The sequence below is a fragment of the Roseomonas sp. SRI_022 genome (genome assembly GCF_057586215.1).
In genome coordinates, this window is record NZ_JBYCZL010000008.1 from 1 (window position 1) to 218,661 (window position 218,661).

Consider the following 218,661-nt stretch of genomic DNA (forward strand, 5'->3'; position numbering starts at 1 on the left):
CGACGTTGGTCAGCAGACGGTCAAGACCGTCGATGGCGAATGCCGTCAGCGCCGCGAGACGCCCTTCCGCAACAACCAGCGCGGGGTCGAAGCCGGAAACATCCAGAGCAGGGATGACGAAACAAGGCGCGCCATCGCGACGGTTCTGCGGATCCAGCGACGCCACCCGGCGATGGATCTCCGCCGTGTCGTCCTCCAGCGTGAGGAAGACACTGGCGCCTGCGGCTTCCAGCGGAATGTGGCCGCCCAGGATCGAGAAGCCGCCGAGCGCGACCTCGCCAAACCTGCCCCGGATGGCGACCAGAAGGCACAGCGCAAGGGCGACCAGCGACTTTCCGATGCCACCTGCGCCGAAGATCAGGCCGACCTTTCCCAGCGGCATCAACGGGGTCAGCAGGAACTCCTGCGGTGGGGGCAGCCCGGCGGTCATGGCGTCGAGCCGGAACTCCCCGATCCGCGCCGCCGCGAACACATCGTCCGATGTGGCCTTGGCCTTATCCGCCTCGATCTCCGCCCGGGCCGTGCTGACGGCACGGGAAATGTCGTTGTAGCGGGACTGCCAACGGAACGGATGCGACACGCCATCCTTGATATCGCGGACGGACTCTGGGACGCCCTGCATGATGCCCTGCAGCGTCAGCACCGCCTGCGCGTCGGCCATGCCTCCCTTGAGGTATCGCATGGCGAGGGCGGCAATTGGCGCGTGGTAGTCGGCACCGGAGGTGATCGCCCTGACGAGTTCGCGCGAATCCCGCGGCTCTCCCTCGTTCGGCGCGTCCTGCGGCTTGTCATCGGTCTTCGGTCGCGTGGCCTCGAACACCGTCCATGCCTCGCGAAGCCGCTGTTCGGCATCATCGAGGTCGAGTTCATGCTCGGTCTCGGCGATGATGCGGCAGAGCCGCGGCGACGCCTTCCGGTGCCACGAGCCGGGCCAGCGCATCGGATGCACCATGGGGTTGCTGGTGCTGTCGCCGCCGACCAGGTCCTTCGCCATGGTGCGGCACAGCTTCAGCTTGGCGTGAGACGCCTCCTCGCGCGTCGGCTCGGTCAGGCGCCAGTGCAGATGCAGTTTCGGCTGCATGACTCCGTCCGCATCGGGCCATTCACCGCCACTGGCGACAACGACGGTCGCCGGCCCGAGGAGTTGCTCCAGGATCTGCCGCGCTTCCTCGGGCTGGCTGTCGCATTCCACACTGAGAGTGAGGCCGTTGTGCAGGTTGGATTCTGTCGCCTGAACGGCGGTCCGGAAGGTGGCGATCGGCGGCGCGAAGACAACCGGACGCTTCTCCCGGGCCGCCCGGGTGGCGAGGTCGCAGGCGGCATCGACGAGGTGCTGGCGTTCCGCGGCGAGGCGATGAGCCTGGATGCGGAAGACCTGGTCGGCATCGTCGTAGAACGATCGGAGGGAGACGTAGCTGCCGTCGTCGGCGTAGCGGAATAGCGCACCAACGAAGCGCTCGAGCTCGTCCCGATCCGCCTGAAGGGGGGGCTCGGCGTTCATCGCGGCGGATCGCCATTGTTGGCGGCGGCCGCCTGATCCTGCTCGGCGACGCGACGGCGGATGAGGGCGTCCTGCAGCGCAATGCCCAGCGTGCCGATGGCAGTGGCAACAGGGCACGGCACGGAGGCCGGGGCATCCGCACCTGGGTCATTCCAACGGCGGCGGAAGTGCGTGTTCACATCCGGATCGGACATCGCGGCGGCGGACGCGGCGTCCATCACGACACGCCCCGCAGCTGCTCGACTTCAAACGCCTCGATGTCCTCGAGCCGATAGGCAACTCGGCCTCCGAGCTTGAGATAGGGCGGCCCCAGCTTCAGCCAGCGCCAGCGCTCCAACGTGCGCGGGCTGATGTTCCAACGGCGGGCGAGTTCGTTCTGACCAAGGCGGATTGGCGGTGAACGGAGAACGGTAGACATGCGCGGCACCTCGCGGACTGCAGTGATGCCGCGCAGGTAGTCTGGTTGATTGGTCGAAAATCCCCTGGTTGCTGGTTAATTGGTCAATTGCTCAATTTCGTCGGAATGATCATCGGTATGCCCTGGAAATTCGCCATTTTCACGGGCCGCCGGTAGGCTCTGGTTTATTGGTCGTTTGGTGCAATTTCGCCTTTTTCGACCAGCAGCCGAGCGTAAATCTCCGGGAGATGCTTACGAACCGTCTCCTCCTTCGGAAATCCGATCCTGCGCTCATGGCCCGACGTCCCGACGCGCTTGATCAATCGAGCCGCGAATGCGGTCCATGGGCCAGGGTCTTGGGGCGCTCCGTTCCGGAAGAGGTCATCCCAGTGCGCGCGGAGGGCCTCCTCGACGACAATCCTCGTGTTCTTCCTGCCTCCCAGATGCTGCTTCACCCCTGCGGCCGCGGTCTCCGTCGCCTGGTCGCCGAGCGCGCCGTTCGGCGCTGCACTCGGATCGTCAGGGATCTCGGCCCTCTGCTCTCCGGCGCCATAGCTTACTGTCACGGCGAGGTACCGGGCGTCATCAAAACTCACCGTGCCGCGCTGAAAGTCGAAGACGAAGTCGGCGGCCCAGACACCAGGCACAAGCGTTGCCTCCAACTCGCGACGGGGCTTTGCCATGACGCCCTGCAGGCGGAACTCGCCGCGGACCAAACGAGCCCGGAAGTCGTCCTCAAGTGCCTCCCAGGCACGCAGCAGTCGAGTGAAGTCCGGCGGTCCAAGCGTCCACCGGCGATCGGACGGCTTTGCCAGATCCTGAACGTCGCACAACAGCGGGTACATGGGGAATCCAGCTATCTCGTATTCGGTGTGATCCCGCTCGTGGCGGCACACCTCACTCACCAGCAACGGATCGGTCCATTCGCGCAGCGCAGTCACAAGCGGCACGGCACCCGCCGTGGTGCGCATCTGGCGCAATCTCTCGTCGCACGGGATTGCGTTGGCCGCCGGTTCGGCCGTCACATCCCAGTACGCATCCTCACGGAAGAGGATGGTGTTCTGCCGGGGGTAGTAAAGCAACTCGGTAGCCGAGGCCGCTGGGAGCGGTTCGGGATCGCGACGACGGAACGGCCTCGTCATCCATCCCCACAACACGATCTCGCCCGAGGCTACCTTTCCGCTGAAGTGGGCGAACAGCGCGTACCAAGCGCGCTCAAGGGCGTGCAGGCGCGGGTCGAGCCCATGCCGGCGCATCTCCTTACCCATTTTCCGGTGATGCACGATCTCGGCGAGCCACTGGCGTTGATGCTGATCGCATTGGTCCGGGGTGAATGGCGCTTCGGCCATCTCGACGGCGCGCAGCAGGTCGGGGTCCGACCATGCCCTCAGGGCCGCGGCCAAGGGGAGGACCCTTGGGATCGACTCGGGTGTCATGGTCTCCATGATATCGCAATCAATGCCGCATTTCGCAGGATTGCGCCCTGATGCGCCGGAATGTGGACAAGGCCGCCGACCCGCTGGGGCACCTCCCGCCCCACCTGCGCGAGGTCTGCGACCTCCTCGCCCGCGGCCTGCTGCGGCTGCGAAGCCGCACCACCGAGGATTTCGACCGCGACCTCGGGGTTGAGGGAGAGGGTTCGCTACACTTCTCCGCCCACCAGAGCGTGCATGCGGACCCCTTGGAGAGGACTTCCGCATGACCCGCCGATCCCGCAGTTCCGATGCCATCGAGCCTGTCGCGCTGCCCATCGCGGCGATGCCCCGCGATCAGGTGCTCGGCCGCCTGTCTTGGATCCAGACCGCGCCGATCGCCGAGCTGAAGGATGAGTGGCGCCGGCTCTACGGCAAGGAACCGCCCCCATTCAGCCGCAGCTACATCACCAGCCGGCTCGCCTATCGCATCCAGGAATTGGCCTATGGCGGGCTGAGGCCGGAGACACGGGCGCGCCTCGAGGCGCTGGGCGAGCAGTTGGACGGCGGGAATGTCGTGTTGCGGCGGGTCCGCGCTGACAGTCGACCGCTGCCTGGCACGCGGCTGATCCGCGAGCATGACGGCGTGCAGCATGTCGTCACCGTCCGCGCCGATGACTTCGAGTATGAGGGGCGGCCGTATCGATCCCTGTCGGCCATCGCGCGGCACATCACGGGCACGCGGTGGAATGGCTGGGCATTCTTCGGGCTGAAGGGGAGGGTGGGCGCATGAGCCGCCGCAAGCTCCCTGCCGATGGCACCATGCCGTCGAGCACAAAGAAGCTCCGCTGCGCTGTCTACACCAGGAAATCCACCGACGAGGGCCTCGACAAGGAGTTCAACACCCTCGATGCGCAGCGAGAAGCGTGCGAGGCGTATGTGGCGAGCCAACGCGCCGAGGGGTGGGTGCTAGTCCGAGACCGCTACGACGATGGTGGATTCTCTGGCGGCACGCTGGAGCGCCCCGCGCTCAAGCGCTTGCTGGCCGATATCGAGCAGGATCTCGTCGACGTCATCGTGGTCTACAAGATTGACCGCCTCTCCCGCTCGCTGATGGACTTCGCCAAGCTAGTCGAGACGATGGAGGCGCATGGCGTGACCTTCGTCTCGGTCACGCAGTCATTCAACACGACCACCAGCATGGGGCGGCTGACGCTGAACATCCTGCTCAGCTTTGCGCAGTTCGAGCGAGAGGTCATCGGGGAGCGGATCCGCGACAAGGTGGCGGCGTCGAAGGCGCGGGGCATGTGGATGGGCGGGCGAGTACCGCTCGGATACGACCTCGCCAATCGGAAGCTGGTGGTGAACGAGATCGAAGCCGCGCGGGTGCGGCGGGTGTTCGAACTATTCGTCGAGACCGGCTCCGGCGTGGAGACGGTGCGTCGGCTGCAGGCCGAGGGTATCGCCAGCAGATCCGGTAAGCTGCTGGACAAGGGCGACGTCTACAAGGCGCTGAACCTGCGGACCTACATCGGGGAGGTCACGCACAAGGGGAATGTCTATCGCGGTGAGCACGAGGGCATCGTGCCGCGGGATCTGTGGGACCGGGCGCATGCCATCCTGCAGGTGAGCCCACGAACTCGGGGCGCGCAGAACCGACAGCATGCGCCCGCGCTGCTGAAGGGGCTGATCTTTGGGGTAGACGGAAGGGCGCTATCGCCGACGCATGCGGTGAAGAATGGCCGGCGCTACTGCTACTACGTTGCGCAGCGGGTGCTGAAGACCGACGCGCTCGTGGATGACGGGCTCGTCCGGCGCGTCTCGGCGGCGCAGATCGAGGGCGCGGTCATCAGTCAGGTCCGAGCGTTGCTCCGTCAGTCGGAGATCGTGGTCGGCACCTGGCTCGCGGCACGACGGGAGGCGCCCGAGCTCACCGAACGCGAGGTCAGGGACGCGCTCCATCGGCTCGATCCGCTGTGGGAGGAACTGTTCCCTGCCGAGCAGGCGCGGATCGTCCGGGCGCTGGTAGAGAAGGTGGTGGTCGGGCCCGGCGGCGCCGACATCCGGCTCCGTGTCGAGGGGCTGGCAGGGTTGGTCAGGGATCTCGGCGCCATCGCGCCCGAGGCGCTGAGGGCCGCGGCGTGACCGCCGCGACCAGCATCACGGTCCGGGTGCCGCTGAAGATCCGGCGGCGGCCGGGGCGGAAGACGGTGGTCATGCCGACGGCGTGGGAGGCCAGCGACGGGACCATCCCGACGCGCACGGACCCGGCGCTGGTGAAGGCGCTTGCTCGAGCGTTCCGGTATCAGCGGCTGCTCGATGACGGACGCTACGCCACGATCACCGAGATGGCGTCGGCGGAGAAGATCGAACGAGGGTATCTCGGCAGCCTGCTGCGGCTCACGCTGCTGGCGCCGAGCATTGTGGAGGACTTGCTGAACGCCAACAATTGTCGTGGCCTGGCGCTGCCGGAGGTATTTGAGCCATTTCCCGAAATCTGGGAACGACAGCACGAGCTTATGAAGCACCGATAGCAATCCCTCGCTATCGGATCTTAATCTTCGAAGTGGCTCACGCACCCAGATAAACCGCTCGGCATGATGATGCGCCAAATGCCTAGCAGCAGCGCCGAATCTTACTTCCCTAGTATTTGCGGCGACGAGAGATCTGTGCTGGCCCTAGATTGGCCAGGCTGAATTCTGAAGGACATGTGCCTCCATGAATTTGAGAGCCTCTATCCTTTCGTGCCGCAAAGCACGCCGATGGCCGCAAAATCTGGGCGCGCGACGGCTCGAAGTACATCGTGGCGCCGAGCGCAATCTTCAAGAAATTCGGCGGGTTCTTCCAAGCACGAAGCCGGCCGCCGCAACGGCCGCCGTTAGCATTGTGCCCCAGGCTAGATCGATGACCGTTACGACGGCCGGCCAGTCCCGCAAGGTTGCCTGGTTGGTGAGGTCGTAGGTGGCATAGGCGCACAGGCCGAACACCGCGCCCCGCCACGCCGCGCCTTTCCAGTTCTCTGCCGGTCGCTGCGCGAGCAGCAGGATGCCGAGTAGGTAGAGCAGGTAGAACGCGATGGCGGGCGCCAGCAGGAAGCCGTCTTCTCGCATCAAGTGGCCGATCCGAGCGCGGTAGAGCGGCTCCGCAGTCAGCGTCAGCCACACGGAATCGATCGCCAGCATCACGAAGCCGCTGGCCAGGTAGATGCGAAGGAGTTCCGGCATCAGGCGATCTCATAGTGGATGGCGGATCCGTCGCTGCCGCGAAAACGCAGGCCGAGCCATGCGGGCGTCGCGTCGTACCAGGTCTCAAGGTCGACATCGCCCCTGAGCACGAAGCGCGTGCCGCGGCGTTGCGGCGCCCATGGCAGCGGCCCCGCGCCTTCGGGCGTAACCGTCGGCCGCATCACCGCGCCGGTCTGGGTGTTGATGAAGGGACCATCGAGCATGCGGCGATTCCAGTGCGTTGCGGGCATGGCGCCGGGCGGGGCGATATAGCGGCCGGCGCGGCTGCTTTCCACCGCCAGGGTTTCGCCCTGACGCCGCATCGCAATGGTGCTGACGCTGCCATCGTCGTTGGTCTCTGCCTCGAAAGCGACGACCTGCCCGTCTTCCCACGTCTCGGTGGCGCGGTGACGGTAGCGATAGAACGTGATGCGGCCGAAGCCCACCGCGAGGTCCACCGCGATGCGCACGACGAGGCGGGCGCCCCCGCCCTCGAAGGTCAGGGCATGCTGGCCGATGGCGCTGCCGTCTCGGACCACCCGGAAGCCGAGCCGCCGTGCCGGCGGAATCGGCAGGGCCGCGAGGGACGGCGCCGCCGGCAGTACTGCAGCGCCGGCGAGGATCGAGCGACGCGAGATCATGCTCCAGCCTCCTCTCGGCGCAGGCGATAGAAGCCGACATCGATCGCACCCGCGCGGAACCCGCCCTCGCAATAGGCGAGGTAATAGCGCCACAGCCGGCGGAAGCGCTCGTCGAGGCCACAATGCGCGACCTCCTGCTGTGCCTGCATGAAGCGACGCTGCCAGTCGGCGAGCGTGCGGGCGTAGCTCGCTCCGAAGCGTTCCTCATGGTCGAGCGTGAGCCCTGCTGCGGCCGCCTGCTCCCCGATGATGCGCGGCGTCGGCAGCATGCCGCCCGGAAAGATGTGCCGCTGGATGAAGTCAGCACCGCGGCGGTAGGCCGCGAAGCGCTCCTCCGCGATGGTGATCACCTGCAGCACCGCGACGCCGCCGGGCGTGAGGCGCTCGCGCAGCGTGCTGAAGAAGGTCGGCCAATAGGCCTCGCCCACCGCCTCCAGCATCTCGATCGAGACGATGCGGTCGAAGCGCCCGGGCACGTCGCGATAGTCCTGCAGCCGCAGCGACGCCCATGTTGCCAGGCCTTTGCACGCAAGGCGATCCTGCGCCCAGGCGAGCTGAGCGGGCGAGAGGGTGACGCCGGTGAAGGCGCCGTCATGTGCGTCGAGGATGCGCTCCGCAAGGCCACCCCAGCCGATCCCGATCTCGAGCACGCTTTCGCCGCCCCGCAGGTCCATCAGCTCGATGGCCCGGTCCTGCTTCGCCGCTTGCGCTTCCTCGAGCGTCGTCCCCTGCGCGGTGTAGAGGCCCGAGGAATAGGACATGCCGGCATCAAGCCACGCGGCGAAGAAGTCGTTGCCGAGGTCGTAGTGCGCGATGATGTTCCGGGCACTTCCTGTGCGCGTGTTGGTCCGGCGCAGGTGCATCAGGCGGTTGGCGAGGCGCGACAGCACCGTGCCGCCGATCCGGCGGTCCAGCGCCGGGCCATTCGCCGCGGCCAGTTCCACCACGGTCGCGAGGTCGGGACTCGACCAGTCGCCGTCGCCATAGGCCTCGGCGAAAGCAATGTCGCCGCCGAGCGCGAGGCGCCGAAGCGCGCGCCAGCGATGCAGGACGATGCTCGCTTCCGGCCCCGGCAGCGGGGCGCGATGGGCGACGCGCGGCCCTTCGGGCGTTGTCACTTCGAGGCTGCCGCGCTTCAGCCCCGCCATGACGCGGCGCAGCGGCAGCGTGCGCAGCCCCGCGAGGCTGGCGATCGGTGCCGCGAGGCGCGGGATGGGCAAGGCCTGGCTCATCGGCTGTGTCCCTGGCTGGTGATGGTCACGGGCGCCGCGGGTGGCGCCGGGCGCGGACGCAGCCGCAGCCCCTTCCGCCACAGCTTCAGGGCCTCCCAATGGATGCCGCCGAGCACGCGGGCGGCGAGAAGCGGATGGGCGAGGAAGGCGCCAAGCAGCCCGGCATCGGTCAGCTCCCGCCGCCGTCCGGTGAAGGCGGCGAAGAGCAGCGGCCCTTCGGCATCATGCGCATCGACGCCGAGGCTCAGCGCCTCGCCCGGCAGTGATATGCGGAAGCGGTAAGACAGGCCCATCTCCATGAAGGGCGAGACGTAGAATCGCTTGTCGCAATGCTGCCGCAGCGCGCCGTCGATCGAGTGCGTCACAGGGATCAAATACGAATGCCGCTGGCCGAAGGTGTTGTTCACCTCGTAAAGCATCGCCCGCAGGGCGCCGTCGGCGGCGTAGCAGAAGTAGACGGTGAGCGGGTTGAACACCATGCCGAGCACGCGTGGCATGCACAGCACACCGATCCGCCCGCGCATGGGCTCGATCCCGGCCGCGCGCAGCAGTGCCTCGACCTGCGCGCGCAGCGGCGTCGCGCTGCCGTCGCCATGGTCCGCGTCGTGGAAGGAGAACAGCGCCCGCCTGTTGTGGCCGAACAGCGTGAGGCGCCGGTCGAGCACCGGCAACTCGTCGAGGTCGAGCAGCATGTTCAGCATGCGATAGCGCAGCCGATGCCGCACCGGCCGCAGCCGGGCATGCACGACGGCGCCGGCATAGAGCGCGGATTCCGTCATGCGACAGCCAGACCCGCCGGCACGGGCGCGTGAATGCGCGAGGACCCCGCCAGCACCGACCAGGGGCGCCGGACGCCGCCGAGCTGCTCCGCAACGGCGAGGCCGGCCTGCAGGCCGTCCTCGTGGAATCCTGCACCGAACCAGGCGCCGCAGTACCAGGTGCGGCGCGTGCCCTGCAGCGACCAGAGCCCGCGCTGTGCGCGGATCGCGGCGGCATCGAACTGCGGATGGGAGAAGCATTCCTCGTGCAGGATCTGCGCGGGCTCCTCCATCGGATTGAGCGTCACGAAGTGCGGGCCGCAGTCGCTCGGCAGGTCCTGCAGCAGGTCCATCCAGTAGGTGACGCTGAGGGCGCCGTCGGCACGGCCGAGGTAGTTCCAGCTCGCCCAGGCGGCGCGTCGGCGCGGCATGAACCGTGGATCGCGGTGCAGCACCACGCGATTGGGCGCCGTGCGCAGGGCGCCGAGCAGCGCGCGCTCGCTGTCCGAGGGATCGTCGAGCATCGCCAGCGCCTGCGGCGCGTGGGTCGCGATCACCACGTCATCGTAGCGCTCGGCCGTGCCGTCCTCTGCCCGCACCAGCACCGCGTCCTCCTCCCGCCGAATGGCAGAGACGCCGCAGCCCAGGCGGATGCGGCCCCCGAGCGGCGCGGTGAGGCGCTGCACATAGGCGCGGCTGCCCCCCGTCACGGTGCGCCAGACCGGCCGATCGCGCAGCTTCAGCAGGCCGTGGTTCTCGCAGAACCGGATGAAGGCGGTCGCGGGGTAGGCGCCGACCTCGGCGGCCGGAGTGGACCAGATCGCCGCCGCAATGGGCAGCAGATGGTCTTGCACGAAGCCCGGGCCGTAACCCTCCCGCGCCAGGTAGGCGTCGAGGCTGGTAAGGTCCCGCTCCAGCGCCGCGGCGTCGCCCGGGGCCGACCGATAGAAGCGCATGAGGTCGCGCAGCATGGACCAGAAGCGCGGCCGAAGCGCATTGGCCGGCTGCGCGAGCAGCCCCCGCAGGTTGGTGCCCGCATATTCCAGCCGGCCGCCGTCGAGGGAGACCGCGAAGGACATGTCCGACGCCTGGGTCTCGACATCGAGATGGCGGAAGAGCGCAACGAGATTAGGATAGGTGGCCTCGTTGTAGACAATGAAGCCCATATCGACCGGGGTTCCGGCCACGTCCACCGTCCGACTATGCCCGCCGGGGCGAACGGCCCGCTCGTACACCGTGACCTCATGTGCGCGGGACAGTAGCCAGGCCGCCGAGAGACCGGCGATTCCCGTGCCGATCACTGCCACACGCTTGCGTTGATCCCCTGCCATGCGTCGATCCCAGCTCCCACCCCGCCTGTGCTCGCGATGGAAACGCTTGGAGGGCGCTGTTGGATCACCCGACACTTCCGGTGATCCAATCCGCGTTCCACTTCGTTTCAAGGGGTGATGATTGACCTGCTGCACAATCAGGGCCGGGATCCGAGCCGCCGGGGGGCCGTTGCCATGACGGAGGGCACGGTGCCGGGCGCGATGCCACCCACGGACGGCGCCGCGCTGCTCGCGGCGATCGCCTCGCGCGGCGATCGCGCTGCCTTCGCTGCGCTGTTCGCGCATTTCGCCCCGCGGGTGAAGGGCTACCTTCTCCGCCTCGGCCTGCCAGATGCGCAGGCGGAGGAACTGGCGCAGGAGACGCTGCTGACGGCCTGGCGCCGGGCCGACCAGTTCGATCCCGCGCTCGGCGGCGCGGCTGCCTGGATCTTCACCATCGCACGCAACCTTCGCATCGACGCGGTCCGGCGCGACCGGCTCGTACCGCAGCTCGAACTGATGGCGGAGGAGCCCGATCCGCCGCCGGCCGCCGACCGAATCCTCGAATTCGGCCAGCATGCCGCGCGCCTGCGGGAGGCTCTTGCGTGCCTTCCGGCCGAGCAGGCCGAGGTGATCCACCTCTCCTTCTTCGACGACCGGCCGCATGCGGAGATCGAGCGCAGCCTCGGCATTCCGCTCGGCACCGTGAAATCCCGCCTGCGCCTGGCCATGGCTCGGCTGCGGTCCCTTCTGGACGACCTGCGATGATCCGCCGCCATCCCTCCGAGGCGATACTGCTGGCCTATGCGGCCGGCACCCTGCCTGCCCCCCACAGCATCGTCATCCGGACGCACCTCGCGATGTGCGGCGACTGCCGCGGCACCGTGCGCCTGGCCACCGCCCTGGGTGGCGCGATGCTCGAGGAGGCGCCGGCGGCGGCGATGGCCGGGGACGCGCTGTCGCGTACCCTCGCGCAGCTCGGCGAGACTGAACGCGCCGCGCCCCCCGCCCGCGTGCAGGTCACCGTCGACGACTTCGCGACCGGACGCTGGTGGTGGCTCGGGCCCGGCATACGCCTCATGCCGCTGATCCGGCGCGATCGGCAGGATGCGCGGCTCGACCTGATCCGCGTGGCGCCCGGCATCGCACTGCCCGGCCATGGGCATACCGGCGATGAGATCACCTGCGTCCTGCAGGGTGCCTTCGGCGACGAGACCGGCGAGTACCACGCAGGCGACGTCGCCGAGGGCGACGAGGGACTGGAGCACCAGCCGACTGCGCTCGACACCGGGCGGGAGTGCGTCTGCTTGATCGCGACGACCGGACGGCTGCGGGCCCATTCCTGGCTGGCGCGCATCGTGCAGCCGGTCTTCGGCATCTGAGCGTGGAGCGCCGGCCGATGCTTGCTGCATTGGGCGCGCTGGCGGTCGGGGCCTGTTCGCCCGTGACGGTGCTCAATGCCCTAGCGCCACGCGCTGATGTGCGGGAGACGACGGGCCTCGCCTATGCCGGCGGCGCCCGGCACGGCATCGACGTCTATGCGCCCAAGGATGCGGTGGGCGCGCCCGTCATCCTGTTCCTCTACGGCGGGTCATGGGACAGCGGTGAGCGCGGCATGTACCGCTTCCTCGGCACCTCGCTCGCCGGGGGCGGCGTCGTGTGCATGGTTCCCGACTACCGCGTCTGGCCGGATGTGCGCTTCCCGGCCTTCATGCATGACGCGGCGCGGGCGCTGGCCTGGGCGCGCGCCAATGCGGCGGCCCATGGCGGCGACGCCGCCCGCATCGTGCTGATGGGCCATTCGGCCGGGGCGCAGATGGCGACGCTGCTCGCGCTCGACGGCGATTACCTGGCCGGCGAGGGGCTGCGGCCGGACAGCGCGTTGCGCGGCGTGGTGGGGCTGGCCGGACCCTACGATTTCCTCCCGCTCCGCGATCCGACCCTGCGTGCGATCTTCGGGCCGGAGCGGGAATGGCCGGCCTCCCAGCCGGTGAACTACGCGCATCCGGGCGCGCCGCCGATGCTGCTGGCGACGGGTGACCAGGATTCGACGGTGCTGCCACGCAACACCGCGCGGCTCACGGCACGGCTGCGTGCCACCGGCAACGACGTGCAGTCGGTGACCTATCCGGGCATCGGCCACAGGGAGATCCTCGGCGCCTTCGCCCCGGAGCTGCGCTTCCTGGCCCCCGTGCGGCACGACGTGCTGCGCTTCGTCGCGGAGGCGACGGCATGATCCTGCTCGTCGCCGCGCTCTTCCTCTGCATCGTCATGGCTGCGGCATGGTGGGTGCAGCGGCGCCTGCGCAACGCCGGCTGGGCCGATGCCTTCTGGACCTTCGGCCTCGGCGCGGCTGGGATCGGCGTCGCCATCCTGGGCGGCACCGGGCCACGGCGATACCTCGTGGCCGGGCTGATCGGCGCCTGGGCGATCCGGCTCGGCGGACACATCGTCGCGCGCACCCGCGGCGCGCCGGAGGATTCGCGCTACGCGCATTTCCGCAAGGAATGGGGCGACGCCTTCGAGCCACGCATGTTCGGCTTCCTGCAGATCCAGGCGGGCGCCGCGGCGTTGCTGCTGGTGCCGGTGCTGCTCGCCGCCGCCTCCCCGCGCGCGATAGGCTGGCTCGACGTCGCGGCGGTGGCTGTTTCGCTGCTCGCCTTCACGGGCGAAGGCGTGGCCGACCGGCAGTTGCAGGCCTTCCGGTCCGACCCGGACAATCGCGGGCGCGTGTGCGACACCGGGCTCTGGGCCTATTCGCGCCACCCGAACTACGTCTTCGAGTGGCTGCACTGGTGGGCCTATCCGCTGCTGGCCATCGGGGCCGGCTGGGCCTGGCTGGCGCTGATCGGGCCGGCCTTCATGTACTGGCTGCTGGTGTACATCTCCGGTATCCCGCCGCTCGAGGCGCAGATGCTGCGCAGCCGCGGCAACGCCTATCGCGCCTATCAGCAGCGCGTCAGCGCATTCCTGCCACTGCCGAAGGGATGGTCGTCATGAGCCTCGTCGCCGCCGCAGTCTCTGCCGCCGAGCGCGTGCCACTGCCGGATGGCGTGATGCGCGCCGGCATCACCGCGCTCGTCGGGCGCACCGCGCGCCGCCTGCGCAACACACCCGCTGGGACCGAGCGCGCCTTCGCCGAGGCGATGCGCACCCATCCGATCGCCTTGTTTCCGGTGGACGTGAACGCGCAGCACTACGAGCTGCCGCCGGCCTTCTTCGAACAGGTTCTCGGTCCGCGCCTCAAATATTCCTGCAGTCTCTATCCCGACGCCGAGACCACGCTCGCGCAGGCCGAGGAACTCGCACTCGCCGAGACCGCCGCCCATGCCGACCTCGCCGACGGGCAGGACATCCTCGAGCTCGGCTGCGGCTGGGGATCCCTGACGCTGTGGATGGCCGAACGCTTTCCGGCGTCGCGCATCACGGCGATTTCCAACTCCGCCCCGCAGCGTGAGCACATCGAGCGCCAAGCGGCGCGGCGCGGATTGCTGAACGTTGAGGTCATCACCGCCGACATGAACCGCTTCGCGACCGAGCATCGCTTCGACCGCGTCGTCTCGGTCGAGATGTTCGAGCACATGTCGAACTGGCCACAGCTCCTTGCCAACATCCATGGCTGGCTGCGGCTCGACGGCCGGCTCTTCCTGCACGTCTTCAGCCATGAGGCGACGCCATATCGCTTCGACCACACCGACCGCGCGGACTGGATCGCGCAGCATTTCTTCACCGGCGGCATCATGCCGAGCCACAACCTGATCCGCCATGTCGCCGAGCCCTTCGCGGTCGAGGCCGAATGGCGCTGGTCCGGCACGCACTACGAGCGCACGGCGCTCGACTGGATTGCGCGCTTCGATGCGAATGCCGGGACGATCGAGGCGGCCCTGCAAGAGACCTATGGTAGGGACTGGATGCTATGGCGCCGACGCTGGCGGCTGTTCTTCCTCGCCACGGCCGGCTTGTTCGGGACAAAGGGCGGCACGGAATGGGGCGTCAGCCACTACCGGCTGCGGCCGATGTGAGCCTCTCCGTGCGCCTGGGCGCCTACGTCGATCATCCTGACCCGGCGACGCGGCTGGCGAACACTGTCGCGTTTCTGGTGGGATCGAATGGGCCCTTCTATCCGCTCTATGTCTGGTGGCTGGTACCGGAAGCGGGGCCGGCGGCGCTCGCGACCATGGCGGCGAGCCCGTTCTTTCTCGCCTTGCCCTGGCTCTCCCGCCGGAGCTCGGCTGCGGCGCGCGCGGCACTTCCGGGCGTCGGCATCGGGAATACCGTATGGACGGCGGCGATGCTCGGCACCGGCACGGGCGTGGGCGCGTTTCTGTTTCCTTGCATGGTGCTGGCCACGCTGTGCTGGCGCGAGAAGCGAGTCACACTGTTTCTCGTGGGCGCCGGGCTGATGGTTCAGCAACTGCTGCTTCAATGGCCCTGGACTCCGATATCGGAACTCGAAGCGGGCAGCCAGATGGCATTGGTGTCCCTGAACAGCTTGAGCGCCGGGGCGCTTATCGCGTTCGTTGCCTTTAGGATGGCGTGCCTACTGGCGGACGACGGTGCGCGCGGACCGCCAACTGGAAGGGCGTAGTGACGCCAGCCTCAGAGTCCATGGGACGCCCAGCTCAGCGGGAGTGATGGCGCCAGACCTGCGCAGCCAAGCGCGGGTGTCGATCAACGATTCGCTGCAACGCAACATTGCTGGGGCAATCAGATTACTGAATTTCGCCGGTGGGTTCGGAAAAATCTTGTGGAAATTCAACTATCTAAGCTTGCGGGTAGAATCGCCTTACCCTCAAGGTTCGGAGACTTTCCGCTCTCTCCGGCCGAAATTGGGCGGTAGTTGCTCCCTCGAACCATTAAGGTCGAGGCGCAAACCGCGGCCAAACCTGCGCCTCAGCGCGGTGCCCTGACCAAGAGAGACAGGTTGTGAGAGAGAAAATTGGAGCAGCGGACGGGATTCGAACCGTCGACCCCGAGGGGGTGGTCAGACGATGGTTCGGTATAAGGGTGTGTAGGCTCCCGAACCCTCCCGCTGGAGGGCAACCGCCCCCCAGACCCAGGGGCTGTTGATGGCCGGATTGGGGGAGGGGCTCAAGGGTACGCCCGTCATCAAGGGCGCGCTGTGCCCCTCCCCCAATCCGGCCATGAAGTTCTCGCGGGTCTGGGGGCACGTATGCTCCCAGCGGGGGGTCCGGGGGGCAGGCCCCCCGATCGCGACCCGCCTCATCCTCGCCGCCCGTCGTGCCTACTCGGCCGCCGCGCGGTGCGGTTCGCTGCCCGGCCGTCGCACGCGCAGGCGGCGGATGCGGCGGGGGTCGGCGTCGAGGACGCGGAATTCCAGCCCTGACGGGTGGGAGATGAGTTCGCCCTTGGCTGGGACGCGTCCGGCCAGGGTGAAGACGAGGCCGCCCACGGTGTCGATGTCGGCGGCGCGTTCCTCGTCGGTCAGAACCTGGCCGAGCTTGGCTTCGAAGGTTTCGACCGGGGTGCGGGCGTCGAGTTCGATCGTCCCGTCCGGGCGTTCCGTCATGTGCGGGGCGGCGTCTTCGTCGTGCTCGTCGGAGATGTCGCCGACGATGGTCTCGACCAGGTCCTCGATGGTGATGAGGCCGTCGATGCCGCCGTATTCGTCCACCACCAGCGCCATGTGGATGCGCGACTGGCGCATCTGCAGCAGCAGGTCGAGCACCGGGATGGACGGCACCACGAAGAGCGGCTTGCGCATCACCGCCTTGAGGTCGAAGGGCGCGTTCAATCCGACCGCGGCGAAGACGTCCTTGATGTGGACCATGCCCGCGATGTCGTCGAGGCTTTCGCGATAGATCGGGTAGCGGCTGTGCCCGTCCTTCTGGATCAGCGCGATCGCCTGTTCGAGCGTGTAGTCCTCGGGCATCGCCATGATGTCGGCGCGCGGCACCATCACGTCGTAGGCGGTGGTGCCCTGCAGGCGCAGCACGTTGGACAGCAGCGCGCGCTCATGGGTGTCGAGGTCGCTGTCGTCCAGTTCGGTGGCGTGGTGCTTGTCCTCGCCGCGCTCGATCAGTTCCTCGACGCGGTCGCGGACGGATTCCGCTTCCCGGCGGCGGAGCAGACCCTGCAGCTTCCAGAACAGGCCCGGTTTGCCCGATAGGTCGCTCACCTTGCTTGACCCTCAGACGCCGGGCGCCGCGCATCCGCCCGGCTTGGCTTCGCGCCCCGCGCTGTCGTGCCGGGGGCCGCGGGCAGTCTGGGCGCGGTCGCGCTGTGCGCTCCGGGCTCGCTGTCCGCGAGCCGATGGGTGCGTGCGGCGGGCATCACGTTGCCCCCCGCCAAGGGTTGGGTAGGCCGAGGCGGCGCATCACGCGCGCTTCCGCGCGTTCCATCCGCCGTGCTTCGCCGGCTTCCAGGTGGTCGTGGCCGGCCAGGTGCAGCGCGCCATGCGCGACGAGATGGGCGAGGTGCGCGGCGGTCTTGCGGCCGGCTTCGCGCGCTTCGCGTCGCACCACGCCGAGTGCCAACGCGACATCGCCGAGCTGCCCGGGCAACCCGGCAGGGAAGGACAGGACGTTGGTCGGCTTCACCTTGGCGCGGTGCTGGCTGTTCAGGCGCTTGACCGCGGCATCGTCGGTCAGCAGCACGGTGACCGCGCCGCTCGCCCCCGCCTCGCGCAGGGCGGCCTCGGCGGCCCGGCGCGCCAGCGCCTCGGGCCGCTTCACGGCGGCGCGCCAGCCTGGCGCCGCCAGGATCACGGAGATGTCCAGCATCTCCGATGATCCGTTCCGAAGCCCAGCCTGATCGCCCGATGTGCGACCGCGGCCGGGACGGCTACTTCCCGGTTCCATACCTCTCCTTCTTCGCCCGGGACTGCTCGTCCACCCGCCCATAGGCGGCGACGATCCGGGCAACCAGCGGATGCCTTACCACATCCCGCTCGGCAAATCTCGTGACACCGATCCCATCGACGCCCTCAAGGATCTTCAGCGCCTCGGCGAGGCCCGAGGGCTGGCCGTTGGGCAGATCGACCTGGGTCGGGTCGCCGGTGATGACCATGCGCGAGCCCTCGCCCATGCGGGTGAGGAACATCTTGATCTGCGCCGGCGTGGTGTTCTGCGCCTCATCGAGGATGCAGTAGGCATGCGCCAGGGTGCGGCCGCGCATGAAGGCGAGCGGGGCGATCTCGATCTCCCCGGCGGCGATGCGCCGCGCCACCTGCTCGCCGGGCAGCATGTCGTGCAGCGCGTCGTACAGCGGGCGGAGATAGGGATCGACCTTCTCCTTCATGTCGCCGGGCAGGAAGCCGAGCCGTTCACCGGCCTCGACCGCCGGGCGGGACAGCACGATGCGGTCCACACGGCCCGATTGCAGGAGGGCCACGCCCTGCGCCACGGCCAGGTAGGTCTTGCCGGTGCCGGCCGGGCCGATGCCGAAGACCATCTCCTGCCGCGCCAGCATCTCGATATAGGCGCCCTGGGCCGGGGAGCGCGGCGCGATGGCGCCCTTGCGGGTGCGGATCGCCGGCAGGTCGCGCAGCGGCAGGCGGGGTTCGCCCTGTTCCGCTCCGCCTTCGGCAAGGCGCAGCGCGGCCTCGACCTCGGCGGTGCCGACGTGCTGGCCCTGTTCCAGCCGTTTCCACAGTGCCAGCAGCGCCGCCTCCGCCATTTCCGTCCTGTCCGCCCCGCCCGAGATGGCGATGCGATTGCCGCGGGAGGCGAGGCGCACGCCGAGCACCTGCTCGATCCGCGCCAGATGCCGGTCATGCTCCCCATGCAGGAGCGGCAGCAGGACGTTGTCGTCGAATTGCAGCGTGACGGAGCGTTGCTCGATCGGGCTGCGGGGGTCCGTGGCGCGGAGGGCGAGGCTGGATGTGGCGGTCAAGCGGCTGGTCTCTCCCTGGGTTCGGCGTGGCGGGGTGCCACCGGCGCCCCGGTAAGGGAATTGGGGTGTCCGGCCAGGATCCGCACCGGCACCACCTGCCCGATGAGGTCCGTTGGCCCATCGAAATGCACCGGGTTCAGCCAGGGGGTGCGGCCGGCCATCTGGCCGGGGTGGCGGCCGGGGCCGGTGACCAGAACTTCGGCCAGCATGCCCGCGCGGGACCGGTTGAAAGCGGTCTGTTGATCGCGCAGCAGGGCCTGGATCTCGGCCAGCCGGGCGTCCTTCAGATCCTCTGCAACCTGCCCGGCCATGGTCGAGGCCGGCGTGCCCGGACGCGCCGAATATTTGAATGAAAAGGCCTGGGCGAAACCGGTGTCGCGGATCAGCGCAAGTGTCGCGGCGTGGTCGGCGTCGGATTCACCGGGGTGGCCGGCGATGATGTCCGTGGACAGCGCGAGATCCGGGCGCGCCGCGCGCAGCCGGTCCACCAGCCGGCGGTAGTCATCCGCCGTGTGCCCGCGGTTCATCATCTTGAGGATGCGGTCGGAACCCGACTGCACCGGCAGGTGCAGGAAGGGCATGATCGCCGGCGTGTCGCCATGTGCGGCGATCAGGTCGTCATCCATGTCGCGCGGGTGGGACGTGGTGTAGCGCAGCCGCGCCAGGCCCTCGATTTCCGCGAGGCGCCGCAGCAGGCGCCCGAGCGTCCACGGCCCTCCGTCCGGCCCGTCGCCATGCCAGGCATTCACGTTCTGGCCAAGCAATGTGATTTCGCGCGCGCCGAGCGCGACGAGCCGTTCGGCCTCCGCGACGATCGCCGCCACCGGGCGGGAATATTCCGACCCGCGCGTATAGGGCACGACGCAGAAGGAACAGAACTTGTCGCAGCCTTCCTGCACGGTCAGGAACGCGGTCGCACCCTGCGGCGCGGTCGTTTCCGGCAGGTGGTCGAACTTGTCCTCGGGCGGGAATTCCGTCTCGATCACCGCGCCGGCGGCACGGGATGCGCGGGCGACCATCTCCGGCAGGCGATGATACGATTGCGGGCCGAGCACGATGTCCACCCAGGGGGCGCGGGTGGTGATCTCGGCCCCTTCGGCCTGGGCGACGCAGCCGGCGACCGCGATCACCATGTCGCCGCCCTTGGCCTGCTTCGCCTCGCGCAGCCGGCCGAGGTCGGAGAACACCTTCTCCGTCGCCTTTTCCCGGATGTGGCAGGTGTTGAGGATGACCATGTCGGCCTCCTCCGCCACCTCGGTCGGCGCATAGCCGAGCGGCGCCAGCACGTCCGCCATGCGTGCGCTGTCATACACATTCATCTGGCAACCCCAGGTGCGGATCAGAAGGCGCTTCCGTGGGGTGGTGCTGTCGGTCATTCGGGTCAGGCTCCGCCGGCCCCGCCGCGGGTGCCGCGGCGAAGGCTGGCGGGGGAGATGCGCACCATGGCGGCGCGGGTCAAGCGACCTGTGGCCCGAAGCGGATCATCATGCACCGAAGCGTGACCGGCGGCTCCGCGTCGGGTCAAGTGTCGTGATGATGACGGGCCCGGGGGGTGCGGCCGGCCCGGAACCGCCGGTCGCGGTTGTCCCGCCGCTCGTCGCGGTGCCATGCTCCAGCCGGACAGGGAAGCAATGGGGCAGACGATCATGCATCGCAGGGATCTCCTCGCGGCCGGTATCGCCACGATCGCGGCACCGGCCCTCGCCCAGCCGGCGCGCGCGCGAGTGCTGCGCTTCGTGCCGCAGGCCAACCTCACCTCGCTCGACCCGATCTGGACGACGGCCGCGGTCACCGAGAACCACGGCTGGTCCGTCTTCGACACGCTCTACGGCATGACGGACGACCTCAAGGTCGCGCCGCAGATGGCTGAGGGGCACAGCACCTCCGACGATGGCCTGACCTGGCTGATCCGCCTGCGCGAGGGGCTGCGGTGGCATGACGGCCAGCCGGTGCTGGCGCGCGACTGCGCGGCAAGCTTGGCGCGCTGGAGCCGGCGCGACACCTTCGGCCAGTCGCTCGGCGCCGTGGTGGAGGCCTGGGAAGCCGCCGACGACCGAACCATCCGCATCCGCCTGAAGTCGCGTTTTCCGCTGCTGCTGGAAGCGCTCGCCAAGCCCGCCGCGGTGGTGCCCTTCATGATGCCGGAACGCATCGCACGCACCGATCCCTTCCAGCAGATCACCGAGATCGTGGGGTCCGGCCCGTACCGCTTCCTGCGCGACGAGTACGTGTCGGGCAGCCGCGCGGCCTATGCCAAGTTCGACGGATATGTGCCGCAGCAGGAGCCGCCGTCGCGCACCGCCGGCGGCAAGGTCGCGATGATGGATCGCGTCGAATGGACCATCATGCCGGACAGCGCGACTGCCGCGGCCGCGCTGCAGGCCGGCGAGATCGACTGGTGGGAACAGATCAACGCCGATCTCGCGCCGCTGCTGCGCCGCGCCCGCGGCGTGCAGGTCGAGGTACTGAACACCCTCGGCTACATCGGCGTGGCGCGTTTCAACTGCCTGCATCCGCCCTTCGACAAGCCGGCGGTGCGGCGCGCGCTGCTGGGTGCCGTCAACCAGGACGACTACCTGCGCGGCGTGACGGGCAACGACCCTTCCTCCATGCGGTTGTGCCCGTCCATGTGGCCCTGCGGCACGCCGTATGAGAGCACGACCGGCAACGACCTGCTGCGCGGACCGCGCGACCTGGACCGCGTGCGCGCGGAGCTCCGCAGCGCCGGATACAATGGCGAGAAGATCGTCATCATCAACCCGACAGACTTCCCGACCATCGGGCCGTTTGGGCAGGTGACGGCGGACCTGCTGCGCCGGCTCGGCATGAATGTCGAACTGGTGGAGACCGACTGGGGTTCCGTCGTGCAGCGCCGCGCCAGCAAGGAACCGGCGGATCGCGGCGGCTGGTCGATCTTCCACACCTGGTGGCCGTCGGTGTCGATCATCAACCCGGCCGTGAACGCGACGCTGCGCGGCCAGGGGGATCGCGGCTGGTTCGGCTGGTATACCAATCCGCGTGTCGAGGAAGCCGCGTCCCAATGGCTGCTCGCTGGGACCGAGGCCGAGCAGAAGCGCCTTGCCGACGTCATCCAGCGGGAATCCTTCGAGAACGCGCCGGTCCTGCCGCTCGGCCAGTTTTTCATCGCGACGGCCTATCGCAGCGGCTTGACCGGCTTCGTGAAGGGCAACGCGCCGTATCCGTGGAACATCCGGCGCGGCTGATCGGGATGCCGCGTCAGCCCAGCCCATAGACCAGGCTGACGCGCCCACCCGGCATCGTCTCGGCCTTGCGCAATGCGAGGCCGCGCCGCGCCGGGGCCGGCGGGAAGACCGATTTCCCTTCGCCGGCGATCAGCGGATAGACGATGAGACGCAGCTCATCGAGCAGCCCCGCCTCCATCACCCCCGCCAACAGCCGGGCACCGCCCACGAGGTAGATGTCCTTGCCGGGCTGGTCCTTCAGCGCGGCAATCTCCTCCAACCGCCGGATGAAGCGCGTCGTGGGCCACGTCGCCGCATCCAGCGTGCCGGACAGCACCAGATGCGGCGTCCGCGCGGCGAAATCCGCCCATGCGCGCTCGGCAGGCGTCGGCACCTGGCCGGTGATCCAGACCGGCGTGTCGGGCGCGTCGCGGATCGCGGTCCAATAATGCTCATAGCCGGGGTACATGCCGCCCCCGAGCACGCAGGTATCGATCTGCGGCATCAGGCCGTAATCGTCGGACCAGGCTTCCACCCAATCCGCCATGCCTTCCGGCCCTTCCATCCGCCCATCGGCGGACACCTTCATGGCGGCGATCAGCTTGCGCATGGTGTCCTCCCGTCAGCCCGGCATGCGCCGGGCGTAGTCGTCGCGCAGGCGCAGCCAGCCATCCCAGAACGGCCCGGGCTGCTCGCCCGTCACCTTCGCGACCAGGATGTCGAGATGCGCATGCCAGCCGGCGCTGACCTTCAGCAGCAGCGACGGGTCGGCGACGCGGTGATGCGTGACCGTCAGCAGCACGCGGTTGCCCGCCGGCGCGAGATCGAAGGTCACCCCGCCGGTGCTGCCCCAGGTGATGCCGAGCCGGCGAGGCGGGTCGCATTCGGTGATCTGTCCGTCCAGGCTGTGCTCCTCGGCGAAGCCTTCCGGCCGCTGGCCGGGCGGATCGGTCAGTTCGTCATTGCGCCAGGTCAGTGTGAAGGGCGATCCGACCTTCATTTCCATGGTGCCGGCGGCGAGCCACTGGCGGCGCAATTCACCATCCGTGAGATAGGCCCAGATACGCTCGATCGGGCCGGGGAGATGGCGTTGGATCGTCAGCGTGGTGGGCTCGGTCAGCACGCCATAGGCACCGGGCGCGGCGATGTCGTTCATGACTTGTCTCCTTCGGGGGGGGGGGTGGGCGTTCGGCGTGCATCCTCCTCGCGGAGGAGGCGTTCGAGCACGTCCAGCCGACCGGTCCAGAAGCGCTCGTAGAAGCTCAGCCACTCATGTGCGCTGGCCAGCGGCCCGGGCTCGAGCCGGCAGAGATGCGTGCGGCCGCGAACCTCGCGGCGGATCAGCCCGGCATGCTCCAGCGCCTTGATGTGCTTCGACGCCGCGGCAAGCGAGATCGCGAAAGGCTCCGCGAGCTGGCCGACGGTCCGTTCACCGGCAGCGAGGTCGCCCAGCATGCGGCGGCGGGTGGCATCGCCGAGGGCGTGGAAGACGGCGTCCAGCCGGGGTGTCGATAATTCAACCATGTGGTTGAATATGCGATCATGCGGCCTGATTGTCAACCGAAAGGTTGAGCATTCGGCCGCAGGCAGACCAGGGAGGGGCGTCGCCCCTCTCGGAACCTCACCCCACCAAAGGCCTAAGGGCCTTTGGAAACCTCAATTTTGGCAATGGGCGCGACGGCTGGGCCAACAGATCGCGGTCCAGGGGCCCGCTTGCCCCTGCCGGGGTGGCTTGGAGGGGCGACGCCCCTCCAATATCCCCTACGCGCCAAACATCCGCTGGATCGCCGCCGGATCCACATCCTCGATCCGCGCCGGCTGCCATCTCGGCGCGCCGTCCTTGTCCACCAGCACGGAGCGAACGCCCTCGGCGAAGTCCGGGTGCACATTCACCACGACACGCGTCAGCGCCAACTCCGTTGCCAGGCAGCCGGCCAGGTCCTGCTCGGCCCCGCGCCGCAGCAGTTCCAGCGACACGCAGAGCGAGGTCGGCGACATGCGCCGCAGGATCTTCGCCTGCGCCGCCGCCCATTCGGACCCTTCCGCGTCCAGCGCGGCGAGGATCGCGGCGATGCTGTCCTTGCCGAAGCAGCGGTCGATCGCTTCGCGATGCGGCGCGAAGGATGCTGCCGGCGGCGTGGCGGCGAAGCGGGACACGGCGTCGGCACCTTCGGCGACCAGCGCGGCGCGCAGCGCGGGCAGGCTCTCCCGCGGCACGAAATGCGTCGCGAGGCCGGCATGGACCGAATCCGCCCCGGTCAGCCGCGCTCCGGTCAGCGCGAGCCAGGTGCCGACTGCGCCAGGCAGCCGCGGCAGGGTGTAGGAGGTGCCGACGTCGGGGAACAGCGCGATCGCCGTCTCGGGCATCGCGACCAGCGCGTGCTCGGTGACGATGCGCGGGCCGCTGTGGACGGCCACGCCGATGCCGCCGCCCATGCAGACGCCGTCGATCAGGCTGACCCAGGGCTTGGGGAAGGTCGCGATGCCGGTGTTGACGGCATATTCCTCGGAGAAGAAGGCCTCGACCGAGGCGCGGTCGCCGGCGATCGCGGCATCGCGCACGGCACGCACGTCGCCGCCCGCGCAGAAGGCGCGCCCACCCGCCCCTTCCAGCACCACCAGCTTCACCGCGGCATCGTCCTTCCACGCGGCGATGGCTTCGGCGAAGGCGCGGATCATCGGCAGCGTCAGGGCGTTCAGCGCCTTGGGCCGGTTCATCAGCAGCGTGCCGGCGATGCCTTCCCGCTTGGCAATCAGGGTGGGTTCGGCGGTCTCGCTCATGCTGGTCGGTTCCCTTTGGACAGGCCCCGGCGTTACCGGGGCGCCGGGACGTTGACAAGCCGGGCCGGGCGCCGGATGCAATGCCATGACCGAGACGCTGGTGCGCTTCGAGGGCGTGCGGAAGACCTACGGTGCCGGCGGCGCCGCAGCGGTGGTCGGGCTCGACCTCGACATCGCGCGCGGCGAGCTGATGACGCTGCTCGGCCCCTCCGGCTCGGGCAAGACCACCACGCTGATGATGCTGGCGGGCTTCGAGATGCCGAGCGCGGGGCGCATCCTGCTGGAAGGCCGCGACATCGCGCATACCGCGCCGCACCGGCGCGGCATCGGCGTGGTGTTCCAATCCTACGCGCTGTTCCCGCATATGAGCGTGGCGGAGAACGTTGCCTTCCCGCTGTCGGTGCGCGGCATCGGCCGGGCGGAACGAGATGCACGCGTCGCGAAGGCGCTGGCGATGGTGCGGTTGGAAGGCTTCGCCGCCCGCCGCCCGGTGCAGCTTTCAGGCGGGCAGCAGCAGCGCGTCGCCCTGGCAAGGGCGCTCGTCTTCGAACCGCCGATCGTGCTGCTGGATGAACCGCTCGGCGCGCTGGACAAGGCGTTGCGGGAGGAGATGCAGCTCGAGATCCGCCACATCCACCAGCGGCTTGGCGTGACCATGATGTACGTCACCCACGACCAGGCCGAGGCACTGACCCTGTCCGACCGCATCGCGGTGTTCGAGGGCGGGCGCATCCGGCAATGCGCCGATCCCAAGATGCTCTACGACCGACCGGCGGATGCCTTCGTCGCGGGCTTCGTGGGGGAGAACAACCTGCTGCCCGGCAGGATCGAGACGCGAGACGGAGATGACTGCACGGTGCGGCTGCTTTGCGGCCCTGTGGTGGCCGCCCGGGCGGTGGATTGCGGCAAGGCCGGGGATGGCTGCGTGGTCGCGATCCGGCCCGAACGCATCGCGGTGGCCGGCGTCACCGCCTCGGATCTCGGGGAGGGCGCGATGCCCGCGATCCTGCAGGAAGCGATCTTCCTCGGCGACCATGTCCGGCTGCGCCTGTCGGTCGGCGATGGCGGGGAGATCCTGGCCAAGCGCCCCGCCGGGATCGGCACCCTGCCCGAACCGGGCGGGCCGGCGGCGATCGCCTGGCCGGAGGGGGCGGCCTTCGCGTTCCGGGATGCCGGTTAACCCCGCGACCATCGCGCCACGAGGAAGATGACGCGGATTTCGGCCTTTCTGCGATTACGCGCCGGGCGATCCGGTTCTAAGATTCGCCGACCCCGCCGGTGAAGGAGACGACCACATGGAACGCCGCACGATCCTCAAAGGGGCGCTGGCCGCCGCTGCGCTGCCCGCCGCCGCGAAGGCGCAGGGCCGCGACCTCACCGTCGTCTCCTGGGGCGGGGCCTATCAGGACGCGCAGCGGGAGGTCTACTTCCGCCCCTTCCAGCAGCAGACGCGCCAGCGCCTGCTGGAGGAAACCTGGGACGGCGGCATCGGCGTGCTGCGGTCGCGCATCGCCTCCGGCGCCAATACCTGGGACGTGGTGCAGGTCGAATCCGAGGAACTGCTGATCGGCGCGGATGAAGGCCTGTTCGAGCCGATGGACTGGGCGGCGATCGGCGGGCGCGACGCCTATATCCCGGAGGCGGTGAACGACCACGGCGTGGGCGCCATCCTGTATTCCTTCATCATGGCCTATGACCGCGCGCGGATGGCGACCGGGCCGACGAGCTGGGCAGATTTCTTCGACACGGCGCGCTTCCCTGGTAAGCGCGGCATGCGCAAGGGGCCGAAGACGACGCTCGAAATGGCGCTGATGGCCGATGGCGTCGCACCGGCGCAGGTCTATCAGGTGCTCGGCACGCCGGCGGGCGTGGATCGCGCCTTCCGCAAGCTCGACGGCATGAAGGCCGACGTCGCCTGGTTCGAGCGCGGCGCCCAGCCGCCGCAATGGCTGGCCGCAGGCGAGGTGGCGCTGACCGTCGCCTACAACGGTCGCATCTCGGCCGCCAACGCGACGGACGGGCGCAACTTCGCGATCGTCTGGACCAACAACATCTTCACCCTGGATTCCTGGGTGATCATGAAGGGCAGCCCGAACAAGGCGCGCGCGCTGGAGTTCCTGAAATTCGTCGGCCAGCCGGATGTCCAGGCCGGGCTGCCGCCGAAGATCCCCTATGGCGTCACCGCCAAGGGGGTGAATGAGAAGCTGTCGGCCGAGTTGCTGGCGAACCTGCCGACGGCGCCGCAGAATCTGTCGAGCGCGCTGCAACTGAGCGACCGGTTCTGGCTCGACAACCTCGACCGCCTGACGCAGCGGTTCAACACCTGGGTGTCGCGGTGAGTCTCTGTTCGTCCCTCCAACGGCGGGCGCGGCCCATCCGGGCCGCTTGCCTTCGCGCCATGCACTGGCGCGCCCGCGCCTGCTGATGGCCGGGTGCGGTCGCGCTTTGCGCTCCTGGATCGCGGCGAGGCCGCGATCCGCCCGCTCAATGGCAACGCACCAGCCATGACTGCCACACCGTCGCGCCCAACACCAAGTATCGGCATTCCAAATGCCACTGGCATTTGGCGGGGTGGCTTGGAGGGGCAGGGCCCCTCCGATCCGCCATGAACCGCCCCGCACTGCTCACGGCGCCATTGCTGCTGTTCCTGCTGGTGACGTTCGTCGCCCCGATCGGCGCCTTCCTCTGGCGCGGCATGACGGATAGCGAGGTCGCCCCCGTCCTGCCGCGCACCATTGCCGCGCTGTCGGCGTGGAACGGAGAGGCGACGCCCGACGAACCCGCCTTCGCCGCCCTGGTCGCCGACCTGCGCGGAGCCCGCGCGCGCGACCGCGACACGGGCACGGGTTCCGTCCCGCGCGCCGCCGCTCGGCTGAACGCCGACCGCCCGGGGTTCCGCGGCCTGCTGCCGATGACCGCGCGGCGCGTCGAAGCACCCTTCGCGGACAGCGCGCGCGATGCCGTCCTCGCCATCAGCGAGGAATGGCGCGAGCCGGAAACCTGGGGCGCCATCCACCGCGCCGGCGGGCCGCTGTCGTCCTTCCATCTGCTGGCCGCGCTCGACCTGCGGCAGGATGCGACGGGCAGTGTGCAGGCGGTGCCGCCGGACCAGGCGGTGTTCGGCGCGGTGTTGCTGCGCAGCCTGTGGATCAGCCTGATGGTGACGGCCTGCTGCTTGCTGCTGGGCTGGCCGATCGCTTGGCTGATCGCGACCGCGAAGGGCTGGACGGCGACGGCGCTGCTGGCGGCGGTGATGCTGCCCTTCTGGATCTCGCTGATCGTGCGCACTGCGGCGTGGATGGTGCTGCTGCAGCGGGAGGGGATCGTGAATGCCGCGCTGGGCGCGATGGGCATGCCCGGCGCGCCGCTGCCGCTGATGATGAACCGCTTCGCCGTGGTGCTGGCGATGGTCCACATCCTGCTGCCCTTCATGGTGCTGCCGCTGGTCGCGGCGTTCCGGGCGCTCGACCCGAGGTTGCCACGAGCGGCGGCGTCGCTGGGGGCCGCACCCTGGCGGGTGTTCCTGCGGGTGACGCTGCCGCTGTGCCTGCCGGGCATCGGGGCGGGATGCATCCTGGTCTTCATCCAGGCGCTCGGCTTCTACGTCACGCCGGCGCTGCTGGGCGGACCGAACGACCAGATGCTCGCCTGGTTCGTCGGTTTCTATGCCACGCGATCGGTGAACTGGGGGCTGGCGGCCGCGCTGTCGGTGATGCTGCTGGCGGCGGTGGGGATCTGCGTCGCGCTGTATGGCAAGCTCGCGGGCTTCCGCCGGCCGGGGGCGGCGTGATGGCGCGCGGAGCGTTGTGGGTGTTCGCGGTGCTGGTGGCGCTGTTCCTGCTTGCGCCGATCATCGCGATCCTGCCGCTGTCCTTCTCGGCGGGGTCCTTCCTGTTCTATCCGCTGCCGGGGTTCTCGCTGCGCTGGTACCGGGATTTCTTCGGTTCGGATTTCTGGCTGCCGGCGCTGTGGAACTCGTTGATCATTGGCAGTGCTGCGGCAGGGCTGGCGACGCTGCTCGGCACGCCGGCGGCCTTCGGGCTGTGGCGCATGAAGGGCGCGGCCCGCGCGGTGGCGATGGGGGTGGTGCTGGCGCCGATGGTGGTGCCGGTGATCGTGGTGGCGGTCGCGCTGCTGCTCGCCTTCGGGCCGATCGGGCTGGTGGCGAGCTACACCGGGCTGATCATCGCCCATGCCGCGCTCGGCGTGCCCTTCGTGGTGGTCACGGTGCTCGCGGCACTGGAAGGCTTCGACCCGGTGCAGTTGCGCGCCGCCTCGGCCTGCGGGGCGGGGCCACTGCGCGCTTTCTTCCGCGTCTGCCTGCCGCAGATCGCACCGGGCGTGGCGGCGGGGGCGGTCTTCGCCTTCGCGACCTCGCTCGATGAGGTGGTGGTCGCGCTGTTCATCTCCGGGCCGGCGCAGCGCACCCTGCCGCGGCAGATGTTCGCCGGGCTGAACGACAGCATCAGCCTGACCACGACGGCGGCGGCGGCGCTGCTGGTCGCGCTATCGGTGCTGCTGCTGCTGGTGGTGGCGTGGCTGCAGGGGCGGCGGGCGCAGGACCATCGCTGATCCCGCCCCCGCGCGGGCGCTTATCGGCGCCGCGGCGGATCCCGCGACAGCCCGCGTGCCCCGAGTTCCGCGAGATACGTCGCCCAGCGCGTCTCCTGCTCCTGCCCCAGCGTGCGCAGATAGTCCCAGGAGTAGATGCCGGTATCGTGCAGATCGTCGAAGACGATGCGCACCGCGTAGTTGCCCACCGCCTCGACCCGCAGGATGCCGACATGGCGGCGCCCGGCGATGATCACCTTCTGGCCCGGGCCATGGCCCTGCACCTCGGCGCTGGGGCTTTCCACGCGCAGGTATTCAGCCGGCAGACGAAAGCGTGCGCCATCGGGCCAGGCGACCTCGATCGCCTGTTCCGCGCGCTTGAGGCGGATCTCGGAGGGAGCGGACACGCGGTTCAGCCGGCGAGCTTGCGCGCCTCATCCGGCAGCATGATCGGGATGCCGTCGCGGATCGGGTAGGCAAGGCCGGCGCGTTCGCTGACCAGCTCACCCTTCTCCCGGTCGTAGCGCAGCGGGCCCTTGGTGACAGGGCAGACGAGGATCTCGAGCAGGCGCGGATCGACCGTGCCGCCGGGCTGGGTGGTGTCGGACATGGTGTTCGTCCCTTGAATCGGATCGAGTGAGTGAAGGCTGGTCAGCTCGGCCGCCCTTCGGACGGCGCATTGGCGGCAGCCCCCATGCGCATCAGCGTGATCAGCATGCGCGCGCGCTCCGCGCAATCGGGGGCTTCCAGAAGGGCCTGCTTCTCCGGCGCCTCGAAGGGGCAGACCATGGACAGGGTGGTGACGAGCATGGTGTCGGCGGATTGCTCCACCGCCTCCCAGTTCGCCTCGATGCCGCGGGCGCGGAAATAGGCGCGCAGCGCGGCGAGCAGTTCCGCCCGGTCGTAGGGCGGGGCGCCATCGCCGACGACGAGATCGGCGGCGAAGGCGGCATAGTCCGCGCGCACCCGGCGATAGCCCCCCGCGGCCAGCGCCAGTTCCTCGGCGATGCGGAAGCGGATCAGGCCGGTCAGCGTGATCAGCAGCCGCCCGTCCTCCGTCTCGCTGAAGGATGACAGGCGGCCGAGGCAACCGACGTGGTACAGCGCCGGCCCCGCTTCCCCGCGCGGCAGGTGGGCGTCGGGCTGCACCATGCCGAACATCCGCCCCCGCGCCAGGCTGTCGAGCGTCATCGCCAGGTAGCGCGGTTCGAAGATGTTGAGCGGCAGCCTTCCCTGCGGCAGCAGCAGCGCGCCGGAGAGCGGGAAGACCGCGATCTCCTCCGGCAACTCTGCCAGGCGCGGGTGGAAGGCGGGCATGGCGCCGGCCCTCCGCCTCAGCGGAACAGGACGGCGGAAAGCTTGCGGCGGCCGGCCTTGCTGGCGGGGTCGTCGAAGCCCCAGGCGTCGAACAGCTTGAGCAGCTGCTTGCGCGCGGCTTCCTCGTTCCAGGCGCGGTCGCGTCGGATCGCCTCGATCAACGTGTCCACCGCGGCGTCGCGCTGGTCGTTGGCAGACAGCGCCACGGCCAGGTCGATGCGTGCTGCGTGGTCGTCCGCGTCGGCATCGACGCGAGCCTGGTGCTGGGCGAGCTGATCGCGGGCGCGGCGGCCTTCCACCGCGATCTCGATGGCGCTGCGCGCGGCGGTGAGTTCGGGGGCTTCCTTGATCTTCGCCGGTGCGCTGTCGAGCACGGCGAGCGCCTGGTCTTCCTCACCCAGCGCGAGCAGGGCGCGGGCAACGCCGGCCAGTGCCTTGGCGTTCTCCGGTTCCTGCTGCGACAGGGCGCCGAACAGTTCCAGCGCGGCGGCGTGATCGCCCTCGGCCACGGCCGCTTCGGCCTCGGCGAGCAGGTCGGCGGTCGGCATCTGCCCGCCGGCGGCCTTCAGTAGGCCCTCGATGAACCGCTTCACTTCCGATTCAGGCAGCGCACCCTGGAACAGGTCGAGGATCTGCCCCTGCCAGAAGGCGACCACGGTGGGGACGGATTGCAGGGGCAGGCCCATTTGGGTCAGCTGCGCAACGAGCGAGCGGTTCTGGTCGATGTCGATCTTGACCAGGCGCACGCGGCCGGCGCCGGCAGTGACCACCTTTTCCAGCGCCGGGGTCAGCGTCTTGCAGGGACCGCACCAGGTCGCCCAGAAATCGACCAGGACGGGGACCTGGCGTGACGCCTCGATGACGTCCTGCATGAAGGTCTTCTGGTCGCCGTCCTTGATGACGCCCTCAGCGGCGGCGGGCGCACCCTGGCGGGCGGGGTCGAAAATCACGTCCATGGCAGGCATTCCTCGGTCTCGGCGGGCAGGTCGCCGGGCTTGTGTTCGGTCCCATAGATGCTCTGTCCGGCGCGGGACGCAAGCCGCATGCTCCGGCCGGCCCGTGGAACGGAGAGGCAATGACTGAGGGGATAGGCATCACTACGGCGTGCGGGGAGGTGGACCCACTGTATGGGAGGGGCTGCGAGGCCTGGCAGCTGCAAATCGGCCTCGCGGGCGAACCGGGGCTGGTCGCGGCGCAGGCGCGTCTGGCCGGACAAGGCGCCGCCCTGCACCTCATGCCGCCGGAGACGCTGCACATCACGGTGTTGCCGCTGATCGACGTGGGGGAACTTCTGTCCGAGCCTGCCGCGGCGCTCTGGCCCCGGCATGGCACGGCCTGGCATCGGGCCATCGAGGAGGCCTGCCGCACGGCCCGGCCCTTCCGCCTGCGGTTCAACCGGCTGCGCGTCTTCCCGCGCGCCATCGTGGCGCTGGATGATGCAAACCCGCTGGCGGCTTTCCGCGCCGGGCTGGCCGCCGCCTGCGGGCTGCCCGAGCGGCCGGCGCGCGTTCCCGGCATCACCCACGTCACCCTGGCCCGCTTCCGCCACGCGGCGCGCGTCAGCGTCGCCGAGGCCCTGGACGCTCCGGTCGAGGTGCGCAGCCTGCGGCTGGTGCGCGAGACCATCTACCCGACGCTGGCCTTCGATACGGTGGCCGACTTCACCTTGTGACGGTCAGCCGGCGTCGAGGTCGAGCAGCGTCGCCGCGTGCCCGAGCCCGGCCAGGAAGCGCAGCAGATCCCCCGGCGCGAGCCCTGTGCTCGCCGCATTCGTCAGCGGATGCACCCAAATGCGGTCGAAGCCATCGACGAGGTGCCGGTCCATGACGAAACGGACCGCGCCCGGCACGGCGTTCACGAGCCCGAGGGGCGTGACGGACCCTGGCGGGACTCCGAGCGTGGCTTCGAGTTCCGCAGCACTCGCCATCGACACCTTGCCGGCACCGGCAAGCCGCGCCAGCGCATTGATCGAGACCTGGCGGGCTTCCTCCAGCGTCGCGAGCAGGTAGGGGCCGTCGCCCTTGGCGGGCTTCAGGAACAGGTTCTTGGTGTGCCCGCCGGGCAGTTCGCCGCGCAGGTCCCGGCTTTCCGCCACCGTGAAGACGGGCGGGTGGCGGCGGGTCTCGGCGGCGATGCCGGCGGCTTCGAGGCGGGCGAGCAGGCCCTCGGGCGTTTCGGGCATTCAGTCCAGTCTGATGTTGTTGGCGCGCACCACCCTGGACCAGACCTCGATCTCGTTGTCGAGCCATGTGCGGAAGCTGTCCGGGCCCTCCACGCGATTGACGGCGCCAAGGGCGGTGATGCGTTCGGCCGTCGCGGGCACCGCCATGGCGGTACGCAGGTCGCCCGCGATGCGGTTCACCATGGGTGCCGGCGTGCCGCCCTGGGCCAGCACGCCCTGCCAGGTGCCCGAATCCGCCGCCGGCCATCCGAGTTCCTTGAAGGTCGGCACGTCGGGGAAGTCGGGGAGGCGCGCCGGGCCGGTGACGGCGATCGCGCGGAGCGTGCCCTGCTTGCAGAAAGGCGCGGTGGCGGTGGCGCCATTGATGATGACCTGGGCCTCGCCGGCGGCCACCGCGGTCAGCGCCGCGGCACCGCCGCGATAGGGCACCTGGGTCAGGTCCGCCCCCCAATGCTGGGCGACCAGCAGCCCGGTCAGGTGGTTGCCCACCCCGATGCCGGCATGGCCGACATTGACCCGCTGCGGATTCGCCTTGGCATAGGCCATGAGTTCGGCCGCGTTCTGCACCGGCAGGGACGGATGCACCGCGAGGATGTAGGGCGCGTAGATCAGCATGGTGACCGGCGCGAGGTCGCGCTTCAGGTCGAAGGGCAGGCGCGTGTACAGCGACGGCGCGGTCGCCAGCGTCGAGACGTCGATGATCAGCAGCGTGTGGCCATCGGGGGTGGATTTCGCGACGAGGTCGGCGCCGATGTTGCCGCCGGCGCCGGTGCGGTTTTCCACCACGACGTTCTGGCCGAAGGCGCGCGTCAGGTCGGGTGCGAGGATCCGGGCGAGGATGTCCGATGTGCCACCGGGGGCAAAGGGGACGATGAAGCGGACCGGCCGGTCGAAGGCCTGGGCGCCGGCCTTGCGCAGGGCGGGCAGGACGAAAGCCCCGGCGGCGAGGCCGAGGACGGAGCGGCGATCCATGATGGTTCTCTCCCGGGGAGGTCGTTGCCGGCATGATCGGGCCGGCGGCGCCCGGCTGTCGAGGGGCATGACGTCGTCCCGTTTCGATGGGCGACTGCTGGGCCGAGGCCGAGGGTTCCCGGCCACATGCCTCGTCTTGCGTTCGGCGCGCGAGAGGTAGCCAGGGGCGGGATGCCGACAGGGCAGCTCCGTCAGGAACCGCGACCGGTCGTACGTGCAGTGAAATGAGTTGCCGGGCTTGCCAGATCAGCGCGTTGCGCATCCCCTGGCGGCATCATGACCGACATCGCCTATCTCGACCCCCGTACGGGGCGCACCTATCCCCTCGCCGCGCCGCGCTGGTGCGGCGACGACCAGGCACCGCTGCTGCTGACGCCGCTGCCCGGCATCACCCGCGACGCGATCCGCGCCGAGGACCGGTCGCTGTGGCGCTACGCCGCTGCGCTGCCCTTCATCCCCGAGGATCCGATCAGCATGGGCGAAGGCTGCACGCCGCTGGTGCCGCGCGTGATCGGCGGGGCATCTGCGCTGCTGAAATGCGAATGGTTCATGCCGACCGGCTCCTTCAAGGATCGTGGTGCGTCGGTGATGCTGTCGCTGCTTCGGGCGCAGGGCGTGATGGATGTGCTGGAGGATTCCTCCGGCAATGGCGGCGCGGCGGTCTCGGCCTATGCCGCCGCGGGCGGCATGGCGGCGACGATCTTCGTGCCGGCCAGCACCTCGCCCGCCAAGACGGTGCAGTCGCGGGCCTCGGGTGCGACGATCCAACTGATCCCCGGCAGCCGGCAGGACTGCGCCGATGCGGCGCTCGCGGAATCCGCGCGCATCTTCTACGCCAGCCACAACTGGCATCCCTTCTTCCTGCACGGCACCAAGACGTTGGCGTATGAGCTGTGGGAGGATCTCGGCTTCGCAGCACCTGACAATGTCATCGTGCCCTGCGGCGCCGGGTCGAACGTGCTTGGCTGCGGCATCGGCTTCGCGGAGTTGCTGCGCGCGGGGGAGATCGACCGCCTGCCGCGCATCTTCGCAGCACAGCCCGCCAATTGCGCGCCGATCGCGCGCGCGTTCCTCGGCGAGGCGCCGGTCGCCGCGCAGCCCACCATTGCCGAAGGCACCGCGATCGCGCAGCCGCTGCGCACCATGGAGGTCAACCAGGTGCTGACGAACTCCGCCGGCGGTGCGGTGATGCTGGGCGAGGATGAGATCGCCGCCGCGACGCTCGACCTCGCGCGGACCGGCATCTATGTCGAACCGACCTCCGCCCAGGCGGCGGCGGCCTTCGCGAAGCTGCTCGCCGCCGGGACCATCACGGCGGATCAGACGACGGTGGTGGTGCTGACCGGTACCGGACTGAAGTCCACGCCGCGCATCGCGGAACTGCTGGGCGTCGCGATCTGATGGCTGGGCCGCGCATCGCCCTGCTGGGCTTCTCCATCGAGTGCAATCGCTTCGCCCCGGTGGCGACGCGCGCGGATTTCACCGGCCGCTGCTACCTGGAAGGCGAGGCCGTCGTCACCGACGCGCGCAGCGCCGCACCACGCGCGCTGGCCGAGATGCCCGGCTTCGTCGCCGACATGGATGCCGCCGGACCATGGCGGCCAGTACCGATCCTGCTCGCCATGGCCGAGCCGAACGGCCCGGTCGAGGCCAACGTCTTCGCCGAGATGATGGCGATCTGGCGCCGCGGCCTGGAAGCGGCGAAGGGCCAGGTCGATGGCGTCTATTGCGTCATGCATGGCGCGGGGCTGACCACCGACGACCACGATCCGGAAGGCACCATCCAGGCGATGATCCGGGAGATCCTCGGCGACATCCCGCTGGTCTGTTCCTACGACCTGCACGCCAATGTCTCGGATCGCATGGTGGCGACGGTGGATGCCTTTGTCGGCTACCGCACCAACCCGCACATGGACATGCGCGAGCGTGGCGCTGAGAGCGCGCAGCTGCTGCGCCGGCTGCTGGCGGGGGAACGCTTCCATCGCGGCCATCGCCGGCTGCCCATCGTCTCGCCGCAGACCGCGCTGCTGACGGCGCAGGGTCCCTATGCGGAGGTGATCGACCTCGGCCAGGCGCTGGCGGCGCAGGATTCGCGTATCGCCAATGTCTCTGCCATGGCGGGGTTCTCCTATGCCGACACGCCGTTCAACGGCTTCTCGGTCATCGTCACCGCGACGGAGAAGGACGCCGCCGAAGGCCTGGCGCAGCGCCTCGCTGAAGCCGCCTGGGAAAGGCGGTCGCGCTTCGTCGCCAACCTCACCTCGCTGGGCGACGCGGTGCGCCTCGCGAAGGACAGCCCCATCCCGCTCGCCTTCGCCGATGTCGCCGACAATCCCGGCGGCGGCGGGCGCGGCAACACCGTCTGGATCCTGGAAGCCCTCCACAAGGCCGGGGTACAGCACGCATTGATCGGTATGCTGCTCGACGCCCCACTGGCGGTGGAAGCCCATGGCCTCGGCGTCGGTGCGCGCTTCACAGCCCGCTTCAATCGGGACATGGCGCCGGACGACCCCTTCAGCAAAGCCTTCGCGGCCGAGGCAACCGTCCGCGCCGTCTCCGACGGCAATGTCACCGGCCGGCGCGGCATCTATGCCGGCACGGCGATGACGCTCGGCCGCACTGTCTGCCTGCAGGTCGGCGAGTTGTCGGTCGTGGTCACGGAAGGCCGCGCGCAATGCGCCGATCCGGTTTTCTTCGAGCATCTCGGTCTCGACATCGGCAGGGCGCGTTGCGTCGTGGTGAAATCCCGCGGCCATTTCCGCGGCGGCTTCGACGAATTCTTCAAGCACGAACAGGTCGTCGAGGTGGATTGTCCCGGCCTCACCTCCCCTATCCTGGCCCGGTTCGACTGGAAGCACCTGCCCCGCCCGGTGCTGCCCATCGATGCGGAGGCGCGCTGGCCGTGAGCCCGCTGGTGATTCCACCGGACCCCGATCTGTTCTAAGCCTGCCGCCGATCGAACCCCGGAGACGTCCCGTGCGCCGCCACCTCCTGGCCCTGACCCTGCTCGCGAGCCTGCCCCTCGAAGCCCAGGCCGACCGGGCCTTCTGCGAGGGGCTGCAAGGCCTCGTCCAGGCGGCGCAGAGCGACTTCGACTGGCTGCCGCGCATGGGACACAACATCCCCGGTTCGCTGGATGAGCGGCGCGGCATGATCCAGTCGCAGGATGGGCCGGTCCACGGCGCCTATTTCGCGACCATGTTCCGCCACGACGCGGCTCCGGCCGAGACCCGCCAACGCTTCGCCGCGCTGGAACGCGAGGTCGCGGGCTGCCTGCCCGATGCCAGCGCGCTCGGCACCCAGCAGGGCCAGGGCGCTGCCATGACGCGCTGGCAGACGCCCTATGCCGTCATCGGCCTGCGCCGCGTCGATGGCGGGCGCGAACTCGAACAATCGCTGATCGAACTCTCGGTGATGCGGCGCTGGTGAACGGATCCATGACCCTCGACGATTTGCCCACTCCCTGCCTGGTGCTCGACCTCGGCATCCTGAAGCGCAACCTCGCCCATATGCAGGCGGCGGTGTCGCGGCATCCGGGGCTGGTGCTGCGCCCGCACATGAAGACCGCGAAGTCGATCGCGGTGGCCGACCTCGCCGCGCCGGGCAAGGGGCCAATCACCGTCAGCACGGTCGCCGAGGCGCGCTACTTCGCCGGCGGCGGCTTCCGTGACCAGATCTATGCGGTCGGCATCACGCCGGCGAAGCTCGATGCCATCGCCGCGCTGAATGCCGAGGGCGGCGACGTGAAGGTCATCACCGACGATGCCGACGTCGCCACCGCGATCGCCGCCCATCCCGGGCCGCTGCGCGCCCTGGTCGAGGTCGATTGCGGCGAGGGCCGCGGCGGCGTCGCCCCCGATTCCACCCTGCTGACCGAGATTGCCGGCCGGCTCGGCGCGCGCTGCGCGGGCGTGATGACCCATGCCGGGCATTCCTACGCCGAACGCAGCGAGGCAGGCCTGCAAGCGGTGGCGGAGGCGGAGCATCGCGGTGCAATGCTTGCCGCCGGGCGCCTGCGGGCCATGGGGGCGAAGGTCGATGTCGTCTCGGTCGGTTCGTCGCCGACTGCGCTGCATGGGCGCGACATGTCGGGCATCACCGACATCCGCGCCGGGGTCTATATGTTCGGTGACCTGTTCCAGGGCCAGATCGGCACGCATGGGATGGACGACATCGCCGTCACCGCCCTGACAGCGGTCACCGGGCGCAAGCCGGATCGCAACGCGGTGCTGGTCGATGCAGGCGCCATCGCCCTGTCCAAGGACCGCAGCACGGAGAAGGCACCGAAGGATTACGGTTTCGGCCTGATGCTCGATGCCGACGGCAAACGCACTTTCGGCGATGCGATCGTCGCGCGCGTGCACCAGGAACATGGGGAGGTGCATGGCGATGGCCCGCTGCCCTTCGACCGGCTGCCGATCGGTGCGTTGGTGCGCATTGCGCCCAACCACACCTGCCTGACGGTGGCGGCGCATGACCGGTACTACGTGGTCGATGGCGGGCGCGACGTGATCGCCGTCTGGGACCGCGTCAACGGCTGGTGACACGGGCAAGGCGCCTGACCCGTCGCTTGCGCCTTCCCGCCGCACCGGCCGCCGGGTAGACAGCGCCGAGGCCCGAACCAACGGGCCGACCGTGTCCGCCGGAGGAAGCCCATGATCACCCGCCGCAGCCTTGCCGCGCTGCCGATCCTCGCCGCGCCGCGCGCCCTGCGCGCCCAGGCCGCCGACTGGACGCCGACCCGCCCCATCCGTGTCGTCGTCGGCTTCGCCGCCGGCGGTGCCACCGACATCAGCACCCGCACCATCCAGCCCAAGCTGCAATCGCTGCTCGGCCAGCCGATCGTGGTGGATAACCGCCCCGGCGCCGGCGGCAACCTCGCCACCGAGACGGTGGTGCGCGCCGCCCCCGATGGCACCACGCTGCTGATGGGCACGATCGGCGCGCTGGCGATCAACCCGACACTCTACCGCAACCTGCCCTTCAACCCACAGACCGACCTGACGCCGATCGCCATGGCCGGGTCGGTGCTGAATGTCCTGGTCGTGCCGGCCGACCGGCCCTGGCGCAACGTCGCGGACCTGATCGCCGCGGCGAAGGCGCGGCCGGACACGCTGTCCTATGGTTCCTCCGGTGTCGGCGGCGCGGGTCACCTGGCGGGCGCGCTGCTCGACCGCATGGCCGGCATCCGCACGATCCACGTGCCCTATCGCGGCGGCGGGCCGCTGATGACGGACCTGCTCTCGGGCAAGACGGATTTCGCCTTCTCCACCGCGCCAACTGCACTGCCGCAGGTCGAGGGCGGGCGGCTGCGGGCGCTCGCCGTGGTCACGCCGCAGCGTTCGGTGCTGCTGCCCGACCTGCCCACCGTGGCGGAGACGCTGCCCGGCTACGAGGTCGCGAACTGGTATGCGCTGCTCGGCCCGAAGGGCCTGCCGGCGAACATCGTCGCGCGCATCAACGCCGCGATGCGCGAGACGATGGAGGATGCCGAGGTACGCGGCCATCTCGCGCGCCATGGCGTGGAGCCGATGCCCGGCAGCGCCGAGGATCTCGCCCGCTTCATCCGTGCCGAGGCCGAGAAATGGGCGCCGATCGTGCGTGAGAGCGGCGCGACGGTGGACTGAGGCACGCCGCCCTACCGCGCCGTCAGCACCAGCAGAACAGCGCCCGCGCCGAGCGCCGCAAGCGAGCCGATGCCGTACAACCGCCCATAGGCGCGGTTGCCGAGTGCCGCAGCGTAGACTGCCTTGGCGATGATGTTGCTTGCCACCGCCACGGCGATGGCGCGCGCGGCGAGCGTGGCGGTGATCACATCCGGCACAAGCTGCGGCATGGACAAGGTGATCGCGTCCACATCCGTCAGCCCGGTGACCGCGGCGATGATGATGACCGCAGCGCCCCCGAGCCATTCGGCACCGAGCTTCGCCAACGCGCCGACGCCCGCCAGCAGCGCGGCCATGCGCAGCACGGCGCCGAGCTCGAAGGGATTGGCCGGCGGCTGCGGGCTGTCCTCCTGCGCCGTGCCGCGCAGGGACAGCACCAGTGCCGTGACCGCCATGGCGATGGCCGCCGCAAGCAGCGCCGGCCACAGCAGCCGGGCGATCTGCGGTGCGACCAGCAGCACCAGGACCACCGTGCGCAGGCAGGACACGGCGCCCGCGACCAGCGCCCCCGCCGCCAGCCCGCGCGCCGGCCCGCCCTGCATCGATGACGACGCATTGGCGAGCGTCACCGCGGTGGACGTCACCAGCCCGCCCGCCGCACCCGCCAGCAGCAGCCCGCGCTGCTCGCCCCCCAGCTTCACCGCGAGGTAGCCGAGGAAGGATATGCCCGCGAGCAGGATCGCCAGCGTCCATACCTTGTGCAGATTGACGCCAGCCAGCCAGCGGATCGGCTCGTCCGGCACCAGCGGCAAGGCCACCAGCGTCATGGACAGCAGCAGGATGGCGGACCGCATCTCCGCCCAGGTGATCCGCGCCAGCAGCCCGTGCAGGGATTCGCGCAGCGCGAGCACGCCGGTCATCGCCACCGCCGCGGCGCCGGCCGCCGCGACCTGTCCGGTGACGGCAAGGGCGCCGAGCGCATAGGTGGCGATGGCGGCGACCAGGCTGGTGGCGCTGAAATTGTTCTCCGCCTCAGCCTCCCGCAAGGCGAAGGGCAGCACCGCGGCGACCATGGCGAGGAGCCCGGCGGCCAGCAGCATTGCGCCGCCGACCTGCCCCGCCGGGCCCGCCAGCGCGCCAACAATGCCGCCGGAGAGCCCGATCAGCGCGAAGGTCCGCACGCCAGCCGTGCGCTGGCCCGGGGAGGCATCCCGTTCACGCCAGTGACGCTCCGCACCCACCAGCAGGCCGATCGCCAGCGCAACGGCCAGCCGGCGGATCAGATTCTCGCCATCCATGCGCGCATTTCGCGCGGGCGACGCGTGCGCCGCAAGCCGTTGGAGGGGCTTTGCCCCTCCAAGCCACCCAACCAAAGGCCTGAGGTCTTTGGAAACCATCACCTGGCGCCTGGCACCAGAGAACGGCATTCCAAAGGGCACTGCCCTTTGGCGGGGCGGGCCGGAGGGGCAGCGCCCCTCCGGTTCCGTCCGCCTTGCGCAGCGCCGCCGCCCGCGCCCATATCCCCACCCATGGATCTCGACTTCACCGAGGCGGAACTGCACCGCTATTCCCGCCACATCCTGTTGCAGGAGGTCGGCGCGACCGGCCAGGCGAAGCTGCGCGCGGCGCGGGTGCTGATCATCGGCGCCGGCGGGCTCGGCTCGCCGCTCGCGCTGTATCTCGCCGCGGCGGGCATCGGCACGATCGGCCTGGTCGATGACGACCGGCTGGAACTGTCGAACCTGCAGCGCCAGGTTGCCCACACCACCGCGCGGATCGGCCGCAACAAGGCCGAGAGCGTGGCGGAGACGCTGCACGACCTGAACCCGGGCACCGTCGTCGAGGTCCATGCGCGGCGGCTGGATGCCGCAGCCGCGCAGGAGCTGATCCCGCGCTATGACATCGTCTGCGACGGCACCGACAATTTCGCCACGCGCTTCCTGCTCGGCGATGCCTGCCACCTGCTGGGCCGGCCGCTGGTCAGCGCGGCGGTGCTGCGCTTCGAGGGGCAGCTTTCCGTCTTCGCCGGGCATGACGGGACCTGCCCCTGCCATCGCTGCCTGCATCCCGAACCGCCGCCGGAAGGCCTGGTGCCGACCTGTTCGGAGGCCGGCGTGCTGGGCGCGGTGACCGGCGTGATGGGCACGCTGCAGGCGACCGAGGTGCTGAAGCTGATCATGGGTATCGGCGACCCGCTGAAGGGCCGACTGCTGCTGTGGGATGCGCTGGATGCGCGCTTCCGCACGGTGCGGCTGAAGCGCGACCCCGCCTGCGCGCTGTGCGGGCCGGAGGCGACGATCCGCGACTTGTCCGCCCATGGCGACATGGCCGGGCCGGTCTGCGCGGTGTGATGCGCCGAGCTCTGGTCACCGGCGGCGCCAGCCCGATCGGGGCGGCGATCTGCCGCGCGCTGGCGCGCGACGGCTGCGCGGTGATCGTGCATGCACATGCCAATGTCGATCGCGCCACGGCGCTGGCGGCGGAGATCGGCGGCAACGCCGTCACCTTCGACATCACCGACCACGATGCCGCGCGCGCGGCCTGCGAGGCGCTGCTGGAAGTCGGCCCGATCCAGGTGCTGGTTCACAATGCCGGCGCGCATGACGACGTGCCGATGGCGGCGATGACGGAAGCGCAGTGGCGGCACGTCATGGCGGTGTCGCTCGATGGTTTCTTCCATGTCGCGCGGCCGCTGCTGCTGCCGATGATGGGCACGCGCAATGGGCGGATCGTCGCGATGTCCTCCGTCTCGGCCATCATGGGCAATCGCGGACAGGCGAATTACGCCGCGGCCAAGGCCGGACTGATCGGGGCGGTGCGGGCGCTGTCGCTGGAATGCGCACCGCGCGGCGTCACGGTGAATGCCGTCGCCCCCGGGCTGATCGACAGCCCCGCCATCGCCGCCGCCGTGCCGCCCGAGGCGGTGAAGCAGATGGTGCCTGCGAAGCGGCTCGGCCGGCCGGAGGAAGTGGCGGAACTCGTCGCCTTCCTGTGCTCCGACCGCGCTGCCTACATCAGCGGGCAGACCGTCTCGATCAATGGCGGGATGGCGTAGGCGATCGTGTTTGCCAGCCCAATGCGCCGCATCGGGCCAGCAGCGCACAGCGCGACCGCGCCCAAACTGTTAGTAGCTCCGCGCCCGCCGCGTGAGGGCAACGAAATATCTTACCCGCGCAGGATCGCCGTCTCCAGCGCGCGGACGCGCTCATTGTAGGCGACGTGGATGCGCGCGCCGTCGTAGTCCAGGTTCACGCTGTCCACGTAGCTGATGGTGAAGGTGCGGATGTCGAAGGCGATGTCCACCGTCATCTGGTGGGTGTTCCAGGCATTGGTCGCGCGCAGCAGGCCGTACCGCACCGGCTGGACCGACCAGCCGTCCGAAGCCGGTGCGGCGCGGCGGATCAGTGCCTCCCGCTGTTCCATCGTGCCGGTGCCGGGGAACTGGCCGCCAGTGCTCTGGTAAACTGTGTCTTCGCGGCAGGCGCCGAGCCCGGCGCTGGCGCCGATGGCGATCATCACCGGCAGCATCTCACGACGATGGAGCATCGGGTCCCTCCTTCCTTCGCGGCGGCGTGAGGCTGCGCAGTAGCCCGACCGGGTCCATACCGCGCGCCAGCAGCTTGCCCGCGACCATGATGACGATCCGCGCGATGTCCGCAACGGGTCGGAAATGACTGGGTCGGCGCAGCGTCGCGCCATAGAGCGCCGGGATCTCCGCCGCCACCGTGGTGATGCCGCGCCGTGCCGCGTCGATCAGGATCTCGCTCTCGAAGGAAAAGCCCCGGGCGCGGCCTTCATACCGCGCGAGGTCCGACAGCGCCGCGGCTGGGTAGATGCGGAACCCCGACTGGCTGTCCGAGACGGGATGCCGCGCCGCCCAGGAGATCCAGAAATCCGCCACGCGGTTGGCTCGCCGCCGCGCCGCCGGCTGGCCGGCCGCGCCTCGGCGGGATCCGATCACGATCACGTCAGGCGCTGCGAGGGCGACCAGGCGCGGCAGGTCTTCCGGCCGGTGCTGGCCGTCGCCGTCCAGCGTCGCGACGAAGCCGGCCCCACGCTCCAATGCGGCGCGCATGCCCCGGCGCAGTGCCGCGCCCTTGCCCTGGTTCGCCGCGCCGCCCAGCACCTCGGCCCCCGCTTCGGCCGCTGCGGCGCCCGTGCCGTCCGACGACCCGTCATCCATCACCAGCACGGCAAGGCCCGGCATGGCGGCGTGCAGCCGCGTGACCACCGCCGCGATCGTCGCCGCTTCCTGGTAGGCAGGAATGACGGCGACCACGGATGCCGGCGCGGGGGCGGTTGCGTCTGTCACGGGAAACCGGGTGGAATGGGGCTTCATCCTATCGCCGGATTGCAGCAGGACACAGGCCCATGCCGCTTGATACTTCCGCCATGCCGCAACAGGACAGCACGGCCTGCGACGTCCTGATCATCGGCGGCGGACCGGCCGGTGCCACGGCGGCGACGCTGCTGGCCGGGAAGGGCCGCCACGTCATCCTGCTTGAGAAGGACCGCCATCCGCGCTTCCACATCGGGGAAAGCCTGCTGCCGCTCAACCTGCGCATCTTCGAGACGCTCGGCGTGGCGGACCGCATGGCGGAGATCGGCGTGCACAAGCCCGGCGCGCGCTTCGTCTCGGACGAGCATGGCAACCACACCGCCTTCTCCTTCGCCGCCGGGCTGAACCAGGACTACACCTACGCCTACCAGGTGCGGCGCAGCCAGTTCGACGAGGTGCTGTTCACCCGCGCCCGGACGGCCGGGGCCGATGTACGCGAAGGCATGCGCGTGCTGGACGTGGCGCTCGACGCACAGGCCGGGCATCGCGTTACCGCGCGCGGCGGGGATGACGTCATCCATGCCTTCCGCCCGCGCTTCGTAATCGATGCCTCGGGGCGCGACACCGTGCTGGCCAACAGCATGGGCAGCAAGGCGCGCAACCCGCACAACAACACCGCGGCGATCTACGGCCATTTCCGCGGCGTCGCCCCCTTCGGGAACGAGACGGAGGAGGATGGCAATATCACCATCCATCTCTTCGACGAGGGATGGTTCTGGATGATCCCGCTCCCTGATGGGGTCATGAGCATCGGCGTCGTTTCCAACCCGGATTTCTTCAAGCGCCGGCGTGGCGAGGTGCGCGACTTCTTCCTCGCCACGCTGCGCGCCGTGCCTTCCGTCGCACGCCGCATCGAAGGTGCGGAGCTGATCAGCGACGCCACCACCACCGGCAACTACTCGTACTCATCCAAGGTGATGCACGGGGATGGCTGGCTGATGGCCGGCGATGCCTATGCCTTCCTCGATCCGGTCTTCTCATCCGGCGTGCTGCTGGCGATGGCGAGTGCCGAGATGGGGGCGGAGGTCGCCGATACCTGGCTCGACGATCCCGCCCGCGCCGCGCCCATGGCGCGGGCCTTCGAGCGCAAGGTGAAGCGGGCGATCGGTTCGCTGTCCTGGCTGATCTACCGGATCAACAATCCGGTGCTGCGCGACATGTTCATGACGCCGTCGAACCGCTTCCGCATGCGCGAGGGGCTGGTCAGCCTGCTGGCCGGGGATGTCCATGCCAATGCCAACCGGCAATTGCCGGTGCTGGCCTTCAAGGCGGCGTACCACCTGCTGACCGTCGCGCATCGCTTCGGATACCGGCTGCGGCCGGACGGGCTGGTGAAGGTGCGCGACGCGGTGGCGGTGGGTTGAACTTCGCGGCGGGATGACGCTGAGTATGCGTCTCCCATCCCAATGGTCCTGCCCATGCCCGTGATTCCGCGCATCGCCGATTTCCACGACGAGATGACGGCGTGGCGCCGCGACTTCCACGCCCACCCCGAGATCGGCTTCGAGGAGGTACGTACCAGCGGCATCGTCGCCGAGAAGCTGCGCTCCTGGGGCATCGAGGTCGAACAGGGCTTCGGCAAGACCGGGCTGGTCGGCGTGATCCGCGGCCGCCCGGGCAATCGCAGCATCGGCCTGCGCGCCGACATGGACGCGCTGCCCATGCCGGAGCTGAACGACTTCCCTCATCGCAGCACCTACGAGAACCGCATGCATGCCTGCGGGCATGACGGGCACACCACCATGCTGCTCGGCGCGGCGCGCTACCTCGCGGAGACGCGCAACTTCTCCGGCACCGTGCACCTGATCTTCCAGCCGGCCGAGGAAGGCTTGACCGGTGCGGCCGCCATGCTGCGCGACGGGTTGTTCGCGAAATATCCCTGCGACGAGGTCTACGGCATCCACAACGCGCACGACCTGCCGTTGGGCACCGCGGCGATCCGCCCGGGCACGGTGCTCGCCGCGGTCGACTATTTCACCCTCGTGCTGAAGGGGCGCAGCAGCCACGCCGCCGCGCCGCATATGGGTCTCGATCCGCTGCCCTGCGCGGTGCAGGTCTATACGGCGCTGCAGAACCTGGTGAGCCGGCGGATGAGCCCGCACGACACCGTCGTGCTCAGCATTGGCCAGTTCAACGCCGGCACGTCCCAGATCGTGCTGCCCGAAACGGTGCAGATGCGCGGCACCATCCGCACCCTGTTGCCTTCGGTCCGCAAGCGGATGGACGAGCTGTTCCACCAGACCGTCCATGGCATCGCCGCCGCGCATGGGGTGGAGGTGACGCTTGACTACGCGCGATCCTACCCGCCGACGATCAACACGGCCGAGGAGGCCTCCGCCTTCGAGGCCGCCGCGCGCGACGTGGTGGGCGAGGACCTCATCAAGACCGACCTGCCCTCCCTCACCGCCGGGGAGGACTTCGCCTACTACCTCGAGAAGGCGCCCGGCGCCTTCATGCTGCTGGGCCAGGTGACGCCCGAGCATGGCAACGTCCCCGTGCATAACGGGCATTACGACTTCAACGACGACCTGCTGCCGATCGGGGCGAGCTGCTTCGTCCGGCTGGTGGAACAGCAGTTGGGCGAGGGGTGAACGGGCGGCGCCCTTCGGGACGCCCTACGAAATCCGCGCCAGCCAGGCCCGGTGTCCGAGCGCGCGGGCCAGGATCCGCCCGGTCACGTACCAATGCACGCGGAATCCCTCCCCCAGCAGCCTGAGGGGTTCCACGTGCAACCGGTCCTCCGCCGCCACGGGCATGGGCGACAGGCCGAGCCCTTCGGCCATCAGCACCGCGCGGTGCAGATGGGCGCGGCTGGTCACCAGCGCCTCGATCCCCTGGGCGCCGTGCAGGGTGCGGTGGTTGTGCAGGTTCTCGAGCGTGTGGCGCGATTCCGTTTCCAGCGCGATGCGGGCGGGGTCGAGGCCGCGTGCCGCCAGCCAGTCGCGGCCGACCTCGGCCTCCGAGGGCTGGCCGGAGGCGGCGCGGCCGCCAAGCAGCACCACCGTCGCGTGCGGATATCGCCGCGCCAGCGCATCCGCCCGCGCCAGCCGTTGCTCGAATACCGCCGAAGGCGCGCCATCCCGCAGCCGGTGCCCGAGCACCAGGATGCGTTGAGGCGCCCTGGGGGTGTCAACTGGCGCCCGCCAGGCCCGCCGCACCACGGCAAAGGTCGCCGCTGCCGGGGCGATCCCCGCGGTCAGCACCATCGCCGCCAGCGCGGCGGCCAGGGTGATGACCCCGTCGCGGCCGATGAACGACCCGTCCGGCCGGATCACGCGGCGAGCCAGGCCCGCGCCGCCGCCTCCGCGCCTGAGGGCAGCGCCCCGCGCCGGTCCTTCGCCCAGGCGGTGATGTCCTGCGCCACCAGCTCCCCCTGCGTGTCGCGCAGCAGCATATGGTAGCCGGCGGGGTAGAAGCCGGCCCGCTGGCGCGCCGGATCGGGCAGCGCGGTCAGCAGCGCCCGTGTCGGCCGTGCCGGCACCAAGCGGTCCCGTCCGCCATAGAGGAGCAGCGCCGGACCGCGGAACCGCGGCGCCGCAGCGACCGCCGCATCCATCAGGTCCACCAGCCCGGCCATGGCGTCGACGCGGGTGTGGCGGATCAGCAGCGGGTCGCGCGACCAGCGCCGCCAGGCTTCGATGTTGTCGGTCGGCTGGTATCCGGGCGCGCTGTTCTGGAAGCCCATCATCGGCACCAGCGTGACCATGACGTCCAGCAGCCCGCTCGCGAACCAGCCGAGGCTTGCGCGCCCGACCACCGCCGGGGCGAGCAGCACATAGCCATCCACGGGCGGCGGCGCGGCTGAAGCGCCGGCGACCAGCAGCACCGCGCCACCCATGCTCTCGCCCATCAGCAGCACCGGCACGCCGGGGTGGCGGGCGCGGATCAGGCTGGCGGCGTCGGTCGCGTCCGCCGCCATGGTCTGGTGACCCGCCCAGATGCCGCGGTGGGGCGACCCGCCGAAGCCGCGCTGGTCATAGGCGTAAAGGGCGACACCCTCCTGCGTGAACCACGGGGCGGCATCCTCGGCGAAGGCGCGGGCGTGCTCGTTCATGCCGTGCAGGCCGATCACAACCGCGCGCGGCCGGCTCGGCGGCAGCCAGGCATAGACGGGCAGGCGCGCGCCATCGGCCATGACCAGCGCATCGGGCGCCAGCATCGGTGTGGTGACCTGTGGGCCCATCGGCGACCGGGCCGGGGCACAGGCGGACAGGGCAAGGGCCGCAAGCAGGGCACGGCGGGACACGGCCTGGGAAAGCTGCCCCCCCTGGCCCTGTCGCGGTCCGCCATGTTCCTCGCGCGCCATCAGACCTGACATGATACCCCCCCCGAGGCTGGTCCACCACGCAAGCCTTCACTATGGTGCCGCCCCTGCGACGAGGTGCCCCATGCGCGACCCCCTGATGACCGGATATGCCCCGAAGCTCGTGGAAGGCATCACGCCCGAGCAGCGGGTCGAGGTGCAGTCCCGCAAGGTCGCCTGCGACGGGGAGGCGGCCGGGACGCTCGGCCATCCGCGCATCTGGATGACCATGGAGGATCACGAGGTCACTTGCCCTTACTGCTCCATCACCTACGTCCTCGCTGAGGGCGCAGGCGAGGACCATGGACACTGATTCAGACCGGGCCCCGGAGGCCGGACGGCCGCGGGGCGCCGCCATGGCGGATGCCGCCGCCGGCCAGGAGGCCCTGCCCACGGTGAAGGCCGGGGAACGCCATCTGATCCTGGTGGATGGTTCCGGCTACATCTTCCGTGCCTATCACGCGCTGCCGCCCATGACGAACCCGGAAGGGGTTCCGGTGAATGCGGTCTACGGCTTCACCACCATGCTGTCGCAGTTCCTCACGCGGCATGCGGGCAGCCATATCGCGGTGGTGTTCGATGCGGCGCGATTGAATTTCCGCAATGAGATCTATGCCGACTACAAGGCGCACCGCCCCGACCCGCCCGAGGATTTGATCCCGCAATTCGCGCTGATCCGCGACGCGACGGATGCGCTCGGCGTCGCCAAGGTGCAGCAGGAAGGCTTCGAGGCGGACGACCTGATCGCCGCCTACGCCAAGGCCTTCCTCGCGGAAGGGTCGGGGCAGGTGACCATCGTCTCCTCCGACAAGGACCTGATGCAGCTGGTGCGGCCCGGCGTACAGTTGCTGGACCCGATCAAGCAGAAGCCGATCCGCGAGCCGGAGGTGCTGGAGAAGTTCGGCGTCACCCCGGACAAGGTGGTCGAGGTGCAGGCGCTGGCCGGTGATTCCACCGACAACGTTCCGGGCGTGCCGGGCATCGGCATCAAGACCGCGGCGCAACTCATCAACGAATATGGCGACCTCGAAGCCCTGCTGGCGCGCGCCGGCGAGATCAAGCAGCCCAAGCGGCGCGAGGCGCTGATCGAGAACGCCGAGAAGGCGCGTATCTCTCGCCGCCTCGTGTTGCTGGACGAGGACGCACCGCTGCCTTGCCCAATCGGCGATTTCGTCGCGAAGCCGCCCACCGACGCGCGGCTGGAATCCTTCCTGCGCGCGATGGGCTTCCGTTCGCTGCTCGCACGCATGGGCAAGCTGGGCGAAGGCAATGAGGCGCCGCGCCGCGGGACGCCGCCCGTCGCACTTCGCCATGCTCCCGCGCCCGGCCCCACCGCGCCTGACCTCGCCGTGCCCTTCGCGGGCTATGAGACGGTGACGACGGAAGCGGCGCTCGCGCGCTGGGTCGCCGATTGCCAGGCGGCCGGCGTGATCGGCATCGATACCGAGACCGACAGCCTCGATGCGCGGCGCGCGCAGATGGTGGGCTTCTCGCTTGCCACCGCGCCGGGCAGGGCCTGCTACGTCCCGATCCGCCATGGCACGGAGGCCGACATGCTGTCTGGCCCCCCGCCCGAGCAGATCGCCCCCGAACGCGCCTTCGCGCTGCTGCGCCCACTGCTGGAAGACCCCACCGTGCTGAAGGTGTTCCAGCACGCGAAATACGATCTCGAGGTCTTCGCGCGCGAGGAAAATGGCGGCTTCGGCGCCATCGCGCCGATCGACGACACGATGATGATCTCCTACGCCATGACGGCGGGGAAGCATGGGCAGGGGATGGACGAGCTTTCTGTCCTTCACCTCAACCACGCGCCGATCAAGTTCGATGCGGTGACCGGCACCGGCAAGGCGCGCATCCCCTTCGGCCAGGTGCCGCTCGACAAGGCCACCGCCTATGCCGCCGAGGACGCCGACGTCACGCTGCGCCTGTGGCTGCTGCTGCAGCCGCGCCTGCGTGAGGAAGGGGCGCTCGCGCTCTATGAGCAGGTCGAACGCCGCATGGTCACCGTGCTGCGCGGCATGGAGGCCGCCGGCATCAAGGTGGATGGCGCGGAACTCGCCCGCATCGGTGAGGATTTCGCCGGCCGCCTCATCGTGCTGGAGAAGCAGATCCACGCGCTGGCCGGCCGGGAGTTCAACGTCGGATCGCCCAAGCAGCTCGGCGAGATCCTGTTCGACGAGATGAAGCTGTCCGGCGGGCGCAAGGGCAAGACCGGCGCCTATTCGACCGATGCCTCGGTGCTGGAGGATCTCGCTGCCCAGGGCGTGGAACTCGCGACCCGCGTGCTGGAATGGCGCCAGCTTGCCAAGCTGAAGTCGACCTACGTCGAGGCGCTGGCGGCGCAGATCGATCCCGTCGATCGGCGCGTGCACACCTCCTATGGCATGGCGGGAACCAGCACGGGGCGGCTGTCCTCCAACGATCCGAACCTGCAGAACATCCCGGTGCGGTCCGAGGAAGGACTGCGCATCCGCCGCGCCTTCGTCGCCGAGCCGGGCAATGTCCTGCTGTCGGCCGACTACAGCCAGATCGAGCTGCGCCTGCTCGCGCATCTCGCCGATGTGCCGACGCTGCGCGAGGCCTTCGCGCATGGGGAGGACATCCACGCCCGCACCGCGGCGGAAATCTTCCACCTGGAACCCGGCAAGGTGGACAAGGAAGCGCGCCGCCGCGCCAAGACGATCAACTTCGGCATCATCTACGGCATGTCGGCCTTCGGCCTCGCCTCCCGCCTCGGCATTCCGCCGGCCGAGGGGCGCTCGATCATCGAGGCCTATTTCGCGCAATACCCCGGCATCCGGCAGGAGATGGAACGCTGCAAGGAGGAGGCGCGGACCCACGGCTTCGTCCGTACCCCCTTCGGCCGCAAATTGTGGATCCCCGACATCGCGACCAAGGACCCGGTGCGCCGTGCCGGGGCCGAACGCGCGGCCATCAACGCCCCCTTCCAGGGCGGCGCCGCCGAGATCATCAAGCGCGCCATGGTCCGCTTGCCGCGCGCGCTGAAGGAAGCCGGCCTCACGGCCCGCATGCTGTTGCAGGTCCATGACGAACTGGTCTTCGAAGTGCCCGAGGCCGAGGTCGCCGCCACCTCAGCAGTGGTGAAGGACATCATGGAATCCGTCGCGACGCTGCGCGTGCCGCTCTCGGTCGAGGTCGGCACCGGCCATTCCTGGGCGGAGGCGCACTGATCGTGGCGGCCGGCTGGACGGCGCAGGAACGCCGCACCCTGGCGCAGATCTGCGCTGCGCATTTCGTCAGCCACGTGCATTACCTGACGATCCCGCCGCTGTTCCCGCTGCTCCGGGAGGCGCTCGGCGTGTCGTATGTCGAGCTCGGCCTGGCGCTGACCGCCTTCAACGTCGTCTCCGCCTTCACCCAGGCGCCGATGGGCTTCGTCGTCGATCGCGCCGGGCCGCGGCGGATGCTGGCGGCGGCGCTGATCCTCGGCGGGGCGTCGTTCATCTTGCTCGGCCTGACCGGGACCTATGCCTGGCTGATCGCGGCCGCCGCCATGGCGGGGCTGGCGAACAGCGTCTACCACCCGGCGGACTACGCCATCCTCGGCGCCTCGATGGCCGAGGAACGGGTCGGGCGCGCCTTCTCGATCCACACCTTCGCCGGCTTCCTGGGTGGGGCGATCGCGCCCGCCTTCGTGCTCGGCATCGCGGCGTGGTTGGGCATGGGGGCGGCGCTGGTCGCGGCGGGGCTGCTCGGGCCCATTGCGGCGGTGCCGCTGATCTTCGGCACCGCGCCGGCGATGGCGCCGCGGCCCGTGGCGGTGAAGTCGGCGGGGGGTTCGGCGCGGATCAGCGCGGTGCTGTCCCCCGCCGTGCTGGCGATGACGCTGTTCTTCGTGACGCTGGCGATGTCCAACGGCGGCATCCAGAACTTCTCGGTCGCCGCCTGGGTCGATGGGCAGGGCCTGTCGCTGACCATGGCGAACGCCGCGCTGACCACCTTCCTGTTCGCCAGCGCCGGTGGCGTGCTCGCGGGTGGTGTGATCGCGGATCGCACCCGCAACCATGGATTGGTCGCGGCCTTCGGCTTCGGTTCGGCCGCGGCGCTGATGCTGTTGGTGGGCAGCGGAACGCTGCCGGGGGTGGTGCTGGTCCCGGTCATGGCGGCGGCGGGCTTCCTGTCGGGCATGATCATGCCGTCCCGCGACATGCTGGTGCGTGCCGCCGCGCCGCCGGGCCAGGCGGGCGCGGTATTCGGCATCGTTTCGACCGGCTTCAACATCGGCGGCATGGCCGGCCCGCCGCTCTATGGCTGGCTGCTCGATGCCGGCCAGCCCATGTTGGTGTTCTTCGCCGCGGCGTCCTTCATGCTGCTGACGGCGGTGATGGCGCTGGCGCAGGAATGGCGGCTGCGCCGCCGCCGGGCCGCCGCCACCGCCCCTGCGGAGTGATTGCTGCCGTCACCTGCACTTGATGCGCGATCGTGTCATACTGCGCGCGCCGCAGGGGGTGCGTGCGCCGGGTTCTGGCGCCGCGGTTTGACGGACCAGGGAACAGGTCGCTTTGGTGAACCGGCCGATTACGACGCGCTTGATGGACCGGCCGATGCGGCCCGGCGTCATCCTCGCCGCCGCGGTCATCCTGCCCGCGTTGCTCTTCGCCATCCTGATCCGCCACGAAAGCAGCCATCGCCGGGATGCCCTGCGGCTGGACGGCACGATCGCGGTCATGGTCGCCCGCGAACAGACACTGCGAATCCTCGATGCCGGCATCCTGGCGCTCGACCGGGTGGAGGATGCGCTGGCCGGAAGCAGCTGGACGCAGATCCAGGCGCGGCGGGCATCGTTGCAGACGGAGTTCCGTCGCATCGAGGCCGCGCAATCCGGCCCCGTGGCGATCCTGGCGGCGATCCGCCCGGATGGCCGCGTCGCGGTGACGGGCGGACCAGACCAGGCGCCGAATGCCGACGCCACTGGGTTCGAGGCCGTTCGCTCTGGGCGCGAGGCGAATCGCGCCGTGATCTTCGAAGCGCCGCCGCGCGAACTTGCCGCGCAGGGTGCGGGCCTCGTGATCGGGCGCGGCCGCGCGCCGGAAGGTCGTCCCTTCGACGGCACGTTCCTGGCCGTGCTGCGCGCCGAGGCGTTCTTCACCGCCTGGGGCTCGGAGAACCGGCGGCCCGGCGCCCGCTTCGCGCTGGTGCGCGACGACGGGGCCATCCTGCTCCGGCAGGGCGCGGCGCCCGACATGCCGACGGCGATCGCTCCGCAGGACCCGCTGCGCCGTGCGATCGCGTTGGACCGCCCGCAGGCCGCGCCGCTGTCTGCCGACCCGTTCGGTGACGGCGAGACGCAGTTCATCACCTGGCGCAGGCTCGGCAGCGTGCCGGTCAGCATCGTCTACACCGTGCCGGCGCTGCCGGAGGAACGGCTGTCCTTCTTCAACATGGCGCTGATCGGCATCGCCTGCTTCCTGGCCGGCCTGCTGCTGGCGCTGCTCGCCTTCACCGGGCGGCGGCGGGTGCGGCGCGACCGCGAGACCTTCCAGCGGCTGGAGGCGAATGCCTCGGACCTGCGCGCCGAGATCGCCCGGCGCGAAGCCGCCGAGGACGGGCTGCGCAATGCGCAGCGGATGGAAGGGCTGGGGCGGCTGACCGGCGGTGTCGCGCACGACTTCAACAACCTGCTGACAGCGATCCTCGGCACGGCGCGCGCGCTGGAACGCCATCTCGGCGCCAAGGCGGATGAGCGGACCAAGCGTCTGCTCGGCGCCACGGTGGCGGCGGTGGATCGCGGGGCGCGGCTGAATGCCAGCCTGCTGGCCTTCGCGCGGCGCCAGCCGCTGGTGCTTGCCACCGTGGATGCCAATGCGCTGGTGCGGGAATTCCATCCGTTGCTGCGCCGCGCGCTCGACGAATCGGTCACGCTGGATCTCGCGCTGGATCAGAAGCTGCCGCCCTGCCGTGCGGATGCCGCGCAGCTCGAAGCGGCGCTTCTCAATCTCGTGATCAACGCGCGGGACGCCATGCCGCGCGGCGGCGCCATCCGCATCGTCTCCCGCCGGGCCTGGCTGCAGGAGCAGGCGCTGGCCGGCAATCCGGAGGCGCAGCCCGGCCCCTACGTCGCGATCGAGGTGCGCGACACCGGCGAGGGCATGAAGGAGGACGTGCGCGAGCGCGCCTTCGAACCCTTCTTCACCACCAAGAAGGACGGCCAGGGCACAGGGCTCGGCCTGTCGCAGGTCTTCGGCTTCATGCGCCAGATCGGTGGACATGTGGCGATCCAGTCGGCCCAACGGCGCGGCACGACGGTCACGCTGTACCTGCCGCTCGGCTCCGAGACCGATCTCACCTCGGCGCGCCCCAACGCTCCAGCCAGCGGGGCGCCGGTTTCCGGCGCCGGCATCTCGGTGCTGGTGGTGGAGGATGAGCCCGCGGTGCGCAGCGTGGCGGTGGAGATGCTGACGGATGCCGGCTTCTCCGTCCTCGCCGCGCCGGATGGGCCCACCGCGCTGCAATTACTGCAGGAGGGCGTGCCCGCCGACATCGTCTTCTCCGACGTGGTGATGCCCGGCGGCATGAGCGGCATGGACCTGGCGCGCGAGGCGCGCGAATTGCGCCCCGGCGTGGGCGTGCTGCTGGCCTCCGGCTATGCCGCGGAGGCGTTGGACAAGCATGGCGGCGCCGGCGAGTTCGAGCTGATCGGCAAGCCCTACGATCTCGACGTCGTGCTCGGCCGCATCTTCGCGCTGGCGCAGCAGCGGCGCGAGGCGGAGGCGGCTGCGCCGCAGGGCGACCGGACGGCCGAACTCGCCTCGCGGCGATAGGCGAAGGCGCTCTACCCCGGCGCCTCCTCCCCCTGCGCATGGGCGAGCAGGTCGTCGCGGCGGCAGACCTGCAGCGCTGCCTCATGCGTTGCTTCCAGCAGCACCGGCGGGGCGCTGCCGGCGCGGCGCGCTTCCTCCCACCGCGCCGCGCACAGGCACCAGCGATCGCCCGGCCGCAGGCCGGCGAAGCCGTATTCGGGCCGGGGCGTGGACAGGTCGTTGCCGGTCGCCTGGCTGAAGGCGAGAAAGGCGGCGTTCACCTCGACGCAGACGACATGCAGGCCGACATCCTCGGGGCCGGTGTTGCAGCAGCCGTCGCGGTAGAATCCGGTCAGCGGTGCGACGGAGCATGGCAACAGAACGCCGCCGAGCACGTTACGCGCCTGTGGCCGGGGCGGCAGTCCGCGGATCGGGCCTTCGTCCAGCGGCATCAGAAGTCGCTGACCCGGCCCTTGCGTTCCCAATCGCCGAAGCGGGTGGGTTCGGGGCCGGTGGGGCCGCCGATTTCCTTCGGCAGCTTCGGGGCCCCCGGCTCCGGCGCAAGGGGCTTCGGCGCGGGTTCCGGGGCCGGGGTGGCGGCAGGCGGGGCGGCGGGGTCGGGGGGCGTCTCGGTCATGGTAGGGATGATGTAGTCTTTCGCCGGCTCCGGCGCAGCAATGGGGACGAAGCGATGGGTGGATATGTGCGGACCGCGGTGCTGCTGGCGGCCCTGACGGCGCTGTTCGGCGGGCTTGGCTTCGTGATCGCGGGGCAGCAGGGGATGATCCTCGCGCTGCTGTTCGCGGGCGCGATGAACCTGTTCGCCTGGTGGAACAGCGACCGGATGGTGCTGCGCATGCAGAATGCGCAGCCGATCGGCCCGCATGACGCGCCAAGGCTGTACGAGATGACGGCGCAACTCGCCCAGCGGGCCGGGCTGCCCATGCCGGCGCTCTACGTGATCCATGAGGACCAGCCCAACGCCTTCGCCACCGGCCGTAGCCCGGCCAATGCGGCGGTGGCGGTGAACACCGGCCTGCTCGACCTGATGAGCGAGGATGAGGTGGCGGGCGTGATCGCGCATGAGCTCGCGCATATCCGCAACCGCGACACGCTGATCATGACGGTGACGGCGACCGTTGCGGGTGCGATTTCGATGCTGGCGAATTTCGGGATGATCTTCGGCGGCGGGAACCGCGACCGGAACGGCGGCAGCCCCTTCGGGCCGATCGCGATGATCCTGATGCTGATCCTCGCCCCGCTGGCCGCCGCGGTGGTGCAGATGGCGATCAGCCGGTCGCGCGAATACGAGGCAGACCGCGTGGGGGCGGAGATCACCGGCAATCCGCTGGGTCTCGCATCGGCACTGCAGCGGCTGGACCACTACGCGCACCAGATCGTCAACCAGCGGGCCGAGGCCAATCCGGCCGCGGCGCACATGTTCATCATCAACCCATTGTCGGGCGCGCGGATGGACAATCTGTTCTCGACACATCCGCGCACCGAGAACCGCGTGGCGGCGCTGGAACAATTGGCGGCGCGGATGGGCCAGGGCGGGGGTGGCTGGTCGGCGCCGGCGCAGCCCGCCCCCGGCCCCTGGGGCACCGGCGGCAAGCGCAACCCTTGGGGGTAAGCGCGGGGGCCTCCGGCCGGATGGGCGCCGCCCGCCCTGGGGGCGGTTAACTCAACGTGCTGAGATCCTGAAACCAGTGCTGCGCCTGGGTGTAGCCGCGCACGTTGCGTCCCAGCGCATGCGGGTTGGTGTCGTGCACGACATAGACCAGCAGCGCCTCGTTCACCGCCTTCTCATGCACCTTGCGCATCAGCGCGTCCTGCTCGGCGACGTCGAAGGACTGCATCGCACTGTCGATCAGGCGGTCCATCTCGGCATCGCGGTAGTGGGACCAGTTCACGCCGGTCGGCGCGATCTGGTTGGAATGGAAGAAGCGGATGAAGGCGTAGAGCGGATCCGACGTCACATAGGCGACGTTGTTCGCGGTGATGGTGCCGCCGCGCGCGATCTCGCCCGCCGCGCCCTGGCGCCAGCTTGTGTAGGAGACTTCGAGTTCGACGACCTGGAATTCGACCTGGATGCCGACCTCGCGCCAGGCGGACTGGATGTACTCGTTCATCGGCATGGACAGCATCTGGCCCGACCCGCCGGACGGCACCAGGAAGCGTGTGCGCAGCGGGTTCTGCGGGCTGAAGCCGGCCTCGCGCACCAGCCGCCGCGCCTCGTCGATGTCGGTGCGGATGCGGAATTCCGGCTGGCCGAACCAGGGCGATGACGGATCGACCACGCCGACAGCCGGCTTCGCCAGGCCGTTCAGTAGGCCCACCACCTCATCGCGGTTGATGGCGAGGTTGGCCGCCTTGCGCAGGCGGATGTCGCGCCAGGGCGAGCCTTCGAGCAGGCTGAGATGATAGTTCCAGACATGCGGCGTGACGTTCTCGACGATGCGCGCGCCAGACTGGCGCAGGCGCGGCACCAGGTCGGGGGCGGGTGTTTCGATCATGTCGATCTGGCCGGAGATCAGCGCGTTGGAACGCGTGGTCGCTTCCGGCGCGACCATCAGGACGATGCGGTCCACCTTGGGGATGCGCCTCGGGTCCCAGTAGCCGGCGTTCTTCACCAGCTCGGCGCTTTGCCGCGGCACCAGCCGCGCGAGGCGGAAGGGGCCGGTGCCGGATGGCTCGGACGCGAAGCGGTCCCAGGAATTGCCAAGCTTCGCGTATTGCGCCGGGGAGGAGATGAGGAACCACAGCATCTGGTACGGGAAGAAGCTGTCCACCGCGCGGGTGGTGACCTCCACGGTCAGCGCGTCGATCTTTCGGTATGACGCGACGGAGGGCAGGCGGGGGCGGACCTGCGCGGCCTGACGCTGATCGAAATGCGGTGCCTGGCTGTTCAGCACCTTCTCGAAATTCCAGATCACCGCGTCGGCATCGAAGGCCGAGCCGTCGTGGAACGTCACGCCCTGCCGGAGGCGGAAGACCCATTTGCGGCGATCGGCGGGATCGGCCTCCCATGAGGTCGCGAGGCCGGGGACCAGCTTCCCGGGCCGGTCGGCCACGTCCATCTCCCAGGCCACCAGCGGGTCGTAGAGCGTGTAGCCCGTGAACTGGTAGGCGCCCGCGCCGCGATCCGGCTGGCCGGTGGTCTGCGGGATGTCGGCCATGGAGATGCCATAGCGGATGACGCGTTCCTGCTGCGCGGCGGCGGGAGCGGGCAGCCCGGCGACGCCGGTGGCGGCCGCACTCATCAGGGAACGACGGGAGAAGGGCGGGATGGTCATATGCGTGCAGCCCCTGAACGGTTTGGATTCAGTGGATGCAATGCATGTGCCGGGCGGGCGCCAAGGATCGGCATTCCAAAGGCCACTGGCCTTTGGTGGGGTGGCTTGGAGGGGCAAAGCCCCTCCAATCTACGCATTCAGAACAGCAACCCCTTCCGTAGCATCCCATGCACCCCCTTCTCCCCGTTCACCGTCTGCGTCACGCGGAAGTCCACCGCCAGCGAGCAGAACTGGTAGGCATCGGCATCGGAGAGATTCGTGCGGGAGCAGATGAACGCGATCATCTCCCGCAGCGCCTGCTTCATGGCGAGGTCAAGGTCCTCGTTCAGCCCCATGGTGATGAAGTGGGTCTTCGTCTCCGCGCGGGGGAATTTCAGCACCGGGTCGCGCGCGCCGCCGCCCTTCACCAGCGACAGCCGGAAATGCCCGGTCAGGCAGATCTCCAGCGCGTTGATGCAGACCTCGCCATCGCCCTGCACGCCGTGGCCGTCGCCGGCGGAGAAGAGCGCGCCTTCGTTGAACACCGGCAGGTACAGCGTGGTGCCTGCGGTCAGTTCCTTGTTGTCGAGATTGCCGCCCATGGCGCGCGGCTCCTTCGTGTTGACGGCGCCCCAGTCGCGCGGCGGGGCCACGCCCATCACGCCGAAGAACGGGGCGAGCGGCAGGTCCATGCCGCCCTCCTTCGGGCCGAAGGGTAGGCGGCAGGTCATCGCCGCCTTGTCCACCGGGATGTGCAGCGTGCGGCGATAGGGGAAATCCTCCGGCAGCGTGCCGAACAGCGGGCGGAAGCCGCAGAAGCCCCAGTCGGCGCCGAGCTCGATCTTCTCGATGTCGATGCGCAGCGCGTCGCCGGGTTCGGCGCCGCGCACCTCGACGGGACCGGTGATGATGTGCGCGCCGAGCCGCGGCAGCTTCGCATGGACCTCCCGCAGCACCGGATGCACCGCCATCATCTTCTCCTGCGGCGGCATCACCTCCGGCCCGCCCGACAGGCATTCGAGGACGACGAGCTCGCCCGGATCGATCGAGGCCACGGGCGGGAAGGAGGCATCGAAGGCGCCCCACCGGCAATTCGCCAGGGATGCGGGGACGCGGACGGGTTCGCTCATGCTCGGCTCCTGCGGATCGCGCAATCCAAGCAGGAATGACGCCCCGCGGGAACCTCGCTGCCGCGCTACAGCCAGCCTTTGCGCCGGAAATACAGGACCGGAAGGATGGCGCTGACCACCATCAGCGCGATCGCGAGCGGATAGCCGTATTCCCATTTCAGCTCGGGCATGTTGTCGTAATTCATGCCGTAGATGCTGGCGATCAGCGTCGGCGGCATCAGCGCGACGGAGGCCACGGTGAAGGTCTTGATGATCGCGTTCTGCTCGACGTTGATGACGCCGAGCACGGCATCGAGCAGGAACTGCGCCTTGCCGTTCAGGAAGGAGGCGTGCTCGACCAGCGATCGCACGTCGCGCACCAGCGTCTTGATGAGCGTCTGGTTCTCCTTGCGCACCGCCGTCGCCTTCTCGGCGCCGACGAAGGCGAGGATGCGGTTGAGGCCGAGCAGCGTCTCCGAGGTCCGCGTGGTGACTTCACCGACCTGGCCGAGGGTGATCAGCGTTTCCTTCAGCTGGTCGTCGCGGCGGTTCGCCTTGATGTTGGCCCGCGCGGCGCGGAAGGTCCGCTGCGACGCGCGATCCATGTCCGAACCCACGCGTTCCAGCACGTCGGCGAGCCGGTCCACGATCTGCTCGAACAGATGCAGCATCACCGCGTCGGGGGAGGTCAGCAGCGCCGCCGGCTGGCGCTGGGCGCGCGTGCCGAAGACGGTGAAGGCCTTGGGTGTCGCGTAGCGCACCGTCACCAGCGTGGTGTTGGTCAGCACGAAGGATATCGCGGTCGAACTGTATTCCCCGGTGTCCACGCCGTAGAGGAAGTTGGCGGTGAGGAACAGCGCGTCATCCTCGCGATACAGCCGGGACGAGCTCTCGATCTCCTGCATCTCCTCCCGCGTCGGGATTTCGAGGCGCAGCGCGTTCTGGACCGCCCGTTCCTCCTCCTGCGTCGGGTTCAGCAGATCGATCCATACGGCGCGGCGCAGCGCCTCGGGCTCGGCCACGGCGGCGGCGGCTTCGCGCACCTCATTGGGCAACACGGCCGTGATGTCGGACATCGCGCCTTCGCGCACGCGACAGCGGCCGTCCTCGACCGTCCAGGTCGTCAGCATGACGGGGGGACCCTCCGCACTTCGCGATACAGGCGCTTCTAGACACGTCCCGCGGGCAGCGCCAAGCCGCGATGACGCAAACGGATGGACGCGCGGTCATGCCCTGGCCAGATGCCCGGCGGGGCCGCCGCGCATGGGGTCAGCCGGACGCGGCCGGGGGCAGGGCGAAACGCCGCGCGACCTCGGGGAAATCGGCAGCTTCGCGGTGGCGGCCGGACGGCTGGGTACCGTCCCCGGCCCGCACCAGCTGGCAGCATTGCAGCCCGGCGGCGGCGGCGGCGTCGAGTTCCTCGGCCACGTCGGACAGGAACAGGATCTCGTCGGGCGGCAGGTGCAGCGCATGGGCGATGGCGGTGTAGGACGCCGCGTCCCGCTTGCCGCCGACCCTGGTGTCGAAATAGGCGGTGAACAGGGGCGTCAGGTCGCCCGCCTCCGAATGCCCGAACAGCAGGCGCTGCGCATCGACCGAGCCAGAGGAATAGACCGCAAGCCGCAGCCCGGCTTTTGCCCAGGCCCGCAGGCAGGGCGCGACATCCGGCCAGAGATGGCCCTTCAGTCGCCCGTCGAGGTAGCCGGCGCGCCAGATCTGCCCCTGCAGGGCCTTGAGCGGCGTGACCTTGGCATCCTCGGCCATCCACAGCCGCAGCACCGAACGCGGATCCTGCTCGCGCGCGATGTTGCGCACCTCGGCGAGGATGGACCCGACCTCGGGGTCGTCCCCATGCCCGTCGAGGAAGGCGTCGAGCTCCGCCTCGGCGAAGGGGAACAGCGTCTCCTTCACGAAGGCGATGGCGCTGGTCGTGCCCTCGATGTCGGTCAGGATGCAGGACAGCGCCATGGCGCGTTCAGCCGACCGAGACGGGGATGCGCGCGGCGATGTCGCTGCCCGTGTAGTGCGGCGTCCAGCCCGTGGTGTCGGTGAAGACGCGCAGCGCGGTGACGTGCGGGACCTCCCCGGCGTCGAACCAGTGCTTCGTGTTGGCGGGCACCGAGATCAGGTCGCCCCGCGTGCAGTGCGCGTCGTAGATCTTCCCTTCCACATGCATGACGAAATTGCCCGCGCCTTCGTGGAAGAAGCGGACCTCGTCCTCGGTGTGGATATGTTCGGACAGGAACTTCGCGCGGATCGCATCCTTCTGCGGATGGTCGGCGGTCAGGCGAATGACGTCCGCCGTGCCGGCCTTGCTTTCCTTCAGGAAGGCGTCGAGCTGCGGGCGATAGGCGGCGAGCACCGCGTCAGGCTCCGCACCCTCGGGCAGGGCGGCGACCGGCCAGCGTTCGAAGCGCACGCCGATCGGCGCGAGGGCCTCGGCGATCTTCGCGGCGTCGTCGGTATGGAAGGTCTCGGCGCCGGTCGCGGCGTCGCGGATCGTCAGCAGGCTCATCGCGGGTGCCTCCCTTCTTCCAGATGGCAGAGGAGCATGAATTCCAGCGCCTCCAGCCGCGTCATGGCGGCGTTCATGTCGGTGCCCCAGACATAGACGCCATGGCCGCGGATCAGATAGCCCGGCGGGGCGCCAGGCGCATCATCCCACAAGGCATCCAGGGCGCGTTGCAGGCGTGGAATGTCCTGGTCGTTGTCGAGCACCGGCAGGTCGATCGCAACCTCATGCGTCGGCCCGCCGGGAAATGCCTTCAACAATTCATATCCGGCGAGGCGGATGGTCGCCCCCGCGCGGCGCGACAGCACGGTGTTGGCGATGGAATGGCCGTGCAGCACCGCCCCGGCATCGGCGAAGCGGCGATAGATGCCGCAATGGAGCAGCGTCTCGTAGGACGGCCGCGCGCCGCCTTCCAACGACGCACCGGCGGCATCCACCGCCATCACGTCCGCCGGCGTCATCAACCCCTTGTGGCGGCCGGATCGGGTGATGGCGATCTCATCCGGTCCCAGCCGGATCGAGATGTTGCCCGCCGTGGCCGGTACCCAGCCCATCGCGTCCATGCGGCGGCCGGCCGCGGTGATGGCGATGGCGGCGTCTTCGAAGGTCATCGCGGGAGCCCCCCGGATGCTGCGCGGCCCTGACACGACACCGGCCCGTCCCCCGGCCCGGCGCCGCCTTGTCGGGCGCCTCGGGCAGGGGGACGGGCCGGTGCCGCCGTCCGGTGCGGGCGGTCAGGCCGCGGGGCGGTTGCCCGGCTGCGGCTGCGCCTGGGTGGCGGAAGCCTGGCCCTGCTGCGGACCCGGAATGTTTCCGGCCGGCGGCGTTGCCGGGGCCTGCGCCTCCATCGAGGCGTCCTTCTCGTCTTCCTTGATGTTCGCCTTGAAGGACTTGATGCCCTTCGCCAGGTCGCCCATCAGGCCACTGATCTTGCCGCTGCCGAACAGCAGCAGGATGACAAGCAGCACGACCAGCCAGTGCCAGATGCTGAACGAACCCATGGTGGCGCCTCGATCCCGTTTATGGCCGCGCCCCGGCGGGGCGGCCCTGATCCGTCTGAACGGGGCGCAACCTAGTGTCCCGGCGGCGCCCGCGCAAATCCACATGGGGCATCCGGGCTTCCGCCGCAACCGCTCTTGACGCCGGGCCGGGCCGAAAGCATCTGTCGGTCTCGATCCGGGCCCCTCTGGCGGCCGCCGGCCCTTCGTGGGCGGCGTCCGTGATGTCGGATCGCGTGGGAAACCGCGCGATTCGAGGCCCTCTTTGGCCGATGCGTCGAATCGCGCCAGAGAGGAGCGTTACGGGGATGGAATTCCTCACGGCTGAATGGTTGGACAAGCCCCTGTGGATGTGGGGCGGCTTCCTGTCGGTGGTGCTGGCACTGCTCGCCTTCGACCTCGGCGTGCTGAACCGCAAGGACAGGGAGATGGGGATCGCCCAGAGCCTGTGGCTCTCGGCCTTCTACATCGGCTTCGCGACGCTGTTCGGCGCGGGCATCTGGTGGGCGCATGAGGCCGGCGCGCTGACGACGGCCGACGGCACCCATGCGGGCGTCGCCTTCTTCACGGGCTTCTTCATCGAGAAGGCGTTGTCGATCGACAACGTCTTCGTCATCAGCCTGATCTTCACCTACTTCGCCATTCCCCGCGCCTATCAATACCGCGCGCTGGTCTGGGGCATCATCGGCGTCATCGTGCTGCGCGGCATCATGATCGCGGTGGGTGCGGCGCTGGTGCAGGAATATTCCTGGGTGCTGTACATCTTCGGCGCCTTCCTGATCGCCACCGGCATCAAGATGCTGGTGGTGCCGGAAGGGGATCCGGACATCGCGCAGAACCCGGTGGTGCGCTTCATGCGCCGGCACATGCGGGTGTCCGACACGCTGCACGGCCAGAAGTTCTTCGTGCGCGAGGCCGACCCGAAGACCGGCGCGATGGTGCGGGTGGCCACGCCGCTGTTCCTCGCGCTGGTGGTGATCAACATCGCCGACCTGATCTTCGCGGTGGATTCGGTGCCGGCCATCTTCGCCATCACCACCGACACCTTCATCGTCTACACCGCGAACATCATGGCGATCCTCGGCCTGCGCGCGCTGTACTTCGCGCTCGCCGCCATGGTGCATCGCTTCCACTACCTGAAGTATGCGCTCGCGCTGGTGCTGGTGTTCATCGGGGCGAAGATCTTCTGGAACCAGATCGTGGGGAAGGTGGACCCGGCCATTTCGCTCGGCGTCACGCTGGCGATGATCCTCAGCGGCGTCCTCTATTCGCTGTGGCGCACGCGGAAGGACACGATGGTTGCCTGACGGGCGGGGCGCGGCAGCCAAGCCGCGCCCTTTCCCTTCAGCCGTCCAGGCGGATGTTGAGGCGGCGGATCATGCCGCCCCAGCGTTCCGTCTCCTCCGCCAGGAAGGCGGTGGCCTCGGCCGGGGTAGTCGCCATCACCTCGAAGCCGGCGTCCTCCAACCGGCGGCGCGCAGCGGGTTCGCGCAGGCCGCGCTGTGTCTCGGCGGCGAGCCGCGCGACGCGCTCGGGCGGGGTCGAGGCCGGCACCACCATGGTCTGCCAGCCATAGGATTCGGCATTGGCCAGGCCCTGTTCGGCCAGCGTCGGCACCTGCGGCGTCGGCGCGAAGCGTCCGGCGGAGGTCACAGCGATGGCGCGGATCTGCCCGGCCTGCACCTGCGGCAGCACGGCGGCGGTCGTGACCATCATCGCCTGGATGCGCCCCGCGACGAGGTCGAGCGTCGCGGGCGGGAAGCCGCGATAGGCGACGTGCAGCATCTCAAGCCCGCCAGACCGGCTCAGCAGGTCCAGCATGCCGAGATGCCCGCCCGATCCCGACCCCACCGAGCCGAAGGCCAACTTGCCCGGATTGGCCCGCAGATGCGCGAGGAAGCCGGCCAGGTCGGTGACCGGCAGGTCGTTGTTCACCACCAGGAACTGCGGCCCGCGCGCCAGCAGCGACACCGCGATCAGATCCTTCACGGGGTCGTAGGGCAGGTTCGGATACAGCGCCGGGGCGGTGGTCAGCGGGCCGTTGATCGACAGGCCGATGGTGTGCCCGTCCGTCGCCTTGGCGATGGCATCGGTGCCGATGTTGCCGCCCGCGCCGGCGCGGTTGTCCACCACCACGGGATGGCCGAGCACCTTGGCCAGGTGCTCCGCCACCACGCGCCCGGTCAGGTCGGGGCTCGATCCGCCGGGAAAGGGCACGATGAAGCGCAGCGGGCGGTCCGGCCAGGCATCCTGCGCGCGCGCCGCGGCGGAAGGCAGCAGCGCAGCGGCGGGCAGGGCGGCGATCAGGCCGCGGCGGGTGAGGGTCATCGGGTTTCCTCCGGCAGGGCGACGCAACGCGGTCCCGGGCAATGGACCGCCGTTGCGGCAGTCCTATGCCCGGCATCGGGCGGAGGGAAGCGGCCGGCGCCACGGAATGTGCATTCACACATGCCTAAGTGCTGGTGATACAATCTGGGCGGGTTCCAGGCCCCTCGGAGCGCAACCCATGACTGCATGCCTTCGCGTGGCATGTCTTGGTGCCGGGCTGCTCGGCCTGCCGGGATGCGCCACGCTCGCCATGAATGCGGCGCTGCGGGCCCATCACCCGCAACCCGCCTGGAACGGGGAGGTGGCGCTCGCCTCCGAACCCGCCGGCGCCCAATGCGCCATTCATCGCGGCGACCGCGTCGTCGCCGAGGTGTCCGCCGCCCCCGGCACGGTGCAGTTGGCGCGATCCCACGCCGTGCTGGAGGTGCGCTGCCGCGCGGAAGGCTACCTCGAAACGGCCGAGGCACTGCGGCCTTTCGACGACCCCGCGGTGTTCCGCATGGCGCCGAACGGCATCATCGGCGCGACGGCGACGGTGATCAGCCTCGCCTCGGCGCGGACCATGCGCTACCCGGGCCAGGTCAGCATTGCGATGGTCCCCGCCGTCTTCCCGGATGAGGATGCTCGCACCCAGTTCTTCGAGGCACGGCGCGGTGCGATCCTCGCCGCCCGCGCGGCGCGCTTGGCGCTGGCCGACGAACGCTGCCGCGCCCAGCCCGACACCACCTGCGACCCGGCGCTGCTGGTGCTGCGGCAGGAACAGGAAGACGACCTCGCGCGGCTGGACCGCATGCGCGCGCAGGCACAGGTCAGGCAGGCCACGGGCGTGCGGGTCGCGGCGGCAGATACTTCGCAGTGAAGACCTCGGCCGGCGCGGGCCGGCGGGGCAGCTTCAGCGCGGTGGCGATCACCTCGGTCCCGGCCGCGATCCGCGCCGGATCGGTATCGCCCAGGCCGAAGGTGAAGCGGTCCGGATGCGCCATCTCCCGCCCGATGGTGCCTTGCAGGCGGCGCAGCTCGACCGCCGGGATCAGCTTCGGCCGCGTGGCGCAGAGGCTCGCGACGGCACGCGCCGGATCGGCGATCGCCGAGGCCATGCCCGCGCAGACGGCGCGCAGCAGGCCCTCCAGCAGCACCGGATCGCCATCGAGCAGCGCGCGCGATGCCACCAGCGTGTTGCCGTGCAGTTCCGGCAGCCATTCGGCGTAGTCCAGGAAGCGCAGCCGAGGCACCAGGGCGTGCAGCCCCGCCGCCTCGAGCGAGGCGATGATCGTGTTGGCGAAACCGAAGACGCCATCCGCGGCATCTTCCTCCAGCATGCGCCGTGCCTGGTCGGCGAGGCTCGCGGGGTCCGGGATGATCGTCACCGAGGCCGCATCGAAACCGGCGCGCAGCGCCAGCGCGGGGAAGGCGCGCAGCGCGGCGTCACGCCCATGGCCGCTGATCCGCCGCCCCGCGAGGTCCGCCGCCTGCCGGACTGGCCCGTCCGCAGCCACCGCGACGGTCAGCGGCGTGCGGTTGAAGCCGACGAAGACTCCGGACGGGCCGCTGCCCGGCGACGCATGCCCCAGCCGCGCCACCAGCGCCGGAAGGTCGCCATAGGCGAGATCGCAGGTCGCATCGTCCATGTCCTCGATCGAGGCCGCCGCGCCACCGCCGGCCAGGAACTCCGGCGCGATGCCTTCGCGCGCGAAGAGACCCTCGGCCTCCGCGAGGAAGAAGCCGGCGAGCGGACCGGACGGGCCGCCATTGAGCAGGATGCGGAGCGGGCGCATCAGCCGGCCTCCGGGCGCAAGGCGCGGGCGTCCGGCGGCGGCAGGAAGCGGTCGGTGAAGACGTCCTCGACGCGCGGAGGGGGCAGGCCCGCGGCACCCGCCTGCAGCGCCAGGCCACGGGCGAAGCGCGCGGGGGCGATGCCGCCGAAGCTGCCGCGCCCGGCCATCTCGACCGCGAGTGTCGTCCGCCACCGCACGCGCTCCGCCGCGCGGTTGGCCGTGGGCGCGAAGGACAGCACGGCATCCATCGCCGCTTCGGGATCGTCCAGCGCGGCATCCAGGCCACGATCCAGCACGGCGAGAAGGCGCTTCAGCGCCTCCGGCTCCTCGGCGATCAGCCGGGCGGAGGCCATGAGCGCGCTGCCATGCAGGTCGGGTGCGAGGCGGTCGTAGCGCAGCCAGGTGACCTCCCCCGTCGCGTCGCGCCCAGCCGCGGCGAGTGCCGCGGTCAGCGTGCTGACATAGGCGAAGAGGCCATCCGCCTCCCCGGCCCGCACGCGATCCCATAGCGCGACCATCGACCCTTCTGCCGGGATCACCTGCGTTGCCGCCGGGTCCAGCCCCTGCGCGGCGCAGAGGGCCGGGAACAACCGCAGCCCGACATCGGAGGCGTGGCCGATCAACCGCCGCCCGGCGAGGTCGCCCGATGCCCCGATCGGCAGGGCGATGGCGGCGGCCGAGGCAGCGAAGGTCGCATGGATGCCGCGCGGCGTGCCGGCGGGATCGCGCATCGCGATTTCCGCCAGCGCATGGATGTCGCCATAGCCGAGGTCGTGGCCGCCGGCCGCCATCGCCCCCGCCGCCGTCCATGCGCCCTGTCCCGGTTCCAGATCGAGCGCGATCCCGGCCTCCGCCAGCCAGCCGCGGCGGATGGCCAGCAACAGCCAGCATTGCGGGCCGGAAAAGCCGGCATTGAGCCGCATGCGCCAGTGCTTCACCTCGATCCCCACTCCCGCATCCGCCGCCATGCTGCGGCGCAACAAGCCGCTTGCCCGGCATCATTCCACCGTGCCAGCCTCGGAACGGCAACACTCCGAAGGATAGCCCGCATGCTGCGCTCCGGTCGCCGGCGCCTGGTCCTCGCTGCCATGGGTGGCGTTCTGGCCCGTCCGGCCCTGGTTGCCGCGCAGGGGGCCTGGCCGAACCGGCCCGTGCGCATCCTGATCTCCTTCCCGCCCGGCGGGTCGAGCGACGTGGTCGCGCGCATCGTCGCGCCGCATCTGTCCGAACGCTTCGGCCGCCCCTTCGTTGTCGACAACCGACCCGGCGCCGGCGGCATGGTGGCGGCCAATGCGCTGAAGCGGGAGCCGGCGGATGGCTACGCCTTCCTGCTGTCGAACAACGCGCCCTTCACCATCGCGCCGACGATGTTCCCGAAGATCACCTACGACGCCATCGCGGATTTCAGCCATGTCGCCTATCTCGGCGCGACCTTCGGCGGGCTGGTGACGCATCCGTCGCTCGGCGCGCGCACGGTGGCGGAACTGATCGCCAAGGCACGCGCCGCGCCGGGCCAGTTGAACTACGGGTCGAGCGGCATCGGTTCGATCGGCCACATCACCGGGGCGACCTTTGCACGCATGGCCGGCGTGGACATGGTTCACATCCCCTATCGCGGCGCCGCCGCGCTGCGCACGGAGCTGACCAACGGCACGGTGCAGATGTCCTTCGAGGGACTGGCCAGCGCCCTGCCTGCCGTGCAGGCCGGGCAGCTAGTCGGCGTGGCCGTGGCGGCGGAGCGGCGGATCTCCATTGCTCCGGAGGTGCCGACCTTCCGCGAGAGCGGCCAGGACATCGTCATCAAGAACTGGCACGGGATGAGCGCACCGGCGGGCCTGCCGGCCGCGATCGCCGAGCCCCTGCACGCGGCGCTGGCCGAGATCTGCGCGCGCCCCGACGTGATCGAGGCCTTCCTGCGCATCGGCAACTTCGTCGAGCCGATGAGCTCTGCCGACTTCCGCACCTTCGTCGCGGAACAGATCGCGCTGTGGCGGCCGATGATCATCGAGGCGGATGCGGTCGACCGCTCCTGAGCGGCGGTCCTACCGCGCCTCGGCCATCAGTCGCCCGCCATGGACGAAGCCGAAGGTCGGGAAATTCGTCTGGCCGAGCGCGCTTGACGGCGGATACCAGACCCGCACGAGTGACCAGTCGTTGTTCGGCGAGACATCCACCACCGGCTGGTCTCGCGCGATACGCCCGCGATTGCCGCCCGACGCCCAGTTGGCGTGGTCCACGCGGATTTCGCGGGAGGAGACGACGCGCGTCACGACCGACAGATGGCCGCTGCGATTGCGCTGGGTGCGCATGAACACCAGCACCGATCCGGTGCGCGGGCTGCGCGAACGGTCATAGCGGCCCGACTGCGCGGCCGCGTCCCACCACTGCCAGGCGTCGCCGGACAGGTCGATGCCGCTGCGCGCTCGCGCATACGGCACGCAGGAGGTATCGCCCCCAGAATATCCCGGCACAGAGCCCCCCGGCCCCGTACCACGCGTGCTGCCGCAGGCCCCCAAGGCCAATGCGGCCAGTATCGCGATCATGCGAAGCATGACCCCGAACCCCCTGATTCCCCTGACTTATCCTTATCACGACTCGATACGCCTGTGCAGCAGGTTCTGGCCGGTTCCCGCGTTCGCCCGCCGAGGCCATGCTGCGCGCCGCATGAGCAGGGGATTCGCGATGGACGGGCAGGCCACACCGGCGGTGGAGAGTGGGATCGAGGACGGCGTGGCGACGCTGTGGCTGTCCCGGCCCGAGCGCGGCAATGCCATGGGCGCGGAGATGGTCGCCGCCATCGACGCATCGCTGGATGCCGCGCTTGCCGCCGGGGCGCGGCTGATCGTGCTGCGCGGGCGCGGGCGGAATTTCTGCACCGGGCTCGATCTCGCGGATCTCGAGACCATCACCGATGGCGAACTCGCGCTGCGCATCATCCGTATCGAGCTGCTGTTGCAGCGGATCCACGCCCTGCCGGTGACGACCCTGGCGGTCGCGGGCGGGCGCGTCTTCGGCGCCGGGGCGGATCTGTTCGCCGCCTGCGACCACCGGCTGGCGCTGCCTGGTGCGAGCTTCGCCTTCCCTGGCCCGGCCTTCGGGCTGGTGCTCGGCACGGGGCGGCTGGCGGGGCTGGTCGGCGATGGGACCGCGCGCGGATTGCTGCTGGCAGGTGCGCCGGTGGATGCGGTGCGGGCGGGGGCGCTCGGCCTGGTGAGCGGAATCGTCGAGGATGCGGCGCTGGAGGATGCAATCGGTGCCGCGCGCACGGCCGCCGTCCGGCTGGATGCCACGACGGTCGCCGCGTTGCATGCGCGGACGCGGCGGGCGGATGACGACGGGGATCTCGCGGCGCTGGCGCGGTCGGTCGCGCGGCCGGGGCTGAAGGCGCGCGTGGAAGCGTATCGGGCGGCGGCGAGGAAGTAGGCGGAGAGGGGCAGTGCCCCTCTCCAACACACCCTTGTCAGGCCGGCGCGAACATCGGCACCGGTGCGCCGCCTTCTTCCGTCGGCTTGAACACGACCTTCACCTTCTGGCCGATCTTCAGCGCGTCGAGGTCGCAGTCCACGATGTTCGTGAACAGCCGCGGCCCTTCGTCGAGTTCGACATAGGCCACCGCGTGCGGTTCCTTCGTGCGCATGACGGAGAAGGTGTAGATCTTCCCCGTGCCCTTGCTCTCCACCATCTCGACATTGTTCGAGAGGGTGAAGGGCGAGCAGCCGCGCGGATACCAGAAGTGCTTGCCGGTATCCTTGCACAGCCCGATCAGGAACTTGCCCTCGCGGGCGGCGTCCCAGAACGGCTTGGTGGTGGGGTCTTCCTTCGGCGCCGGGATGGCGCGGTTGGCGGCTTGGGTCGCCATGATGATCACTCCCGCTCCATGATGAGGGTGGCGCCGCCGTGGCGATGGCCGAGCAGCCCGCCCACGCCGTTCGCCAAGGCGAGCTTGCAGCCCGGCACCTGGACCTTCGGATGCGCCTCGCCGCGGAGCTGGCGCACTGCCTCGATCACCTTGGTCATGCCGCCGCGGTTCGCCGGGTGGTTGTTGCACAGCCCGCCGCCATCGGTGTTGAAGGGCAGCTTGCCGACGCCGGAGATCAGGTTGCCGTCGGCGACGAAGGCGCCGCCCTTGCCCTTCTCGGCGAAGCCCAGGTCTTCGAGCTGCATCAGCACCGTGATGGTGAAGCTGTCGTAGATCGAGGCGTACTGGATGTCCTTCGGCTTGACCTTGGCTTCCGCGAAGGCCGCGTCGCCGGAGGCCTTCACCGCGGAATAGGACAGGTCGATGCCGCCGGCCGCCTGGTTCTTGGTTGCCTCGGCGCAACCGAGCACCTTCACCAGCGGGCGCTTCAGCGACTTCGCGATCTCCGGGCGGGCGACGATCAGCGCGCCGCCGCCATCGGAGATAACGCAGCAGTCGAGCCGGTGCAGCGGGTCGGACACCATCGGCGAGTTCACCACGTCCTCGACCGTCACGACCTTGGGCAGCATGGCGTGCGGGTTGTACTGGGCGTGGGTGGAGGCGGCGACCTTGATCCAGGCGAGCTGCTCGGAGGTCGTGCCGTATTCATACATGTGGCGCTGCGCGACCATGCCGTAGGAATTCACGACCGTGCGACCCATCGGGATCTCGAAGGGGTCGTCGGGAATGTTCGGCGCCCAGGACCGCGGCACGGTGCCGGTCGCCATGCCCTCGGCGCGCGGCCGGCCGGCCAGCGTGATCAGGGCGACGTTGCAGCGGCCTTCCTTGATCGCCATGGCGGCGTGGCCGACATGCATGACGTAGGAACAGCCGCCCATGTCGGTGGAATCGACATGGCGCAGCTTCGTGAGCCCCATGTAGTCCGCCATGTTGATGGGCCCGAGGCCCGGGGCGGCACCGGTGCAGAAGAAGCCGTCCACATCGTCCTTCGATAGGCCGGCATCCTGCAGGGCGCCGTAGGCGACCTCGGCGTGAAGCTGCGCGACCGACTGTTTCTCGGCCTTGCGCGTCGGGTGCTCGAAAGCCCCGACGAGATAGGCCTGGCCGTTGATGCTCATGACGGGAGCGGTTCCTCCTGCTGGTTCAAGCGCGGCGCAGGGAAGCAGCGCAGCGGCCGGCTGTCGAGGGGGCGGGCCGACCGATCGGTCGGCGGCGACGCGGCGGGGTGATCAGCAGGGGAGAAAGGAAGTCCCGCCGGGCACCGTGCGGGATTGCACGGCACCCGGCGGGGTTTCGCTGCCTGGCTGGGGGGCAATATCAGCGCGGCAGGAACTCGGCGAAATATTCGTAGCTGTCGGCATTCATCTGCGCGGCAGCCGGGTCGTCCTTGGCCAGCGCCTCGGCACGGGCGGGCTGGTAGGCATGGTCGCGGGTGCCGAGGGCGAGGTGGCTCATCTCATGCAGGATGATGCCGCCCTGGCTGTCCTGGCCGGTGCGCGCCGCACGGAAGAAGGCCGGGCAGACGCCCATGACTTCGCGTGCATTCCCGCCCCAGCGGACATAGGCGAAGGTCTGGCCGCGGCAGGATTCCGCACGGTTGCATTCGTAGGTCAGGCGGGGTTCGCGCTCGTCCAGGCCGCGCGAGATGGCGCGGAAGTTCTTGGCGATGGCCCCGGCCGGATTGGTGCCGAAGAAGCGGGCGAGGTGCGGACGGATCGCTTCGGGTTCCAGAGCCAGGGACGCGATCGAGGCATTGGTCATCTGGCGGGCGTCGGCGAAGCCGCGGCGGATCGTGGTGCGTTGTTCCTCGGTGCAGGCGCCGTTCTGCGACAGCGCCTGGCGCTCGCCGCCCTTCACGCCCTGCGCCGCGAGCGGCAGCGGGGCCAGCATCAGCGTAGCAAGGGCGGCGGCGGTGGCGAAGGTCTTGCGCATCTCGAACTGCCTTCCGATTGGGTGGCAGACGGAGCATGGCCGCATTGTGGCGGGCCGGCGCTGAAACGATTCAGGGTATGGTTCTTGGCCTCAGGCACCGGTGCCGCCATGCGGCGGTTGGCTTGTGCGCCCTGCGCTCCAGGCCCGATGCCGGGGCATCGGGCCAATCGATCAGGCTTCGACGGCCGCCGGGCCGGCGCGGCGCTTTTCCTGCGCGTTCCGCAGCAGCGCGATGCCGCGATACAGCCCGTGCACCATCTTGGAGTAGGGCATCACCAGGAAGAAGGCGAAGACCAGCCCGAGATGGATGGCAAGCATCAGCCCCATCGCCCCGGTGTGGCGAACGACCAGCAGCAGCAGCCCGGTGGCCGCGATCAGGAACAGCAGGGCGAGGATGGCGAATTCCCCGCCCATCACCTTGCGCGACACCGGACCGGGGTCGGTGACGATCTTCACCTGGGCGAGCCCCGCGGTGCCGATCATCATCAGAACGCCGCCCCAGGTGCCGAACTGCACGGGCAGGGAGAAGAAGGCGTGCGGCGATTTCCAATCGAAGACGTAGTGGTAGATCGTGCCGGTGCAGGTGGCCGCGAAGCACAGCAGGAAGCCGTACATCAGCGCCTGGTGCAGCCAGCGCCGGCGCGTCGAGAAACCCTCGTCGAGGTCGTTGCAGCCATGCCCACCGCCGCCGAGGTTGCGCATGGTGGCGATGTCCACCGCCGCTTCCGTCGTGGGCGCTGGCGCGAAGCCGCCGCCGGCGCCGCCCGTCGCGCGCATGTAGGATCGCGCGCCCATCGTCATGGCGACGATCGCGAAGCCGAAGGTCAGCACGCCGAGGCTGATCATCAGCCAGTGCGGGATGATGCGGAAGAACGCCCCGGCGCCGCGCTGCGCCGACCACAGCACCGCCGGGTCCTGCAGCGCGACGGTCAGGATCAGCCCCAACGCCACGCCGAGCGCCGCGGCCAGCGACACGACGGTGCCGTTGCGTTCGAACAGCGCCCCGAACCCCGCCGGCCAGGCATGCTTCGCATAGGATTCCTGCCGGATCTCCGCGAAGGTCGCAGGCAGGTTGATCCCGAAGGCGTGCGGCGGCGCGTATTGGCAGGCGTGGTAGCAGCCCTTGCAGCCGTGACACAGGTTGGCGAGATGCGTCAGGTCGCCTTCGGTGAAGGACCGGCGCATCGTCATGGCGGGGAAGACGGCGCAGTAGCTCTCGCAATACCGGCAGGCATTGCAGACTTCCATGAACCGGCGGGCGTCCGCGATCGTCTCGGATTCCTGGGCCATCGCGTCAGTTCCTCACCAATTTCGCGGCTTCCGCCCCGGCGATGCGACCGAACACCGTGCCGATCGCCATGCCGAAGCCGGCCAGGTAGCCCTGGCCCAGGATGTTGCCGGACATGATCTCGCCGGAGGCGAACATGTTCGCGGAAGGCTTGCCGTCGGCCATCACCACGCGCGCTTGCTCATTCACTTTCACCGACAGGAAGGTGAAGGTGATGCCGGGCCGCAGCGGGTGGCAGTAATAGGGCGGCTTGTCGATGCGCCGTGCCCAATGCGATTTCGGCGGTGTCAGCCCTTCTGTGCTGCAGTCGTCGAGCGACTGCGCCTGGAAGGTGCCGGGCTGCACGGCGGCGTTGTAGTCGGCGACGACCTTCTCCAGCTTCGCCGCATCGAGGCCGATGATGCCGGCGAGTTCCGCGATCGTATCCGCGCGATACGGTGCGAAGACCGGCGGCAGGTAGTTGAGTTGCGCCTGGGAATCATTGATGGCGAAGGCGACCTGGCCGGGCTGTTGCGCGATCAGCCGACCCCAGATGGCGTAGCGCTTCGGCCAGACATCCTCGCCTTCATCGTAGAAGCGTTCGACGTCGCGGTTCACCACGACAGAGAAAGGCACGCAGTCGAGCCGCATGGCGAGGCCGCCATCTTCCATCGGCGCGCGGGCGTCATTCGCCACCGCGTGGAACTGGGTGGGGTCGCCGACCTCCTGCACGCCCTGTTCCAGCAAATCCTTCAGCAGCCGGCCCTGGGCATAGGGCGTGCCACGGATCTGGAAGTTGTCGGCTGCATCGCCCCAGTACTTCCGCAGCCATTCGCGATTGGCCTGGAAGCCACCAGCTGAGGCGACGAAGGCCTTGAACTTGATGGTGGCCGGGAAGCCGCGGTGGGAGACGATAGCCTCGGTCGCGAAGCCATCCTTCACCACGACGTGCTGCACCTCGGTGTCATACAGGATGGTGATGCCGAGGGCTTCGGCCGTGCGGTAGAGCGCGTTGATCAGCGCCTTGCCGCCCCCGAGGAAGAAGGCATTCGTGCGCGACAGCGACAGCGTGCCCGACAGCGAGGGTTGGAACACGACGCCGCAGGATTCGAGGAACTTCGGCGCTTCCTCGGAGGCGCGGATGCACATGCGCGCGAGCGGTTCGTCGGTCTTGCCCGCGGTGACGCGGCGCAGATCGTCCCAGTATTCCTCCTCGAGGTAGGACTCCGTCAGAACCCCGGTTGGGCCGTGATGGAGCGAGCGCACATTGCGCGTGTGGCGCGAATTGCCGCCGCGCATGGGCCTCGGCGCATGTTCCGCCACGACCACGGTCGCGCCCGCCCGGCGTGCGGTGATGGCGGCACACAGCGCGGCATTGCCGCCGCCGGCGATCAGGACGTCGAAGGTCTGTGTCAGGTCCACCATGCGGCCATGCCCTTCGGCGTCACGCGTTCTGTATCCAACTGAATCCAGTCATATACCAAAGCTCGGTGATGACAAGGCCCGGGTGTGAGGAAGGTCACGCGCATCATCCCGTCGCGATGCCGTCCTGCAACATTGCGAATCTTATACAGGCCGCGCCGGCGGCACCCAGGCCCCGTGCAAGACACCCCTCGAACCACGGGAGAGATCCATGGGTATCCTGAAGCTCACGCTGTTTCACGTCGGCCCGGTCTCGCACTGGGCGAACAAGGTGTTCCAGAAGCAGGTCGAGAAGGGCAACGCGTTCCTGAAGCCCTACGGCCTGAAGTACGATGTCTATCCGGCCGCCGGGAGCATGGATCTGGACTGGAGCGCGCCGGTGATGGAGGACGCCTCCACGGCCGAAGGCCTGGGCCAGCGCCTTGCGCTGCGGGCCGCGGCCCATGCGCGCTACGCCAGCTTCGACAACCGGCTCCCCGTGATCCTGTGCCAGATCAAAGGCGGTGGCGGGGAATCACCGGGCTCGATTGCCTACAAGCTCAACTGGCTGCCCTGGGTCATGATGGATGCCTTCGACCTGAACGAGGATGGCCTCACCCTGACCCATGAGGCCGGCCACTGCGCCGGGCTGAAGCATCCGGGGCATGGGGCCACCGGGGATTCCCGCCTGGTCGACGACCTGGGCCACGCCCAGACGGACAACGTGATGGCCTATGGCACCTTCAATGATGCCACGCAGAAATACGAGGGGCGGTCCCTGGTCATGGATTGGCAGGTCGACGCTTTCCGCCACGCCTACTTCTATTCGGCCTGATGGTGCCCATGGGCTTGCCTATCGCCGGCGCTGCGCCGTCGGCTATAGGTTCGCCATGGACGGCGTTCCGACATCCTCGCGCGATCTCGGGCTGGAAGCCTATCTGCGTATCAGGGCGGCCATCCGTGATGGCTCCCTCGCACCCGGCGACAGGCTGACGGAGACCGACCTTGCCGGACGCTTCGGCGTCTCCCGCACGCCGGTGCGCCAAGCCATCGCGCGGCTCGAGGCCGAGGGGCTGCTGACCCATGAGGCGCGGCGCGGCCTGACGGTGACGCGGCCGGACCACCAGCAGGTGGTTGAACTCTACGTCATGCGGGAAGTGCTGGAAGGTGCCGCCGCGCGCCTTGCCGCCCAGCACGCCAGCGAGACCGAAATCGCAGCCATGGCCGAAATCGTGGAGGGCGAGCCCGCCGCCTTCGGTGATGCCGCGGCGCTGGCGGCGGTGAACCAGCGGCTGCACGGCCTGCTCTACCTGGCCGCGCATAACCGCTACCTGCTGCGCAGCCTGGAACAACTGGCGGCCACCATGTCGCTGCTGCCGACTCTGCTGACGCATGGCGGCCGCGCGGAACAGGCGCATGCGGAACATCGCGCCATCCTCGATGCCATCGTGAAGCGCGACGGCGATGCGGCCGAAGCGGCGGCTCGCAAGCATGCGCGTGCCGCGCAGAAGCATCGCCTGGCATGGATGGTCGGCACCATCGGCGTGCCGCTCGCCGCGCCGGGGGCGGCCGGGGCCGATTGACTCGCGGGCCGGCGCGCCAAAGGCTGACGCCTTCACATGCCGGAGAGATAACCGATGAAACGTCTTCCGCTCGCCCTGGCGGCGGCCTGCCTGCTCGGTTTCGCGCAGCCGGCCCGGTCGCAGACCCTGGCCATGGCGGTGGAGGCACCCTTCGGGCTCGATCCGCATTTCCTCTTCGCCGGGCCGAACATGGCCGCGGCGCGCCACATCTACGACAGCCTGATCAACCGCGACCCAGAAAGCCGCTTCATCCGCGGCATCGTGGAATCCTGGGCGATGGTCGAGCCGCTGGTCTGGGAACTGCGGCTGCGCCGCGGCGTCACCTTCCACGATGGCAGCCCGTTCACTGCCGATGACGTCGCCTTCTCGATCGCCCGCGTGCCGAGCCTGCCCAACAATCCCGGGCCCTATACCTCGAACCTGCGCACCATCGTGCGGGTGGAGGTGGTGGACCCGCACACCGTCCGTCTTCACACGGACCAGCCCAACCCGGTGCTGCCGGGCCAGTTGACCAACATCTTCGTCGTGTCGAAGCGCGCGGCGGAGGGCGCATCGACCTCTGACTTCAACAGCGGGCGCGCGGCGATCGGCACCGGTCCCTTCCGGCTGGAGCAGGCGCGCGGCCAGGAAGGCATGACGGTCACGCGCAACGACGCCTTCTGGGGCGACAAGGCGGCCTATCAGCGCGTCGATATCCGTGTCATCGGCAATGACGCCTCGCGCCTCGCGGCCCTTCTCAGCGGCGATATCGAGATCATCGAGAGCGTACCGCCCGCCGATGTCGAGCGGCTGCAGCGCGATGCGCGACTGTCCGTGTTCCGGCGCAATTCCGACCGCATCATGTACCTGCTGCCCAATGTGCGGCTGGACCAGTTCCCGCTGATCACCGATGCGAATGGCCAGGTGCTGCCGCGCAACCCGCTGCGCGACGTGCGCGTGCGCCAGGCCTTGTCCATCGCGCTGGATCGCCAGGCGCTGGTGGCGCGCGGGCTGGATGGCCAGGGTGTGGCGACAGTGCAGATGGTGCCGGAACAGTTCGGTGGCTTCGACCCGGCCATCACCGTGCCCGCCGCCGATCCGGCCCGCGCCCGCGCCCTGCTGGCCGAGGCCGGATACCCCAACGGCTTCGGCCTGACGCTGGGCTGTTCCAACAATCGCTATGTCAACGATGCGCGGGTGTGCCAGGCGGCGGGGCAGATGCTGACGCGGGCGGGCTTCCATGTGCGGGTGGAAACGCAGCCCTGGAACGTCTTCTCACCGCGGACCCTGGCGAACAGGAACGACCTGCCGCTGATGCTCTATGGGCTGTCGCTGTCCTCGTCGCGCGATGCCTCCTACATCCTGTCAACGGCTGTGCATACGCGGGTGCCGGACCAGGCCTTCGGCCAGGGCAATCGCGGTGGGTTCAGCGATGCGCGGCTGGATGGGCTGGTCCAGCATGTCATTGGCAATGCGGGCGAGGGGCGCGATGCAGAGCTGCGGCATGTCGCACGGGAATCGCTGGAGCAGGTGCCGTTCATCCCGCTCTACAACCAGGTCGTGGTGGTCGCGGCGCGGCGCGGCATTGAATATACGCCGCGCATGGACGAACAGATGGTTGCGTATCACGCGCGCCCGGCGGCGCGCTGACGGTCAGGCCGCCAGCGCATCCTTAACGAAGCGCCCGCCGAGCATGATGGCGGGGAGGTGCTCGCCCTGCCCCGCCAGCAGGGCGAGGTTCTTCAGCGGGTCGCCCTCGACCACGATCAGGTCGGCATGCGCGCCGGGGGCGACGCAGCCGATGCGCCCTTCCGACATCAGCAGCTTCGCCGCATTGACGGTGGTACTGCGGATCACCTCGATGGCCGGCAGCACCTCCCCGCGGATGACGAATTCACGCGACTGGTGCCGGTGCATGTCGCCGAGCAGGTCCGTGCCGAAGGCCATCGTCAGGCCCGCATCGCGCATGATCTCGAGCGAGCGCAGCCCGGCGGTGCGCACATCGTCGATCTTGGCGACGGATTCCGCCGGGAGGCCAAGCGACGCGCCCTCCTCCTTCAGCGCCTGGTAGGTGACGAGGGTCGGGCAGGCGATCGCGCCGCGTTCGGCGGCGAAGCGCGCGGTCGCCGACTGGATCAGGTTGCAGTGTTCCAGGCTGCGCACGCCGCATTCCACCGCGCGACGGATGGCGCTGTCGGTATAGAGATGCGCGGCCACGTAGGTCCCGGCATTCTCCGCTTCCTCGACCGATGCCAGCACTTCCTCCCCCGAGAAGCCGACGAAGGCGATGGGGTCGGTGGGGGAGGCGACGCCGCCATTGGCCATGATCTTGATGTAGTCGGCGCCGGCCTTGATCTCCTCCCGGCAGGCGCGGCGCACATCGTCCACGCCATCGACCAGCCGCCCGAGGCTGCCAAGGCGCGAGGCGAAGAAGGCCGTGTCGCGCGTGTCGTGTCGGCCGCGGAAGTCGCAATGCCCGCCCGTCTGCGACAGCGCCTTACCCGAGATGTTCAACCGCGGCCCGTCGAAATGCCCCTCGTCGCGCGCCATGCGCAGCCCATGGGTGCAGCCGCCGAGGTCGCGCACCGTGGTGAAGCCGCGCATCAGCATGCCGTGCATGATCTTCGCGGCACGGAAGGCGACCACTGCATCGGGCAGCATGGCGTTGAGGCCGAGATTCACCACCCCGGCGACGACATGCACATGCGCGTCAATCAGTCCGGGCATCAGTGTGCGGCCGCGCAGGTCGATGCGGCGTGCCATGGCTGCCATGATGGGCTTGTCGCTGACTTCCTTGATGCTGCCGCCCTCGACCAGGACATGGCCGGGCACGGCGCCATCGGCGGTGCCATCCAGGATGGCAGCGTTCTCGAACAGGACGGCGTCGGTCATGGGGGCAGTCTCCGGAAATCAGGCAGCAGCAAGGTCGGCGGCGCGACGGATCGCGCCGGGCAGAAAGCCGGCAATCACTTCCGCCTCGTCAAGGTGATGCGCGGCGAAGGATCCCGCAGCATCGAGGATGTTCATCGTCCCCACCACCACGCCGCCCTCGCGCACCGGGATGTTGATGCAGGCGCCGCAGCCGAGGCGTTCGATCAGCGCATGGTCGGGGAAGGCCCAGCGGATGGCATCCATGTCGTTGCCGAGCCACGGACGGGCCTGCTTCAGCACATGCTCGCCCCAGGGTGTGGGACCCATCTGCTTGCGGCCCGTCAACGGATAGGCGGCAGGGTCGGAGGAAAAGATACGCTCCACCTCCGTCCCATCCGCCATGACGAACAACACGGTGAACAGCCGATGACCGATCAGTGCATGACTCGCTGCCTCGGCCGCGCGGAACACCGTGGCGGGATCGCGCTGGTCGGCGGCCGCCTTGGCCAGGGCGATCAGGGTCGGGGGCAGCGCCACGGTCATGCGGGGGCCTTCTGGTTCAGCTCGGGGAACAATCCACGCTGGCGGAAGCGCAGCAACAGGATCAGGGCTACGCCGACCGAGGCTTCCCGCAGCGCAGCGGCCTGCACGGCGGTGACACCGGGCACGATCTCGGCGGCGAAGCGCGTGGCCTCCAGGAAGGCGATCAGGATGTAGGCGCCGATCGCCGCACCGGTCGGGCGCCCGTTGCCACCGGCCGTCACCGCCAGGAAGACATAGATGGTGATCAGCGGCTGGAAAATCTCGGGCGCGATGTAGGAGGTGTAGTGGCCGTACAGGGCGCCGGCCAGCGCGCCGATGGCGGCGGCGATGGCGAAGGCCTCGGCCTTCAGCCGCGTCACGCGCTTGCCGGCGACGGCGGCGACGATCTGGTCCTCCCGCACCGCGCGCAACGCACGGCCCCAGGGGGATGCCACCAGCCGTCGCAGCGCCAGCCACACCAGGCCGAGCAATGCGCTGACCACGATCAGTGCCGCGACATGGAAACCCTGCCCCCAGTCGCGCGGCAGCCCGGCGGGAATGCCGGAGATGCCATCCGTGCCGCCGGTTAACCAGATCTCGTTGGAGGCGACGACGCGCACCGCCTCCGCGAAGCCGAGCGTGACGATGGCGAGGTAGTCGTCGCGCAGTCGCAGCGTCGAGACGCAGACCACAAAGCCCGCCACCGCGCCGGCCGCCATCGCCGCGACCAGCCCGAGGGGCACCGGCGCCCCACCCCATTTCACCAGCGTCGCCGATGCATAGGCGCCGATGGCGAAGAACCCCGCGAGGCCGAGATTGACCAGCCCGGTGACGCCCCAGGCGAGGCAGAGGCTCTGCGCCAGCAGCGCGTAGATGCCGCCGATCACCAGCAGGAAGATGATGTAGGAGATCATCAGGAGGCTCGCGCGCCAAAGATGCCGGCCGGCCGCAGCGTCAGCACCACCAGGATGGCGACGAAGCCGACCACGAGCCGGTAGGCCGGGCTGAAGGCAAGCACGGCGAGTTCCTCCGCGAGGCCGATGGCGATGGCGCCGGTCACCGCGCCGGGGATCGACCCCAGCCCGCCCAGCACGGCGGCGGCGAAGATCGACAGCACCAGCCGGTTGCCGACCAGCGGATCGACCGAGGTATCCAGCCCGACCAGCATGCCGCCCATGCCCGCGAGCCCCGCGCCCACCGCCACCGTCACCGCCGCGACGCGCGCCGGATCGACGCCACGCAGCAAAGCGAGATCGCGGTTGTCGGCGACCGCGCGCATCGCGCGGCCGGTGCGGCTGTAGCGCAGGAAGGCCCAGAGCAGCGCCATACAGGTCAGCGCGAGGCCGAAATTCTGCACCTGCTGCGGCCCGACGCGATACTCGCCGAAGCGCCAATCGCGCAGCAGCGGCAGGTCGAAGCCGCGCAAATCGTTGCCGAAGCCGAAGCGCAGCACGTTCTCGATGACCAGCCCGGCGGCCAGCGAGGCGATCGCCATCATCAGCGCGCCCGCGGATTCAAGCGGCTTCACCGCCACCCATTGCAGCGCGAGCCCCGCCAGCGCCGCGACGGCGAAGGCGAGCGGCAATGCCGCGACCATCGGCAGGCCGAAGGCGGTGTTGCCGACCCAGCCCGCATAGGCACCCACCGTCGCCAGTGCGCCGATCGCGAAGTTCGGATAGTTGAGGACCGCGAAGATCGCCGTGAAGCCCAACGCCGGCACCGCAAGGATGGTGCCGGCGATCACGCCGTTGATCAGCGCCTGGATCAGCGCTTCAGTCATCAGGCGATGCGGATCAGCGTCTGGCGACCGGCGCGCACCTGTTCATAGCGGAACTGGCAGTCGGCGATGTCGCCCGCATCGGTGAAGTCGCAGGGGCCGGAGGCGCCGTCGTAGTCCACTTTCTTCCCTGCCGCGATGGCGCGCAGCCCGTCCAGCGCATTGTCCACGCGATCCCCGCCGCCCTGGCTGACCTTGCGGATGTTGTCGTGGATCGCCTGGCCGGTGCCGTCGCCGCCCTGCGCCATCGCCATCAGCACCAGGTTGATGTGGTCGTAGATCTGGCAGGTGTAGGGGTCGGGGTTGTCGTTGCCGACGATGCGCTTCACGCGGTCGAAGCCCGCCGAGCCTTCCGCCGGCGACGGCGCGAGGGTGTAGATCCCTTCCGTCACCTCATGCGGCAGCGAGCCGATCATCTGCTGGTTCACCGAATAGGCATAGGCGAGGACCTTGCCCCGGAAGCCGGCGCGGAAGATGTCGCGCAGCAGGACCGTGGTGTCGGGCGTGTAGCCACCGAGCACCAGAACCTCCGGCCGCGCGCGCAGCGCCTGGTCCACCTCGGTGCGCAGCGACGGCTTGTTGTTGTCGTAGATCAGCATGTCGATGCTGCCGCCGCCGCGTTCCAGCGCCGCCTTCATGTTGGCGAGCTGGGACTGGGTGAAGGGCGTCTGCGGCGCCATGAAGAAGGCGCGCTTGGCGCCGAGCTCCAGGATGTATTCGCCGAACTTGCGGCCCTGCAGCGTGGTGTTGGGCTGGGTGCGGATCAGCCATCCATTGTGCGGCAGGGCGGTGATGGAATCCGCGCCGGAGACGGTGGCGAGGAACGTCTTGCTCTCCCAGCACAGCGGCGCCACCGCCGTCGTCACCGCCGAGGCCCAGGTGCCCATGATGGCGGCGACGCGGTCCACGTCGATCAGCTTGCGCGCGGCACGCAGCCCAGCCTCGGGGTTGGTCTGGTCGTCCTCGCTGACCAGTTGCACCTGGCGGCCGAGCACGCCGCCGGCGCCGTTCACCTCGGCGATCACGGCGCGCACGCAATTGGCCATGACCGGGCCATAGGGGCCGCCGGCGCCGGTCAGCGGCGTCAGCGTGCCGAGCCGGATCGGTGCGCCCTGTGCGGGGACCAGCGAGGGCATGGCGAGGAGCGAGGCGCCGGCGATCAGCGCCGCGCGACGGGTGGTGGTGATCATCGGGTTGTCTCCCTGTCGGTCCCTGTGCCGTCCATCCTGCCCTCCCCGCGTCCGCCGAGGAACAGGCGTCGTATTGCCGGATCGCGCGCCAGGTCCGGTGCCGGGCCCTCATGCGCGCAGCGACCATCGACCAGCACCAGCGCGCGGTCGGAGATCTGCATCGCCTGCAGTGCGTTCTGTTCCACCATCAATACGGCGACACCGGATTCGGCGGTGGCGCGCACCAGGGCGAACAGGTCCGTCGCCGCCATGGGCGACAGGCCGGCGGTCGGCTCGTCGAGCAGCAGGACGCGCGGTTCGCTCATCAACGCCTGGCCCATGGCGAGGATCTGGCGCTGCCCGCCGGACATGGTGCGTGCAGCCTGGCGGCGGCGTTCCGCCAGCAGCGGGAAGCGGTCCATCACCGCCGTCATGCGCGCCTTCGCGCGGCGCGGGTCGAGGAAGCACCCCATGACGAGGTTCTCCTCGACGCTCAGGGTGCCGAAGACGTTACGCTCCTGCGGCACCAGGGCCATGCCGGCCTCGATCACCGCGCGCGGCGCCTGTCCGGTGACGTCCTTGCCATCCAGGGAGACACGGCCCGCGCGCGGGCGCAGCAGGCCGGTCAGCAGCTTCAGCACAGTGGATTTGCCCGCACCGTTCGGGCCGATGACGCAGACGAGTTCCCCCGGCGCGACGCCGAAGGACACGCCCTTCACCACATGGTCGGCCGCGACATAGCCGCCGGTCAGGTCCTGCACCGTCAACGCGGTCATCGCGCGCCCCCGAGATAGGCGTCCTGCACGGCCGCATCCTCCCGGATCTGAGCGAAGGACCCTTCGGCGAGCGTCCGCCCGGCCGCCATGACGACGACATGGTCCGAGATGCGTTCGATCAGCGCCATGTCGTGCTCGACCAGCAGGATGGTGCGGCCCTCGGCGACGATGGCGCGCAGCAGGTCGCCGATCTCCTCGGCAAGTGTCGGGTTCACGCCGGCGGCAGGTTCGTCCAGCAGCATCAGCGCCGGTTCGGCCATCAGCGCGCGACCGATCTCGAGTAGCTTCTTCTGCCCGCCGGACAGCGCCGTGACCTGGTTGTCGATGACATGGGACAGGCGCAGACGCTGCGCGATGGCCAGCGCCTGTTCGGCCAGCGCCTGCTCGCGCCGGCGTGCCGCGGCGGCGCCGAGCAGCGATGCGGTCCAGTTCTCGCCCGGCTGGTCCCGGCCGTAGAGCATCAGGTGCTCGAACACCGACAGCTTCGGAAAGCCGCGGGCGATCTGGAAGGACCGGACCATGCCGCGCGAAGTGATCTGTTCTGGCCTGAGGCCGAGGATCTCCTCCCCGCGCAGCCGCACGCTGCCGGCATGCGGGCGGACCAGGCCGGAGACGGCGTTGAACAGCGTGGTCTTGCCCGCGCCGTTGGGGCCGATCAGCGCAGTGATGCGTCCGGGCATGACGCCGAAGGCGACGCCGTCCAGCGCGGCCAGCCCACCGAAGGACAGGCGTAGCCCGTCCACCGCCATCAGCGTGTCGCCCGTTTCTGAAGCCTCCATGGGCCGCAGCACGAACGATTCCGCGCCGGCTGGCAAGGGGGCTCAGGCGTGGGCGAACAAGGGTTGGCCCGGATGCTCCCAGCGCGCGCGCAGCACGGAACCCGATTCACTTTCGGTGATGAAGATGTCGCGGTTGTCATGCCCGCCGAAGCAGACATTGGTAGTGCCGAGCCCACGCGGGGAGCGGATGCGCAGCAGCGGTTCGCCGAGGCGGGAGAAGATCCAGACCGTTCCCATCCCCGCATGGGCGACCACCAGATTGCCCTGCGTGTCGAGTGCCATCCCATCCGGCCCGGCGAGACCGCCCGACATGGCGATGAAGCGCCCGACGCGGATGACGCCGCCATCCGGCGTGATGGGCACGCGCCAGATGGCATTGTCGCGCGTCGCGGCGACGTAGAGCGTGTGGCCGTCCGGCGTCAGCACCAGCCCGTTCGGGCTCGGCACGTTGGACACCAGTGCATCGGCCTGGTCGGCACCCGCCCGCAGGCGATAGGCGCGACCGGCCGGGTCGTGCAGTCCCGTCTGGCCCTGGTCGGTGAAATACAAATCGCCATTCATCGCGAAGGTGCAGTCATTGACGCCACGGAAGCCTTCCCGCCGCGCGCGCGGCACCAGCGGCGTGACTGCGCCGGTCGTGGGGTCGAGCCGCAGCAAACCGCGCTTCGCATCGGTGATCGCCGCCCAGCCGTCGCGATGAAAGGCAAGGCCGTTGGGCTCCCCGTCGTAGTCCGCGACGACGCTCCATTCACCCGCCGGGTTCACTTTGAAGATGCGGCCGAAGACGATATCGGTCAGCCACAGGTTGCCGGCGCGATCGAAGGACGGGCCTTCCAGGAAGGAGTGCGGCGTCGGCCCCGGGCGGCCGTACAGCCATTCGCTGCCGCGGTCGCGGATGCGCAGCGCCTCCGGCACTTCGGTGTGGATCTCGGCGGTGACGGAGGGTGGTGCGGCGTACATAATTCAACCCAGGGTGATGTTGGCGAGGCGGATCAGCCGCGCGGCGCGGTCGCGCTGCGCGACGACGAAGGCGGCGAAATCCTCGGGGCTGGTGCCGAGCGGGACGATGCCGATCTGCTCCATGCGCTGGCGTACATCCGGTTGGTTCAGGGCGAAGATCGCAGCGGCATGAAGCCGCGCCACCGCGGCGGGCGACGATCCGGCGACGGTCCACAGCCCGTTCCACTCGTCGAAATCGAAGCCGCGATAGCCCTGTTCATCCAGCGTGGACATGTCGGGCAGGGCGACGATGCGGCGCAGCCCCGCCGCACCCAGCGCGCGCAACCGCCCGCCCTGCACATGCGCCGTTGCCGCGGCGGCGGAGGCGAAGGCGCAGCCGACATTGCCCGCGATCAGGTCGGTCATGGCCGGCCCGCCGCCGCGGTAGGGCACATGGGTCATCTCGACGCCGGCGATGCGGTTGAATTCCACCATCGCGAGATGCGCGCCGGTGCCGTTGCCGGAGGATGCATAGGAGATCGCACCGGGCCGCGCCTTCGCCGCCGCCATCAGATCGGCCGCGCTGCGCCAGGGCGCATTGGCCGCCACGACCAGCATCTGCGGCTGCCAGGTCAATTGCGTGATGGGCGCGAAGGCAGTGGCGTAGTCGAAGGGCAGGCCGGTCATCAGCGTCGGGTTCACGACATGGCCCATGCTGTCGAGCAGCAGCGTATGGCCGTCCTTCGGTGAGCGCGCGACTTCCCCCGCACCGATCGCGCCGCCGGCGCCGCCGCGGTTCTCGACGACAATGTTCTGGCCGAGCTGCGCCATCAGATGCGGCAGCAGCAGGCGCGCGACGGTATCGGTCCCGCCGCCCGGCGGATAGGGCGGGATGAGGCGCAGCGGCTGCGTCGGGAAGGCCTGCGCCAGGGCGGGCCGACAGAGCGGCGGCAGCAGCGCGGCGGCGAACAGCGCGCGACGTGGCAGGGACATGGACGGGTTCCTCACGGCTTTGGCGAAGCCTGCGCCGCGGCGCCGGGCAGGTCCAGCCGTGTCAATCGTCGCGTCTTGGCCCTTGCCGCCCGGCGTCCCGGCGCAACATCATCGCCATCATCCGCCCGGGATGCGAAGGGAGTGCTTCATGCGCAGCAGGTTCCGCATCGAACGCCGCAGGACGCTCGTAGGCGGCGCGGCCTTCGCGCTGGTGGCCGTGGCCGGCGCGCGCGTGCCCGCGGCGCAGGCGCTCGATCGTGTTTCCTTCCAGACCAACTGGCTCGCCCAGGCAGAACAGGGCGGCTACTACCAGGCGGTCGCGGCGGGCATCTATCGCCGCCATGGGATCGAGTGCGACCTGCGCATGGGCGGGCCGCAGCAGAACCTCGCGCAGCTGCTGCTGGCCGGGCGCGTGGACATGGTGATGTCGAACGGGTTCCAGGCCCTGTCCTATGTGCGGGAGAACCTGCCCTTCCTGACCATCGCCGCGATCATGCAGAAGGATCCGCAGATCCTGATGAGCCACGAGGAAGCCGGCATCACCGGCTTCGAGCAGATGCGCGGGCGCCCGCTGCTGATCGGCGCTGGCGGGCGCATCACCTACTGGCCCTTCCTGCGTGCGCGTTTCGGCCTCACCGACGACCAGATCCGTCCCTATACCTTCAACCTGCAACCTTTCCTCGCCGACAAGGGCGCGATCCAGCAGGGCTTCCTGACCTCGGAGCCCTTCTCCGCCATGCAGGCCGGGGCGCGGCCGCGGGTGCACCTGATCGCCGATGCGGGGTTTCCCAACTACCAGACGACCATCGACATCTCGCGTCGCATGGTCGAGCAGAAGGCCGATGTCGTGCAGCGATTCGTCAGCGCGACGATCGAAGGCTGGGCGCAGTACATGCGTGGCCAGGATGTCGAGGCGGCGAACCGCATGATCATGCGCGACAACCCGGAGATGACGGCCGACCGCATCGCCTATGCCGTGCGGGTGATGAACGAGCGCGGCATCGTCGTCTCCGGCGATGCCGAGACGCTCGGCATCGGGGCGATGACCGATGCGCGGTGGGAGAATTTCTACACCATCATGCGCGATGCCGGCGCGGCGCCACCGGGGCTCGACATCAAGCGCGCCTACTCGCTGCAATTCGTGAACAAGCGGGTGGGGCTGACTTGACGCTCGTCGCGCTGCGGGGGGTCGGCAAGCGCTACGCCACCGGGACGCTGGCGCTGGACGGTATCGACCTGGCGATCACGGAGGGTGATTTCCTGGCGCTGCTCGGGCCTTCGGGCTGCGGCAAGTCCACGCTCCTGCGCATCCTGGCCGGGCTCACCGCGCCTTCGTCCGGCACGCTGGACTGGGCCGCCGCCGATCCGCGCCGCGACATCGGCTTCGTGTTCCAGGAACCGACGCTGATGCCCTGGGCGAGCGTGATGCGCAACGTCACCCTGCCGCTGGAACTCGCCGGGGTGAATCGCGGCGAAGCCGAGGACCGCGCCGCCGAATGGCTGACCCGCGTCGAGCTGAAGGGCTTCGAGCGTGCCTATCCGCGCGCGTTGTCGGGTGGGATGAAGATGCGCGTGTCGATCGCCCGCGCCCTGGTGACGCGCCCGCGCCTGCTGCTGCTGGACGAACCCTTCGCCGCGCTGGACGAGATCACCCGCTTCCGCCTGAACAACGACCTGCTGCGACTGTGGCAGGCGGAACGCTTCACCGTCGTCTTCGTCACCCATTCGGTGTTCGAGAGCGTCTTCCTTGCCCGGCGTATCGCGGTGATGGCGCCGCGGCCGGGCCGCATCGCACAGTCACTGACGATCGACGCGCCGGCCGGTCATGGCGAGGAATTCCGAACCTCCGCCGAATACGCCGCGCAGTGCCGCATCGTCTCCGAGGCCCTGCACGCTGCCATGGAGCACGCGGCGTGAAGGAGACATGGCTGCGCGTGCTGGCACCGACCGTCATCGCCCTGCTGTTCCTTGGCGGGTGGGAGGCGATGGTGCGGATCAACGCCATCCCGCCCTATATCCTGCCCGGGCCGATGCTGGTGGCGCGGACGCTGGTGCAGGATTGGGCGACGCTGTCGGTCTCGCTGCTGGTAACCCTGAAGATCACCGCCATGGCGCTGGCGGTCGCGGCGTCGCTGGGGCTGCTGCTGGCGGTGCTGTTCGCGCAGTCCCGCATCATCGAGCTGTCGCTGCTGCCCTTCGCCGTCATCCTGCAGGTGACGCCGATCGTCGCCATCGCGCCGCTGATCATCATCTGGGCGGATGATGTCACGCTGTCCCTCCTGATCTGTGCCTGGATCGTCGCCTTCTTCCCGATCCTGTCGAACACGATCGTCGGGCTGCGATCCGCCGACCGCAATCTGGTGGACCTGTTCCGGCTGTATCGCGCGAGCCGCTGGCAGATGCTGTGGCGGTTGCTGCTGCCCTCCGCGCTGCCCTACTTCCTCGCGGGACTGCGCATCTCCGGCGGGCTCGCGCTGATCGGGGCGATCGTCGCGGAATTCGTCGCGGGCACGGGCGGCAACGCGTCAGGGCTCGCCTTCCGCATCCTGGAAGCCGGATACCAGTTGCAGATCCCGCGCATGTTCGCCGCGCTGGCGCTGGTGTCCGGCATGGGGGTGGCGATCTTCCTGCTGCTCACGCTGCTGTCGCACCTGCTGCTGCGCCGCTGGCACGAAAGCGCGATGGGCCGCGGGGATGCGCCGTGAGCCGTCAGCCCCCGACGCAGTCGTAGCGCAGCCCGCGCGCCAGCCAGCAACCCACCGTCGCGCCGGTCGCGCGCCCGGACGCTTCGCGATGAATGGCAATGGTCCAGTCACCCGGGGGGGTGTGATCCAGCGCGCGCGGGCAGGGCAGGGCCCACAGATCGGGCCCGATCGGATCGAGCAATTCCATGCGGCCCGTACCGAGCATCCCGGAGAAGCCGCCGTAGAGCGTGCCGCCGGCATCGGCGATGGTCAGGTCCGCCCCGAGCTCCGCGCAACGATACCGCCCCGCGGCATCGCGGCGCGGCTCTCCATTGGCGGGGCGCAGCAGCGTGGTGGTGTTCTCCTTCGCGCGGTCCATGCGCAGGCCCTGCGAGGTCGGCTGCAGCCGCGTCTGGGGATTGTCGGCCGAACCGTCGGCTCGCAGGTCCAGCAGTTCCGGACTATGGCCGAAGCGCAGCCGGATGCGGCCGGGCGAGGCCGGTTCGACGCGTGCGGACAGGCCGGTCTGCGGGTCCGTGTAGGCGCCGCACCAGGACGGTGGCGGCAGGTCGGCGGACGGCGCCGCGCGCTCCTCCCCCAGCGCTGCGGCCAGCAAGTCGAGCAGCGCCGCATGCGCGTCCGACAGATGGTTCAGCATCACCACGACCGAAAGGCGTTCGGCCGCCAGGTGCAGGCGATTGCTGCGCCAGCCGCGCAGCGCGCCGCCATGGCCCGTGGCGGTATGGCCATGCTCGGTGCCGCGCGCCAGGCCGAAGCCATAGAAGGCTGGCGCGCCATCGGCGAAATGCACCGGCGCCGAGAGCCGCCGATACAGCGACCCCGCATCGTCGCGCGTCGCGTCGATATGCTTCTCCCACGCGATCATGTCGTCGAGCGAGGCGCCAATCCCGGCATCCCCGGTCCAATGGATGCGGTTCACGGCCGGGCGGAAGCCGGTGGCCTGGGTGCCCTCATACCCTTCCGTGCCGTCGGGCATGGCGCGGGTATCGGCGGCGAGGAAGGCCGTCTCCATCCCCGCCCGGTCGAAGATGCCGGTGCGGAGCAACTCGGCGAAGCTGCGGCCGGTGCGCGCTTCCAGCATCTCGGTCAGCAGGCGGAAATTCTGGTTCACATAGGAATACTGGGTGCCCGGTGCGAATTGCAGCGATCGCGTGGCGCCGATGACACGGGCTGATTCCTCCAGCCCGAAGGGGGCTTCGGCCGGCGAGCCATGCAGCATGGCCACCGCCCAGTAATCGCGTAGCCCCGACTGGTTGTGCGCGAGGTGCAGCGTGGACGGCAGCGCCCCTTCCAGCAGCGGCAGATGCGCGCGCAGGTCACCGTCCAGCGCGGTTGGGTCCGGCATCTGGTCGAGCAGTGTGCCGCAGGCGAATTGCTTGGTGATGGAGCACATGCGGAACAGCGTGTGGGGGGTGAAGGGCAGGCGCTGCTCGGCATTGGCGAAGCCCCAGGCATGGCGCAGGATCACCTCGCCATTCCGCAGCACGGCCGCGGCGCCACCGGGTCCCGGATAGAGGCGTGGCAGGGCCCCGGCGATGCGTTCGATCGGCGTGTCGGTCATGGTGTCACTGTCGCGCCTGGGCAGCGACTTCGCAAATCGGGGTCTGGGAGATAAATTTGGCAGCAGACGTGCTCGTGAGAGTAGCACAATATCGTGTCACGACCCATGCGTGCGATGGTATGGCCGATGTTGCGGTGCAGCAGCAGCAATGCCAAGGTTCGCGTCTCACCGGAGTGTGACTGATGATCCCGACTGTCGTTGGGCTTGACCACCTCGTCGTTGCCGTACGCGACCTCGATGCCGCGGCGGAAGCGTGGCGCGGGCTCGGTTTCACGCTGTCGCCGCGCGGCCTGCACAGCGCGCATGTCGGCAGCGCCAATTACACGATGATGTTCGGCGAGGACTACCTCGAACTGCTCGCGGTGCTGGTGCCGCAGCCGCACAACCAGGCGCTGCGCGACTTCCTGGCGCGGCGCGAAGGGCTGGAGCGCGCCGCCTTCACCACCACCGATGCCGCCGCCGGCGCCGACGCACTGCGGGCGCGCGGAATCGATTCCGTCGGGCCGCTGCATTTCGGCCGCCCGGTGCCGATGCCCGATGGCAGCAGCGCGGAGGCACGCTTCAGCGTGTTCCGCTTCCCGGCGTCGCTCTACCCCGCCGGCCTGGGCATCTTCGCCTGCCAGCACCACACGCCGGAGGCCGTCTGGGTGCCGTCCCTGCAGGCGCATCCGAATGGCGTGACGCGCATCCTGCGCGCCCTGGCGACCACCGAGGACCCGGCCGGCGCGGCCGCGAAGCTCGCGGCGACGATCGACAGCACGGTACGGCAGGATGGTGACTATCATCTGGTGGCGACCGGGCCAGGCCGCGCCGATATCGCCTTTGCACCGCGCGCCATCGTCGCCCGGCTCGCGCAATGCCGCGAGGACGCGCTACCCGTGGAAGGCGGCGCCGGCATGGTCCTTGCGACGCCGACGCCGCGTCCGCCGGGCCTTGCCAACGGCGTTGCCGTGATCTTCCAGACTGCCTGATCCACGCGACCGGAGAGATGACCATGACCGGACCGAACCGCCGCGAGATGCTGTTGCTCGGCGCCGCCGCGATGATTCCCACCAGCGTCGCGGCGCAGGAGACACCGCGCCGCGGCGGCGTGCTGACGGTGCATTTCTCCACCGAGCAGCGCATCCTGAACCCGTCCCTCCAGGCTTCCACCGGCGTCTACATCGTCGGCGGCAAGATGCAGGAGGCGCTGGTCGATCTCGACGCCCAGGGCAATCCGGTCGGCGTGCTGGCGGAATCCTGGGAGAGCGCGCCGGACGGCCTGACCCATGTGTTCCGCCTGCGTCGCGGCGTCACCTGGCATGACGGCAAGGACTTCACCTCGGCCGATGTCGCCTTCTCGGCGATGGAGATGTGGAAGAAGATCCTCAACTACGGGACGACGATGCAGCAGTTCCTGGCGGAAGTGCAGACGCCGGACCCGCATACCGCGATCTTCAAGTATGAACGCCCGATGCCGCAGGGCCTGCTGCTGCGCGGCCTGCCGGACCTCGGCTACGTGTCCCCGAAGCATATCTTCGAGACCGGGGACATCCGGCAGAATCCGGCGAACAACGCGCCGATCGGCACCGGCCCCTTCAAATTCGTCCAGTACGAGCGCGGGCAGCACATCATCGCCGAGCGCAATCCCAACTACTGGCGCAACAACATGCCCTATCTCGACCGCGTCATCTGGCGCGTGGTGGGCGATCGCGCTGCGGCGGCGGCGCAGATGGAATCGGGACAGTTGCTGTTCAGCCCGTATTCCGCGCTGTCGATCGCCGACATGCAGCGGCTCGGCCGCGACCCGCGCTTCGAATCCACGACGCGCGGCAATGAGGGCAATGTTCGCACCAACACGCTGGAATTCAACTTCCGCAATCCGATCCTGGCCGACATCCGCGTGCGCAAGGCGATCGCGCATTCGCTGAACGTGCCCTTCTTCATCGAGAACTTCCTCGGTCCCTTCGCCAAGCCAGGCACCGGGCCGATCCCCTCGGTCTCCACCGACTACTATCCGACCGCGCCCATGCCGCAATACGGCTTCGACATCGCGGCGGCGAACCGCCTGCTGGACGAGGCCGGGCATCGCCGCGGCGCCGGCGGCGTGCGCTTCAACCTGCGCCTCAACCCCGCCCCCTGGGGCGAGGACATCGCGCTATGGACCACCTTCATCCAACAATCGCTGCAGCAGGTCGGCATCCGCGTGGAGATCGTGCGCCTGGATGCCGCCGGCTTCCTGCGCAGCGTCTACAACGACTGGAACTTCGATCTCGCGACCGGCTGGCATCAGTATCGCTCGGACCCTGCCGTCAGCACCACGGTGTGGTATCGCTCCGGCAGCCCGCGCGGCGCGCCCTGGACCAACCAGTGGGGTTGGACCGATGCGAACATCGACGCGATCATCGACAATGCGGCGACCGAGCCGGATGCGGTGAAGCGCAAGGCGCTCTACGGCGACTTCGTGCGTTCGGTACAGACCGAATTGCCGCTGTGGATGCCGATCGAGCAGATCTTCGTCTCGGTGTTCAACCGTCGCATCCGCAATGCGGGCAACAATCCGCGCTGGGCCTCGTCCTCCTGGCATGACACCTGGCTGGCATCTTGAGGGTTCTTCGCCTCGCGCTGTGGCGGCTCGCAGCATCGCTGCCGACCCTGCTGCTGATCCTCGCCGGGATGTTCCTGCTGCTGCAACTCGCACCCGGCGACACCGTGGATGCGCTGATGGCGCAGATGGGCGGCGGCGACGCGGCGCTGGCCGAGGAGTTGCGTCGCTTCTACGGCCTGGACCTCGGGATCGCGGCGCAGCTCTGGAACTACCTGGTGCGGCTGGCGACGCTCGACCTCGGCTTCTCCGCGATCTACGGCAAGCCGGTCGCGACGGTCATTCTTGAGAGGCTGCCGCCGACCATCCTGCTGATGGCTGCGTCCCTGTCCTTCGCTTTCTTCTTCGGCCTGGTGCTGGGGGTGGTGGCCGCGCGGCGGGTGAATAGATGGCCGGATACGCTGATCTCGACGCTCGGGCTGATGTTCTACGCCACGCCGTCCTTCTGGTTCGGGTTGATGGCGATCGTGCTGTTCAGCGTCTATCTGCAATGGCTGCCGGCGGGTGGTTTCACCGACATCACGCAATCCTATACCGGCATCGCTGCGGTGCTGGACATCGCGCAGCACCTGGTGCTGCCGACGCTGACGCTGGGACTGATCTTCCTCGCCATCTACCTGCGCATCATGCGCGCCTCGATGCTTGAGGTGCTGAGCCTCGACTTCGTGCGTACCGCCCGCGCCAAGGGGCTGACCGAAACGCGCGTGGTGGCGAAGCACGTGCTGCGCAATGCCATGCTGCCGATGGTGACGCTCATCGGGTTGCAGGCAGGAACGATGCTGGGTGGATCGGTGGTGGTCGAAAGCGTCTTCGCGCTGCCCGGCCTTGGGCGGCTGGCCTATGAGAGCGTCGTGCAGCGCGATCTCAACACGCTGCTCGGCATCGTCTTCGTCTCGGCATTGCTGGTGATCACCATCAACTTCCTGGTCGATATCCTCTATGCGCGGCTTGATCCGCGCATCTCGGCGGGGTCCTGATGCGGGCACTCAAGGCCTATGCGCGCAGCCCCTCGGCGCTGATCGGGTCGGCCGTCCTGATCGCGCTGCTGGTGATGGGGGTGGGGGCGTCCTGGTTCTATCCGAATGATCCGCTTGGCTTGGCGGGGCGGCCGCTGCAATGGCCGGGGGCCAATCCACGCTTTCCGCTCGGCACCGATCCGTCGGGGCGGGACATCGCGGCGCAGCTGTTCCACGGCGCGCGCATCTCGCTGCTGATCGGTTTCGTCGCCACCTCCATCGCGGTGGTGATCGGCATTGCCATCGGCGCGGTCGCGGGCTTCTACGGTGGCGCGACCGACACGGCGCTGATGCGCCTGACCGAGGCCTTCCAGACCTTGCCGAACTTCCTGCTGCTGCTGGTGCTGGTGGCGGTGTTCGGCAGCACGATGGAAACGGTGACGGTCGCCATCGGTCTGGTGTCCTGGCCGCCGGTGGCGCGCCTGACGCGGGCGGAGTTCCTGTCCCTGCGCACGCGGGAATTCGTGCAGGCCTGCCGCGTGCAGGGGCTGGGCGATGCGCATCTGATCCTGCGGGAAGTGCTGCCGAACGCGCTGCCGCCGGTGATCGTCTATGCCTCCGTCGTCATGGCGGTGGCGATCCTGTTGGAGAGTGCGCTCGCCTTCCTGCAACTCTCCGACCCCAACGTGCCATCCTGGGGCAATCTGATCGGCTTGGGGCGCAATGTGCTGCGGGTGGAGTGGTACGTCTCGGCCATTCCGGGTGTCGCGATCCTGCTGACCATTCTCGGTGTTTCACTGGTCGGGCAGGGGTTGAACGATGCGCTGAATCCGCGCCTGGCGGGCGGCCGATGACGCGGCTGCAGATCGACGGGCTGACGGTCCGGTTGCCACGCGGCGCAGATCGGCAGAATGCGATCGAGAACGTCTCCCTCTCGGTCGCCTCGGGCGAGATCCTCTGTGTGGTCGGTGAGAGCGGGTCGGGCAAGTCGGTCACGGCATCGGCCGTGATGGGTCTGCTGGCGCCCGGCTTGTCCATCGCCGCGGGACACATGGCGCTGGCCGGGGAGGATCTCTGCGCCCTGTCGCCCGAAGCCTGGCGTGCCGTGCGCGGGCGCCGCGTTGCCATGGTCTTCCAGGAACCGATGACGGCGTTGAACCCGCTGATGAGCGTCGGCGCGCAGATCGGCGAGATGTGGCGTGTCCATCTCGGCCTCGATGCCGCGGAGGCACAGCGCCGCGCCCTGGCCGCCCTGCGCGAGGTCAATCTGCCGGACCCCGAGGGCGCCTTGCGCGCCTTCCCGCATGAACTCTCCGGCGGCCAGCGCCAGCGCGTGATGATCGCCATGGCGCTTGCGCTGGAACCGGAAGTGCTGATCTGCGACGAGCCCACCACCGCGCTTGACGTGACGACGCAGGCGCAGGTGCTGGCGCTGATCAAGGACCTTCAGAAGCGCCACGGCACCGCGGTGCTGTTCATCACCCATGATTTCGGCGTGGTGGCGGAGATCGCGGATCGCGTCGCGGTGATGCGCCTGGGCGAAGTGGTGGAGGAGGGCACGGCGCGCGAGGTGCTGACCCATCCGCAGCACGACTACACGCGCGCGCTGCTCGCCGCTGTGCCGGGCCTGCATGCGCCGGAACCGCGCGTGCTGTCATCCGATACGGTGCTCGAAGTGCGCGGCCTGACCAAGACCTATGCCAGCCGCGGCCTGTTCCGGCGCCGCAAGCCGGTGCGCGCGCTGGATGGCGTGTCTGTCGCGCTGAAGCGCGGTTCGACGCTGGCCGTGGTGGGGGAGAGCGGATCGGGCAAGTCCACCCTGGCGCGTTGCGTTGTCGGCCTTCTTGGCAGCGATGGTGGCGAGGTCATGATTGGCGGTGCGCCGCTGCCTGCGAAGCGGCGGGAAGCCGCCCAGCGCGTGCAGATGGTGTTCCAGGACCCCTATGCCTCACTGAATCCGCGCCGCCGCGTTGGCGCGCAGGTGGCGCAGGGGCCGATCGCGGCCGGCGTGGCGGCGGCTGAGGCGCAGGCCGAGGCGCGGCGCCTGTTCACCCTGGTCGGGTTGGAGGCGGATGCCACGGATCGCTTTCCGCATGAATTCTCCGGCGGTCAGCGCCAGCGCATCGGCATCGCCCGCGCGCTGGCGATGAAGCCGGAGGTGCTGGTGGCGGACGAACCCGTCAGTGCGCTCGATGTCAGCGTGCAGGCGCAGGTGCTGGCGCTGTTGCGCGACTTGCAGGACCGGCTGGGCCTGTCGATCCTGTTCATCACGCACGATCTGCGCGTGGCGGCGCAACTCTGCGACGAGGTCGCGGTGATGCGCAACGGCGTGGTGGAGGAAGCCGGACCGATCCAATCCGTCTTCGCCGCGCCGCGCAGCGACTACACGCGCAGCCTTATCGAGGCGATCCCGGGTCGGGCGCTGTTCGGCGCCTGAGTTCCAACGGCCGCGTTCAGCATCCTGCGCACCCGGCCCTAGGCAAGGCCCCGGGCCGGATGAAGGTAGTCACGCCTTGAAATACCACTGTTCCGGATGCCCGCCCCAGGGCGTGCGGATGTGCTGGGACACGCCGGTGCGGGCCGGGACATTCTCCAGCTTCTCGTTCACCACGCGCACGCCCATGAAAGCGGGTGAAAGGCCGACCACGCCGATGCCCCATTGCTGCTCGACGGCGATCTTCCAGATCTCCTGCGCGGTACGCGTGCGTTCGGCTTGGCGCTGACCGGCCGCGGCGCGCATCAACTGGAAGGCGCGCAGCATCTCGGGCTCGGTCGGGGCGGTGCCGCGCTCGCCATTGGACGCGAACCACAGCGCATGGGCATTGCCCATCACGCCCGCGGTCGGATCCACCGGCAAGGCATAGCGCGGGTAGAGATACAGGCTCTCCGTCCCGTTGTTGGTCCACATCAGGATCTGGTTCTGGTCGTTCAGCGCGCGGGTGATGGCAAGGCCGCGTTCCATCACTTTCACATCGCCTGCCAGGCCGATCTGGCGCCAATGCTGGACGATCATCTCCGCCTGCTGCGGCCAGGTGGGCGAAAGTGTCTGCGCCACCGCGATCTCGATGCGCAGGCGCTGGCCATTGTCGCGGCGCAGGCGGTAACCCTCGCGGTCCTTGCGCGTCAGCCCGACCGCGTCGAGCAGCGCATTGGCCTGGCGCGGGTCATGGGTGGACCATTTGGTGCGCCATTCCTCGCCCGGGCTTTCGGGGATGATGCGATCGGGAATGACCGAGCCCGGCGTGCCGAGGCCGAGCCAGAAGGCCTCGTTCAACTGCTCCCGATCGATGCCGAGCGACATGGCGCGGCGGAACCGTGCGTCGGCCAGCAGCGCACCGATCTCGCGATCCTCGGTGTAGGTCAGGTTCGGGAACAGCACCGTGTCGCCGCCATTGAAGCCCGGATCGAGATGCACGCGGTAGCGGCTGCGCGCGCGGTTCTCCAGCAGGATCGGCAGCTTGCCGAGATCGATGAAGCGTTCCTGGTAATCGTAGTCTCCGGCGACGGCGCGCAGGTTCACGACCTCGGGATTCTCGGCGAGCGTCAGCTGCACGCGGTCGATGTAAGGTAGCTGATTGCCCTCGGTATCGACGGCATAGAAATACGGATTGCGTTCCAGCACCCATTGCTGGCCGGTGATGGGCTGAGTCATCCGCCAGGCGCAGAGTGTCGGCAGGTCGCGGTTCAGACGCCAGTCCGATCGCGCGCGGAACAGTTGCACCCAGTTGGAGAAGCCCGCGGCGCGCGCCTGCGCGGTCAGTGTTTCAAGCGGCGTGTACTTCGGCAGCAATTGGCTGAGGTAGTGCTTCGGCGCATAGACACTGTAGGCGCGCCCATCGGATTGCTGCCGCGTCTGGCCGCCGCCCACCAGCGTGTCGCCCGCCAGCAGATACGGGAACAGATAGTTCGGTTCCTCGAAAATGAAGACGACCGACGTCTCGTCCACCTTCTCGACACGGCCGGGCTTGCCGCCGGCGAACATCTCTGGTGCCGGCGCGGCGACCAGGTCGCGGTTCTGGTACAGATCCTCGAACCAGAACACCCAGTCATCGGCGGTATGCGGCGTGCCGTCGGACCAGCGCATACCCTTGCGCAGGAAGACCGTGGTGCGGAGACCATCCTCGCTGACCTCGTACCCCTTGCAGAGGCAGGGTGCGATCTCGGTGCCCGTCTTGTCGAAGAAGAAAGGCTTGTCCGCGGACATGATGCGGTTGCCGTTCTCGCTGTCGCTCGGCCCGATGAAGCCGCGGCGCCAAGTGCCGCCATAGCGCCCGATACTGCGCAGCGGCTGGATCACCATCACGTCCTGCGGCAGGCGTTGTTCGACCGGCGGCAGGCGGCCGGCGCGCACCTGCTCGGTGAGCATCGGCGCTTCCTTGAACTGCCGCGGCCGGCGCGCGGGGTCATCGATCAGGGTGGGGCCTTCGAGCTCCCCCACCAAGCCGGATTCCCGGACCTGCCCGGCTGACTGCGCCAGCGCGGCGGAGGCGAGGCCGGTCGTTGCCAGCAGGGTCGCCCCGAATTCGCGTCGCTTCATGACGTCCTCCCTTGTTGTTTCAGGCCACGCCGGCGAGTTCGATCTCCCCGGCGCGGTGGCAACTGGTCCAGCGACCCGGCGTCACCTCGGTCAGTTCGGGGCGCTCGGTGCGGCAGCGGTCCTGCACATAGGGGCAGCGCGGATGGAAGGCGCAGCCCGGCGGCGGCCTGGCGGGGTCCGCGACCTCTCCCGTCGCCTTCATCTGGCGGCCGCGACGCATCGGGTCGGGCGCCGGCACGGCGGCAAGCAGTGTCTCGGTATAGGGATGGCGCGGGCTGCGATACAGCGCATCGGTCGGCGCGATCTCGACGATGCGCCCGACATACATCACCGCGACGCGGTCGCTGACATGGCGCACCACGGACAGGTCGTGCGCGACGAACAACATCGACAGCTTCAGCCGGTCCTGCAGGTCCAGCAGCAGATTGATGATCTGCGCCTGCACGCTGACATCGAGCGCGCTGACCGGTTCGTCCGCCACCACCAGGCGCGGATTCAGCGCCAGCGCGCGGGCGATGCCGATGCGCTGGCGCTGCCCGCCCGAGAAGGCGTGCGGGAATCGTGTGCGGGCCACCGCGGGCATCTGCACCAGGTCGAGCAGTTCCAGCACGCGTGCATTACGCTCGGCGGCCGGCACACCGTTCACCTTCAGCGGCTCGGCGATGATGTCGCCCACCATCATGCGCGGATTCAGCGACGAATACGGGTCCTGGAAGATCATCTGGATGTGCCGCCGCAGCGGCCGCATCGCGCGCTTGGACAGGCGCGCGAGATCGACGTTGTCGCTGCCTTCCGGGCTGAATCGGATCGCGCCCGAGGTCGGTGTCAGGGCGCGCAGGATGCAGCGGGAGACGGTGGTCTTGCCACAGCCGCTCTCGCCCACCAGCGCGAGCGTCTCTCCCGCCGCGATATGGAAGGACACGCCATCCACCGCGCGGACACGTCCGACCTCCCGCCGCAGCATGCCGGCATGGATCGGGTAGTGCTTCTTGAGGTCATCCACCTCGAGCACGTTCATGACGTCACCTCGAGGAAGCAGGACGCGCCGGCACGGCCGGGTGCCAGTGGCGGTGGTGATGACGCGTCGCAACGCCCGGGCATGAAGTCCGCGCAGCGCGGATGGAAGGCGCAGCCCGTGGGTCGCGCGCCGGGATGCGGCACCGCGCCGCCGATCGTCGCGAGGCGTTGGCGCGGCGTGGCCAGGATGGTCGGCACGGCGCGCAGTAGCGCCCGAGTGTAGGGATGGCGCGGCGTCGCGAACAATTCGGCGACCGGGGCATATTCGACGACGCGGCCGAGATACATCACCGCGACCTCGTCACACATCTCCGCGATCACGCCCATGTCGTGGGTGATCAGCATCAGCGCGATCCCCTTGTCACGCTGCAGCCGCCGCAGCAGGTCCAGCACCTGCGCCTGCGTCGTGACGTCCAACGCCGTGGTCGGCTCGTCCGCGATCAGGATATCGGGGTCGCCTGCCAGCGCCATCGCGATGCCGACACGCTGGCGCAGCCCGCCACTGAGCTGGAAGGGATAGGCATCGACGCGCAATTCGGGGCGCGGGATACCGACCTCCCCGAGCAGCTCGATGGCGCGGTCGCGCGCCGCCGCCTTGGAGATGTCGGCGTGCTGGCGCACCGCCTCGATGATCTGGTTGCCGACCGTGTAGTGGACGGACAGCGCCGTCATCGGTTCCTGGAAGATCAACCCGATCCGCCCGCCACGGATGCCGCGCATGCGGCGGGATTCCGGGTCCATGGCGATCAGGTCGGTCTCGTCCCCCGAGCCGGGGTCGAGCAGGATGCGCCCGCCGACGATCCTGCCCGGCCGGTCGAGGATGCGCAGGATCGAGCGCGCCGTGACCGACTTGCCGCAGCCGCTTTCGCCAACGATGCCAAGCGTCCGCCCAGCATGCAGGTCGAAGGATACGCCTTCGAGCGCGCGCACCGTGCCCTGTTCCATCTCGAAATGGACGGCGAGGTCGCGGACGGCGAGGGATGTGCGTTCAGCCATAGGGATCCGCTGCGTCGCGCAGCCCGTCACCGAGGAAGTTGAAGGCGAGGATCACCAGGATCACCGGCACCGCCGCCGAGAGCAGCCAGGGCGCATTGGCCAGCACCTGGATGTTCTGCGCATCCTGCAACAGGATCCCCCAGGAGATCGCCGGCGGTCGCAGCCCGAGGCCGAGGAAGGACAGCGCCGTCTCGGACACGATCATCGCCGGCAGCGCCAGGCTGACCGCCGCGATGATGTGGGACGCGAAGGAAGGCAGCATGTGGCGGAAAATGATCCGCCCCTGCGAGGCGCCGGCGAGTTCCGCGGCGATGACGAAATCCTCCTCCCGCAGGGATAGGAAGCGCCCGCGCACCACGCGCGCGAGATCGGTCCACCCGATCAGCGAGATGATGACGGTGATGGCGAAATAGACTTGCGTGGTGCTCCAGGTGTTCGGCAGCGCGGCGGCGAGGCCCATCCACAGCGGGATGGTGGGGATGGATCGCAGAACCTCGATGATGCGCTGGATGAAGGTATCCACCCAGCCGCCATAGAGCCCCGATATGCCACCAAGGATGATGCCGAGCAGCAGGCTGAGCGTCACGCCCGCGAGGCCGATCGACAGCGACACCCGCGTCGCTACGATCATGCGCGAGAACAGGTCTCGGCCAAGCTGGTCCGTACCGAGCAGGAAGATGCCATCGGTGCGCTGCCCGCCCTCGATGCCGATCAGGTGGATGTCGGTCTCGAACAGGCCGAGCAGGTTGTAGGTATATCCGCGCGTGAACAGCCGCACCGGCAGCCTGCGGTTCGGGTCCGGCGTATAGACGAGCTGGAAGGTCTGCCGGTCCCGCACGCCGCGCAGGCCATAGACATGCGGGTTGAAGCCGTCCTCGTCGAACAGGTGGATCGCCTGCGGCGGGATGAAGGATCGCCGCGCATCCGTCGCATGCGGGTCGTTGATCGCGAGGAAATCCGCGAAGGCCGCGACCATGTAGAACAGGACGATGATCACCATGCTGACCACCGCGAGCCGATGCTTGCGGAAGCGCCACCAGGTGAGCTGAAGCTGTGTCGCCTCCGCCCAGCGGTCCTGCGATGCGGCGGTGGTGGCGCTCATGACCGTCCCTCCAGCCGGATGCGAGGATCGATCCACATCAGCAGCAGATCGGAGATCAGTGTGCCGACCACCGTCATCACGCCAAGCAGCAGCACGATCGCGCCGGCGAGGAACATGTCCTGCGCCACCAGCGCCTGCAGCAGCAGCGGCCCCACGGTCGGCAGGCCGAGCACCAGCGACACCACGATGCTGCCCGACACCAGGTAGGGAAACAGATAAGCGATCGAGGACGCGAAGGGGTTCAAGGCCGCGCGCACTGGATATTTCAAAACGACGCGTCGTTCCGACAATCCCTTGGCGCGCGCCGTCACGACATAGGGCCGCCGCAACTCATCCAGCAGGTTGGCGCGCATGATGCGGATCAGTTGCGCGGTGCCCGCCAGCGCCAGCACCGCCGCCGGCAGCGGCAGGTGCTTCATCAGGTCCCACACCCGCGCCCAGGACCAGTCCGCCTGCACGAATTCCGGCGAGAACAGCCCGCCGACCGACAGGCCGAGATAGCGGAAGCCGAGATACATCAGGATCAGCGCCAGCAGGAAGTTCGGCACCGCCAGCCCGATGAAGCCGAGCGTCGTGAAGACGTAGTCGCCGATCGAATACTGCCGCACCGCCGAATAGATGCCGATTGGCAGCGCGATCGCCCAGGTCAGGAACAAGGCGGCGAGCGAGACCACCATGGTCAGCCACAGCCGGTCGCCGATCACCTCGTTCACCGGCCGGCGCCACACCATCGAGACGCCGAAATCCCCCTGCAGCACACGCCCCATCCAGCGCGCGTATTGCACGATGACAGGCTGGTCCAAGCCGTATTCGATGCGCATCGCCGCGGCCTGGTCCTGCGACACCGAACTGCCGCTGGCGACGAGGTTGGCGATATAGGCATCGACGAAGTCACCCGGCGGCAGCCGGATGATCACGAAGGTCAGCGCCGAGATGAAGACGCAGGTAACGAGCGCAAGGCCGAGGCGCTGCAGCAGGTAGCTCAGCATGCAGGCACGCGGCCTGCCGGGGCCCCGGGCATCCTGTCGTTTCCTCTCCACGCGCCCGATCCGTGCCGGGCTGCTTGGCGCGAAGTAAACACGCGCAAATGGCGGGCGGCAAGCAGCGCCCGGCGCGTCACTCCGCCCGGATGCCCAGTTGCCGGATCACCGGATCGAAGGTTGCCCAACCGCTGCGCAGATTGGCCATGAACTGGTCGGGTCCATTCGCGCCATCCACGGCCATGCCGATGCCGGCGAAGCGCTCCCGCAGCTCCGGCGTCGCGGCGCCCTGGCGGATTTCCTCGGCGATGCGGTCGATGATGGGGCGTGGCGTGCCGGTCGGCGCCATCACGCCGAACCAGGAGATGACATCGTAATCCGCCGGCCCGCCGGCCGAAGCGATGGCGGGCACGCCGGGCACCAGCGCGGAAGGCTGGGCGCTGGTGACGCCGAGAGCCCGCAGCTGGCCGGAGGAGACGAGCCGCCCGGCGGCGGCCGGCGTGTCGAAGCCGAAATCCACCTGGCCGCCGAGCAGTGCGGCAAGGGCGGGGCCGCTACCCTGGAAAGGGACGTGCAACGCCTCCAGCCCCGCCTTGGCGAGGAACAGCGCGGTGACGAGGTGCTGCGCGCCGCCGACGCCCGAGGAGTTGTGCGAATACTTCCCCGGACTGGCCTTCAGCAGATCGATGAAGGCGCGTAGGTCGCGCGCGGGGAAATCCGGCTTCACCAGCGCGATGAAGGGCGCGGCGCCAAGGCTCGCGACCGGCGCCAGCTCCTTCTCCACATCATAGGGCGTGCGCGTCACCAGCGGCCCGAAGGTGATCGGCCCGATGGAGGCGGCCAGCAGCGTATAGCCATCGGGCGTGCCCTTCGCGACGGCGTTGGTGCCGATCTGCCCACCCGCGCCCGGACGGTTGTCGGGCACCACGGGCTGGCCCAGCCTTTCGGTCAGCAACTGTGCGATCAGCCGCGCGGCCACATCGGTCTGCTGGCCAGGCGGCCAGGGGATGATCATGCGGAGCGGCCGATTGGGCCAGGGTGCGGCGGACTGCTGCTGTGCGGCGACGCTGCCGGGGCGCAGCGCCGCGAGGCCGAGCAGCGGCGCTGCGGCAAGGGTACGGCGACGGATCATGGAAGTCCTCCGGGCATTCTTATGCTTGGCGGCCATGGTGGCGCAGGTGGCACCGCCTGGCAAAGCCATTCCGGAGAGTTCACGAAGCGATCGAGGGCCAGGCGTCTAAAGGGCTTTGCGGGACTGCGCCGCGGCGACGCAGCCCCGAAGCCAGGATCAGGCGACGCGGTCCTTCTCGGGAACCGCCTCGCCCTTCGACACGCGCAGGATGTTCCCCAGCCAATGGGCGACGCCCTTGCGTGAATTCTCGAAGGCGGTGGACGCCGTGTGCGGCGTGACAATCACATTCGGCATGCGCAGCAGCGGATGATCCTTCGGCGGCGGCTCGGCCTCGAACACATCCACCGCCGCGCCGGCGAGCGTGCCGTCCTCCAGCGCGCGGATCAGGTCGGCTTCCACCACCACGCCGCCGCGCGCGACATTCACCAGCAGCGCGCCGCGCTTCATCAGCCCGAAGGCGCGCGCGTCGATCATCCCCTTCGTCTCGGGCGAGAGCGGGCAGTTCAGCGAGACGATGTCGCTCTGCCGCAGCAGGTCGTCGAGCGTGGCGTATTCGACGCCGAGCGCGGCTTCCTCGGCCGCCGGGATGCGGTTGCGGTTGTGGTAGAGGATGCGACAGTCGAAGCCGGCCAGGCGCTTCGCCACGCCCTTGCCGATCGAGCCCAGCCCGATGATGCCCACGGTCTTGCCCGTGACCATGATGCTGCGCTTCCAGACCTCGTTCTTCTCCCACCCGCCGGCGGCGGTGGAGATATGCGCCGGCACGATGCGGCGCGCGAGGGCGATCATCGCGCCGATGGTGAATTCGGCGACCGGCGCGGCGTTGCTGCCGGTGGTACGGGCGACCTGGATGCCGCGCGCACGGCAGGCGTCTATGTCGATGTTGTCCACGCCCACGCCCCATTTGTGGAACAGCTTCACCTTGGGTGACGCGGCGACGATCTCGGCGGTGACCGGCACATCCCACCAGACGCCGTAATGGGCATCGGCCATCGCCGCCTTCAGGTCATCTGGCGTGCGGCCCGTCACGGCGCTGACGGTGAATCCCTCGGGCAGCAATTCCCGGATGATGCCCATCATCTCCTCGGCGACGGGCTGCAGCATCGCGATCTTCTGCGTCATGGTCAGCCGCCCGCCAGGACCTTGGCGGTCGCACCGCTGATGTCGCCGAGCTTCTCACCCGCCGCGACACGACCCTGCGTCGCAAGGCCGCGTTCCTGCCGCGCGATCGCCGCGCGGGCCTCGGCCTCGGCTTCCTCGGGCGGCAATACGAGTACGCCGGATTCGTCGCACAGCACCGCATCGCCGGGGGAGACCACGACGCCGCCGATCGCCACCGGCACGTTCAGCCGCCCGCCCAGGTCGTAGATGCGCGTCGTGATCGGTGCGAGGCCGCGGCCCCACAGTGGGAAGTCGGAGGCCTCGACTTCCTCGAGATCGGTGCAGGGGCCATCGACCACACCGGCTTTCGCACCCGCCGCCTTCGCCGCCACGGTGACGCCGCCACCCCAGCAGGCGTGGCGCGTGTCGCCGAGGCGATCCACCACCAGCACGTCGCCCGGCCGCAGCAGGCCGAGCGCGTGATGCAGCAGCGTGGAATCCGGCCCCGGGATCTGCACCGTGATCGCCGTTCCCGCGACGCGGCGGCCGCGCAGCAGCGCCTGCACGCCACGATCGACGAAGCCCCAGTGGCGCCAGTGGCCGACCGTTGCGGTTTCCGTCTGCTCCAGCAGAGCGACGACCTCGGCGCTGATCTGCGCCGGCATGGGGCCGAGTTGATATTTCGGCATGGACTTACTCCTTCGAAAGGGTGCGGGTCAGGCCCGCGGCGCGTTCGACCAGCAGCACGATGGCGAGCGCGATGACGATCAGCATCATGGACAGCGCGGCGAGCATCGGGTCGGTGCGGTTCTCGGCATAGCGAAACAGCTCGACCGGCAGCGTCGTCAGCCGTGGCCCCACCAGGAACAGGGAGATCACCGTCTCATCGAAGCTGACGAGGAAGGTGAGCGCGGCCGCCGCGAGCACGCCCGGCGCTGCCAGCGGCACGGTGACGCGCAGCGCCGCGCGGATCGGCGAAGCGCCGAGCGTGCGCGCCGCCGCTTCCAGTTCCGCCGGCACGCCGCCGATCGCCGTGGTCATGATGCGCACGGCGAAGGGCACCGCGACGGTGCAATGCGCGAGTACCAGCCCCGGCCAGGTCGCCACCAGCTTCAACGGCTGCAAGGCCAGCAGCAGCGCGAGGCCCAGCACCAGCGTTGGCAGCAGCAGCGGTGCGGCGAGCAGCGTCGCGATCGCGCCGCGCCCCGGAAAGTCGAGCCGCGCAATGGCATAGGAAGCCGGCAGCCCCAGCAGCAGCGACAGCATCGCGACCGACGTTGCGAGAATGGCCGAGGTCGCGAGCGCGGAGAGGATCTCCGCATTGCCGAGCAGCGCGACATACCAGCGCAGCGACAGGCCAGGCGGCGGGAAGGAGAGGAACTCGCCGGAGGAGAAGGAGACGGTGGCCACCACCACCGCCGGCGCCAACAGCAGAAGGAAGCCGGCCACGGCGCCGGCGATCACCACCGGTCCCGGCCGGCGTGGGCCCGCGCGATTCACGCGCGGCTCCGCGGCAGGAGGCCGCGCAGGGCGAAGGCGGTACCCAGCGCCATCAGCAGCATCACCGCGAGCGCGGCCGCCGCCGGCCAATCCACCGTTTGCAGGGCGAGGTCGTAGATCTCTGTCGCCACCACGAAGACGCGCCCGCCACCCATCAGCCGTGGCGTGACGAAGGCCGAGGCACCCAGCACGACGGTCAGCGCGAAGGCCGCCGCCAGCGCCGGCGCGGAGAGCGGCAGGGTGACGCGCAGGAAGGTGCGCAGACGACCAGCGCCAAGCGTCGCCGCCGCTTCCTCCAGCCGCGCATCGAGCCGTCCGAGGCCGGCGATCAGCACCAGCACCGCATAGGGCATCAGGCTCTCGACCAGGCCGATGCGCACGCCGGTCCAGTTGTTGATGAGCCGCTGCGGCGGCAGGCCGACCAGCGCCAGCACGCCATTCACCATCCCGGAATCGCCGAGGATCGCGATCCAGCCGATGACCCGCGCCGTGCCCGACACCAGCAGAGGCGCGACGGCGGCGAGCGCGAGCGGTCCCCGCCAGCGCCCGGGTGCTGCGCGGATCGCCAACGCCACCGGAAAGGCCAGCGCCACCGCCATCGCCGCGCAGCCGGCGGCGAGCAGGATCGTGTCGCCTGCCAGGTCCGGCATCATGTCGTCATCGAGCAGCCTAACGTAGGTCGCGACCGTCAGATCCGGCTGCATCGCGCCGATGTCGTCGGTGCGGTTCAGGCTCATCCGCAGCAGGATCGCTGCCGGCCACAGGAAGCCGAGCCCGATGACGAGAAGCGACGGCAGGCAGAGCAGCCAGCCGATCATGCCGCGAAGACGCGCAGCGCGTCCGGTTCCAGGGTGGCGGCGGTGGTGTCGCCCGGACGCCAGGCGGCGGTGGCGGGGACCTCCGCAAGCAACGGGCCGAGCGGCGTCTCCAGCGCCAGCAGCGCCGTCGCCCCTTCATAGGTGCGTGTGGCGATGCGCGCGGGGATCGCGCCATCCGGGCCGATCGCGACATGGTGCGGGCGGATGAAGGCCTCGACGTTGCCGCCTGTCGGCGTTGCTGCGGCCGTCAGGGCGAGGCCGCCAGCCCGCAGGAGGCCCGGTGCTTCGACCGTTGCCGCGAAGCGAGAGGAGCGGCCGACGAAGCCGGCGACGAAGCGCGTCGCGGGGCGTTCGAACAGATCCTCCGGCGTGCCGCATTGTTCAAGGCGACCGCTGTTCATCACCGCAACCAGGTCGGCCATGGCGAGCGCCTCGGCCTGGTCGTGCGTGACGAAGACCGCGGTGGTGCCGAGGCGGCGTTGCAGGGCGCGGATTTCCTCCCGTACCCCATCGCGCATCTGCGCATCGAGCGCGGAGAGCGGTTCGTCGAGCAGCAGCAACTCCGGCCGGATCGCCAGTGCGCGGGCCAGCGCGACGCGCTGCTGCTGGCCGCCGGACAGCGCGCGCGGCTTGCGCGCGGCGTAGTCGGTCAAGCCAACCAGCGCGAGCGCCTCGGCGATGCGCGCGTTGCGATCGGCACGTGACAGGCGGCGCGTCTCCAGCCCGAAGCCGACATTGCCCGCCGCCGTCATATGCGGGAACAGCGCATAGGACTGGAAGACGACACCCATGTTGCGCGCTTCCGGCGGCAGCGGGGTGACGTCGCGCCCATCCACCACGACGCGGCCGGCGTCGGCGCGTTCCAGACCGGCGATCATGCGCAGCGTCGTCGTCTTGCCGCAGCCCGATGGGCCGAGCAGCGCGAGCAGCGCCCCGCGCGGTAACGACAGGCTGAGCGTATCCACCGCCGGCGGGTTGGTGCCGAAGCGGCGCGTCAGCCTCTCGAGTTCGAGGTGCATGCTCAGCGCGACGCGGCGGCGATCACGTCCCGGCGCCAGCGCTGGTTCCAGGGCTCGCGCAGGCGCAGCATCTCGTTCCAGTCGAGCGGGATGACGCGGCTGCGGTATTCCGGCGCGAGCGCGGTGCGCGCCATCGCGGCGGGGGCCACCTGCGCGCGCGTATTGGTCGGGCCGTAGAACATGCGCTCAGTGAAGGCGGCCTGCGGCCCGGCCGAGAGCGCATGGTTGAAGAAGGCCACGGCGCGGGCGCGGTTCTTCGATCCGGTGACGATGTTGATGGTGTTGATCTGGAACACCGTGCCTTCGGCCGGCAGCACCACGCCGATGCGCCCCTGCGATTGGTCGGCATAGAGCTGCGCGCGGGCGTTCCAGCCGGTCGCGAAGCGCACCTGGTCGTTCAGGATCAGCGTGTAGCCGTCCGGGTTTGGATCGAAGGTCTGCACCGCGGGGGCGAGTTCGCGCAGCCGCGGCAGGGCGGCGCCGATGTTGCGCCAGTCGCCGCCGTTCGCATGGGCGAGGATCGCGGTGAAGGCGAGACCCTGGATGTTCGGCGGTGCCGACAACGCGATGCGCCCGCGCTGCGCCGGATCCCACATCGCGGCGAGGCCGGTGGGCGCGGGGCGTACGCTGCGCGTGTCATAGACCATCACCAGGTGGTCGTAGGTGACGGCCGGCCCGCAATTGCCGCCGGCCTCACGCGCCATCGGATCGAGTTCGGCGAGGATGGGGAAATCTGCGGGATTGATGCGTTCCACCAGCCCTTCCGCGCAGGCGAGGGCGGCGGTGGTGACGTCCATGATGACGACATCGGTCTGCGGATCGGCCTTCTGTGCGCGCAGCGTGCCGAGCATCTGCGCGCTGGTGCCGCCTTCCGCATACTGCACGGGGCCGAAGGGGTTCACGACGACGGAGGTGTAGTTGTCGCGGAAGATTCCGGCATAGGCCATCAGGGTCATCGGCGCCTGCGCGCGCGCGACGGCAGGCGCGAGCAAGGCAGCGAGGCAGAGCGTGAAGCGCAGCATGATTGTTCCCACCGTTCCGGCTGGTTCGGCGCGGAGACTTGCGCCCTTCCGGATGCGAGTAAACCCCAAAATGCTGCGCCGCAGCGGCATCACCATTCACCCTCATGCAACTGCACGACATGCCCCGGCGAGACCTCGCGGTACTGCCGTTTCGGAGGGCTGAAATCCGGCGCGCGAACGGGGCTGCGAATTTCGTCATTGGAGAGACCGCGACGAATGGCGCGACGCGCGGGATCCGGCACCGGCACCGCGGCCATGAGCCGCTTGGTGTAGGGATGCTGCGGAGATTCGAAGATGGCGGCACGCGGGCCGATTTCTACGATCTCCCCCATGAACATCACGGCGATGCGGTGGCTGACGCGTTCGACCACTGCGATGTCATGGGAAATGAAGAGATAGGCGAGGCCGAGCTCGGCCTGCAGGTCGAGCATCAGGTTCAGCACCTGCGCCTTGATCGAGACGTCGAGGGCGGAGACCGCCTCATCCGCCACGATCAGCCGCGGTGCGAGGGTGAGTGCGCGGGCGATGCACAGGCGCTGGCGCTGCCCGCCGGAAAATTCATGCGGGTAGCGCGACGCCATGTCGGGCGACAGGCCGACCTTGCGCAGCAGGGTCGCGACGCGGTCCTGTGCCTCCGCCTTGCCGGCGAGGCCATGGACGATGATCGGTTCCGTCAGCGCATCCCCGACGCGGCGCCGGGGGTTGAGGCTCGCGAAGGGATCCTGGAAGACCATTTGCATGCGCCGGCGCATTTGCCGCAGTGCCGTCTTGTCGAGCGAGGCGACGTCGGTGCCCTCGAACAGGATCCGACCGCGGGTCGGCGGCACCAGGCGCAGGATCGACCGGCCGGTGGTTGATTTGCCGCAGCCGGATTCACCGACAAGAGCCAGCGTCTCGCCGGCATGGAGCGTGAAGGAGACATCCTCCACCGCATGTACCCGCCCCGTGACGCGCGACAGCACGCCGCCACGGATGTCGAAGCGCGTGACGAGATTCGCGACTTCCAGCAGCGGGCGCTCGGCGGCCTGGACGGTATCGGGCACTTCGACCGGGGTGTCGCTGCCGCCCGCCGCAATGTCCACGACCGGAAAGCGCATCGGTCGACCATGCCCGATCATGGAACCGAGCTGCGGCACGGCGGCGAGCAAGGCGCGAGTATAGGGGGCACGCGGAGCGCGGAAGATCGCGGCTGTCGCACCGGCTTCCACGGCGCGGCCCTTGAACATCACCACGGTGCGGTCCGCGATCTCAGCCACCACGCCCATGTCGTGCGTGATGAAGAGGACGGACATGCCTTCCTCCTCCTGCAGCATCTTCACCAGCTCGATGATCTGCGCCTGGATGGTGACGTCGAGCGCGGTAGTCGGCTCATCCGCGATCAGCAGCTTCGGCTTGCAGGCCAGCGCCATGGCGATCATCACGCGCTGGCGCATGCCGCCGGAGAAGCGGTGCGGGTATTCGTGGAAGCGCGATGCGGCGGCGGGGATGCGGACACGTTCGAACAGGCGCAGCGCCTCGGCTTCGGCCGCCGCGCGGTTCATGCCGCGGTGATAGACCAGCGCCTCGGCCACCTGGAACCCAACGGTCAGCACCGGGTTGAGGCTGGTCATCGGTTCCTGGAAGATCATCGCGACATCGTTGCCGCGCACGCCGCGCATCTCCGATTCCGGCAGGGCGAGCAGGTCGCGCCCATCCAGCGTGATGCGCCCTTCCACCTTGGAATTGGCCGGCGGCAGCAGGCCCATGATGGACAGCGCGGTGACGGACTTGCCGGAACCGGATTCACCGACGATCGCGACCGTCTCGCGCGGGCCGATGTCGAAGGCGAGATCCTCCACCACTCGCCGCCAGGCGCCATCCACCCGGAAGGAAACGTTGAGCCCCGTGATGCTGAGGACGGGGGGGATCACTGCTCGCCCTTCAGCTTGGGGTCCACCGCATCGCGCAGCCCGTCGCCCAGCAGGTTCAGCGCGAAGACCACGACCAGGATCGCGACACCCGGGGCGAGCGCGAGCCAGTAGCTGTCGAGGATGTTCTCGAACCCTTCCCGGATCATGCCGCCCCAGGTCGGCGTCGGCGGCTTCAGGCCGAGCCCGATGAACGCAAGCGAGGCCTCCGTCCGGATCGCGCTGGCGAGCCAGAGCGAGGACATCACCAGGATCTCGGCGAAGATGTTCGGCAGGATGTGGACGAACATGATGCGCGTGTCGGAATAGCCGAGCGAGCGGCAGGCCTCGATGAACTCCCGCTCCTTGACGGATATGGTCGGCGCGCGGGCGATGCGCGCAAAGGCGGGGATGGAGGTGAAGGCGATGGCGACGATGATGTTGATCAGCGTCGGGCCGAGCACCGCAACGATGATCAGGCCGAGGATCAATGCCGGAAAGGCCAGCATGACATCCATCGCCTGCATGACGATCACGTCGAACCGTCCGCCATGCCAGCCGGCGAGGATGCCGATGGTGGATCCGATCACCATCGCCGCCAGTGTTGAAGCGAGGCCGATCAGCAGCGAATACCGCGCACCGTAGAGCAGGCGTGAGAGTATGTCCCGCCCGAAATAGTCGGTGCCGAGCGGGTATTCTGCCGAGGGCGGTTGCAGCTTGGCGAAGAAATCCTGATCCAGCGGATCATGCGGCGCGATCCAGGGGGCGAGGATGGCGAACACCACCACCAGCAGGAAGACGCCAAGCCCAAGCCACGATGTCTTGTTCGCATTGAAGGCGCGGATGGTGGCGGCCAGCGCCGAATCATTTGCGGTCGCGGCGCTCATTTCAGTTTCACCCGCGGGTCGGCGGCGCCATAGGCGAGGTCGGTCAGCAGGTTCACCACGATGACGACCAGCGTGTAGATCACCATCATCCCCTGCAGCATGGTGTAGTCACGCTGGTTCAGCGCACCGACGATGAGCTTCCCAAGGCCCGGGCGGTTGAACACGATCTCCGTCAGCACGGAATTGCCGATCAGCACGCCGAGATAGAGGCCGACGATAGTGATGACCGGGATCAGCGCATTGCGCAGCGCATGTCGCCAAACCACGACGCGCCAGGGCACGCCCTTGGCGCGTGCGGTGCGGACATAGTCCTCCGATAGCACTTCCAGCATCGCGGAGCGCGTCACGCGGGTGATGTAGGCCGCCATGATGAGGCCGAGATTGAAGGCCGGCAGCGCCAGCGACCGCAGCCAGGAACCGAGGCTGTCCGACTGCGCCGAGATCACCGGGAACCAGCGCAGCTGGATGGCGAAGACGATCAGCAGCAGGATGCCCGAGACAAAGGCGGGGAAGGACAGCCCGAGCAGCGAGACCAGCCGCGTCACGTAGTCCGGGATCAGGTTGCGGTTCACTGCCGCCCAGACGCCGAGGGGAATGCCCATCGCCGCGCCGATCACCAGCGCCGCGACGGTGAGTTCGAGCGTCCAGGGCAGGACGTCCATCACCTCGAACAGCACGGGCCGTCCGGTGACGAGGGACACGCCCCAATCCCCCCGCAATGCGCCGAACAGGAATTCGACATACTGCGTGGTCAGTGGCCGATCGAGGCCGAGGCGGACGCGCATCGCCGCGATCGCATCGGCCGTTGCCTGGTCCCCCAGCACCACCTGCGCGGGGTCGCCGGGGACCACGCGCACGATGAAGAACACCAGCGTCAGCACCGCCCACAGCGTGATGACAGCGAAGCCGAGCCGCCTGGCGACGAAGGCGGTCACGCCGTCAGCGCGTGAAGCGCGTGGTCTCGAGCAGCGGCGGCGCCAGGTTCAGCGACGCCTTCAGCTCGTAGCCGAGGTCGAGATTGGTGCGATAGGCCCAGAGCTGCATCTGCTCATAGACCGGCACGGCGCAGACCTCGCGCACGATCTTCACCTGCGCCTCGCGCCATTGGGCGATGGCGCGGTCGCGGTTGGTCTCGCCGCGCGCGGCATCGATCTCGGCATCCGCGACGCGGCAATGGGAGAAGTTCGTCACCGCCGTCGGCGTGCCGACGATCGAGCGCGAATGGAAGAACTGCGTCAGGTAGACATCGGCGACCGGGAAGCGCGCCGCCTGGAAATGCACCACCTGGCTCAAGTTCTGGCGGATCTGCGCGTGGAAGGTGGCGTGCTCCACCGGCGTGATCTCCAGCGTAATGCCCGCGCGGCGGAGCTGCGCCTGCACGCCTTCCATCACGCTCATCATCCCGGGCAGCGTCGTATGGATGGCGCGGATGGTGATGCCGTTCGGGTGCCCGGCCTCGGTCAGCAGGGCGCGGGCGCGGGCGACGTCCGGCGGCAGCAGCGGCGCATCCGGATTGTGGCCGAGATAGCCGCGCGGCACGACCGACAGCGCGGTGACCGAGGTATTCTGCCCACGCAGCTGCACGATCTGTTCGCGATTGATCGCATGCGCGATGGCCTGCCGCACGCGGATGTCGTTCAGCGGCGGCATGGTCATGTTGAGATGGATGACCGACATCTCCGCAGGCTGCATCGCCACCACGCGGACATTCGGCAGTTGCTGGGTGCGGGTGAACCACGTCTGGTCCTGGCGGCCATAGATCATGTCGAGCTCACCCGCCTGGAAGGCGAGGTCGCGCGCGGCGTCCGAGGGGATGAAGCGATACATAACCTCGCGGATCTGCGGCCGGCCGCGAAAATACTGGTCGTTGGCGACGAGGCGGCCGTATTGCTGCGGCACGTATTCGGCGAAGGCGAAGGGGCCGGTGCCGATCGGGCGGCGACGGAAACCTTCGTTGCCCAACTGCTCGACCGCGGCCTTGCAGACCTGGAAGCCGCCCGCGTAGTTCATCACCGCGCCGAGCAGGCTCGGGATGTTCTCCTTCAGCGTGATGCGCACGGTGTAGCGATCCACCGCCTCCACACGGTCGAAGGCCACATAGTCCGAGGAAAAGGCCGAGGTATCGCGCGTCGCCGCGCGGTTCAGCGAGAAGACTGCATCCTCGGCGGTGAATTCGCCGAAGCCGCCATGGCACTGCACGCCACGACGCAGATGGAAGGTCCAGGTTCTCCCGTCAGTGGAACTTTCCCAGCGTTCCGCGAGATCCGGTTCCATGAATTCCGGCGACAATTCGCCGGGCTTGATGCGCACCAGCCCGTTGAAGATCCACTGCAGGAAGCCGCGGCCCGGCGTCGAGGAATTGAGATGCGGATCAAGCACCCCCGCATCGGCGGAGGCGATGCCGACCCGGAGCGTTGTCGATTGCGCCCAGACCGGAGCCGCCATGCCCAGGGACACGGCAACGCCGAGCGCCGCCACGGTCGCGATCCGCCTGATCATCCTGCCTCTCCTGTATTCTTGCGAGGAGTGTTTCATGCGGCGCGGGGGTGGTGCAAGCATGCCGGCTGCCGCGGAACGGAGCCGACGATGCCCAAGCTGATCCTCGCCCATGCCCTGCTGCCGGAAGGCTGGCGCCGCGAGGTGCTGGTCGAGATCGACGCCGTCGGGCGCATCACGGCCGTGCGCTCCGATGCGCAGGACGCCGCCGCTGAGCAGAACGACGCCATCGCCCTGCCCGGTCTGCCCAACCTGCATTCGCACGCGTTCCAGCGCGGCATGGCGGGGCTGTCGGAGCATGCCGGCGCGGCGGATGATTCCTTCTGGACCTGGCGCGAGGTGATGTATCGCTTCCTCGCGCGGCTGACGCCGGATGATGTCGAGGCCATCGCCACCCTTGCCTATGCCGAGATGCTGGAATCCGGCTTCACCCGCGTCGGCGAATTCCACTACCTGCACCATGACCCGGATGGCCGGCCCTATGCCGACGTCGCGGAGATGGCGACGCGCATCGCCGCAGCGGCGGCGGCGACCGGCATCAACCTGACCCTGCTGCCCTGTTTCTACGCGCATGGGGAGGTCGGCGGCGGCCCGCCAGTGCCGGGACAGCGACGCTTCCTGTCGGACCGGGACGGCTTCGCCGCGCTGGTCGCTGGCAGCCGCCGGGCCATCGCCGGGATGCCGGGCGCGAGTTTCGGCCTCGCGCCACATTCGCTGCGCGCGGCCACCTTCGAGGAGATCCGCGATATCGCCGGCCTCGCCGCGCCGGAGGAACCCCTTCACATCCATGCCGCGGAGCAGGTGAAGGAAGTCGAGGCCTGCCGCGCCATCCTCGGTCGGCCGCCGATCACCGCGCTGCTCGACGAGGCACCGCTGTCCGCGCGCTGGTGCCTGATCCACGCGACCCATGGCACGGAGGTGGAACTGCGCGGCGTCGCGGCTGCCGGCGCCGTGGTCGGGCTTTGCCCGGTGACGGAGAGCAATCTCGGCGACGGCATCTTCCCGGCCCTGGCGTATCGCGAGGCCGGCGGCCGCTTCGGCATCGGCACCGATTCCAACATCCTGATTGCGGCGGCGGAGGAACTCCGCACGCTCGAATACTCGCAGCGTCTCGCACATCGCAGCCGCAATGCGCTTGCCCCGCGCGCGGCCTCCACGGCGCGCACCTTGTGGGACGCGACGCTGGCGGGCGGCGCGCAGGCGCTCGGCGCTGGCCCCGCGGGCATCCAGGCCGGCGCCTGGGCGGACCTGGTGCTGCTCGATCCCGCGCATTCGTCACTCGCCGCGCGCAGTGGCGATCGTTGGCTGGATGCGCTGGTCTTCGCCACGCGCGGCGGGCCGATCCGGGATGTGCTGGTGCGCGGGCGGCGCGTCGTGGCGGATGGGCGCCACCCGGCGCGCGCGGCGGCCGAGGCGCGCGTGGCCACGATCCTCACGCGCATCCTCGCCGATTGACGCTGTGGCGCGCACGCCTATCGTCATTGCATGGCAGAACCCGATCCGACCTCGATCGCCGGCAAGGCCTTCCCGCTCCGCGGCGATTTCGACCACGTCGTGGTCGGTGCCGGGGAAGCCGGCATCGCCGCCGCGCGCGCCGCGGCCGCGACCGGCGCCAGGACCCTGCTGGTGGATGAACACCCGCTCGATCCCGGCCTGTTCGGCCTCGACATCCCCTACCTGTTCGGCGCGCGTTTCGATGCCGCGATCCTGAATGCGGCGCGGATGGAAGAACGCGTCGTCGCCGCACGCCCCGGGCTGATGGTGGCGATGGAGGAGGGGGTCGAGGTCGCGCTCGGCACTGCCGCCTGGGGTGGCTTCGTGAAGGGGCAGGCCAGCCGTGCCATGCCGAAGCCGCTGCTCGGCCTGGCGGATCGGGACGCCGCCTGGCTGGTGGCCTTCGATCGGCTGACCATCGCGACTGGTGCGCGCGACGTTGTTCTGCCCTTCCCGGGCTGGACGCTGCCCGGCGTGATGGGCGCGCGCGGCTTCGATGCGGTGTTGCGGCTCTATGGCGCCTTCACCGGGCGGCGCATTGCGGTGGTGGGTGGCGGCGCGCTTGCGGTGGGCGTTGTCATGGCGGCCCGCGCCGTGGGCCTGGATGTCGTGGCGCATCTCGTGACGCCGGGGCCGCTGCGGATCGAGGGGCGGGAGGAGGTGACGGGCCTCGCCTGGCAGGACGGCGCGACCTGGAAGGATGTCGCCTGCGACACCGTCGTCATGGCAGTGGACACGGTCCCGATGGTGGATCTGCCAGACCTGCTTGGCTGCGCCATGCGCTGGGATCCATCGCGGGGCGGCTTCGTGCCGAATGCGTCGGATGTCGTTGCCATCATGGGCGATGCCGCCGGCACCGCGCCCGCCGCGCGTGCGGCCTGGCTGGACGCCGCCCTCGCCGAGGACCACGCGCTGGTCTGCGCCTGCGAGGATGTCACCGCCGGCGATCTGCGCGCGCTGCGTCCGCCGCGCTACCTCGCCGCGGCGGGGCCCGAGGCGGGGCTCGGTGCGCTCGGTGCGCTGAACCAGGACCAGGTGAAGCGGCTGACGCGCGCCGGCATGGGTCCCTGCCAGGGACGCCGCTGCCGGGAAGCGGTGCATGCGTTGCTGTCGCGCGACGGGCCGGCGCCGCTTGCGTCCCATCGCGCGCCGCTGCGGCCCTTGCCGCTGTCGGTGCTCGCGGCGCTGGAGGAAGACCCCGCGCTGCGCGCCAACTGGACCGGCTGGTTCGGCATCGCCGCGCAATGGCTGCCGCATTGGGAGCCGGTGCCGGAGAACGCCGAATATATCGGCGGCCGGCTCAGCGGAGAGGATGTGGTGAAGTGATCGTCATCGTCGGCGGCGGCGTCACCGGCCTGTCCACCGCCTTCTGGCTGGCGCGGGATGGCCATCCCGTCACGGTGGTCGAGAAAGGTATCGTCGGCTGGGAGGCGAGCGGGCGGAACGGCGGCGGCTGCACCCATCCCTATTCGCCACTGTTCCAGGAAGAACAGCGGTTGTGGCCGATGATGGACGAGCTGCTCGGCCATCCCACGGAATGGCGGCCGCATCGGCTGAAGGTGGCCCTGGATGACGGGCAACTCGACCGGATGTGGAAGTCCACGAAGCTCGCCAGCGACCAGGGCTTCGAGGCAGTGGCGCTGGATCGCACCGAGCTGCGCGCGCTGGTGCCCTGGGTGGGCGACAACGCCGTGGGCGGCATCCATTGGAAGTATGGCGGCCACGCCAATCCGCAGCGCACCAGCCAGGCCTATGCCTGGGCGGTGGAACGCCTTGGCGGGCGCATCCTGCAGCACACCGCGGTGCGCGGCATCCGCACGCAGGGCGGGCGCGCGGTGGCGGTCGAGACCAGCGCGGGCGAGATCGGCTGCGACGCCGTGGTGATCGCGGCAGGGCCACACACGGCGGCGCTGGCGGCGCCGCTCGGCCATCGCGTGCCGATGGCGCCCGCGCGCGTCGAGATGATCGTCACCGAACCGCTGCCGCCGATCGCCACGGGCGGCGTGGATGGCAACGGGCTGTACGGACGGCAGACGTTGCGCGGCAACCTGGCCTATGGCGGCGGGCCGCATGAGTGGATCGATCTGGACGGCGAGGGCACGCCGCGGCCGGTGAATTCGCCGGTGGTGGCGAGCCTGGCGCGGCGGTTGAACGAGTTGTTCCCGCGCCTCGGCCATGTTCGCGTGATCCGCTCCTGGGGTGGGATCGTCGAGAACACGCCGGATGGAAGGCCGATCCTCGATCGGCTCGAGGATCCGGGGAATGTCGTCGTTGCCAGCATGTCCTCGGTCGGGTTCGGGCTGTCGCCGGCGACAGGCCGCGCGCTGGCGCAACTTGTGCTGCAGGGGCATTGCGACTTCGCGGACCTGTCGCAGTTGAAGCTGTCGCGCTTCGGCAACCTGCCGCTGGATTGGCGCAGCCGGCAGGGCTGGGACGCCCTGCCGGCTTGACGCGTTACGCCCAGGCCCAGTCGTAGACGTTCCAGGTGATGTCCGTGACGTATTGGTTCGGCGTCGGACCCTGCAACTGCTTGCGCTTCAGATGCCCCTGCACGGAACCGCCCTGCGCAGCGAAGGGCACTTCCTCATGCAGGATGGCCTGGATCTGCTTGTAGGTCGTGGCGCGGTCGGCCTGCTCGGTCTGTGTCACACCGAGTTCGAGCAGGCGGTCCACCTCCGCATTCTCGTACTGCACATAGTTGCTGCCCTGGCGATGCTTCACGGGAATCATCTTCGAATGGCAGCGCGCGGTGTAGTCCGGGTCGAGGCCAACGGTCGGGTCCCATGACACAAGCAGCGTATCGAAGCGCGACTGCGTCGTGTATTCGCCCCACACGACCGAGGCCGGCATGTTGCGGATTTCCATCTCCACGCCGATCGCCTTCCAGTTCTGCTGGAACAGTGCCTGGCAACCCTGGCGGCCAGGATTGCCGGCGGTGGTCGACATGGTGAACTTCAGCTGCACGCCGTCCTTGGCGCGGATGCCATCGGGACCTTTGCGCCACCCGGCCTCATCCAGCAGGCGTTCCGCACCGGCCGCATCGTTGGTGTAGTCCCGCAGGTCACGATTATAGGCCCAATGGGTCGGCTGCAGGTACGACAGGGTCCGCGGCCAGGTGCCGAAATAGATGTCGTCGATCGACTTCTGCATCTGGGTCGCCATGGTCAGCGCCCTGCGCACGCGCGGGTCGCTGAACTGCGGCTTGCCGCAATTGTAGTAGATGAACTGCACGTTCGGAGTGGCATAGACGAGAAATTCGCGGTCGGGGAAGGCGCGCGCCTCGGTCCAGCGATCGTTCGGCACGCCGGACAGGGCGAAGTAGTCGATCTCGCCGGTGCGCGCCTGGCCATAGGCCGCCATCTGGTCCGGCACGAATTTGTGGATGAACTGACGCACCTTGGCCGGGCCGCGGTGATAGTTCGGGTTGCGTTCGTAGATCATGTGGCTGCCGGCGGTGCGGCTGCGCAGCAGATACGGTCCGGTGCCGACCGGCTGGCTGTTGAAGGCCGCCGTCTGGATGTTCTGTTCGCGCCCCAGAATGTGCTGCGGCACGATGTGCATGTTCTGCCATGCCCACAGGAACGGCACGAAGGGGCGGGACAACTCCATCTCGATCGTGTGGTCGTCCTTCACGCGGAAGGCCTTGATCAGGTCGAAGCCCGACCGGCTGCGCACCGCCACCGCCGGGTTCATGATGGTCTGGTAGGTGAACTCGACATCCTTGGCGGTGAAGGGCTGGCCGTCGGACCATTTCACGTCGCGCTTCAGATTGACCGTCCAGGTCAGACCATCGGTCGAGATGCCGCCATTCTGCCGTGACGGCACCTGTGCCGCGAGGTTCGGGATGAAGTCGCCTTTTTCGTTCACGTCCCACAGCGCGTCGAAGACGCAGGCCTCGGGCACGTTCTCGGTGCCGGCATTGACGTAGAGCAGCGGGTTGAACTGCACCGGTTCCTGCGTCATGGCGAGGATGATGCGGTCCCGGTTGATCGACTGCCCCCACACGGTGGGCGCTGCCAGCAGCGTCGCGGATCCGGCGAGAATGCCGCGGCGGGAGATCCTGATGGTCATGTCACGAGCCTCCTTCTTCTTGTGGTTTACGGATCCATGCGAAGGCGCGGGTCGAGCGCGTCGCGCAGCCCGTCGCCGAGAAAGTTGAAGCCCATCACGGTCAGCGTGATCGCCACCCCGGGCAGGATGGCGAGCCAGGGCACGGTGTCGAAGTAGCCCTGCGCATTGGTCAGCATGTTGCCCCAGGACGCCAGCGGTGGCTGCACGCCATAGCCGAGATAGGAGATGTAGCTTTCCATCAGCACGGCGGACGCGACCTTCAGCGTCGCCGCCACCAGGATCGGCGCGGCAGCATTCGGCAACAGTTCGCGGAACATGATGCGCGCGCGCGAAGCACCCAACGCGCGCGCCGCGGCGACGAAGTCCTGTTCCTTCAGGTGCAGGATCTCGGCGCGCACGATGCGGCTGACCTCCATCCAGGACGTCAGGCCGATGACGAACGAGATGGACAGCAGCGTCGGCGGCACGAAGGCGGCGACCACCAGCAGCAGGAAGACCTGCGGGAAGCAGAGCATGGTGTCCACGAAGCGCATCAGCACCGTGTCCATCAGCCCACCCAGGAATCCTGCGGTGATGCCAATCAGCGCGCCGGTCATGACGGTCGTGACCATCGCCACCAGCCCGACGGTCAGCGACACCCGCCCGCCATACAGCAGGCGCGACAGCGTGTCGCGGCCCAGCTCATCGGTCCCCAGCGGAAACCGCCAATCGGCGAAGGGCGGACGGAAGCGCAGCGTGGTGTCGAGCAGCGTCGGGTCCTGCGGCGCCAGCACCGGCGCGAACAAGGCCGAGGCCAGCAGCAGCGCCACCACGATGCCGCCGGCCAGTGCCAGGCGATGACGCCGGAAGCGCGACCAGATACGCCCGGCCTGGCCCTGCGGCGTGATGGCGGCGGCACTCATTGCAGCCGCACCCGCGGATCGACCAGGGCGATGGCGATGTCGGCTACCAGGTTGCCGACGATGACGAAGATCGCGGTGAACATCATCATCCCCATCAGCACCGGGTATTCCTTCATGTTCAGCGCATCGACGAACAGCCGTCCCATGCCCGGCCAGCCGAAGATCGTCTCGGTCACCAGCGCGCCGGAGAACAGGAACGGCAATTCGACGCCGAGCAGTGCGATCAGCGGCTTCGCGGCATTGGGGAAGGCGTGGCGCAGCAGCCGCTTGGCCGGCGGCACGCCCTTGGCACGCGCGGTGCGCATGAAGTCCTGGTGCATCACCTCGAGGAAGGCGGAGCGCGAGTAGCGGCTCCAGGTCGCGGTGATGACCAGCGCCAGCACCATGGTCGGCAGCACCAGATGCCGCAGCAGGGAGACGATGTTGCCCTCCTCCCCCAATTCCCACATGCCGCCGGACGGCAGCCAGCGCAGTTCGATGGCGAAGATGAAGATCGCCATCAGGCCGAACCAGAAGGTCGGGAAGGACAGCGCGAACAGCGCGCCGGTCGTCGCCAGCACGTCGAACACCGAATACCGCTTCACCGCCCCGAGCACGCCCACCGACAGGCCGAGCACGATGGCGACCGACAGCGCGCTGCCCATCAGCAGCAGCGTCGCGGGCACGCGTTCCAGGATGACGTCCAGCACCGGCCGCCCGCCGAAGAAGGTGTAGCCCCAATTGCCCGAGAAGATGCCGCTCGCCCATTTGACGTATTGGATGTGGACGGGCTGGTCGAGGCCGAAGATGATCTTGATCCGCTCGATGTCCTGCGCCTGGATCGTCGGGTTCAGCGTATAGACGGCGAGCGGCCCACCCGGTGCGAGGTGCATCAGCCCGAAGCCGATCAGCGACACGCCGATCAGCAGCGGGATCGCTTGCAGCAGCCGCCGCGCCACGAAGCCGATCATGGCGACACCAGATGGCAGGCGACGGCGTGGCCGGGGGCTATGATGCGCGAGGCCGGCGCTTCCTCCGCGCAACGCGGAATCGCCATCGGGCAGCGCGGGTGGAAATGACAGCCGCTCGGCGGCCGCGCCGGGCTTGGCACGTCGCCCTGGGGCACCTGGCGGGCGCGGCGGCGGCCCGGGACCGGTTCGGGCACCGCGGAGAGCAGCGCCTGGGTGTAGGGATGCCGCGCGTCGAAGAACAACGCCTCACGCGGCGCGGTTTCCACCACGCGACCGAGATACATCACCGCCACCCGGTCCGCGACATGGCTGACCACGGCGAGGTTGTGCGAGATCATGATGTAGGCGAGGCCGAGTTCCGCCTGCAGCCGCTTCATCAGGTTGATGATCTGCGCCTGGATCGAGACGTCCAGCGCGCTGACCGGTTCGTCCCCGATCACCAGTTCCGGCCGCAGGGCAAGGGCGCGCGCGATGCCGATGCGCTGGCGCTGCCCGCCGCTGAATTCATGGGGGTAGCGGCGCGCGGCGTCTGGCGGCAAGCCGACCAGGCGCAGCAGCTCCGCGACGCGGTCGGCGCGGTCCCCGGCATCGCCGATGCGGTGGATCTCGAAGGGCGCGGCCAGGATGCCGCCCACCGTCATGCGTGGATTGAGGCTCGCATAAGGGTCCTGGAAGACGATCTGCATGCGCTGGCGGAACGGCGCGAGCTGCCGCGGCGCGTGATGCGCGATCTCCTCCCCGCCGAAGCGGATGGACCCGCCGGAGGGTTCAATGAGCCGCAGAATGGCCTTGCCGGTGGTCGTCTTGCCGCAGCCGCTTTCCCCGACCAGGGCCAGCGTCTCGCCGCGCGCGACCTGCAGCGTCACGCCGTCGACCGCGCGCACGGTGCCGGTGCGCCTTCGCAGAAAGGCGGAGCGGATGGGGAAATGGACCTCAAGGCCCGTGACCCGGAGCAGCGGTTCAGCCATCGACCGGGTTCCAGCAGGCGACGCGATGGCCTGGCGCGAGCGACCCAAGCGGCGGTGGCTCCGCCGCGCAGCCCGAGATGGCGCGGCCGCAGCGCGGCATGAAGGCGCAGCCGCGCGGACGTTCGGCGGCGCTCGGTACCATGCCGGGAATCTCCGGTAGCGTCGGTGCCGGACGCCGTTCGATGCGTGGGATGGAAGCGAGCAGGCCGCGCGCATAGGGGTGGCGCGGTGCCGCGAACAGCGCGGCGACCGGCGCTTCCTCGACGATGCGCCCGGCATACATCACGGCGACGCGGTGCGCCGTCTCCGCGATCACCGCGAGGTCGTGGGTGATCAGCAGGATGGCGCTACCCATCTCGCGCTGCAACTCGGCCAGCAATTCCAGGATCTGCGCCTGCACCGTGACATCGAGCGCGGTGGTCGGTTCGTCGGCGATCAGCACGGAAGGCCGGCAGGCCAGGGCGATCGCGATCATCGCGCGCTGCCGCATGCCGCCGGACAGCAGATGCGGATAGGCGCGCCGCACGCGGGCCGGGTCGGGAATGCCGACCAGCCGCAGCATCTCCTCGGCGCGCGCCGCCGCCGCGCCGGCGGATAGGCCCAAATGCCGCATCAGCGGCTCTGCGATCTGCCGCCCCACGGTCATCACGGGGTTCAGCGAGGTCATCGGTTCCTGGAACACCATGGAGATCGCACGGCCGCGCAGCGCGGACATACGCGTCTCGCTCAGTTCCATGATGTCGGCACCGTCGAGCAGCACCTCCCCGCGCGGCAGGTGGTCGAGCGGCGGTTCCAGCAGACGCATGAGGGTCAGCGCGGTCAGCGTCTTGCCGCTGCCGCTTTCCCCGACAAGGCCGAGCGTCTCGCCGCGATGCAGGTCGAAGGACACGCCATCGACCGCGCGCAGCACATGCGGCGGCACCGGAATGTGCAGCGAGAGGTCGCGGACGCTGAGCAGCGGCGTTTCGGCGGCGAGCGCGCCGGCATCCTCCGGCAGCGTCGCCTGGGCGGTCACGCGATCACCACGCCTTCGCCCGCGCCGGCCTCGATCAGCCAGTGGAAGAAGGGCTCGGCCAGGGTCGAAAAGACCGTCAGCTCGAAGGTCGGCGTATCATCCGCCTGGTGGATGAGGCAGCCGATCTGGGCGATCTGCGTCGTCGCGGCGCTGCCCGGTCCGAAGACGCGGGGATGCAGGTCGATGCGGCAGCCGCGCGCCAGCACGGCGCGTGCGGCGGGGCCAGCAGCGGCGATGGTGACGCGGCCGTGGCTCTGGTCCTCGACTGCGGCGATGCCGGCGAAGGCCTCCGCGGCACGGGTGGCGAGCGCGCCTTCCTCCCTGCGCGGCGCGGTCAGCATCCAGGCGCCCGGTTGGATCCAGATGGCGGTTGCGCCGGCGCCGGCCGCGGAACGGCCCGGCCCTGGCGGCGCTGTGCCGAAGGCCTGCGTCATGGCGGCGGCCAGCGCGGCATCCTGTCCGCGCCGGACCATCACCTGCACGATGTCACGGCGCGGCAGGCTGACGCGCAGCGGCGCTGGCCCCGCCGCGCCGTGATGGCCCGGCGCGGCGAAGGCCGCCAGCGGATGGGTGGGCTCAGGCGCGGACAAGCTGGTTCTCCGGGTCATAGCCATGCGGGGTGACGATCTTCACCGGCACGTCCTCGCCCAACAGTGGATTGGCCGCGCGGATCTCGGTGCCGATCAGCGCCTCCCCATCGCGCAGCATACCGAGGCCGATCCAACCGGGATCGACCACCGACTGCGTTGCACTGGAGATCCAGCCCTGGCTCGCGCCATTGACCAGCAGATGCGACCCGGCGCGGATCTGGCGTTGCGGATCGACGCTGCGCAGGCCCACCAGGCGGGGGCGCGACGGATCCAGCATCCCTGGCCGTTGCGCCAATACGCGCCCGATGAAGTCGCCCTTCTTCTTCAGCATGCGCCCAAGGCCGAGGTCATGGGCCGTGGTCTGGCCGTTCAGTTCCGATCCGGCGACATGCCCCTTCTCGATGCGCAACAGGCCGAGCGCCTCCATGCCATAGGGTTCGATGCCATGCGCCGCGCCGGCCGCCATCGCCGCCTGCCAGACATGCGCCGCGTAACCGGCGGGCATGGCGATCTCATAGGCGAGCTCACCGGAGAAGGAGATGCGGAACAGCCGGGCCGGCACGCCGGCCGCGACACAATCCGATACCGCCATGAAAGGGAAGGCGTCGTTGGACAGGTCGATGCCCTGCACCACGCCGGCCACCACGTCGCGCGCCTTCGGACCGGCGATCGCGATCGCCGCCCATTGGTCGGTGACGCTCGCCAGGCTGACGTCGAGATCCGGCCAGGCGCTGGCGAGATGGAATTCGAGATGCTGCATCACCGGCCCGGCCTGCGCCGTGGTGGTGGTGACGAAGAAGCGCTCCGGCCCGATGCGGCTGGTGGTGCCGTCGTCGAAGACGATGCCGTCTTCCCGCAGCATCAGCCCGTAGCGCGCGCGCCCGACCGGCAGTGTCGAGAAGGTGTTGGCATAGACGCGGTCGAGGAAGGTCGCCGCGTCCGGTCCTTCCACCGCGATCTTGCCCAGCGTCGAGACGTCGCAGATGCCCACGCGCTGGCGCACCGCGCGTGCCTCGCGCTTCACGCTGGCCCAGGCATCGACATCCTCGGACTTCGGGTAGTAGGCGGGACGCTTCCACAGGCCGGCATCCATCCAAACCGCACCGAGCGCGTCGTGCATCGCGTGCAACGAGGTGCGCCGCACGGGCTGGAAATGCTCGCCGACCTCGCCGCCGGCCATCGCGCCCCAGGTGATGGGGGCGGTGTAGGGCCGGAACCGCGGCAGGCCGACCGTCGCCACCGGCTCGCCGCGCGCTTCCGCCAGCACCGCCGCGCCGACGATGCCGCCGGTCTTGCCCTGGTCGGTGCCCATGGCGTGGGTGGTGTAGCGCTTGGCGTGCTCGATATGGCTGAAGCCCTCGCGATGGGCGAGGCGGATGTCGTCGGCCGTCACATCGTCCTGGAGATCGACGAAGGCCTTGCCGTTGCCTTGCACTTCCCAGACCGGATGCGGGCGGTGATCGGGCAGCGGCGCATGCGGCAAGGGGATGTCCGATGCGGCCGCGAAGCCCGCGGCGATCGCCGCGTCGCGCCCGGCCACCGCGCCATCCGCCGCTGCGGCACCAATGCCGTTCACGCCGCGGCAGGCACCGGCGCTGCGTTCGCGCTGCACCGGCGCGCCGGGGATGAAGGCGTGCAGCGCATCGTCCCAGGCGAGCGCAGCGCCCGACATGGATGCAAGATGCACTGCCGGGTTCCAGCCGCCTGAGATCATCAACAGGTCGGCAGGCATCGCATCGCCACGCCCTGCCGCGCCATTCGCGCGCAGTTCGATGCCACGCAGCGCGGTGCCGCCGACAGTGCCGCAGACGACGCTGCCGGCCTTGACGGTGAAGCCGGCCTCCCGCGCATGTTGCATCGCCGGGCTGTCGGCGCGTGGGTCGATGATGGCGGCGATGCGCGTCCCGGCCTCCGCCATCGCGAAGGCGGCGTCATAGGCGCCGTCATGCGTGGCGAAGAGCGCCGCCGCTTCGCCCGCGCGCACGCTGAAGCGCCGCGCGTAGGTCCGCGCCGCGCCGGCGAGCATCACCCCAGGACGGTCATTGCCAGGGAAGGCGACCAGCCGTTCATGCGCGCCGGTCGCGAGCACGACCTCCTTTGCGCGGATCGTCCAGGCGCGCTGGCGCGGAGTGTGCGCGGGCGGTTCTGGCAGGTGATCCGCCAGGCGCTCCACCGCGCCCAGCACGCCCTGATCGTAGAAGCCGAAGACCATGGTCCGCGGCATGACCGTCACTTCGGGGATGCCGTCCAGCGCGGCGATGGTCTCACGGCGCCAGGCCTCGAGGCCGGGTTCGTTCAGCAGGTCGCCGCCGAGCAGGAAATCCTGCTCCGCCAGGATCACGCGCGCGCCGGCCGCGCCAGCCGCGCGTGCCGCCGCGAGGCCCGCCGCACCCGCGCCCACCACCAGCACGTCGCAATGCGCATGGGCGGCGTCGTACCGGTCGGGGTCCGGCAGGCCCGATGCGCGGCCGAGGCCCGCGGCCTTGCGGATCATCGGCTCATAGACCCGTTCCCAGAAGGCGGCGGGCCACATGAAGGTCTTGTAGTAGAAGCCCGCGCCGAGCCAGGGCGAGAGCAACCCGTTCACCGCCATCCAGTCGAAGGCGAGCGAGCCGCGACGATTCTGGCTCGCAGCCGCCAGGCCGTGGAAGAGTTCCGCCACCGTCGCGCGGGTGTTCGGTTCGCGCCGCGCGCCGTCGCGCAACTCGACCAGCGCATTGGGTTCCTCGACGCCGGCCGAGACGATGCCGCGCGGACGGTGATACTTGAAGGAGCGCCCGACCAGCCGCACGCCATTCGCCAGCAGTGCAGAGGCGAGAGTGTCGCCGGCATGGCCTTCAAGGCGACGCCCATCGAAGGTGAAGGCCAGCCGCGTCGCGCGATCGACGTGGCCGCCCTGGGGCAGGCGGTGCGGCTGCGTCATGGCTGCGGCACCTCAAGCGCTTCGGTCGCGGTCGTCACCGCGCGGATCTCATGCGTCACGGTATGGCGCAGCACCTTGAGGAAGGCGCGGCAGCCGGCATTGTGCTGCCACCATTCCACCTGCCAGCCACGCGGATTGGCGCGCAGGTACAGGTAGTCGTGGAAGGCCTCGATCCCCGCTTCGGGGCCGGGGCGCGTCACCGTCGCATCGCCGCGATAGGCGAATTCCGTCTCGTCGCGGGCGCCGCAATGGGGGCAGGGGATGCGCATCCTCTACTGCGCCCAGAAATGGGGGCCATTGCCCCGCTCATCGAGCATGCGGCCCTCGCGGAAGCGGTCCAGCGTGTGTGCGGCGTTGAGCCGGTGCGGCTCATCCTTCGCGATGGTCCAGGCATGGCACCAACCCGAGCCCGGCGTCGCTTTGAAGCCGCCATAGCACCAGCCCGCCGTCATATAGAGGCCCCGCACCGGCGTCTTGCAGATGTAGAAGGACCCGTCCGGCGTCATGTCCATCACCCCCGCCCAGGACCGCAGCCCGCGCAGCCGGCCGAGCGCGGGGATCATGCTGACGCCCGCGGCATAGACATGTTCGGCTTCGCGCAGCGTGCCGCGCTGGCCGTAGGATGGATACCCATCCAGCCCGCCGCCGAAGACCAACCCACCCTTGTCCGACTGGCTGACGTAGAAATGCCCGGCGCCGAAGGTGACGACGCAGTCGATCAGCGGCTTCAGCCCCTCACTGACGAAGGCCTGGAGGAGGTGCGTCTCGATCGGTACGCGGAAGCCGGCCATTTCGGTCAGCGTGCTGGTGCTGCCAGCGACGGCCAGGCCGACCTTCGGTGCGCGGATCTCCCCGCGCGTGGTGCGCACGCCGTGGATGGCGCCGCCTTCCACGATCATGCCGGTGACTTCGCAATGTTCGATGATGTCGACGCCGCGCGCATCGGCGGCATGGGCGAAGCCCCAGGCCACCGCATCGTGGCGTGCCGTGCCGCCACGTCGCTGCAGCAGCCCGCCCATCACCGGGTATCGGCCGTTGTCGAGATCGACGATCGGGCACATCGCCTTCACGCCTTCACGGTCCAGCAGTTCCGCGTCGATGCCGTTCAGTCGCATCGAATTGCCGCGCCGCATCGCCGCGTTGCGTTGCGCATCATTGTGGAACAGGTTGATGACGCCGCGCTGGCTCATCATGACGTTGTAGTTGAGCGACTGCTCCAGCCCTTCCCAGAGCTTCAGCGAATGCTCGTAGAAATTGTTGTTCTCGGGCAGCAGGTAGTTGGAGCGGACGATCGTCGTATTGCGCCCGGTATTGCCCTGGCCGATCAATCCTCGTTCCAGCACGGCGACATTGCGGATGCCGTGCACCTCGGCGAGGTAGAAGGCGGTGGCGAGGCCATGCCCGCCGCCACCGACGACGATGACGTCATAGGCCGGCTTCGGCGCCGCCTTGCGCCAGGCGGGCTTCCAGCCGGCATTGCCGCGGAGCCCCTCGGTGAGAATGCGAAAGCCCGAATAGCCTGCCATCGGGTTCCTTCATGCGAAACCGGATGAAGGTTAGGGGCGTGTCTTCGGCGCTGGCAAGACGTGCAGGGGTGACGCGGCGCGCATTTCCAGCGAGGATGCTCGCAATGCAAGCAGCAGCGCGATGCCCGATGAGGCGGACGCGCCGGGAGGACAAGGTGATGAAGCCACTCCGCAGGATGCTTCTGTGCGCGGCGACGGTCATGCTCGCGCCGTTCGCGGCCCACGCGCAGGACTATCCCAACCGCCCCATCGTCATCGTCGCGGGCGCGGCCGCGGGCGGGCCGACCGACGTGATCTCCCGCATTGTCGGCGAGGCCATGGCACGCCACCTGCCGCAGCCGGTGGTGGTGGAGAACACGCCACCCGCCAATGTCGGCGCGCAGCGCGTCGCGCAGGCGCGGCCCGATGGCTACACGCTGCTGATGTCGAATGTCGGCCTCGCCGCCGGCGCGACGCTGTTCCGTCGCCTGTCCTTCGACACCGCAACGGGCTTCGCGCCGCTGGGGCTGGTGTCCGATGCGGCGATGACCGTCATCGCGCGGCCGGGCTTTCCGGCTGAGGACATGCGCGGCCTGGTCGGCGAGATCACCCGGCGCGGGGAGGCGCTGAACATCGGCACGGCCGGCCTCGCCTCGGCGGCCAATCTCTGCGCGCTGCTGATGCAGCAGCAGGCGCAGAACCGCATGACCATCGTCGCCTTCCGCGGCACGGCGCCGGCGATCACCGAATTGCTGGCAGGACGCATCGACCTGCTCTGCGACCAGGCGACCAATACCGCGCCCTTCATCCGGGAAGGCCGCATCCGCGCCTATTCAGTGACGAGTCCGGCGCGGCTCGCCGGTATGCCGAACGTCCCGACCACCGCCGAGATCGGCGCGAGCGGGATCACGATGAGCACCTGGCACGGGCTGTTCGCGCCGGCCGGCACGCCGGAGGCCATCCAGCAGCGCATCAATGCCGCCTTGCTCGCCGCCTTGCAGGATGAGCGGCTGCGCGCGCGCTTCGCCGAGCTGCAAACCGATGCGGCGACACCCGAGCGCGCGAGCCTCGCCTTCCACCGGCGCTACCACGTCGAGGAGATCGAGCGCTGGCGGCCGATCATCCAGGCGGCGGGGGCCTACGCCGATTAGCCATCGTCGCCGCGGATTCCCGCCGCGGCGATCACCTGCGCAAAGCGGGTCTCGGAGGTGGCGAGGTTCGCCTCGAACTCCACCGACGTCGTGGCGCGGATGACGAAGCCGAGGGCCTGCAGGCGGTCGCGCACCGCCTGGTCGGCCAGGGCATCGCGCCAGGCTTGTTCGAGTGCCGCCACCGCGGCGTCCGGCGTGCCGGCGGGCACCAGCACGCCCTGCGTGCTCGGTACGTCGAAGCCGGGTGCGACGGTTTCGTGGAAGGACGGCACGCTGGGCATCGCGGGGTCCCGGTCCCGCGTGGAGACCGCGAGCGGGACCAGCCTGCCTTCCCGCACATGCGTCGTCACCGCCGGCAGGGTGATGATCATGGCATCCACCTGCCCGGCCAGCAGGTCGAGCGTTGCAGGCCCGCCGCCGCGATAGGGCACATGCGTGACGCTGACGCCAAGCTCGCGGTTCACCATCTCGCTGATGATGTGGGCGATGCCGCCAATGCCCGGGACGGCAAGCGTCACGCGATCCCCCCGCGTCCGCAGCGCGGCGAAATAGCCCTGGACGTCGGTGATGCCCGAGCGCGGATGAGTGAGAAGCAACTGCGCCGCGCTGACCGTCATGGTCACGGCGCGCAGGTTCGGCCGCGCCTTGCCATGGCGCGCACCGGCCAGGATGTCCTGCAGCACCAGCCCGTCGCCCGAAGCGACGAGCATCGCGTGGCCGTCCGGCGCCGCGCGCCCCATCTGCAACGCGGCGACACGCCCGGCGCCACCGCCCTGGTTCTCGACGATGACGGATTGGCCGAGCAGCGTCGTCAAAGGGCCCTGCGCAGCACGGGCGTGGATGTCGAGCGTGCCGCCCGGCGCGGCGGCTACCAGCACGCGCAGTGGCTGGGACGGCCGCCATGCGGATGCCAGGGCAGGGCACGCCAATACCGTGGCCGCCCCGGCCGCGAAGATCGCCCGACGCTTCAACGCCCGCCCTCCACGGAAGATCACGGCCGGGATGCGACGCGGCATCCCGGCCGGTTCGGCCTCAGGCCTGGTCGAGCCGCTCCGTCACGCGCGGCGGCGACATCGGCAGTGCGGTGAAGCGCACGCCCAGCGCGTCATGGACGGCGTTGGCGATGGCCGCGAGCGGCGGGACGATCGGTGCCTCGCCCACGCCGCGCACGCCCTGCGGGTGCTTGGAGTTCGGGATCTCGAGCATGATCGGCTCGATCATTGGCACGTCGGAGCAGACCGGCATGCGGTAATCGAGGAAGGTCGCGTTATCGACCTTGCCGTTCTTGTCGTAGAGGTATTCCTCGGACAGCGCCCAGCCGATGCCCTGCACCACGCCGCCCTGGATCTGCCCCTCGACATAGGACGGATGCAGCGCGCGGCCGACATCCTGCGCGGCGGTGTAGCGCAGCACGCGGATGATGCCGAGATCGACGTCCACCTCGACATCCACGCAATGCGTGGCGAAGCCGGGGTCGGCGCCGGTGGTGTTGAGCTGGACCTGAGTGCCGATCGGCCCGCCCATCTCATTCGCCTTGGCGGCGAGTTCCTTGAGGGACAAGGGCGGGAACTTGCCGGCATTGTCGCCGGCCGGCAGCGCCATGCCGTCCTCCCACTTCACCGCCTCGGCGTCGATCTTCCAGATCTTCGCCGCGCGGTCCTTGAGCTGGCCGATCACCTTCTCGCAAGAGGCGGTCGCGACCATCGCGGACGCAAAGGTCACGCGGCTGCCGCCTGTCAGATTCGAGAAGCCGATGGTCTGCGTGTCGCCGATGATGACGTTGACGCGGGAATGCTCGATGCCGATCAGCTCGGCGACCACGTTCGCGATCGATGCGCGGCTGCCGCCGACATCCGGATGCCCGGTGGTGACAACGACGTTGCCGTCCTCGGTGATATTCACCTGCACCGAGGATTCGCCGCCCGCATTATACCAGAAGCCGGAAGCGACACCGCGGCCGCGCTTCACGCCGGGCCGCGGGTTCTTGTCGAGCGGCGCCTTGTAGTGCGGATGCTTGCGGATCGCGTCGATCGTCTCGACGAAGGTGACGTCGCCGAAATTCGGCCCGTAGATCGCCTTGTCACCAGGCTTGGCGCTGTTGCGCACCCGCATGTCGAGCGGATCGAGGCCAAGCTTCCCGGCGATCTCATCCAGCACGGATTCGGTCGCGAAGGCGCCGTGCGGCGCGCCGGGCGCACGATAGGCCGCGACCTTCGACCGGTTCGACACCACGTCATAGCCGGTCGAGAGCACGTTCGGGATGGCATAGGCCGCGAAGGAGCAACCCACCGGCCCGCGCAGCGGCGAACCGGGCAGCCCGCCCGCCTGCAGGTAGAAGGTGCCCTGGGCCGCGACCAGCGTGCCGTCCTTCTTGGCGCCGATCTTGACGGTCATGAGCGAGCCGGGCGCCGGGCCCGTCGCGCGCTGCACCTCGTCGCGCGACATGACGATCTTGACCGGGCGGCCCGACTTCTTCGACAGCAGCACCGCGATCGGTTCGAGATAGACGATCGTCTTGGCGCCGAAGCCGCCGCCGATCTCGGCCGGGATCGCGCGGATATTGCTCTGCGGGATGCCCGTGAGCAGCGAGGTCATGGCGCGGACCATGAACTGGCCCTGGCTGGACGACCAGATCGTCACCCGTCCATCCGCCGCGTGGGAGACGGTGCAGGCGTGAGGCTCGATATAGCCCTGGTGCACGGGGCGCGTGGTGAAGGTGCGCTCGACGACGAGATCAGCCTCGGCGAAGCCCTTCTCGACGTCGCCGGCCTTCAGCACCATGGTCCCGGTGATGTTCGACGGCTTGCCCTCGAACTGGTTCCATTCATGCAGGATCGGGGCGTCCGGCTTGATCGCGTCCTCGACCTCGATGGCGTGGGGCAGGACCTCGTAGTCCACCTCGATCAGCGCGCAGGCAGCTTCGGCCACCTTCTCGTTGATCGCCGCGACCGCGGCGACGGGGTGGCCGTGGAACAGTGCCTTTTCCCGCGCCATCACGTTGCGGCACATCCAGCGCATGTCCTGGATGCCGAGCATCACGGATTTGTCGAGCGGGAAGTCCACGACGTCCTTCGCCGTGACCACCGCCTTCACGCCGGGCAGCGCCTCGGCCTTGGAGGTGTCGATGGAACGGATCCGCGCATGGGCATGCGGGCTGCGCAGCATCTTGCCCCAGATCATGCCGGGCATGGTGTTGTCGGCCGAATAGGTCGCGCGGCCCGTCACCTTGTCGGCACCGTCGGGGCGGATCGTGCGGGCGCCGATCCACTTGTTGGACATGTCGTTCATCGCGCGGACTCCCTCATGTCGGCGGCCGTTTCCAGCACCGCCCGGACGATCTTGTCATAGCCCGTGCAGCGGCAGAGATTGCCGGCCAGGCCGAAGCGCACCTCCTCCTCCGTCGGGTCGGGGTTCTTCTCCAGCAGCGCGCGCGCCGAGATCAGCACGCCCGGCGTGCAGATGCCGCATTGCAGTGCTGCCATCTCCAGGAACTTCTGCTGCAGCGGATGCAGCGTGTCGCCCTGGGCCATGCCCTCGATGGTGCCGATCGACTTGCCCTCGGCCTCCACCGCCAGCATCAGGCAGGAACACATCAGACGGCCATCGACCGTGACGGAACAGGCACCGCAATCGCCGGTGCCGCAGCCTTCCTTGGTGCCGGTCAGGCCGAGCGAGCCACGCAGCACGTCGAGCAGGCTGGACGATGCGTCGGTGAGGAACTCCGTCGGCTCCCCGTTGATCGTGGTCGTCACATGCGTCTTGGACATCGTCTCAGTTCCCCCCGGCGCGCGCGGCGGCGATCGCCACGGTGCGCTTCAGCAGCACGCCGGCCACCTTGGTGCGGTAGGCGATGGTGCCACGCTTGTCGTTGATGGGTTTGCAGGCGGCGCGGCAGGCGGCGGCCGCCTTTTCCAGCGCCACATCGTCCAGCCGGGTGCCGACCAGCGCCGCCGCGGCATCCGCGACCAGCAGCACGGTCGGCGCGACGGCGCCGAGGCCGATGCGTGCCGCCTTCACCACCCCGCCTTCCATCGTCAGGTTGGCGCCGAGGCCAACCACGGCAATGTCCATCTCGGTGCGCGGGATCATGCGCAGATAGGCGTCCGACGTCCCCCTCGGCCGCGCCGGGAAGGTGAAGGACACGACGATCTCGCCTGTCGTGAGGTTGGTGCGGCCCGGACCGGCAGGCACCGCTTCCACCGGCAATTCGCGCTTGCCATTCGGCCCCTGGATCGTCACCACCGCGCCCGCGGCGACCATCGCCGGAACGCTGTCCCCGGCCGGCGAGGCGTTGCACAGGTTGCCACCCGGCGAGGCCCGGCCCTGCACCTGCTTCGATCCGATCAGGTTGATCGCTTCCAGCACGCCCGGCCAGGCCTTGGCGAAGCCCTTGTGCTCGGCCAGCACGGCGCCAGCCACCGCGGCGCCGATGCGGAATGCGCCGCCGCCGAGGTCCTCGATCGCCGTCATCGCCGGGATCTTCTTGATGTCGATGATCGTGCCCGGCTTGCGGACGCCGGCGCGCATCTGCACCAGCAGGTCGGTGCCGCCCGCCAGGATGCTCGCCGCACCGGCGGCGGCGGCGAAGGCGCCCACCGCCTCATCCAGCGTTTGCGGCGCCAGGTATCGGATATCTGTCATTCCTGCTTCCCATCCCGTTGCATCCCGCTCGCCCGGGAATGCCAGACATGGCTGCGCCTCGGTCGCAGCCGGCCCTTCAGGCTATGCTGCCCGCGCCGCGCAGCATAGCCCCCCGGCACCATCCGGTTGACAGCGCATGGCCAGGGGCTAGGGCTTGCGGGTCAGGAGAAGGGATCGACCATGGCACGTCACCTCAAGCGCGGCCGCGACGCCGAGGCCCGGGCCGAGGACGATGCGAAGGTCCGCGCGACGGTCGAAGGCATCCTCGCCGACATCGCCGCGCGTGGCGATGCTGCGGTGCGGGAGATGTCGATCCGCTTCGACAAGTGGGACCGTGCGGATTTCCGCCTGACGGATACCGAAATCCGCGACTGCCTGTCGCAGCTTTCGTCCCGGGACCTGGACGACATCCGCTTCGCGCAGGAGCAGGTGCGCAACTTCGCGCAACACCAGAAGGACGCGCTGAAGGATATTGAGGTCGAGACGCTGCCCGGTGTGGTCCTGGGGCACAGGAACATTCCGGTGAACTCGGTGGGCTGCTACGTGCCCGGCGGCAAGTATCCGCTGCTCGCTTCGGCGCATATGTCGGTGGTGACGGCAAAGGTGGCGGGCTGCCAGCGCATCATTACCTGCGCCCCGCCCTTCGAGGGCCGGCCGGCGCCAGCCATCGTCGCGGCGCAGCACCTTGCCGGCGCGGATGTGATCTATTGCCTCGGCGGCATCCAGGCGGTGGGCGCGATGGCGCTCGGCACCGCGACCATCGATCCGGTGGACATGCTGGTCGGCCCGGGCAATGCCTTCGTCGCCGAGGCCAAGCGCCAGCTCTACGGCCGCGTCGGCATTGACCTCTTCGCCGGTCCGACCGAGACGCTGGTGATTGCCGATGAGACGGTGGACGGAGAGCTCTGCGCCACCGACCTGCTCGGTCAGGCGGAGCACGGGCCGAATTCGCCTGCCATCCTGCTGACCAATTCGGAACGGCTCGCGCGCGACACCGTGGCCGAGGTCGAGCGCCTGCTGGCCATCCTGCCCACCGCTGCGGTCGCCCGGAAGGCGTGGGAGGATTACGGCGAAGTGATCATCTGCGACAGCGAGGAGGAGATGGTGCGCGAGGCCGACCGCATCGCCTCCGAGCATGTGCAGGTGATGACGCGCGACCCCGACTACTTCCTGAAGCACATGACGAATTACGGGGCGCTGTTCCTCGGGCCGCGCACCAATGTCTCCTTCGGCGACAAGGTGATCGGCACCAACCATACGCTCCCCACGAAGAAGGCGGCGCGCTACACGGGCGGGCTGTGGGTCGGCAAGTTCATGAAGACCTGCACCTATCAGCGTGTGCTGACGGACGAAGCTTCGGCGATGATCGGGGAATACTGTTCCCGCCTGTGCATGCTGGAAGGCTTCGTCGGCCATGCCGAGCAGGCGAATATCCGCGTGCGCCGCTATGGCGGCCGCAACATCCCCTACGGCACAGCGGCGGACTGAACCATGCGATTGCCGAAGACGCCGAGCTTCCGCCTGGATGGCAGGCGCGCGCTGGTGACCGGGGCGGGGCGCGGCATCGGGTTGGCCGCCGCGGCCGCGCTGGCGGATGCGGGCGCCCATGTCACGCTGGTGGCGCGCAGCGGGGCCGAGATCGAGGACGCCGCCGCCGCCATCCACGCCGCCGGCGGTGCGGCGGAACCGCTGGTGCTCGACGTGCTGGATGTCGCCGCGGCGGAGCGCGCCATCGCCGCCGCCGAGCCCTTCGATGTGCTGGTGAACAACGCCGGCACCAACCGTCCCAAGCCCTTCGTCGACGTCACCCGTGACGATTACGACACGGTGATGGATCTCAATCTGCGCTCGGCCTTCTTCGTCGCGCAGGCGGTGGTGAAGCGGCTGGTCGCGGCCGGGAAACCCGGGTCGATCATCAACATCTCGTCCCAGATGGGCCATGTCGGCGGGGCGAACCGGACCATCTACTGCGCGTCCAAATGGGGCATGGAGGGGATGACCAAGGCGATGGCTGTGGACCTCGCCGCGCATCGCATCCGCGTGAACACGGTCTGCCCCACCTTCATCGAGACGCCGCTGACGCGGCCCTTTTTCGAGGATACGGCCTTCAAGGCGAGCGTGCTGTCGAAGATCAAGCTCGGCCGCATCGGCCAGGTCGAGGATCTGATGGGTGCGATCTTGTTCCTGGCGTCTGACGCCTCGGCGTTGATGACGGGCTCGGCGCTGGTGGTCGATGGCGGCTGGACCGCCGATTAGGGGAGAACAACGCCATGAAGCATTGCATCGTCCAGGATGAAGGCCGGCTGCGCATCGTCACGCTGAACCGGCCCGAGGTGATGAACGCCCTGCATAGCGAGGCGCATCACGAGCTCGAACAGGTCTGGGACGAGTTCGCCGCCAACCCCGATCTGTGGGTGGCGATCGTGACCGGTGCGGGGGATCGTGCCTTCTCGGCCGGCAACGACCTGAAGATCCAGGCAGCGGGCAAGCGCGGTCCATCGGCACGTACCGGCTTCGCCGGGCTCACGCTGCGCTTCGACCTCGACAAGCCGGTGATCGCCGCGGTGAATGGCGTGGCGATGGGCGGCGGCTTCGAGATCGCGCTCGCCTGTGATCTGATCGTCGCTGCCGAGAACGCGGTCTTCGCACTGCCCGAACCGCGCGTCGGGCTGATCGCAGGTGCCGGCGGCGTGCATCGCCTGCCGCGCATGATCGGGCAGAAGCAGGCACTCGGCATGATCCTGACCGGCCGTCGTGTTTCCGCCGCGGAAGGCCACACGCTCGGCTTCGTCAACGAGGTTGTGCCCCAGGGCCAGGCACTGGAAGCCGCGAAGCGCTGGGCATCGCTGATCCTCGAATGCTCGCCGCTCGCCGTGCGGGCGTCGAAGCAGGCGGTCTATGCCGGCATGGACAAGCCGACGCTGCGCGAAGCGATCACGACGATCTACCCCGCTCAGCAGCGCAACCTCGAAAGCGAGGACTACATCGAAGGCCCGAAGGCCTTTGCCGAGAAGCGCAAGCCGAACTGGCAGAACCGCTAGAACGGATCCGCCGGCCCGCCATAGGGGTAGTAGTCGGCGGCCCGCAGATGCTCATAGGGCAGTGCGTCGAGCCGGACCGTACCGAGGAACGGCTCGTCCGGCTCGACCAGCAAGATGGTCGGCGCAAAGCCGCTGTCGTCGAAGCCGCGGCGGAAATGCACGCGCGACTTGATGGCGATGACGTCGTAATCGGCCGGGGACAGGCCGAGGCCCCAGAGTTCGTGCGGTTCCATGATCTGCACGAGGAAGGGGCTGAGGACGACGGCGTTGCCGTTCCCGAAGCGGATCGCGATCCAGTTCTGGCCCCTGCCCTTCGCCCGCGCGGTCGTCGCGTCCGAGACCAGCAGGACCTCGCCGACGATCCGCACCGGCTCTCCGGCTGACGGATCGACCCGGCCGCCGATCTCAAGATCGACAGCGTCGCCCGGCTTCGCACCGGCCAGTGACGCGAACGCCTCCGGCGCGGCGATCGTCGCGACCAGCGTGCGTGACAGCCCCTGTGTCATCACGTCGCGCAGCAGCCAGGTCGCGTAGCCGGACCGGTCGCTGTGGTCGGCGAGCACCACGGGCGCGCGCCCGTCCGCCACGGCCTGCTTCGCGAGCGCCACGCCATCACGGATGCGATGCACCGTCGCGGCTCCCACCAGCTCCGCCCGACGCCGCCACGCCCAGCGCGCCATGTCCTCCGCGACACGACCCGCCAGCGCAGGATTGTCGTTCGCGATCACCTGGAACGTCATCCCCGCATCAGGCACGTCCGACCACGGGAAGCCGAAATAGACGTTGACGAAGAGATCCGGCTCCCGCGCCTCCCACACCATCGCGCGCTGGATCAGGTCGGACCAGGGCGGTGCGCCCGTCCACATCATCACGGTCGGGGCGAGGATCGGCAGCTGCCGGGTCACGCTCGCCGCGCGGTAGTCGCCGCGGATCGCGCGCACCAACATCCGCGCCGCGCGCTGTCCCTGCAGATGCATGTCGTAATGCGGGAAGAACTTCACCGCGAAGGCGAGGTCGGCGTGGCGGAGGAACTCCGCATCCTCATTGCCATGCGGATCGAAGGTCGCGGCAATGCGCGCCTGCGGGCCAAGCACCGCGCGCACGCGCTTTGCGATCTCCGCCTCGGGCCGCGGCACGCCACGCACGCCCATCGCGCCATGCAGGGCAAGATAGGCGCCGTCGAAGGGCCCCTGCGCCTTCAGGTCCTCGATCTGGCGGCCAACGAAGGTCTCGAAGGCCTCATTGGTAATCCAGCCTGACCCGGTGCCCGTCTTCGGCCATAGCGGCGATTCGATGCCGACCAGCTCCACGCCGTCGAACTCGCGCGCCACCTGCACGAAGCCGCCCATGTAGCCCTTGGGATCGGTGGCGAGCAGCGCCTCCCCCGCCGCGGGGGAACCCGGATAGCGGAAATCGTCCTCCGTCGTGTCGAAAGGTAGGAAGGTGACGGTCTCGTGCGCGAACTGCAGGACGGCGATACGCATGGTCAGAAGCGATCGGCGCGGTAGGGCGTGGGATCGATGAAAGGTGTCTCGCCGCCCATCATCTCCGCCAGCAGGCGCCCGGTCGTCGGCCCCAGGGTGAAGCCCTGATGGGCATGACCGAAGGCGCACCAGGCGCCAGGCTGCCCGGGCAGCGGGCCGATGATCGGCAACATGTCCGGCGTGCAGGGTCGCACGCCCATCCAGGGTTCGCGTTCCACCGCATCGCCCAGCGGCAGCAGGGTGCGCGCGACAGGTTCCGCACGCGCCAACTGCACCGGCGTCGGTGCCTCGTCGATACCCGCGAATTCGGCGCCCGTCGTCAGTCGCACGCCGGCGCGCATGGGCGCCAACAGGAAGGAACTCTCGGTATCCAGTATGGGCCGGTTCAGCACCGCATTGCCCTGCAGGGCGAAATGCTTGTGGTAGCCGCGCTTGCCGAAGGTCGGCGGGTCGTAGCCAAGCGGCTTCGTCACCTTGTTGGCGAAGGCGCCGAGCGCGACGACGACCTGCTCGGCCTCCGCCGGCCCATCGGCCGTCTGCACGCGCCAACCGGCGTCCACGCGGGTCAGCGACGCCGCATCGCCGACCACAAAACGCCCGCCGGCCTCCGCGAAGCGCCGCGCATAGGACATTACCAACCCATGCGGATCGCTGACCGACACCGGATCGGTCCAGTGGATCGCGCCATGGCGGGTCTTCAGCAGGGACGGCTCGGCGGCCGCCAGGCCCTTGCTGTCCATCGTGGCGAAGTTCACGCCGTGCAGCCGCTTGCCTTCCTCGGCCCTGGCCAGCGCGGCGGCGAAGCTCGCCTCATCGGAGAACATGCGGATCCAGCCGATTGGCCGCAGCAGCGGCATGGCGTCGGTGCCGTGCGCGATGGCGTAGTGCTCGTCGAGGCAGGTCTCGATCAGCTTCGCATAGGCCTCGGCGATGCGGGCGTAGCGATGCGGCTCGGAATTCCACCAGTAGCGGAGCAGCGGCGTGGCGAGCCCCGGCAGCGCGCCCCAGTGGTAATAGGCATCGATCGACTTGTTGCGCGCGATGCGCATGATCTCGGACATGTCGCGCGGGAAGGGATGCGGGTGCACCGCCTCCCGCTGGATCAGTCCGCCATTGCCGAAGGATGCGCCGAGACCGGGCTCCTGCCGGTCCACCAGCAGCACGTCATGGCCGCGCCGGCGCAGATGCAGCGCCACCGAGACCCCCACCATGCCCGCGCCAAGAACGATCACCGATGCCGGCATGCCCACAAGGCCCCCTTGAAACCGCGCGCCATTTGCGCGCCATGCGGCCAATCGATCAAGCCGGGATCAGCGCGGGGCATTCACCCGGCGGCCGATCTCCTGCGCGACGCGCGCCTGGTCCGCAACGAAGGCGGCGAAGCGGTCGGGCGGCATCGCAACACCTTCGAGGCCCAGCGCGTCGAATTGCTGGCGCACATCGGCATCCGCCACGGCGGCGGCGACGGCGGCGTGGATACGCGCGACCATCGGCGCCGGCGCGCCAGCCGGCAGCCACAGGCCGAACCAGTTCACCACCTCGAAGCCAGCCAGGCCCTGCTCCTGCATGGTCGGCACCTCGGGCATGCCCTTCCAGCGCCGCGCGCCGGTGATGGCGATGGCCCGAAGCGCACCCGATTGCACATGCTGAAGCGCGATCTGCGTGCCGACGAAGAACATATCCACCCGGCCGGCGAGCAGGTCCGTCATGCCCTCCGCCACGCCGCGATAGGGCACCGAGAGGATGTCCGTCCCGGTCATCGTCTTCATCAATTCGGCCGGGATGTGGCTGGCCGTGCCGTTACCGGCGTTGACGTAGGTCAGCTTGCCCGGATCGCGCCGCGCCAGCGCCAGCAACTCCTGCAGGTTGGTCGCCGGAACGCCGGGGTGCACCACCAGCGCCTGGCCGAAATTCTGCGCCGCCAGCGTCACATGGGTGAAGTCGCGCACCGGGTCATAGGTGACGTTGTCGTTGAAGGGCGGGATATTGGTGTGCGAGGCGGTGGTGAACAGCCACGTGTATCCATCGGCCGGCTGCCGCGCGACGAAGGCGGTGCCGACCAGGCCGCCGCCGCCGGCGCGGTTCTCGGTGATGACGGGCTGGCCAAGTGCGGCCTGCATCTTCGGCCCGATCGCGCGCAGGATCAGGTCGGGCGGCCCGCCGGGCGGGGAGGGCACGACGACGCGGATCGGCCGCGAGGGCCAATCCGTCGGCATCTGCGCCAGCGCCGGGCCGGTGGTGGCCAGGCCCGCCAGGACAGCCGCCGCCTGTCGTCGTGTCAGTCCGCCCATCCCCATCCGCTCCCGTTCAGGCCAGCCGGACCGGCGCATCGCTGCGCGCGGATTCCAGGATCGCTTCCAGCACCGTGACATTGTGCACGGCATCCCCGCCGGGCAGCGCCAGCGGGCGCCGCGCCGCGGCGGCCTGGGCGAAATGTTCCAGCTCAGCGCATTCGGTGCTGGTCTTGGAGAAGGTGATCACCTCCGGCTGCTGCTTGACGCCGACATTGGCGCGGTCGATGCGGCAGACCTTGAGATCCCAGGTGTGCAGGTGCTCGACGTCGCCGACCTCGGCCCAGCCTTCCGATCCGAAGACCTGTAGCCGCCAGGTCTCGGCCGTGGCGATGACGGTGCCGAGATAGCCAGTCGCGCCACCCTTGAAGCGGAACAGCATCGACGTCGTGTCGTCCATGCCGAAATCCTGCACCAGGCGGAAGCTCTGCGCCGTCACCTGCGCGATCGGCCCTGCGAGGTGGAGCATCGCATCCACCACATGCACGCCGCGCCCGGTCATGCCGCCGGCAGGGCCTTCTTCCCGGTCATGACGCCAATGGCCTTTCGGGAAGCGATAGGCGCTGGGGCCGCAGAAATTGCCTTCCATGTGCAGCAGCCGGCCGAGCGTGCCGTCATCCAGCAGCTTGCGGATATGCTGCAATGCCGGCTGGAAGCGCCAGTTGTAGCCGACCGAGAGGGTGACGCCGGCCGCCGCGCAGGCTTCGGCCGCGCGTGCCGCCGCCGCCGCATTCACGCCGAGCGGCTTCTCCGTGAAGACATGCTTGCCGGCCGCCGCCGCCGCGACGATCTGATCGGTGTGCTGGGTATGCGGCGTGGCGAGCACCACCGCATCGATCCCGGGATCCGCCAGCGCGGCTTCGTAGCTGTCGAGCATCCGCAACCCGCGCGCGGCGGCGAAATCGGCCGCCTTGGCCGGCGTGCGCGTGGCTCCGGCGACGAAGCGGATATGCGGATTGTCAGCTGGCACGCTGCGGACCAGGTTCTGGCCCCACGTCCCAAGCCCGATGATGGCGGCGCGAATCATGCCGTGCTGGCCCCCTGCGATCGGCCGGTCGGCCGCGGCGCCTATCTTAGGCCGGCGCCGCGGCGTGGCGAGGGGGGGTGGGTCAGCCCTTGCCGGCCATCTTCGCGACGGTCATCGCCAGCGCCTTGTCCAGCACCTCGATCAGCGTGTCGCATTCGGTCCTGGTGATCACCAGCGGCGGCGACAGCACGATGGTGTTGGAATGCCGCGAGCCGCCGCCGGACCGGCCGACGATCACGCCATTCGCCTTGCAGAAATCGACGACGCCGCCGACCAGCGCGCCGTCGAGCTGCACCTTGCTCTCGCGGTCGGTCACAAGCTCGATGCCGATCAACAGGCCCTTGCCACGGACATCGCCCGTGATGCCGTGCCTGAACAGCCGGTCCTTCAGGCCCTCCATCAGATAGGCGCCCATCGTCGCGGCGCGCTCGGGCAGCTTCTCCTCCAGCATGATCTCGATGTTGCGCACGGCGACCGCCGCGGCTGCCGGGTGACCGCCATAGGTGTTCACCTGCATCACCTGGCGTGCTTCCGCGACTTCGCCGAGGAAGCTCTCGAACACCCTGTTCTTCACCACCGTCGCCGCGATCGGCAGGTAGGCGGAGACGATGCCCTTCGCAATCGCCATGATGTCCGGGCTGATGCCGTAATGCTGGTGGGCGAACATCTTGCCGGTGCGGCCGAAGCCGTTGATCACCTCATCGACATGCAGCAGCACGTCGTACTTCCGGCAGATCGCCTCGACCTTCGGCAGGTAGTCGTCGGGCGGAACGGCGATGCCGACGGCGGACATGATCGGCTCGACGATCACCTCGGCGACCGTCTGCGGCCCTTCGGCCAGGATCGTCGCCTCGAAGGCGGTCGCGCAGGCGGTCTTGCAGGACGGGTATTCGAGGCCGAGCGGGCAGCGGTAGCAGGTCGGCGCCGGCACATGGATGAACTCGCCGGCATAGGGCTCGAACTTCATCTTGCGCTCGCCCATGCCGCCGGCCGCCAGCGTGGCGAGCGTCGTGCCGTGGTAGGCATAGTGCCGCGCGATGGTCTTGAAACGGAACTGGCCGGGGAATTCGTGCTTGGCGTATTGCCGGGCGACCTTGAAGCCTGCCTCATTCGCCTCGGAGCCCGAATTGACGAAATAGGTGTGGTAGTCGCCACCCATCAGCGCGTTGATCTGTTCGCCCAGCCGCGCCGCGGGCAGGTTCATCGCCGTGTGCGGGTAATAGGCGATCTGCTCCATCTGCTCGGCGGCGATCTGCGCGAGTTCCGTGCGGCCATAGCCGATGTTCACGCACCACAGCCCGGCCATGGCGTCGAGGTAGGTCGTGCCATCCGCGTCGACGATGGTCGAACCCTGCGCCCCCGTGACGACGATCTGCGACTTCTCCAGCGCGCGATGCTGCACGATCGGGTGCATCACGTTCTGCAGATCCTGCGCGACCGCGCGGCGGCGTTCCTCGGGATCCGGCTGGTTGGTGAGCGACATGAAGCACCTCGCGATGGCTATTGCGTCGGCCGCTATCGTTACGCCGCTTCGCGTCGGTGGGAAGGGCGAACACGCATCGAAGGCGTTGATGCGAGATGTTCGCAATTTCGACGCCCGCCCCCATTCCACGCGTCCCGATGCTGATCTAGGCTTCGGCCAACGCGCCTCCCGGCATCGAACGACCGGGGCGGCATGTCGGGACTTGCCTTCGTCACGGCCCATCGCAAAGGAGTTCCGCCTCGATGAGCCTTTCCGCCACCCGCCGCACCCTTCTCGGCACCGGCCTTGCGCTCGGCCTCGTGTCCGCCGCGCGGGCGCAGTCCTTCCCCAGCCGTCCGATCCGGCTGGTCGTGCCGTTCCCGCCGGGCGGTGGCGTCGATGCGGTGGGGCGCATCCTCGCCGAACCGCTGTCGGCCCTGCTCGGCCAGCCGGTGGTGGTTGAGAACCGTGCCGGCGCCGGCGGTGCGATCGGTGTGGATGCGGTGGCGAAGTCGCCGCCCGATGGCTACGCGCTGACGCTGGTCAGCCCCGGCAACATGACCGCCGGGCCGGTGGTGCGGCCCACACCCTATGACCCGCTGGCGCTCGGCTTCGTCACCATGGTCACGCGCAGCCCGCTGCTGCTGGTTTGCCGTAACAGCCTTGCCGCCCAGAACCTTGTGGAATTCGTCGCGCAGGTGAAGCGTGAACCGGATGCGATCCGCTTCGCCTCCGGCGGCGTGGGGACCGGGACCCATCTTGCGGGCGAGTTGATGAACCTGCGGCTTGGCACGCGCATGGTGCATGTGCCCTATCGCGGCACCGGGCCGGCGCTGACCGACCTCATTGCCGGCAATGTCGATATCTTCTTCAGCGACACCTCCGCCTGGCCGATGGTCCAGCAGGGGCAGCTGCGGCTCCTCGCCGTCAGTTCCGCGGCATCATGGGCGGCGTCGCCGCAGACGCCATCGGTCGGCACCGCGGTGCCGGGCTTCGACATCTCCAACTGGTACGGCATCGTCGCCCCACCCGGCACGCCCGATCTGATCCGCGCACGCCTGGCCGCCGAGATCGCGCGCATCATCGCCCGGCCCGAGATCGTGGAGATGCTGACCCGCATCGGCTTCGACGCTGCGCCGATGCCGCCCGTCGAATTCGCCGCCTTCGTGCGCACGGAACTGGAGACCTGGAGGGCCGTCGTGCAGGCCGCCAACATTCGTGCCGTTGACTGACGCGGGGGCCTTCTTCCGTCCGCCCGCAATACTGCAAGGGATATGATGAGCAAGACCGCGCGCCTGGCCGTCGATATCGGCGGCACCTTCACCGACCTCGTCCTCGCCCTGCCGGACAGGTCCCTGTCAACCAAGGTCCTGACCACCCATGACGCGCCGGAGCGCGCTGTACTGGAAGGCACCGCGGCGATCCTGGCGCAGGCCGGCATCGCGGCCGCCGATCTCGCCCTGGTCATCCATGGCACCACGCTCGCGACCAATGCGCTGATCGAACGCAAGGGTGCGAAGACCGCGCTGGTGACGACCGAGGGTTTCCGCGATTCCCTCGAAATCGCCTACGAACACCGCTTCGAGCAATACGACCTCTACATGGAGCGGCCCGAGCCGCTGGTGCCGCGCCCCTTGCGCTTCGAGGTGCCGGAACGCGTCGCCGCCGACGGCACGGTGCTGCTGGCGATGGACGAAGCCGCGCTCGACCGCATTGGCGCCGCGGCGAGGGCGGAAGGCGTGGAGGCGCTGGCCGTCTGCTTCCTGCACGCCTACCAGAACGACGCGCATGAACGACGCGCGCAGGAGATCCTGGCGCGCTACCTGCCAGCCGAAGTCATCGCCATCTCCTCCGAGGTCTGCCCCGAGATCCGCGAATACGAACGGACCTCCACCACTGTCGCCAACGCCTATGTGCTGCCGCTGATGGAGAGCTACCTGCGACGGCTGGAGGATGGGCTGAAGGCGTTGGGCAGCACCTGCCCGCTGCTGCTGATCATGTCCTCGGGCGGCATCACGACGGTCGAGACCGCGCGCCGCTTCCCGATCCGCCTGGTGGAATCCGGCCCGGCCGGGGGCGCGATCCTCGCGCAGATCCTCGCTGCCGAGAACGGCATCCCGCGCGCGCTCGCCTTCGACATGGGTGGCACCACGGCGAAGATCACGCTGATCGACGACATGAAGCCGCAGCAGGCGCGGCACTTCGAGATTGCCCGCGCCGCGCGCTTCGTGAAGGGCAGCGGCATTCCCGTGCGCATCCCGGTGATTGACATGGTTGAGATCGGCGCCGGCGGCGGCTCGATCGCGCGCGTCGATGGCCTCGGCCGCATCACGGTGGGGCCGGACAGCGCGGGGTCGATGCCCGGGCCGGCCTGCTACGGGCGTGGCGGCACAATGCCGACCGTGACCGACGCCGACCTGGTGCTGTCCTGGATCGACCCCGCCCTGTTCGCGGGCGGGCATATCACGCTCGATCCGGCGGCCTCGGGCATCGCCTGCACGAATGCGGTGGCGACGCCGCTGTCCATGACCGTGGAGACGGCCGCCCTCGGCATCACCGAGATCGTCACGGAGACCATGGCGAGCGCCGCCCGTGTCCATGCCGTCGAGAACGGCAAGGAGACCGCCGGCCGCACCATGATCGCCTTCGGTGGCGCCGCACCGCTGCATGCCGCGCGCATGGCGGCGAAACTCGGCATGGATCGCGTGCTGGTGCCGGTCGGCGCCGGCGTTGGGTCCGCGCATGGCTTCCTCGGCGCACCCATCGGGTATGAGGTGGTGCGCACGCGCCTCGTCAGCCTCAACGCCTTCGATGCGGCGCTGGTGAACGGGCTGTACGAATCGATGCGCGCGGAGGCTGAGGCCGTGGTGCGGCTCGGCGCGCCGGGCGCGGTGCTGCAGGAAGTGCGTACCGGCTTCATGCGCTATCGCGGCCAGGGGCATGAGGTGGCGGTGACGCTGCCCGACGGTCCCTATGGCGCCGCCAGCCTGGACGCCTTCAAGGCGGCGTTCGAAGCCACCTACAATGCGCTCTACGGCCGCATCATCCCGAAGCTGGAGATCGAGGTGCTGACCTGGACGCTGTCGCTGGCGGAAGCGAAGCCGCTGCCCGCGCGCATCCCGGATGCGCCTCCAGCCGCCGCGCCACCGCCAGCCGGCCGGCGCCGTATCATCGATCCGGGCACGGGCGGCCCGGTCGAAGCCGCCATTTACGACCGCGCCGCACTGAAGCCCGGCGCGCGCATCACCGGCCCCGCCGTGATCGTGGAGGCCGAGACCTCCACCTTGGTCCCCGAGGGCTTCCGCGCCGGCCCCAACGCGGCCGGCCACATCCTGATCGAGAGGATTGCCCGATGAGCAACGCGATCGGCGAGATCGAGATCCAGATCCTGTGGAACCGCTTGCTCTCGGTGGTAGAGGAACAGGCGCAGACGCTGGTGCGCACCGCCTTCTCCACCGCGGCGCGCGAGGCCGGCGACATCTCCGCCGGCGTCTTCGACATGAAGGGGCGGATGCTGGCGCAGGCCGTCACCGGCACGCCGGGGCACATCAATTCGATGGCCCGGTCGGTGGTGCACTTCCTCGATGCGTTCCCGGCGCCGACGCTGAAGGATGGCGACATCCTGATCACCAATGACCCGTGGAAGGGCACGGGCCATCTGTTCGACCTGACGGTGGTCACGCCGATCTTCCTCGACGGCGTCGCGGTCGCGCTGTTCGCCTGCACGACGCATGTGGTCGATATCGGCGGCCTTGGCGTCAGCGCGGAAGGCCGGCAGATCTACCATGAAGGGCTCTACATCCCGCTGATGTACCTCGCGCGGGAAGGGCAGATGAATGAGGACCTGCTCGGCATGGTGCGCGCCAATGTGCGCGAGCCGGTTCAGGTGGTGGGCGACATCTACGCGCTGATCGCCTGCAATGACATCGGCGGCAAGCGGCTGGTCGAGATGATGCGGGAGTTCGACCTCGCCGATCTCGACCATCTTGGCGAGGAGATCATCTCACGCTCCCGCCGCGCCATGGCCGATGTCATCGCGAAGCTGCCGCAGGGGTCCTGGACGGCGTCAATGACGATCGACGGCTTCGAGGCACCGGTGACGCTGGCCGCGACGCTGACCATCGCCGGCGACCACGTGAAGGTGGACTACACCGGCACCACCGGCCTGTCGCGCTACGCCATCAACTGCCCGATCTGCTACACGGAGGCCTACACCTCCTTCGGCGTGAAGGCGGCGCTCGCGCCCTGGATCCCGAACAACACCGGCACGCTGGATGCGGTGATCGTCACCGCGCCGGAGAACACCATCGTCAACGCGCCGCACCCGGCGGCCGTCTATGCGCGGTCGGTCATCGGGCACATGCTGCCCGACGTGGTCTATGGCTGCCTGGACCAGGCGATGCCGGACACGGTGCCGGCCGAAGGCACGTCGAGCCTGTGGAACCTGTCCCTGCTCGCCGGGCATGGGCTGACCGGGACGGAAGGTTCCGCCGTGCGCGCCTTCAACGTCACCACCTTCCATTCGGGCGGCGCCGGGGCGCGGCCGAAGCAGGACGGGTTGTCCGCCACACCGTTCCCTTCCGGCGTGCGCAACGTGCCGGTCGAGATCACCGAGGCGATCACGCCGCTGGTGGTGTGGAGGAAGGAACTTCGGAAGGGTTCCGGCGGGCCGGGGCGGCAGCGTGGTGGCCTCGGCCAGCGGATGGAGATCGCCAGCCGTGACCCCGCGGCCTTCGGCATCCAGGCACGCTTCGAACGTGGTGAATACCCCGCGCGTGGACGCAGCGGCGGGGCGCCGGGTGGCCTCGGGCGGCTGTCGCTCGGTTCAGGCGCGGCGATGAAGGTGAAGGGCTTCCAGGTCATCCCCGCAGGCGACCGGCTGATCGTCGAGATGCCCGGTGGCGGCGGCTATGGCGACCCCTTCGCGCGCGATCCGGCACTGGTGGCGCGCGACCTGCGCTACGGGCTGATCGAAGTGGCGCAGGCCGAAGCCGAATACGGCGTGGTGCTGGACGCTTCCGGCGAGCCGAACCTGGCGGCGACGGCGAAGCGCCGCGCGGCGCGCTGATGGCCAGCGGGCGGCGCGTTCAGCCGCCCGCCGCCTCCGCCAGCAGCCAGTCGCGGAACAGCCGCAGCGCCGGCAGGTCCGCTGAGGCCTCGGGATAGGCGAGCACATAGCCTTCCCCGGCATCGAGCGCGCGGTCGAAGGGAATGACCAAGCGGCCGCCCGCCAGTTCCTCCGCCACCATGAAGCGCGGCATCAGTGCCACGCCGAGACCCTGGGCCGCTGCCTCGGCGACCATCGCATGGTGGTGGAAGCGTGGGCCGCGGAAGCCGTCCACGCCATCCGCGCCCATCATGGCGAGCCATTCCGACCAGGCGCGCGGGCGCGTCGAATGTTGCAGCAGCGTGTGTTGCGCCAGCGCCGCCACTTCGGCCATGCGCCCGCCCTCCATCAGCGCCGGCGCGCAGACCGGCACGCGGCTATCCGCCACCAGCAGATGCGTCGCGACGCCGGGGCGAGCGGCTTCCTCCAGCATCAGCGCCGCATCCACATCCTCGGCGGCGAAGTCGAGCGGCGTCGGCCGCGTCGTGTAGTTGCGGAAATTCACCACGATGCGGCGATGCGCGGCGAGGAAGCGCGGCAGGCGCGGCATCAGCCAGCGCGTGCCGAAGGTCGGCTGCACCGCCAGCGTCAGCGTCCCGCCCGCGCCCTGATGCGCCATCACCTCCAGCGTCGCGCTTTCGATCCGCGCGAGCGCAGCGCGCAGTTGCGGCGCGTAGGACGCGGCGGCGGCGGTTAGCACCAGGCGCTGCCGGACGCGCAGGAACAGCCGCACGCCGAGCAGCGCCTCCAGCCCCGCGAGTTGCCGGCTGACCGCGCTCTGCGTCAGGTGCAGTTCCTCGGCGGCGCGGGAGACTGACAGGTGCCGGGCACAGGCCTCGAAGGCCTGCAGGGCGGCGGTGGGTGGGGTGTGGCGGCGCATGCTGAAGCCCCGACTTCATTCCGATCCCTCATGAAGGCATGAGGGAGTATCGGTTGCCAGCCCCGGTCATCCGCCGAACACTCAACGTTGCGGAGGGCGGGACTGAACCTGCCCATGCGGCAGGCGCATGAATGGCGCTGCCTTGATCATCGCCGGGGCCAACCCGGCGGCACGGGAACGCTGGGCCGGACGGCGAAGCATGGAGGCATCATGACCGACACAATCCGTCCCCTGCCGCGCCGCAGCCTGCTTGGCGCTGCCGTCGCCGCGCTGCCCTTTGCCCCGGCCCGCGCCGCCTGGACGCCGTCCCAGCCGATCCGCCTGTTCATCGGCTATCCGCCCGGTGGCGCGGTGGACATCCTGTTCCGCGTGGTGGCCGAGGGCATGCAGCGCGTGCGCAGCGTCGCCTCGGTGCCCGAGGTGCGCTCCGGCGCCTATGGCTTTATCGCCGCGCAGGCCGCGTCGCGCGCCGCGCCGGATGGATACACGCTCGCCAGCGGCATCATGGGCATGCTCAGCGTCGCGCCCGCCATTCCGGGCATTCCAGTGCCCTTCGACCTCGACCGCGAATTGACGCCGGTGGTCAACCTGGCCGGCACGCCGATGGCGCTGGTGGTGCGACCGGACGCGCCGTTCAGCGACATCGACGGGCTGATCGCCTATGCGCGGCAGAAGGACGGCACGGCGACCTTCGCTTCCTCCGGCAACGGTTCGATCAACCAGCTCGGCGCGTTGCTTTTCGCCAATGCGGCCGGCGTCAGGCTGAACCACATCTCCTATCGCGGCGGCGCGCCGGCGCTGCTCGACGTCTCGGCTGGCCGGGTGGACATGATGGTGGCCAATGTCGCGGAGGTGTCGGGCAGCATCCGCGGCGGGCAGTTGAAGGCGCTCGGCGTCACGGCCGCCGAGCCGACGCCGCTGATGCCGGAACTTGCCCCGCTCGCGGGCCGCTTTCCGACGCTCGAGATCAACAACTGGTTCGGCATCGTCGGTCCCGCCGGCCTGCCCACGGAGATCCGCGACGGGCTGGTGGACATCTTCCAGGCCACGCTGCGCGACCCGCAGACCGCGCGCACACTGATGGAACGCGGGCTCATCCCACTCGGAGAGGGCGGCGACGCCTTCGCGCAGCGCATCCAGCTCGACCGCGCCCGCTGGCGCCAGGTGGTCGAGACCAACAACATCCGCGGCGACTGATCCCGCCGCTCCTTCCCGTATCATCATCGCGCCCAAGGAACACCATGGCTGCGTCGCTTTCGCTCGGCATCGACATCGGCGGCACCTTCACCGACCTCGTCATCCTCGACCCGCGGGATGGCAGGGCGGTGATCTGGAAGGAGAGCACGACACCCGACGATCCCTCCCGCGGGGCGATCACCGGGTTGCAGCGGCTGCTGGACAAGGGCGGCATCGCGCCGTCCTCGATCGGCCGCGTCGTGCACGCCACGACGCTGTTCACCAATGCGCTGATCGAGCGCAAGGGCGCGGCCACAGGGTTGCTGACCACGGACGGCTTCACCGATGTGCTGGAGATCGCGCGGGAACGGAAATACGAACTCTACGACCTGTTCCTGGACATGCCGGCGCCGCTGGTGCCGCGCCCCTGGCGGCGCGCCGCGCTGGAACGGCTCGGCCCGGATGGCAGCGTGGAGCGGCCGCTGGATGTGGACGCCGCGCTGCGGGAGGTGGAATCGCTGGTCGCCGCCGGCGTGACCAGCCTCGCCATCTGCTTCCTGCATGCCTATGCCAATCCGGCGCATGAACGCATGGCGGCGGAAGCGATCGCCAAGCGCTTCCCGGCGCTGTCGCTGTCGCTCTCCTCGGAACTCTCGCCAGAGATCCGCGAATATCCGCGCATGGTGACCACGGCGGCGAATGCCTATGTGCGGCCGATCGCGGAGACCTATCTCGACACGCTGGAAGCCGCGCTGAAGGGCGCGGGCATTCCGGGCGGGCTGTTCCTGATGCTGTCCAATGGCGGGCTTACACATGTGGCGGAAGCCAAGCGTGCGCCGGTGCAACTGCTCGAAAGCGGCCCGGCGGCGGGTGCGCTGGCGGGTGCGTGGTTCGGGCGGCATGCGGGACTCGACCGCGTGCTCGCCTTCGACATGGGCGGCACCACGGCGAAGCTCGCGCTGGTCGATGATGGCGATCCGCTCGTCGCCTGGGGGTTCGAGGCAGCGCGGACGAAGCGCTTCCTGCGCGGGTCGGGCTTGCCGATCCAGATAGCGACCGTGGAACTGATCGAGATCGGTGCGGGGGGTGGTTCCATCGCCCGGCGCAGCGAACTCGGCACGCTGCATGTCGGACCCGAGAGCGCCGGCGCGCAGCCCGGCCCGGTCTGCTATGGTCGTGGCGGGTCAGAGCCGACCGTCACCGACAGCGACCTCGCGCTCGGCTACCTCAACGCCGATTTCTTCCTCGGTGGCACGATGACGATCGATGTCGGCAAGGCCGGCGATGCGCTGGATGGGCTCGCGGGCACGCTTGGCCTCGATGCCACGCGCGGCGCCTTCGGCATCCATGATGTGGTGAACGAGAACATGGCGGGTGCGGCCCGCGTCGCCATCGCCGAGCGCGGCCGCGTGCCGCAGGACTACGCGCTGCTGGCGACCGGCGGTGCCGCGCCGGTCCATGCCTGGCATGTCGGGCGCAAGCTCGGCGTCAATCGCGTGGTCTGCCCGCCAGGCGCGGGCGCGGGCAGCACCATCGGCATGCTGATGGCCCCCGCGCGCATCGATCGCGTTGCCTCCTTCAACAGGCGCCTCGCCGAGGTCGATTGGGCGGAAGCCGCCCGCATCTTCACGGGGCTGGAAGCCGATGCGCTGGCGGTGGTCGGCGCCACGGGGGCGGACCTGACGCGCCGCGAGACTAAGCGGCTCGCTGACATGCGCTATGTCGGCCAGGGATCGGAGATCACCGTTGTATTGCCGGAGACGCTGACAGCGGATGGTGTGCTCGCGGCGTTCGAGGCCGCCTACCGCACCCTGTTCGGCCGCACGCCACCGGGTGCGAATGTGCAGTTCGTCGCACTTCGCCTCGCGCTGTCGGCGCCGATGCCCGGCTCGGGCGGGACGCTGCGGCTGGATGGCCTCGGCGGCGGCGATGCGGCGCTGAAGGGGCATCGGGACGTGCATTTCCCAGATGCCGGCGGCGCGGTCTCCACGCCCGTCTATGACCGCTATGCCCTGCCGACCGGCACGGCGCTCGAAGGCCCCGCGGTCTTCGAGGAGAACGAGAGCACCTTCATCGTCGGCCCCGGGGCACGCATCGCCGTGCTGCCAGACGGTTCCATCCTCGCAGAGCGCACGCCATGAACGACAGCACCACCACCCGCACCTTCGACGCGGTCGAGCTCGAACTGCTCTGGCGCCGCCTGATCTCCCTGGTGGATGAGGCGGCGGCGGCGCTGGTGCGTACCTCCTTCTCCACGCTGGTGCGCGAATCCTACGACTTCTCCTGCGTCGTCACCGACGCGGCGGGACAGTCGCTGGTGCAGGCGACGGAGAGCATCCCCTCCTTCATCGGCACGCTGCCGGAGACGGTGAAGCACTTCCTGCGCTTCTTCCCGCCCGAGACGCTCGCCCCGGGCGACGTGCTGATCACCAACGACCTGTGGCTCGGCACCGGGCATCTGCCCGACATCACCGTGGCAAAACCGATCTTCCGCGACGGCCGCCTGGTCGCCTTCAGCGCATCCACTGCGCATGCGCCCGATATCGGCGGCAAGATCCGCAGCCCCGAACCGCGCGAGGTCTTCGAGGAAGGCCTGCAGATCCCGCCGCTGAAGCTGATGCGCGCGGGCGTAACCGATGACACGCTGGTCGCCATCCTGCGGCAGAATGTCCGCACGCCCGACCAGACGCTGGGCGACCTCTGGGCGCAGGTGGTGGCACTCGACCTGATGGAAGAACGCCTGCATGTCCTGATGGAGCAGGCGCAGCTCGCCGACCTGACGGACCTCGCCGCCGAGATCCACCGTCGCTGCGAAGCCGCGATGCGCGGTGCCATCGCGGCACTGCCCGATGGGACCTATCGCAGCGAACTGAAGACCGACGGGCTGCTCGACACGCCGATCACGATCAAGCTGGCGCTGACGGTGAAGGGCGACACCGTCACCGCGGATTTCACCGGCACCGATGCGCAGGTGGATCGCGCGATCAACTGCGCGCTCTGCTACACCTACGCCATGGTGATGTACGGGGTGAAGGTCTGCACCAGCCCGACATTGCCGAATAACGAAGGCGCCTGGCGGCCCATCAGCATCGTCGCGCCGCCGGGCTGCATCGTGAACCCGCAATTCCCCGCGCCCGGCGGGTCGCGCATGCTGATCGGGCACTACCTGCCGATGCTGGTGTTCGGCTGCCTCGGCCAGGTGGTGCCGGAACGCGTCATGGCGGCCTGCGGGTCGCCCATGTGGGGCATGAATCAGTCCGGCGTGAACGAGAACGGCAAGCCTTACGCCAACATGTTCTTCTTCAACGGCGGCATGGGCGGGAACATGCAGGGCGATGGCATCTCCTGCTTGTCCTGGCCGTCCAACGTCTCCTCGACGGCCGTCGAGATCAGCGAGCACATCGCGCCGATCCGCATCCACCACAAGCGCCTGCGGCCCGACAGCGGCGGGCAGGGGCGCCATCGCGGCGGGCTGGGGCAGGAGATCCTGCTCGAAAGCCGGTCCCCGACGCCGATCGCCGTGTCCTTCCTCGCCGAGCGCACCATCTTCCCCGCCTTCGGCATCGAGGGTGGGCAGGACGGCGCACCGGGCGTGCTGAAGATCAACGGCGAGAAGGTCGACCCCAAGCGGCAATACGTGCTGAAGGCGGGCGACACCGTGTCGCTGGCGACGCCGGGCGGTGGCGGCCACGGCGATCCGGCGCAACGTGCGCCGGCGGCCCTGGCCGCCGATCTCGCCCACGGGCTGATGACGCGGGCGGGGGGCTAGAGCAGATCCCGCTCAGGTGAAATCACCTGAGCGGGTGAAGATGCTCGCCAAGCAAGGACCGGGAGACGCTGCCGTGAGCCCGGGCGAACGGAGGCGGCTCCAGGCCCGCCGGCTGGTCACTGGCGCGCCGTCTCGCGCGTGATGCCGTTCGCCCAGGCGATGCCGATCACGGCCCCCTTCATGAAGGGCAGCATCCCCACCGTCAGCACCACGATCAGCGGCAGCCACAGCGCGAACATGACCCACAGCTCCGGCGACCAAGTCTTGTCCATCCAGAACATGAACGGGAAGATCAGGTGGCCGACCAGGAGCAGCGTCAGATAGGGCGGTGCGTCGTCGGACGGGTAGATGCGATTGTCCTCGCCGCATGCCTCGCACCGCTCGCGAACCTTCAGGAAGCCAGCGAAGAGGCGGCCTTCGCCGCAATGCGGGCAGCGCAGGCTGAGCCCCCGACGGATGCCCAGCATAATCCTCGAGCCTTCGCTCATTGGTCCTCTCCATCCCGATCCGGCGATCGGATTGCCATACAATCTGTTGATTTAGGCATACAATATGATAGGCTGGGAGAATAATATGGATTGTATGGTGAATACGCAAGATGGAAACGCAGCATCCGCGCCCGGGCGCGTCCTGGCCCCCGCGCATCACCGGGGCTGACGGCCCGATCTATCTGGCGATCGCCGACGCGATCGGCGCGGCGATCCGCGCCGGACAACTCCGCCCCGGGGATCGGCTACCGACGCATCGCGCCCTGGCCGGGGAACTCGGCGTCGACCTGACCACCGTCACCCGCGCCTATGCCGAAGCGCGCCGGCGCGGCCTGCTGCACGCCACGGTGGGCCGCGGCACCTTCGTCGGGCGCGAGGACCCGGCGCCGGCCGTGCCGTCGCCGGACATCGTGGCAGGGCCGGTGGACCTGGGCATGAACCTGCCGCCGCAGCCGCTGGACCCGCCGCTGCGCGACCTGGTGCGGCAGGGCCTCGCGGCCGTGCTGGCGCGGCCCGATGCGGCGGAGCTGCTGACCTACCGCACCGGTGCGGGCTCGGCCGAGGAACGCGAGGCCGGTACCACCTGGCTGCGCGCCACCCTGGGTTCCGTCGCGCCCGACCGGCTGCTGGCCTGCCCCGGTGCGCAGCCGGCCTTGCTGGCGACGCTCGCTGCCGTGGCAGGGGCGGGGGATCTCGTCCTGACCGATGCGCTGACCTATCCGGGCCTGCGCGGTGCCGCCGGGCAACTCGGCATCCGGCTGCTCGGCTTGCCTGGCGATGCGGATGGCCTGCTGCCCGACGCCATCGCCGAAGCCTGCCGGACGCGCGGCGCCAAGGCGGTGTACTGCGTGCCGACCATGCACAACCCGACGACGGTGACGATGCCGCCGGAACGCCGCCACGCCATCGCAGCGGAGGCACAGCGTCACGGACTGCACATCATCGAGGACGACGCCTACGGCTTGCTGCCGTCCTCGCCGTTGCCGGCACTGGCGACACTCGCGCCCGAGATCACCTTCCACATCGCCACGCTGTCCAAGGTGCTGAACCCGGCGCTGCGCGCGGCCTATGTGGTGGCGCCGGATGCCCAGCGCGCAGGCCGGCTTGCCGCGGCATTGCGCGCCAATGTGCTGATGGCCTCGCCGCTGCTGACCGCGCTGCTGACGGGATGGGTGCGGGACGGCACCGCGGGCGCCATCCTTGCCGGGATTCGACGGGAATGCGTGGCGCGGCAGGCGATGGCGCACGGCATCCTGCCGGCTGGCTCCTTCGACGCGCATCCCGAGGGCCTGCATCTGTGGCTCCGGTTGCCGCCTCATTGGGACCGGCTGGACTTCGTCTCGCATCTCCGGCGACGCGAGGGGCTCGCGGTGGTGCCGAGCGATGCCTTCCTGGCGGGCGACGCTGTCGAGGCGCCCGCGGCAGTGCGCGTGTCGCTTGGCGCGGCACGGGACCAGGCGGTGCTGCGAGAGGCGCTGCTGCGCCTCGCCGATGCGCTCGGCGAGGACCGCCGGACGGCCTTCGCCGACGTGGTCTGACCCGCCCTACAGCACCCCCATCATGGGCCACAGCGTTGCCGAGAGCAGCACGATCGGCGCCAGTCGCCGGGCGCTCAGCCGCAGCGCACCGACATGCCGCCATCGACGATGAGCTCGGTGCCGGTGATGAAGCGCGCTTCCTCGGATGCCAGAAACAGCACCGCATTCGCGGTGTCGCGCCCATCCCCGGCGAAGCCCATGGGGATGCGCGCCAGGCGTTGCTTGATTAGTGCGTCCACATCGCCGCCGGCGCGCTGGCCGGCCAGCCGCACCTCGACCATCGGCGTATGCATCTGCCCCGGCACCACCGTGTTCACGCGGATGCCCTTCGCCGCGTACTGCACGGCGACGACGCGGCCGAACTGGATCACCCCCGCCTTGCAGGCGGCATAGGCGACCTGCGCGGACCCGGTCCAGCGGATGCCCGAGGTCGAGGCGAGGTTGACGATCGCCCCGCGCCCCTGCGCTTCCATGATGGGCAGCACATGCTTGCAGGTCAGGAAGACGCTCTTCAGGTTGAAGTCCACCTGGGTGTCCCAGACCTCCTCGCTCATCTCCACCGGGCCGCCGGCGGCCGAGCCGCCCACATTGTTCACCAGAATATCGATGCGGCCGAAGCGGGCGTGGCAATCCGCGACCATCCCGCGCACCGCGTCGTTGCTTGTCACGTCGCATTCGACAGGGGTGAAGCGCCCGCCGAATTCGGCGATGCGCGCGGCGGTCTCCTCCATGGCGGCGAGGTCGCGATCGCAGCCGAAGACCGTCGCTCCCTCCTGCGCGAACAGCACCGCGGCGGCGCGGCCATTGCCCCAGCCGCTGCCGACCGACCCCGCGCCGCTGACGATGACGACCTTGTCCTCGAAACGCCTGGACATGCGGGCTTCCTCCCTGGTGGCTGCGGATGGATCGATTGAGCGATCCGCTGTAGGGATGACTTCCGCACTGCGCAACGTGCTTCCGAAACCATGGCCCGCGCGATAGCCTGGGCCCGTGACGCGCCCAGCCCCCCGCCCCAAGGCGACCCCGACCGCCGCCGCGCCAGTGGAACCACCGGCCGATGGCGGCGTGCGGGCGGTGGACCGCGCGCTCGCGCTGCTCTGCGCCTTCCAGGACGATGACGGGCCGCTCGGCCTGACCGAGATCTCGCGCCGCGTCGGGCTCAACATGACGACCGCGCTGCGCCTGCTGCAGACGCTGGAAGGCCAGGGCTTCATCCAGCGCCTGCCCGGCGGCGGATACCTGCTCGGCCCCGCGCTGCTGCTGCTGGGCGAACGCTTCCGCCGGTCGCTGCGGCTCGAGAACCACGTCATGCCGGCGTTGGAGCGACTGCGCGCGGAAAGCGACGAGAGCGCGGTGTTCTTCGTGCGCGACGGCAATCGCCGCCGCTGCGTCTATCGGCTCGATTCACCGCAGCTGGTGCGTGCCTATGCGCCGATCGGGGAGGTCTTCCCGCTCGGCCATGGGGCGCATGGGCGGGCGCTGATCGCTCTGGAGGGTGGGACGAGCCAGCCCTTGCCGGTGGTGACGCGGGCCGAGCGCCATCCCGACCTCGCCGCCATTGCCGCGCCGGTGCTGGACGCCGCGGGCCAGGTGGCGGGGTCGATCGGCATCTCCGTGCCGCTCTACCGCTTCACGCCGCAGATGGAGGCGCTGTGCCGCCGCCTGACGATGCGCGAGGCGCTGCAGGTCACGCGGGAGTTGGGTGGCCCGGCCGAGCGCCTGCTGGCCGCGCAGGCCGCCAGCTGACGGCATCACCAGGTGACGGTTTCCAAAGGCCTCGGGCCTTTGGTGGGGAGTGGTTCGGAGAGGGGCAAAGCCCCTCTCCGTGCTGTCCCGGTCAATCGGCGGTGATGTTGTTCCGCCGGATCACCTCGCCCCACTTCCGGCCTTCGCTGGCGATGAACGCACCGAACGCCTCCGGGCTGTTGCCGCCCGGAATGGCGCCCTGCTGGTTCAGCCGCTGACGTACCTCCGGGTCCTGCAGGGCGGCGATGGCCGCGCGGCGCAGCGCATCGAGCGGCCCGGCCTGGGTGCGGGCCGGTGCCACCAGGCCGTGCCAGTTGCTGGCGTCGACGCTCGGCAGCCCGAGTTCCGCGAAGGTCGGCACATCGGGCAGCCAGGACATGCGCTCGGGCGTGCCGACGGCGAGCGCGCGCATCGTCCCCGCCTGGATGTTCGGCAGCAGCACCGGCAGGTCGGCGAAGCCGAGCTGGACTTCGTTCCGCAGGATCGACGTCGCGAGCTGCCCGCCGCTGTTGTAGGCGATCTGCACGATGTCGAGGCCCGCCGCGGCGCGCAGCTGTTCGGCCGCGAGGTGCGGCATGGACCCGTTGCCGGTCGAACCGAAATTCAGCGCCCCGGGGCGTGCGCGGGCGTCGGCGATCAGGTCCTGCAGGCTGCGGAAGGGGGAAGCGCCCGGCACCACCAGCGGTTCCGGCACCAGCACGCCGAGCGTGATCGGCGCCAGGTCCGTGACCGGGTTGTACGGCGTGCCGCGGCCGAGATTGGGCGAGATCGCCAAGCCGCCCGCGCTGCCGATGCCGAAGGTGTAGCCATCCCCGGCGGCCTTCGCGATCACGTCCACCCCGGTCACGCCGCCGGCGCCGACGCGATTGTCGATCACCACGGGCTGGCCGAGCGTCTGGGCCATGTGCGGGGCCATGATGCGGGCGACGATGTCGCTCGGCCCGCCGGCGGCGAAGGGCACGACGTAGCGGATCGGGCGGGTCGGGAAGCGATCCTGCGCGGCGGCCGGGAAGGCGGACAGCGCGCCGAGCAAGGCGGCGAGGGTGGCGATGCGTTTCATGGTTGTTTCCTCGGATGCCTGGCGACGTTGCGCGGTCAGGCGGCGGCGAAGTCGGGGTCTTCCAACTCGGGCGCGATGCTGCCGGGAAGGCCGAGCTCGAAGGTGTTCAGCGTCAACGCGACCAGGCAGTAGTAGCCGAGGATGCCGACCAGCTCGACCATGCCGCGCTGGCCGAGCGCCGCGACGCCGCGCTCATAGACCGGCTGCGCCACGCGCCCGGTCGCGAGCAGCGTCGTGGACACGTCATAGACGGCCTGCTCGCGGTCATCGCGCAGCGCTGGCGTGCGGCGCGCGGCGATGGCGGCGATCACCTCGGGGTCCATGCCGGCCTTCAGCCCGTCCCGCTTATGCGCCGCCCATTCGTGGTGGGAGGTCCAGTGCCGCGCGCAGACCAGGATGGCGAGCTCGGACAGGCGCGGTTCCAGCGACGTCTGGTAGCGCAGCAGCTCTCCCAGCTTCTGGCCGCGGCTGGCGAGCTCCGGGCTCTGCAGCCAGGCCACCATCGGCGCGGGCACGCGACCGCGAATACCGGCCACCGCCTCGGCGCAGGCGGCCTTCTGGGCATCGGTCATCTCGGCCTCGGGCGGCAGGTCCAGACGGGGCATGGGTGTCACTCCTCGGTCGATCGGCAGGCGCGGTCGCGAGGAGGGCACGGCCCGTGCTGTTCCGGTTTCCTCCCCCGGTTTCTATAGGCGCGTCTTCCGACTGATGGAAGGTTGTTCCATTATGTGAAGAGGCAGCACTGGAGGGGCTTTGCCCCTCCAGACCACCCCACCAAAGGGCAGTGCCCTTTGGAATGCCGTCAGTCGCCCTTGGTGGGACGCGGCGCTGGATTTTCGGGGAAGTTCCTGATATGTTCCTAATGCCAAGGGGCGCCGTGCGCCTGCGCGGCGGGGCCGGCTAAAGTGCTAAAATCGTAAAATCCTAAAGTGCTCGCAACCGCAGGTTGCTGTTGCCGAACGTCGGTTTCCAAAGGCCCTTGCCTTTGGCGGAGAGAGGCAAGGCCTCCCTCCGCGCGTCGGCCTACCCCTGCGTCGCCGGTTCCCCTAGCGACAGCATCAGCCGGTTCGCCCAGTTGAAGAACGACGCGCCCTGGATGATGTCGGCAACGGCAAGGTCATCCATTCCCGTCGCGCGCAGCCGCGCCACATGCTCGGGCCCGAAGGTCATCGGAATGGCGGTCAGTGCGACGGCGGCAGCGACGATCGCATTCCAGCGCTCGCCAAGATCCGTGCCGACGCCTTCGGCCAGCAGCCGGTCCACATCCGCTTCCCGCTTCGCATAGGTGGCGGCGAAGCGCGCGTGGACGGATGCGCAGTAGATGCAGCCGTTGAACCGCGACACCGCCGCGGCGGCGAGTTCCCGGTCGGCGCGCGGGGCGCCGGCATCGGTGTTGTAGAAGATGTCCTTGTCGGTGCGCGTGCGGTGTTCCAACGCATCCGGGTCGCGCGCAAGCAGTCGGAAATAGGCCGACTTCGCGCGGGCTGCATCGACCAGCGCCTCGATATGGCGCGGCGTCAGTGCCTGCTCGGCGAGCGGTTCGACCCAGGGCAGCCAGTCGAGCATGGCACGGGTGAAGGCGACGGGGGCGGTCGGCATGGCAGGGCCTCCGGGGTCAGGGCGTCGCGGCGAGCACGGCGAAGCCGGCCACCACGCGGATCTGGAAGGCGAGGAAGGAGACGAGCTGCGACAGGGTGACGATGCCGTCCTCCGTCCAGCCGGCTGCCGTCAGCGGCGGGAAGCGGTCCGGCGCCGCATCACGCGGATGGAACACCAGGTAGTGCGCATGGGCAAAGGCCGCCGCCAGCTTGGGTCCGAGGGCCGCCGCGACCGGTGCGGACAGCGCGAAGACGGGGCCGGGCGTGTCCTCGATGCTGAGCGGGCCGGGCGGGTAATGTCCGGTCGGTCCGCTGCTCAGCGTCTCCGCCACCGCCTGTGCGACCGTCGCGGCGAGTGCCGCACCACCATGCTGCGTGAGGCCGGCGGCGTAATGCTCGACCGTCGCCGCCGCGCGATGCAGCCCGGCGACATAGGCGGCGACCGCGAAGCGTTCGGCGATGCTGAACGTGCCTGGATCGGCTGGCAGCAGCAGCGTGCGGTAGCTCGCCTGCGCATGCGCGCGCGCGGCCGGGCGGCGCGCGCGGGCGGCATCCAGCGCGGAGCCAGGCACGATGCCCGCCAGCGCGTCGATCACATCCGTATCTGGTGATGTCATGGGGAACCTTGTTCTGTAGCTGTCGTCAGGCGACGCGGCGTGTCTCGGTTGGCGCCTCGCGCCGCCAGCCAAAGGCCGGGGCCACGCCCTCGGCCACCAGTTCGATCGACCGCAGTACGAAGGGATGTGGCGGATCGACCGAATGCACCTGCACCGCAAGCTCGGTCGCGCGGTCCATCACCCGGTCGGTGCGGAGCGATGCGACCACCTCCTCCACCGTGCCGAGATGCACGTCCTGGCGGTGGATCATGTCCTCGACCGTCGGGTGGACGTCCGGCGCGCGGCCGGAGGCGACCAGGCGCGCATAGTGGCGGCGCAGGCCGATATCGGCGAAGCGGATGGCATCCTCGCGCCGGTCGGCGGCGAAGACGGAACGGGATGCCAGGATGCGCGGCGCCACGCCCCGCGGCAGCGCCGCGAGATAGGCATCCACCATCGGGTCCTGGATGTCGGACAGGCTGGCATCGGGCGCGCCCGCGGGCCGCGGCTGGGTACGCGACAGCAGCAACCCCGCCCCCATCCGCCCGGCGCTGCGCGCGCCATCGACCGAGAAGGTCGCGTACCACAGCCGTGACAGCAGCGAGGGCTGCGCCGGATAGATCCGGTCCCCGCCGGTCAGCGCATCCCCTGCCAGCGCGGTGGTCAGCACCTTGAGGTGCCCTTCGAAGATCGCGCGACGCTGCGCGTCCTCGAGGCCGAAGGCCGCGAAGGCCGACGGGTTGCCGCCGGACCCGACGCCGAGTTCCAGCCGTCCACCCGAGATCAGGTCGAATACTGCAGCATCCTCGGCGACGCGGATCGGCAGTTCCATCGGCAGGGTAACGATGCCGGTGCCGAGCCGGATGCGCGAGGTCATCGCCGCGACCTGCGCGAGGAACACGAAGGGGGAGGGCAGGCCGCCCTCGCCCTCATGGAAATGGTGCTGGGCGACCCAGGCGCTGTCGAAGCCCTGCGCCTCGGCATGGCGGATCTGCGCCGTCGCCAGGCGATACCGCTCGGCCGCGCTGCCCTCATCCAGCAGTCGCGAGAAGAAGCCGAGCCGCAGCCCGCCTGCCTTGGTCATTCCTACGCCCTTCCTGTCGCAGCGCTCGCCGCGGTCACCCTGCCTGGCCCGGCACGCCGCCGCGCTTCCAGGTCAGCACCAGCACGTCGCGACAGGATGGCAACGCCGGGTCGGCCGGCGCCACCGGGGTCACGCCATGGCGCACCCGCGGATCGTCCAGCACCGCGGTGTCGAGCGGATCGCGCAGCACGAACTGTGCAAGGCGGTTGCCGCCGTCATCCTCGATCACCGTCTCCCCGCCATCGAGGTTGGTGCGCGCGATCATGGTGATCAGCACGCAATCCACGCCGTCATGGTGCACGCCTTCGGGCGTCGGGAAGCCGGGCGCACCGGCGACAGCCTCGATGCGGAACTGGTGGACCTCGACGAACCAGGGTTGCGGGCCGTGCAGCGCCTCGGCCATCGAACGGCCGAGGTCGAGCAGCGCGACCAGCGGCGCGGAGGCGGCGACATCATCCTCCATCGCCGCGAACCAACGATCGACGCCGCCATTCAGCGTGTTGTGCACCACCGCCTGGAAATGCGGCCGGTGCTCGCCGCGGACATGCCCCGCCACACCCGGCTCGGCGGAGAAATTGGCGATGCGGCGGCGGCGGTAGCGCCCGCCATCGCGCATGAAGGCATCCGTCTCCAGCCGGTCCCAGGACGCGAAGAAGGCGGCCAGCGCCTCCGCGCCTCCGGCCTCGCCCATCAGCGACGCCATCGTAGCACCCGGCACGCGCGCGAAGCCCCGCGCGGCGAGCTCGGCCAGCGGCCCCGCCGGCGCGGTCACGACGCGCTTCCTTCGCCGATCGGCGGCACATCCCTGGTCATGTCTGCCAGCACCTCCGCCACATGACGCACCTTCACCGGACTTCCCTCCCGCTTCAGCCGCCCTGCCATGTTCAGCAGGCAGCCCAGATCGCCCGCCAGCAGCGTGCCGGCGCCTGTCGCCGCGATGTCGCGGCACTTGTCCGACACCATGCGCGTCGAGATGTCGGGATACTTCACGCAGAAGGTGCCGCCGAAGCCGCAGCAGATCTCGGGTTCCGCCATCTCGGCCAGGCGCAGCCCGGCGACGGTGGACAGCAGCGCGCGCGGCTGCGCCTTCACGCCCAGCTCGCGCAGGCCCGAACAGCTGTCGTGATAGGTCACGCTGTCCTCGTACCGCGCCGCAACGGCGGATACGCCCATCACGTCGCGGAGGAAGGACACCAGCTCATGCGTGCGGGTGGCCAGCGCCTCGGCCTTGGCGCGGTATTGTGGGTCGTCCTCGAACAGCGAGGGGTAGTGGTGGGAGACCATCCCTGCGCAGGACCCCGAGGGGGCAACGACGTAGTCATAGCCGCCAAAGGCATCGATCACCTGTCGCGCCAGGTCGCGCGCCGTCATGCGGTCGCCGGCATTGTAGGCCGGCTGGCCGCAGCAGGTTTGCACCGGCGGCACCTCGACCAGGCAGCCGGAAGCCTCCAGCAGGCGGATCGCCGCGAAGCCAACCGTCGGTCGATAGAGATCGACGAGGCAGGTGACGAAGAGCGCAACGCGCGGCTTGGTCTCGGGCATGGACAAGAGGATAGGATTCTCCCGCCCCTACGCACAGTCCCCGTTGCCTGTCCGCGACGCAGGCCCGCCATTCGGCGCGGCGCCCGCTGGGGGTAGGGGGGGTCAGTTCAGCCGCTGGCGCAACTCGATGGTCAGGGCGCGGATGCGCGCCGCCGCCTCGCCATCCGGCACCAGCGCCAGGAACTGATCGAAGCAGGCCAGCGCGGCGCCGATGCGGTCCAGCCGCTGGTTCATCAGCCCTGCCTCTCGCCACAGCGGCGCGGCATCGGGGGCGAGGCGCAGCATGTCCTCGGTGCAGGTCAGCGCCGGTTCGAGCGCCCCGGCGCGCAGCCGCCGCAGCTTGATGTTGTTCTGCAGGCGCAGCAGCACGTCCCGCTTCGCCATCGGCCGCAGCAGGCCTGGGCGCAGCTCGGCCCCCTCTCCCTCCACCCGCTTCAGCAGGGCGCGCAGGGCCGGGGCTTCCAGTGCTTCGCCGCCGGCGAAGACATCGATCAGCAGCTGCCCGCGCGGCCCTTCGAGAGCGACCAGGAAATGGCCCGGGAAATCGACGCCATGGGCGCCCCAGCCTGCCGCCTCCGCTGCATGCAGCCACAGGATGCCAAGCGCCACCGGCAGGCCGCGGCCGCGATCCAGCACCCGGATCAGATTGGCATTGGCGAGGTCGTCATAGGTCTCGCTGTCCCCGGCGAGGCCGAATTCGCCATGCAGCACGCCGGCGAGGGCGGCGCGGCGGCGCTCGAGGTCCCCGGCATCGGCCTCGGGGTCCGCGGTCGCCGCGCGCACCGCGGCGCGGGCAATCGCAGTCAGCCGTTCCGCTGCCTGCCGCCAATCGGCTTCCGGCGCGTCCAGCCGGGCGAGTTGCAGCGCGACGGCGGCGATGTCGAGTTCGGTATCGGGCAGGCGACCGGCGGCGGCGAGTGCGGCGCGGGCCTCATCCTGGGTGAGCGGCGGCATGGCCCCACTGTCGCGGCGAGTGGCGGCGCCATCAAGGCAGACCTCGCTACCGCTTTCTTCTCGCAACGAAACATCCATGCGTTACCATGCAATGGCGATCTCCGGGGCGGGGCCGGCGGCGCGGACAGGACACCGAACGTCGCAAGGAAAGCCATGACCAGGTACTCGCATCCGACACTGCTCGCCACCGCCCTGATCGCGCCGCTGGCGCTGGCCGCATGCGGGAGCGCCGTGAGCGATTCCTCCGCACTCGGCGGCGATGCCAGGCCGGCGCCCTATTCGGGCAGCATCGCCCTGACCACCGATCCGGCCAATGCACGCTGCGTGCTGACCAACATGGCGACCAGCGCCAGGGTCGCCGAGGTGGCCACGCCCGCCACCGTGCCGCTGCCGCGCGGTACCGCCCCGATCGAGGCCAACTGCACCGCGCCGGGCAGCATGGACACCACGATGGTGATCCGCCCGGTGCGGGATTTCGCGTCGAACATCCATCATCCGCAGCCAGTTGGCACCGGCATGGCGCAGAATGCCGTCGCCGTGCAGACGGGCAGCACGCGCCGCTATAACGACACCTTCATCCCGCTCCCGCCGCAGCCCTTCGCCTCGGCGGCGGCGCGGGATGCCTGGTTCGCCGACCGGGCCGAGCAGATCCGCCAGGCCGCCGCGCCCGGCATCGCCCGGGCCCAGCGCAACGCCAATGCGACCATCGACACGGCTGATACGCTGCGCGGCTATCTGGCCGAGGATCTGGCGCGGCTCGAACGGCAGAAGGCGGCGGCGACCATCGCCTCCGCCGCCACGGAAGCCGCGCCGGCACGCGCACGGCGACGCTGAAGCAGCCAGGGCGGCGGGGCCGGGAAACCCCCCCCGGTTCCGTCGGCCCGGCGGCTGCTACGCCGCCTTCTTCGCCGCGCGGACCGCTTCCGACAGCGCGCGCACTTCATCGAGCACCTTGCGCACCGTGTCGGGCTTCGCGCGCCCCTGCTCGTCCAGATTGGCCGCCAGCGTGTCGATCAGGGCAGAGGCCACCACCGCCCCGTCCGCGGTCTTCGCCGCTTCCGCCGCCTGTTCCGGCGTGCGGATGCCGAAGCCGATCGCGATCGGCAGGTCGGTGTGCCTGCGGATGCGCGGAATGGCGGCGCGCAGCGCATCGCTGGTCGCGCTGCGCGTGCCGGTGATCCCGGTGATGGCGACGTAGTAGACGAAGCCCGAAGTCGCCGCGAGCACGCGCGGCAGCCTTTCCTCATCCGTCGTCGGCGCCACCAGGCGGATCAGGTCGAGGCCGCTCGCCTTGGCCGAAGGCTCCACCTCATCCGCTTCCTCGGGCGGCACGTCCACGATGATCAGCCCGTCGACGCCGGAAGCGGCCGCCGCCGTGCAGAAGGATTCCACGCCATAGGACAGGATGGGGTTGTAGTAGCCCATCAGGATCACCGGCGTGGCGTCGTCCTCCTTGCGGAAATCACGCACCATGGCGAGCGTGCCGGCGAGCGTGGCACCCGCCTTCAGCCCGCGCTGGCCGGCGCGCTGGATGGTGGGGCCGTCGGCCATGGGGTCCGTGAAGGGAACGCCGATCTCGATCAGATCCGCCCCCGCGCCGGGGAAGCCGCGGAGCAGCGCCATGGAGGTGGCCGGGTCGGGGTCATAGGCTTCGAGGAAGGGGATCAGGGCGCCGCGCCCTTCCTTCTTCAGCGCGGCGAAACGCGCGGCAATGCGGCTCACAGCTTCACCCCCAGGTGATGCGCCACGGTGAAGATGTCCTTGTCGCCGCGGCCGGAGAGATTCAGCACGACGATCGCATCCTTCGGCAGCGTCGGCGCGAGCTTCATGACATGCGCGAGGCCATGGGCCGATTCCAGCGCGGGGATGATGCCCTCGAGCTTCGAGCAGAGCTGGAAGGCCTCCAGCGCATCGTCATCTGTCGCGGTGACGAAGTTCACGCGGCCCTGTTCATGCAACCAGGAATGCTCCGGCCCGATGCCGGGATAGTCGAGGCCGGCGCTGATCGAATGCGCTTCCTGGATCTGCCCGTCACGATCCTGCAGCAGATAGGTGCGGTTGCCGTGCAGCACGCCAGGGCGGCCGCGCGTGATGGACGCCGCGTGTTCCTCGGTATCGACGCCGCGCCCCGCGGCCTCGACGCCGTACATTGCGACCCCCTCGTCATCGAGGAAGGGATGGAACAGGCCCATGGCGGAGGACCCGCCGCCGACGGCGCAGACCAGCGCATCGGGCAGCCGGCCCTCAGCGGCGAGGATCTGCTCGCGCGTCTCGTCGCCGATCACGCATTGGAAGTCGCGCACCATGGTCGGATAGGGGTGCGGGCCGGCGACGGTGCCGATGCAGTAGTAGGTGTCCTGGACGTTCGCGACCCAGTGGCGCAGCGCCTCGTTCATCGCGTCCTTCAGCGTGGCGGCGCCGGAGGTGACGGATTCCACCTCCGCCCCCAGCAGCTTCATGCGGAACACGTTGGGCTGCTGGCGCGCGACGTCGACCGCGCCCATGAAGACGGTGCAGGGCAGGTTGAACAGCGCGCAGGCGGTGGCGGTCGCGACGCCGTGCTGGCCGGCGCCGGTCTCGGCGATGACGCGCGTCTTGCCCATCTTCTTCGCGAGCAGGATCTGACCCAGCACCGCGTTGATCTTGTGCGCGCCGGTGTGGTTCAGCTCCTCGCGCTTGAAATAGACCTTTGCACCGTCGAGGTGCTCCGTCATCCGCTCCGCAAGCCAGAGCGGGGAAGGGCGGCCGACGTAGTGCGTCAGCAGCCGGCGCCATTCGGCCTGGAAGGCGGCATCCGTCTTCGACGCCTCGTAGGCGTGCTCGACCTCAAGGATCAGCGGCATCAGCGTCTCGGCGACGAAGCGTCCGCCGAAGGGGCCGAAGCGGCCACGGGCGTCAGGGCCCTGACGCAGGGAATTGGACAGAGGCTTGCTCAAGACGGTCACTCGGCGTTCCCAGGAAGCGGTGGGTTTAGCGGATGAACCTGCGCTGGGCCATAGATGGAAGACGGAGGGGCTTTGCCCCTCCGGACCACCTCACCAGGGGGCTACGGCCCCCTGGACCGCGAGAAACGGGCGCTGTGCGGGCCGGTCAGCCTCGCTATTCGGCGCGCCTGCTGCACCCAGCGCCGAGTGTCGGCATTCCAAAGGCCATTGGCCTTTGGTGGGGAGAGCCCGAGAGGGGCAAGGCCCCTCTCGGTGCTAGCGCGGCCGCACGCCGATCACGTGCTGCTGCATATGTCCCGTCACCTCGCCCACCGCACGCGTGCGCAGCGCCGCGTCGCCCTGGGTTTCGGTCCCGGCGGTCCGGCATCCCTCCCAGCTGCGCTGGAAGGCCGCGAGCGAGGCCTCATTCGCCCCGATGCGGAACAGCGAGGCCCCCGACACGCCCGAGGTGCGTTCCCGCCACAGCCCATCCGGCCCCTGCTGCCAGACGCAGCGCGTGATGTTGTCGCCCTGCGGGTTGGCCACCACCGCGCCCGGAGCGCCATCGAAGCCGTGCCGGGCGTTCTGGTAGGTGCTGACGGTCACGTCACCCCCGGCTGCGCGCAGATAGGAGCCGAGATCGTCGCAGGCCGGCTTGCCGGTCACGTTGTCACGGTCGCCGACGATGATGCGGATCGGCCGCCGCCCGGTGTCGCGGTTGCCAACGCGATAGGAGCATTCCGGCTGCACCGCCGCGACCGCCAGGAAGCGGGCGCCGTTCGCCGGGCGGGTCTGCAGCAGCCATTGATGCGCGGCGAGCACCGACCCGCCGCCGCCGCCCACCCCGAAGCCGACCAGCCCGGCGCGGCGCGTGTCGATGCGTGGGTTCTCGCCGGCCTTGTCGAGCGCGCCGAAGGCATCGAGCGCGAAGTCGAGCGCGGTGAACCAGGCGCGCTGCCCCGGCGGCTGCGACGGGTCGATGCTGCGCGGCCCGTAGTGGTCGAGCACGATCACCGCCGCCCCCGCGCCCTTCAGCGCATCGACATAGGCCTGTAACTGCGCGTCGCGCTTGCCGCGGTTGTCGTGCGACAGGATGACCACCGGCACGCGCTCGGTCCCAGGCGGCAGGTGCAGGTCAGCGACCATCGGCTGGCCGCCGGCGCCGGTGAAGGTGAAGGGGTCGGGCCGCGGCCCGCCGCCGCCGCAGGCCGCGAGCAACAGGGCGAACAGCACAGGCAAGGCGCGCATCGGGCGTTTCTCCTTCGGGCAGGCCAACGCTGGGGCGAGGGCCCCCGTCGCGTCAACGCCCCTTCGCGGCGGCGATGAAGGCGCGGATCAGGGCAGGGTCCTTCGCGCCGCGTGCCCGCTCGACGCCGGAGGAGACATCGACGCCCGGCGCGCCGGCGGTGCGGACCGCCTCCGCGACATTGGCCGGCGTCAGCCCGCCCGCGAGCAGCCAGGGCTTCGGGATGGCGCGCCCGGCCATCAGTCGCCATTCGAATGGCTGGGCATTGCCGCCAGGCAGCGGCCCGCCCGGTGGCGGCTTGGCGTCGAACAGGAAGCGGTCCACGATCGGGCCGAAGGCGTCGACCGCGTCCAGATCCTCCGCCGCGCCGATGCCCAGCGCCTTCATCACCGGCACTCCGAAGCGGGCGCGGATCGCCGCGGCACGTTCCGGCGTCTCCTCGCCGTGGAGCTGCAGCAGGCCGAGCGGCACCTCGGCCAGCACGGCGGCAAGCTCGGCATCGGTCGGGTCGACGAACAGCCCGACGCGAACCGGGCCATCGGCATGGCGCGCCGACAGCGCGCCCGCCTGCGCCGGCGTGACCGCGCGCGGCGAGGGTGGAAAGAAGACGAAGCCGACCAGGTCGGCGCCCGCCGCGACGGCGGCATCCAGTCCTGCGGCGTCGCCTATGCCGCAAATCTTGACTTCGACTGCCATGGTCTCAGCCGGGCAGCGTGGCGGCGATGGCGGCGGCCGCGGCTGCGGGATCGGCCGCACCGGTGATCGGCCGCCCGACCACGATCCAGTCGGCGCCGGCGGCGACCGCCTCGGCCGGGGTGGCGGTGCGCGCCTGGTCGCCGGCATCGCTGCCGGCCGGGCGCACGCCCGGGACCACGAGCACGGGGCCGGGGCCGAGATCGGCGCGGAGCATCGCCGCCTCATGCGGGCTGCACACCAGGCCATCGGCACCGGCAGCGACCGCCATGCGGGCGAGGCGGCGTACCTGGTCGGCCGGGCTGTCAGCCACGCCGGTCGCGGCGAGTGCGGCTTCATCCATGCTGGTCAACACGGTGACGGCGAGCAGGATCGGCCGGTCGGCGCCGGCCTTCTCGGCCTCGGCCCGCGCGGCGGCGAGCATGGCCGGGCCACCGCCCGCATGCAGCGTGACCATGGCGGGCTTGAGCGGCAGCAGCGAGCGCAGCGCGCCGGCCACCGTGTTCGGGATGTCGTGCAGCTTCACATCCAGGAAGACCGGACGATGCCGCGACATGCCGGTGACCGCCGGCGCGCCCGCCGCGCAGAACAATTCCAGCCCCACCTTCAGCAGCCCGCAATGCGGTGCGAGCGCGCTGGCCAGGGCGCTGGCCCGCGCAAGGTCGCCGGTGTCGAGCGCGGGAATGATCCGTGCCGCGGCGGTGGCCGGCCGCGCGATCACGATGCGGTCCCGGCGAGGCGATCCGCCGCCGCCGCCCGTTCGCGTGCGCGGATAGCGTCCATGTCGCGCTGCAGCCCCTCCGCCCGGCGGATCGCGGCACGGGAGCGGCTGCGTTGCGGCATGCCGGACACCCAGACGATCCCGGCGCCGATCAGGAAGGCGACGGCCGCGGCCGCGAGCACCGCGATGGACAGCGGCGCCTGCCACACCAGGTCGAAGGGCCACAGGCGCAGTTCCACGGGCTGCCGGTTCGACAGCGCGAACAACACCACCAACCCGGCGAAAGGGAGGAACACGATCCAGCGCATGCGGGAACCTTATCAGGCGGCGGAGGAGGCGCGCAAAGGCGCGCGCGGCACCACCTGCTTGTTGATCCGTTCCCGCAATTCCTTGCCCGGCTTGAAATAGGGCACGGATTTCGCCGTCACCGCGACCGATTCCCCGGTGCGCGGGTTGCGCCCGGTCCGCGGGTCGCGCGTCTTGGTCGAGAAAGCGCCGAAGCCGCGCAGTTCCACCCGGTCCCCACGCGCCAGGGCAGCTGTGATCTCGGCGAAGATGGTCGCGACGATCAGTTCCACGTCGGGCAGCCGCAGATGCGGATTGGCGCCGGACAGATGCGCGATCAACTCGGATTTCGTCATCCCTGGCCTTCCCATGGCGCGCCGGATCAGTGGCGCATGCCTTTGCCGTCAGCGCGAAGGCTGCCAAAGGGCGCGAGGGGCGTCAACGCCAAGCCATTCCGAAAAAAGGCTTTTCATCACCGATTCGGTCACCGTGGACAGCAGCCGCTCTGCTGTGCCGCGGGGCTGCACGTCGCGTAGCGGCAGCGATTCCGGCACTGCGCGATCGGCGGAGAGCCAGGCGCGGGCTTCGCGTTCCCCGCCGATCGCATCCACCAGCCCGGCGTCGAGCGCCTGTCGCCCGGTGAAGACGCGGCCATCGGCCAGCGCGCGGGCGCGGTCGGGGGGCATGCGGCGGCCTGCCGCGACCATCGCGACAAATTGTGCGTGCAGATCGCCGATGACGCGGTCGAGCGCGGCGCGGCCTTCCTCCGACAGCGGGCGGAACAGGCTCGGCTGATCCTTGAGCGGGCCGGAGGCGATGACCTGCGGACGCACGCCCCAGCGCTCCAGCAATTCCGACACGTCGAAGGATTGCAGCAGCACGCCGATCGACCCGGTGACGGTGGAATCCCGGGCGAAGACGCGATGCGCCGGCAGCGCCGCCATATAACCGGCCGAGGCCGCGGTCGCGCCCATGACGGCGACGACGGGCTTGCGCTCGGCGATGCGGGCAAGGGCGGCGTGCAGCGCTTCCCCGCCCGCCATGGTGCCGCCGGGGCTGTCGATCGCGACCAGCACCGCGCGGACCGAGGCATCGGTCGCCGCGCGGTCGAGAGCCTGCAGGACGCGCTGATCCTCGGTGATCATGCCGGAGACCGGCAGGCGCAGCACATGCGGGGTACCTGGCAGCGCATCCTGGCCTTGCGAGCCGGCGACGAGGGCGATGGCGCCGAACACCGACAGGAAGGCGAGCGCCCGCCAGAAGGTCAGCCGGCGGCGCAGACGACGGCGATCGGCGAGGAGGTCGGGCTCGAGCGACATGCCACCTCAATGGCGATGCGGTGGAGCGGCGGCAAGCCCCACAACGAGAAACCCCCGGGACCTTGCGGCCCCGGGGGTTCCCGAATGCACCCGCGATGGCGGGGGCAGTCTTATTCCTCGCCGGCCATCTCGCGGCGGCGGCGGATCGCCGCGCCCAGGATGTCGCCGAGCGACGCACCGCTGTCCGAGGAACCGTACTCGCGCACGGCCTCGCGCTCCTCCTCGATCTCCTTGCCCTTGATGGTCAGGGCCAGGCGGCGGGCGGCGCGGTCCACGGCGGTGACGCGCGCATCGACCTTCTCGCCCACGGCGAACTTCTCGGGCTTCTGGTCGTTGCGGTCGCGGGCGAGCTCGGCGCGGCGGATGAAGCCGGTCAGCACCTCCTCGACCTTCACCTCGATGCCGTTGGCCTCGATCTTCGTCACCACGCAGGTGACGATGTCGCCCTTGCGGACGCGGTCGAGCACTTCGGCAGCCGGGTCGGCCTCAAGCTGCTTGATGCCGAGGGAGATACGCTCCTTCTCCACATCGACGTCGAGCACCTTCGCCTTGACGATCTGGCCCTTGTTGTAGGCCTGCATCGCCGTCTCGCCGGCTTCTTCCCAGGACAGGTCGGACATGTGGACCATGCCGTCCACGTCCGGGCCCACGCCGATGAACAGGCCGAACTCGGTGATGTTGCGGATCTCGCCCTCGATGATCGAGCCCGGCGGATGGGCTTCGAGGAACAGCTCCCAGGGGTTGCCCTGGGCCTGCTTGAGGCCGAGCGAGATGCGGCGCTTCGGCTCGTCCACGTCGAGGATCATCACGTCCACCTGCTCGGAGGTCGCGACGATCTTGCCCGGATGGACGTTCTTCTTCGTCCAGGACATCTCGCTGACGTGCACGAGGCCCTCGACGCCCGGCTCCAGCTCCACGAAGGCGCCGTAGTCGGTGATGTTGGTGACGCGGCCGGCGAACTTCGCGTTGACCGGGTACTTCAGCGCCACGCCGTCCCACGGGTCGGACATCAGCTGCTTCATGCCGAGCGAGATACGCTGCGTCTCGGAGTTGAAGCGGATGACCTGCACCTTCACCGGCTGGCCGATGGTCAGGGCTTCCGACGGGTGGTTGATGCGGCGCCAGGCGATGTCGGTGACGTGCAGCAGCCCGTCCACGCCGCCCAGGTCCACGAAGGCGCCGTAGTCGGTGATGTTCTTCACCACGCCGTCGAGGATCATGCCTTCCTTGAGGCCCTGGATCAGCTCGCTGCGCTGCTCCGCACGGGTCTCCTCGAGCACCGCGCGACGCGACACCACGATGTTCCCGCGGGCGCGGTCCATCTTCAGGATCTGGAAGGGCTGGGGCGAACCCATCAGCGGGCCGACATCGCGCACCGGGCGGATATCGACCTGGGAGCCGGGGAGGAAGGCCACCGCACCGCCGAGGTCGACGGTGAAGCCGCCCTTCACGCGGCCGAAGATCACGCCGTTCACGCGCTGGTTGGCGGTGAAGGACTTCTCGAGGTTGGTCCAGGCTTCCTCGCGACGCGCCTTTTCACGCGACAGGACGATGGAGCCGTCCCGGTCCTCGTAGCGCTCGACGAAGAGTTCGATCAGGTCGCCCGGCTTCACTTCGGCCTTCTGGCCAGGAGCGGCGAATTCCTTGAGGGGCACGCGCCCCTCGCTCTTCAGGCCGACATCGACGACCGCGACATCGTCATCCACGCGGATGACCTTGCCGGTGACGACGGAGCCGGCGAAGCCGGTGTCAGCACCAAGGGTCTCGTCGAGAAGGGCGGCGAAATCCTCGCTGCCCGCGCGGTCGGCGGTAATGGTGGCCATGCAGTTATGTGCTTTCCGGTATCGGCCCGCCGTCTGGCGGCGGGGGATGCGGCCTGCGCGCCCGCTTCGGCGGGAACGACTTGATCCGGCGCGCCATGCGCGGCTGCGAACGCGGATCCGATGGATGGGCGCGTGACGGTCCGCCCGGGTTCCGGCCCCGCAAGCAGGGCGATGCCCTTCCAGAACGGAAAGACAGGGGCGCATAGGCTCGGGCAGGAAAAGAGTCAAGCAGAAGCCGGGCCGCGGGCCGCTCCGGCGCTGTCCGACGGTGGCTACGCCGCCGGCAGCCGGACCACGAAGCGCGCCCCCAGGATCTTCCCCTCCGCATCCCGCCGGTTCTCGGCCGAGATCTGCCCGCGCAGCCCCTCGACGATCTGCTTGCTGATCGACAGGCCGAGGCCGGAATGTTGCCCGAAGCGTTCGCCGCTCGGGCGCTCGGAGTAGAAGCGTTCGAAGATGCTTTCCAGCTTCTGTTCCGGGATGCCCGGCCCTTCATCCTCGATGGCGACTTCCACCAGCGCGCCGACCGGGCGGGCCTTCACCCAGACCTTGCCGCCACGCGGGCTGAAGGACAGGGCATTGCCCAGCAGGTTGCGGAAGACCTGCACGATGCGCCCCTCCACCCCGCGCACCACCAATGGGCCGGGCTCGGCCTCCAGCGCCACGGCGGGGTCGTCCTCGGCGCTGCGGGTCGCCTCGTGCAGTTCCGCCAGCGCCGAGAGGATCGGCGCGATGTCCACCGGGGCGGAGATGGTCCGCGACAGCTCCGCGTCGACACGCGAGGAATCCGAGATGTCGGCGATCAGCCGGTCCATCCGCACCGCGTCGTCGGCGATGATCGCCAGCAGGCGGTTGCGGTTCTCCGGGTTCTCGATGCGACGCAGGGTCTCCAGCGCGCTGCGCACCGAGGTCAGCGGATTGCGCAGTTCATGCGCCACATCGGCGGCGAAGCGTTCATTGGCATCGATCCGCGCCCACAACGCGCGGGCGGAATTCTGCAGGTCGCGTGCCAGGGTCCCGATCTCATCATTGCGGGACAGCAAGGGTTCGGGGACGGATTCCTCGCGCCCCTCGCCTTCGCGGATGCGCTGCGTGGCCCGCGCCAGGTCGAGCATCGGCGTGGCAATGGTGCGCGCCAGGTAGAAGGACAGCATCACCGTCAGCACCAGCGCCGTGCCGAACAGCAGCAGGACGGAGGCGCGGATCTGGAACAGCCGCTCATCCACCTCCCGCGCCTCGCGGGTCAGCAGGACGATGCCGACTCCCTGGCCGCCGCGCCGTGCCGGTTCGGCGACGGACACCAGCAACCGTCCATCGCCGGTGCGGCGGATATAGGGCCGAACCCCGCCTTCCAGGGCGAGGCGCAACTCCTCCCGCCGGTCGGGGCCGAGGTCGGGCTGCCAGTCAAAATCCGGCGCTTCCGGCCCGACATCGACGGCGACGCCGCCGGTGCCACCGGTGCCGCGCAGGGTGCCCGGCAGGACGGCGACCAGCCGGTCATAGACGCCCGCCACGGTGGTGGTCAGGGCGCCGCGCGGCTGGGGCGGCGGCAGCGGTTCGCTGGTCACGGCCCCGCCGGGGCCTTCGCGCACGCGGCTGTCGGCGACCATCAGGCCGGTATTGTCGAACAGCCGCGCCTGGGTGGCCGGTGAGGGTTCCACCAGCCGGCGCAGCAGCGGCCGGGCGGCTTCCGGCACCAGGATGGCGCGGTCGCCGTCGATCCGCACCGCGGCCTCGGCGATCGCGCCGGCATAGATGCGCGCCTGGGTGCGCAGCGCCTCGACCTCGGCGGCCAGCAGCCCGTTCTGGTACTGGTCGAGATACAGCAGGGACGCCGCGAGCAGCGCCGGGGGCACTGCGTTGACCAGCAGGATCCGGCGCAGCATCGGGGAGAAGCGGCGGCGCGGGGCGCGCGCCGCCGTGGGCGAGGAAGACCCGGCAGCCCTGCCCTGGGGGCGCGCGGCGGCGCCGTCGTCAGGCATTGATCCGGCCCCGCTGCGCGGTCATCGGTGGTCGCCCCTCTCGCTGCGGCGCAGGCGGCCGCTCAGGCTTCCTTATAGCGGTAGCCGATGCCGTAGAGCGTCTCGATCTGGTCGAACTCGCCATCCGTCTGGCGGAACTTCTTGCGGATGCGCTTCACATGGCTGTCGATGGTGCGGTCATCGACATAGATATTCTCGCCATAGGCGGCATCGATCAGCTGGTCGCGGTTCTTCACCATGCCCGGCCGCACGGCGAGCGCCTTGACCAGCAGGAATTCCGTGACTGTGAGCTGCACCTGCTTGCCGCGCCAGACGCAGGTATGCTTCGTCTCGTCCAGCACCAGGTCGCCGCGGGCGATCACCCCGCCCGGCGGCGCGCCGGACCCTTCGGCACGCGATGCCTCGTTGCGGCGGAGCAGGGCGCGGATGCGTTCCAGCAGCAGGCGCTGGCTGAAGGGCTTGGTGATGTAATCGTCCGCGCCGAGGCGCAGGCCCATCAGCTCGTCCACCTCCTCATCCTTCGAGGTGAGGAACACGACCGGCATGTTCGACCGCTGGCGCAGGCGCTGGAGCAGTTCCATGCCGTCCATGCGCGGCATCTTGATGTCGAGCACGGCGAGGTCGGCCGGCTTCGACAGCAGCCCCTGCAGCGCGCTTTCGCCATCGGTGAAGGTGCGGACGGAATAGCCTTCCGCCTCCAGCGTCATCTGCACGCTGGTGAGGATGTTGCGGTCGTCGTCCACGAGGGCGATGGTCTGCGGCATATCTCTTTCCGGTGCTCGGGCATCGCCGTGGCGCGGTTGCGCCGCAGCGATGGTCACGCCAGTTTCGCGCCCGATTGTGGCATGAGCCGGGCCGGAGGAAGACATGGCATCGCAACAGGGCATTCGCGAGGCCGTGAGCCTGATCCGTGGTGCGGCGGTCGCGACGCTCGCGACATCGGCCGAAGGCCAGCCCTTCGCCAGCCTGGTCACCCCGGCCCCGGCGCCTGACCTGTCGCCACTGCTCTGGCTGTCCACTCTGTCGGCGCATACGCGGCAATTGGCGGCCGAGCCGCGATGCGCCCTGCTGTTCAGCGGCGCGGCCGAAGGGCCGAATCCGCAGACCGCGCCGCGCGTGACCGTCACTGGCCTAGCGGAATCCGTGCCGGCGGAGGAAGTTGCCGCGCTCAAGGCGCGCTGGCTGGCGAGGCACCCCTATGCCGCCCTCTACGCCGATTTCGGCGATTTCGCCCTCTGGCGGGTGCGGATGGGCGGTGCGCTGCAGGTCGGCGGCTTCGCCCGCGCCGAACGGATCAAGGCGAGCGAGCTGACCCCGGACCCGGCCGCCGTCGCCGCCATCCTCGCCGCGGAGGCCGAGATCATTGCCCATGTGAACGCCGAGCATGCGGATGCGGTGGCGGCGATCGCGCAGGGATTGCTGGGCGCGGGGCCGGGCGATTGGCGCCTTGTCGCGGTTGATGTGGATGGCTGCGACATCTCCGAAGGTAACCGGACGGTTCGTCTTGCTTTCTTAACTCAGGTAAGCGATTCCGGCGGCGTTCGCGCGGCGCTCATCCGCGCGGCGCGGGAGGGGCGGGCGCCTCCTCAGGGCTGAGAATCGGCGGCATTCCGCCGCAATTCCGCCGCTCTGGGCGCTGAAACGGCACCGTCATCGACCGCGACGTGACCCCCCAGGAGAGTGGCCCCGCATGTCTTCCCAGAACCCCGCGCTCGCCGGCACCGGCGTCTCCCCGAGCGGGGAAGTGCACCCGAACCTGACCGCGCCGGCCCTGGTGGCGCAGGCGCTGCGCCGGGGCGAGGGCCGGCTTTCGGCCGATGGCGCCTTCATTGCGGTGACCGGCCAGCACACCGGGCGCTCGGTCCAGGACAAGTTCGTGGTGGATGAGCCCGAGACGCGCGACGCAGTCTGGTGGGGCAAGGTCAACCAGCCCCTGCCGGCCGACAAGTTCGCCAGCCTGGTCGCGAAGGTCCGGGCGTATCTCGGCCAGAAGGCGGAACTCTTCACCCAGGACCTGCATGCCGGCGCCGACACGGCGCATCAGATCCGCGTGCGGCTTGTCACCACCAATGCCTGGCATGCGCTGTTCGCGCGTAACATGTTCATCCGCCCGGGCAAGGATGCGCTCGACGGCTTCGCGCCCGACTGGACCATTCTGCACGCGCCGGAATTCGAGGCCGATGCCACGGTCGACGGCTGCCGCACCAGCACTGTCATCGCACTGTCACTGGCCACGCGCACTATCCTGATCGCCGGCACCTCCTACGCTGGCGAGATCAAGAAAAGCATCTTCACCGTGATGAACTGGCTCCTGCCGGACCGCGGGGTGCTGCCGATGCATTGCTCCGCCAATGTCGGCGCCAAGGGCGATGTCGCGTTGTTCTTCGGCCTGTCGGGCACCGGCAAGACGACGCTGTCCTCGGACCCCGAGCGCCAGCTGATCGGCGATGACGAGCATGGCTGGTCGGACACCGGCGTCTTCAACTTCGAAGGCGGCTGCTACGCCAAGGTCATCAAGCTGTCGCAGGATGCCGAGCCGCAGATCTGGTCCGCGACGCACCGCTTCGGCACGGTGCTCGAGAACGTCGTCGCCGATGCCGATGGCGTCGTCGATCTCGATGACGGGTCGCTGACCGAGAACACGCGCTCCTGCTACCCGATCCACTACATCCCGAACACGGTCGAGCGCGGCACCGCGGGCCTGCCGAGGAACGTGGTGATGCTGACGGCGGATGCCTTCGGCGTACTGCCGCCGATCTCCAAGCTGTCGGCCGCGCAGGCGATGTACCACTTCCTGTCGGGCTACACCGCGCGTGTCGCGGGCACGGAGAAGGGCCTCGGCAAGGAACCGCAGGCGACCTTCTCCACCTGCTTCGGCGCGCCCTTCCTGCCGCGGCATCCGGAAGTCTATGGCCGGATGCTGCAGGAGCTGATCGCCAAGCACGGCGCCGATTGCTGGCTGGTCAACACCGGCTGGTCGGGCGGTGCCTATGGCACCGGGTCGCGCATGTCGATCAAGGTGACGCGCGCGTTGCTGCGCGCGGCACTTGATGGCTCGCTGGCGAAGGTCGAGTTCGTCCGCGACCCGTTCTTCGGGCTGATGATGCCCAAGGCCGTGCCCGGCATCCCGGCCGAGGTGCTGAACCCGCGTGAGGCCTGGGCGGACAAGGCTGCCTACGACCGCACGGCGGCGAACCTGGTCGGACTGTTCGAGAAGAACTTCGCAACCTTCGCCGGGGCGGTCAGCGACGACGTGAAGGCCGCGGCGATCCGCGCGGCGGCGTGACGGTGGCGCGGGGAGGGCTCTGCTCTCCCCGGACCCCACCCGCCAAGGGCTTAAGGCCCTTGGATCTCCCGACTTCTATCGGGAATTTGGGCAGGGCTATCCTTGGATGGCGTGGTGCCGAGGGCGCGGCGTGTCCTCCCCAAAGCCCCCGATTCCTGGTGCCCAGAGGCCTTTCGGCCGTTGGTGGGGTGATACCAACGGCACGAGTTCCTGACTCGTGCCGAGGCCGCGAATGCGGCCCGCCCGGCAGTCCGGCGAAAGCGCAGCAAACCGGAAGTTTGCGCCCGGCGTTTGAGGGCCTGCAAATGCGGATACCAACGGTCGAAGCATTCGACCGTTGGTATGAGGTTCGGAGAGGGCAAAGCCCCTCTCTGGTTGCCCGCTGCGACTCGGGCGCCTCACGCGGACGGAGCGCGAACGCCCTTGTGGCGATTCGCACTCACTACCCACAAATCCTTGATTTCCGGCGGCTTCGCGACTCGGGGCTCATCCGTCAGCGATTCGTTCCCACGACTCGGGCCAAGTATTTGATTCGGAATGAGCGGCCCCACGCGATTCGGCTGTACTGAATCACCTTCTGTTCCAAACTGTCAGGCCGGCCGGCGCGCGAGCGACCACGACAGCGCCGCCAGCAGCACCGCCGCGACCCCGAGCGACGCCCCCAACCCGATCGTCGTCGCCCCCAGCCCAAAAGCGACCGGGCCCAGCGATTGCCCCGTGAAGAAGGAGAAGGCGTGTAGCGACACGGCACTGCCACGAAACTGCTGAGACAGTTCTGTCGCGCGGGTCTGGATAGCGTTGTGGATCATGTAGAAAGCGGTCCCCAGCAGGAAGCCGGACAGCACGGCCACCCACAGCGCGGGTGCCAGTCCCATGCCCGCCAGGGCCAGGAAGCCGATACCGCCGCCGATGCGCACAACGGCCGCCTGGCCGAACCGCATCAGCAGCCAATGCGCGAGTGCGGCATAGGCCAACCCACCCAGCCCGAAGGCACCGATCGCGAGGCCGGCTTCCGTCGTGCCGCCGATGCCGCGGCCGATCATCAGTGTCGCGATGAAGGGGAAGGATCCGAAGACCAGCCCCCCCTCCGCCGCGACGGTCGCGTAGAGCGGAATGGCCTGTGGATTGGACAGGATGGTCCGGTATCGCCGGGCGGCGACCACGGGGTCGTAGCGCGTGATGGGTTCCTTCGCCGCGCTGCGCGAGGCCACCAGCAGTGCGATCATGCCGAGCACCGCTGCGATGGCGCAGAGCACCAGCATGCCGCGCCAGCCCGCCAACGCTGCGATCGGCCCCGCGATCGCGCCACCGGCGATCTGGCCGGAAATGCCGAAGACCAGCATGCGCGACAGCGCCACCTGGCGGTCCCGCAGCGGCACCGCGTCGCCCATGATGGCGAGCGTCAGCGGCATCATCCCGCCTGCCGCCGCGCCCGACAGCGCCCGGAACGCCATAAGCCAGCCGAGCGACGCCGCGACGGCCGAGAGAAGCAGCAGCGCCGAAAGCAGGCTGACGCAGATCGTCACGACCCGCCGCTTGCCGACAGAATCGGCGACCGGGCCCAGGATCGGCTGCACCAGCGCGAAGGGCAGGGTGTAGGCAGTGCCGAGCAGCGCGACTTGCGCCGCCGTGCTGCCGAGGTCATGGGCGATGTCCACCACCAGAGGGTCGGTCGCCCGCGTCGCCAGCGCGCCGGCAAAGACCGCCGGGCCGTACATGGCCAGCACGCGGTTCATCCGGGCGCGGCTGGTGGCCGCATCCTCCTCGGTCTTCGGCGGTGTCATCGCGTCATGTTGCGCCGCAGCAGAGCCGGCCACAAGCCGCGCCGCCCGCAATGCTGGGCCGCGATCGGTCGGGCTGGGCCGGCACCAGGCGCATTTCCAAACCACCGCGCGGCCCGATAGGCTCACTGCCCAAGCGGAGGATGGTGCATGGCCGAGACGATGACCGCCCCGGCGCATGGTTCGGCGCCGACAGAACATGTGGACGTCCTGATCGTGGGCGCCGGGATCTCCGGCATCGGCGCCGCCTACCACCTCCAGGAACAATGCCCCGGACGCAGCTTCCTGGCGCTGGAGGCGCAGGACGGCTTCGGGGGCACCTGGCGGACGCATCGCTATCCTGGCATCCGATCAGACAGTGACCTCTACACCTTCGGCTATCGCTTCAAGCCCTGGGTCGGCCCGCCCATCGCCAGCGCACCGGAGATCCTGAAATACATGGGCGAGGTGATCACGGAGAACGGCCTCGACCGCTTCATCCGGTATGGGCATCGCATCCGCTCAGCGCGCTGGGATTCGGCGACGAACCTCTGGACCATCGAGGCCGGGCGGAAGGACGGCACGACGGCACAATTCACCACGAACTTCCTGTGGATGTGCCAGGGCTACTACCGCCACGATGAAGGCTACACGCCGGAGTGGCCCGGGATGTCGCGCTTCCGCGGCCGCATCGTGCATCCGCAGACCTGGCCGGAGGACCTCGACTACGCCGGCCGCCGCGTGGTGGTGATCGGGTCCGGGGCCACGGCGGCGACGATCGTGCCCGCCATGGCCGACGACGCTGCGCATGTGACGATGCTGCAGCGTTCCCCCACCTTCTTCCGCACCGGGCGCAATGCCATCGAGCTTGCCGACGAACTGCGCATGCTCGGTATCAACGAGGAGTGGATCCACGAGATCGTGCGCCGAAAGATCCTGTTCGAACAGGCGCGCTTCATCGACCGCACCCATAGCGAGCCCGAGACGGTGAAGGCGGAACTACTCGGCCAGGTGCGTGCGCTGCTCGGGGACGATTACGATGTGGCAAGGCACTTTACACCGCGCTACCGGCCCTGGCAGCAGCGGCTCGCCTTCGTTCCCGATGCCGACCTGTTCCGCGGCATTGCGGCCGGCCGCGCATCGGTCGTCACCGACGAGATCGAGACCTTCACCGAGACAGGCCTGCTGTTGAAGTCGGGCCAGGTGCTGGAGGCGGACGTCATCGTCACGGCGACGGGCTTCCACCTGAACGTGCTGGGCGACATCGAGGTCACGATCGACGGTGAGCCATTGGTGTTCGGCGACACCGTCACTTATCGCGGCATGATGTTCACCGGCGTGCCGAACATGGCCTGGGTGTTCGGCTACATCCGCGCGGCCTGGACGCTGCGCGCGGACATGGTGGCGGATTTCGTCTGCCGGATGCTGAACCACATGCAGGAGATCGGCGCGAAGCGGGTCGAGGTGGCGCTGCGGCCGGAAGATCGCGACATGGCGCTTGGCCCCTGGATCGACCCGGAGGAATTCAGCTCCGGCTACGTCGCGCGCGGCAACCATCTGCTGCCGCGATCGGGCGACAAGCCGGAATGGCGGCACGCGCACGACTACTGGGCGGAGAAGGACGCGATCCCGGCGATCGACCTGACGGACGGGGCATTCCTGTATCGATGACACCCGGCTGAGCCAACGCGGCCGAACCGATCAGAAGGCCAGCGCCACCAATGCGAAGGTGCAGTCCGCGGGCAACTCCGCGACGAAGCGCCGCAGCGCCGATAGCGGCGGCGGATCCTCAGCCGCCGTGCCGTAGATATCATCCAGCAGCGCTGTGATCTCCTGCGGGCCGACCAGCGCGCACCAGCAACTGCTGGCGGTCTGCCGGCCTGTCAGCAGGCCGGCGCGGATGCGCTCCACCACCTCGGTGAAGATGTCGCCGATGGCGGTGGGCGGGAAGAAGGGGCTGATGCGATACGGCGCGCCCTCGATCGCCGGCACATGGCCGCGCAGCACCGGGGCGACCAGGTCGGGCCCGCCGATATAGACATCCCGGTATCGCGCAGCCTGCATCCCGTCGTCGTCATCCCACCTTGTTGTCGATCAGCTCCTGCACCACGCCCGGATCGGCGAGGGTGGAGGTGTCGCCAAGGCCTTCCGTCTCATTGGCCGCGATCTTGCGCAGGATGCGGCGCATGATCTTGCCCGAGCGTGTCTTCGGCAGGCCGGGCGCCCATTGAATGGCATCCGGCGTGGCGATCGGGCCGATCTCCTTGCGCACCCAAGCGACCAGCTCCTTGCGCAGCGGCTCGGTCGGCTCGACGCCGGCCTTGAGCGTGACGTAGGCGTAGATGCCCTGGCCCTTGATGTCGTGCGGCATGCCGACGACGGCGGCCTCGGCCACGGCGGGGTGCGCGACCAGGGCGGATTCGACCTCGGCGGTGCCCATGCGGTGGCCGGCGACGTTGATCACGTCGTCCACGCGGCCGGTGATCCAGTAGTAGCCATCGGCATCGCGGCGCGCGCCGTCGCCGGTGAAGTACATGCCCTTGAAGGTCGAGAAGTAGGTCTGCCCGAAGCGCGCATGGTCGCCATAGATGGTGCGCATCTGGCCGGGCCAGGAATCGAGGATCACGAGGTTGCCCTCGGCCGCGCCCTCGAGGATGTTGCCCTCGCCATCCACGATGGCGGGCTTCACGCCGGGCAGCGGCAGCGTCGCCGAACCCGGCTTCTGCGCGACGGCACCGGGCAGCGGTGAGATCAGGATGCCGCCCGTCTCGGTCTGCCACCAAGTATCGACGATCGGGCAGCGCTCGTCGCCGACGACGCGGTAATACCAGAGCCAGGCTTCCGGATTGATCGGCTCGCCCACCGAACCGAGGATGCGGATGGACGACCGGTCGTGCTTCTTCACCGGGCCTTCGCCGTCGCGCATCAGGGCGCGGATCGCGGTCGGCGCGGTGTAGAAGATGTTCACCTTGTGCTTGGCGCAGACCTGCCAGAAGCGGCCATTGTCCGGCCAGGACGGCACGCCCTCGAACATCAGCGTGGTCGCGCCATTCGCGAGTGGCCCATAGACGATGTAGGTGTGCCCCGTCACCCAGCCGACATCGGCCGTGCACCAGTAGATCTCGCCGTCGCGGTAGTCGAACACGCTCTCATGCGTGAAGGACGCCCAAACCATGTAGCCGCCGGTGGTGTGCAGCACGCCCTTCGGCTTGCCGGTCGAACCGCTGGTGTAGAGGATGAACAGCGGATCCTCGGCGTTCATCTTCTCCGGCTCGCAGGTCTCGGCTTCCCCGGCGGTGACCGCATCCCACCAATGGTCGCGGCCATCCTTCATCGCGACATCGCCGCCGGTGTTCTTCGCGACGATGACGTGGCGGATCGACGGGCAGGTCAGCAGCGCCTCATCCGCATTGGCCTTGAGCGGCACACGGCGCCCGCCGCGCCGGCCCTCATCGGCGGTGATCAGCAGCGAGCATTCCGAATCCTGGATGCGGGAGGAAAGGCTGTCAGGGGAGAAGCCACCGAAGACGATGGAATGGATCGCACCGACCCGCGCGCAGGCGAGTATCGCGACCGCGGCCTCGACGATCATCGGCAGGTAGATGCAGACGCGGTCGCCCTTCTTCACGCCGAGCTTGCGCATCGCATTGGCCAGCTTGCAGACGCGGGCGTGCAGCTCGCGATAGGTGACCTTGGCGTCGCTGTTGGGGTCGTCGCCTTCCCAGATGATCGCCACCTGGTCGCCGCGCGTCGCGAGGTGCCGGTCGAGGCAGGAGACCGAGGCGTTGAGCACGCCATCCTCGAACCACTTGATCGAGATGTCGCCCGTGAAGTCGACCGCCTTGATCTTCGTCGGTTCCTTCATCCAAGCGATGCGGCCCATCTCGGAGCGCCAGAAGGCATCCGCGTCGCGCGCTTCCGCCGCGACCATCGCATCACGCTTCGCGGCGTCGATGCGCGCCCTTGCGGCGATCTCGGGCTTCACTGCGATGATGTCGTCCGCCATGGGCTGGCCTCCCTGACCTTGGGTTCTTCTCTGCGGCGGGATTTGGTGGCCCGATTTGATTCAGGTCAACATTCGCGTTCGCGTGGCCCGCGGCGGCCCCAAAGAGGTCGCCCGCCCGGCGAGGCCGGGCGGGCGGGGAAGGCTGGATCAGGAAGGGATTGGCTGGTGCGGCGTCAGTTCGTCCGCGCCGGGGCGGGCGTCGCCGGTGCGGCCTGGCTGCGCTGGTCGCTGCGCGGCGCCGTGGTGGTCGTGCCGGCATGCGGTGCGGCCGGGGTGGCGGGGCGCTGCGTCGTGGCACCGGCCGAGGTGCCGGCGGTCGCGCTGCCGCCCGGATTGGCCGGTGTGGCCGGACGGGCTGCCTGGGTCGGCGAGGTCGCCGGGCGAGCCTGCGTCTGGTGCTGCTGGGCCGGCGCCGTCACCGCCGGGGCGGGCGTGGTGCCGCTTGCGGCGGGGCTGCCGCCCTGGGCGAAGGCGGGAAGGGTGGCGAGAACGAGGCCCGTGGCGAGCAGGCTGGTGGTGATCGTCTTGCGCATGGTGACCGTCCTTTTCTTCGAGTGGCGCACCGTCATCGGGTGGCGCAGGACAGACTTCACCCCCGCCCCGCGGCGGGCCTGCGACGCAGGCGAGGTATTCTCGTGGCCATTGCGGCAGAAGCGCGACGATCGTGGCGGAATCGAGATGCGCCGATCTTTCGGGTGCATGGCCCTGGCCGCTCGCGCATCATGGCGGGCAAGGATGCTTTGACCCGGGACATGCTCGACCAACCGCCGGCCCAAACCCCCGCCCTGCCGGCGGGACATGCCATGCCCGGCCAGCCCTTGGCCTGGGGCGGGCGGGAAGGGCGCCTGTTCGGGATCTTCTTTGGCAACCTGCTGCTCGGCTTGCTGACGCTCGGCATCTACCGCTTCTGGGGGATCGTGCGGATCCGCCGCTATGTCTGGTCGCATGTCGCGGCACTCGGCGATCGGCTGGAATATGACGGGACGGGTGGGGAGTTGCTGCGTGGCTTCCTCGTCGTGTTGCTGCTGCTGGTGCCGTTGTGGCTGCTCGGCATCGCGGGCGAGTTCCTTCGCATGCTGCATCCTTGGCTCGCCGTGGCCGTTCCCGTCGCGCAATTCGCCATCCTGGTCTTCCTGCTCGCCGCGGGGCGGCACGCGGCGCGGCGATACCTCGCCAGCCGCACCATCTGGCGCGGCCTGCGCCTGGTCGTCACCGGCTCGCCGTGGCGCTGCGCGCGGGTGCAGTTCCTGTGGTTCCTCGCCACCCTGCTCACCCTTGGCCTGGCGCGGCCGTGGGCCCTGGCGGCGGATGCACGCTGGGCGCTGGGCCGGCTGCATCTCGGCACCCAGCCTTTCACCTTCACGGGCCGGCCGCGGCAGATCGTCCGGCCGTTCCTTGCCAGCTACATCCTCGCGCTGCTCAGCGTCGGGCTGGTGGCGCTCGGCAATGCACTGCTGTGGTGGTCGGGCGCCTTCGATTTCCTGCGCGACATGGCGACCGCGGGCGGTTCGGTCGCGACCCCTGAACAGATGGCCATCGCTTTCGCCAGGCTGGCCATGGTCGGTCTCGGGATGATCACGCTGGTCATGCCGCTGCTGCTGCTCGCCTGGTTCTCCTTCGTCGCGGCGGCAATGCGCTGGCGGTGGGAGAACCTCGCCTTCGGCGGAGCGCGGCTGGCGCTGACCGATGTCACCGGCTGGTCCGTCGCGCGGCTGCAGCTCGGCAACCTGTTCCTCACGAGCATCAGCTTCGGGCTGCTCTATCCGGTGGTGGTACGACGTCGCGTGGAATTCCTTGCGCGGCGCCTTTGGGCAGAACGCTATCCGGACGTCTCGCCGGCGCGGCAGGCCGTGCTCGGGCAACACAATGCCGAAGGGCTATCCAACATCCTCGATGCCGGCGGCGCGGGGATCGGCCTGTGACCGAAGCGCCGGCGATGCTGCATGACGGCGTGACGGCGCTGCCGCTGGCCGTCCGGGCGCGGCTGCTGCCCGATATGTTGCGCCTCATCCGTCCCGACGGCACGGCGCTGGATTGGCCGGTCGAGACGCTGCGCGAGATCGACCGCATGCCCTGGGAGCTGCGCATCGCGCGCGCTGGTGCGCCCCAGCGGCTGGTGGTGGCCGACCCGGCGATGATGGATGCGCTCGACACGGCGCTGGGCCCGTGGCGGATCGACGAGGAAGCTGCCCGGTGGCGGCGGGTCATGAAGACCGTTCTCCTGGTGCCGCTGTTGGGCGCGGCGCTTTGGTTCGGCTGGCCGCCGCTGGCCGATGTGCTGGCGCGTTCCGTCCCGGCATCCTGGGAACAGCGGATCGGTGACACCGTTGCCGCCTCCCTCACCCAGGGCACGGCGCGCTGCACGGCACCCGAGGGCGTGGCCGTGCTCGAACGCCTGAGCGCCCGCCTGGCCGATGCCGCCGGACTGGATCGCGCGCCTGTCGTGCAGGTGGTGAACACGGGCCTCGTCAACGCCTTCGCGGCACCGGGCCGACAAGTGATCATCCATCGCGGGCTGATCGATGCCGCCACCACGCCCGACGAGGTGGCCGGCGTGCTCGCCCATGAATTCGGCCACCTGCATCACCGGCACGGCCTGCGCAGCGTCGCGCGCGCGATCGGGGTCGGGGCCTTCGTCTCGATCCTGACTGGCGGGTCGGATTTCGGCGCGGTCGCGGCGACGCTGCTCGTCAGCGTCGCCTACACCCGCGGCTTCGAGGCGGAGGCGGATGACTTCGCCGCCGAGGCCTTGGGACGCGGCGGTATCGGCGTGGAAGGGCTGGCCCGCTTCTTCGACCGCGCTGCCGGGGCGGTGCCGGCCGGACGCTTCGCGCGGGGTTACCTCGACACCCATCCGGACCCCGCCGAACGGGCAGCGCGGCTGCGCGCGCGGGGCGGTAGCGCGGCCGCCGCGCCGGTGATGACGGCGGAGGAATGGCAGGCGCTACGCAAGATCTGCAGCAGCACGGCGCGATAGTGGGCCGGCACGCCTGCAGCCCCGCATCCGCCCGTTGCGTCGTTGATCTGAAGGTGCCGGTAGGCGCCGCCCTTCCGAAAGCCGCCTCGGGCGTTCTGTCGGAATAGTTTACGCCCATCCCCCCGCCAGGCCCGATCCTTGTCAATAAAGAATTGTATTATAACAGTAAAATCGGTGGCACGCCATTTGCTGTTTTTGAATATGTCGGCCGGGAAGGCCGCGCGCACAGACAGAGGCAGATAAGAATGGCACGGTTTCTCGGTACAGTTGTAGGAGCGGTGGTTCTCGTGGCGGCCGGCATCACCGTCAGCGATCTGAAGTACAGCGTGTCGGGTAACAATACCAACATCAGCAACGGCGTCTGGTACAATGCTGAGGGCAAGACCGCGGACCTGTACATCACCGCCGACTTCACGGCGGTGCCGGAGCCGGCTTCGCTGGCGCTGTTCGGCGCGGGACTGCTCGGGCTCGGCCTGATGCGCCGTCGGCGCAAGATGGTCTGACGCCCGGCGTCTTCGCGTTGCAATGGGACAGGGCCGCGCCCCAGGGTGCGGCCCTTTCTTGTGCCTCCCTACAGTCCGGCATCCTCCGGCACCATCACTTGGTCCTGGTCATTCACATGGGCGCGGATCGCTTCGAGATATTCGCCGTAGCAGGGGCCGGAGGTGCAGAACCCGTCCTCGACCCGGAAGCGCGCGCCATGGGTGGAACAGAGGATGTTCTGCTTCTTCGAATCGAGAAACCGGTCCGGCACCGGATCCAGTGGTACGCCGATATGCGGGCAGGAATTCACATAGACCCAGACATGCCGCCCGCGGCGCACGGCGAACAGCCCCATGAACGCTCCCGGCGCGGCCGGGAAGCCCTTCGAATTGCCGTCGGGAATGTCCTCGAGCGCGCAGAGCACGCGTTCCGGCTTGCCAGTCACTTGCCTTTCCACCCGCCCATCTTCGTGAGGATCTTCCAGTGCTCGGGCGAGATCGGCATGACCGACAGCCGCGACATGCGCACCAACGCGATCCCCTCCAGCGACGGCTCGGCCTTGATGGTCGCAAGCGTCACCGGCTTGGGCACCGGTCCGACCGCCTTCAGGTCCACGCAGACCCAGGGGCTGCCGGGTTCGGCCGTGGAGTCGGGATAGGCCTCGCGCACCACCTCGACGACGCCGACGATCTCCTTGCCGATGTTGGAGTGGTAGAAGAAGGCGCGATCGCCCTTCTTCATGGCCATCAGGTTCGCCTTGGCCATGTGATTGCGCACGCCGGTCCAGGGCTCGACGCCGTTGGCGACCTGCTGATCCCAGGAAAAGGCGTCCGGTTCGGACTTCACCAGCCAATGGTTCATGAGTTTTTTTGTCCCTCAAACGGCGGGCGCGGCCCATCCGGGCCGCTTGCCTTCGCGCCCTGTGCTGTTGCGCCGGGGGCGATGGGCAGGTTGGGCGCGGTCGCGCTGTGCGCTCCGGGCCCGCTTGCCGCGGGCCGAGGGGAGCGGCGGCCATGCCGACGCCGGTTCGTCATTCGGCCAGCGCCCCATCCTTGAAGACGATGCGGTACGGGTTGATCGAAACGCGCGCGAAGCAACCGGCCTTGGCGAAGGGGTCGCCTTCGGTCAGCGCGTCCACCGCCGCGCGGTCCGGGGCCTCGATCACGCGCACCGACCCGATCGAGTTGCCCTGCCCATCCATGATCGGCCCGGCGATGACCAGCATGTCCCTGTGCTGCTCCAGCCAGGCAAGATGGGTGGCCCGCACGGCCCGGCGCGCCGCGCCCATGCCGGGCTTGTCCTCGATGGTCACCGCAAAGAGCATCCCCACCCCCTCGGCGCTCCGCCCGGGGCACCGTCCATCGCTGGTAACGCCGGCCGGGCCGCGCATCAATACGGTGCCGGCCGCCGGCAAGACCGCCGCTTCAAAGTCGGGCGCCCATCGCCTAGTTTGCGCCCCGTGGACCAACCCCTGGCTGCCGCCACCGGAGCCACGCCCGCCCGGCCTGCCGGTGGGCGGACCCTCCATCGCTTCGCCAATCCCGGCCGCTTCCTGCGGGCGACCGGCAGGCTCATGCCCGCGCTCTGGGGCACGGCGCTGGTCGTGCTCGGCATCGGGCTGACCTGGGGGCTGCTGCTGTCGCCGCCCGATTGGCAGCAGGGCGAAACGGTGCGGATCATGTACGTCCACGTCCCGATGGCCTGGCTTGCCATGGGCGGATACACCGGCCTCGCGGTCCTTTCGGTGATGTCGCTGATCTGGCGGCACCCGCTCGCCGACCTCACCGCGCGGGAACTCTCGCCCGTCGGGGCCGCCGCGACCGCTCTGTGCCTCGCCACCGGCAGCCTGTGGGGCAAGCCCATGTGGGGCACCTGGTGGGTGTGGGATGCGCGGCTCACCTCCGTGCTGGTGCTGTTCTTCCTCTGGCTCGGCCACGCCGCGCTGGTGCGCGCCTTTGACGACCCCGAACGCGGCGCGCGGGCCGGTGCCATCCTCGCCCTGGTCGGCATCGTCAATGTGCCGATCGTGAAGTTCAGCGTCGATTGGTGGAACACGCTGCACCAGCCGGCCTCCGTCACGCGGCTGAACGCGCCGGGGATGCATGTGGACATCCTTTACCCGCTGTTGGTCTGCGCGCTTGGCTTCTCGCTGCTGTTCGGCGCCGTGGTGCTGGCGCGCACCCGCGCGGCCGTGATGGAACGCCGTGTCCGCGCCCTGCAACTGGCCCGCGCCCGGCGGGAAGATGCGGTGCCGGCATGACCTTGCATTGGTGGCACGTCCTCGTCTCCTACCTGCTGACCTTCGGGGTCTTCGGCGCGCTTGCGATCGGCGCGGCGCTGCGGCACCGCGCGGCGAAGCGGCTTCTCGCCACGCTGGACCCCCGCGGGGACCGGCCATGACTTGCGCTGCGTCAACGCCGGCGCCACCTCCCGCCAGTATCGGCCGCGCACCCGCCCCCGAGGCATAGGATCCATGACCCGCAAGAAGCGCCGCCTGATGGTCCTGCTGCTCGCAGGCCTCGGCCTCGGCACCGCCACCGCCCTGACGCTGACCGCCTTCCAGGACAATCTGGTGTTCTTCCTCTCCCCCTCCGACGTGATGGCCCAACGCCCCACGGGCGACCGCGCCTTCCGCCTGGGCGGCCTGGTCGAGACAGGCTCAGTCGAACGCCACACCGGCAGCGACGGCCGCCCCACCGCGACCTTCCGCGTTTCGGACGGGCCCAACGCCGTCACCGTTACCTATTCCGGCGTGCTGCCCGACCTGTTCCGCGAGGGGCAGGGCGTCGTCACTCTCGGGCGCCTGCTGCCGGACGGCACCTTCCGCGCCACCGAAGTCCTCGCCCGCCACGACGAGACCTACATGCCGCCCGAAGTCGCCGATGCCCTGCGCCGCGCCGGCCACTGGAACCCGGCCGAAGGCGCCGCCCCACCGGCCGCATCGTGGAACACAGCCCCACGCCAGCGCGAAGGGCGGAGCGGGGGATGATGCAGGTGGTTCCTGGTGGCTTCGGACGGCTGCCAGGGGGCTCTGCCCCCTGGACCCCCGCCGGGGAGGCAGCGGCCTCCCCGGACCCCGCGGTCAATGGGGCAGGGAGAGGGAGGGGCATGGCGCGCCCGCGTCACTGGCACGCCGGCGACGCCCCTCCCTCTCCCTGCCCCAACGAAATCGCGGGTCTGGGGGCACGTATGCCCCCAGCGGGGGGACCGGGGGGCTGGCCCCCCGGCAATGCCCTCACCCACCGGAACCAACCTGCATGATCCCCGAACTCGGTCATTTCGCGCTGGCCCTGGCCTGTGTCATCGCGGTCGTGCAGTCGGTGTTGCCGGTCGTCGGCGCGGCGCGGCGCGATGCGCGCTGGATGGCAACTGCGGCACCGTTGGCGGTCGGGCTGCTGGTGGCGGTCGGGGCGGCGTTCGGCAGCCTGCTCTGGGCTTTTGCGGTCAATGACACGACGGTCGCGAACGTCGTCGCCAACAGCCATTCGGCGAAGCCGCTGATCTACAAATTGTCGGGCTCCTGGGGGAACCATGAGGGGTCCATGGTGCTCTGGGTGCTGATCCTCGCGCTGTGCGGCGCGGCGGTCGCGGCCTTCGGACGAGACCTGCCGACGGCACTGAAGGCGCGGGTGATCGGCGTGCTGGGTTGGGTGGCGACGGGCTTCCTGCTGTTCATCATCTTCACCTCGAACCCCTTCGACCGGGTCTGGCCGCCGCCGATGGATGGGCGAGGGCTCAACCCGGTGCTGCAGGATCCCGGCCTCGCGATGCATCCGCCGACGCTCTATGTCGGCTATGTCGGCTATGCGGTGACGTTTGCGTTCGCGCTTGCTGCGTTGCTGGAAGGGCGCGTCGATGCCGCCTGGGGGCGTTGGGTGCGGCCCTGGGCGCTTGGGGCGTGGTGCTTCCTGACGGTGGGCATCACCATGGGATCCTGGTGGGCTTATTACGAGCTCGGCTGGGGTGGGTACTGGTTCTGGGATCCGGTCGAGAATGCCTCGCTGCTGCCGTGGCTTGCGGGCACCGCACTGCTGCATTCGTCGATCGTGGTGGAGAAGCGCGACACGCTGAAGGTGTGGTCGGTGCTGCTCGCGATCCTTGCCTTCGCGATGAGCCTGCTGGGGACGTTCCTTGTGCGCTCGGGCGTGCTGAACAGCGTGCATGCCTTCGCCAATGACCCGACGCGCGGCGTGTTCATCCTCGCGCTGCTGATGATCTATGTCGCCGGCGCCTTCGCGCTGTTCGCCTGGCGTGCGCCGAGGCTGACGCCGACGGGCATCTTCGCGCCGATCTCGCGCGAAGGCGCGCTGGTGGTGAACAACCTGCTGCTGTGCTCAATCGCGGCGGTGGTGCTGGCCGGGACGCTGTGGCCGATGTTCGCGGATATCCTGACCGGGGCGAAGATCTCGGTCGGGCCGCCCTTCTTCAACACGGCGGCGGCGCCGCTCGCCATTCCTCTCGTGGTCGCCATGCCGATCGGGGCGATGATGCCATGGAAGCGCGCGGATCTCTGGGCCGCCTTGCAGCGCCTGTGGTGGGCGGCAGCGGCGGCACTGCTGATTGGCTTTGTCTGCCTCGCGGCCGCCGGGTATCCGGTGTGGCCGGCGCTCGGCATGGCGCTGGCTGCCTGGCTGGTGGCGGGTGCTGCGGCGGATATCGCCGATCGCATCGGCCTGTTCCGCCGGCCGGCGCAGGCCTGGCGGCGCGCGATCGGCCTGCCGCGCGCGGCCTGGGGCGCGGCGATCGCGCATGGTGCGCTCGGCATCTCCCTCGCAGGCATTGCCGGCATGGGTGTCGCGACCGACACGCTGGTGCAGCTCAACCCGGGGCAGAGCACGCGCCTCGCCGGCTATGAATGGCGCATGGACGGGCTGTCGGACGAGATGGGCGCGAATTACCGCGCCCGCCGCGCCACCGTGACGGTGCTGCGCGACGGCGCGGTGGTCACGGTGCTGCACCCCGAACGCCGCACCTTCATCGTGGACAACCAGACGACCTCGGAGGCCGCCATCCACACCAACGCGATGCGCGATCTTTACGCTGTGCTCGGCGAGGAACGCGCCGGCGCGGCCGTGCTGCGCCTGCATCACAACCCCTTCGCCCCCTGGATCTGGTTCGGGGGCCTCGCCATGGCATTCGGCGGGATGCTGTCCCTGTCGGACCGGCGCCAGCGCGTGGCCGCGCCTGCACCCAAGCCCGCAACGGTGCCGGCATGAGCGACACTCCGACCCTCGCCCCACGCAGCCGGCGCTGGATGCTCTACGCGCCGCTCGGCGTCGCTGCCGCCGCCGGCGCCGGCTTCTGGGTGATGCTGCGCGGCCTGCAGACCGGTGAATACAATCCGCGCGGCGTGCCATCCGCCCTGCTCGGCCGCACCGCGCCCGACTTCGCCCTGCCTCCGCTCGATGCCGCAGGATTGCCGGCGCTGTCCGCTGCCGATCTCCGCGCCCCCCTGCGCAGCCCGGTGATCGTGAACTTCTGGGCATCCTGGTGCGTGCCCTGCATCGTCGAGCACCCGCAGCTGATGCGGCTGTCGCGAGAGGGCATCCCCGTCCTCGGCATCAACTACAAGGACCGTCCGGCCGACGCCGCCGCCTTCCTGACCCGCCATGGCAACCCCTTCGCGCGGCTCGGTCGCGACGAACCGGGTCGCGTCGCCATCGACTGGGGTGTCTACGGCGTGCCGGAAACGTACCTGCTCGACCGGCAGGGCATCATTCGCTGGCGCTACGCCGGGCCCCTGACGCCCGAGGTGCTGGACCAGGAACTGCGGCCGCTGCTGCGGCGGTATGCGTGATGAGGTGCGACGGCCGGCGCGGGGAGGGCTCTGCCCTCCCCGGAACCCCACCTGCCAAAGGCCTAAAGGCCTCTGGACACCTTGAGATGGGCTGTTGGGAGGAGGGGCCATGCAGTCCCTCCGCGCCCGAGGCGCGCGCCATGCCTCTGCTCCCAACAGCCCATGTATCGGGATCCAAGGGCCTCGCGGCCCTTGGTGGGGGGAGGTCCGGAGGGGGGCAAAGCCCCTCTCCGTTCCGCATCGCCCTCATCATCGCTTTCCTCCTCGCCGCGGTCCCAGCCCTGGCTCTGGTCGGGCGTCCCGAGGACCGTCTCGCGGATCCCGCGCTTGAGTCGCGCGCCCAGGCGATCGGTCGCGACCTGCGCTGCATGGTCTGTCAGAACCAGTCGATCGAGGACAGCGATGCCGACCTCGCGCGCGACTTGCGGCGCATCGTGCGGGAGAGGGTGTCGGCCGGGGATGGCGATGCGGCGGTGGTGAATTTCGTCCATGACCGCTACGGCGACTTCGTCCTGCTGCGCCCGCCCTTCAATCCGGTTACGGCATTGCTCTGGGGCATGCCGCTGATCGCCTTCGGCGGGGGCGTACTGCTGATCCTGGCGCGGCGACGGCGCGCGGCGGCGGGCATCGAGCCGGCGCCACTGACGGATGCGGAACGCGACCGCCTGGCGGAGCTGGAGCACGGTAACGGCGCATGATGATCTGGGTCGTGCTGATGCTGGTGGCACTCGCCGCCCTGCTGCCGCTGGCGCTCGCCGTGCTGCGCCCCAAGGCCGCGCGTGGGCGACGGGAGGCCGACATGGCGCTCTATCGCGCCCAACTCGCGGAACTCGACCGGGAGCGTGAGGCCGGTCGGCTGGATGAGGGCGCGCACCGCGCCGCGCGGGTGGAGGTGCAGCGCCGCCTGATCGCCGCCGCCGACCAGGCGGAGGCCACGGCGACGACGCCACAGAGTCCGGCGATGCTGATGGCGCTGCTGCCCCTGATGGCGGCGGCGGGGCTCGGGCTGTACCTGCTGGGCGGTACGCCGGGCATGCCCTCCGCGCCCTATTCCCTGCGCGCCGAGGCGATGGCGCGGGACGAGGAGATCCTGGCGACGCTGCGCACGCGGCTTGCGGCGCTCGACCCGCACAGCGAACAGGCGCGGCAGGGCTGGATCCTGCTGGGCAATGCGGAGCGCATGCGCGGGCGGGCCGAGGCCGCCAGCGAGGCTTTGCGAAAGGCGATCGAGGCACGCTTCGACGCATCGGTCGCAGCCGACATCGCGGAGCTTGAACTCGAACGCGGTGCGGCGGCGGAAGCCACGCCCTGGATTACCCGCGCGCTCGCCGAGACGCCGAACGATCCGCGCCTGCGCTTCCTGTCCGGGCTGGTGGAAGCCGAGTCAGGGCGCCCCGCCAATGCGCGGGCGCTCTGGCAGGCATTGCTCACGGACACACCGGCGGACGCGCCCTGGCGGGCGATGCTGGAGAGGCGGCTCAGCGCCCTGCCCTGAGCGGTGGCGCGGGCGGCGTCGGCCGCTAGGGTGGCGGCGATGGCGGCACGGAGCGTACGGCGCGAGCGTCGCGTTCGGCGGCGAGGGACTGCAGGAGTGCGATCACCTCGACGTGCAGGCGCGCCTGCTTCTCGATGGTCAGGTGGGATTCGCCGTTCACCAGGCGGTTCTCGAGCGTGCCGGTGAAACCCGGCCCGCCGGCCACGGTGCGCCGGAAGGCGGTATCGCCGTCCTGATAGTAGTTCACCACGTGCAGCACGCCTGGGCCCACGAGGTCTCCCCCGGTCGGGTCGAAGGGCACCAGCAGGTCGGTGGCCACGTTCTGCCGTCCGAGCGCATTCGCCATCACGATTGCGTCATCCGCGCCGTAGGAATGGCCCATGATGGCGAAGGGCCGAACCAGCGTGCCGGCGCGCTCCGCCCGCACCACGGTCACAGCCAGGTCATCCCATTCGAGGTAGTTGTGGACGCTGGCGTCGAAATTGACCTGCCGCAGCTTGGCGGTGAGGAAATTCAACCCGGTGGAGAACATGTTGGCCAGGCCGCGCAGAAGGATCACGCGTCCGCGGGGGGGGGCGGTCAGCGGTTCAAGGCGGGTCGGCGCGCAGGCGGTCAGTGAAGCGAGGCTTGCCAGGGCGGCACGGCGTGTCGGGCGAAGCAGTTTTTCAGGCGGCATCGTGCAATCAACGCGGGAAAGCTGTCCGGAGTTGTGTGTTCGCTAGGGCAATATCCTGGCAAATCGTCATCACGATAGGAAGGGGATGACCCGTGGGGTGCGCGCGGCATAGGCATCCCAGGTGGCGCCGAAGGTCTCGCGCATCAGGGCTTCCTCCCGCCCGACGCGCAGCAGGTACAGCGTGCCGAAGCCGATGATCCCCGCCGGCCCCGCGACCCAGTTCTGCAGCGTCAGCGCCTGCGCGATCGCCCACATCCAGAAGGCTGTGTACATGGGGTGGCGGACGAAGCGGTAGACGCCATCCGTGACGAGCGAATGTTCTTCCCGCACCGCCAGCGTGACCGACCAGTTGCGCCCCAGCGCCTTGTGTGTCGCGTAGAACAGCACCAGCGCGGCGGCGAAGACCAGCAGCCCCGCGACCGCCCGCAGCGGGGAGAAGGGCTGGTCGAACGCGGCCGGAAAGCCCGTCGCGATATAGGCCAGCGGGATCAGCCCGAGCCCAGTCAGCGAGATCAGCAGCAGCGCCTTCTCGCGCAGGTCCATGGCATCGCGCAGCAGCACGTTGCGCTTGGTCTTGCGCTCGAAGGGGCGGCGGATGACCCACCAGGCGATCATGCACAGGCCATGCAGCAGCTTCGCAATCAGTGGCGTCACGCAGCCTGCTCCATCACTGTGGGGGCCAGTGCGCCGCCCGGCCCGATCAGGCGATCCGGGAAGGGCCCGCCGCCGACGGCGCCGGGGCCGCAGGCGATCAGCCCCCAATCGTAGAAATACCGCCGGGCGCAGCCGGTGACGTAGATGCGGTGCGCACGCAGCATGGATCGCCGCACCCGGCACCAGGCCGCATGGTCGAGCATGGCGCGCGGATGGATGTATTCGATGCGCGGCCCCCGCCCGGGCAGGCCGAGCGCCTTCACCGGATCCGCCCGATGGAAGCAGACAAGGTCACGGCGCGAGGTGAATTCCAGCCAGGCCAAGCCCGGCGCGGCGGCGATCCGCGCCACGGCATCGCGCAACCGCCGGGCTTGCGGCATCAGCGCGACCTTAAGCACGGAGGAGCCGAGCCCTACCAGCGCCAGCCGTGGCGCGGGACGCGCCGGCGCCGGGTCACGCGCCAGGGATGCGGCGAGTGCTTCGGTCAGCAACGCCATGCCGAGGCTGTGGCCGACCAGCGCCACCTCCTCCACGTCGTTGCGCCGACGTGCCACCGCGATCTCCTGGGCGAAGCGCTCGATCCGGGCGTCAAGTTCCGGCCGCGACCCGCGCGCGAGGTCGCGGGCGAAGACCCAATCGGCGAGGAGATGGCGCAACAACAGCCAACGGTCCCCGGCATAGGCCAGCGCGACGACCAGCGCCGCGCCGACCGGCAGCGCCGCCCACCCGCCGACCAGCAGCCCGCCGATCACGCCGAGGATCAGTGCTCCGGCCAGGATCGCCACCGGTAGCGCGACGAACAGCAGATAGCGCCAATGCGCCCGGCGATAGCGCCCGAGCGTGCCGTCGCGCAGCAACTCCGCCAGCGCCGCGATGCCGCGCAGGATCAGGGAGGGCAGCGGGGCGGCAAGGTCGCGGGCGATCAGGTCATCCCAGGCCAGGATGCGGATCTCGGTATCGGTGGCCCAGTCCGGCCCTGCGAGGCGGGCCTGGAACACCAGCACCGTGCCCTCGTCCCGCATTTCCGCCGGCCCGGTGGTGGCGGTCAGGCCCCAGGCCTGGGCGCTGCGTTCCAGCGTGCGCTGCAGGCGACGGTGATGCGCTTCGCCGGAGAGCGGTTCGTAGCCCGGGACATGGATCAGAAGGCGCCGCCGGATGATCGGCGATGGCTCGTCGGAGAGGGCACTCATGGCGCAGGCATCCTTCCCGGACCCTGAACGCAGCCTGTCACCGCCGGTTTCGTCGAATCAAGCGCCACGCAGGGTTTCGGCCGGCCGGCGCGGCGGGCCGGCGAGGCGCCGGATGGCGACGAGGAATTCCGGCGCATCCCAGGCCGCGTCGCCTTCCACCCGCGCTTTTTCGCGCCCCTGGCGGTCCACGATCACGGTGGTCGGCAGGCCGCGGGCACCAAGGGTCCGGGCCGCCGCCCCACGTGGGTCGAGCCAGATGCGCAGGTGGCGCAGCTGGGTCCGGTCATAGAAGCCCTGCACCGTGTTCAGCCCGCCGCGATCGGAGGAGATCGGCAGGACCAGGATCTCATCCCCCGCCAGCGCGGCCGCGGCACGGTCGAGTGCGGGCATCTCCGCCACGCAGGGGGGGCACCAGGTGGCCCATAGGTTGATGACCAGGCCCTTGCCGGGGAAGTCCGCGGGGCTGAGGCCCTTGCCATCCGCGTCGGTGAAGGTGATCTCCGGCAGGGCGGCGTCGTTCTCGCGCAGGCGGTTCAGCCCGTGCGGGGCGGCCAAGCCTTGCCGCGCCGGAAGGGCCGCGAGTAGGGTCCCGCCCGCCGCCAGCGCCGGGGCGGCCTTGAGAATGGAACGGCGCGTCGGAACCAGCACGAAAGACACCCCTCAGGTGAGCAGCAACGCCAATCGGCAATGGGGCGGGCGCTTCGCGGAAGGCCCCTCCGCCATCATGGAAGCGATCAATGCCTCGATCGGCTTCGACCGCAAGATGTGGCGTCAGGACATCCGCGGCTCGCTCGCCCATGCCGCGATGCTGAAGCATGTGGGGATTATCACGGCGGAGGACGAGGCCGCCATCCGGGGTGGGCTCACGACGATCTCTGAGCGTATCGAAAAGGGGGATTTCCCCTGGGACGAGGCGCTCGAGGACATCCACATGAATATCGAGGCGCGGCTGTCGGCGACCATCGGCGACGCCGGCAAGCGCCTGCATACGGGGCGCAGCCGCAACGACCAGGTGGCGCTCGACGTGCGCCTGTGGGTGCGGGACGCGATCGATGGCCTGTCAGGCCAGTTGCAGGACGTGATGCGCGCGCTGGTCGACCGCGCCGCCGAGCATGCCGGCACGGTCATGCCTGGCTTCACGCATCTGCAGCCGGCGCAGCCAGTTACACTTGGCCACCACTTCCTGGCTTATGTCGAGATGCTGTCGCGCGACCTGTCCCGGCTGCGCGATTGCCGGGCGCGGCTGAATGAATGCCCGCTGGGTGCCGCGGCACTCGCCGGCACGGGCTTCCCGATCGACCGGCACATGACGGCCAAGGCGCTTGGTTTCGACGGGCCGACGCGCAACAGCCTCGATTCCGTGGCCTCGCGCGACTTCGCGGCCGAGTTCCTGTTCGCCTGTTCGATGTGCGCGACGCATCTCTCGCGCCTCGCGGAGGAGATCGTGATCTGGACGAACCCTTATTTCGGGTTCGTGAAGCTGAGCGATTCCTTCACGACCGGCTCCTCGATCATGCCGCAGAAGCGCAACCCGGATGCAGCGGAACTGGTGCGCGGCAAGACTGGCCGCGTGGTCGGCGCGCTGGTCGGGCTGCTGACGGTGATGAAGGGCCTGGCGCTGACCTATTTCAAGGACATGCAGGAAGACAAGGAAGGCGTCTTCGACGCCGCCGAGACCATGACGCTGGTGTTCGCGGCTGTCGCCGGCATGGTGCGCGACCTGAAGCCCGACGTGGGGCGGCTGGCCTCGGCAGCCGGCGCGGGCTTCTCGACGGCGACCGACCTCGCCGACTGGTTGGTGCGCGAGCTGAAGATGCCCTTCCGCGACGCCCACCACGTCACCGGCGCGCTGGTGGCCAAGGCCGAAGGCCTCGGCGTGGATCTGTCCGGCCTGACCATCGAGGAAATGCGCGAGGCCGAGCCCCGCATCACCGAAGGCGTCTACGACGTGCTGTCGGTCGCGGCCTCGGTGCGCTCGCGCACTTCCTATGGCGGCACGGCGCCGGCCAATGTCGCGGCCATGGCGGCGGAATGGAAGGCGAAGCTCGCGTGACCCGCGCCGCGCTCGCCGCGCTGGCGCTGCTGCTGCTGGCCGCCGCCTGCGGCAAGGTCGGCCCGGTGCGCCCGCCCGGGCCGCCGGACCAGATCACCCATCCGCGGCAGTATCCGAGCAGCTGAGACGGGCGGCGGGCCGTCACGCCGCCCCGCGCAGCGTCTCCTCTGGCTCGCGGCGGTGCAGCGGGAACTGCACCGCGATGCGCGTGCCGTCGTCGCCGGAGATCTCGGCGACCCCGCCGAGATGGCTGGCGAAGCCTTCGATCAGGCGCATGCCGAGACCATCGCCGTCGCCCTCCGAGGACGCCTCGCCCAGCCCGATCCCGTCATCCTGCACGACCAGATGGGCGATGCCGTCCTCGACATGCAGGGAAATGGCGATGCGGCCCTGGTACCCCTCGGGGAAGCCGTGGCGCATCGCGTTGCTGACGGCTTCGGTCAGCAGCAACGCCAGGGAAATGGCCTGGTCGGAGCCCATCTCGATGTCCTCGGCGTCGATATCGATGGCGACGCCCGATTCCGGTCCCGCGCCCAGCGCATCGCCAAGTTGGCGCGACAATTCCTCGAGGAAGGGGCGCATGGAGATGCGCTCGAAGGTCTGATGCAGGTAGAGGTGCCGGTGCAGCGTCGCCAGCGCCTGCACACGGTCGCGCGCCACGGCGAATTCGATCTTCGCGGCCTGGTTGCGCAGCCGGTCGGCCTGGAGGTTCAGCAGGGAGGCGACAACCTGCAGGTTGTTCTTCACGCGGTGGTGGATCTCGGCCATCAGCAGGTCACGCTGATGCAACGCGCTGGTCAGCGCCGCCTCGCGATCCTGCACCGCGCCGGCGGCGGCAAGCAGGGCGCGGTCCAGTTCGCGGACCTCATGCGGGCCGGAAGCGTCGGGGTCGGCCTCCAGCGGGCGGCCAGGCGTCCAGTCGCGCACCCGTGCCGCCAGCCGTCGCAGCGGCCGCGACACGCCAAGTTCCACGCCGATCAGGATTGCGACCAGGCAGCCGACGAGGAACAAGCTGAGTTCCAGCAGGCGCTGCGCGAAGGCCTGCCAGGCGGCCTCCTGCGCCTTCTGCATCGGGATGCCGGCGAGCAGCCGTAGCCCGGTATCGAGTTCGATGATCGACCAGGCATGCAAGGTCCCGTTGCGGGCGGTGCCGAGCAACGACATCTCCTGCTCGGCGAGCATCTGCGTCAGCACTTCCGGTGGCGGCAGCGCCGCGGAGAGCGCGCTGCCGATCGGCAGCAGCGAGCCTTCGGCATCGAGCAGCCAGACATGGCTTTCCGCGGTCACAGGCGTCGTGCTGTCCGAGCGCAGGAAGAAGTCGAGGAAGAGGCTGCCGCCGACGATGGCCCGCAGGTGGCCATCGGCATCGAGGATCGGTGCGGCGCCCGGCAGCACGGCCCGGCCGGAGACGGCGCCGATGGTGAACTGACCCATCACGAACTGCCGCTTCCGCCGGATCTCGGCGACGTAATCAAGCGTCGCGTAGTCGCCGCCGCGCGGCGCCTGCAGGCCGCTGCACAGCAGCCGTCCCTCCGCGTCGAGCACCCAGAAACTCGAGTAGCGCAGCGGCGACAGCTCGCTCAGCCGGGCGAGTTCCCGGTCGCAATCTTCCCGCGACAGGTTGAGCAGCCACGCCGTGCGTCCCAGCCCGGTCAGCATTTCGCGCAGGCTGTGCACGGCGGCGCCGTGGCGCGCGGCGGCGACCTCGCGCAGGATCACCGCGTCGCGCAGCCCGTTCGACCCCGCGGTGCGGAAGGCTGACCAGGCATTGCTGATCGCAATTCCTGCGATGGGGATGGTGGCCGCCGCGACCAGCGCCAGCAACCGGCCCCGAACGCCGCCCAGCACCTGCGTCCAGACGCGGCGTGGCTTTGGCGGCGGGGCGCCGCCGTCGGTCACTTCCCGCGATCCCGCTCGATCAGCCGCAGCAATTCGGGTGGAATCGGTTCCCGCGCCACATCGTCGAACATCTGATGCAGGCCCCGCCGGAGCCAGATGTCGAAAGCGGCATCGGGAACGGCCTTCTTGGCACCGCGACCCCGCGCGGCGCCGGTCCTGGCGTTTGCCTTGTCCTTCCGCTCGTCGTCAGCCTGGTCCATCACACCCCATGCCGAACCACCGGGGCAGCCGCATCGGCGCGCCCCGCATCCCGTGCAACACTACGCGGTGCGGTCGCCGCCACGCCAGCGCCACGGCGCCGCCTGACGCCGCCGGCCTGGTCGGGCTCACCCATCAGGCGGGCTTCCAGGGTGCAGCGGGCGCGGAAGACGCGGCACTTTGCGGTGCCCAAGGCGCAACCCATGGCGGCCGCCACTTCCTCATAGGACAGTCCCTGGACGGTCACCATCACCAGCGCCGCGCGCTGGTCGGCCGGGAGGCGGGCCATCTCGCCGCGCAATTCCCGAAGTGCCAGGCTGTCTTCCTGGCTCGGCGGCCGGGCGAAGGCGCTTGCTGGCGCGTCGTCCATGTCGACCGTCTCGCGCAGGCGACGGCGGTCGGAGATGAAGCGGTTGCGCAGGATGCGATACATCCAGGCGCCGAGATTGGTGCCTGGGGTGAAGCTCGACTGGGCGGCGAGCGCATTGGCGACCGCCGCCTGGACCAGGTCGTCGGCATCCGCCCGATTGCGCGTCAGCGACAGGGCCTGGACGCGCAGCTTTGGCAGCAGCGCCACGAGCGCATCGTGGAAGGACGGGCCGCGGTCGCTCGCGACGGTAGCCCGGCGGGAGGTGTCGAGGTCGGTGCTCATGCCAGACAAACGATCGGTGGGAGACGCCGGTTGCATGTGAGTATCCATCAAGATGCATGGCTGATATGCGTTTCTTGCATGAAACGACGACCCAGGAACTGCGTTGCGGCACCATGAGTTGGGCCGGAGAGATCAGTTCAGGCCGGCGATCACCGTCGCGCGCCGAATTCCCGGGCAAGGGCCACGCGCGCACGGGATACACGCGCCTTGACCGTACCTTCCGGCACGCCAATCACGGCCGACGCCGTGGCGGTGTCCAGTTCCATCGCGGCGACCAGGATCAGCGCCTCGCGCTGGGTCGGCGGCAGCGTCGCGATCGCCGCCTCCAGGTCGTGCAGCGCGTCGCGGCCTGCCTGGCGGGCGGTGTCCGGCTGCGGGGGCGGCAGCGTGGCAAGTCCCCGCTGTTCGACGCGCCGCCGGCGCTGCTGGTCGAGGAACAGGTTGCGCAGCAGGCGGAAGGTCCAGGCGCGCAGGTCGGTCCCCTCGGCCCAGGCGTCCTGTCGTTCCAGCGCACGCAGGATCGCGTCCTGCACCAAATCGTCGGCGCGGGCGACGTCGCGCGCAAGGAATCGCGCGAAGGCCCGCAACTGCGGAACCAGCGCCACGATGGCCTCGCGATATTCGTCGGCCTGCTGTTTCATGCGCGGCAGCGTTGCGCTGCATCCATTCGCCTGACCATAGGGCTGTTCCGGAAGGTGCCAAGATGAACGCGATCCATCCGTCGGAGTTGCTGCGCGCACTCCCCTACGCCCGACGATACGCGCGTGCCTTGACCGGCGCGCGGGACAGCGGCGACGCCCTGGTCGCGGCGGCGCTGTCGGGAGACCTGCCTGACGTGGCGCCGCGCCTCGCGCTTTTTGCCGCAGTGGCACGCGCGGTGCCGCCGTCTCCACCGGGGTCCGGCCCTGATGCGCTGCAACGCAATCTGCTGCTGCTGACGGCGCTCGAGGACCTCACCCTCGACGATGCCGCCACTATCCTCGACATCGACCGCGCCGTCGCGGAACGGGAGCTGGAGGCCGGACGCGCCGCGCTGCGCGCCACGGCGGCGACCGACATCCTGGTCATCGAGGATGAGCCGATCATCGCGCTCGATCTCCGCCGGCTGGTCGAGACCTGCGGCCATCGGGTCGTCGGCATCGCGGCAACCGAGGCGGCGGCGGTACGGCTCGCGGCCGAGAAGCGACCCGGGCTGATCCTTGCCGACATCAACCTCGGCCGCGGCGGGGATGGCAGCCACGCGGTGGCGCGCATCCAGCAGACGATGACGGTGCCGGTCATCTTTGTCACCGCCTATCCGGAGCGCCTGCTGACGGCCGAGGGTGTGGAGCCTGCCTTCATCATCAGCAAGCCCTTCGAGCCGCTGGCGCTCGCGATCGCGACCTTCCAGGCGGTGAATGGCGGCCGCGGGCCGGCGGTCTGAGGAAAGTCTGCAGGTTGCCTTAAACGCCGGCGGTGGGCGGCCCGGCGCGGCGGTCGGTTTGGGCGCGGCCGCGCTGTGCGCTCCTGAAGTCTTGTCGAGGCGCCGACGCACCAGGCGGCGGGCTTCGGGCAACCGTCGCCGATACCAGCCGTTCTGCTTGCAGGCCGCCATGCCGGCGGCCGCGATTGCAGGAGTGCGCCATGAACAAGGACATGATCGCCGGCAACTGGAAGCAGCTGACGGGCAAGGTGAAGGAGCAGTGGGGCAAGCTGACCGACGATGACCTGGCCGTCATTGAGGGCAAGCGCGATCAGCTGATCGGCCGCGTGCAGGAACGCTACGGCATCGCGAAGGAAAAGGCGGCCGAGCAGGTCGCGGCGTGGGAACGCGAACTCTGACCTTTGCCCTCACTCGAAGGGGCTGACATGGACGCCGCCGGGACCCGCCCGGCGGCGTTCTACATGCCGTGCAACCTGCCAGCCGGCCGTCGCGTTCATCTGCCAGGAACGCAATGGAGAAACCCAATGCTCTACTGGACCCTGATCTTCCTCGTCGTAGCCATCGTCGCCGGCGTGCTCGGCTTCGGCGGCATTGCATCGGCGGCGAGCGGCATCGCGAAGGTTCTGTTCGTGATCTTCCTCGTGCTGTTCCTGGTCGCGCTGATTGCCGGACGCGGCTTCGCCGGATGATGGGGCTTCACGCCTGACCGCTTCCCCACGACGACATCCTGGTGGGCTGGCCGGATGGGGAAGTGGATCGGCGTGGGGCGAAGCGCGTGCGTCCACGGCCATCCGAACAGCCACGGTGGTGATCCCATGTCCGACCAGCCCACCCCGGCCGAAACGGCAGGCCGCCCCGCCACCTCCGACCTCTACGGCTTTTGGCGCTGGGTGCGTGCCTGGCTCGTCGCGCCGGATCGCGGCAAGGCGCGGCTAATCATCCTCGGCGTCGTGGCGATGACCTTGGCGCAGGTCGTCATCCAGATCCGCTTCAACACCTGGAACCGCGATTTCTTCGATGCGCTCGACAAGCGCAATGCGCAGGCCTTCCAGCACCAGATCGTGGTCTTCCTCATGCTGGCCGGCCTGTCGATGACGGCGGCGGTGTACCAACTCTATCTCAAGCAGCTGCTGCAACTTGCCTGGCGCGAATGGCTGACGCGCCGGCTGACCGAGGCCTGGCTGCATGACAGTCGCCAGTACCAGCTCGAGGCCGGCGCCGCCGAGGCCGACAATCCCGACCAGCGCATCGCGGAGGATGTCCGTCTCGCCGCAGACCTGTCCGTGGACTTCGTGGTGGGGCTGCTGATCTCGGTCAGCATGCTGATCGCCTTCGTCGGCATCCTGTGGTCACTCTCCGGGCCGCTCGACGTGATGCTGGGCGGGATGAACCTGCACGTACCCGGCTACATGGTCTGGGCGGCGGTGCTCTATGCCGGCATCGGTTCCGGCCTGACCTGGTGGGTGGGGCGGCCCATGGTGCGCATCCAGGTGCGCCGCACCACTGCCGAGGCGGACTTCCGCTTCGGCCTGACCCGGGCGCGCGAAAGCAGCGAGAGCATCGCCCTGATCCGCGGCGAGGCTGATGAGCGCCGCGGCATCGACCGCCTGTTCGGCGAGGTGCGCGGCGTCTGGCGGGAGTTGATGCGCAGCCAGCGCAACCTGATGTGGCTGACCAGCGCCTATGGCACGCTGGCGATGATCTTCCCCACCGTGGTGGCCGCTCCTGCCTATTTCTCCGGTGCCATGTCGCTCGGCGTGCTGATGCAGGTGGGCGCGGCCTTCGCCCAGGTGCAGATGGCGCTGAACTGGTTCGTCGACCGCTTCCCCAACATCGCGGAATGGCGCAGCGCCACCTCGCGCCTCGTCGCCTTCCAGGATGCGCTCGACGACCTTGAGGCGCTGGCCGCCGACCCCGAGCAGCCGACCATCGCCATGGAGCAGATCGAAGAGGGTGGGCCGGAGAGGCTGCAGCTCGATCGGCTCGAGATCGCCCTTGCGGACGGCACCACCGTCATCTCCGAGGCGTCGGCAACGATCGAGCCGGGCGAGCGCGTGCTGATCAAGGGCGAATCCGGCTCGGGCAAATCCACGCTGTTCCGAGCGATCGGCGGCCTGTGGCCCTGGGGTGGCGGGCGCATCGTCACCCCGCCGCGTGACTCGATGGCCTTCCTGCCGCAGCGCCCCTACCTGCCGCTCGGCACGTTGACCGACACGTTGTGCTATCCCGCGCCCGCCGAGGCCTTCGATACCGCGAAAAAGGTGGATGCGCTGGAACGCGTGGGCCTCGGCCATCTCGCCGACCGGCTGGAGGAGGAGGAGCGCTGGGACCGCGTGTTCTCGCTCGGTGAGCAGCAGCGCCTCGCCATGGCACGATTGCTGCTGCAGGCGCCGCGCTGGATCTTCCTCGATGAGGCGACGGCCGCGCTCGACGAGGAGAATCAGGACGCCATGATGACGCTGCTGGTCGAATCTCTGCCCGAGGCCGCGATCGTGTCGATCGGCCATCGCCCAGGGCTGGAGGCTTTCCACACGCGCACCCTGACGCTGGAGAAGCGCGAGGGCGGGGCGCGCTTCCGCCGTGCCGCGCCGCGCATCGTCAGTGAGAGCACCAAGCGGCGGCGGGAGCGGTTCCTGGGGACGCGGGTCGCCATATGACAGCTCAGTCGCGCGGACCGGGTGCGAGGACCTCGCGCTTGCCGACATGGTTTGCCGCACCGACCACGCCTTCCTTCTCCATCTGCTCGATCAGCTTGGCGGCGCGGTTGTAGCCGATGTTGAGGTGCCGCTGGACGAAGGAGGTGCTGGCCTTGCCCTCGCGCGTGACCAGTGCGACGGCCTGGTCGTAGAGCGAAGCCTCCCCATCCGTGTTGCCGCCGAGCATGCCGGGCTGCGCGCCGTCCTCGTCGGCCTCCTCGGTGACTTCCTCGACATAGGCGGGCTCGCCCTGCTCGCGCAGGAACTCGACCACGCGCTCGACTTCCGTGTCGGACACGAAGGGCCCGTGCACGCGGGACACGCGCTGCCCACCGGGCATGTGCAGCATGTCGCCCTGGCCGAGCAGCTGCTCGGCGCCCTGCTCGCCGAGGATGGTGCGGCTGTCGATCTTGCTCGTCACCTGGAAGGAGATGCGGGTCGGGAAGTTCGCCTTGATGGTGCCGGTGATGACGTCCACCGAAGGCCGCTGCGTCGCCATGATCACATGGATGCCCGCGGCGCGCGCCATCTGCGCGAGACGCTGGACCGCCGCCTCGATCTCCTTGCCGGCGACGATCATCAGGTCGGCCATCTCGTCGATGACGACGACGATCATCGGCAGCGGTTCGAGGGCGAGGGGCTGTTCCTCGAAGACCGGCTTGCCGGTGTCGGGGTCGAAGCCCGTTTGCACCTTGCGCGTCAGCACCTCGCCGCGCTGGCGGGAGGCCGTCACCTTCTCGTTGTAGCCACCGATGTTGCGCACGCCGAGCTGGGACATGGCGCGGTAGCGGCGCTCCATCTCCCGCACCGTCCATTTCAGTGCGCCGATCGCCTTGGGCGGTTCCGTCACCACCGGGGCCAGCAGATGCGGGATGCGGTCATAGACCGACAACTCCAGCATCTTCGGGTCGATCATGATGAAGCGGCATTCCTCCGGCCCGAAGCGATAGAGCAGCGACAGGATCATGGTGTTGATCCCGACCGACTTGCCCGAACCGGTGGTGCCCGCGATCAGCAGATGCGGCATGCGCGCGAGATCGGCGATGACCGGGCTGCCGCCGATATCCTTGCCCAGCGCCAAGGGCAGTTTCGCCTGGTGCCGCGCCCAGGATTCGTCGGCGAACATCTCGGACAGGTAGACCGTCTCGCGCTTGGCATTCGGCATCTCGATGCCGATGACGTTGCGTCCCGGCACGGTCGCGATGCGCACCGCGATCAACGACATCGACCGCGCGATGTCGTCCGCCAACCCAATGACGCGGGAGGACTTCGTCCCCGGCGCGGGTTCGAGTTCGTACAGCGTGACGACGGGGCCGGGGCGGATCTCGGCGATGCGGCCGCGCACGCCGTAATCCTCCAGCACCGATTCCAGCAGCCGCGCATTGGCCTGCAGCGATTCCTCGGATGGCCTGCCGCTGCGCTTTGCCGGCGCTTCCGTCAGCAGGTCGAGCGGGGGCAGTTTCCACCCCCCGGTTTCGAGGTCGAGCGTTCGCTGTTCCGGCGGGCGGCGGCCGCGATCCGGCGCGCGGTCCAGCACCTTGCTGCGCGCCACGAGCCGCGGCTTGGCCACGGGTTCAGTCCCGGGGCGGACATCGCCATCCTGGCCCGGCAGCGGCGCCGGCGGCGCGGCCGGGCTGGGCGGCACGGCCGTCGCGGCCTCATCCGCCGCGCGCAGCATGGCGCCGAGCGGCATGGCGTTCGGTTCGCGCCGCAGCAGTGCGCCCGCGCCACGTCCCATGCTGCGGAACGGTGCGCTGAGCCGAGCGAACAGGCCCGGCCCACGCGGGTGCCGCACCTCCGGTTCCTCCTCCGGCTCCTCCTCAGGGTCGCGCCCGGGGCCCTGGCGGCGCAGGCTGGCGGCGCCGCTGCGGGCCGCGCCCACGGCGACCTGCCCTGCACCGACCGCCGCACGGCCCGCACCGCGCCATTCGCCCACCGTCAACCCGCAGGCAACGAAGGCGGTGCCGACCGCGGCGACCATCACGAAGCCTTGGCCGGCCAGCGTGCCCATCGGTCCCAGCAGCCCCGCCAGCGTATCCACCACCAGCCCCGCCATCGCCGGCCCGACGACGCCGCCAGGCCCGGCTTCCACCGGCAGGTTGCGCGGTAGCGGCAGCAGCGACAGCGCCGCCGCAGCCATCGGCATCCCGGCGAGCAGGCCGAGGAACCGCGCCGTGACCGACCCCAGCCCCCGATGGGTCGCCAGCCGGAACGCCCAGGCGAGCAGCGCGAGGCACGGCAGTGCCGCGGCGAAGCCCAGGCCCTGCAACAGCACATCGGAGACGATCGCCCCGGCCGGCCCCGCCAGGTTCGTCGTCGGCCCATGCGTCGAGGTGTTGAGCGACGGATCGGCCGGATTATGGCTGCCCAGCGCGACCCCGAGCGCGACGGCCGCGAGCGCGACCAGCAGCCCGCACATCTCCATCGCGCGTCGCCGCAGCACCGCGCGCACGGCGGCCGAGGCGAATCGGCCGGAACTGGAGGAGGCCCGGGCGGAGGGCGGGCCGTGGTCGGACAGGGCAGCGCGGGGCATCGGGTCTTCGTCTTGATCCTGGCTGGCAATGCTATACCGGAAGTGTCTGCCGGCGCAGTGTTTCAGGCTCCGGGGCGTGGATTGGCCCGGGCAAGCGTGGCCGTGGCGCCACGCCGCGCCTATTCGTTCCGCGGCGTCCGGGCCCGCGCGGCCGGCAGGAAAACCGGCGGCGGCGCATCCCCTCCGGTGCTCGGATGGGCGGACAGCAAGGCACCACCCGGTGCTGGATCCAGCGCCAGGCGCAGGTCGGCCTCCGGCGGCGCGATCGCCGCCGCGTCGCGTGCCAGCTGCAGGATCGCCTCCTGCAACGCGGCGGGCGAGGCTTCCAGCACCGGCAGTCCGCCGGCGGCCTCGGCCTCCGCGCTGCGGCCCGGGCCGAGGGCCAGCCGGACCAGCGGGCGCATGGTATCGAGCACCGTCGCGGCCGGCGTGCCCTCCGGTGGCGGCGCGCCGAGCGCGAGATAGGCGTGCAGCAACGCCTGCAGCCGCTGCGACGCGTCGCGCAGCCGCTCCGCCCGCGCGATGTCGCGCTCGGTGCTGGCGGGTGAGCGCAGCATGATCTCCGCCGTGCCGGACAGCGCGGCGAGCAGGTTGTTCGCCTCATGCCGCACGGGCCGGGCCAAGGCGATCAGCATGTCGCGCGGTTCCGTCATCTCACCCGGCCCTGCCGCGAGCGGTTTCCAGGATGTCGCGGAACAGCCGCGCGGGCAGGCCGCCGCCCGCCACCCCTTCCATCGGCGTCGCATCGTCATTGCCGAGCCAGATGCCCATGACCAATCCTCCGGCGATGCCGATGAACCAGGCATCGCGATTATCCTGCGTGGTGCCGGTCTTGCCGGCGACGGCGATGCCCGGCAGGGCGGCCGCGCGGCCGGTGCCGCGCGCCACCGTCGCGGCCATCATGCGCCGCATCGCCTCTGCTGCCTCGGCCGAAATGACGGGGGAGGGGGCGGGCGGCAGCCAGGCGATCGGCCGGCCCTCCGCGCGCGCTTCCGCGACGCCGAAGGGCGCGACACGCCGCCCGCCGTTGGCAAAGGGCGCATAGGCGGTGACGAGATCGAGCAACGTCACCTCCGCGGTGCCGAGCGCGATCGAGGCATCGCGCGGGAACGGCCCCGGCAGACCGAGCCGCTGCGCCAGCGCGCCCACCGCGCGCGGCCCGCCGCCGCGCTGCATCACCCGCACCGCGGCGGTGTTCACGGAGTGGGCGAGCGCGTCCTCGATGGTGATCTCTCCGCGCATCCGCCAATGGCCATTGCCCGGCGACCAGCCACCGAGGCTGATCGGCGCGTCGGAGACCATGTCATCCGGCCGCGCCCCGGCCTCGATGGCGGCGAGGTAGACGAAAGGCTTGAAGGCCGAGCCCGGTTGCCGCCGCGCCTGGGTGGCGCGGTTGAAGGGGCTGGTCCGGTAGTCACGCCCGCCTGCCATGGCGCGCACCGCGCCGCTGGCTGCCTCGATCGCCACCACCGCACCCTGGGACACGCCGGCGGCGCGGCCCTGCGCCACGAGGATCGCCTCAAGCCGCGCTTCCACCGCCGCTTGCAGACGGGAATCGAGTGTCGTGCGCAGCAGCAGGTCCGAGGTCGCCGGCGCGCGGTCGCCGATGCCATCGCGCACCCAGTCGGCGAACCAGCCGGCATCACGGGACGGGGCGGGGGGGAAGCGCAGGTTTTCCGCCTCGGTCATCGCGGCGGCGGCGGGGATGGCGCCGGTCTCGACCATCGCCTCCAGCACCTCGGTCGCGCGGTTGACCGCGGCGGTCGGGTTGACGCGCGGGTTGAAGCGGGACGGCGCCTTGGGCAGGCCGGCCAGCACCGCCGCCTGCCCGGGCGTGAGGCGCCGCGCCGGCACGCCGAAATACAGCCGCGCCGCGGCATCGACGCCATAGGTACCGGCGCCGAGATAGACGCGGTTGAGGTAGATGGTCAGCAGCTCATCCTTGGTGAAGCGCGCTTCCAGCCACAGTGCGAGCAGCGCCTCCTGCACCTTGCGCCGCAGGCTGCGTTCAGGTGTCAGAAACAGGTTCTTGGCAAGCTGCTGCGTCAGCGTCGAACCGCCCTGCACGACGCGCCCGGCGGTCATGTTGACCATCGCCGCCCGCAGCATGCCGATGAGGTCGAGACCCATATGGTCGCGGAAGCGGCGATCCTCGATGGCGATGAAGGCGGCCGGCACATGTGCGGGCAGGTCGCGCAGGCGCACCGTCTCTCCATAGAGGTCGCCGCTGGTGGACAGCAGCGCGCCATCGGCGGCGACGATGGTGACGGAGGGGCGGCGCGTGGCGGATAGCGCATCCTCGGGTCGCGGCAGGTCCCAGGCGAAGACGATCAGTGCGGCGAAGGCGGCGACCATGCCCCAGACAGTGAGGATGACCGCCCAACGAAACAGGCGCGGCGCCAGGCGGCGTCGCGGTCGTGCGGGGGGTGCATGTCGGGCAGGGGCGGCGACGGGGGCGCGCCGCACCCGCGGCGCGACGGCACGGGGCATCGCGGTGCCTATAGCATGGCCCGGGGGCGGCGTATCAAACGCGCTGTCAGCCCTTGGTCCGGCGCAACAGCGCGGTGAGGCGCGGTTGTGCCGCCCGCTGCGCGGCGCGTTCGATGGCCCGGTAGTCGGCCACCAGGTTGCGTCCGGCATCGGTCAGCATGGCCCCGCCGCCGCGATAGCCGCCGGTGCTCGCCTCGACCACCGGAGTTCCGATCAGGGTGTTGAGCGCATCCACCAGATCCCAGGCGCGCTTGTAGCTCATGCCGAGGGCACGACCCGCCGCCGAGATCGACCCTTCCTGGTCGATCACCTCGAGCAGCCGGATCTTGCCCGGGCCGATTCGACCGCTCGGCAGATCGATGCGCAGGCTCAGCTCGGCCTGGCTGGCGGGCTCGCGATCCTCGGCCTCGGCGCGACGCTTCACGGCGTGGCTGCCGTGATGGTGACGGACAGGTCGGCCGGCGGGGCGGCATAGGCGGCGGAGGTCACCAACAGTCCCGCGCCGGCCGAGGCATAGGCAGCGGCGTTCGTCTCGTTCACCCCGCCGGCGACGACGATGAGGGGCCGGCGCGGCAGCGTCGCCATGGCGCGCACCACATCGCCCACCTGTTCGGGTGACAGCTTGTCGAGCTGCACCGCATCCACCCCCGCGGCGGCGAACCACATGGCCTCGTCCACGCTTTCCGCCTCGACAGTGATCTTCCGTTCCGGCTGCGCCGCGCGCAAGGCATCGACCCAGAGATGCGGCGGGGTGCGGCCGAGGAAGGCACGATGCTGGGCGAAGACCAGCACGCTGTCCGACAGGCCGAGCCGGTGCGGGATGCAGCCACCGGCCATGATGGCCTTCAGCATGACATCCTTCGCCCCGGGCAGGTGCTTGCGCGTGCAGGCGACCGCGATGCCGGACCGGCCCTCGCGCGCCGCGGCCAGGATGCGCCTCGCACGGGTGGCGATGCCGGAGGCGATCTCCATCAGCGTCTGCGCCACCTTCAGGCCGCGATGCAGGGCGGCGGCGTCGCCCTCGGCGATCAGCAGGTCGCCGCCGGCTTCGACCTGCGCGCCGGAGGACGCCATGCGCCGCGCCGCCGTGCAGCCCGCCAGCAGCATCAGCCGCTCGGCTTCCTCGACGCAGCAGGCGGTGATGGTGCCGCGGGTGCGGAACACCGCCACGCCACGCCGTTCGCCGATGCCGAGGCCGGCGGTGGTGAGGTCGCCATGGGGCACATCCTCGCGCAGCATCGCGAGCAGCCGGTCGTCAGGCAGCAGGTACGGCATCGCGACGTTCCGATTCTGCAGGGTCCGGCTGTGGTGGCGTGGCGACCAGGCGATGGTCGAAGGTCACCGCTTTGACCAGCGCCCAAAGCTCCATGCCGGGCCGTAGTGCGAGGCGCCGCGCGCTGTCGCGGGTGATGCGTGCCAGGATCTCGCTGGGCCCGATGGCGAGCCGGACGAAAACCTCCTGGCCCTCGCCGGCCGGTTCGATCTCGATCAGCGTGCCGCGCAGGATGTTCTGGGTGGAGATGCCGCGCGGCTCCTCGGTCGCCACCGCGATGTCGCGCGCGCGCACCCGCACGCGCAGGCGGGTGCCAGGCGGGCCGGGATGCAGGGTGGTGACCAGCGCGCCGCCGGCGAAGTCGAGCCGTGCAAGGCCGCCCTGCGGCGCCGTCGCGACCGTGCAGTCGAGCAGTACGCCCGCGTCGCGCCGGGCGGCGAGCGGCAGGTCGGTGCGCGCCGCCAGCGCCGCGACCGGGCCATGCGCCAGGACGCGGCCGTGGTCCAGCAGCACCAGGTGGTCGGCCAGCGCGTCCACTTCCTCCAGCGCGTGGGTGACGTAGAGGATCGGCAGCCGCGCCACGTCGCGCAGCCGCGCGAGGAAGGGCAGCACCTCGGCGCGCCGCGCGGCGTCAAGCGAGGCGAGCGGTTCGTCCATCAGCAGCAGGCGCGGCCGTGCGAGCAGGGCGCGTCCGAGGGCGACGCGCTGGCGCTCCCCGCCCGACAGCCCAGCCGGGCGGCGGCCCAGCAGATGCCCGATCCCAAGCAGCGCGACCACGTCGTCGAAGCCCGGCCCCTGCGCCTCGCGCGGGGCACGGCGCAGGCCGTAGCGGAGGTTTGTCTCGACGCTGAGATGCGGGAACAGCCGTGCATCCTGGAACACCACGGCGCAGCGGCGGCGCTCGGGCGGCAGCGCGATGCCCTGTGCGGTGTCGAGCAGCACGTCGTCGCCGATCGCGACCCGCCCCTGCTGCGGGCGCAGCAGTCCGGCGACCGCGGCCAGCACGCTGGTCTTGCCGCAGCCCGAAGGGCCGAACAGTGCCGTCACGCCGGCATCCGGCGCATCGAAGGCGGCGTCGAGCGTGAAACCGCCAGGGGAGAAATGGTGCCGGATGGCGACCTGCGGCATCAGGCACGCCCCAGCAGTCGGTGCATCCGTCGCGCAAGGAGTTCGGCCAGCAGCAATCCGCCGATCGCCAGCACGAAGGAGATGCCGGCGAGCCGCGCCGCCACGCCCTCGCCGCCGGCGGTCTGCGTGGCGGCGTAGATGGCAAGCGGCAGGGTCTGCGTCTCGCCGGGGATGTTGGAGGCGAAGGTGATCACCGCGCCGAATTCCCCGAGCCCTGCGGCGAAGGCGGTCACCGCGCCGGCGAGGATGCCCGGCGACATCAGTGGCAGGGTGACGGTGACGAAGCGGTCGAACGGTCCCGCGCCGAGGGTGCGTGCCGCGGCTTCCAGCCCCGTGTCCACATGTTCCAGCCCAAGGCGCACCGCGCGGACGATGAGCGGGAAGGACATCACTGCGGTGGCCAGTGCGGCGCCCTCGGTCGTGAAGACCAGCCTGATGCCGAACCAGTCATGCAGCGGTCCGCCGATCGGGCCGCGAATGCCGAACAGCATCAACAGCCCCCAGCCCACCACGACCGGCGGCACCACCAGCGGCAGGTGCACCAGCGCATCCAGCAGCATCCGCCCCGGGAAGCGTCCGCGCGCCAGCAGCCAAGCCACGCCGATCGCCGGCAGCAGGGAGACGAGGACGGAGCGGGAGGCGACCTCAAGACTAAGCCGGACCGCCTGCCATTCCTCGGCGCTGAGGCCGAGGGTCACTGCGGGATGCTGAAGCCGAAGCGCTGCCAGGTCGGCCGCGCCTCGGCGCCGGTCAGGAAGGCGAGCAGTGCGCGCGCCTGGGCATTGTCGGTGGCGCGGCGCGTCAGCGCGAAGGGATAGGTGACGGGAGTGTGGCTGGCGACCGGGAAGGTGCCGACCACGCGCACGCCACGCGAGGCCGCCGCGTCGGTGCCGTAGACGATGCCGTAGGGGGCCTCGCCCCGTTCCACCAGCAGCAATGCGGCGCGGACATTGTCGGCCCGGGCGAGGCGCGGCGCGATGGCGTCCCACTGCCCCATCCAGGTCAGTGCCGCCTGGGCGTAGCGACCGACCGGCACATGAGCGGGGTCGCCCGTCGCGAGGCGGCCATTCGGGCCGAGCAGCGCGCGCAGATCGGTCTCGCGCGTCAGCGCGACGGGACGCGCAGCGTCGGCGGGCGCGACGAGCACCAGCGAATTGCCCAGTGGACTGACGCGCGTGTCGTTCACGATCAGGTTCCGCTCCTGGACGTAGTTCATCCATTCCTCATCGGCCGACATGAACAGATCGGCTGGCGCGCCCTGTTCCATCTGGCGCGCCAGCGCGGAGGAGGCGGCGAAGGAGAAGCGCGGAGCCGGATTGCCGCGTGCGGCCCAGTCCTGGCCCAGCGCGCGCAACGCATCGGTCAGGCTGGCCGCGGCGAAGACCGTGACGGCGTCCTGCGCGCGTGCCATGCCGTGCGTGGATGCGAGGCCGAGCGCCGCGGCGGCGGCAAGGACGACACGACGAAGCATTGGCACACTCCCGCAAGGCGTTATATGCCGGTGGAAATAGCCGAACCCGCCGGGGACGTCCATCATGGCGCCCTGGTGGACGCCTTCAGGGGAGATCGACGGCATGGATTGGCACGCCACGCGGCCTGGCGAGGTGGAGGGCGGCATGCCCGAGCGCGCCGATGCGGCGATCACTTTCATAGGTCGCATCCGCACGCCCTTCGTGACGCGCGCCGATTGCCCGCATCGCGGCCGGGCAGACGGCCCGGTTTGCCGGATCGAGGTCGATGCGCCCTGGCGGCCCGCCCTGCGCGGGATCGAACCCGGCGCGTGGCTCGAGGTGTTGTACTGGATGCATCTCGCGCGGCGTGACCTGCTGGTGCAGGCACCGAAGGGGCGACCGGCGCCACTCGGCACCTTCGCGCTGCGGTCGCCGAACCGGCCCAACCCGATCGCTTCCTCCGAGGTGGAGGTCGTCGAGGTCACCGCGGATGCGGTCATGGTGCGCGGTCTCGATTGCATGGACGGCACACCGCTGGTGGACATCAAGCCGGCGCGGCGGTGACTGGCGGCGGGCTGTATGCATCCCGATATGGCCCAAGGGGCGCAGGGGCGCAGGGGCGCAGGGGCGCAGGGGCGCAGGGGCGCAGGGGCGCAGGGGAGCGCGGGTGCCGGATGGCACGGCGTGCTATGCTGCACCCCAGCGCCCGGCCGCGAGGACAGAGGATGACGATGACCGAGAAGACCTACGCCATCACGCGCAGCGATGCGGAATGGCGCAGCCTGCTGACGCCGGAACAGTACCGCATCATGCGCGAGCATGGCACGGAACGCCCTGGCTCCTGCGCGCTGCTGCTGGAGAAGCGCGCGGGCGTCTTTACCTGCGTCGGATGCGACACGCCGCTGTTCCGATCGGGGCGCAAGTTCGAGAGCGGCACCGGCTGGCCGAGCTTCAACGACCCGTTGCCGGACGCGGTCGAGACGACGACAGACCGCAGCTACGGCATGGTGCGGACCGAGGTGCATTGCGCGACCTGCGGCAGCCATCTCGGCCATGTCTTCGAGGACGGGCCGCCGCCGACCGGGCTGCGCTACTGCATCAACGGCGTGGCGATGAACTTCAGCCCGGAGGGCTGATCACCCGCGCATGTCCTCGGCAATCAGGTCGGCGGCCTTCTCGGCCACCGACAGGACCGTCGCGTTGATGTTGCAGACGGGGATGTCGGGAAAGATCGAGGCATCCGCCACGCGCAGCCCCGCGATGCCACGCAGCCGCAGCCGTGCGTCGAGCGGCGCCGCCGCATCCCCACCCATCCGCACCGTGCAGGAGGGGTGGTAGACCGTCCCGCCCGTGGCCCTGGCGACGGCGAGAAGCTCCTCCTCGCTTTGCGCCGCGGGACCGGGCCGCACTTCATGCGCGACGATGCCCTGCAACGGCGCGGCGGCCATCCAGCGGCGCGCAAGGCGCAGGCCGCGCACGACGCAGGCCTCGTCCGCGCGTTCGGTCAGGAAGCGCGGGGCGATCGCTGGCGCATCCTCGGCGCGCGGGGATTTCAGCGTGACGGATCCGCGGCTGTGCGGCCGGCATTGCCAGACGCCGAGGGTGAAGCCCGGCTCCGCTTCCGGCACCCCGATGCGGCCATCCTGCCAGGAGATCGGCCCGCCATTGATCTGGATGTCCGGCGCGTCGAGCCCCGCTTCGGTGCGGGCGAACAGCGACATCATCCCGGGCGACCAGGTCAGCACGCCCTTGCCGGTGGTCGCCCAGCGCAGCACTTCCCACCCCAGCCGCGGCCAGACGATGCGGCGGTTGGCGGACCAGCGATGGTCGGTCAGCCGGAAGGCCAGCCGGACGATGTAGTGGTCCTGCAGGTTCTGCCCGACGCCCGGCGCATCGAGCAGCGGCGCGATGCCGTATTCCGCGACATGCGCCGCCGGCCCGATGCCGG

The 218,661-nt window shown here is 69.6% G+C and carries 218 protein-coding genes (1 of these 218 only partly in view); 82 read left to right on the forward strand and 136 right to left on the reverse strand.

Annotated features, from left to right (window positions below):
- From AC2YHJ_RS09590 to AC2YHJ_RS09605, 4 genes are all read right to left on the reverse strand, one after another.
- The coding region (locus AC2YHJ_RS09590) for an AAA family ATPase (protein WP_487395620.1) at positions 1-1,501 on the reverse strand (1,501 nt) is incomplete at its 3' end.
- On the reverse strand, positions 1,498-1,719 hold the full coding sequence (locus AC2YHJ_RS09595; RefSeq protein WP_487395622.1) for a hypothetical protein: 222 nt from the start codon (positions 1,717-1,719) through the stop codon (positions 1,498-1,500). The genes AC2YHJ_RS09590 and AC2YHJ_RS09595, both read right to left, overlap by 4 nt.
- Positions 1,719-1,919 (reverse strand): helix-turn-helix transcriptional regulator, encoded by a 201-nt coding sequence (locus AC2YHJ_RS09600; protein ID WP_487395623.1) that lies wholly within the window; start codon positions 1,917-1,919, stop codon positions 1,719-1,721. The genes AC2YHJ_RS09595 and AC2YHJ_RS09600 overlap by 1 nt, the downstream gene beginning before the upstream one ends.
- 164 nt (positions 1,920-2,083) lie before the next feature.
- A complete protein-coding gene (locus AC2YHJ_RS09605) occupies positions 2,084-3,343 on the reverse strand; it encodes a hypothetical protein (protein ID WP_487395625.1) in 1,260 nt (419 codons plus the stop codon).
- A gap of 41 nt (positions 3,344-3,384) precedes the next feature.
- Between AC2YHJ_RS09605 and AC2YHJ_RS09610 the strand changes: the two genes are divergently transcribed.
- From AC2YHJ_RS09610 to AC2YHJ_RS09625, 4 genes are read left to right on the forward strand one after another with little or no spacing between them, the layout of a single operon-like run.
- Positions 3,385-3,600 (forward strand): hypothetical protein, encoded by a 216-nt coding sequence (locus AC2YHJ_RS09610; protein WP_487395626.1) that lies wholly within the window; start codon positions 3,385-3,387, stop codon positions 3,598-3,600.
- Positions 3,597-4,103: a DUF2924 domain-containing protein gene (locus AC2YHJ_RS09615; protein WP_487395627.1), complete on the forward strand. Its 507-nt coding sequence runs from the start codon at positions 3,597-3,599 to the stop codon at positions 4,101-4,103. The genes AC2YHJ_RS09610 and AC2YHJ_RS09615 overlap by 4 nt, the downstream gene beginning before the upstream one ends.
- The gene (locus AC2YHJ_RS09620) at positions 4,100-5,455 is read left to right on the forward strand and encodes a recombinase family protein (protein WP_487395628.1); all 1,356 of its coding nucleotides are present in this window, start codon (positions 4,100-4,102) and stop codon (positions 5,453-5,455) included. The genes AC2YHJ_RS09615 and AC2YHJ_RS09620 overlap by 4 nt, the downstream gene beginning before the upstream one ends.
- Positions 5,452-5,844, forward strand: a complete 393-nt coding sequence (locus tag AC2YHJ_RS09625) for a hypothetical protein (RefSeq protein ID WP_487395629.1) — start codon at positions 5,452-5,454, stop codon at positions 5,842-5,844. The genes AC2YHJ_RS09620 and AC2YHJ_RS09625 overlap by 4 nt, the downstream gene beginning before the upstream one ends.
- Before the next feature lie 288 nt (positions 5,845-6,132).
- Here the strand turns inward: AC2YHJ_RS09625 and AC2YHJ_RS09630 are convergent, their stop codons facing one another.
- Genes AC2YHJ_RS09630 through AC2YHJ_RS09650 form a run of 5 tightly spaced genes read right to left on the reverse strand, consistent with a single transcriptional unit; the run spans position 6,133 to position 10,496 of the window.
- The gene (locus AC2YHJ_RS09630) at positions 6,133-6,534 is read right to left on the reverse strand and encodes a DUF2177 family protein (RefSeq protein ID WP_487395630.1); all 402 of its coding nucleotides are present in this window, start codon (positions 6,532-6,534) and stop codon (positions 6,133-6,135) included.
- Positions 6,534-7,175, reverse strand: coding sequence for a DUF6134 family protein (locus tag AC2YHJ_RS09635; RefSeq protein ID WP_487395632.1), 642 nt, complete (start codon positions 7,173-7,175; stop codon positions 6,534-6,536). The genes AC2YHJ_RS09630 and AC2YHJ_RS09635 overlap by 1 nt, the downstream gene beginning before the upstream one ends.
- Positions 7,172-8,407, reverse strand: coding sequence for a class I SAM-dependent methyltransferase (locus AC2YHJ_RS09640; protein WP_487395633.1), 1,236 nt, complete (start codon positions 8,405-8,407; stop codon positions 7,172-7,174). The genes AC2YHJ_RS09635 and AC2YHJ_RS09640 overlap by 4 nt, the downstream gene beginning before the upstream one ends.
- Positions 8,404-9,186: a DUF1365 domain-containing protein gene (locus AC2YHJ_RS09645; protein WP_487395635.1), complete on the reverse strand. Its 783-nt coding sequence runs from the start codon at positions 9,184-9,186 to the stop codon at positions 8,404-8,406. Before AC2YHJ_RS09645 ends, AC2YHJ_RS09640 begins: the two co-directional genes overlap by 4 nt.
- Positions 9,183-10,496, reverse strand: a complete 1,314-nt coding sequence (locus AC2YHJ_RS09650) for an NAD(P)/FAD-dependent oxidoreductase (protein WP_487395636.1) — start codon at positions 10,494-10,496, stop codon at positions 9,183-9,185. Before AC2YHJ_RS09650 ends, AC2YHJ_RS09645 begins: the two co-directional genes overlap by 4 nt.
- A 174-nt stretch (positions 10,497-10,670) precedes the next feature.
- Between AC2YHJ_RS09650 and AC2YHJ_RS09655 the strand changes: the two genes are divergently transcribed.
- Genes AC2YHJ_RS09655 through AC2YHJ_RS09680 form a run of 6 tightly spaced genes read left to right on the forward strand, consistent with a single transcriptional unit; the run spans position 10,671 to position 15,063 of the window.
- Positions 10,671-11,243, forward strand: coding sequence for a sigma-70 family RNA polymerase sigma factor (locus tag AC2YHJ_RS09655; protein WP_487395638.1), 573 nt, complete (start codon positions 10,671-10,673; stop codon positions 11,241-11,243).
- Positions 11,240-11,857 carry a ChrR family anti-sigma-E factor gene (locus tag AC2YHJ_RS09660; RefSeq protein ID WP_487395639.1) on the forward strand — a complete coding sequence of 206 codons (618 nt, stop codon included), beginning with the start codon at positions 11,240-11,242 and terminating at the stop codon, positions 11,855-11,857. Before AC2YHJ_RS09655 ends, AC2YHJ_RS09660 begins: the two co-directional genes overlap by 4 nt.
- 17 nt (positions 11,858-11,874) lie before the next feature.
- On the forward strand, positions 11,875-12,711 hold the full coding sequence (locus AC2YHJ_RS09665; RefSeq protein ID WP_487395640.1) for an alpha/beta hydrolase: 837 nt from the start codon (positions 11,875-11,877) through the stop codon (positions 12,709-12,711).
- On the forward strand, positions 12,708-13,475 hold the full coding sequence (locus AC2YHJ_RS09670; RefSeq protein ID WP_487395641.1) for a DUF1295 domain-containing protein: 768 nt from the start codon (positions 12,708-12,710) through the stop codon (positions 13,473-13,475). The genes AC2YHJ_RS09665 and AC2YHJ_RS09670 overlap by 4 nt, the downstream gene beginning before the upstream one ends.
- Positions 13,472-14,497, forward strand: a complete 1,026-nt coding sequence (locus AC2YHJ_RS09675) for an SAM-dependent methyltransferase (RefSeq protein WP_487395642.1) — start codon at positions 13,472-13,474, stop codon at positions 14,495-14,497. Before AC2YHJ_RS09670 ends, AC2YHJ_RS09675 begins: the two co-directional genes overlap by 4 nt.
- Positions 14,494-15,063 (forward strand): hypothetical protein, encoded by a 570-nt coding sequence (locus tag AC2YHJ_RS09680; protein ID WP_487395643.1) that lies wholly within the window; start codon positions 14,494-14,496, stop codon positions 15,061-15,063. The genes AC2YHJ_RS09675 and AC2YHJ_RS09680 overlap by 4 nt, the downstream gene beginning before the upstream one ends.
- 657 nt (positions 15,064-15,720) lie before the next feature.
- Here the strand turns inward: AC2YHJ_RS09680 and AC2YHJ_RS09685 are convergent.
- From AC2YHJ_RS09685 to miaB, 4 genes are all read right to left on the reverse strand, one after another.
- Positions 15,721-16,614, reverse strand: a complete 894-nt coding sequence (locus tag AC2YHJ_RS09685) for a hemolysin family protein (RefSeq protein ID WP_487395645.1) — start codon at positions 16,612-16,614, stop codon at positions 15,721-15,723.
- Between the two features lie 154 nt (positions 16,615-16,768).
- Positions 16,769-17,218, reverse strand: a complete 450-nt coding sequence (gene ybeY, locus AC2YHJ_RS09690) for an rRNA maturation RNase YbeY (protein WP_487395646.1) — start codon at positions 17,216-17,218, stop codon at positions 16,769-16,771.
- A 61-nt stretch (positions 17,219-17,279) separates the two neighbouring features.
- Positions 17,280-18,329: a PhoH family protein gene (locus AC2YHJ_RS09695; RefSeq protein ID WP_487395647.1), complete on the reverse strand. Its 1,050-nt coding sequence runs from the start codon at positions 18,327-18,329 to the stop codon at positions 17,280-17,282.
- Positions 18,326-19,705, reverse strand: coding sequence for a tRNA (N6-isopentenyl adenosine(37)-C2)-methylthiotransferase MiaB (miaB, locus tag AC2YHJ_RS09700; RefSeq protein ID WP_487395648.1), 1,380 nt, complete (start codon positions 19,703-19,705; stop codon positions 18,326-18,328). The genes AC2YHJ_RS09695 and miaB overlap by 4 nt, the downstream gene beginning before the upstream one ends.
- Positions 19,706-19,975: 270 nt before the next feature.
- Between miaB and AC2YHJ_RS09705 the strand changes: the two genes are divergently transcribed.
- Entirely contained in the window at positions 19,976-21,553 is a 1,578-nt protein-coding gene (locus AC2YHJ_RS09705) for an ABC transporter substrate-binding protein (protein ID WP_487395649.1), read from the forward strand.
- Between the two features lie 13 nt (positions 21,554-21,566).
- Here the strand turns inward: AC2YHJ_RS09705 and AC2YHJ_RS09710 are convergent, their stop codons facing one another.
- The 4 genes from AC2YHJ_RS09710 to AC2YHJ_RS09725 all read right to left on the reverse strand — a co-directional run bounded on the left by AC2YHJ_RS09710 (position 21,567) and on the right by AC2YHJ_RS09725 (position 24,313).
- Complete coding sequence (locus AC2YHJ_RS09710) at positions 21,567-22,142, reverse strand: dihydrofolate reductase family protein (RefSeq protein ID WP_487395650.1); 576 nt, start codon at positions 22,140-22,142, stop codon at positions 21,567-21,569.
- 12 nt (positions 22,143-22,154) lie between these two features.
- Complete coding sequence (locus tag AC2YHJ_RS09715; protein WP_487395651.1) at positions 22,155-22,688, reverse strand: SRPBCC family protein; 534 nt, start codon at positions 22,686-22,688, stop codon at positions 22,155-22,157.
- Positions 22,685-23,056, reverse strand: coding sequence for an ArsR/SmtB family transcription factor (locus tag AC2YHJ_RS09720; RefSeq protein ID WP_487395652.1), 372 nt, complete (start codon positions 23,054-23,056; stop codon positions 22,685-22,687). Before AC2YHJ_RS09720 ends, AC2YHJ_RS09715 begins: the two co-directional genes overlap by 4 nt.
- 237 nt (positions 23,057-23,293) lie before the next feature.
- Positions 23,294-24,313, reverse strand: coding sequence for an enoyl-CoA hydratase/isomerase family protein (locus AC2YHJ_RS09725; protein ID WP_487395653.1), 1,020 nt, complete (start codon positions 24,311-24,313; stop codon positions 23,294-23,296).
- 85 nt (positions 24,314-24,398) lie between these two features.
- Here AC2YHJ_RS09725 and AC2YHJ_RS09730 point away from each other — a divergent pair, with 85 nt between their 5' ends.
- The 4 genes from AC2YHJ_RS09730 to AC2YHJ_RS09745 all read left to right on the forward strand — a co-directional run bounded on the left by AC2YHJ_RS09730 (position 24,399) and on the right by AC2YHJ_RS09745 (position 28,885).
- Entirely contained in the window at positions 24,399-25,493 is a 1,095-nt protein-coding gene (locus AC2YHJ_RS09730; RefSeq protein WP_487395655.1) for an ABC transporter ATP-binding protein, read from the forward strand.
- 115 nt (positions 25,494-25,608) lie between these two features.
- On the forward strand, positions 25,609-26,652 hold the full coding sequence (locus AC2YHJ_RS09735) for an ABC transporter substrate-binding protein (protein WP_487395656.1): 1,044 nt from the start codon (positions 25,609-25,611) through the stop codon (positions 26,650-26,652).
- Between the two features lie 266 nt (positions 26,653-26,918).
- On the forward strand, positions 26,919-28,103 hold the full coding sequence (locus AC2YHJ_RS09740; RefSeq protein WP_487395657.1) for an ABC transporter permease: 1,185 nt from the start codon (positions 26,919-26,921) through the stop codon (positions 28,101-28,103).
- Entirely contained in the window at positions 28,103-28,885 is a 783-nt protein-coding gene (locus AC2YHJ_RS09745) for an ABC transporter permease (RefSeq protein ID WP_487395659.1), read from the forward strand. The genes AC2YHJ_RS09740 and AC2YHJ_RS09745 overlap by 1 nt, the downstream gene beginning before the upstream one ends.
- Positions 28,886-28,905: 20 nt before the next feature.
- On the opposite strand, the gene AC2YHJ_RS09750 is transcribed toward AC2YHJ_RS09745, so the two are convergent.
- From AC2YHJ_RS09750 to AC2YHJ_RS09765, 4 genes are read right to left on the reverse strand one after another with little or no spacing between them, the layout of a single operon-like run.
- Positions 28,906-29,271, reverse strand: a complete 366-nt coding sequence (locus AC2YHJ_RS09750) for a gamma-butyrobetaine hydroxylase family protein (RefSeq protein WP_487395660.1) — start codon at positions 29,269-29,271, stop codon at positions 28,906-28,908.
- 5 nt (positions 29,272-29,276) lie between these two features.
- Complete coding sequence (locus AC2YHJ_RS09755) at positions 29,277-29,474, reverse strand: Trm112 family protein (RefSeq protein ID WP_487395661.1); 198 nt, start codon at positions 29,472-29,474, stop codon at positions 29,277-29,279.
- A gap of 41 nt (positions 29,475-29,515) precedes the next feature.
- Positions 29,516-30,181: an LON peptidase substrate-binding domain-containing protein gene (locus tag AC2YHJ_RS09760; RefSeq protein WP_487395663.1), complete on the reverse strand. Its 666-nt coding sequence runs from the start codon at positions 30,179-30,181 to the stop codon at positions 29,516-29,518.
- Between the two features lie 17 nt (positions 30,182-30,198).
- On the reverse strand, positions 30,199-31,137 hold the full coding sequence (locus AC2YHJ_RS09765) for a tetratricopeptide repeat protein (RefSeq protein ID WP_487395664.1): 939 nt from the start codon (positions 31,135-31,137) through the stop codon (positions 30,199-30,201).
- Between the two features lie 119 nt (positions 31,138-31,256).
- Between AC2YHJ_RS09765 and AC2YHJ_RS09770 the strand changes: the two genes are divergently transcribed.
- Positions 31,257-31,853: a 2'-5' RNA ligase family protein gene (locus tag AC2YHJ_RS09770; RefSeq protein ID WP_487395665.1), complete on the forward strand. Its 597-nt coding sequence runs from the start codon at positions 31,257-31,259 to the stop codon at positions 31,851-31,853.
- Between the two features lie 3 nt (positions 31,854-31,856).
- Here AC2YHJ_RS09770 and AC2YHJ_RS09775 read toward each other — a convergent pair whose 3' ends face one another.
- Positions 31,857-32,363: a prolyl-tRNA synthetase associated domain-containing protein gene (locus tag AC2YHJ_RS09775; protein WP_487395666.1), complete on the reverse strand. Its 507-nt coding sequence runs from the start codon at positions 32,361-32,363 to the stop codon at positions 31,857-31,859.
- Complete coding sequence (locus AC2YHJ_RS09780) at positions 32,364-33,335, reverse strand: Bug family tripartite tricarboxylate transporter substrate binding protein (RefSeq protein WP_487395667.1); 972 nt, start codon at positions 33,333-33,335, stop codon at positions 32,364-32,366.
- Positions 33,336-33,611: 276 nt separating this feature from the next.
- On the opposite strand from AC2YHJ_RS09780, the gene AC2YHJ_RS09785 reads away from it, so the two are divergent.
- The 5 genes from AC2YHJ_RS09785 (at position 33,612) to AC2YHJ_RS09805 (ending at position 38,962) form a co-directional block, all read left to right on the forward strand.
- Positions 33,612-34,736 carry a pyridoxal-phosphate dependent enzyme gene (locus tag AC2YHJ_RS09785; RefSeq protein WP_487395668.1) on the forward strand — a complete coding sequence of 375 codons (1,125 nt, stop codon included), beginning with the start codon at positions 33,612-33,614 and terminating at the stop codon, positions 34,734-34,736.
- Complete coding sequence (locus AC2YHJ_RS09790) at positions 34,736-36,241, forward strand: M81 family metallopeptidase (RefSeq protein WP_487395669.1); 1,506 nt, start codon at positions 34,736-34,738, stop codon at positions 36,239-36,241. The genes AC2YHJ_RS09785 and AC2YHJ_RS09790 overlap by 1 nt, the downstream gene beginning before the upstream one ends.
- 70 nt (positions 36,242-36,311) lie before the next feature.
- Positions 36,312-36,764, forward strand: a complete 453-nt coding sequence (locus AC2YHJ_RS09795; protein WP_487395671.1) for a hypothetical protein — start codon at positions 36,312-36,314, stop codon at positions 36,762-36,764.
- Between the two features lie 8 nt (positions 36,765-36,772).
- On the forward strand, positions 36,773-37,879 hold the full coding sequence (locus AC2YHJ_RS09800) for an alanine racemase (RefSeq protein WP_487395672.1): 1,107 nt from the start codon (positions 36,773-36,775) through the stop codon (positions 37,877-37,879).
- A gap of 111 nt (positions 37,880-37,990) precedes the next feature.
- Complete coding sequence (locus AC2YHJ_RS09805) at positions 37,991-38,962, forward strand: Bug family tripartite tricarboxylate transporter substrate binding protein (protein WP_487395674.1); 972 nt, start codon at positions 37,991-37,993, stop codon at positions 38,960-38,962.
- Positions 38,963-38,973: 11 nt separating this feature from the next.
- Here the strand turns inward: AC2YHJ_RS09805 and AC2YHJ_RS09810 are convergent, their stop codons facing one another.
- Complete coding sequence (locus tag AC2YHJ_RS09810) at positions 38,974-40,239, reverse strand: MgtC/SapB family protein (protein ID WP_487395675.1); 1,266 nt, start codon at positions 40,237-40,239, stop codon at positions 38,974-38,976.
- Positions 40,240-40,470: 231 nt separating this feature from the next.
- On the opposite strand from AC2YHJ_RS09810, the gene AC2YHJ_RS09815 reads away from it, so the two are divergent.
- Together AC2YHJ_RS09815 and fabG are read left to right on the forward strand one after the other, a co-directional pair.
- Positions 40,471-41,292: a HesA/MoeB/ThiF family protein gene (locus tag AC2YHJ_RS09815; protein ID WP_487395676.1), complete on the forward strand. Its 822-nt coding sequence runs from the start codon at positions 40,471-40,473 to the stop codon at positions 41,290-41,292.
- Positions 41,292-41,996 (forward strand): 3-oxoacyl-ACP reductase FabG, encoded by a 705-nt coding sequence (gene fabG, locus AC2YHJ_RS09820; RefSeq protein WP_487395678.1) that lies wholly within the window; start codon positions 41,292-41,294, stop codon positions 41,994-41,996. Before AC2YHJ_RS09815 ends, fabG begins: the two co-directional genes overlap by 1 nt.
- Positions 41,997-42,106: 110 nt before the next feature.
- On the opposite strand, the gene AC2YHJ_RS09825 is transcribed toward fabG, so the two are convergent.
- Positions 42,107-42,487 carry a hypothetical protein gene (locus tag AC2YHJ_RS09825; protein ID WP_487395680.1) on the reverse strand — a complete coding sequence of 127 codons (381 nt, stop codon included), beginning with the start codon at positions 42,485-42,487 and terminating at the stop codon, positions 42,107-42,109.
- Positions 42,471-43,253, reverse strand: a complete 783-nt coding sequence (locus tag AC2YHJ_RS09830; protein WP_487395681.1) for a glycosyltransferase family 2 protein — start codon at positions 43,251-43,253, stop codon at positions 42,471-42,473. Before AC2YHJ_RS09830 ends, AC2YHJ_RS09825 begins: the two co-directional genes overlap by 17 nt.
- A gap of 59 nt (positions 43,254-43,312) precedes the next feature.
- On the opposite strand from AC2YHJ_RS09830, the gene AC2YHJ_RS09835 reads away from it, so the two are divergent.
- Positions 43,313-44,644 (forward strand): NAD(P)/FAD-dependent oxidoreductase, encoded by a 1,332-nt coding sequence (locus AC2YHJ_RS09835; RefSeq protein WP_487395683.1) that lies wholly within the window; start codon positions 43,313-43,315, stop codon positions 44,642-44,644.
- A gap of 54 nt (positions 44,645-44,698) precedes the next feature.
- Positions 44,699-45,871: a M20 aminoacylase family protein gene (locus AC2YHJ_RS09840; protein ID WP_487395685.1), complete on the forward strand. Its 1,173-nt coding sequence runs from the start codon at positions 44,699-44,701 to the stop codon at positions 45,869-45,871.
- Positions 45,872-45,895: 24 nt separating this feature from the next.
- Here AC2YHJ_RS09840 and AC2YHJ_RS09845 read toward each other — a convergent pair whose 3' ends face one another.
- Both AC2YHJ_RS09845 and AC2YHJ_RS09850 read right to left on the reverse strand, forming a co-directional pair.
- The gene (locus tag AC2YHJ_RS09845; protein ID WP_487395686.1) at positions 45,896-46,555 is read right to left on the reverse strand and encodes a YdcF family protein; all 660 of its coding nucleotides are present in this window, start codon (positions 46,553-46,555) and stop codon (positions 45,896-45,898) included.
- Entirely contained in the window at positions 46,552-47,598 is a 1,047-nt protein-coding gene (locus AC2YHJ_RS09850) for an alpha/beta fold hydrolase (protein ID WP_487395687.1), read from the reverse strand. The genes AC2YHJ_RS09845 and AC2YHJ_RS09850 overlap by 4 nt, the downstream gene beginning before the upstream one ends.
- 70 nt (positions 47,599-47,668) lie before the next feature.
- On the opposite strand from AC2YHJ_RS09850, the gene AC2YHJ_RS09855 reads away from it, so the two are divergent.
- The 4 genes from AC2YHJ_RS09855 to AC2YHJ_RS09870 all read left to right on the forward strand — a co-directional run bounded on the left by AC2YHJ_RS09855 (position 47,669) and on the right by AC2YHJ_RS09870 (position 54,365).
- Entirely contained in the window at positions 47,669-47,896 is a 228-nt protein-coding gene (locus AC2YHJ_RS09855; RefSeq protein ID WP_487395688.1) for a zinc-finger domain-containing protein, read from the forward strand.
- Between the two features lie 43 nt (positions 47,897-47,939).
- Positions 47,940-50,774, forward strand: coding sequence for a DNA polymerase I (polA, locus tag AC2YHJ_RS09860; RefSeq protein WP_487395904.1), 2,835 nt, complete (start codon positions 47,940-47,942; stop codon positions 50,772-50,774).
- Between the two features lie 2 nt (positions 50,775-50,776).
- Entirely contained in the window at positions 50,777-51,994 is a 1,218-nt protein-coding gene (locus AC2YHJ_RS09865; RefSeq protein WP_487395689.1) for an MFS transporter, read from the forward strand.
- Positions 51,995-52,109: 115 nt separating this feature from the next.
- On the forward strand, positions 52,110-54,365 hold the full coding sequence (locus tag AC2YHJ_RS09870) for an ATP-binding protein (protein ID WP_487395690.1): 2,256 nt from the start codon (positions 52,110-52,112) through the stop codon (positions 54,363-54,365).
- A gap of 11 nt (positions 54,366-54,376) precedes the next feature.
- On the opposite strand, the gene AC2YHJ_RS09875 is transcribed toward AC2YHJ_RS09870, so the two are convergent.
- Both AC2YHJ_RS09875 and AC2YHJ_RS09880 read right to left on the reverse strand, forming a co-directional pair.
- Entirely contained in the window at positions 54,377-54,796 is a 420-nt protein-coding gene (locus AC2YHJ_RS09875; RefSeq protein ID WP_487395692.1) for a DUF2237 family protein, read from the reverse strand.
- On the reverse strand, positions 54,796-54,981 hold the full coding sequence (locus AC2YHJ_RS09880; RefSeq protein WP_487395693.1) for a DUF1674 domain-containing protein: 186 nt from the start codon (positions 54,979-54,981) through the stop codon (positions 54,796-54,798). The genes AC2YHJ_RS09875 and AC2YHJ_RS09880 overlap by 1 nt, the downstream gene beginning before the upstream one ends.
- A gap of 54 nt (positions 54,982-55,035) precedes the next feature.
- On the opposite strand from AC2YHJ_RS09880, the gene htpX reads away from it, so the two are divergent.
- Entirely contained in the window at positions 55,036-55,977 is a 942-nt protein-coding gene (gene htpX, locus AC2YHJ_RS09885; RefSeq protein WP_487395694.1) for a zinc metalloprotease HtpX, read from the forward strand.
- A 46-nt stretch (positions 55,978-56,023) separates the two neighbouring features.
- Here the strand turns inward: htpX and AC2YHJ_RS09890 are convergent, their stop codons facing one another.
- The 7 genes from AC2YHJ_RS09890 to AC2YHJ_RS09920 form a co-directional block, all read right to left on the reverse strand.
- A complete protein-coding gene (locus AC2YHJ_RS09890; protein WP_487395696.1) occupies positions 56,024-57,640 on the reverse strand; it encodes an ABC transporter substrate-binding protein in 1,617 nt (538 codons plus the stop codon).
- Positions 57,641-57,777: 137 nt separating this feature from the next.
- A complete protein-coding gene (locus AC2YHJ_RS09895; RefSeq protein WP_487395697.1) occupies positions 57,778-58,749 on the reverse strand; it encodes an acetamidase/formamidase family protein in 972 nt (323 codons plus the stop codon).
- 65 nt (positions 58,750-58,814) lie between these two features.
- Complete coding sequence (corA, locus tag AC2YHJ_RS09900; RefSeq protein WP_487395699.1) at positions 58,815-59,858, reverse strand: magnesium/cobalt transporter CorA; 1,044 nt, start codon at positions 59,856-59,858, stop codon at positions 58,815-58,817.
- A gap of 139 nt (positions 59,859-59,997) precedes the next feature.
- Entirely contained in the window at positions 59,998-60,696 is a 699-nt protein-coding gene (gene mtnC / locus AC2YHJ_RS09905; RefSeq protein WP_487395701.1) for an acireductone synthase, read from the reverse strand.
- 7 nt (positions 60,697-60,703) lie between these two features.
- Positions 60,704-61,243, reverse strand: coding sequence for a 1,2-dihydroxy-3-keto-5-methylthiopentene dioxygenase (locus AC2YHJ_RS09910; RefSeq protein WP_487395702.1), 540 nt, complete (start codon positions 61,241-61,243; stop codon positions 60,704-60,706).
- Positions 61,240-61,851 (reverse strand): methylthioribulose 1-phosphate dehydratase, encoded by a 612-nt coding sequence (locus AC2YHJ_RS09915; protein ID WP_487395703.1) that lies wholly within the window; start codon positions 61,849-61,851, stop codon positions 61,240-61,242. Before AC2YHJ_RS09915 ends, AC2YHJ_RS09910 begins: the two co-directional genes overlap by 4 nt.
- Positions 61,852-61,974: 123 nt before the next feature.
- Entirely contained in the window at positions 61,975-62,241 is a 267-nt protein-coding gene (locus AC2YHJ_RS09920) for a twin-arginine translocase TatA/TatE family subunit (protein ID WP_487395705.1), read from the reverse strand.
- A gap of 305 nt (positions 62,242-62,546) precedes the next feature.
- On the opposite strand from AC2YHJ_RS09920, the gene AC2YHJ_RS09925 reads away from it, so the two are divergent.
- Positions 62,547-63,545 carry a TerC family protein gene (locus AC2YHJ_RS09925; RefSeq protein ID WP_487395707.1) on the forward strand — a complete coding sequence of 333 codons (999 nt, stop codon included), beginning with the start codon at positions 62,547-62,549 and terminating at the stop codon, positions 63,543-63,545.
- A gap of 37 nt (positions 63,546-63,582) precedes the next feature.
- Here the strand turns inward: AC2YHJ_RS09925 and AC2YHJ_RS09930 are convergent, their stop codons facing one another.
- On the reverse strand, positions 63,583-64,566 hold the full coding sequence (locus AC2YHJ_RS09930) for a Bug family tripartite tricarboxylate transporter substrate binding protein (RefSeq protein WP_487395708.1): 984 nt from the start codon (positions 64,564-64,566) through the stop codon (positions 63,583-63,585).
- Positions 64,567-64,744: 178 nt separating this feature from the next.
- On the opposite strand from AC2YHJ_RS09930, the gene AC2YHJ_RS09935 reads away from it, so the two are divergent.
- Positions 64,745-65,425 carry a hypothetical protein gene (locus AC2YHJ_RS09935; RefSeq protein WP_487395710.1) on the forward strand — a complete coding sequence of 227 codons (681 nt, stop codon included), beginning with the start codon at positions 64,745-64,747 and terminating at the stop codon, positions 65,423-65,425.
- Here AC2YHJ_RS09935 and AC2YHJ_RS09940 read toward each other — a convergent pair.
- Both AC2YHJ_RS09940 and AC2YHJ_RS09945 read right to left on the reverse strand, forming a co-directional pair.
- Positions 65,376-66,341 (reverse strand): ABC transporter substrate-binding protein, encoded by a 966-nt coding sequence (locus AC2YHJ_RS09940; protein ID WP_487395711.1) that lies wholly within the window; start codon positions 66,339-66,341, stop codon positions 65,376-65,378. The genes AC2YHJ_RS09935 and AC2YHJ_RS09940 overlap by 50 nt on opposite strands.
- The gene (locus tag AC2YHJ_RS09945; RefSeq protein WP_487395713.1) at positions 66,341-67,324 is read right to left on the reverse strand and encodes an ABC transporter substrate-binding protein; all 984 of its coding nucleotides are present in this window, start codon (positions 67,322-67,324) and stop codon (positions 66,341-66,343) included. Before AC2YHJ_RS09945 ends, AC2YHJ_RS09940 begins: the two co-directional genes overlap by 1 nt.
- A 66-nt stretch (positions 67,325-67,390) precedes the next feature.
- Here AC2YHJ_RS09945 and AC2YHJ_RS09950 point away from each other — a divergent pair, with 66 nt between their 5' ends.
- Positions 67,391-68,374, forward strand: a complete 984-nt coding sequence (locus AC2YHJ_RS09950) for a Bug family tripartite tricarboxylate transporter substrate binding protein (protein ID WP_487395715.1) — start codon at positions 67,391-67,393, stop codon at positions 68,372-68,374.
- A gap of 9 nt (positions 68,375-68,383) precedes the next feature.
- On the opposite strand, the gene AC2YHJ_RS09955 is transcribed toward AC2YHJ_RS09950, so the two are convergent.
- Positions 68,384-68,779, reverse strand: a complete 396-nt coding sequence (locus AC2YHJ_RS09955) for a CHAP domain-containing protein (protein ID WP_487395716.1) — start codon at positions 68,777-68,779, stop codon at positions 68,384-68,386.
- 226 nt (positions 68,780-69,005) lie between these two features.
- Between AC2YHJ_RS09955 and AC2YHJ_RS09960 the strand changes: the two genes are divergently transcribed.
- Positions 69,006-69,764: an enoyl-CoA hydratase/isomerase family protein gene (locus AC2YHJ_RS09960; protein ID WP_487395717.1), complete on the forward strand. Its 759-nt coding sequence runs from the start codon at positions 69,006-69,008 to the stop codon at positions 69,762-69,764.
- Positions 69,765-69,801: 37 nt separating this feature from the next.
- Here AC2YHJ_RS09960 and AC2YHJ_RS09965 read toward each other — a convergent pair whose 3' ends face one another.
- From AC2YHJ_RS09965 to tcuA, 5 genes are all read right to left on the reverse strand, one after another.
- Entirely contained in the window at positions 69,802-70,200 is a 399-nt protein-coding gene (locus AC2YHJ_RS09965; RefSeq protein WP_487395718.1) for a Zn-ribbon domain-containing OB-fold protein, read from the reverse strand.
- A 5-nt stretch (positions 70,201-70,205) separates the two neighbouring features.
- Positions 70,206-71,378: a thiolase domain-containing protein gene (locus AC2YHJ_RS09970; RefSeq protein ID WP_487395719.1), complete on the reverse strand. Its 1,173-nt coding sequence runs from the start codon at positions 71,376-71,378 to the stop codon at positions 70,206-70,208.
- 199 nt (positions 71,379-71,577) lie between these two features.
- Positions 71,578-72,192 (reverse strand): M35 family metalloendopeptidase, encoded by a 615-nt coding sequence (locus tag AC2YHJ_RS09975; protein ID WP_487395720.1) that lies wholly within the window; start codon positions 72,190-72,192, stop codon positions 71,578-71,580.
- A 171-nt stretch (positions 72,193-72,363) separates the two neighbouring features.
- Positions 72,364-73,482 carry a tricarballylate utilization 4Fe-4S protein TcuB gene (gene tcuB / locus AC2YHJ_RS09980; RefSeq protein WP_487395722.1) on the reverse strand — a complete coding sequence of 373 codons (1,119 nt, stop codon included), beginning with the start codon at positions 73,480-73,482 and terminating at the stop codon, positions 72,364-72,366.
- A gap of 4 nt (positions 73,483-73,486) precedes the next feature.
- Entirely contained in the window at positions 73,487-74,884 is a 1,398-nt protein-coding gene (tcuA, locus tag AC2YHJ_RS09985) for an FAD-dependent tricarballylate dehydrogenase TcuA (RefSeq protein WP_487395724.1), read from the reverse strand.
- A gap of 208 nt (positions 74,885-75,092) precedes the next feature.
- Here tcuA and AC2YHJ_RS09990 point away from each other — a divergent pair, with 208 nt between their 5' ends.
- Genes AC2YHJ_RS09990 through AC2YHJ_RS10000 form a run of 3 tightly spaced genes read left to right on the forward strand, consistent with a single transcriptional unit; the run spans position 75,093 to position 78,072 of the window.
- On the forward strand, positions 75,093-75,695 hold the full coding sequence (locus AC2YHJ_RS09990) for a hypothetical protein (RefSeq protein ID WP_487395726.1): 603 nt from the start codon (positions 75,093-75,095) through the stop codon (positions 75,693-75,695).
- A 55-nt stretch (positions 75,696-75,750) separates the two neighbouring features.
- Positions 75,751-76,443, forward strand: coding sequence for a GntR family transcriptional regulator (locus AC2YHJ_RS09995; RefSeq protein WP_487395727.1), 693 nt, complete (start codon positions 75,751-75,753; stop codon positions 76,441-76,443).
- 54 nt (positions 76,444-76,497) lie between these two features.
- Positions 76,498-78,072 (forward strand): ABC transporter substrate-binding protein, encoded by a 1,575-nt coding sequence (locus AC2YHJ_RS10000; protein ID WP_487395729.1) that lies wholly within the window; start codon positions 76,498-76,500, stop codon positions 78,070-78,072.
- Positions 78,073-78,075: 3 nt separating this feature from the next.
- On the opposite strand, the gene AC2YHJ_RS10005 is transcribed toward AC2YHJ_RS10000, so the two are convergent.
- Genes AC2YHJ_RS10005 through AC2YHJ_RS10045 form a run of 9 tightly spaced genes read right to left on the reverse strand, consistent with a single transcriptional unit; the run spans position 78,076 to position 86,248 of the window.
- Complete coding sequence (locus AC2YHJ_RS10005; RefSeq protein ID WP_487395730.1) at positions 78,076-79,314, reverse strand: metal-dependent hydrolase family protein; 1,239 nt, start codon at positions 79,312-79,314, stop codon at positions 78,076-78,078.
- An 18-nt stretch (positions 79,315-79,332) separates the two neighbouring features.
- Positions 79,333-79,836 carry a GAF domain-containing protein gene (locus AC2YHJ_RS10010; RefSeq protein WP_487395731.1) on the reverse strand — a complete coding sequence of 168 codons (504 nt, stop codon included), beginning with the start codon at positions 79,834-79,836 and terminating at the stop codon, positions 79,333-79,335.
- On the reverse strand, positions 79,833-80,729 hold the full coding sequence (locus tag AC2YHJ_RS10015; protein ID WP_487395733.1) for a branched-chain amino acid ABC transporter permease: 897 nt from the start codon (positions 80,727-80,729) through the stop codon (positions 79,833-79,835). Before AC2YHJ_RS10015 ends, AC2YHJ_RS10010 begins: the two co-directional genes overlap by 4 nt.
- Complete coding sequence (locus AC2YHJ_RS10020) at positions 80,729-81,595, reverse strand: branched-chain amino acid ABC transporter permease (protein WP_487395735.1); 867 nt, start codon at positions 81,593-81,595, stop codon at positions 80,729-80,731. Before AC2YHJ_RS10020 ends, AC2YHJ_RS10015 begins: the two co-directional genes overlap by 1 nt.
- Complete coding sequence (locus tag AC2YHJ_RS10025) at positions 81,595-82,782, reverse strand: ABC transporter substrate-binding protein (protein ID WP_487395736.1); 1,188 nt, start codon at positions 82,780-82,782, stop codon at positions 81,595-81,597. The genes AC2YHJ_RS10020 and AC2YHJ_RS10025 overlap by 1 nt, the downstream gene beginning before the upstream one ends.
- Positions 82,779-83,537 (reverse strand): ABC transporter ATP-binding protein, encoded by a 759-nt coding sequence (locus AC2YHJ_RS10030; RefSeq protein WP_487395738.1) that lies wholly within the window; start codon positions 83,535-83,537, stop codon positions 82,779-82,781. Before AC2YHJ_RS10030 ends, AC2YHJ_RS10025 begins: the two co-directional genes overlap by 4 nt.
- Positions 83,534-84,328 (reverse strand): ABC transporter ATP-binding protein, encoded by a 795-nt coding sequence (locus tag AC2YHJ_RS10035; protein ID WP_487395739.1) that lies wholly within the window; start codon positions 84,326-84,328, stop codon positions 83,534-83,536. Before AC2YHJ_RS10035 ends, AC2YHJ_RS10030 begins: the two co-directional genes overlap by 4 nt.
- Before the next feature lie 30 nt (positions 84,329-84,358).
- Positions 84,359-85,276, reverse strand: a complete 918-nt coding sequence (locus AC2YHJ_RS10040; protein ID WP_487395741.1) for an SMP-30/gluconolactonase/LRE family protein — start codon at positions 85,274-85,276, stop codon at positions 84,359-84,361.
- A 3-nt stretch (positions 85,277-85,279) separates the two neighbouring features.
- On the reverse strand, positions 85,280-86,248 hold the full coding sequence (locus AC2YHJ_RS10045; protein WP_487395743.1) for a Bug family tripartite tricarboxylate transporter substrate binding protein: 969 nt from the start codon (positions 86,246-86,248) through the stop codon (positions 85,280-85,282).
- 148 nt (positions 86,249-86,396) lie between these two features.
- Here AC2YHJ_RS10045 and AC2YHJ_RS10050 point away from each other — a divergent pair, with 148 nt between their 5' ends.
- Genes AC2YHJ_RS10050 through AC2YHJ_RS10060 form a run of 3 tightly spaced genes read left to right on the forward strand, consistent with a single transcriptional unit; the run spans position 86,397 to position 88,953 of the window.
- On the forward strand, positions 86,397-87,416 hold the full coding sequence (locus tag AC2YHJ_RS10050) for an ABC transporter substrate-binding protein (protein WP_487395745.1): 1,020 nt from the start codon (positions 86,397-86,399) through the stop codon (positions 87,414-87,416).
- Positions 87,413-88,165, forward strand: a complete 753-nt coding sequence (locus AC2YHJ_RS10055) for an ABC transporter ATP-binding protein (protein WP_487395746.1) — start codon at positions 87,413-87,415, stop codon at positions 88,163-88,165. The genes AC2YHJ_RS10050 and AC2YHJ_RS10055 overlap by 4 nt, the downstream gene beginning before the upstream one ends.
- Positions 88,162-88,953 (forward strand): ABC transporter permease, encoded by a 792-nt coding sequence (locus tag AC2YHJ_RS10060; RefSeq protein ID WP_487395748.1) that lies wholly within the window; start codon positions 88,162-88,164, stop codon positions 88,951-88,953. The genes AC2YHJ_RS10055 and AC2YHJ_RS10060 overlap by 4 nt, the downstream gene beginning before the upstream one ends.
- Before the next feature lie 4 nt (positions 88,954-88,957).
- Here AC2YHJ_RS10060 and AC2YHJ_RS10065 read toward each other — a convergent pair whose 3' ends face one another.
- On the reverse strand, positions 88,958-90,514 hold the full coding sequence (locus AC2YHJ_RS10065; RefSeq protein ID WP_487395749.1) for a D-aminopeptidase: 1,557 nt from the start codon (positions 90,512-90,514) through the stop codon (positions 88,958-88,960).
- Positions 90,515-90,696: 182 nt separating this feature from the next.
- On the opposite strand from AC2YHJ_RS10065, the gene AC2YHJ_RS10070 reads away from it, so the two are divergent.
- Genes AC2YHJ_RS10070 through AC2YHJ_RS10090 form a run of 5 tightly spaced genes read left to right on the forward strand, consistent with a single transcriptional unit; the run spans position 90,697 to position 96,491 of the window.
- Complete coding sequence (locus AC2YHJ_RS10070; RefSeq protein WP_487395750.1) at positions 90,697-91,485, forward strand: VOC family protein; 789 nt, start codon at positions 90,697-90,699, stop codon at positions 91,483-91,485.
- A 23-nt stretch (positions 91,486-91,508) separates the two neighbouring features.
- The gene (locus tag AC2YHJ_RS10075; RefSeq protein ID WP_487395752.1) at positions 91,509-93,101 is read left to right on the forward strand and encodes an ABC transporter substrate-binding protein; all 1,593 of its coding nucleotides are present in this window, start codon (positions 91,509-91,511) and stop codon (positions 93,099-93,101) included.
- A complete protein-coding gene (locus AC2YHJ_RS10080) occupies positions 93,098-94,075 on the forward strand; it encodes an ABC transporter permease (RefSeq protein WP_487395753.1) in 978 nt (325 codons plus the stop codon). Before AC2YHJ_RS10075 ends, AC2YHJ_RS10080 begins: the two co-directional genes overlap by 4 nt.
- Positions 94,075-94,908, forward strand: a complete 834-nt coding sequence (locus tag AC2YHJ_RS10085) for an ABC transporter permease (RefSeq protein ID WP_487395754.1) — start codon at positions 94,075-94,077, stop codon at positions 94,906-94,908. Before AC2YHJ_RS10080 ends, AC2YHJ_RS10085 begins: the two co-directional genes overlap by 1 nt.
- On the forward strand, positions 94,905-96,491 hold the full coding sequence (locus AC2YHJ_RS10090) for an ABC transporter ATP-binding protein (RefSeq protein WP_487395755.1): 1,587 nt from the start codon (positions 94,905-94,907) through the stop codon (positions 96,489-96,491). The genes AC2YHJ_RS10085 and AC2YHJ_RS10090 overlap by 4 nt, the downstream gene beginning before the upstream one ends.
- A 69-nt stretch (positions 96,492-96,560) precedes the next feature.
- Here AC2YHJ_RS10090 and AC2YHJ_RS10095 read toward each other — a convergent pair whose 3' ends face one another.
- The 16 genes from AC2YHJ_RS10095 to AC2YHJ_RS10170 all read right to left on the reverse strand — a co-directional run bounded on the left by AC2YHJ_RS10095 (position 96,561) and on the right by AC2YHJ_RS10170 (position 114,550).
- The gene (locus AC2YHJ_RS10095; protein WP_487395757.1) at positions 96,561-98,591 is read right to left on the reverse strand and encodes an ABC transporter substrate-binding protein; all 2,031 of its coding nucleotides are present in this window, start codon (positions 98,589-98,591) and stop codon (positions 96,561-96,563) included.
- Between the two features lie 19 nt (positions 98,592-98,610).
- Entirely contained in the window at positions 98,611-99,609 is a 999-nt protein-coding gene (locus AC2YHJ_RS10100; protein WP_487395758.1) for an ABC transporter ATP-binding protein, read from the reverse strand.
- Positions 99,606-100,604, reverse strand: coding sequence for an ABC transporter ATP-binding protein (locus AC2YHJ_RS10105; protein WP_487395760.1), 999 nt, complete (start codon positions 100,602-100,604; stop codon positions 99,606-99,608). Before AC2YHJ_RS10105 ends, AC2YHJ_RS10100 begins: the two co-directional genes overlap by 4 nt.
- Complete coding sequence (locus AC2YHJ_RS10110; RefSeq protein ID WP_487395761.1) at positions 100,597-101,706, reverse strand: ABC transporter permease; 1,110 nt, start codon at positions 101,704-101,706, stop codon at positions 100,597-100,599. The genes AC2YHJ_RS10105 and AC2YHJ_RS10110 overlap by 8 nt, the downstream gene beginning before the upstream one ends.
- Positions 101,703-102,695, reverse strand: coding sequence for an ABC transporter permease (locus AC2YHJ_RS10115; RefSeq protein WP_487395762.1), 993 nt, complete (start codon positions 102,693-102,695; stop codon positions 101,703-101,705). Before AC2YHJ_RS10115 ends, AC2YHJ_RS10110 begins: the two co-directional genes overlap by 4 nt.
- A gap of 127 nt (positions 102,696-102,822) precedes the next feature.
- A complete protein-coding gene (locus AC2YHJ_RS10120; protein WP_487395764.1) occupies positions 102,823-103,818 on the reverse strand; it encodes a Bug family tripartite tricarboxylate transporter substrate binding protein in 996 nt (331 codons plus the stop codon).
- Between the two features lie 156 nt (positions 103,819-103,974).
- On the reverse strand, positions 103,975-104,940 hold the full coding sequence (locus tag AC2YHJ_RS10125; protein WP_487395766.1) for a 2-hydroxyacid dehydrogenase: 966 nt from the start codon (positions 104,938-104,940) through the stop codon (positions 103,975-103,977).
- 2 nt (positions 104,941-104,942) lie between these two features.
- A complete protein-coding gene (locus tag AC2YHJ_RS10130) occupies positions 104,943-105,608 on the reverse strand; it encodes an RraA family protein (RefSeq protein ID WP_487395767.1) in 666 nt (221 codons plus the stop codon).
- A gap of 4 nt (positions 105,609-105,612) precedes the next feature.
- Entirely contained in the window at positions 105,613-106,419 is an 807-nt protein-coding gene (locus tag AC2YHJ_RS10135) for an ABC transporter permease (RefSeq protein WP_487395769.1), read from the reverse strand.
- Positions 106,416-107,237 carry an ABC transporter permease gene (locus AC2YHJ_RS10140; protein WP_487395771.1) on the reverse strand — a complete coding sequence of 274 codons (822 nt, stop codon included), beginning with the start codon at positions 107,235-107,237 and terminating at the stop codon, positions 106,416-106,418. Before AC2YHJ_RS10140 ends, AC2YHJ_RS10135 begins: the two co-directional genes overlap by 4 nt.
- Positions 107,234-108,256 carry an ABC transporter ATP-binding protein gene (locus tag AC2YHJ_RS10145; RefSeq protein WP_487395772.1) on the reverse strand — a complete coding sequence of 341 codons (1,023 nt, stop codon included), beginning with the start codon at positions 108,254-108,256 and terminating at the stop codon, positions 107,234-107,236. Before AC2YHJ_RS10145 ends, AC2YHJ_RS10140 begins: the two co-directional genes overlap by 4 nt.
- A gap of 2 nt (positions 108,257-108,258) precedes the next feature.
- Positions 108,259-109,278, reverse strand: a complete 1,020-nt coding sequence (locus AC2YHJ_RS10150; RefSeq protein WP_487395773.1) for an extracellular solute-binding protein — start codon at positions 109,276-109,278, stop codon at positions 108,259-108,261.
- A gap of 89 nt (positions 109,279-109,367) precedes the next feature.
- Positions 109,368-111,188 carry an ABC transporter ATP-binding protein gene (locus tag AC2YHJ_RS10155; RefSeq protein ID WP_487395774.1) on the reverse strand — a complete coding sequence of 607 codons (1,821 nt, stop codon included), beginning with the start codon at positions 111,186-111,188 and terminating at the stop codon, positions 109,368-109,370.
- Positions 111,185-112,051 (reverse strand): ABC transporter permease, encoded by an 867-nt coding sequence (locus tag AC2YHJ_RS10160; RefSeq protein WP_487395775.1) that lies wholly within the window; start codon positions 112,049-112,051, stop codon positions 111,185-111,187. Before AC2YHJ_RS10160 ends, AC2YHJ_RS10155 begins: the two co-directional genes overlap by 4 nt.
- Positions 112,048-112,986 carry an ABC transporter permease gene (locus tag AC2YHJ_RS10165; protein ID WP_487395776.1) on the reverse strand — a complete coding sequence of 313 codons (939 nt, stop codon included), beginning with the start codon at positions 112,984-112,986 and terminating at the stop codon, positions 112,048-112,050. Before AC2YHJ_RS10165 ends, AC2YHJ_RS10160 begins: the two co-directional genes overlap by 4 nt.
- A 4-nt stretch (positions 112,987-112,990) precedes the next feature.
- On the reverse strand, positions 112,991-114,550 hold the full coding sequence (locus AC2YHJ_RS10170; RefSeq protein ID WP_487395777.1) for an ABC transporter substrate-binding protein: 1,560 nt from the start codon (positions 114,548-114,550) through the stop codon (positions 112,991-112,993).
- An 87-nt stretch (positions 114,551-114,637) separates the two neighbouring features.
- On the opposite strand from AC2YHJ_RS10170, the gene AC2YHJ_RS10175 reads away from it, so the two are divergent.
- The 3 genes from AC2YHJ_RS10175 to AC2YHJ_RS10185 are packed head-to-tail and all read left to right on the forward strand — an operon-like array spanning position 114,638 to position 118,491.
- A complete protein-coding gene (locus AC2YHJ_RS10175) occupies positions 114,638-116,002 on the forward strand; it encodes a formimidoylglutamate deiminase (protein ID WP_487395778.1) in 1,365 nt (454 codons plus the stop codon).
- Between the two features lie 30 nt (positions 116,003-116,032).
- A complete protein-coding gene (locus AC2YHJ_RS10180) occupies positions 116,033-117,367 on the forward strand; it encodes an FAD-dependent oxidoreductase (protein ID WP_487395779.1) in 1,335 nt (444 codons plus the stop codon).
- Positions 117,364-118,491: an NAD(P)/FAD-dependent oxidoreductase gene (locus tag AC2YHJ_RS10185; RefSeq protein ID WP_487395780.1), complete on the forward strand. Its 1,128-nt coding sequence runs from the start codon at positions 117,364-117,366 to the stop codon at positions 118,489-118,491. The genes AC2YHJ_RS10180 and AC2YHJ_RS10185 overlap by 4 nt, the downstream gene beginning before the upstream one ends.
- Positions 118,492-118,495: 4 nt before the next feature.
- Here AC2YHJ_RS10185 and AC2YHJ_RS10190 read toward each other — a convergent pair whose 3' ends face one another.
- Genes AC2YHJ_RS10190 through AC2YHJ_RS10230 form a run of 9 tightly spaced genes read right to left on the reverse strand, consistent with a single transcriptional unit; the run spans position 118,496 to position 128,986 of the window.
- The gene (locus AC2YHJ_RS10190; RefSeq protein WP_487395781.1) at positions 118,496-120,112 is read right to left on the reverse strand and encodes a peptide ABC transporter substrate-binding protein; all 1,617 of its coding nucleotides are present in this window, start codon (positions 120,110-120,112) and stop codon (positions 118,496-118,498) included.
- Between the two features lie 26 nt (positions 120,113-120,138).
- Positions 120,139-121,014, reverse strand: a complete 876-nt coding sequence (locus tag AC2YHJ_RS10195) for an ABC transporter permease (protein ID WP_487395782.1) — start codon at positions 121,012-121,014, stop codon at positions 120,139-120,141.
- Complete coding sequence (locus tag AC2YHJ_RS10200; protein ID WP_487395783.1) at positions 121,011-121,964, reverse strand: ABC transporter permease; 954 nt, start codon at positions 121,962-121,964, stop codon at positions 121,011-121,013. The genes AC2YHJ_RS10195 and AC2YHJ_RS10200 overlap by 4 nt, the downstream gene beginning before the upstream one ends.
- Positions 121,961-122,932 carry an ABC transporter ATP-binding protein gene (locus AC2YHJ_RS10205; RefSeq protein ID WP_487395784.1) on the reverse strand — a complete coding sequence of 324 codons (972 nt, stop codon included), beginning with the start codon at positions 122,930-122,932 and terminating at the stop codon, positions 121,961-121,963. Before AC2YHJ_RS10205 ends, AC2YHJ_RS10200 begins: the two co-directional genes overlap by 4 nt.
- Entirely contained in the window at positions 122,925-123,947 is a 1,023-nt protein-coding gene (locus AC2YHJ_RS10210) for an ABC transporter ATP-binding protein (RefSeq protein ID WP_487395786.1), read from the reverse strand. Before AC2YHJ_RS10210 ends, AC2YHJ_RS10205 begins: the two co-directional genes overlap by 8 nt.
- Complete coding sequence (locus AC2YHJ_RS10215) at positions 123,944-124,537, reverse strand: sarcosine oxidase subunit gamma (RefSeq protein WP_487395787.1); 594 nt, start codon at positions 124,535-124,537, stop codon at positions 123,944-123,946. The genes AC2YHJ_RS10210 and AC2YHJ_RS10215 overlap by 4 nt, the downstream gene beginning before the upstream one ends.
- Positions 124,524-127,460, reverse strand: a complete 2,937-nt coding sequence (locus AC2YHJ_RS10220; protein ID WP_487395788.1) for a sarcosine oxidase subunit alpha family protein — start codon at positions 127,458-127,460, stop codon at positions 124,524-124,526. Before AC2YHJ_RS10220 ends, AC2YHJ_RS10215 begins: the two co-directional genes overlap by 14 nt.
- The gene (locus AC2YHJ_RS10225) at positions 127,457-127,729 is read right to left on the reverse strand and encodes a sarcosine oxidase subunit delta (protein WP_487395789.1); all 273 of its coding nucleotides are present in this window, start codon (positions 127,727-127,729) and stop codon (positions 127,457-127,459) included. Before AC2YHJ_RS10225 ends, AC2YHJ_RS10220 begins: the two co-directional genes overlap by 4 nt.
- A gap of 3 nt (positions 127,730-127,732) precedes the next feature.
- Positions 127,733-128,986, reverse strand: a complete 1,254-nt coding sequence (locus tag AC2YHJ_RS10230; RefSeq protein WP_487395790.1) for a sarcosine oxidase subunit beta family protein — start codon at positions 128,984-128,986, stop codon at positions 127,733-127,735.
- Between the two features lie 158 nt (positions 128,987-129,144).
- Between AC2YHJ_RS10230 and AC2YHJ_RS10235 the strand changes: the two genes are divergently transcribed.
- Entirely contained in the window at positions 129,145-130,116 is a 972-nt protein-coding gene (locus AC2YHJ_RS10235; RefSeq protein ID WP_487395791.1) for a tripartite tricarboxylate transporter substrate-binding protein, read from the forward strand.
- Here the strand turns inward: AC2YHJ_RS10235 and AC2YHJ_RS10240 are convergent.
- From AC2YHJ_RS10240 to AC2YHJ_RS10255, 4 genes are read right to left on the reverse strand one after another with little or no spacing between them, the layout of a single operon-like run.
- A complete protein-coding gene (locus AC2YHJ_RS10240; RefSeq protein ID WP_487395792.1) occupies positions 130,113-131,132 on the reverse strand; it encodes a Bug family tripartite tricarboxylate transporter substrate binding protein in 1,020 nt (339 codons plus the stop codon). The two genes, AC2YHJ_RS10235 and AC2YHJ_RS10240, sit on opposite strands and share 4 nt — an antisense overlap.
- A gap of 16 nt (positions 131,133-131,148) precedes the next feature.
- Positions 131,149-133,404, reverse strand: a complete 2,256-nt coding sequence (locus AC2YHJ_RS10245) for a xanthine dehydrogenase family protein molybdopterin-binding subunit (protein WP_487395793.1) — start codon at positions 133,402-133,404, stop codon at positions 131,149-131,151.
- Entirely contained in the window at positions 133,401-133,883 is a 483-nt protein-coding gene (locus AC2YHJ_RS10250) for a (2Fe-2S)-binding protein (protein WP_487395794.1), read from the reverse strand. Before AC2YHJ_RS10250 ends, AC2YHJ_RS10245 begins: the two co-directional genes overlap by 4 nt.
- Positions 133,884-133,887: 4 nt before the next feature.
- Entirely contained in the window at positions 133,888-134,757 is an 870-nt protein-coding gene (locus AC2YHJ_RS10255; RefSeq protein ID WP_487395795.1) for an FAD binding domain-containing protein, read from the reverse strand.
- 180 nt (positions 134,758-134,937) lie between these two features.
- Here AC2YHJ_RS10255 and hisD point away from each other — a divergent pair, with 180 nt between their 5' ends.
- The 3 genes from hisD to AC2YHJ_RS10270 are packed head-to-tail and all read left to right on the forward strand — an operon-like array spanning position 134,938 to position 137,798.
- Entirely contained in the window at positions 134,938-136,245 is a 1,308-nt protein-coding gene (gene hisD / locus AC2YHJ_RS10260) for a histidinol dehydrogenase (RefSeq protein ID WP_487395797.1), read from the forward strand.
- 3 nt (positions 136,246-136,248) lie between these two features.
- Positions 136,249-137,013, forward strand: coding sequence for an SDR family NAD(P)-dependent oxidoreductase (locus AC2YHJ_RS10265; protein ID WP_487395798.1), 765 nt, complete (start codon positions 136,249-136,251; stop codon positions 137,011-137,013).
- 14 nt (positions 137,014-137,027) lie between these two features.
- A complete protein-coding gene (locus tag AC2YHJ_RS10270) occupies positions 137,028-137,798 on the forward strand; it encodes an enoyl-CoA hydratase-related protein (RefSeq protein WP_487395799.1) in 771 nt (256 codons plus the stop codon).
- On the opposite strand, the gene AC2YHJ_RS10275 is transcribed toward AC2YHJ_RS10270, so the two are convergent.
- The 5 genes from AC2YHJ_RS10275 to AC2YHJ_RS10295 all read right to left on the reverse strand — a co-directional run bounded on the left by AC2YHJ_RS10275 (position 137,795) and on the right by AC2YHJ_RS10295 (position 144,083).
- A complete protein-coding gene (locus tag AC2YHJ_RS10275) occupies positions 137,795-139,282 on the reverse strand; it encodes a M81 family metallopeptidase (RefSeq protein WP_487395800.1) in 1,488 nt (495 codons plus the stop codon). The two genes, AC2YHJ_RS10270 and AC2YHJ_RS10275, sit on opposite strands and share 4 nt — an antisense overlap.
- Before the next feature lie 2 nt (positions 139,283-139,284).
- Complete coding sequence (locus AC2YHJ_RS10280) at positions 139,285-140,526, reverse strand: NAD(P)/FAD-dependent oxidoreductase (protein WP_487395802.1); 1,242 nt, start codon at positions 140,524-140,526, stop codon at positions 139,285-139,287.
- Between the two features lie 66 nt (positions 140,527-140,592).
- Positions 140,593-141,573, reverse strand: a complete 981-nt coding sequence (locus AC2YHJ_RS10285) for a Bug family tripartite tricarboxylate transporter substrate binding protein (RefSeq protein WP_487395803.1) — start codon at positions 141,571-141,573, stop codon at positions 140,593-140,595.
- 16 nt (positions 141,574-141,589) lie between these two features.
- The gene (locus AC2YHJ_RS10290; RefSeq protein ID WP_487395805.1) at positions 141,590-142,600 is read right to left on the reverse strand and encodes a Gfo/Idh/MocA family protein; all 1,011 of its coding nucleotides are present in this window, start codon (positions 142,598-142,600) and stop codon (positions 141,590-141,592) included.
- Positions 142,601-142,682: 82 nt separating this feature from the next.
- A complete protein-coding gene (locus AC2YHJ_RS10295; protein ID WP_487395806.1) occupies positions 142,683-144,083 on the reverse strand; it encodes an aminotransferase in 1,401 nt (466 codons plus the stop codon).
- A 242-nt stretch (positions 144,084-144,325) separates the two neighbouring features.
- Between AC2YHJ_RS10295 and AC2YHJ_RS10300 the strand changes: the two genes are divergently transcribed.
- From AC2YHJ_RS10300 to AC2YHJ_RS10310, 3 genes are read left to right on the forward strand one after another with little or no spacing between them, the layout of a single operon-like run.
- The gene (locus tag AC2YHJ_RS10300; protein WP_487395808.1) at positions 144,326-145,294 is read left to right on the forward strand and encodes a Bug family tripartite tricarboxylate transporter substrate binding protein; all 969 of its coding nucleotides are present in this window, start codon (positions 144,326-144,328) and stop codon (positions 145,292-145,294) included.
- Between the two features lie 45 nt (positions 145,295-145,339).
- On the forward strand, positions 145,340-147,418 hold the full coding sequence (locus tag AC2YHJ_RS10305; RefSeq protein ID WP_487395809.1) for a hydantoinase/oxoprolinase family protein: 2,079 nt from the start codon (positions 145,340-145,342) through the stop codon (positions 147,416-147,418).
- Positions 147,415-149,130 carry a hydantoinase B/oxoprolinase family protein gene (locus tag AC2YHJ_RS10310; RefSeq protein ID WP_487395811.1) on the forward strand — a complete coding sequence of 572 codons (1,716 nt, stop codon included), beginning with the start codon at positions 147,415-147,417 and terminating at the stop codon, positions 149,128-149,130. The genes AC2YHJ_RS10305 and AC2YHJ_RS10310 overlap by 4 nt, the downstream gene beginning before the upstream one ends.
- A 19-nt stretch (positions 149,131-149,149) precedes the next feature.
- Here the strand turns inward: AC2YHJ_RS10310 and AC2YHJ_RS10315 are convergent, their stop codons facing one another.
- Positions 149,150-150,049 (reverse strand): LysR substrate-binding domain-containing protein, encoded by a 900-nt coding sequence (locus tag AC2YHJ_RS10315; protein WP_487395812.1) that lies wholly within the window; start codon positions 150,047-150,049, stop codon positions 149,150-149,152.
- Positions 150,050-150,259: 210 nt separating this feature from the next.
- On the opposite strand from AC2YHJ_RS10315, the gene AC2YHJ_RS10320 reads away from it, so the two are divergent.
- From AC2YHJ_RS10320 to AC2YHJ_RS10330, 3 genes are read left to right on the forward strand one after another with little or no spacing between them, the layout of a single operon-like run.
- Positions 150,260-151,246, forward strand: coding sequence for a Bug family tripartite tricarboxylate transporter substrate binding protein (locus AC2YHJ_RS10320; protein ID WP_487395814.1), 987 nt, complete (start codon positions 150,260-150,262; stop codon positions 151,244-151,246).
- A gap of 44 nt (positions 151,247-151,290) precedes the next feature.
- The gene (locus AC2YHJ_RS10325; RefSeq protein ID WP_487395816.1) at positions 151,291-153,366 is read left to right on the forward strand and encodes a hydantoinase/oxoprolinase family protein; all 2,076 of its coding nucleotides are present in this window, start codon (positions 151,291-151,293) and stop codon (positions 153,364-153,366) included.
- Complete coding sequence (locus tag AC2YHJ_RS10330; RefSeq protein ID WP_487395818.1) at positions 153,363-154,994, forward strand: hydantoinase B/oxoprolinase family protein; 1,632 nt, start codon at positions 153,363-153,365, stop codon at positions 154,992-154,994. Before AC2YHJ_RS10325 ends, AC2YHJ_RS10330 begins: the two co-directional genes overlap by 4 nt.
- Before the next feature lie 116 nt (positions 154,995-155,110).
- Here AC2YHJ_RS10330 and AC2YHJ_RS10335 read toward each other — a convergent pair whose 3' ends face one another.
- On the reverse strand, positions 155,111-155,482 hold the full coding sequence (locus AC2YHJ_RS10335; protein WP_487395819.1) for a DUF983 domain-containing protein: 372 nt from the start codon (positions 155,480-155,482) through the stop codon (positions 155,111-155,113).
- A 110-nt stretch (positions 155,483-155,592) separates the two neighbouring features.
- Here AC2YHJ_RS10335 and AC2YHJ_RS10340 point away from each other — a divergent pair, with 110 nt between their 5' ends.
- Positions 155,593-157,020: an aminotransferase-like domain-containing protein gene (locus tag AC2YHJ_RS10340; RefSeq protein ID WP_487395820.1), complete on the forward strand. Its 1,428-nt coding sequence runs from the start codon at positions 155,593-155,595 to the stop codon at positions 157,018-157,020.
- A gap of 74 nt (positions 157,021-157,094) precedes the next feature.
- On the opposite strand, the gene AC2YHJ_RS10345 is transcribed toward AC2YHJ_RS10340, so the two are convergent.
- Positions 157,095-157,895 carry an SDR family NAD(P)-dependent oxidoreductase gene (locus tag AC2YHJ_RS10345; protein WP_487395821.1) on the reverse strand — a complete coding sequence of 267 codons (801 nt, stop codon included), beginning with the start codon at positions 157,893-157,895 and terminating at the stop codon, positions 157,095-157,097.
- 115 nt (positions 157,896-158,010) lie between these two features.
- Here AC2YHJ_RS10345 and AC2YHJ_RS10350 point away from each other — a divergent pair, with 115 nt between their 5' ends.
- Positions 158,011-158,766 (forward strand): IclR family transcriptional regulator, encoded by a 756-nt coding sequence (locus AC2YHJ_RS10350; RefSeq protein WP_487395822.1) that lies wholly within the window; start codon positions 158,011-158,013, stop codon positions 158,764-158,766.
- 91 nt (positions 158,767-158,857) lie between these two features.
- Here the strand turns inward: AC2YHJ_RS10350 and AC2YHJ_RS10355 are convergent, their stop codons facing one another.
- The 8 genes from AC2YHJ_RS10355 to AC2YHJ_RS10390 form a co-directional block, all read right to left on the reverse strand.
- Entirely contained in the window at positions 158,858-159,826 is a 969-nt protein-coding gene (locus AC2YHJ_RS10355; RefSeq protein WP_487395823.1) for a Bug family tripartite tricarboxylate transporter substrate binding protein, read from the reverse strand.
- A 35-nt stretch (positions 159,827-159,861) separates the two neighbouring features.
- Positions 159,862-160,431: a carboxymuconolactone decarboxylase family protein gene (locus tag AC2YHJ_RS10360; protein ID WP_487395824.1), complete on the reverse strand. Its 570-nt coding sequence runs from the start codon at positions 160,429-160,431 to the stop codon at positions 159,862-159,864.
- Between the two features lie 418 nt (positions 160,432-160,849).
- The gene (locus AC2YHJ_RS10365) at positions 160,850-161,425 is read right to left on the reverse strand and encodes an alkylhydroperoxidase domain protein (protein ID WP_487395825.1); all 576 of its coding nucleotides are present in this window, start codon (positions 161,423-161,425) and stop codon (positions 160,850-160,852) included.
- Between the two features lie 16 nt (positions 161,426-161,441).
- Positions 161,442-162,041, reverse strand: a complete 600-nt coding sequence (locus AC2YHJ_RS10370) for a CMD domain protein (RefSeq protein WP_487395826.1) — start codon at positions 162,039-162,041, stop codon at positions 161,442-161,444.
- 25 nt (positions 162,042-162,066) lie between these two features.
- Positions 162,067-163,104, reverse strand: coding sequence for a putative FMN-dependent luciferase-like monooxygenase (locus AC2YHJ_RS10375; RefSeq protein WP_487395827.1), 1,038 nt, complete (start codon positions 163,102-163,104; stop codon positions 162,067-162,069).
- Between the two features lie 34 nt (positions 163,105-163,138).
- Complete coding sequence (locus AC2YHJ_RS10380; RefSeq protein WP_487395828.1) at positions 163,139-163,876, reverse strand: 2OG-Fe dioxygenase family protein; 738 nt, start codon at positions 163,874-163,876, stop codon at positions 163,139-163,141.
- Complete coding sequence (locus tag AC2YHJ_RS10385) at positions 163,873-164,646, reverse strand: (Fe-S)-binding protein (protein WP_487395906.1); 774 nt, start codon at positions 164,644-164,646, stop codon at positions 163,873-163,875. The genes AC2YHJ_RS10380 and AC2YHJ_RS10385 overlap by 4 nt, the downstream gene beginning before the upstream one ends.
- Positions 164,647-164,748: 102 nt before the next feature.
- Positions 164,749-165,600, reverse strand: a complete 852-nt coding sequence (locus AC2YHJ_RS10390) for a SirB1 family protein (RefSeq protein ID WP_487395829.1) — start codon at positions 165,598-165,600, stop codon at positions 164,749-164,751.
- 153 nt (positions 165,601-165,753) lie between these two features.
- On the opposite strand from AC2YHJ_RS10390, the gene AC2YHJ_RS10395 reads away from it, so the two are divergent.
- A complete protein-coding gene (locus tag AC2YHJ_RS10395; protein WP_487395830.1) occupies positions 165,754-166,434 on the forward strand; it encodes a hypothetical protein in 681 nt (226 codons plus the stop codon).
- Positions 166,435-166,491: 57 nt separating this feature from the next.
- Here the strand turns inward: AC2YHJ_RS10395 and trpA are convergent, their stop codons facing one another.
- The 11 genes from trpA to AC2YHJ_RS10450 form a co-directional block, all read right to left on the reverse strand.
- Entirely contained in the window at positions 166,492-167,322 is an 831-nt protein-coding gene (trpA, locus tag AC2YHJ_RS10400; RefSeq protein WP_487395832.1) for a tryptophan synthase subunit alpha, read from the reverse strand.
- Positions 167,319-168,536, reverse strand: coding sequence for a tryptophan synthase subunit beta (gene trpB / locus AC2YHJ_RS10405; protein ID WP_487395907.1), 1,218 nt, complete (start codon positions 168,534-168,536; stop codon positions 167,319-167,321). Before trpB ends, trpA begins: the two co-directional genes overlap by 4 nt.
- Positions 168,537-168,800: 264 nt before the next feature.
- Complete coding sequence (locus AC2YHJ_RS10410; RefSeq protein WP_487395834.1) at positions 168,801-169,772, reverse strand: dienelactone hydrolase family protein; 972 nt, start codon at positions 169,770-169,772, stop codon at positions 168,801-168,803.
- 52 nt (positions 169,773-169,824) lie between these two features.
- Positions 169,825-170,466 carry a phosphoribosylanthranilate isomerase gene (locus AC2YHJ_RS10415; RefSeq protein WP_487395835.1) on the reverse strand — a complete coding sequence of 214 codons (642 nt, stop codon included), beginning with the start codon at positions 170,464-170,466 and terminating at the stop codon, positions 169,825-169,827.
- A gap of 4 nt (positions 170,467-170,470) precedes the next feature.
- The gene (pyrF, locus tag AC2YHJ_RS10420) at positions 170,471-171,184 is read right to left on the reverse strand and encodes an orotidine-5'-phosphate decarboxylase (protein WP_487395836.1); all 714 of its coding nucleotides are present in this window, start codon (positions 171,182-171,184) and stop codon (positions 170,471-170,473) included.
- Positions 171,181-171,492, reverse strand: a complete 312-nt coding sequence (locus tag AC2YHJ_RS10425) for a lipopolysaccharide assembly protein LapA domain-containing protein (protein ID WP_487395838.1) — start codon at positions 171,490-171,492, stop codon at positions 171,181-171,183. The genes pyrF and AC2YHJ_RS10425 overlap by 4 nt, the downstream gene beginning before the upstream one ends.
- 12 nt (positions 171,493-171,504) lie before the next feature.
- Positions 171,505-171,825, reverse strand: coding sequence for an integration host factor subunit beta (gene ihfB, locus AC2YHJ_RS10430; protein WP_487395839.1), 321 nt, complete (start codon positions 171,823-171,825; stop codon positions 171,505-171,507).
- 48 nt (positions 171,826-171,873) lie between these two features.
- Positions 171,874-172,788 carry a signal peptide peptidase SppA gene (gene sppA, locus AC2YHJ_RS10435; protein WP_487395841.1) on the reverse strand — a complete coding sequence of 305 codons (915 nt, stop codon included), beginning with the start codon at positions 172,786-172,788 and terminating at the stop codon, positions 171,874-171,876.
- A gap of 110 nt (positions 172,789-172,898) precedes the next feature.
- Positions 172,899-174,611 carry a 30S ribosomal protein S1 gene (gene rpsA, locus AC2YHJ_RS10440; protein ID WP_487395842.1) on the reverse strand — a complete coding sequence of 571 codons (1,713 nt, stop codon included), beginning with the start codon at positions 174,609-174,611 and terminating at the stop codon, positions 172,899-172,901.
- Positions 174,612-174,883: 272 nt separating this feature from the next.
- A complete protein-coding gene (locus AC2YHJ_RS10445) occupies positions 174,884-176,593 on the reverse strand; it encodes a stimulus-sensing domain-containing protein (RefSeq protein WP_487395844.1) in 1,710 nt (569 codons plus the stop codon).
- 62 nt (positions 176,594-176,655) lie between these two features.
- Positions 176,656-177,357 carry a response regulator transcription factor gene (locus AC2YHJ_RS10450; RefSeq protein ID WP_487395845.1) on the reverse strand — a complete coding sequence of 234 codons (702 nt, stop codon included), beginning with the start codon at positions 177,355-177,357 and terminating at the stop codon, positions 176,656-176,658.
- A 103-nt stretch (positions 177,358-177,460) separates the two neighbouring features.
- Here AC2YHJ_RS10450 and AC2YHJ_RS10455 point away from each other — a divergent pair, with 103 nt between their 5' ends.
- Positions 177,461-178,189, forward strand: a complete 729-nt coding sequence (locus AC2YHJ_RS10455) for a HugZ family pyridoxamine 5'-phosphate oxidase (RefSeq protein ID WP_487395847.1) — start codon at positions 177,461-177,463, stop codon at positions 178,187-178,189.
- A 94-nt stretch (positions 178,190-178,283) separates the two neighbouring features.
- Complete coding sequence (locus AC2YHJ_RS10460) at positions 178,284-179,879, forward strand: phosphoenolpyruvate carboxykinase (RefSeq protein ID WP_487395848.1); 1,596 nt, start codon at positions 178,284-178,286, stop codon at positions 179,877-179,879.
- A gap of 590 nt (positions 179,880-180,469) precedes the next feature.
- On the opposite strand, the gene AC2YHJ_RS10465 is transcribed toward AC2YHJ_RS10460, so the two are convergent.
- Entirely contained in the window at positions 180,470-181,663 is a 1,194-nt protein-coding gene (locus AC2YHJ_RS10465) for an MFS transporter (protein ID WP_487395849.1), read from the reverse strand.
- 147 nt (positions 181,664-181,810) lie between these two features.
- On the opposite strand from AC2YHJ_RS10465, the gene AC2YHJ_RS10470 reads away from it, so the two are divergent.
- Entirely contained in the window at positions 181,811-183,310 is a 1,500-nt protein-coding gene (locus AC2YHJ_RS10470; RefSeq protein WP_487395850.1) for a flavin-containing monooxygenase, read from the forward strand.
- 30 nt (positions 183,311-183,340) lie between these two features.
- Here the strand turns inward: AC2YHJ_RS10470 and AC2YHJ_RS10475 are convergent, their stop codons facing one another.
- The 3 genes from AC2YHJ_RS10475 to AC2YHJ_RS10485 form a co-directional block, all read right to left on the reverse strand.
- Positions 183,341-183,703, reverse strand: a complete 363-nt coding sequence (locus tag AC2YHJ_RS10475; RefSeq protein WP_487395851.1) for a hypothetical protein — start codon at positions 183,701-183,703, stop codon at positions 183,341-183,343.
- Positions 183,704-183,713: 10 nt separating this feature from the next.
- Positions 183,714-185,645 (reverse strand): acetate--CoA ligase, encoded by a 1,932-nt coding sequence (gene acs / locus AC2YHJ_RS10480; protein ID WP_487395852.1) that lies wholly within the window; start codon positions 185,643-185,645, stop codon positions 183,714-183,716.
- A 173-nt stretch (positions 185,646-185,818) separates the two neighbouring features.
- Positions 185,819-186,178 (reverse strand): hypothetical protein, encoded by a 360-nt coding sequence (locus AC2YHJ_RS10485; RefSeq protein ID WP_487395853.1) that lies wholly within the window; start codon positions 186,176-186,178, stop codon positions 185,819-185,821.
- Between the two features lie 219 nt (positions 186,179-186,397).
- Here AC2YHJ_RS10485 and AC2YHJ_RS10490 point away from each other — a divergent pair, with 219 nt between their 5' ends.
- The 3 genes from AC2YHJ_RS10490 (at position 186,398) to AC2YHJ_RS10500 (ending at position 189,125) form a co-directional block, all read left to right on the forward strand.
- Entirely contained in the window at positions 186,398-187,567 is a 1,170-nt protein-coding gene (locus tag AC2YHJ_RS10490; protein ID WP_487395854.1) for a DUF898 family protein, read from the forward strand.
- The gene (locus tag AC2YHJ_RS10495) at positions 187,564-188,622 is read left to right on the forward strand and encodes a M48 family metallopeptidase (RefSeq protein ID WP_487395855.1); all 1,059 of its coding nucleotides are present in this window, start codon (positions 187,564-187,566) and stop codon (positions 188,620-188,622) included. Before AC2YHJ_RS10490 ends, AC2YHJ_RS10495 begins: the two co-directional genes overlap by 4 nt.
- 287 nt (positions 188,623-188,909) lie before the next feature.
- Positions 188,910-189,125 carry a PEP-CTERM sorting domain-containing protein gene (locus AC2YHJ_RS10500; RefSeq protein WP_487395856.1) on the forward strand — a complete coding sequence of 72 codons (216 nt, stop codon included), beginning with the start codon at positions 188,910-188,912 and terminating at the stop codon, positions 189,123-189,125.
- 68 nt (positions 189,126-189,193) lie between these two features.
- Here the strand turns inward: AC2YHJ_RS10500 and AC2YHJ_RS10505 are convergent, their stop codons facing one another.
- The 3 genes from AC2YHJ_RS10505 to AC2YHJ_RS10515 form a co-directional block, all read right to left on the reverse strand.
- Entirely contained in the window at positions 189,194-189,550 is a 357-nt protein-coding gene (locus AC2YHJ_RS10505) for a Rieske (2Fe-2S) protein (RefSeq protein WP_487395857.1), read from the reverse strand.
- Positions 189,547-189,966: an EVE domain-containing protein gene (locus tag AC2YHJ_RS10510; RefSeq protein WP_487395858.1), complete on the reverse strand. Its 420-nt coding sequence runs from the start codon at positions 189,964-189,966 to the stop codon at positions 189,547-189,549. Before AC2YHJ_RS10510 ends, AC2YHJ_RS10505 begins: the two co-directional genes overlap by 4 nt.
- A 169-nt stretch (positions 189,967-190,135) precedes the next feature.
- Positions 190,136-190,417 carry a YciI family protein gene (locus AC2YHJ_RS10515; RefSeq protein WP_487395859.1) on the reverse strand — a complete coding sequence of 94 codons (282 nt, stop codon included), beginning with the start codon at positions 190,415-190,417 and terminating at the stop codon, positions 190,136-190,138.
- A 159-nt stretch (positions 190,418-190,576) separates the two neighbouring features.
- On the opposite strand from AC2YHJ_RS10515, the gene AC2YHJ_RS10520 reads away from it, so the two are divergent.
- The 7 genes from AC2YHJ_RS10520 (at position 190,577) to ccmI (ending at position 196,397) form a co-directional block, all read left to right on the forward strand.
- Positions 190,577-191,365 carry a heme ABC transporter permease gene (locus AC2YHJ_RS10520; RefSeq protein WP_487395908.1) on the forward strand — a complete coding sequence of 263 codons (789 nt, stop codon included), beginning with the start codon at positions 190,577-190,579 and terminating at the stop codon, positions 191,363-191,365.
- The gene (locus AC2YHJ_RS10525) at positions 191,362-191,505 is read left to right on the forward strand and encodes a hypothetical protein (RefSeq protein WP_487395860.1); all 144 of its coding nucleotides are present in this window, start codon (positions 191,362-191,364) and stop codon (positions 191,503-191,505) included. Before AC2YHJ_RS10520 ends, AC2YHJ_RS10525 begins: the two co-directional genes overlap by 4 nt.
- 73 nt (positions 191,506-191,578) lie before the next feature.
- A complete protein-coding gene (gene ccmE / locus AC2YHJ_RS10530; protein ID WP_487395861.1) occupies positions 191,579-192,094 on the forward strand; it encodes a cytochrome c maturation protein CcmE in 516 nt (171 codons plus the stop codon).
- A 268-nt stretch (positions 192,095-192,362) separates the two neighbouring features.
- Entirely contained in the window at positions 192,363-194,321 is a 1,959-nt protein-coding gene (locus AC2YHJ_RS10535; RefSeq protein WP_487395863.1) for a heme lyase CcmF/NrfE family subunit, read from the forward strand.
- Positions 194,318-194,902 (forward strand): DsbE family thiol:disulfide interchange protein, encoded by a 585-nt coding sequence (locus AC2YHJ_RS10540; RefSeq protein WP_487395864.1) that lies wholly within the window; start codon positions 194,318-194,320, stop codon positions 194,900-194,902. The genes AC2YHJ_RS10535 and AC2YHJ_RS10540 overlap by 4 nt, the downstream gene beginning before the upstream one ends.
- A 140-nt stretch (positions 194,903-195,042) precedes the next feature.
- Positions 195,043-195,600: a cytochrome c-type biogenesis protein gene (locus AC2YHJ_RS10545; protein ID WP_487395865.1), complete on the forward strand. Its 558-nt coding sequence runs from the start codon at positions 195,043-195,045 to the stop codon at positions 195,598-195,600.
- Complete coding sequence (ccmI, locus tag AC2YHJ_RS10550) at positions 195,597-196,397, forward strand: c-type cytochrome biogenesis protein CcmI (protein WP_487395866.1); 801 nt, start codon at positions 195,597-195,599, stop codon at positions 196,395-196,397. The genes AC2YHJ_RS10545 and ccmI overlap by 4 nt, the downstream gene beginning before the upstream one ends.
- A gap of 25 nt (positions 196,398-196,422) precedes the next feature.
- Here ccmI and AC2YHJ_RS10555 read toward each other — a convergent pair whose 3' ends face one another.
- From AC2YHJ_RS10555 to AC2YHJ_RS10570, 4 genes are all read right to left on the reverse strand, one after another.
- Positions 196,423-196,956, reverse strand: a complete 534-nt coding sequence (locus AC2YHJ_RS10555; protein ID WP_487395867.1) for a hypothetical protein — start codon at positions 196,954-196,956, stop codon at positions 196,423-196,425.
- A gap of 186 nt (positions 196,957-197,142) precedes the next feature.
- Complete coding sequence (locus tag AC2YHJ_RS10560) at positions 197,143-197,727, reverse strand: protein-S-isoprenylcysteine O-methyltransferase (RefSeq protein WP_487395868.1); 585 nt, start codon at positions 197,725-197,727, stop codon at positions 197,143-197,145.
- On the reverse strand, positions 197,724-198,917 hold the full coding sequence (locus AC2YHJ_RS10565; RefSeq protein WP_487395869.1) for a hypothetical protein: 1,194 nt from the start codon (positions 198,915-198,917) through the stop codon (positions 197,724-197,726). The genes AC2YHJ_RS10560 and AC2YHJ_RS10565 overlap by 4 nt, the downstream gene beginning before the upstream one ends.
- A gap of 57 nt (positions 198,918-198,974) precedes the next feature.
- The gene (locus AC2YHJ_RS10570) at positions 198,975-199,565 is read right to left on the reverse strand and encodes a TlpA disulfide reductase family protein (RefSeq protein WP_487395870.1); all 591 of its coding nucleotides are present in this window, start codon (positions 199,563-199,565) and stop codon (positions 198,975-198,977) included.
- Here AC2YHJ_RS10570 and argH point away from each other — a divergent pair.
- Positions 199,540-200,970 (forward strand): argininosuccinate lyase, encoded by a 1,431-nt coding sequence (gene argH / locus AC2YHJ_RS10575; RefSeq protein WP_487395871.1) that lies wholly within the window; start codon positions 199,540-199,542, stop codon positions 200,968-200,970. The genes AC2YHJ_RS10570 and argH overlap by 26 nt on opposite strands.
- On the forward strand, positions 200,967-201,095 hold the full coding sequence (locus AC2YHJ_RS10580) for an LPS translocon maturation chaperone LptM (RefSeq protein ID WP_487395872.1): 129 nt from the start codon (positions 200,967-200,969) through the stop codon (positions 201,093-201,095). Before argH ends, AC2YHJ_RS10580 begins: the two co-directional genes overlap by 4 nt.
- Positions 201,096-201,111: 16 nt before the next feature.
- Here AC2YHJ_RS10580 and AC2YHJ_RS10585 read toward each other — a convergent pair whose 3' ends face one another.
- From AC2YHJ_RS10585 to AC2YHJ_RS10600, 4 genes are all read right to left on the reverse strand, one after another.
- On the reverse strand, positions 201,112-202,869 hold the full coding sequence (locus tag AC2YHJ_RS10585; protein WP_487395874.1) for a sensor histidine kinase: 1,758 nt from the start codon (positions 202,867-202,869) through the stop codon (positions 201,112-201,114).
- Complete coding sequence (locus tag AC2YHJ_RS10590; protein WP_487395876.1) at positions 202,866-203,072, reverse strand: NepR family anti-sigma factor; 207 nt, start codon at positions 203,070-203,072, stop codon at positions 202,866-202,868. Before AC2YHJ_RS10590 ends, AC2YHJ_RS10585 begins: the two co-directional genes overlap by 4 nt.
- A complete protein-coding gene (locus AC2YHJ_RS10595; protein ID WP_487395878.1) occupies positions 203,069-203,719 on the reverse strand; it encodes a sigma-70 family RNA polymerase sigma factor in 651 nt (216 codons plus the stop codon). Before AC2YHJ_RS10595 ends, AC2YHJ_RS10590 begins: the two co-directional genes overlap by 4 nt.
- Before the next feature lie 149 nt (positions 203,720-203,868).
- Positions 203,869-204,360, reverse strand: coding sequence for a sigma-70 family RNA polymerase sigma factor (locus AC2YHJ_RS10600; RefSeq protein ID WP_487395879.1), 492 nt, complete (start codon positions 204,358-204,360; stop codon positions 203,869-203,871).
- Between the two features lie 62 nt (positions 204,361-204,422).
- On the opposite strand from AC2YHJ_RS10600, the gene AC2YHJ_RS10605 reads away from it, so the two are divergent.
- The 4 genes from AC2YHJ_RS10605 to AC2YHJ_RS10620 all read left to right on the forward strand — a co-directional run bounded on the left by AC2YHJ_RS10605 (position 204,423) and on the right by AC2YHJ_RS10620 (position 207,799).
- Positions 204,423-205,142 carry a response regulator gene (locus AC2YHJ_RS10605; RefSeq protein ID WP_487395880.1) on the forward strand — a complete coding sequence of 240 codons (720 nt, stop codon included), beginning with the start codon at positions 204,423-204,425 and terminating at the stop codon, positions 205,140-205,142.
- A 200-nt stretch (positions 205,143-205,342) separates the two neighbouring features.
- Positions 205,343-205,540, forward strand: a complete 198-nt coding sequence (locus AC2YHJ_RS10610; protein ID WP_487395882.1) for a CsbD family protein — start codon at positions 205,343-205,345, stop codon at positions 205,538-205,540.
- 126 nt (positions 205,541-205,666) lie between these two features.
- Complete coding sequence (locus tag AC2YHJ_RS10615; RefSeq protein WP_487395909.1) at positions 205,667-205,831, forward strand: DUF1328 domain-containing protein; 165 nt, start codon at positions 205,667-205,669, stop codon at positions 205,829-205,831.
- A 126-nt stretch (positions 205,832-205,957) separates the two neighbouring features.
- Positions 205,958-207,799, forward strand: coding sequence for an ABC transporter ATP-binding protein/permease (locus AC2YHJ_RS10620; RefSeq protein WP_487395883.1), 1,842 nt, complete (start codon positions 205,958-205,960; stop codon positions 207,797-207,799).
- Positions 207,800-207,803: 4 nt separating this feature from the next.
- Here the strand turns inward: AC2YHJ_RS10620 and AC2YHJ_RS10625 are convergent, their stop codons facing one another.
- The 8 genes from AC2YHJ_RS10625 to modA form a co-directional block, all read right to left on the reverse strand.
- Positions 207,804-210,371, reverse strand: a complete 2,568-nt coding sequence (locus AC2YHJ_RS10625) for an FtsK/SpoIIIE family DNA translocase (RefSeq protein ID WP_487395885.1) — start codon at positions 210,369-210,371, stop codon at positions 207,804-207,806.
- A gap of 119 nt (positions 210,372-210,490) precedes the next feature.
- A complete protein-coding gene (locus AC2YHJ_RS10630) occupies positions 210,491-211,006 on the reverse strand; it encodes a nitrogen regulation protein NR(II) (protein WP_487395886.1) in 516 nt (171 codons plus the stop codon).
- A 19-nt stretch (positions 211,007-211,025) separates the two neighbouring features.
- Positions 211,026-212,861 carry a transglycosylase domain-containing protein gene (locus tag AC2YHJ_RS10635; protein ID WP_487395888.1) on the reverse strand — a complete coding sequence of 612 codons (1,836 nt, stop codon included), beginning with the start codon at positions 212,859-212,861 and terminating at the stop codon, positions 211,026-211,028.
- Between the two features lie 46 nt (positions 212,862-212,907).
- Positions 212,908-213,285, reverse strand: a complete 378-nt coding sequence (locus AC2YHJ_RS10640; RefSeq protein WP_487395889.1) for a winged helix-turn-helix domain-containing protein — start codon at positions 213,283-213,285, stop codon at positions 212,908-212,910.
- The gene (modD, locus tag AC2YHJ_RS10645; RefSeq protein ID WP_487395890.1) at positions 213,282-214,136 is read right to left on the reverse strand and encodes a ModD protein; all 855 of its coding nucleotides are present in this window, start codon (positions 214,134-214,136) and stop codon (positions 213,282-213,284) included. The genes AC2YHJ_RS10640 and modD overlap by 4 nt, the downstream gene beginning before the upstream one ends.
- Complete coding sequence (modC, locus tag AC2YHJ_RS10650; RefSeq protein ID WP_487395891.1) at positions 214,117-215,262, reverse strand: molybdenum ABC transporter ATP-binding protein; 1,146 nt, start codon at positions 215,260-215,262, stop codon at positions 214,117-214,119. Before modC ends, modD begins: the two co-directional genes overlap by 20 nt.
- Positions 215,262-215,960 (reverse strand): molybdate ABC transporter permease subunit, encoded by a 699-nt coding sequence (gene modB, locus AC2YHJ_RS10655; RefSeq protein ID WP_487395892.1) that lies wholly within the window; start codon positions 215,958-215,960, stop codon positions 215,262-215,264. The genes modC and modB overlap by 1 nt, the downstream gene beginning before the upstream one ends.
- Positions 215,957-216,733 (reverse strand): molybdate ABC transporter substrate-binding protein, encoded by a 777-nt coding sequence (gene modA, locus AC2YHJ_RS10660; protein ID WP_487395894.1) that lies wholly within the window; start codon positions 216,731-216,733, stop codon positions 215,957-215,959. The genes modB and modA overlap by 4 nt, the downstream gene beginning before the upstream one ends.
- Before the next feature lie 103 nt (positions 216,734-216,836).
- On the opposite strand from modA, the gene tsaA reads away from it, so the two are divergent.
- Positions 216,837-217,277: a tRNA (N6-threonylcarbamoyladenosine(37)-N6)-methyltransferase TrmO gene (tsaA, locus tag AC2YHJ_RS10665; RefSeq protein ID WP_487395896.1), complete on the forward strand. Its 441-nt coding sequence runs from the start codon at positions 216,837-216,839 to the stop codon at positions 217,275-217,277.
- A gap of 167 nt (positions 217,278-217,444) precedes the next feature.
- The gene (gene msrB / locus AC2YHJ_RS10670) at positions 217,445-217,849 is read left to right on the forward strand and encodes a peptide-methionine (R)-S-oxide reductase MsrB (protein WP_487395897.1); all 405 of its coding nucleotides are present in this window, start codon (positions 217,445-217,447) and stop codon (positions 217,847-217,849) included.
- Here the strand turns inward: msrB and AC2YHJ_RS10675 are convergent, their stop codons facing one another.
- On the reverse strand, positions 217,850-218,661 hold the 3' portion of the coding sequence (locus tag AC2YHJ_RS10675) for a GMC family oxidoreductase (protein WP_487395898.1). 787 nt of this gene lie beyond the right edge of the window; only the last 812 of its 1,599 coding nucleotides appear in the window; its start codon lies off the right edge, out of view; it ends in the stop codon at positions 217,850-217,852.

What these genes read in the sequence shown, in the direction of transcription:
- AC2YHJ_RS09595 (WP_487395622.1), bottom strand. Translation starts at nt 1,719, where the DNA reads ATGGACGCCGCGTCCGCCGCCGCGATGTCCGATCCGGATGTGAACACG.
- AC2YHJ_RS09600 (WP_487395623.1), bottom strand. Translation starts at nt 1,919, where the DNA reads ATGTCTACCGTTCTCCGTTCACCGCCAATCCGCCTTGGTCAGAACGAA.
- AC2YHJ_RS09605 (WP_487395625.1), bottom strand. Translation starts at nt 3,343, where the DNA reads ATGGAGACCATGACACCCGAGTCGATCCCAAGGGTCCTCCCCTTGGCC.
- AC2YHJ_RS09610 (WP_487395626.1), top strand. Translation starts at nt 3,385, where the DNA reads ATGCGCCGGAATGTGGACAAGGCCGCCGACCCGCTGGGGCACCTCCCG.
- AC2YHJ_RS09615 (WP_487395627.1), top strand. Translation starts at nt 3,597, where the DNA reads ATGACCCGCCGATCCCGCAGTTCCGATGCCATCGAGCCTGTCGCGCTG.
- AC2YHJ_RS09620 (WP_487395628.1), top strand. Translation starts at nt 4,100, where the DNA reads ATGAGCCGCCGCAAGCTCCCTGCCGATGGCACCATGCCGTCGAGCACA.
- AC2YHJ_RS09630 (WP_487395630.1), bottom strand. Translation starts at nt 6,534, where the DNA reads ATGCCGGAACTCCTTCGCATCTACCTGGCCAGCGGCTTCGTGATGCTG.
- AC2YHJ_RS09635 (WP_487395632.1), bottom strand. Translation starts at nt 7,175, where the DNA reads ATGATCTCGCGTCGCTCGATCCTCGCCGGCGCTGCAGTACTGCCGGCG.
- AC2YHJ_RS09640 (WP_487395633.1), bottom strand. Translation starts at nt 8,407, where the DNA reads ATGAGCCAGGCCTTGCCCATCCCGCGCCTCGCGGCACCGATCGCCAGC.
- AC2YHJ_RS09645 (WP_487395635.1), bottom strand. Translation starts at nt 9,186, where the DNA reads ATGACGGAATCCGCGCTCTATGCCGGCGCCGTCGTGCATGCCCGGCTG.
- AC2YHJ_RS09650 (WP_487395636.1), bottom strand. Translation starts at nt 10,496, where the DNA reads ATGGCAGGGGATCAACGCAAGCGTGTGGCAGTGATCGGCACGGGAATC.
- AC2YHJ_RS09655 (WP_487395638.1), top strand. Translation starts at nt 10,671, where the DNA reads ATGACGGAGGGCACGGTGCCGGGCGCGATGCCACCCACGGACGGCGCC.
- AC2YHJ_RS09660 (WP_487395639.1), top strand. Translation starts at nt 11,240, where the DNA reads ATGATCCGCCGCCATCCCTCCGAGGCGATACTGCTGGCCTATGCGGCC.
- AC2YHJ_RS09665 (WP_487395640.1), top strand. Translation starts at nt 11,875, where the DNA reads ATGCTTGCTGCATTGGGCGCGCTGGCGGTCGGGGCCTGTTCGCCCGTG.
- AC2YHJ_RS09670 (WP_487395641.1), top strand. Translation starts at nt 12,708, where the DNA reads ATGATCCTGCTCGTCGCCGCGCTCTTCCTCTGCATCGTCATGGCTGCG.
- AC2YHJ_RS09675 (WP_487395642.1), top strand. Translation starts at nt 13,472, where the DNA reads ATGAGCCTCGTCGCCGCCGCAGTCTCTGCCGCCGAGCGCGTGCCACTG.
- ybeY (WP_487395646.1), bottom strand. Translation starts at nt 17,218, where the DNA reads ATGCTGGACATCTCCGTGATCCTGGCGGCGCCAGGCTGGCGCGCCGCC.
- miaB (WP_487395648.1), bottom strand. Translation starts at nt 19,705, where the DNA reads ATGACCGACAGCACCACCCCACGGAAGCGCCTTCTGATCCGCACCTGG.
- AC2YHJ_RS09705 (WP_487395649.1), top strand. Translation starts at nt 19,976, where the DNA reads ATGCATCGCAGGGATCTCCTCGCGGCCGGTATCGCCACGATCGCGGCA.
- AC2YHJ_RS09710 (WP_487395650.1), bottom strand. Translation starts at nt 22,142, where the DNA reads ATGCGCAAGCTGATCGCCGCCATGAAGGTGTCCGCCGATGGGCGGATG.
- AC2YHJ_RS09715 (WP_487395651.1), bottom strand. Translation starts at nt 22,688, where the DNA reads ATGAACGACATCGCCGCGCCCGGTGCCTATGGCGTGCTGACCGAGCCC.
- AC2YHJ_RS09720 (WP_487395652.1), bottom strand. Translation starts at nt 23,056, where the DNA reads ATGGTTGAATTATCGACACCCCGGCTGGACGCCGTCTTCCACGCCCTC.
- AC2YHJ_RS09725 (WP_487395653.1), bottom strand. Translation starts at nt 24,313, where the DNA reads ATGAGCGAGACCGCCGAACCCACCCTGATTGCCAAGCGGGAAGGCATC.
- AC2YHJ_RS09730 (WP_487395655.1), top strand. Translation starts at nt 24,399, where the DNA reads ATGACCGAGACGCTGGTGCGCTTCGAGGGCGTGCGGAAGACCTACGGT.
- AC2YHJ_RS09735 (WP_487395656.1), top strand. Translation starts at nt 25,609, where the DNA reads ATGGAACGCCGCACGATCCTCAAAGGGGCGCTGGCCGCCGCTGCGCTG.
- AC2YHJ_RS09740 (WP_487395657.1), top strand. Translation starts at nt 26,919, where the DNA reads ATGAACCGCCCCGCACTGCTCACGGCGCCATTGCTGCTGTTCCTGCTG.
- AC2YHJ_RS09745 (WP_487395659.1), top strand. Translation starts at nt 28,103, where the DNA reads ATGGCGCGCGGAGCGTTGTGGGTGTTCGCGGTGCTGGTGGCGCTGTTC.
- AC2YHJ_RS09755 (WP_487395661.1), bottom strand. Translation starts at nt 29,474, where the DNA reads ATGTCCGACACCACCCAGCCCGGCGGCACGGTCGATCCGCGCCTGCTC.
- AC2YHJ_RS09760 (WP_487395663.1), bottom strand. Translation starts at nt 30,181, where the DNA reads ATGCCCGCCTTCCACCCGCGCCTGGCAGAGTTGCCGGAGGAGATCGCG.
- AC2YHJ_RS09765 (WP_487395664.1), bottom strand. Translation starts at nt 31,137, where the DNA reads ATGGACGTGATTTTCGACCCCGCCCGCCAGGGTGCGCCCGCCGCCGCT.
- AC2YHJ_RS09770 (WP_487395665.1), top strand. Translation starts at nt 31,257, where the DNA reads ATGACTGAGGGGATAGGCATCACTACGGCGTGCGGGGAGGTGGACCCA.
- AC2YHJ_RS09775 (WP_487395666.1), bottom strand. Translation starts at nt 32,363, where the DNA reads ATGCCCGAAACGCCCGAGGGCCTGCTCGCCCGCCTCGAAGCCGCCGGC.
- AC2YHJ_RS09780 (WP_487395667.1), bottom strand. Translation starts at nt 33,335, where the DNA reads ATGGATCGCCGCTCCGTCCTCGGCCTCGCCGCCGGGGCTTTCGTCCTG.
- AC2YHJ_RS09785 (WP_487395668.1), top strand. Translation starts at nt 33,612, where the DNA reads ATGACCGACATCGCCTATCTCGACCCCCGTACGGGGCGCACCTATCCC.
- AC2YHJ_RS09790 (WP_487395669.1), top strand. Translation starts at nt 34,736, where the DNA reads ATGGCTGGGCCGCGCATCGCCCTGCTGGGCTTCTCCATCGAGTGCAAT.
- AC2YHJ_RS09800 (WP_487395672.1), top strand. Translation starts at nt 36,773, where the DNA reads ATGACCCTCGACGATTTGCCCACTCCCTGCCTGGTGCTCGACCTCGGC.
- AC2YHJ_RS09805 (WP_487395674.1), top strand. Translation starts at nt 37,991, where the DNA reads ATGATCACCCGCCGCAGCCTTGCCGCGCTGCCGATCCTCGCCGCGCCG.
- AC2YHJ_RS09810 (WP_487395675.1), bottom strand. Translation starts at nt 40,239, where the DNA reads ATGGATGGCGAGAATCTGATCCGCCGGCTGGCCGTTGCGCTGGCGATC.
- AC2YHJ_RS09815 (WP_487395676.1), top strand. Translation starts at nt 40,471, where the DNA reads ATGGATCTCGACTTCACCGAGGCGGAACTGCACCGCTATTCCCGCCAC.
- fabG (WP_487395678.1), top strand. Translation starts at nt 41,292, where the DNA reads ATGCGCCGAGCTCTGGTCACCGGCGGCGCCAGCCCGATCGGGGCGGCG.
- AC2YHJ_RS09825 (WP_487395680.1), bottom strand. Translation starts at nt 42,487, where the DNA reads ATGCTCCATCGTCGTGAGATGCTGCCGGTGATGATCGCCATCGGCGCC.
- AC2YHJ_RS09835 (WP_487395683.1), top strand. Translation starts at nt 43,313, where the DNA reads ATGCCGCTTGATACTTCCGCCATGCCGCAACAGGACAGCACGGCCTGC.
- AC2YHJ_RS09840 (WP_487395685.1), top strand. Translation starts at nt 44,699, where the DNA reads ATGCCCGTGATTCCGCGCATCGCCGATTTCCACGACGAGATGACGGCG.
- AC2YHJ_RS09850 (WP_487395687.1), bottom strand. Translation starts at nt 47,598, where the DNA reads ATGTCAGGTCTGATGGCGCGCGAGGAACATGGCGGACCGCGACAGGGC.
- AC2YHJ_RS09855 (WP_487395688.1), top strand. Translation starts at nt 47,669, where the DNA reads ATGCGCGACCCCCTGATGACCGGATATGCCCCGAAGCTCGTGGAAGGC.
- polA (WP_487395904.1), top strand. Translation starts at nt 47,940, where the DNA reads ATGGCGGATGCCGCCGCCGGCCAGGAGGCCCTGCCCACGGTGAAGGCC.
- AC2YHJ_RS09875 (WP_487395692.1), bottom strand. Translation starts at nt 54,796, where the DNA reads ATGCCGCTGGACGAAGGCCCGATCCGCGGACTGCCGCCCCGGCCACAG.
- AC2YHJ_RS09880 (WP_487395693.1), bottom strand. Translation starts at nt 54,981, where the DNA reads ATGACCGAGACGCCCCCCGACCCCGCCGCCCCGCCTGCCGCCACCCCG.
- htpX (WP_487395694.1), top strand. Translation starts at nt 55,036, where the DNA reads ATGGGTGGATATGTGCGGACCGCGGTGCTGCTGGCGGCCCTGACGGCG.
- AC2YHJ_RS09890 (WP_487395696.1), bottom strand. Translation starts at nt 57,640, where the DNA reads ATGACCATCCCGCCCTTCTCCCGTCGTTCCCTGATGAGTGCGGCCGCC.
- AC2YHJ_RS09895 (WP_487395697.1), bottom strand. Translation starts at nt 58,749, where the DNA reads ATGAGCGAACCCGTCCGCGTCCCCGCATCCCTGGCGAATTGCCGGTGG.
- corA (WP_487395699.1), bottom strand. Translation starts at nt 59,858, where the DNA reads ATGCTGACGACCTGGACGGTCGAGGACGGCCGCTGTCGCGTGCGCGAA.
- mtnC (WP_487395701.1), bottom strand. Translation starts at nt 60,696, where the DNA reads ATGGCGCTGTCCTGCATCCTGACCGACATCGAGGGCACGACCAGCGCC.
- AC2YHJ_RS09910 (WP_487395702.1), bottom strand. Translation starts at nt 61,243, where the DNA reads ATGAGCCTGCTGACGATCCGCGACGCCGCGACCGGCGCCGAGACCTTC.
- AC2YHJ_RS09915 (WP_487395703.1), bottom strand. Translation starts at nt 61,851, where the DNA reads ATGACCTTCGAAGACGCCGCCATCGCCATCACCGCGGCCGGCCGCCGC.
- AC2YHJ_RS09920 (WP_487395705.1), bottom strand. Translation starts at nt 62,241, where the DNA reads ATGGGTTCGTTCAGCATCTGGCACTGGCTGGTCGTGCTGCTTGTCATC.
- AC2YHJ_RS09925 (WP_487395707.1), top strand. Translation starts at nt 62,547, where the DNA reads ATGGAATTCCTCACGGCTGAATGGTTGGACAAGCCCCTGTGGATGTGG.
- AC2YHJ_RS09930 (WP_487395708.1), bottom strand. Translation starts at nt 64,566, where the DNA reads ATGACCCTCACCCGCCGCGGCCTGATCGCCGCCCTGCCCGCCGCTGCG.
- AC2YHJ_RS09935 (WP_487395710.1), top strand. Translation starts at nt 64,745, where the DNA reads ATGACTGCATGCCTTCGCGTGGCATGTCTTGGTGCCGGGCTGCTCGGC.
- AC2YHJ_RS09940 (WP_487395711.1), bottom strand. Translation starts at nt 66,341, where the DNA reads ATGCGCCCGCTCCGCATCCTGCTCAATGGCGGCCCGTCCGGTCCGCTC.
- AC2YHJ_RS09950 (WP_487395715.1), top strand. Translation starts at nt 67,391, where the DNA reads ATGCTGCGCTCCGGTCGCCGGCGCCTGGTCCTCGCTGCCATGGGTGGC.
- AC2YHJ_RS09960 (WP_487395717.1), top strand. Translation starts at nt 69,006, where the DNA reads ATGAGCAGGGGATTCGCGATGGACGGGCAGGCCACACCGGCGGTGGAG.
- AC2YHJ_RS09965 (WP_487395718.1), bottom strand. Translation starts at nt 70,200, where the DNA reads ATGGCGACCCAAGCCGCCAACCGCGCCATCCCGGCGCCGAAGGAAGAC.
- AC2YHJ_RS09970 (WP_487395719.1), bottom strand. Translation starts at nt 71,378, where the DNA reads ATGAGCATCAACGGCCAGGCCTATCTCGTCGGGGCTTTCGAGCACCCG.
- AC2YHJ_RS09975 (WP_487395720.1), bottom strand. Translation starts at nt 72,192, where the DNA reads ATGCGCAAGACCTTCGCCACCGCCGCCGCCCTTGCTACGCTGATGCTG.
- tcuB (WP_487395722.1), bottom strand. Translation starts at nt 73,482, where the DNA reads ATGGCCCAGGAATCCGAGACGATCGCGGACGCCCGCCGGTTCATGGAA.
- tcuA (WP_487395724.1), bottom strand. Translation starts at nt 74,884, where the DNA reads ATGGTGGACCTGACACAGACCTTCGACGTCCTGATCGCCGGCGGCGGC.
- AC2YHJ_RS09990 (WP_487395726.1), top strand. Translation starts at nt 75,093, where the DNA reads ATGGGTATCCTGAAGCTCACGCTGTTTCACGTCGGCCCGGTCTCGCAC.
- AC2YHJ_RS09995 (WP_487395727.1), top strand. Translation starts at nt 75,751, where the DNA reads ATGGACGGCGTTCCGACATCCTCGCGCGATCTCGGGCTGGAAGCCTAT.
- AC2YHJ_RS10000 (WP_487395729.1), top strand. Translation starts at nt 76,498, where the DNA reads ATGAAACGTCTTCCGCTCGCCCTGGCGGCGGCCTGCCTGCTCGGTTTC.
- AC2YHJ_RS10005 (WP_487395730.1), bottom strand. Translation starts at nt 79,314, where the DNA reads ATGACCGACGCCGTCCTGTTCGAGAACGCTGCCATCCTGGATGGCACC.
- AC2YHJ_RS10010 (WP_487395731.1), bottom strand. Translation starts at nt 79,836, where the DNA reads ATGACCGTGGCGCTGCCCCCGACCCTGATCGCCCTGGCCAAGGCGGCC.
- AC2YHJ_RS10015 (WP_487395733.1), bottom strand. Translation starts at nt 80,729, where the DNA reads ATGATCTCCTACATCATCTTCCTGCTGGTGATCGGCGGCATCTACGCG.
- AC2YHJ_RS10020 (WP_487395735.1), bottom strand. Translation starts at nt 81,595, where the DNA reads ATGACTGAAGCGCTGATCCAGGCGCTGATCAACGGCGTGATCGCCGGC.
- AC2YHJ_RS10025 (WP_487395736.1), bottom strand. Translation starts at nt 82,782, where the DNA reads ATGATCACCACCACCCGTCGCGCGGCGCTGATCGCCGGCGCCTCGCTC.
- AC2YHJ_RS10030 (WP_487395738.1), bottom strand. Translation starts at nt 83,537, where the DNA reads ATGACCGCGTTGACGGTGCAGGACCTGACCGGCGGCTATGTCGCGGCC.
- AC2YHJ_RS10040 (WP_487395741.1), bottom strand. Translation starts at nt 85,276, where the DNA reads ATGTACGCCGCACCACCCTCCGTCACCGCCGAGATCCACACCGAAGTG.
- AC2YHJ_RS10045 (WP_487395743.1), bottom strand. Translation starts at nt 86,248, where the DNA reads ATGTCCCTGCCACGTCGCGCGCTGTTCGCCGCCGCGCTGCTGCCGCCG.
- AC2YHJ_RS10050 (WP_487395745.1), top strand. Translation starts at nt 86,397, where the DNA reads ATGCGCAGCAGGTTCCGCATCGAACGCCGCAGGACGCTCGTAGGCGGC.
- AC2YHJ_RS10065 (WP_487395749.1), bottom strand. Translation starts at nt 90,514, where the DNA reads ATGACCGACACGCCGATCGAACGCATCGCCGGGGCCCTGCCACGCCTC.
- AC2YHJ_RS10070 (WP_487395750.1), top strand. Translation starts at nt 90,697, where the DNA reads ATGATCCCGACTGTCGTTGGGCTTGACCACCTCGTCGTTGCCGTACGC.
- AC2YHJ_RS10075 (WP_487395752.1), top strand. Translation starts at nt 91,509, where the DNA reads ATGACCGGACCGAACCGCCGCGAGATGCTGTTGCTCGGCGCCGCCGCG.
- AC2YHJ_RS10085 (WP_487395754.1), top strand. Translation starts at nt 94,075, where the DNA reads ATGCGGGCACTCAAGGCCTATGCGCGCAGCCCCTCGGCGCTGATCGGG.
- AC2YHJ_RS10090 (WP_487395755.1), top strand. Translation starts at nt 94,905, where the DNA reads ATGACGCGGCTGCAGATCGACGGGCTGACGGTCCGGTTGCCACGCGGC.
- AC2YHJ_RS10095 (WP_487395757.1), bottom strand. Translation starts at nt 98,591, where the DNA reads ATGAAGCGACGCGAATTCGGGGCGACCCTGCTGGCAACGACCGGCCTC.
- AC2YHJ_RS10100 (WP_487395758.1), bottom strand. Translation starts at nt 99,609, where the DNA reads ATGAACGTGCTCGAGGTGGATGACCTCAAGAAGCACTACCCGATCCAT.
- AC2YHJ_RS10105 (WP_487395760.1), bottom strand. Translation starts at nt 100,604, where the DNA reads ATGGCTGAACGCACATCCCTCGCCGTCCGCGACCTCGCCGTCCATTTC.
- AC2YHJ_RS10110 (WP_487395761.1), bottom strand. Translation starts at nt 101,706, where the DNA reads ATGAGCGCCACCACCGCCGCATCGCAGGACCGCTGGGCGGAGGCGACA.
- AC2YHJ_RS10115 (WP_487395762.1), bottom strand. Translation starts at nt 102,695, where the DNA reads ATGCTGAGCTACCTGCTGCAGCGCCTCGGCCTTGCGCTCGTTACCTGC.
- AC2YHJ_RS10120 (WP_487395764.1), bottom strand. Translation starts at nt 103,818, where the DNA reads ATGATCCGTCGCCGTACCCTTGCCGCAGCGCCGCTGCTCGGCCTCGCG.
- AC2YHJ_RS10125 (WP_487395766.1), bottom strand. Translation starts at nt 104,940, where the DNA reads ATGACGCAGAAGATCGCGATGCTGCAGCCCGTCGCCGAGGAGATGATG.
- AC2YHJ_RS10130 (WP_487395767.1), bottom strand. Translation starts at nt 105,608, where the DNA reads ATGCCGAAATATCAACTCGGCCCCATGCCGGCGCAGATCAGCGCCGAG.
- AC2YHJ_RS10140 (WP_487395771.1), bottom strand. Translation starts at nt 107,237, where the DNA reads ATGATCGGCTGGCTGCTCTGCCTGCCGTCGCTTCTCGTCATCGGGCTC.
- AC2YHJ_RS10145 (WP_487395772.1), bottom strand. Translation starts at nt 108,256, where the DNA reads ATGCACCTCGAACTCGAGAGGCTGACGCGCCGCTTCGGCACCAACCCG.
- AC2YHJ_RS10150 (WP_487395773.1), bottom strand. Translation starts at nt 109,278, where the DNA reads ATGCTGCGCTTCACGCTCTGCCTCGCTGCCTTGCTCGCGCCTGCCGTC.
- AC2YHJ_RS10160 (WP_487395775.1), bottom strand. Translation starts at nt 112,051, where the DNA reads ATGAGCGCCGCGACCGCAAATGATTCGGCGCTGGCCGCCACCATCCGC.
- AC2YHJ_RS10170 (WP_487395777.1), bottom strand. Translation starts at nt 114,550, where the DNA reads ATGATCAGGCGGATCGCGACCGTGGCGGCGCTCGGCGTTGCCGTGTCC.
- AC2YHJ_RS10175 (WP_487395778.1), top strand. Translation starts at nt 114,638, where the DNA reads ATGCCCAAGCTGATCCTCGCCCATGCCCTGCTGCCGGAAGGCTGGCGC.
- AC2YHJ_RS10180 (WP_487395779.1), top strand. Translation starts at nt 116,033, where the DNA reads ATGGCAGAACCCGATCCGACCTCGATCGCCGGCAAGGCCTTCCCGCTC.
- AC2YHJ_RS10190 (WP_487395781.1), bottom strand. Translation starts at nt 120,112, where the DNA reads ATGACCATCAGGATCTCCCGCCGCGGCATTCTCGCCGGATCCGCGACG.
- AC2YHJ_RS10195 (WP_487395782.1), bottom strand. Translation starts at nt 121,014, where the DNA reads ATGAGTGCCGCCGCCATCACGCCGCAGGGCCAGGCCGGGCGTATCTGG.
- AC2YHJ_RS10200 (WP_487395783.1), bottom strand. Translation starts at nt 121,964, where the DNA reads ATGATCGGCTTCGTGGCGCGGCGGCTGCTGCAAGCGATCCCGCTGCTG.
- AC2YHJ_RS10205 (WP_487395784.1), bottom strand. Translation starts at nt 122,932, where the DNA reads ATGGCTGAACCGCTGCTCCGGGTCACGGGCCTTGAGGTCCATTTCCCC.
- AC2YHJ_RS10220 (WP_487395788.1), bottom strand. Translation starts at nt 127,460, where the DNA reads ATGACGCAGCCGCACCGCCTGCCCCAGGGCGGCCACGTCGATCGCGCG.
- AC2YHJ_RS10225 (WP_487395789.1), bottom strand. Translation starts at nt 127,729, where the DNA reads ATGCGCATCCCCTGCCCCCATTGCGGCGCCCGCGACGAGACGGAATTC.
- AC2YHJ_RS10230 (WP_487395790.1), bottom strand. Translation starts at nt 128,986, where the DNA reads ATGGCAGGCTATTCGGGCTTTCGCATTCTCACCGAGGGGCTCCGCGGC.
- AC2YHJ_RS10235 (WP_487395791.1), top strand. Translation starts at nt 129,145, where the DNA reads ATGAAGCCACTCCGCAGGATGCTTCTGTGCGCGGCGACGGTCATGCTC.
- AC2YHJ_RS10240 (WP_487395792.1), bottom strand. Translation starts at nt 131,132, where the DNA reads ATGCCGCGTCGCATCCCGGCCGTGATCTTCCGTGGAGGGCGGGCGTTG.
- AC2YHJ_RS10245 (WP_487395793.1), bottom strand. Translation starts at nt 133,404, where the DNA reads ATGAACGACATGTCCAACAAGTGGATCGGCGCCCGCACGATCCGCCCC.
- AC2YHJ_RS10250 (WP_487395794.1), bottom strand. Translation starts at nt 133,883, where the DNA reads ATGTCCAAGACGCATGTGACGACCACGATCAACGGGGAGCCGACGGAG.
- AC2YHJ_RS10255 (WP_487395795.1), bottom strand. Translation starts at nt 134,757, where the DNA reads ATGACAGATATCCGATACCTGGCGCCGCAAACGCTGGATGAGGCGGTG.
- hisD (WP_487395797.1), top strand. Translation starts at nt 134,938, where the DNA reads ATGGCACGTCACCTCAAGCGCGGCCGCGACGCCGAGGCCCGGGCCGAG.
- AC2YHJ_RS10265 (WP_487395798.1), top strand. Translation starts at nt 136,249, where the DNA reads ATGCGATTGCCGAAGACGCCGAGCTTCCGCCTGGATGGCAGGCGCGCG.
- AC2YHJ_RS10270 (WP_487395799.1), top strand. Translation starts at nt 137,028, where the DNA reads ATGAAGCATTGCATCGTCCAGGATGAAGGCCGGCTGCGCATCGTCACG.
- AC2YHJ_RS10275 (WP_487395800.1), bottom strand. Translation starts at nt 139,282, where the DNA reads ATGCGTATCGCCGTCCTGCAGTTCGCGCACGAGACCGTCACCTTCCTA.
- AC2YHJ_RS10280 (WP_487395802.1), bottom strand. Translation starts at nt 140,526, where the DNA reads ATGCCGGCATCGGTGATCGTTCTTGGCGCGGGCATGGTGGGGGTCTCG.
- AC2YHJ_RS10285 (WP_487395803.1), bottom strand. Translation starts at nt 141,573, where the DNA reads ATGGGCGGACTGACACGACGACAGGCGGCGGCTGTCCTGGCGGGCCTG.
- AC2YHJ_RS10290 (WP_487395805.1), bottom strand. Translation starts at nt 142,600, where the DNA reads ATGATTCGCGCCGCCATCATCGGGCTTGGGACGTGGGGCCAGAACCTG.
- AC2YHJ_RS10295 (WP_487395806.1), bottom strand. Translation starts at nt 144,083, where the DNA reads ATGTCGCTCACCAACCAGCCGGATCCCGAGGAACGCCGCCGCGCGGTC.
- AC2YHJ_RS10300 (WP_487395808.1), top strand. Translation starts at nt 144,326, where the DNA reads ATGAGCCTTTCCGCCACCCGCCGCACCCTTCTCGGCACCGGCCTTGCG.
- AC2YHJ_RS10305 (WP_487395809.1), top strand. Translation starts at nt 145,340, where the DNA reads ATGAGCAAGACCGCGCGCCTGGCCGTCGATATCGGCGGCACCTTCACC.
- AC2YHJ_RS10310 (WP_487395811.1), top strand. Translation starts at nt 147,415, where the DNA reads ATGAGCAACGCGATCGGCGAGATCGAGATCCAGATCCTGTGGAACCGC.
- AC2YHJ_RS10315 (WP_487395812.1), bottom strand. Translation starts at nt 150,049, where the DNA reads ATGCGCCGCCACACCCCACCCACCGCCGCCCTGCAGGCCTTCGAGGCC.
- AC2YHJ_RS10320 (WP_487395814.1), top strand. Translation starts at nt 150,260, where the DNA reads ATGACCGACACAATCCGTCCCCTGCCGCGCCGCAGCCTGCTTGGCGCT.
- AC2YHJ_RS10325 (WP_487395816.1), top strand. Translation starts at nt 151,291, where the DNA reads ATGGCTGCGTCGCTTTCGCTCGGCATCGACATCGGCGGCACCTTCACC.
- AC2YHJ_RS10330 (WP_487395818.1), top strand. Translation starts at nt 153,363, where the DNA reads ATGAACGACAGCACCACCACCCGCACCTTCGACGCGGTCGAGCTCGAA.
- AC2YHJ_RS10335 (WP_487395819.1), bottom strand. Translation starts at nt 155,482, where the DNA reads ATGAGCGAAGGCTCGAGGATTATGCTGGGCATCCGTCGGGGGCTCAGC.
- AC2YHJ_RS10340 (WP_487395820.1), top strand. Translation starts at nt 155,593, where the DNA reads ATGGAAACGCAGCATCCGCGCCCGGGCGCGTCCTGGCCCCCGCGCATC.
- AC2YHJ_RS10345 (WP_487395821.1), bottom strand. Translation starts at nt 157,895, where the DNA reads ATGTCCAGGCGTTTCGAGGACAAGGTCGTCATCGTCAGCGGCGCGGGG.
- AC2YHJ_RS10355 (WP_487395823.1), bottom strand. Translation starts at nt 159,826, where the DNA reads ATGAAACGCATCGCCACCCTCGCCGCCTTGCTCGGCGCGCTGTCCGCC.
- AC2YHJ_RS10360 (WP_487395824.1), bottom strand. Translation starts at nt 160,431, where the DNA reads ATGCCCCGTCTGGACCTGCCGCCCGAGGCCGAGATGACCGATGCCCAG.
- AC2YHJ_RS10365 (WP_487395825.1), bottom strand. Translation starts at nt 161,425, where the DNA reads ATGCCGACCGCCCCCGTCGCCTTCACCCGTGCCATGCTCGACTGGCTG.
- AC2YHJ_RS10370 (WP_487395826.1), bottom strand. Translation starts at nt 162,041, where the DNA reads ATGACATCACCAGATACGGATGTGATCGACGCGCTGGCGGGCATCGTG.
- AC2YHJ_RS10375 (WP_487395827.1), bottom strand. Translation starts at nt 163,104, where the DNA reads ATGACCAAGGCAGGCGGGCTGCGGCTCGGCTTCTTCTCGCGACTGCTG.
- AC2YHJ_RS10385 (WP_487395906.1), bottom strand. Translation starts at nt 164,646, where the DNA reads ATGCCCGAGACCAAGCCGCGCGTTGCGCTCTTCGTCACCTGCCTCGTC.
- AC2YHJ_RS10390 (WP_487395829.1), bottom strand. Translation starts at nt 165,600, where the DNA reads ATGCCGCCGCTCACCCAGGATGAGGCCCGCGCCGCACTCGCCGCCGCC.
- AC2YHJ_RS10395 (WP_487395830.1), top strand. Translation starts at nt 165,754, where the DNA reads ATGACCAGGTACTCGCATCCGACACTGCTCGCCACCGCCCTGATCGCG.
- AC2YHJ_RS10410 (WP_487395834.1), bottom strand. Translation starts at nt 169,772, where the DNA reads ATGCGCGCCTTGCCTGTGCTGTTCGCCCTGTTGCTCGCGGCCTGCGGC.
- AC2YHJ_RS10415 (WP_487395835.1), bottom strand. Translation starts at nt 170,466, where the DNA reads ATGGCAGTCGAAGTCAAGATTTGCGGCATAGGCGACGCCGCAGGACTG.
- AC2YHJ_RS10425 (WP_487395838.1), bottom strand. Translation starts at nt 171,492, where the DNA reads ATGCGCTGGATCGTGTTCCTCCCTTTCGCCGGGTTGGTGGTGTTGTTC.
- ihfB (WP_487395839.1), bottom strand. Translation starts at nt 171,825, where the DNA reads ATGACGAAATCCGAGTTGATCGCGCATCTGTCCGGCGCCAATCCGCAT.
- sppA (WP_487395841.1), bottom strand. Translation starts at nt 172,788, where the DNA reads ATGTCGCTCGAGCCCGACCTCCTCGCCGATCGCCGTCGTCTGCGCCGC.
- rpsA (WP_487395842.1), bottom strand. Translation starts at nt 174,611, where the DNA reads ATGGCCACCATTACCGCCGACCGCGCGGGCAGCGAGGATTTCGCCGCC.
- AC2YHJ_RS10445 (WP_487395844.1), bottom strand. Translation starts at nt 176,593, where the DNA reads ATGCCTGACGACGGCGCCGCCGCGCGCCCCCAGGGCAGGGCTGCCGGG.
- AC2YHJ_RS10450 (WP_487395845.1), bottom strand. Translation starts at nt 177,357, where the DNA reads ATGCCGCAGACCATCGCCCTCGTGGACGACGACCGCAACATCCTCACC.
- AC2YHJ_RS10455 (WP_487395847.1), top strand. Translation starts at nt 177,461, where the DNA reads ATGGCATCGCAACAGGGCATTCGCGAGGCCGTGAGCCTGATCCGTGGT.
- AC2YHJ_RS10460 (WP_487395848.1), top strand. Translation starts at nt 178,284, where the DNA reads ATGTCTTCCCAGAACCCCGCGCTCGCCGGCACCGGCGTCTCCCCGAGC.
- AC2YHJ_RS10465 (WP_487395849.1), bottom strand. Translation starts at nt 181,663, where the DNA reads ATGACACCGCCGAAGACCGAGGAGGATGCGGCCACCAGCCGCGCCCGG.
- AC2YHJ_RS10470 (WP_487395850.1), top strand. Translation starts at nt 181,811, where the DNA reads ATGGCCGAGACGATGACCGCCCCGGCGCATGGTTCGGCGCCGACAGAA.
- AC2YHJ_RS10475 (WP_487395851.1), bottom strand. Translation starts at nt 183,703, where the DNA reads ATGCAGGCTGCGCGATACCGGGATGTCTATATCGGCGGGCCCGACCTG.
- acs (WP_487395852.1), bottom strand. Translation starts at nt 185,645, where the DNA reads ATGGCGGACGACATCATCGCAGTGAAGCCCGAGATCGCCGCAAGGGCG.
- AC2YHJ_RS10485 (WP_487395853.1), bottom strand. Translation starts at nt 186,178, where the DNA reads ATGCGCAAGACGATCACCACCAGCCTGCTCGCCACGGGCCTCGTTCTC.
- AC2YHJ_RS10490 (WP_487395854.1), top strand. Translation starts at nt 186,398, where the DNA reads ATGCTCGACCAACCGCCGGCCCAAACCCCCGCCCTGCCGGCGGGACAT.
- AC2YHJ_RS10510 (WP_487395858.1), bottom strand. Translation starts at nt 189,966, where the DNA reads ATGAACCATTGGCTGGTGAAGTCCGAACCGGACGCCTTTTCCTGGGAT.
- AC2YHJ_RS10525 (WP_487395860.1), top strand. Translation starts at nt 191,362, where the DNA reads ATGACCTTGCATTGGTGGCACGTCCTCGTCTCCTACCTGCTGACCTTC.
- ccmE (WP_487395861.1), top strand. Translation starts at nt 191,579, where the DNA reads ATGACCCGCAAGAAGCGCCGCCTGATGGTCCTGCTGCTCGCAGGCCTC.
- AC2YHJ_RS10535 (WP_487395863.1), top strand. Translation starts at nt 192,363, where the DNA reads ATGATCCCCGAACTCGGTCATTTCGCGCTGGCCCTGGCCTGTGTCATC.
- AC2YHJ_RS10540 (WP_487395864.1), top strand. Translation starts at nt 194,318, where the DNA reads ATGAGCGACACTCCGACCCTCGCCCCACGCAGCCGGCGCTGGATGCTC.
- AC2YHJ_RS10545 (WP_487395865.1), top strand. Translation starts at nt 195,043, where the DNA reads ATGCCTCTGCTCCCAACAGCCCATGTATCGGGATCCAAGGGCCTCGCG.
- ccmI (WP_487395866.1), top strand. Translation starts at nt 195,597, where the DNA reads ATGATGATCTGGGTCGTGCTGATGCTGGTGGCACTCGCCGCCCTGCTG.
- AC2YHJ_RS10565 (WP_487395869.1), bottom strand. Translation starts at nt 198,917, where the DNA reads ATGAGTGCCCTCTCCGACGAGCCATCGCCGATCATCCGGCGGCGCCTT.
- argH (WP_487395871.1), top strand. Translation starts at nt 199,540, where the DNA reads ATGGAACGGCGCGTCGGAACCAGCACGAAAGACACCCCTCAGGTGAGC.
- AC2YHJ_RS10595 (WP_487395878.1), bottom strand. Translation starts at nt 203,719, where the DNA reads ATGAGCACCGACCTCGACACCTCCCGCCGGGCTACCGTCGCGAGCGAC.
- AC2YHJ_RS10600 (WP_487395879.1), bottom strand. Translation starts at nt 204,360, where the DNA reads ATGAAACAGCAGGCCGACGAATATCGCGAGGCCATCGTGGCGCTGGTT.
- AC2YHJ_RS10605 (WP_487395880.1), top strand. Translation starts at nt 204,423, where the DNA reads ATGAACGCGATCCATCCGTCGGAGTTGCTGCGCGCACTCCCCTACGCC.
- AC2YHJ_RS10610 (WP_487395882.1), top strand. Translation starts at nt 205,343, where the DNA reads ATGAACAAGGACATGATCGCCGGCAACTGGAAGCAGCTGACGGGCAAG.
- AC2YHJ_RS10615 (WP_487395909.1), top strand. Translation starts at nt 205,667, where the DNA reads ATGCTCTACTGGACCCTGATCTTCCTCGTCGTAGCCATCGTCGCCGGC.
- AC2YHJ_RS10620 (WP_487395883.1), top strand. Translation starts at nt 205,958, where the DNA reads ATGTCCGACCAGCCCACCCCGGCCGAAACGGCAGGCCGCCCCGCCACC.
- AC2YHJ_RS10625 (WP_487395885.1), bottom strand. Translation starts at nt 210,371, where the DNA reads ATGCCCCGCGCTGCCCTGTCCGACCACGGCCCGCCCTCCGCCCGGGCC.
- AC2YHJ_RS10630 (WP_487395886.1), bottom strand. Translation starts at nt 211,006, where the DNA reads ATGCTGATCGCCTTGGCCCGGCCCGTGCGGCATGAGGCGAACAACCTG.
- AC2YHJ_RS10635 (WP_487395888.1), bottom strand. Translation starts at nt 212,861, where the DNA reads ATGCCCCGTGCCGTCGCGCCGCGGGTGCGGCGCGCCCCCGTCGCCGCC.
- modD (WP_487395890.1), bottom strand. Translation starts at nt 214,136, where the DNA reads ATGCCGTACCTGCTGCCTGACGACCGGCTGCTCGCGATGCTGCGCGAG.
- modC (WP_487395891.1), bottom strand. Translation starts at nt 215,262, where the DNA reads ATGCCGCAGGTCGCCATCCGGCACCATTTCTCCCCTGGCGGTTTCACG.
- modA (WP_487395894.1), bottom strand. Translation starts at nt 216,733, where the DNA reads ATGCTTCGTCGTGTCGTCCTTGCCGCCGCCGCGGCGCTCGGCCTCGCA.
- tsaA (WP_487395896.1), top strand. Translation starts at nt 216,837, where the DNA reads ATGGATTGGCACGCCACGCGGCCTGGCGAGGTGGAGGGCGGCATGCCC.
- msrB (WP_487395897.1), top strand. Translation starts at nt 217,445, where the DNA reads ATGACCGAGAAGACCTACGCCATCACGCGCAGCGATGCGGAATGGCGC.